Here is a 230,686-nt window from a genome sequence, read left to right on the forward strand (position 1 = left end):
GCCTCGGCTGCATCGGATTCGGACTGCTCCAGCGCGCCGGAATCATTCCGGACAGCGTCTGCGAGGCCTGCAACGACTTCGGCCGCAATCGGGCCTAGAGGCGGGCTTGCGGCCGCCTCCCTCAGCGAGCGGCCAGACCCAACGCGATCCCGTCCAGGATGTCGTGCTCCGAGACCACCATCTCGGTGATGGCGGCACGGTCGGCCAACTGTCGCGCCAGCTCACGGGTCACGAGCGCGCCGCCGCCGATGACGTCGGCACGCCCCGGATGCATCGGTCCGAGCGCCAGCCGCTCCTCGCGTGTCATCGCGACGATGCGTCCGCAGAGAACGTGAAGTTCCGCCAGCGGGATCCGCGAGTGGTGGATCACCTCGGGGTCGTACTCGGTGAGACCGGCGTGAAGAGCCGCGAACGTCGTCAACGTTCCGGCGACCCCCACCCACGTGCGCGCGGGGCCGACATCGACCGCGGCGAACGCCTTTGAGAGTTCCTCCGCCGCGATCGCCGCGGCACGGGCGCGCTCGTCCAGGGTCGGCGGATCGGACGCGAGTGCTCGTTCGGTGAGTCGCACGCAGCCGATGTCGGCGGAGTATGCGCCGGCCACGACCGCCTGCCCTCGCGACACCGAGCCGACGACGACTTCGGTGCTGCCCCCGCCGAGGTCGGTGACCACGAAGGGTCCGTCCGCCGGGTCCAGACCGCCGACGGCGCCCCGGAACGACAGCCGTGCCTCCTCGTCACCGGAGATCACTTCGGCCACCGCGCCCTCCTGCACCTTGCCGAGCAGTTCGGCCGTCATCGCGAAGAACTCGTCGCGGTTGCCCGCGTCCCGTGTCGCGGACGTCGCGACCATGCGGACTCGCTCCACCCCGGCCGCGACCATCGCCTCGACGTAGCCCGCCAGCGCCGCGCGGGTGCGCTCGATCGCCTCGTCGGCGAACTGGCCGGTCGCGTCGACGCCCTGCCCCAACCGCACCACCAGCATGTCGCGCCGGACGTCGGAGAGCGCTCCGTTCTCGTCGACGTCGGCGATCAGCAGCCGGATCGAGTTGGTGCCGCAGTCGACGGCGGCCACCCGGGTCACGCGCCGGCCTCGTCGGAATCCGGTGCGTGCAACGGCCAGTCGGCGGGCACGGCGATGCCGCGGAGCTTCTCGATGTCGGCGAGCAGTGCGACGGCCTCGTCGCCCAGCGGGTTGACGCCCGGCCCCTTGGCCAGTGAATGCGCCACCAGCACGTGCAGGCACTTCACCCGATCGGGCATGCCGCCGCCGGCGAAGTCGGTGCCGAGCGATTCGATCGCGTCACGCTCGGCGAGGTAGCTCTCGTACGCCGCGCGGTAACCGGCAGCGAGGTCGGCGTCCTCGGCCAGCCGCGAGGTCATCTCGCGCATCACGCCACCCGACTCCAGACGGCTGCAGGCCCCCGTCAACCGCGGGTCGGTCAGATAGTAGAGCGTCGGAAAGGGGGTGCCGTCGGGCAACCGGGGTGCCGTCTTCACGACCGCGGGCTGACCGTCCGGAGTGCGGTAACTGATCTCCAGCACCCCGCGCGGCTCACGTCCCAACTGCTTCGCGACCAGTTGCAGGTCGGCTTCGGTGATGCTCACTTACCCTCGGGTCTCCGGCGGCGTCGACACCGCATCCATCAGATTCTCGTACCACGGCGTGGCTTTGCGTTGACGCTCCGCAGCCTGCTCCGCCTCTTGCTGCTGGCGCGTCGGGTTGATGATGACGATCGGCTTCTCGCCCTTCGGCACGTACTGCAGACGCTGCCGCGCCTGCGCCTCGATGTACGCCGGATCGCTCTGCTGCGCCAGCTTGTCCTTGTACTGCTGAGTCTCCCGCCGCAGCTGCGCATTCGACTCCTGCAGCTGGTTGAACTCGTTGCGCTGGGCGATGTAGGTCCGCACCGGGACGGCGAGCGTCAGCATCAGGAAGATCGCCATGCCGACCGCGATGCCGACTGTCGTCACGCTGACGCCGCGACGCTGCGCGAACAGGACGAGCCGGGACGGCGACGCCGGGAGGTCCCCGGACGCATTGCCGCGAGGACGCTCCGAGGTGCGACGACGGCGAGCGCCGGCATGGGAGGCGCCTACCGACGCGCCGCCGAGATCAGCACGCGGATCGCCGTCACCGGCCGACTCGCGGGGCGCGGTCGGCTGGGGCGGAACAGCAGAGTCGCGAGACCGGGTGCGCCGCTGGTCGGGACGCGATCGACGCGACGAACTCGCCGGCCGATCGGATCGCCCGCGACTGCTGCGCCGGCGGGCGGCGCCACCGCTCCCCCCGCTCCCGGTCTCGCCTTCTGCCATACCTACTAGCTAATCACGCACCGAACGAAAAGCGCGGGAACGCCAGGTCACCGGCGTAGCGCGCGGCGTCGCCGAGGCCCTCTTCGATACGCAGCAACTGGTTGTACTTGGCGACGCGCTCGCTGCGTGCCGGCGCACCGGTCTTGATCTGGCCCGAGCTGCACGCGACCGCCAGATCGGCGATGGTGGTGTCCTCGGTCTCGCCCGATCGGTGGCTCATCATGGTCTTGTAGCCGCTGTTGTGCGCCAGCGCGACCGCGTCGAGAGTCTCGGTGAGCGTGCCGATCTGGTTGACCTTCACCAGGAGTGCGTTGGCGATCCCCTTGCTGATGCCCTCTTCGAGGCGCTCCGGGTTGGTGACGAACAGATCGTCGCCCACCAGCTGCACCTTGTCGCCGATGGACTCGGTGAGCGACGCCCATCCGGTCCAGTCGTCCTCGGCGAGGCCGTCTTCGATGGACACGATCGGGAAGTCGGTGACCAGCTTCTCGTAGAACGAGATCATCTCGTCGGCGGACTGCGCCTTGCCCTGGAACTGGTAGGCACCGTCGCGGTAGAACTCGGTCGACGCCGAGTCGAGCGCGATGACGATGTCGCTGCCGAACTTGTAACCGGCCTTCTCGACGGCCTCGGCGATCACGCTGATCGCGGCCTCGGTGTTGGGCAGATCCGGAGCGAAGCCGCCCTCGTCGCCCAGCGCCGTGCTCATGCCCTGCTTGTGCAGGACCGACTTGAGCGAGTGGTACACCTCGGCGCCCCAGCGGAGCGACTCGGCGAACGTGGCCGCACCCGTCGGCGCGATCATGAACTCCTGGAAGTCGATGCCGTTGTCGGCGTGCGCACCGCCGTTGATGATGTTCATCATCGGGACCGGCAGGATGTGAGCGTTCGGCCCGCCGACGTAGCGGAACAGCGGCAGACCGGCCGACTCGGCCGCGGCCTTGGCGACCGCCAGCGACACACCGAGCAGAGCGTTGGCGCCGAGGCGCGACTTGTCGGGGGTGCCGTCCAGATCGACGAGGGTCTGGTCGAGGACGCGCTGATCGTCGGCCTCGATACCGATGACCTCGGGGGCGATATCGCCCAGGACTGCCTCGACGGCCTTCTTGACGCCCTTGCCGAGGTAGCGGTCGCCGCCATCGCGCAGCTCGACGGCCTCGTGCTCACCGGTCGAGGCACCCGAGGGAACCGCTGCCCGCGAGAAGGTGCCGTCGTCCAGGACGACCTCGACCTCGACGGTCGGGTTGCCGCGGGAGTCGAGGATCTCGCGCGCGCCTACCTGCTCGATAATTGCCACTTGTCAGCCCCAATTCGATGTTCGATGTCGTCGGGTCGGCGGAGACGCCGACAGATTCCGAGTCCAGGATAAACGCAGATCAGTAGCGGATGTTCACGGAGTAGGCGTTCGCGTAGTTGCGCACCTTCAACACGTACTCGTCGTGATTGTTATAGGCGTGCACGGCCGCTTCCCAGCCTTCGGGCGTGGTCATGTCGCCGCCCGCGTACACGCAGAGATACCGCGCCGCCGACAGCGCCGCGTCGTCGATGTTGTCCGGGTCGGCCGCGCCGTCGCCATTCGCGTCCACTCCGTAGCGCATCCACGTCTCGGGAATGAACTGGAACGGTCCCATCGCGCGGTCGTAGGTCGTGTCTCCGTCGAGCCGTCCTTTGTCGGTGTCACGGATCACCCGGTTGCCCTTGGTGCCGTCGAGAGCGGGACCGCGGATCTCCGGGCGGACGTCGCCGTTGGGTGCGACGGTGGCGCCCCCGTGCCTGCCGTGCTTGGTCTCCACCGCGGCGATCCCGGCAAGCGTGGTCCAGCCGATCCCGCACTCGGGATGCTGTTGACGCTGGATTTCGGCGGCGTTGCCGTACGCCTCCAGAGCGGTCAGCGGAATGGCCGTCGCATCGGAGATGGGTGTGGCCCACTCACGCATCTTGTCCGCGGTGCGGCCGGGCGAGTTGATGTCGATGTAGGGCTGCTGGGTTCCGACCCCGGGCGGCAGCCCGTCGGGGATGTCCGGACGGTCCCACGGCATCCGGATCCCGCACGACGACAGCGAGACCGCGACGGCGACCGCGATGGGAGCGACCCACCACCGGCGCCGATTGGTCGTCACCGATCGCACAACTCGGGTCACAGGTCCTCATCTCGTCACTGCACTGGATCTCTCGTCACTGCACTCGATCGCACCGGCTCGCCGGAACGGCCGGGGTCACGGCGCGCACAAGCCTCGCACACCACCAGACCAACTCCGAAAACGCCGCGGGAGTTCCCGCCGCTGATCCGGTTTACGCATTTCCGGCGTCGATGCAGCTAGAAGACGAATCCGATTAGGAGAGGCTCACCCAACGTGGGTTATCCTTACCGGGTTGTCCGGCCAACCTGACCGGCGGCGCACGGCGGAAGGAAAAGACGGTGACGATGCTCATCGCACAGGGCGCCCCCTCGGTGGTGACCCAGATGGTCGGGAGCGGTCTGATCGGTGTGCGCGAGGGGCTGGAAGCCGGGATCGTCGTCATGGTCCTCATCGCTTTCGCGGTGAAGTCCGATCACCGAGACTCGCTCAAGTGGATCTGGCTCGGCGTCGCCGCGGCGCTCACGATGATGATCGCCACGTTCCTCATCATTCAGTTCGGTTCGTCGACGATCTCCTCTCTGGGCGCCGAGCTGCTCGCAGGGATCGCGTCCCTGGTCGCCGTCGCCATCGTCACGTTCATGGTTCTGTGGATGCGCAAAGCCGCCGCACATATATCGGGCGATCTGAAGTCGGGGCTGACCAACGCTCTGGCGGTCGGCGGCGCCGCTGTCTTCGGACTGGCCTTCCTGGCCGTCGGACGCGAGGGCTTCGAGACCGCCCTGCTGATGGTCGGGTATGCCGAGAGCGTCTCCGGCGGGGTGTGGCCGCTTGTGGGTCTGTTGCTCGGCATGCTCGTCGCGGTGGTGCTGACGTGGCTGTTGTACAAGGGCGCCATCGCGATCGACTTCGCCAGATTCTTCACCTACACCGGCTACTTCCTGATCGTCGTCGCCGCGGGCATCCTCGCCTACGGTGTCGGTGCGCTTCAGGTGTACGGCTGGCTGCCCGGCCTCGGCGAAATCGCCTTCGACATCTCGTCCTGGTACGACCAGAGCGCCTGGTACGGCGTGATCCTGGCCGGCATCTTCAACTTCCGTCCGGAGCCCACCGTCCTGCAGGTGATCGCCTGGGCCGGATACATCGTCATCGTGGGCGGGCTGTTCTACGCCCGCGGACGGTCGTCGACGCGCAGATCCGAGGCTGCCCCCGCCACGCTGGAAGAGGCCTCATAAGCCGCATCGCCCGGGCGCACTCCCGTCCTCCCCACCACGCCGACTCCGACTCACCGCGTGGACACCGTGAAAGGAACACCATGGTCAAGCTCTCCCCCGTTCTGCGGAACGTCGTCGTGCTCGGCGCTGTGGCCGCCACGCCCCTGGCACTGGCCGCATGCGAGGCGAAATCGTCCGGCGACGGCGCGGTGACTGTGACCTCGTCCAACGACGGCTGCGAACTGTCGACCACCGATCTGCAGACCGGCACCGCGAACTTCGAGATCAGCAACGCCGGATCCAAGGTCACCGAGTTCTACGTCTACGGCAAGAACAATCGCGTCCTCGCCGAGGTGGAGAACATCGGTCCGGGCCTCAAGGGCAAGCTCAGCGTGGAGTTCAGCGAGCCGGGGACCTACACCGTCGCGTGCAAACCGGGCATGGTCGGAACCGGCATCCGACAGAAGATCGAAGTGACCGGCGAGACCAAGCAGAAGAGCCAGGCTCCGGCCGATGTCGAGGCCGCCAAGCAGCGCTACCTCGAGTACGTCCGGGGCCAGCTCAACGGATTGGTCGCACAGGTGCAGACCTTCACCGGCGACGTCAAGAGCGGCGATCTGGATGCGGCTCGCAACGGCTTCGGCCTGGTCCGCACGTTCTACGAGCGCATCGAGCCGGTCGCCGAGTCGTTCCCCGACCTCGACCCCAAGATCGACATGCGCTGGGACGACACCGAGGACGGCAAGCAGGAGTTCACCGGATTCCACCGCATCGAGCGCTTCCTCTTCCCTCCGAAGGCCGATGAGGTCGGCGAAGCCGAGGGTCAGGTGGCGCCCGCGGACGCCGCCGCCGCGAAGACCGCCGATTCCAAGGCCGCCATCGACAAGGCCGCCGATCAGCTCCTGACCGACGTGACACAACTGCGCGACGAGGTCTCCGCCCCCGGTTTCGAGTTCGAGACGCAGATGTTCGTCCACGGCCCGCAGGCGCTGATCGACGAGATCGCCAAGACAAAGGTGGCCGGCGAGGAGGATCGCTACAGCCACACCGACCTGTGGGACATCGCCGCCAACATCGACGGCTCCGAGACGCTGATCGCGGAACTGCAGCCGATGATCTCGGCGCGCGACCCGAAGCTGATGGACAAGATCACCGCTCAGTTCGCCGACGTCCGGTCGTTCATCGACCAGTTCCGCGAGGGCGACGGCCACGCCTCGTACGACAAGGTGTCGCCGGCACAGCGCAAGGAGTTGTCGGACAAGGTGGACGCCCTCTCGGCGACTCTGTCGCAGGTGCCCGGCCTGGTTCTGCAGAAGTGAGCGGGAATACGAAGTGAGTGACAGCGAAGCGCAGCCGACCGGAGACCCTGAGGCTGGTCGAGTGCCCGATGCGAGCGAAGCGAGCAACGGGCGTATCGAGACCCCCGCACCCGACGCACCCAAGCCCGGTGTGTCCCGCCGCACCGTGCTCGGTGCCGCGGGGGTCGGCATCGCAGCCGGTCTCGCCGGCGGAGCCGCGATCGGCGCGACCGTCGGAGGTCGTGGCGACTCCGAGCCCGACCGCGTCGTCGCATTCCGCGGCGAGAGGCAGGCCGGCATCGTCACCGAGGCTCAGGACCGCCTGCACTTCGCCGCCTTCGACGTCATCACCGACTCGCGTGAAGCGCTGGTCGACATGTTGAAGAAGTGGACTGTCGCGGCCGAGCGGATGACGCGCGGTGAGGAGACCGTTCCCGGCGGTGCCACCGGCATGGGCGAGTATCACCCGCCCGCCGACACCGGCGAGGCACTGGGCCTGTCGCCCGCACACCTCACCCTCACCATCGGCTTCGGCCCCGGACTGTTCGGGCCGAGCGCCTCCGACCCCGGCCGCAAGGACCGGTTCGGCATCGCCGACCGCAAGCCCGCGGCCCTCGCCGACCTGCCGGCGTTCGCGCAGGAGAAGATCGAGCCCTCGCGCTCGTTCGGCGACATCTGCATCCAGGCGTGCGCCGACGATCCGCAGGTCGCGGTCCATGCCGTCCGCAACCTCGCGCGTATCGGCGTCGGCGTCGTCTCCGTCCGGTGGTCGCAGCTCGGTTTCGGTCGCACGTCGTCCACGACCCGCTCGCAGGAGACGCCGCGCAACATGTTCGGTTTCAAGGACGGCACCGCCAACATCCGGGCCGAGGACACCGAGACCCTCGATAAATGGGTGTGGGTGGCTCCCGGCGACAACCCGCCGGCGGCACAGTGGATGACCGGCGGCACCTATCTCGTCGCACGGCGCATCCGGATGGACATCGAACCCTGGGACCGAGCGAATCTGAAGGAGCAGGAGGACATCATCGGCCGGACCAAGCAGTCCGGCGCGCCGCTCAGCGGCGAGGACGAGTTCGACGAGCCCGATTTCCAGATCACCTCATACGGCACGCCGATCATTCCGCTGACCTCCCACGTCCGTCTCGCTCACCCCGACATGAACAACGGTGCGCAGATCCTGCGGCGCGGATACAACTTCACCGACGGCTCGGACGGTTTCGGCCATCTCGACGCGGGACTCTTCTTCGTCGCCTTCAACCGCGACAGCTTCAAGCAGTTCGTGCCGATGCAGCACCAGTTGTCACGCAAGGACGCGATGACCGAATATCTGATACCGAACGGTTCGGCGATCTTCGCCGTCCCGCCGGGGCTGCGTCCCGGTGAATACTGGGGACAACGTCTGTTCGAGAAGTAGCAGCGTCCCCTGACAATCGTAAGGACCTCACCGCCGTGCCCACGACCATGGACCGGATCAGATCACTCGGAACCGCGTACACGCGCGTCCGTCGGACGTCTCGATTCGGCTGGGTGCTGCGGTACCTCACCATCGCGGTCGGCTTTCTGGTCACCGCCGCCGGGGTCATCACGATCCCGTATCCGGGGCCCGGATGGGCCATCGTCTTCCTCGGACTGCTCATTCTGTCGCAGGAACTGGAATGGGCGGCACGCCTGCGCAAGTGGATCATGTCCAGACTCAACTCGATGTACTCCGATTACATCGACGGCAATCGGCTGGCGCAGTTCGCGCTCGCCGTCGGTACGTGCGCCGTCGTCTTGCTGACACTGTGGGTGACGGGGGCACTCGACTTGGCGCAGGGCTGGGTCGGCCTCGACTACGGCTGGCTCGACTCGCCGCTGGGCTGACGGGTTGAGCTGACGGGTTGCGCTCACGGGTTGAGCCGCCGGTCGTGTGATCGATCGACGCCTCGCCCGGCCGGGCGACTTCGATCATCGGTGGCCGTCCCGGGTGCGAGGATCGACGGGTGAACGAGACCTCACCCGCCGCCGGCCGATCGACCTCCAGGCTCCGCGCCGTGGTCAGCGCACTCATGATCGTCGTCGCCTTGATCCTCGCGCCCGTCGCCTCCGTCGGGACATGGGTACGCCTGCAGCTCGTCGACAGCGACCAGTTCGTCGCGACCTTCGCCCCGCTCGCGGACGATCCGGCGGTCCAGAACTTCGTCGCCGACCAGATCACCGATCAGATCAACCAGCAGGTCGATTTCGAGCAGATCATCGGTCAGGCCTTCGACGGAATCTCCGAGTCCGGACTTCCGCCGCGGGCCACTGCTGCCATCTCGTCTCTCCGGGGGCCCGCCGTCGCCGGCATCCAGTCGCTCGTCGCGTCGACGGCGCAGCGGCTCGTGGCCTCCGATCAGTTCGCCGATCTCTGGGCGCAGAGTCTGCGCGTCACCCACAGGCAGGCCACGGCGCTGCTCAAGGATCAGCCCGACGCGGCGCTGGCGCTCTCCGACAGCGGCACCCTGAGCCTGCAGCTCGCCCCGCTGGTCGACGCGGTGAAGCAGCGTCTATCCGCCCCCGGCCTCGACTTCGTGAACCGGATCCCGGTGACGAACCGATCAGTCACGATCCTCCACTCGGACTCGTTGGGTCTGGCGCGCGTCTCGTACCGGGTGGCCGTGATCGGCGGACTCTGGCTGTCGTGGGTGGCGGTCGGACTGCTCGTCGGCGGGATCCTGGTAGCCAACCGCCGGCGACGGGCGACGGTCGCGTCGTCGTTGGCCGCGGCCGTCATCTTCGCACTGATGTCGATTGGCGTCTGGATCGGTGGAAACGTCTTCGTCTTCTCGATGAGCCCGAATCCGTTGCCGAGCGCTGTCGCGCACGCGATCTTCGACCAGGTGACCGCGATGATGGCGTCGACGCTGCGGGCCCTCACCTTCCTCGGGCTGCTGATCGCGGTGGTCGGCTGGTTCGCCGGCCCGGCGCGGCCCGCCCGCGCCGTGCGGTCGGTCCTCGACTCGGGGTTCACTGGTCTGCGTGGCGCGCTGGACCGCGCCGGCGGCGACACCCGTGGCTTCGGCCGAGCCGTCGACAAGTACCGCGCCGTGATCTACTGGATCGCCCTCGCACTCGGCATGGCCGCCTTGTTCGCCTCGCGGCCGGTGACATTCACCGCGATGGCCTGGCTGGTAGTCGCGCTGGTCGTCGTGGCCGTGGGTGTCGAGGTGGTCCGGAGACCGGAGGTGGGTGAGGGCGGCGTCACGTCTGAGCCGCCAGAAACCAGTTTGCCCGCAGCGACTCCTTCACCGACCGACCTCGGGTAGTCGCTAACAGCGCAAACCGGGGTGTTCGTGAGAAATGTCGGCGGCGGATGCAACACTGTGCGAGTGGAAGAAGGCATCTACGAACAGCTGGTAACCCAAGAGCTCCACGCTGAACTCGAGTCCAGCGGACGGCGTTACGAAACAGCCCGCATCGATGCTGTCGACGAACCGCATCTACTCGCTCGGCACGTGAGCGACGTAGTCTACCGGCATCTCACCGCGATCAAAGATCGATCGGACCGGTTGAATGCCGCCAACGACGTCATCCGTCGTCTCGACTCCGAGAGCGCCGCTGTTGAGGAGCCTGCACGTCAGCTCCTCCGCATTTACCAATCAGAGCATCCCGGCCTAACAAACCGAGCTTCAATACGCCCCACAACTCCTTTGTCCGAAGCTGCGCTCCTCACCAACGCTAGCGGCGAGCCTTCGATCGGGCATGAGCTCCCAGCCGAACTTGCGTCGGCAGATTCGGTCGACCTAGTCTGCGCGTTCATCCGTTGGAGCGGCGTCCGTTTGCTCGAAGCTCAACTCGCGACGCTCGCTGACACTGGTAAACCATTCCGGGTCATCACAACGACGTATCTGGGTTCCACCGAAAGAGAGACCCTCGACCGACTCGTGCGCAATTACGGGGCGCAAGTCCGCGTGCAATATGACAATCTCCGAACCCGCCTCCACGCGAAAGCGTGGTTGTTCCGCCGCCATTCGGGTTACGATACCGCATACATCGGTTCTTCGAATCTCTCCAATGCCGCGATGATTGACGGCGTCGAATGGAACGTGCGACTGTCGCGAGTCACCACCCCTGCCTTAATCGACAAGTTCACATCGACATTCGAGACCTATTGGAACAGTGACCCTTCGTTCGAATCCTATGATCCGGATCGAGACAGAGATCGCCTCGACGACGCCCTCGCAGTGGCTTCGGGTAATCGAAGTCACCGTTCGCTAACTCTGAGTACTTCAAGACTCGAAGTGAGGCCGTACCCATACCAGCAAATCATGCTCGAGGAGTTGCAGGCGGAGCGTGACGTACATGGCCGACACCGAAATCTGATTGTAGCGGCGACAGGAACCGGCAAGACCGTTCTTGCAGCTCTGGACTATCGCCGCATCGCTCACGCAGCCGAACACCGCCCACGGCTACTATTCGTAGCGCACCGTGAGGAGATTCTCAATCAGGCACTCAGGACCTTCCAAGAGGTGTTAACCGACCCAAATTTCGGCGAGTTGTATGTCGCCGGAGCTCGCCCAGAGCGATGGGATCACGTTTTCGCGAGCGTACAGTCGCTCAGTAGTTACGTCACCGAAATTCCTGCGAACCACTTCGAAGTGGTAATTATAGATGAGTTTCATCACGCTTCGGCACGTACATATCGACAGATAGTCGATCACCTGCAGCCCAATGAGATGGTGGCACTCACTGCTACCCCAGAGCGCGCCGACGGTATCGATGTTCGCCATTTCTTCGATGGTCGCATCGCATCTGAACTTCGATTGTGGGATGCACTCGAGGCCGAGCTGCTGTGCCCATTTCACTACTTTGGAATTGCCGACGGTACCGACCTATCCCGACTCAGCTGGAAGAGAGGAGGTTACGAAACAGCAGAACTTGAGACGTTGTATACCGGGGATGATGCGCGTGCACGGATCGTGCTCAACGCAGTACGCGATAAGATCGTCGCACCGCTCAACATGCGTGCACTGGGATTTTGCGTGAGCGTTCGCCATGCCGAGTACATGGCGCGAGTATTCACAGAAGCCGGAATCCCCTCTGCATCGGTGTCTGGCAAAATCCGGGGCGCCGAGCGGACCAAACTCCTCGCTAGTCTGGGCAATCGCTCCATCAATGCAATATTTTCGGTTGACGTATTTAACGAAGGCGTCGACATTAAGGAAGTCGACACGATCTTCATGCTCCGGCCAACAGAGAGCGCAACCGTATTCCTGCAGCAACTGGGGCGTGGACTTCGCCGCACTGAATCGAAACCTATTCTCACTATTCTCGATTTTGTCGGCAACCAACGCGAAGAGTTTCGCTGGGATCTCCGGCTCCGAGCACTAACGGGAGGCAGTCGACGGTCACAGAAACAGAAGGTCATCGATCAATTCCCAACGCTACCGTCCGGGTGTCGGATCGTGTTCGATAAGACCTCCCAAGAAATTGTTCTGGCCAGCCTTCAACGGCAGCTCACGATGCGATGGAAAGACATGGTCCGCGAACTACAATCGGTGGGCGATATCACCTTTGGAGAATTCCTGGACGAAACCGAATTGCCACTTGCGAACCTTGTCAAGGACGGCAACAAGTCATGGACTCGCCTGCGCCGAGATGCCGGCCATCTCTCCGCGTCAGGTTCGGTGCTGGAATCTGAGATCCTCAAGCGAAACCGAGCATTTTCACATGTTGACGATCCCGTCCGCGCGATAGCGTATCGGCGCTTACTCTCCGACACGAAGACCTACAGCGAACTGTCCGATCGAGACAGGCGACTCGCGGATATGTTGATATTTTCCGTCTGGCCGACAGGCGGAGATTTCGCTTCCCTCCGTGAAGCTCTAGAACTTCTGCGATCAGAGCCTGAGGCATGCAAAGAACTGATCGCGATTACGGACTACGGATTTGAGAATTCTCGACAGCAAACAAGACCACTGGCGGGATCACTGCGTGATCTACCGCTGCAGCTCCACGCACATTACCAGCGCGAGGAGATTCTTGCTGCTCTCGGTGTTGCGTCACTACAATCCAAGCCAGGGAATTTTCGCGAAGGTGTAAAGTATATCGACGACCTCAATGTCGACGCATTCTTTGTGACGTTGACGAAGTCTGACACCGGATTCTCGCCGACGACAATGTATCGGGACTATCCGATAAGCCGTAGGTTGTTCCATTGGGAAAGTCAGTCGACAACGACACTTGCTTCAAGGACTGGTCAACGTTATGTGAACGGGACCAGCACTGTGCTGTTGTTCGTCCGACATCGGAAGGTGGGCGAGTTTGGCCCCATGCCGTACATGTTCATCGGCCCAGCAACGATGGCAGATCACCGAGGCGAGCGACCGATCGCCGTCACCTGGAGACTTTCATACGAGATGCCCGCCGAGTTCTTCCACGAAGCCAAGGTGGCTGCGGGGTAGATTCGCCGCCCCCGCGCTCCCGTGGTTTCGACACGCTCGTCGCTCCGCTCCTCGCGGCTCAACCAGCGGGCAGGGCTCAACCAGCCGACGGGTCGCCTACTCCCCCTCGGCGCTCCACTTCTCCACCACGACCATGCCGGGGACCTTCGGGACCTTCAGATCCTTGACCTTGTGAGTCTTGCCCTTCTTGTTCCGGGCGATCGGGTCTTCGTCGACGACCAGTTCCTCGTAATCCTCGTCAGCAGGGTCCTCAGCGGTGTCCTCGATGCCGGCTTCCTCGACGTCCGCGCCGGAGTCTGCGTCCGCGTCGGGCTCCGCCGATTCCTCGACATACGTCATTCCCAGGTACTTGCGCCACGTGTTGTCGTCCCGGGGCACCACACCGTCCTCGGCGGCGGCGCCCTCGGCGGTACGGACCTGGTTCATCAATGCGATCGCGCGACGACGGAGGTCGTCCTCGACGCTGCCGACGGCATGCTTGCGGAAGGGGATATCGACTCGATAGAGCGAGGGGCTCACGGCCGCGACGGGGAAACCTGCGCCGGCGAGACGCTCGAACACCTTCTGCACCAAGGCCAGCGCCGGCTGGGTGGTGACGATGCCGTCGAGCACACTGCCGCGTTCGCGCTCGGCGGCTTTCGCCGCCTCCCACTCGTTGATCTGACGATGCAGATCGGCGTGCTCACCGCCCAGAACGCCGGGTGTTCGATTCGACACTTTGTCGATGAAGCTCTGCGCCACGTCGTCGATGTCGAACGCCCCGACCGCCGAATCAGCGGCGATGCGCGCGTGGAACAGCACTTGCAGGAGGAGATCGCCGAGCTCAGAGCAGAGTTCCTCGGACGTACCGTGGTCGATCGAGTCGAGCAGCTCGTACACCTCTTCGAGAAGGTACTTGCGCAGCGAGTCGTGCGTCTGCAACCGCTCCCACGGGCCCATGCGACGAAGCCGGTCCATCAGCTCGACAGCCCGCAGCAGCTTGCCGCCCGGGAGATTACTGCCTTCGATGACCGGCTCGCCCCACTTCAACCGCTCGACGACAGCCGGATGATCACGATCAGAACTCACCAGGGTCTTAGTACCGTCGTCCTCGACCAGACCGACGAGCTCGTACGACGGCAACTGCCACAACAGCGACGGGTGCACCTCTTCGGTGACGGCCACGGTCTCCGCGAGCAGCGCCACCGCACCGGCAGGAACGAGATCGGGTCGCGACGCGTCGAGCAGGACCACGGTCATGGAAGCTCCTCCTCGCAAATCAGTGTCAACCTCGACATTAACGCGTCACAAGGCTTCGCTCCGGTCACACGCGCGGGAAGGAATCGTGTCGCGCATTACTGCCGGGATGGCGGCCTGACACCGAGCCATCCTCACTGCCGTCTTCACTCGGCACGCCCCTGATCTCCGTCAGTACTGCCCGCAATGCCGGGTCGGCCTCCGCGCTGTGCCTCCACACGGTATGGACCTCACGCCGCGGCGCATTCTGCAACTCGCGCACCGCCACCCCCTCCGGCACGCGAGGCCGGGCGAGGCGCGGGATCAGCGCGACCACGTCGCCCGCCTCGACCAACGCCATCTGCGTGCCGAAGTCGTCCACCGAGTGGATCACGTCCGGCTGCTGCTCCGACTCGGCGAACAACCGCTCGAACCACCGATGACAGACCGTGCCGACGGGACTGGTCACCCATCCGCAGTCGCGGAGCTCGGCCCGCCGGATCGGCCGGTCGGCCTCAGCCAGCGGATGCCCCAGCGGCACCGCGAGGTCGCCGATGTCGGTGTGCAGATGCGACCGCTCCAGCCCCGCCGGCACCGCGACCGTCACGCCGTCGGCGTCGTGAACCATCGCGAGATCGGCGTTGCCCGACTCGACCGCGTACACGGCGGGCACCGGATCGAGTTCCGTCACCTCGACTCGCACCTCCGGATGGAGGCGTCGCACACGCTTCAATGCGGGCGCGACGGTGCCGCGGACACCGGTCGAGAACGCTGCGATCCTCACCACACCGCGCGGCGAACCGGCATCCACCGACCGTGCCGCCGCCACCGACTTCTCAAGCGCGTTCAGCACTTCCGGCGCGGTCTCGACGAGCGCATGTGCGGCCGGAGTCAGCACCACCCGGCGCCCGGCCGGCGCCACCAGACGCACCCCGACCTGCGACTCGAGCCTCTTGATCTGCTGAGAGATGGCCGAGGGCGTGAACCCGAGCTCGTCGGCGGCCCGCGCCATCGTCCCCAAATCGGCGACGGCCCGCAGAGCTCTCAATGCTCCGACATCGATCATGAAGTACTCCTAACGATTACTCACGATAACTCCTCGCTTGTGGTGAACTATTTCCGTGGCGACGATGAATGCATGACTTCGACCTCGCATCCCGCGCGCGCGATCTTCGGATCGAACCTCGTCGCCATGCCGACGCCGATGAACCCCGACGGCTCGCTCGACGAGGTCGGCATCGGCGCGGTGGCGAAGCATCTCGTCGACACCGGCTGCGACGGGATCGTGGTGGCCGGCACCACCGGGGAGGCTCCGACCCTCGAACTCGTCGAATTGCTTCGCGTACTGGAACTGGTCCGCGCCGCGGCGGGTTCGGCGACCCGCCTCGTCGTCGGCGTGGGCACCAATCACACGGCTAAGAGCGTCCAGACCGCCAGAGCAGTCGCCGCGGCAGGCGCCGCCGACGCTCTGCTGGTCGTGACGCCCTACTACTCGAAGCCGTCTCAGGCCGGAGTGATCGCTCACACGGTGGCGATCGCCGACGCCACCGAACTCCCGGTGATGCTCTACGACATCCCCGGCCGCACCGGCCTCGCTCTCACCCGGGAGACGCTCGTCGAACTCTCGCACCACCCGCGCATCGCCGCGGTGAAGGATGCGAAGGGGGATCTGTTCGAGGTGATGTCGTTGATGGCCGAGACCGGGATGGCGTACTACTGCGGCATCGACGAGCTGAACCTGCCGTACCTGGCGGCCGGAGCCTCGGGTCTGGTCAGCGTGATGGGAGTGGTCGGCGCAGACCGCAACAGGGACCTCATCACGGCGATCGATGCGGGCGATCTGCCGCGGGCCCGCGCGATCAATGACGCCGTCCTCCCCCTGACGATCGCACTGATGCGCACAGCACCGGGTGTGGTGACCGCGAAGGCCGCGCTCCGCGAGATCGGCGTCATCTCCCATGCCGCCGTACGCGCGCCACTGCTCGAGGCGACCGCCTCTGAGGTCGCCGTCATCCGTGCCGCCCTCGCAGCCGACGGTCAGCCGACCGGCGATCGGTTGCTGACGGCATAGCCGACGCGCGCTATCACCCTCAGAACGGCGGTTCGCCGTCGCCAACCAGCATCGCCTCTCGGCGTCGGCGGTTAGCCGCGCGCCGCTGCATCCGATAGCGATGTTTGGCCTGGGTGCGGGTCCGTGCCCTCTCGGGCTCCCCCTCGGCGTGTCGTGGCGGTTCGCGCGACTGACCGATCGACACGCCGTGACGGCACTGGAAGCGGCCCAGCTCCGGCAGCAACCAGAGGTTCAGCGCCTGCTGACGCACCGAGACTCCGTCCGGGGTCGTCACCTCCGACCAGAGAACACCGGCCGCATCGACGACCTGGTCGTCGACCCACCCGCTGCCGAAGGTCTTCAGACCGTGATGGAAACGGCATTTCGGGTTCAGATTGCACAAGCAGGTCGGGCCGCCCGCGGCGGGGTCCACGTGATCGAACTCGACGACGTGATCGAGATCGGATTTCCACGCGGGACGATCGCAGCCCGGCCAGGTGCACGTGCCGAACAGGGCACGCACCGCGGTGGCTACAGCGGCGGACGGCCGGTATCGATCCGCATGGGCGGCGCAGTCGGCGATGACCTTGTCGATGTCGAGTTCCCGTACCACCGCGTCGGGCCGAGCCATGAGTTCACGCGCACGCCTGGCCGAGATCGGACCGACCCCGTCTTCGTACGCCGGAGTCTCCGACGTCCCGTCGAGGGCGTCTTTGCGGACCACGACGTGAACCACGATCTGACCGCGCCGCGATTCGACCTGCTCCGGCGACAGGGCCGAAGCGCAGTCGTCGCGATCGCATCGGCAGGTGAACTCGGCGCGATGCAGCAGCGCGGTCGCGGCATCGGACAGACGGGCCTGCTTCGTGCGGGGATCGAAGGGACAGACGCCGTCGGCGAGGGCGTCGATGGTACCGAGCGCGATCATCGCATCCTCGGACGAACCGGTGATGACCATCTCCGACATGCCGTCGGACACCGGGGACACGACCACGTTCTTTCCTGCTGCGATCTGCTCGCGCGTCATGGTCACCGCATCGGGATCGTACTCGGCGACCACCGCGGAGACGATCGACTCGACGCGGGCGGCCGATAGCCCGCCCGCCTCGGAGAGACGGTGCGCGATCTCCGCGTCGATGAACTCCAGGAGCTCCAGGTCGTCCACGAGCGCCGTCTGCTCGACGGCCCGCGTGAACCACGCGACCGTGATCCGACCGTCGCGCAGCAGCCTGCCCACCGCCGGGATCCGCTCCACGCACGCGATCGCGCGATCGACGAACATCTCAGCGGTGTGCGGCCGTACTCCGGCTGCGACCGCGTAGGCCGCGGCCGTCTGGCATTGCGGGTCGTAGAGCCGCGAGTACGCGTCCACCGCCGAATCGGCCTCCAACTCAGCCCTTCTCGCCTGATACAGGCGGTACACGGCGGCGTAGCGATGCCACATCACCGCGCCCTGATAGCAGTCCGATCGAGCGGCGAATCGCAACAGCGCGGCTCGATCGCCCTTCGCGCCGTCCGGGATTCCGATCCGGAATGACGATCGCATCGTCGTCGATCCGGACCGTCGAACCCTGAAAACGGTCGATTCGAGTACTCATGCCGCCCCCCTTCATCGAACTCACATTCGAGACTATCGGAGGGGTCTGACATCGACCGGACGCTACGACTCTACGACTCCAGCGGCGCGATCGTCTGAAGGAACGTGACCAGATAGTCGACGAGCTCTGTGTCCCGGAGCCGGGGGGAACCGACGCCGCCGGTACGCGGGATCGGCAGTGTCACCATGTGGGTCGCGGCACGGTAGCTCGCCGACGAGTACATGCGCGCGAGCCGGACCTGCTGGCTGTCGAGCAGAAGCATCGGTGAGATCCGGATGGATTGACCGGCCAGACCGACCTCCGCGATACCGCGTTCGCGGCACCGGAGCCGCAGACGTGCGATCGCCGCGAGACGCTGCGTCTCGACGGGCGGCTCACCGTAGCGGTCGGTCAGTTCGCTCATCACCTCGTCGACGTCATCGTCACTGGTGGCCGACGCCAGCTTGCGGTATGCCTCCAGCCTGAGCCGGTCCGCCTCCACGTACTCGACGGGGATGTGCGCGTCCACCGGCAGGTCGATGCGCACCTCGACGGTCTCCTCGGTCGCCACTGCCTTGCCGTCGGCCGCGGCTCGGTACGCCTCGACCGCTTCGCCGACCAACCGCACGTAGAGGTCGAAGCCGACACCCGCGACGTGCCCGGACTGCTCGGCACCGAGGACGTTGCCGGCACCGCGCAGCTCGAGATCCTTGAGCGCCACCGCCATGCCGGCACCGAGTTCGTTGTTCTGGGCGATGGTCGCGAGCCGGTCGTAGGCCGTCTCGGTCAGCGGCTTGTCCGGGCTGTACAGCAGGTACGCGTACCCGCGCTCCCGGCTTCGCCCGACGCGCCCGCGCAGCTGGTGCAGCTGCGAGAGCCCGAAGTTCTCCGCACGGTCGACGATCAGGGTGTTGGCGTTCGAGATGTCGAGCCCGGTCTCGATGATCGTGGTGCACACGAGGACGTCGTACTCGCGGTCCCAGAAGCCCTGGACGGTTCGTTCCAGTTGCTCCTCGCCCATCTGCCCGTGCGCGACCACCACCCGGGCCTCGGGAATCATGTTCGCGAGATGCTTGGCGGTCTTGTCGATGGTCGAGACGCGATTGTGCACGTAGAACACCTGACCGTCGCGCAGCAGCTCGCGCCGGATGGCCGCCGCGACCTGCTTGTCGGAGTATGCGCCGACATACGTCAGGACCGGGTGCCGTTCCTCGGGCGGAGTGAGGATGGTCGACATCTCGCGGATACCCGCCATCGACATCTCGAGGGTGCGCGGGATCGGTGTCGCCGACATGGTGAGCACGTCCACGTGGGTGCGCAGCGCTTTGATGTGCTCCTTGTGCTCCACACCGAAGCGCTGCTCCTCGTCCACGATCACCAGACCGAGGTCTTTCCATCGGACGCCGGTCTGCAGCAGCCGATGCGTGCCGATGACGACGTCGACCTCACCGGAGGCCATCTGCGCGATGATCTCCTTCGACTCGGCCGGATCGGTGAACCGCGACAACCCGCGCACGGTGACCGGGAAGCCCGCCATCCGCTCGGTGAAGGTCTGCAGGTGCTGCCCGGCGAGAATCGTCGTCGGTACCAGGACCGCGACCTGCTTCCCGTCCTGAACGGCCTTGAACGCGGCGCGGACTGCGATCTCGGTCTTGCCGTAACCGACGTCGCCGACCACCACCCGGTCCATCGGGACCGGCTTCTCCATATCGGCCTTGACCTCGCCGATCACCGTCATCTGGTCGACGGTCTCGGTGTAGTCGAAGGCGTCCTCCATCTCCCGCTGCCACGGGGTGTCGGGGCTGAACGCGAAACCCGGTGCCGCATGCCGTGCGGCGTACAGCTGCACCAGTTCGCCCGCGATCTCCCGGACCGCCTTGCGCGCCTTGCGCTTGGTATTGGCCCAATCGGAACCGCCGAGCTTGCTGAGCCCCGGCTGCTCACCGCCGACGTAGCGCGACAACTGGTCGAGTGCGTCCATCGGAACGTACAGGCGGTCGCCCGGCTGTCCCCGCTTGCCGGGCGCGTACTCGATCACGAGGTACTCGCGCCGGGCACCGGAGACCGTGCGTTCGATCATCTCGACGAACTTGCCGATGCCGTGTTGGTCGTGCACCACCAGGTCACCGGCGCTCAACGCCAGCGGGTCGACCTGATTGCGCCGCTTGGCCGGCAGTCGCCGGCCGTCCTTCACACCGACGACGCGAGCGCCGGTGACGTCCGCCTCGGTGGCGATCACCAGACGCGCCGACGGGCAGACCAGTCCGCGCCGCAGCGTGCCGTGGAAGACGCCGACCGCGTCGGCCGGCAACTCATCGCCCGGCTCCACGAGCCGGGCCGGGACCTCGGCCTCACCGAGACGGTCGACGAATCGCATCGCAGTGCCCCGGCCGGCGGCGATCAACGCCGCACGACCGCCCGAGGCGACCTGAGCGCGCAACGACGTCATGAACTCGTCGAGCTCGGCGGGGTCGCCGTGCGGCGCCGGCCCGGGCTGCAGATCGAGTTCGAGCTCCTCGCCCGATCCCGCCGAGAGCGGACTCATCGTCCACCACGGTTTGCCCGCCTCGACGGTCGCACGTTCGACGTCACCGACGCTGCGGTAGGCACTCGCCGACAGGTCGATGGAGGGTTCGCCCGCGGCCACGGGCGCCGCTGCCCCCAGCGCCGCGGCGTTCCACGACGCCTCCAAGAACTCCTCGCCGGTCCTCGCCAGATCGGCGGCACGGGTGCGCACCTTCTCCGGATCGAGGACCAGTACCCGAGTGCCGTCGGGCATCACCTCGGTGAGCATCTGCATCCGGCCGTCGACGAGTGCCGGGATCAGCGCTTCCATTCCCTCGACGGGAATGCCCTCCGACAGTTTGGTCAGGATCTCGCGCAGCGACTCGTCCTCGACTGTCGACGCGAGTTCGGCGGCCCGGTCCCGGACCTCGGCGGTCAGCACCAGTTCTCGGCACGGATGAATCTGGACCACCGACGTGTCGATCTCCGGCTGCGTCCGCTGGTCGGCGACGGAGAACGCGCGGATGTCGGTCACCTCGTCGCCCCAGAACTCCACTCGCACCGGGTAGTCGGCGGTGGTCGGGAAGATGTCGAGGATGCCGCCGCGCACCGCGAACTCGCCGCGGGCACCGACCATGTCGACGCGCTCGTAGGCCATCTCGACGAGCTTCTCGATCAGACCGTCGAACTGCGCCTCCGTGCCTTCGGTGAGCGTGACCGCGCGCATCGCACCGAGCCCGGGAGCCATCGGCTGCACGAGGGAACGGACGGTCGCGACCACGACGCGCAACGGGGACACCGCCGGGTCGGCCAGTCGACTGAGCACCGCGAGCCGGGCACCGACCGTGTCGGCGCTGGGCGATAGCCGCTCGTGCGGCAGCGTCTCCCACGACGGGAATTGAGCGACGACCGACGTCCCGTTGGGCCCCGACGGCAGCAGTTCCGACAGTTCGGTCGTGAGGTCGTCGGCCTCCCGACCGTTGGCGGTCACGACCAGGACGAGGTTCTCGGAGATCTCGGCCAGTTGCGCAACCACCAGCGGCCGGGCCGCGTCCGGTGCCGTGATGTCGAGGCGAGTCTCGCCCACTCGTTCCCGCAGCAAACCGAAGGCCGCATCACGAAACGCGAAGGAGGTCAGCCCGGACAGGGATGGACGCGGCGCAGAGGGGGTCGACACTGTGTCAAGTGTAGAAGACCACCACGTCCTGTCGCCCCCAGGCTCGTCGGTCCCCAGGCTCGTCGGTCCCGGGCTTGTCGGTCCCCCAGGCTCGTCGAGTAAGTCGAGGAGCGGAGCGACGAGGCGCATCGAGACCGCGCAGGCCGCCTGACACGGTCTCGATACGCCGCGGCGCTGCGCGCCGAGGCTACTCGACGAGCCTGGGGAGGGCACCGCGCGCCGAGGCTACTCGACGAACCTGGGAGGGCACCGCGCGCCGAGGCTACTCGACGAACCTGGGGAGGGCACTGCGCGCCGGGCCCTCTCGACGAGCCTGGGGAGGGCACCGCTCCCCCTCCTTCACCCCGACCGACCGGCGGCCGCGAGCAGCGATGCGCCGAGCGGGCGCGAAGGAGCGGCGCCGGGCAGAATCGCGTACACCGAGGAGCCGATGGGCGTCGTCCACTCATTCAGGTCGTCGTGTTCGTCCAGGCGCCGCTGAACCGGAATGTACTGCTTGACCGGATCCCGCTGATACGCGGCGAAGATCAGCCCGCTGTTGGACGTGTCCGCCGAGCCCGCCTCGGGCGGGTCGTCGTAATTGAACCCGCGACGGATGAACTGCTCGTCCGGCGCCCGACGATGCGCCCGCGCGATGTGCGACGACGGCGGGATCACCGGGATGCCGCCGCGTGAGGCTTCGAAATCAGGATCGTCGGACTCGTAGCGCCCGGTCAGCGGTGCGCCGTTGTCGAGGGTGCGACCTGTGGAGAGCTCCCGCCCCCGGCGATCGAGCGCCTCCCAGGTGTCCATGTGCATCGCGATGCGCCGCAACACCAGGCTCGTCCCGCCGGCCATCCAGGGCTGTTCGCGCCCGTCGTCCCAGAGAAGGGAGCCGTAGTCGTCGGGGCTCGGCTGGACGGTGCCGTCCACCTGTCCGAACAGGTTGCGCATCGTGCCCGGCGCCATTCCCGGACTGTTGCGAAACCCCCGCTGCACCCACCGGACCCGCACACTGCGGCGGACCGACGAGGTCAGCATGCGCGTCGCATGTGCGAGGGCCACGGGGTCGTCGGCGCCGATCTGCAGAAGCAGATCAGTCTGTCCCCACCGCGGATCCAGCCGGTCGATCGAGAAGGGCGGGAGCGGCGCGAGCCATGACGGCCGCAGAGGCGCGAGAGCCGGCGCCCGGAACACCCGGTCACCGAGACCGACGGTGACCGTCAGGTTGCACGGCAGCACCGCGAGTTCGGGCTCGGTGTCGGACAGGCTCGGCTCGGCACGGGTGAGCCTCGACGCGTCCTGCGTCCACAGGCGAAGGACCCCCGCGAAAGTGTCGACGTCGGTCGGGTCGACGAGATCCAGGCCGACGAATTGAGCGTGCGACTGAGCCGGGGTCACGATGCCGGACTGATGCGTGCCGTAGAACGGCGTCAGGCCGGAACCCGCGGCGGGGTCGGGCGAGGAGAACTCTCGCCCGACGCCCACCGCGGCCGCCCCGATGCCGATGCCCGCCAGGCCCGCTCCGCCGGCGAGGAGGGTACGGCGCGAGACGCGACCAGTCCGCTGCTCAGTCACTGATGCGAGTCGGCGTGCGCCGACTCGGACTGCTGCATGTCGTGCCCGGCCGTACCGTGGTCCATGTCCGGGTGGTCAGTGTCCCCGCCGGGCGCGTAATTCTCCTGATTGCCGTCGAAGTCTCGGGCGAGAGCGTCGAAGGTCTTGGTGGAGCCGTCCTCGAAGCGGATCGTGAACGCGACGTTCTGTCCGGTCGTGATCGGCCTGGTGACATCCATGAGCATGAAGTGCTCAGCGCCCGGCGACAGCGTGATCGACGACTTCGCCGGGACGAGGAAGCCGCCGTCCTTCTGGCGCATCGTGGTGCCGCCGGAGCCGTTGTCGACCACTTCGTGCATCTCGGTGGTGCGGGCGAGGTCGGTGTGCGCCGACACGATGCGGATGTCGTGGTCGGACGAGTTGGCGATGGTCCCGAAGGCGGCGGTCATTCCCGATTCGGCGGCCTTGACCCATTGGTCGGAGACGGTGATCGAATCGGAGGCCGGTGCGGAGGAGTCGTCGCTGCCGCAGGCCACGACGACGAAGGACAGCAGGGCTGCGGCGGTGAGGCCGAGCGAACGGATGAGGGTACGGCTTATCGCCATGAGTGATGTCTCTTTCGTGCAGAGTCTGATACCCCGCGATCGGATGAGACCGCCGGGGTGGTGTCGGATGGGGTTCAGACCAGCGAAGGAGGACCGCGGACCGCGGCGGAGGCGACCATCGGCGCGGGCCGGAGCGCGGCAGCGTGCCGGTCGGCGCGGATGACGACGAAAGCGGGGTCGAGACACACCCGCGTGCTCACCAACCGCCAGACATGGGACACGCTGTTGCCGTACGCCCGGCTCAGTTGCTCGGCGACGAAGAGCACGGCAGCCGCGGCGGGGACGGCGAGTGCGTGCCAGAACAGCATCAACGGCCCGGGCGTCACGCCGGTTCCGTGTCCCGCGTGCCCTGCCATCAGCGACAGCACTCCGTGAGCGGTCGCCTGGCCCGCGGACAGCGCGACCAACGCGCCGGTCGCAGAGATGCCGATCCGGCCGCGAGCCCGTGCTCGCTCCACCGATCGCACCTGAGCGGCGCGGACCAGTCCGACCCCGAGCGCCAGGCCGAGGAGCACCGCGGACTGCGCCGTCGTGGGAAGGTGCCCACCGCCGATCGAGTGGGCCGCGACACCCAGGATGAGCGAGACCACCGATGCCAGGAACCCGTGCGCGGTCGCGGGGACCTGCGCACCGGTCGGCGTCGGGCGAATCAGCACGTCGTCAAGGGTACTACCGGAGGTCGTACCGGCCGAGTCGGCCGCCCTTCGCGGCTCTTGCGCGCGACTGCTCGTCGTCGACGCGCTCGTCGACCGGACCGTCGTCGACCCGGCCGTCGGACACGCTGCCTGACCTCGGCGATCGCCGCCTCGGTTTGAATCATCGGCGTTCGCCACCGATCGTGGAGTGCATGTCTGACGAACGGGAGAATGCTGACAGCGAACCACGGGGGACGGACACAGAGCACGGGACGGACACAGAGCACGGGACGGACACTGAGCACGGGACGGACACAGCCGCCGTGCTCTTGGACGGCGCAGTCTTGATCGACCCGTACACAAAAGAGGCGACATCCGTATCTCCGGGCGTTGCACCGGTGCCCCACCACTGGCACGTCGGCGAGAACGACACCGATGAGGAGATCACCGAGAAGCTCAAGCGCCAGGGAGTCCGGCTCGGCCGCGGTGGAATCGCTCCGGCGGTGTTCTGGCCGGCACTGATCGTGATCGTCGCGGTGAGCGCTCTCGCCGTCGCGTTCCCCGACCAGACGAGCGAAGTCTTCACCGATGTCCAGAACTGGATCGTCTCGAACCTGGGCTGGTACTACATGCTGATCATCGCGTGTTTCGTGGTGTTCGCGGTCGCGCTGTGCTTCTCCAGGCTCGGCCGCATCCGGCTGGGCAGACCCGATGAGGCTCCCGAGTTCGGCAGGGTGAGCTGGTTCTGCATGCTGTTCGCCGCCGGCATGGGCATCGGACTGGTCTTCTACGGCGTCGGTGAGCCACTCACATATGCGACCGTGCAACCGAAACCCGGCTGGAGCGGTAGCCAGGAGGACATCGCCGGTCTGGCGATGGCCCAGACATTCATTCACTGGGGTCTGCACCCGTGGGCGGTGTACGCGGTGATCGGGCTCGCGCTGGCATACGCGATCCACCGCCGCGGGCGACCGGTGTCGATCCGGTGGGCGCTCGAACCGCTGCTCGGCGATCGGGTGAAGGGCTGGGCAGGCGACCTCATCGACATTCTCGCCATCTTCGGCACGGTCTTCGGCGTCGCCACGTCGCTGGGGCTCGGCGTGCAGCAGATCTCAGCGGGCATGCAGTCGATCGGCGTCATCGACTCCGTCGACAACACCCTCCTGGTGATCCTCATCGTCGCCATCACCTTCCTGGCGACCCTGTCGGTGGTGAGCGGTCTGGGCACCGGAATCAAGTGGTTGTCGAACATCAACCTGTCGATCGCCGGACTGCTGGTGATCGCGATGCTGCTGATCGGTCCCACTCTCTTTCTTCTGCGCAACTTCGTGCAGTCGATCGGCGTCTACTTCGCCAACCTGTTCAACATGACGCTCGACGTCGGAGCCTTCCAGGGCCAGGAGGCACAGGACTGGCTCAGCGACTGGACGATCTTCTATTGGGGCTGGTGGATCGCCTGGGCGCCTTTCGTCGGCGTGTTCATCGCCCGGATCTCGCGCGGGCGGACAGTGCGCGAGTTCATCGCCGGATGCCTGATCGTGCCGACTCTGGTCGGATTCGTCTGGTTCTCGGTGCTCGGTGGTACGGGCCTGCACCGGCAGTTCTTCGGCGAGGGTGACCTGGTGGAGGACGGCAAGGTCTCGCCCGAGGGATCGCTGTTCCACGTGCTGTCGGACATGCCGCTCGGCACGGTCTTCTCGATTCTCGGGATCGTCCTGGTGGCCGTCTTCTTCATCACCTCCTCCGATTCCGGCTCACTGGTCGTCGACATGCTCGCCTCGGGCGGCCACCCCAATCCGCCGGTGTGGTCCCGCGTGCTCTGGGCGTCGCTCGAGGGCGTCGTCGCAATCGCTCTCCTGCTCGCGGGCGGACTGCGGTCGCTGCAGGCCGCGTCGCTGGCCACGGCCCTGCCGTTCAGCGTGATCCTCGCGATGATGTGCTTTGCGACCGTGCGGGGTCTGCGATTCGAGCACGACAAACTGCGGCGGGCCGCTCAGGCACAGCGGTTGGAGGCCGCGACGTCGCACATCGCGGGCGAGGTCTTCAGCACGATGCCGGACGAGCCGGCCCTGCGCGATTATGTCGACGACCGCATCGACTACCGCCTGAGCCGGACCCGGGGCGGGTGGCGACCCGAGCGTTTCGGCCCGAAGCACCGCGAGTAGACCGTACTGGGCCTTCGGGCGATCTATGGCCCGATCGTGTACTGCAGGTAGACGCAGCCGATCCAGCGGTCGAACTTGCGCCCGACACCGGGTGTGCGACCCACTTCGACGAAACCGACCTTCGTGTGCAGCGCGATCGACTCCGGAACGTCCTCGGAGACCACGGCCATGATGGTGCGCGTCACCGCCGGGTCCGCCGCGTCGATCAACGCGCGCAGCAGGTGCTTGCCCGTCCCCCGGCCCGCCGCCTCGGGCCGAAGGTAGATGCTGTCCTCGGCGGTCCAACTCCAGCCCGCCTTTCCCCGATACACGCCGAGATAGGCGTAACCGACCACCTCGCCGGGTGCGCCGGCCACGAGGAACGGGCGTCCCGCGGCAACAGTCGTCTCGAGTCTGGTCCGCCACTGCGCGACGGAGGGCGCCTCGAGGTCGAACGTCGCAGTGGAGTTCTCGACGTAATACCGGTAGATGTCGGCAACGGCCTCGCAGTCGTCGGACGTCGCCGGGCGAACGGTCAGCATGTGCTGATCTTGCCGCACCGCCGGGCAACTACGCTCGACTGGTGGGCGATAACGAGTCAGAACCTATCGAGGTCCGCGAGGAGGACGTCGAGGACCACGGAGCCGACCGCCTCAAGACGGGGCTGAAGCCACGCCACCTCGTGATGATGAGCCTCGGATCCGCCATCGGCGCGGGACTGTTCGTCGGGTCCGGAGAAGGCATCGCGCTCGCCGGACCCGCGGCACTCGTCTCGTACGCCATCGTCGGCGTCATCATCGTCTCGGTGATGCGGATGCTGGGCGAACTCGCGGCGGCCGATCCGAATCCCGGCGCGTTCTCCTACTACGTCGGCAAAGCTCTCGGGCCCGGAGCCGGCTTCATGATGGGCTGGCTGTGGTGGGTCCAGATGACGATCGTGGTCGCAGCCGAGTCGCTCGCGGCGGCGGAAGGACTCAACGCACTCGTCGGCCTGCTGCCCGTCTGGGCGTGGGCGCTGGTGTTCATGACTGTATTCAGCGTGCTCAATCTGACCGGAGTGTCGAACTTCGGCGAGCTGGAGTTCTGGCTGTCGTTGATCAAGGTGACGTTCATCGTGCTTTTCCTGGTGATCGGAGCGGCCTACCTCTTCGGGTGGATGTCCGAGCCGTCTCCTGGACTCGCCAACGCCGGCGACTTCCTCCCGCACGGCATCGGCGGTGTCACGGCCGCACTTCTGGTGATCGCGTTCGCCTTCGGCGGAATCGAGATCATCGCCGTCGCCGCCGCGGAGACCGACGATCCCGGTCCGAGCGTCACGAAAGCCATCCGGACCATCGTCTGGCGCATCCTGGTCTTCTACGTGGGATCGGTGGCGGTGATCATGCTCGTCCTACCGGCAGACGATCCGCGCATCCGCGAATCGCCGTTCGTCGGCGTGCTCGAGCAGACCGGCCTTCCGGCGGTCGCCGCCACGATGGGCGCCATCATCGTCGTCGCGCTGCTGTCGTCGATGAACGTCAACCTCTACGGCGCGTCGCGGATGCTGTTCTCCCTGTCGGTGCGACGGATGGCGCCGCGGTCGGCGCGGCGGGTCTCCCCCCGTGCGGTTCCCGTCCCCGCGCTGCTCGCCAGCACCGTGTTCGGCTTCCTCGCAGTGCCCGCGACCTACTTCTGGGGCGACCAGGTTCTCGATCGTCTCCTATCGGTGGTCGGCTCGACGCTGCTCGTCACGTGGCTCGCGATCACCTGCGCCCAGATCGTGCTGCGCAGACGCGCCGAGCGCGACGGAACGCCGCTGCCGCTGAAGATGTGGGGGTATCCATACCTGTCGTGGCTCACGCTGATAGCTCTGGTCGCTATCACGGTGCTGGCGATCGTGACCCCGTCGGTTCGCGGTCAGGTGATCTCGACCGCCGTTCTGGTGACCGTTCTCTGGACTGCGGGAGCAGTCACTTATCGTCGTCGTTCGACGCAACCGAGTCGGCGAGCGCGGGGTGCACGGTAGGCTGCGTCGGCTCTTTGTACTCCGCGTCGACGAGCATCGGCTCGGGATCGAGCCGCGTGAGGCCGTTCCAGCACAGATTCACCAGATGCGCGGCCACGACCTCCTTCTCCGGCTGCCGGACGTCGAGCCACCACTGTGCGGTCACTGAGACCATGCCCACCAGCGCCTGCGCGTAGAGAGGCGCCAGCGCGGGATCGAATCCGCGCCGCTCGAAGTCCCCGGCGAGAATGTGTTCCACCTGGCTGATCGCGTCGTTCAGCAGGCTCGAATAGCGAGTGTCCTCGCCCCCGCTGGTCGACTCTCCTCGGACCAGGATGCGGAACCCGTCGGTCCGCTCCTCCATGTAGGTCAGCAGCGCCAGCGCGACCTGCTGAATCCGGTACAGCGACCGATTCTTCGTGAGCGAGGACGTGACCATTTCCAGCAGGGTCTCCATCTCGCGGTCGACGACGACGGCGTAGAGACCTTCCTTGCCGCCGAAATGCTCGTAGACGATGGGCTTCGACACACCGGCACGCTGAGCGATCTCCTCGATCGACGTTCCCTCGAAGCCACGTTCGGCGAACAGCCCCCGCGCCACCTCGATGAGCTGCAGTCGACGCTGAGCCCCGGTCATCCGGGCCCGGGGTGCCTTCGTGACGACTTCTGCTCCGCTCTCCGCGGGCCTGCTGATGGCCATGCCACCAATGGTAGTGCCGGCCTCAGACTCCGAAAGCCACCGAGCACGGAGAGAGGGAGTCACGCTGTGCCCGGTTCCCCGAGGTTTGTCGAGTAGGCGGGTGAGCGTAGCGAGCACGGCGTATCGAGACCACTGCCCGTCGTGTGGTGGTTTCGACTCGCTTCGCTCGCTCAACCAGCCTAAGAGGGGTGCGCGCTCAACCAACCTGGAAAGAACGTCGCCCGAGGTTTGTCGAGTAGGCGTGTGAGCGTAGCGAGCCCGCCGTATCGAGACGACTCTGCACCGCTCGTGTGGTGGTTTCGACTCGCTTCGCTCGCTCAACCAGCCTAAGAGGGTGCGCGCTCGACCGGCGTGGAATCGCCGGCTCCCTCGAGGTTTGTCGAGTAGGCGGGTGAGCGTAGCGAGCACGCCGTATCGAGACCAGCCTGCACCCCTCGTGTGGTGGTTTCGACTCGCTTCGCTCGCTCAACCAACCTGAAGAGTGCGCGTTCGCGGTCTGTCAGGCGCGCCGTACCCCAGACACCACTCGCCGGCCGGGGGGCACGTCCCGGGAAATGGGTTGAGCCCCGATCAGACGGTGTCTGATCGGGACTCAACAAGTTGTGTTCGGCGGTGTCCTACTCTCCCACACCCATTACAGTGCAGTACCATCGGCGCAGGTGGGCTTAGCTTCCGGGTTCGGAATGGGACCGGGCGTTTCCCCACCGCTATAGCCGCCGTAACAATATGAAACTATCCACACCACAATCCCTCACCAGGGTTGTGGTTTGTGTGTTGTTTCAGAAGTACATAGTGGATGAACGAGCAAACATTCTGTGTGCGTGTACGCAATCACCGAAACCGACTCACACAACCTCGTGATTCGTTGAATCCGAAAAAAGAATTGTTGGTGAGTGTTGTTGGTAAGTCCTCGGCCGATTAGTACCGGTCACCTGAACACATTACTGTGCGTACAGTTCCGGCCTATCAACCCCATCATCTGTAGGGGGCCTTACCCCACCCGAAGGTGGGTGAGAAACCTCATCTTGGAACAGGCTTCCCGCTTAGATGCTTTCAGCGGTTATCCCTTCCGAACGTAGCTAACCAGCAGTGCTCCTGGCGGAACAACTGGCACACCAGAGGTTCGTCCGTCCCGGTCCTCTCGTACTAGGGACAGGTTTCCTCAAGTTTCTACACGCGCGCGGCGGATAGAGACCGAACTGTCTCACGACGTTCTAAACCCAGCTCGCGTGCCGCTTTAATGGGCGAACAGCCCAACCCTTGGGACCTACTCCAGCCCCAGGATGCGACGAGCCGACATCGAGGTGCCAAACCATCCCGTCGATATGGACTCTTGGGGAAGATCAGCCTGTTATCCCCGGGGTACCTTTTATCCGTTGAGCGACACCGCTTCCACACGCCGGTGCCGGATCACTAGTCCCGACTTTCGTCCCTGCTCGACATGTACGTCTCACAGTCAAGCTCCCTTGTGCACTTACACTCAACACCTGATTGCCATCCAGGCTGAGGGAACCTTTGGGCGCCTCCGTTACACTTTAGGAGGCAACCGCCCCAGTTAAACTACCCACCAGGCACTGTCCCTGAACCCGATCAGGGTCCGAGGTTAGAAGCCCAATACGATCAGAGTGGTATTTCAACAACGACTCCACCCACACTAGCGTGCCGGCTTCACAGTCTCCCACCTATCCTACACAAACCGCACCGAACACCAATACCAAGCTATAGTGAAGGTCCCGGGGTCTTTTCGTCCTGCCGCGCGTAACGAGCATCTTTACTCGTACTGCAATTTCGCCGAGCCTGTGGTTGAGACAGCAGAGAAGTCGTTACGCCATTCGTGCAGGTCGGAACTTACCCGACAAGGAATTTCGCTACCTTAGGATGGTTATAGTTACCACCGCCGTTTACTGGGGCTTAAATTCTCAGCTTCACCACCCCGAAAGATGATTAACCGGTCCTCTTAACCTTCCAGCACCGGGCAGGCGTCAGTCCGTATACATCGTCTTACGACTTCGCACGGACCTGTGTTTTTAGTAAACAGTCGCTTCTCTCTGGTCTCTGCGACCACCACCAGCTCACACCGAAAAAGTGATCACCGGTCGTGGTCCCCCTTCTCCCGAAGTTACGGGGGCAATTTGCCGAGTTCCTTAACCACAGTTCACTCGATCGCCTTAGTATTCTCTACCTGACCACCTGTGTCGGTTTGGGGTACGGGCCGTGTACCAACTCACTAGAGGCTTTTCTCGACAGCATAGGATCACCGAATTCACCACAACGGCTACGCATCACCTCTCAGGCTCAAAAAGACACGGATTTGCCTATGTCTCACCCTACAGGCTTACACCAACTATTCCACCAGTTGGCCCGGCTACCTTCCTGCGTCACCCCATCGCTTGACTACTACACCCAAGGTCCCACGCAGCCACCATCAGAGAAATCCGAAGAAATCAACGACAGCTTTTGGATGGTTAGTACAGATGATTCATCACTGGGCGCGGATACACGGGTACGGGAATATCAACCCGTTGTCCATCGACTACGCCTGTCGGCCTCGCCTTAGGTCCCGACTCACCCTGGGCGGATTAACCTGGCCCAGGAACCCTTGGTCATCCGGCGGACAAGTTTCTCACTTGTCTTTCGCTACTCATGCCTGCATTCTCACTCCCACACCCTCCACAACTGGATCACTCCGCTGCTTCCACGGATGCAGGACGCTCCCCTACCCACCCACACCACTACACACCCACCCGCAGGCAGGCATGGATGAAATGTGTGAGTGCCGCGGCTTCGGCGGTGTACTTGAGCCCCGCTAAATTGTCGGCGCAGAATCACTTGACCAGTGAGCTATTACGCACTCTTTCAAGGGTGGCTGCTTCTAAGCCAACCTCCTGGTTGTCTCAGCGACCCCACATCCTTTTCCACTTAGTACACGCTTAGGGGCCTTAGCCGGCGATCTGGGCTGTTTCCCTCTCGACTACGAAGCTTATCCCCCGCAGTCTCACTGCCACGCTCTCACTTACCGGCATTCGGAGTTTGGCTGACGTCAGTAACCTGATAGGGCCCATCGGCCATCCAGTAGCTCTACCTCCAGTAAGAAACACGCAACGCTGCACCTAAATGCATTTCGGGGAGAACCAGCTATCACGGAGTTTGATTGGCCTTTCACCCCTACCCACAACTCATCCCCTCCATTTTCAACTGAAGTGGGTTCGGGCCTCCACAACCTCTTACAGCTGCTTCACCCTGGCCATGGGTAGATCACTCCGCTTCGGGTCTAGACCCAGCGACTCAACACGCCCTATTCAGACTCGCTTTCGCTACGGCTACCCCACACGGGTTAACCTCGCCACTGAGCACTAACTCGCAGGCTCATTCTTCAAAAGGCACGCCATCACCCACCACCCAAAGGTGCGCAAGCTCTGACGGATTGTAAGCGTCCGGTTTCAGGTACTATTTCACTCCCCTCCCGGGGTACTTTTCACCTTTCCCTCACGGTACTAGTCCGCTATCGGTCACCAGAAAGTATTTAGGCTTACCGGGTGGTCCCGGCAGATTCACAGCAGATTCCACGAGCCCGCTGCTACTTGGGAACAATCGAAGCCAGTCAACACGCTTTCAGCTACGGGACTCTCACCCACTACGGCAGACCATTCCAGGCCACTTCACCTAACATGTCGATTTATCACTGACCCACCGCACGGCAGCACGATGAACGATCACCCCACAACCCCACACGCACAACCCCTGCCGAGTATCACATACGCATGGTTTAGCCTCCTCCGCTTTCGCTCGCCACTACTCACGGAATCACACTTGTTTTCTCTTCCTGTGGGTACTGAGATGTTTCACTTCCCCACGTTCCCTCCACACCCGCTATACATTCACGAGTGGGTAACACCACATCACTGGTGCTGGGTTTCCCCATTCGGACACCCTCGGATCACAGCTCGTTTGACAACTCCCCGAGGACTATCGCGGCCTACCACGTCCTTCATCGGCTCCTGGTACCAAGGCATCCACCGAACGCCCTCAAACACTTACAACAACACCCACAAACACACCCCACACACCAAACAGTGCCCGAGGCGCGAATGCGGACAACAAACAAAAACAACGATCACAACACGCGATCGCACAAACCAGAATCGAAATTGCAGAACACACAAACCCAACAACAACAAATGCTGCCGGGCTAGATGCTCGCATCCACTATGCACTTCTCAAACAACACACACCCACCACCCCCAACACCCCACACTCGAGGCGGAAAACAGTGAGCACCAAGACAACCCGCGCAGAACGCGTGTTCCCTCAGAACCCCGATAGTGTGCTTCGTCCACAACCGCAATCACTCACGGTCGACCACCCGCCGGCCCGCCCGCATCTCGCAGGCCACCGACAAACAAATGATGGATTCTTGTGTTTCACCCATGAACAAACACCGACCCGATACACATTCGGCACCAGCATCGACGTGTTGTTTGCTCCTTAGAAAGGAGGTGATCCAGCCGCACCTTCCGGTACGGCTACCTTGTTACGACTTCGTCCCAATCGCCGATCCCACCTTCGACAGCTCCCTCCACAAGGGTTAGGCCACCGGCTTCGGGTGTTACCGACTTTCATGACGTGACGGGCGGTGTGTACAAGGCCCGGGAACGTATTCACCGCAGCGTTGCTGATCTGCGATTACTAGCGACTCCGACTTCATGGGGTCGAGTTGCAGACCCCAATCCGAACTGAGACGCGCTTTAAGGGATTCGCTCCACCTCACGGTCTCGCAGCCCTCTGTACGCGCCATTGTAGCATGTGTGAAGCCCTGGACATAAGGGGCATGATGACTTGACGTCATCCCCACCTTCCTCCGAGTTGACCCCGGCAGTCTCCTGCAAGTCCCCGGCATAACCCGCTGGCAATACAGGACAAGGGTTGCGCTCGTTGCGGGACTTAACCCAACATCTCACGACACGAGCTGACGACAGCCATGCACCACCTGTACACCAACCACAAAGGGGGGCCGTATCTCTACGGCTTTCTGGTGTATGTCAAACCCAGGTAAGGTTCTTCGCGTTGCATCGAATTAATCCACATGCTCCGCCGCTTGTGCGGGCCCCCGTCAATTCCTTTGAGTTTTAGCCTTGCGGCCGTACTCCCCAGGCGGGGTACTTAATGCGTTAGCTACGGCACGGAACTCGTGAAATGAGCCCCACACCTAGTACCCACCGTTTACGGCGTGGACTACCAGGGTATCTAATCCTGTTCGCTCCCCACGCTTTCGCTCCTCAGCGTCAGTTACTACCCAGAGACCCGCCTTCGCCACCGGTGTTCCTCCTGATATCTGCGCATTTCACCGCTACACCAGGAATTCCAGTCTCCCCTGTAGTACTCAAGTCTGCCCGTATCGCCTGCACGCCTGCAATTGAGTTGCAGAATTTCACAGACGACGCGACAAACCGCCTACGAGCTCTTTACGCCCAGTAATTCCGGACAACGCTCGCACCCTACGTATTACCGCGGCTGCTGGCACGTAGTTGGCCGGTGCTTCTTCTCCAGGTACCGTCACTTACGCTTCGTCCCTAGCGAAAGAGGTTTACAACCCGAAGGCCGTCATCCCTCACGCGGCGTCGCTGCATCAGGCTTGCGCCCATTGTGCAATATTCCCCACTGCTGCCTCCCGTAGGAGTCTGGGCCGTGTCTCAGTCCCAGTGTGGCCGATCACCCTCTCAGGTCGGCTACCCGTCGTCGCCTTGGTAGGCCATTACCCCACCAACAAGCTGATAGGCCGCGGGCCCATCCTGAACCGCAAAAGCTTTCCACCACCAACCATGCAATCAGTGGTCCTATCCGGTATTAGACCCAGTTTCCCAGGCTTATCCCAGAGTCCAGGGCAGATCACCCACGTGTTACTCACCCGTTCGCCACTCGAGTACCCAGCAAGCTGGGCCTTTCCGTTCGACTTGCATGTGTTAAGCACGCCGCCAGCGTTCGTCCTGAGCCAGGATCAAACTCTCCAACAAAAAATGCAGAAACCACAAGATTTCAACACAAAGCCAGAAAACAGAACCTGACCAAATCCAAAAAACTGACATGGTAAAAAATTCATCCAAAAACACTCACCAACCCCCAAAAGGGCCGGCAAGCACAATCTGTCCAAAAATCTCCCACGCCACAAAACAAAAAAAATTAGTGGCACAAGAAATCCAAAACACACTATCGAGTTCTCAAAGAACACACACCCACCAGAACCAACCCCCACAAACAAGGGCCGAACACCAGCAGACATCTGCAATTATCTGTCAGCCACCCCGTCTCCGGAGCAACCTCACCAGCCTAACACAATCCTCCAGACACCCACCAATCAGTGATCCCTCACAGGGACTCACTGAATAGTCGAAGCTTTCAGACCCGATTCGGCCGACCCCGCACAAGAACACCGCGACCGAAATCGCGGCGATCAGAGTAAGGGGACGTCATCGCGGCCTCGCCGCTCTGACTCCGAATAAGTTACGCAATCGGCGCCCTTGAGGTCAAATCGGCTGGTCAGCGGCCCGCGATCCTTGCTCATCGCGACGATGAGGCCGGTCGACCAGACGGTCGGGCATCGAATCCGCATGAGTCACAGTGACGAAACTGGAGCCGCAGGTTTGCTATGGCGCGGATTGGCGTCGATTCTTCGACCTACTCCTCAGGCGATGTCTCAGAGGTAGAGCGTCCGGTACTTCACACTGCCGGCGATCCTGCCGACGAGGTTCCCGGTGATCCACACCCACTCGCCCCGTCGACTCCGAGACCACGCCCACGGCCAGACCGGACACATCCCCACCACCACGCCGGCGTGCAGAAGCGGCCACCACCACTGCCTGCCCGGAGCCCCGTAGTCTCGGGCCACCCGGGCCTCCTCACGGCCGTAGTCGATCACCTGGTCCCACGATTCGCGCATTCCGGTGCGGTACCGGTAGGCGACCAAAGCGTCACGCGCATAGCCGAACTCGTAGCCGCGCGTCTGCACGCGCCAGCAGAACTCGACGTCACTGCCGGCCGTCGGATAGCTCTCGTCCCACCCACCGACCGCGTCGAAGACCGAGCGACGGACGCCGAGGTTGCATCCGAACGTCATCGGCAGAAAGCGCCCCAGCACAACGGGTTCGGCCGGATCCGGCAAGGCGCGCCATGCTGCGACCACCGGGTCGTTGAGCGTCTCGCGCTCCAACGGTCCGCCGACGATGTCCGCGGAACCGAGGGCCTGGACGATTGCACGCAGCCAGGTGGGATGGACGGCGTCGTCCTGGTCGCAGTACGCGATCAACGGATACCGAGCAGCTCGGGTCCCCACATTGCGTGCGTGGGACGTGCCCGCAGTTCCCGAGGCGTCGACCCAGCGCAGGTCGAGCCGTCCACGCAGTGGGTGGTTCAGTGCGAACCATTCCAGGTCGGCCGAGCCCTCGTTGTCACTCAGGATCACCTCGAACGGCTCCGTGAAGTCCTGGGCGGCAAGGGCCTGCAGCTGGACCTCGAGGTCTGGCAGCCCGCGGTAGCACGCGATGACGACGGAGGCGCCGATAGCGGCACTCATGACGTCTCCTTCCGGTTCGATGACGCGATCTGTGCTCGTATCCGTCCGGCTGTCAGGCCGTCGTCGGCTGCCGCCATCAATCGCAGCACCGACAACAGGTCGTCGACGACGGCCGCGGCGGTCGCGGCGTCCAGGAGCGCAACCGGGTACAGCAGAGTGCCGCGCAGCCCGGCCGGCCGGCCGTCTTCGCGCAGTTCGAGCAGCGTGACCTCGAGTTCGTGCTTGGCCACGACTGCCGCGATCGGTTCCTGCGCCACGGTCACCGTGCCCAGATCGAGTTCCGACAAGGCAGTATCCGAGACTTCGGCCTGCTGGAGGATGAGCGTCGCCGGGAACACCGGATGACCGGTGGCCCCGCCCGGGCCCCGGGTCACACCGAGGTGGTCGAGCAAATCGGGCACCGTGACGTCCGCGTGCGCGAATCCGTCGACGAGTTGCCCGTGCACGTCAGCGATCATGTCGGCCACCCGGCGATCATCGGACGCGTCGATCCGCATCGGAACATCGTCGGCGAAGTTCCCGATCACGCCGTCGACGGCCGCATGGACTCGATTCGCGTTGGCCGTCGCCAGATGGACCGCGCGGTCGGCTCCGGCTGACGAATCGATCCGTGTGGACAGGACCAGCGCAAATGCCGCCTGCAGCACGGGGAACAAGCCACCGCCTCGACTGCGGGCGAGACGATCGAGCTCTCGGTGCAACTCGGGTTCGACGCTGATCCCGACGGAGTCGCCGCGGGAGTCCCACACCTGTGGTCTGGGCCGGTCGGTCAGCAGCTGCGGCCCGGGTAGCGCGTTCTCCCCGAACCTGCTCGTCCAGTAGTCGAGCGAACGCCGGAAGTGCTCGGTCCGCGCATCGGGTGCGCCGACGATGCCGGATCGCCAGCGCGCGTAGTCCCGGTACCGCACCGGCGGTGAAGTCAGTTCGGGGACGATGCCGGTCGCACGCGCGGTGAACGCGGTCAGCACGTCGCGCGCCAGCAGCGGCATGGACCGGCCGTCGAAGTTGAGGTGATGAAGCACCAGGAGCAGCACCGCAGTGTTGTTCCCGCTGTCGGCTGCGCTCGTGAACAGTCTGGCGCGCAGCGGGATCCGGTCGAGGTGGAGTGGCTCCCAGGCGGCTGCGGAGACCGCGTCGGCGAGCCGGCCTGCGTCCACCTCGACGGGTACCAGCCCGTCGCGAAGCGCGGCGTCCACCTCCGACATGCCGAGGACCTCCGCCACGGGCAGCAGTCCGTCGTCCTCACCCGATTCCGCCGACCGGTAGCGCGTGCGCAGTGCCTCGTGCGTGTCGAAGACATCGCGAAGTGCGGCGTGCAGCGCCGTGCGGTCGAGCTCGCCGGTGAAGCGCAGGGCGATCGGTACATTCCAGTCGGCGCCCTGCCCGGCTCGGACCGCCTCCCATATCCGGCGCTGCGCCGGAGCGAGCGGGATCGGCCCGTCGTCGTCGATCCGAACCAGTTCGGGAGTCTCTGTCGGCGCCGCACGCTCGATGCGCGCCGCCAGATCTCCGAGGTCGGCCGCGTCGAAGACGGTCCGCACGGGCACCGAGCGGCCCAAGAGCGCCGCCAGCCGGGCCGCGGCACGTGTCGCCGTCAGCGAGTTGCCGCCGAGCTCGAAGAAGTCGTCCGACATGCCGACTACCGGCGCCCCGGTCACCTCCGAGACCACCTCGGCGACGGCGCGTTCGACCTCGGACTCGGCAGGCCGGTGGTCGCGCCGACGTCGTTCGGGGCGAGGAAGCCGTGCGCGATCGACCTTTCCGTTGGCGTTGTACGGCAACGCTTCGAGCCGGTGCACGTCGGGTCGCAGGTAGGCGGGAAGCCGGTCCGCCAGCGCGCCGGTCAGGTCCTCGGTGTCCGCATCGCCGGTGACGAAGGCGACCAGCCGCGCGCCGCCGGGACCGTCGACCGCGGTGACAGCGGCGTCACCGACGCCGGGGCATCGACGCAGCACGGCCTCGATCTCGCCGGGTTCGACTCGGAAGCCGCGGATCTGGAGTTGGAAGTCGGCGCGACCCACGTATTCGAGCAGTCCGCCGCGCGTTCGACGCACGAGATCACCGGTCCGGTACATGCGGCCACCGCCGGCCGGGTCGGCGACGAACGACGCGGCGGTACGCGCCGGGTCGGCGTGATAACCGCGCGCGAGTTGCGGTCCGGCCAGGTACAGTTCGCCGACCACTCCGACCGGCACCGGATGCAGACGCGCGTCGAGCACTCGCGCGCGGACCGTCGGCTGTTCTACTCCGATCGGAATCCGCACACACTCGTTCTCGGTTCCGGGGGCGACCTCGTGCCCGGTGGCACTGACGGCGAATTCCGTCGGCCCGTAGAGGTTGTGCACGTCGGCGGTGCTGCCGGAGCCGCGCAGCCGGGCCACGAGTTCGGGCGGCAATTCCTCGCCGATGCACAGCACCGTGCGCACCGAGCCGGGCAGCTCGCCCGCGTCGAGGATCATGGACAGGGACGAGGGCACAGTCGGGAGGACGCTGACTCGGTGCTGAGCGATCTGCCTGCGCAGCGCGGTCCCGTCACGCTCACTGCCGGGCTCGGCGATCACGATGCGCGCACCCGCCTGCAGGGCCCACCAGTACTCCCACACCGACAGATCGAAACCGGCCGCGGTCCGCAACAGGACGGTGTCGCCGCGTCCCAGTCGATAGCGCTCCTGCATCCACGCCAGCTGGGTGCTCACGGCCGCGTGCGGCACGCTCACTCCCTTCGGGTTGCCCGACGACCCCGACGTGAACAGGACGTATGCCGCCGATTCGGGATGAGGCGCCCGATCGGGACGATCCGCTGCACGCCACTCGGACGCCGCGTCACCGCACGCGACGTCGGCAAGGTCGGCGACACCGGCGACACCGGCGAGGTCGGCGAGGTCCAGATACGCGCGGTCGCCGGCCGGCGACGGCCCCACACCCAGCACCAGTGCCGGGTCGGCGACCTCGAGGATCATGGACGCGCGCTGCGGCGCCGACGGATCCACTGGGACGTAGGCAGCGCCGCATGCGACGACCGCGTACATGGCGACCAGTTGATGCAGGCCCCGCGGCGCAGTGATCGCGACACGCTCCTCGCTCCCGACACCGCTCCCGATACCGTGGTCGCGCAGCGCGGCGGCGAGGAGCCCGACACGCTCCGACAGTTCGCCGTAGGTGACCTGTTCGGTACCGTCGACCACCGCGACCGCGTCCGGGTGCTGCTCGGCGCACCGCACGAATCCGTCCACGAGACCGCGGGTCTGCGAGCCGGGGCACGGGTGGTCCGGCGGTGCCGCCGAGCCCGCATGGGGCTCATCGTCGCCGAGCACGGGCAGGTCGCCCACCGGGAGGTCGGGGTCGTCGAGCAATCCGGCCAGGATCCGTACGTACCGCGCGGCGAACTCGGCGGCGGTGGCTTCGTCGAACAGGTCGGTGGCGAAGACCAGTTGGCCGGTCAGGCCGGGTTCGCCGCGTTCGGCCAGGGTGAGGTGAAGATCGAACTCCGCGACGTCGGGACTGTCGTCGACCACGGTCACGTCCAGTCCGGGCAGTTCCATCGACAGGCCACCGATGTTCTGGTACGAGAGCGCCACCTGGAACACCGGATGGTGAGCGACGGATCGGGTGAGGTCGAGCCCGGCGACCACGGTGTCGAACGGGACTCCGGCGTTCGCGAAGGCGTGGAGCGCGGCCTCTCGACTGATCGCGAGGGCCGCGGCGCCGGTGGCCGCCCCGTGAATGTCGGTGCGGAGTGCGAGCATGTTGACGAACATGCCCACGGCTCCCTGCAGCCGGGCGTGCACCCGGCCGGCGCTCGGCGTGCCGATGACGACGTCGCGGTTGTTCCCCAGCCGGCCGAGCAGGACGGCGAGTGCGGTGTGCGCCACCATGAACACCGTCGCGCGGTTGCGCGCTGCGAAGTCGACCATCCGTGCGTGCAGGGCCGGCTCGACGGCGAACTCCACGCGCGCCCCGCGTCCGCTCGGCCGCACCGGGCGGGGCCGGTCGGTGGGCAGGTCGATCACCGGGGGTGCACCGCGCAGCCGCTCGTGCCAACTCGCGAGCGCCGCGGCGGCCGTCCCGTCGGGTTCGTTGAGCCAGGAGTGCTGCCAGACGGCGAAGTCCGCGAACTGCAGTGGCGTCGGCGCGCAACCCGCCGTGCAATCCACAGCGTTGTCCTGTCCCGTGTCCGAATCGCCGGTGAGCCGGGTCCGGTATTCGGCCGCCAGCTCGCCGGCCAGTGTCGCCACCGACAGTCCATCGGCGCTGATGTGGTGCAGGACGAGAACGAACGTGTGCCGGCCGGTCCCCTCCTCCGCGGACAGCAGCGCCGCGCGGACGGGCGGGCGGGCGGTCACGTCGAATCCACGGCCGGTCACCGACCGCACGGCCTCGTCGATCCGGGTCTCCGGCACCGCCCGAAGTTCCACCTCGAGCCCGTGGTCGTGACCCGGCCGAATCAGCTGGCGGGGTCCGTCCGGGGAGTCGGGATACGCGGTGCGCAGTACCTCGTGCCTGCGCACAAGCGCGTCGACCGCGCCCAGGAACGCCGGCACGTTCAGGTCACCGGTCATCCGCAGCACCAGCGGGATGTTCTCGGTGCGCGCGTCGGGGTCGAATCGGTTGAGGAACCACATGCCCTGCTGTGCCGGGGCGAGCGGAATGTGCTCGGGCCGTTCGAGATCGCCCGGGCCGGGACCGGAGACGGGAGAACCGGCGTCGAGCCGGGCGGCGAGACCGGCGACGGTGGGCGCGTCGAAGAGGTCGGCTACAGCCAGTTCCCTGCCCGTGCGTGCCCGCAGCAGTGCGACGGTCTGGGCGGCCATCAGCGAGTTGCCGCCGAGGTCGAAGAAGTGCCCGTCGCGTCCGAGTTCGGTCCGGCCCAACGCCTGTGCGAAGGCTTCCGCCACCATCACTTCGGAGGTTCCGGCCACGGCCACCGGACCGGTGGACGCGAACTCCGGCTCGGGCAGTCGGCGGTGGTCGACCTTTCCCGACGGGGTCAGCGGCAGTTCGGCGAGTTCGACGAATGCGGTGGGCACCGCGTACGACGGCAGGGTGGCGCGCAGGCGGTCTCGCAGTGCGTCGGCGACATCGGCACCGTCGGCCGGCACGACGTATGCGACCAGAGTGGTTCGACCGTCGGGGCCCGGCCTGCCGGCAGCGACCGCGGCGCGAACCTCGGGGCAGCCGTGGAGCGCGGACTCGACCTCGCCCAGTTCAACGCGGTGTCCGCGGATCTTGAGCTGCGCGTCGAGCCGGCCGAGATGCCGCAACTGCCACTGCTCCTCGCCGACGGATGCGGCCGCCACCAGATCGCCGGTCCGGTAGCGCCGCGACCCCGGCGGCCCGTCGGGATCGGCGACGAAGGTGACGGCGGTGAGGCCCGGGCGGCCGTGATAGCCGCGAGCGAGTCCCGGTCCGCTCACGTAGGCTTCGCCCGCGGCGCCGGGCAGCACGGGCCGCAGGTCGGCGCCCAGTACGCGGACGGTGGAGCCGGTGATGGCTTCGCCGATGGGAAGTCCGTCGCGTGTAGCCCGGATCGGCCCGGCGAGCGTGGCCATCACCGTGGTCTCCGTGGGGCCGTAGGCGTTGAAGAACCGCGTGCCGCGACCGATCCAGCGGTCGGCGGTAGCCGTCGAGCACGCGTCGCCGCCGACGATCACGGTGGTCAGCTCGGGCAGTTCCTCGTCGATCGTGTCGAGAACCGCCGGAGTCAGGAAGGCGTGAGTCACGGCCGCTTCGCGAAGGATCGACGAGAGGTCGTCGGCACCGTAGACCGACCGGGGAACGACGACCGCCGTCGCCCCGGCATCGGCCGCGAGCAGCAGTTCCAGGACCGAGGCGTCGAAGCTCGGCGACGCGAAATGCAAGACGCGCGAATGCTTCTCGACACCGTAGCGGCGCTGCTCGGCCACGAACGATGCGATGCCCCGGTGCGTGACGGCGACGGCTTTCGGCCGTCCGGAGGTTCCGGAGGTGTAGATCAGGTACGCGGTCTGGTCCGGGTGGGGCGCGGCGCGCAGTTCGTGACGCCCGAGAGGTGAGACGTCGTATCGGGCGAGTTCGGCCTCGATCGCGGGATCGTCGAGTACGAGTGCACCGCCCAGCGCGGCAACGCCTGCCGCGGTCAGGTCGCGGTCGGCCACCGTGGTCACGATCAGCGCGGCAGTCGAGTCCTCGAGCATGAACGCGACCCGGTCGGCGGGATGACGCGGATCCACCGGGACGAATGCCGCGCCGGTCGCGGCCACCGCGCGGGTGGCGATCACCGACAGATAGGAGCGCGACAGGCACAGCGCCACCGCCGTCTCCGGCCCGGCCCCGCGGGCGATCAACAGACGGGCGAGACGGTTGGTATGCGCGGCGATCTGCTCGGGTTCGTGCTGTCGGAGCCGACCGTCGGCGTCGACGGTGATCATCCGCTGGCCCGGGGTTGTCAGCACGTCGCCGAGGTAGCGGTCGGCCGGAGCCGGTCCGCCGCGGGTGATCTCGGTCAGCGCCGCCCGTTCCGCCGGTGTGGTGAGGTCGATGGCTCCCAGCGCGCCTTCGGTGGCTTCGACCTGCTCACCGGCCATCGCCAGGATGACGCGTTCCCAGCGATTCAGCAGGGTCGCAGCAGTCCTGGCCCGGTACGCCTCTCCCCGATGAACCACGGCCAGCTGCAGACCGCCCGATGCGTCGGGAGTCGCCGTGAACTCGATGTCGAATCGCGCGACGGGCACGTCGACGTGGAGCATGTTCGTGGCGAGCGCTGCGCCCTCGCCGTGGGCGGCCGGATGCGTTCCGTCGACGGTGAGAGTCGCATGGATCAGCGGATGGCTGTCGCGGTAGCGTGGGAGGTCGAGTAGGTCGACTATCTCCTCGATGTCCAGGTCACCGTGGTCGAGGGCGCCGAGCACGGTCTGCTGCGACTGCTCGATGATGTCGCGGACCGAACTCTCCGGCTCGACGGTCGTGCGCAGCGGAACGGTGGTGACGAACATGCCGACGGTCTCAGCGACCCCGGGTGCTTCGCGGCCGGACAGCGGGGTGCCGATGATGACGTCGGTGCCTCCGGCGCTGCGCGCCAGCGCCACGGCCAGAGCCGCGTGCAACACGCTGAACAGCGTGGCGCCGGATCGCTCGGCGAGGGCGGCGAGCGCTTCCCCGGCGGCGGAGTCCACTGCCGCGCGATGCACCCGCGCCACCTCCTCGGGCGCTCCGTCCGGCCGGGGACGAGCGGCGTCCTCGACGTCGGCGAGCCGGTCGCGCCAGTACCTCAGATGCGCGGCGGCGCTGGAGGACGGATCGTCGACCGACCCTCTCCGTGCGGCGCGATGGCGCAGATGATCGGCGTACGAGACGGAGGGAACGTCGAAATCCGGTGCGCCTCCGAGGACTCGGGCACGGTAGGCGGTGGATGTGTCGGCGGCGAGGATCCGCATCGACCACCCGTCGGCGGCCACATGATGCACGGCGAGCACGATCACCGTGTGATCGCCGTCGGGCCGGACCACCACGCGCAGCGGCAGATCGACGGTCAGGTCCATCGCGGCTGCCAATGCCGCGGTCACCGCCGGTTCGCCGGCTGAGCCCGCGTCGGTGCCCGGACCGAGGACCGTCACCAGTGCCTCCGAGCTGTACTCCCCCGGCGCCAGTACCTGCGGGCGGGGCCCGTCGACGCTCTCCGGGTAGACGGTCCGGAGAACCTCGTGCCGGTCGAGGACGTCGGCGATCGCGGCGGTCAGCGCCGGGACGTCGATCCGGCCCGGGATGCGGAGCGGAGCCAGGATCAGATAGGCGCTGGAGTCGGGATCGATGCGGTTGTGCAGCCACATCTGCCGCTGCGCCGCGGCCAGCGGCATCGGATCGCCCGGCTCGCCCGGCTCGGCCTCAGCGGTCGCCTGCGAAGCGTCCCGCTGGTCGGCGAGTGCGGCGAGGGCGGCGGCGGTGCGGTGGTCGAAGACCTCACGCACCGCCAGCCGCGCGCCGAGCCGTTCCCCGACGGCCGCGACCACGCGAGTCGCGGTGAGCGAGTTGCCTCCGTGCTCGAAGAAGTCGTCGTCCACATCGACGCCGTCGCCCAGCAGTTCCCGGAAGATCCCGAGCATCACCGTCTCTGTCGCGGTGGCGGGTTCCCTGACTGCGTGGTCTCCGCGGACGGGGGTCGCGGGCAACGGCAGCGCCGCCCTGTCGACCTTGCCGCTGGCCGACAGCGGCAGCGCGTCGGTGGTCAGAATGTGGGCGGGCACCATGTGCTCGGGCACCCGATCCGCGAGATGTGCCCGAAGCGTCCGTGCATCGGCTGCGGAGCCCGCGGCGGGGACCACGTGCGCGACCAGCTGCGGTCCGGACCGCGGATCGTCGTAGGGCACCACGACGACGGCCGAGACGTCGGGATGCGCCGCGAGAGCGGCTTCGATCTCACCCGGCTCCACACGCTGTCCGCGCAGTTTGATCTGGAAGTCGCTGCGACCGCAGAACTCCAGTTCCACGTTCTGGCGCCCCACACCGCCTCGCCGCTCGACACCCGCGGCACCGGCAGCAGCCCCCGTGCGCCGCCAGCGCACGAGGTCGCCGGTGCGGTAGAGCCGCTCGCCCGGACCGAACGGTGAGGCCACGAATCGTCCGGCGGTGAGCGCCGGACGGCCGTGGTAGCCGCGGGCGAGCTGGACGCCGCCGAGATAGAGCTCCCCGGTGACGCCGATCGGCACCGGTCGCAACCGGCGGTCGAGGACGTGCACGGTATTGCCCTCGGTGGGGTTGCCGATCGAGACCGGCCGGCCGTCCAGCGAGCCCGGCGTGACGTGCGCTGCCGTCACGTCGACCGCGGCCTCGGTCGGCCCGTACAGGTTGTGCAGTCGGGCTCCGGTCCGCGACAGGACCGCCGCGGCCGATGCGCTGCCGAGAGCCTCACCGCTGGTGAACACGAGCCGCAGCGAGTCGAGACGGGCCCGCGTGCCGCAGGCGAGGAAGACGTCGAGCATCGCGGGCACGAAGTGGATCACCGAGATCCGCTCGGCGTCGATCAGCTCGGCCAGTGCCGACGGCTCGCGGTGCAGCCCGGGCTCGGCGAGGACGGTTCGCGCCCCGGCGACGGTGGGCCAGAACAGTTCCCACACCGAGACGTCGAACGTGGTCGGCGTCTTCTGGAGGACCGTGTCGCCGACGGAGATCCGGTAGCGCACCTGCATCCAGTCGAGCCGGTTCACGATCGCCGCGTGCGTGATCGTGACGGCCTTCGGTTCGCCGGTCGATCCCGAGGTGAACAGAACGTACGCCGGATGTGCAGCGCGCAGCCGACCGTTACGGTCCGCGTCGGTGATCTCCTCGTCGGACCGATCGAGATGCAGCAGTCGCGGATCGGTCACCGGTATGCGGCAGCCCGCGGGCAGCCTGGCGGCCGACTCCGGATCGGCGACCACCGCGACCGGCGCGGCGACGTCGAGCATCGCCGCCACACGCGCGGGCGGTTGCGCCGTGTCGATCGGCAGGTAGGCGCCACCGGCGAGGACCGTCGCATGGATCGCGACCAGCATGTCGACGGACCGGTCGACGGCGATCGCCACCGTCCGCTCCGGACCGACGCCCGCGGCGATCAACTCCCGTGCGGTGCGGTTGACGCGGCGGCGGAACTGTCCGGCCGACAGCGCCGCGGTGCCGCCCACCAGGAGCGGCCCGGTGACGGGGCCGCCCGCGCCCGCGAGCAGATCCGCCAGCGTGGCGTCGTTCGCCCGTACGACTGCCGCGGGCGAGGCGGTCGCCGCGTGGTGCTCCGGTGAGAGGATCTCGACGCGGTGCAGCGGCAGGTCCGGCTCGGCCACCAGTGCGCTCAGCACTCGTGCGAACATCCCGGCGAGGGCCGCGACGGTGGTCTCGTCGAACAGTTCGGTCGCGTAGGTCCAGCGGGTGCGCACCGGATGATCGCCCACGCCCGTCGGCGGCACGTCGAGCGTCACATGCAGGTCGAAGCGCGCCAGCGGCACCTCGATCTCGATGGGGACGGCGGTGAGGTCGCCGGTCGTCATCGGCGCCGGAACCGGGTCGCCGAAGGCGAGCATGACCTGGAACAGCGGATGGTGAGCGCCGCCGCGGTCGGGTTCGAAGGCGTCGACGAGTTCGTCGAACGGGACCTCCGACGCAGCGAGCGCGCTCAGGTCCGCGTCGCGGACCAGGTCGACGAAGTCGCGCGCGGGCTGCGTCTCGTCGATGCGGGTCCGCAGCACTGCGGTCTCAACGAACATGCCGACGACCTCGTCGAGAACGGCGGAGCTCCGGCCGGCCACCGGGGTGCCGACGAGGACGTCGTCGGCACCGCTCACCCGCGACAGCACCAGTGCCAGTGCGGCGTGGGCGACGTGGAAGAAGCTCGCTCGCCGTGTCGCAGCGAACGCGCCCGCGGCTGCGGCGAGTCCGGCGTCGAGCACCAGCTCGTGAGTGGCGCCCGCGCGAGTCGGCTGGACCGGGCGGGAGCGGTCGGTCGGGAGTTGCAGCGATTCCGGCAGATCCGCCAGCATGCGTTCCCACTGACGGAACTGCGCCTGGATGCTCGGGTGCCGATCGGCGGGCGCGGAGCCGCGGGCGTTTCCATCGGTGTCCCCGAGCATCGCGGCCTGCCACAGGGCGAAGTCGGCGTACTGGACCGGAAGCGGGTCCGGCCGGCGACCGGTGTAAGCGGAGAGCAGGTCGGCCGCGAGCACCCGCAGCGACCAGCCGTCCGCGGCGATGTGATGGACCACGGTCACCAGAACGTGCACCGGAGGCCCGCCTGCGGCAGGCTCTCCGGCGGCGCCGGCGGCGACACGCAACAGTCGCATCCGAAGCGGGATCTCTTCGGCCAGCGCGAATCCGGCGGAGGCGACCGCGGCGATCCGGTGGTCGAGCGCGTCGGCGGCCACCGTTTCGACCTCCATGGCGTCGAGCCCGGCCCCGGCGAGCGCCGTCGCGGTCGGCAGAATCTCCTGAACGCCGACACCGTCCCGGTCCGGGAACACCGTCCGCAGAGCCTCGTGCCGGTCGATCACCGCGGCGACGGCACGGTGCAGCGCCGCCAGGTCGAGCGGTCCCTCCAGACGCAGGGCGAACGGGAGATTGTAGGCCGCCGAACCCGGATCGATCCGGTCGAGAAGCCACATGCGGCGCTGTGCGCGCGAGAGCGGAATCGGGTCGGGTCGGGAAGCCGTGGTCAGCGGCGGGCGATCGACGGCGACCGCGGCGTCGACCGCCCGCGCCAGATCGGCGATCCGCGGACTGTCGAACACGGTCCGGACGGGGAGCGCCGCTCCCAGATCGTCGGCGATGCGAGCCGACAACCGGGCTGCGAGCAGCGAGTTGCCGCCGAGGTCGAAGAAGTCGTCGGTCACGCCGATCGGGCGATCGGCGGCCGGCTCGCCCAGCAGGTCACCGAGCAGCGCGATCAGCGCGTGTTCGGTCGCCGTCTCCGGCGCCCGGTACTCGCGGCGCTCGCGTGGCGGCTCCGGCAGCGCCCCGCGATCGAGCTTGCCGTTGCGGTTGCGCGGCAGGTCGTCGAGCACCACGATCGCGGTCGGCACCAGGTACGCCGGAACCCGCTTGCGGAGTCCGGCCAGGACCGCGGCTACGTCGAGCCGCTCGGAGGACTCCGGCACCGCGTACGCGATGATGCGCTGATCGTGGACCGCCGCGGCAGCCGCGCGCACTCGCTCGTCGAGCACGAGGGCGTGTTCGATCTCCCCGAGTTCGATCCGCTGTCCGCGGATCTTCACCTGGAAGTCGTTGCGGCCGACGTACTCCAGTTCGCCGTCGGCGCTCCGCCGCGCGAGATCGCCGGTGCGGTAGAGCCGGCCGCCGGTGCCCGCCGGATCGGCGACGAATCGGGCCGCGGTGAGGTCGGCCCGCCCCTCGTAGCCCGTGGCGAGCTGGATGCCGCGCAGGTAGATCTCTCCGACCACGCCGGGGTGCACCGGGTGCAGACGACGGTCGAGTACCAGCACCTCGGACCCGTCGACCGCGCCGCCGATCGGAACGGTGACCGCGGCGTCCGACGGCGACCACGTGTGCCGGGTGATGCCGACCGCCGCCTCGGTGGGCCCGTACAGATTCTCGATCCGCGCACCGAGCATCTCGTGCGCACGGCGCGCGGTGGAACCGGTCAGTGCCTCGCCGATGCAGAGCAGGCTCTCGGGCCGGTGGAACGGTTCGCGTGCGTCGTCGAGCGCGTCGAGATGGGCTTCGAGCAGCGACGGGACGAAGTGGACCGCCGTCGGCTCGGTGCGCCGGATCAGGTCGGCGATGTACCGGGGATCGGTGTGGCCGCCGGCGGCGGCCAGGACCAGCCGTGCCCCACTGATCAACGGCCAGAACAGCTCCCACACCGAGAGATCGAAGGTGGCGGGGGTCTTGAGGAGCAGGGTGTCGCCGGGCCCGACGGGGAATGCCGCCGACTTCCATCTCAGCTGCGCCGCGATCGCCCGGTGCGGCACCGAGACGCCTTTCGGGACCCCGGTGGATCCGGAGGTGTAGATCACGTAGGCCGGGTGGTCCGGCAGCAGCGGGAGGGTTCGCTCGGCGTCGAGGATCGGACCGGCGGGCGCCTCGGCGGTGTCCGTGACGTCGAGCACCGGGAGTCCGGACCTCGAGAGCACGGTTCCGGCCCGTGCGCCCGCGACCAGGATCGCCGACGGCGACGCGGACCCGAGGATCAGTTCGACGCGGTGCGACGGCCCGTTCGGGTCGATCGGGACATACGCCGCCCCCGCACCCAGGACGGCCAGGACGGCCTCGACCAGTTCGTACGACCGGTCGACGGCGACCGCCACGCGGTCGCCGGGCCCGACGCCGAGTGCGATGAGCCGCCGCGCCAGCCGCCGCGAACGTTCGGCGAGCGTCCGATAGTCGACGGCCGTGGCGGAATCGGCGCCGTCGGCCCAGAGCGCGACCTCGTCGGCGTACCGCGAGCAGGCCGCGTCGAGCAGTCCGGTGAGGGTGGTCCCGGTGTCTCCAGTGGTCCCGGTGTCCCCGGTCGGCACGGCGACCCGGGCCGCCGGTTGCGGCACGGACTCGACCGCCAGATCGCCCACCGGAGTGGCCGGGCTGTCGAGTGCGGCGTCGAGCAGTGCGATCCACAACGTATGCCATCGCGCGACGGTGCTGTGATCGAAGAGATCCGCGTCGTAGTCCCACTGCACCGCGATGGCGCCCGGGCGGCCGGGCGCGGCGTCGTCGGTCAGGGTCAGGTGCAGATCCGATTTCGCGATGGACGTGTCGGGCTCGGCGATCTCGACGTCGAGTCCGTCGAGGTCGACGCGGGTGGCGGCCATGTTCTGATACGAGAAGCCGACCTGGAACACGGGATGGTAGGCCGCCGAGCGACGCGGTGCGAGCGCGTCGACGACGACGTCGAACGGCAGGTCGGCGTTCTCGAAGGCGCCCAGATCCGTCTCCCGGACCTGCGCGAGCAAACGGTCGAAGCCCTGCTCGGGGCGCACGCGGCAACGCAGTGCCACGGTGCCCGCGAACATGCCCACCAGGCCCGCGAGGTCGCGATGTCCGCGACCGGCCACCGGCGTGCCGACCACGATGTCGTCAGTGCCCGACAGTCTCGCCAACAGCACCGCGAGCGCGGCGTGGTTGACCATGAAGGCGGTGGTCCCGGTGGTCGCCGCGAGCGCTCTGATGCGCTGCACCGATGCCGCCGGGAGCTCGGCGCGCAGCGAAACGCCGCGCCCGCGCGCGACGGCCGGGCGTGGCCGATCGGTCGGCAGTGCGAGGAGTTCCGGCGCTCCTGCCAGCTTGCTGCGCCAGTGGTCGAGCTGACGGGCCGCGGTCGACGCCGAGTCGTCCGGCTCGCCCATCAGGCCGCGGTGCCACGCGGTGTAGTCGCGGTACGTGACCGGCAGGGGCGGCCAGTCGGGCGCCGCACCGCGGCGGCGCGCGCGGTACGCGACGCCCAGGTCGTGGGCGAGCGGAGCCGTCGACGAGCCGTCCAGGACGATGTGGTGAACCACGCACACCAGGACGTGGTCGTCGTCGGCCAGGCGCAACAGCGTCGGCTCCACCGGAACCCGGGACGCGACGTCGAACCCGATCGCGCACGCCTGCGCGATGCGCTCGTCGAGACGGTCGGCGTCCACCGGTTCCGGCAAGAGCGCACGCCGCGGCGGGTCGGAGAGCACCAGCTGGATCGGCCCGGCCGGGCTGTCGGGGTAGTACGTGCGCAGCGGTTCGTGACGCTCCACCACATCGGCGAAGGCGGACTCGAGCGCTGCCGCGTCCAGTGCGCCGCGCAGACGGAGGGTGAGCGGGATGTTGAATACCGCGGAGCCGGTGTCGAGCTGATTGACCACCCACATGCGCCGCTGCTGCGGCGAGACCGGGATCCGGTCGTCACCGGAGACCGTCGGACGCAGTTCGGGAACCGGCCGGTTCAGGGGATCGTCCAGTCGCTCTGCGAGCGCCGACACGGTGGGCGCTTCGAAGATCCAGCGGACCGGCACCTGTGCGGCGAAGCGGACTCCGAGGTCGGCCGCGAGACGGGTCGCCGACAGCGAATCGCCGCCGAGCGCGAAGAAGTCGTCGTCCGCGCCGGGAGCGGCGACGCCGAGGCAGTCGGCGAAGGCCTCCGCGACCGACTGCTCCGAGGTGGTCCGCGGCGCCCGGTAAGCGGCTCGGGTCACCTCCGGGACCGGCAGCGCCGCCCGGTCGATCTTGCCCGAGGCCGTGAGCGGCATGGTCTCGACACGCATCAGGGCGGCGGGCACCGCATGGGCGGGCAGTACCGTGCGCAGATGCCCGATCACGGCTGCGGCGTCCGCGGCCCCGGCGTAGTAGCCGGCGAGGGCCGGCCGGCCGGAGGGCGTGGTCGCGAGCGCGGCCGCCGCCGCGTCCACCCCGGGCACCGCCGCGAGTGCCGCCTCGATCTCACCGAGTTCGACGCGGAAACCGCGGATCTTGATCTGGTGATCGGCGCGTCCGCGATACTCCAGCGCACCGTCGGCGCGCCAGCGCGCCAGATCGCCGGTGCGGTACAGGCGCGCGCCCGGGGCACCGAACGGATCGGCGACGAAACGTTGAGCGGTTCTCGCCGGTGACCGGTGGTAGCCGCGGGCGACCCCGACGCCCCCGACGTAGAGTTCGCCCGTCGCTCCGACCGGCACCGGCGCCAGACGACGGTCGAGCACCACCGCGTGGGTACCGGTGATCGGCGTGCCGATGGGTACGTCCGCGCCCGGCACGAGCGGGCCGGCGACGGTCGCCATGATGGTCGACTCGGTGGGCCCGTACGCGTTGAACATCGACCGGCCCGGCGCCCAGCGCGCCACCAGATCCGCGGTGCACGCCTCACCGCCGACGACGACGGTCCGCAGATCGGTCAGTGCGTCCTCGGGCACCGAGGCGAGCGCCGCGGGAGTCAGAAAGGCGTGGCAGATCCGTTCGCGGCGCAGCAGTTCGGCGAGCTCACGACCGCCGTAGAGCCCACCCGGCGCCACCACCGCAGTGGCGCCGGAGGCCAGCGCGAGCAGCAGTTCCAGAATCGATGCGTCGAAGCTCAGCGACGCGAACTGCAGGACCCGGTCTCCCGGCCGGACGCCGTGGCGTCGACGCTGCTCGGCGACGAAAGCGGCGCCGCCGAGGTGGGTCACCACCACGCCCTTCGGCCTGCCGGTGGAACCCGACGTGTAGATCAGGTACGCCGCGTCGTCCACTCGCAGCGGACGCGGGCGGTCGGCGTCGGTGACCGGTTCGTCGGGCATCGCGTCGAGACTCGCCAGCACCCGTGGATCGTCGAGACGAACCCAGTCGGTTCGCCCGGCGGCCGTGGGTACCACCGTTCCCGGCCCGGCGATCCCGAGAGCGGCACCGCTGTCGTCGAGCAGGTACGCGATCCGCTCAGCGGGCAATGCGGTGTCGATCGGGACGAACGCCCCGCCGGCGACGAGCACCGCGAGCTCGGCGACGACGGCGTCTGCGCCGCGCGTACCCAGCACTGCGACCACCGCGCCGGGCCCGGCTCCGCGTCCGATGAGCAGTCGGGCCAGCCGGTTGATCCGGCGCCAGAGTTCGCGGTGGGTCCACTCGACGCCGGCGGCGCGGAGTGCGGGCTCGTCTGCGTGGGGTCGCGCCGCCGCGGTCAGGATGTCGGGCAGCAGCCGTGCGGTCGGCGCCGCCGGGCCGCGCGCGGGCACCAGCGCCGCCCGTTCGTCGGCCGACAGGGCCCGCAGGGACGCCGCCGCGGTGTCGGGTGCCGCACCGACGATCTCGTCGAGCAAGTGGAGGAACCGCCGGCGATGTCGCTGCAACACGGTGTCCGGATACGCGGAGGCGGCCCCCTCCAGATCGATCCGAAGGTCGTCGCCGTCGCCGTAGACGGTGAAGGCCAGATCCTGGATGGGGCCGGTGCTCAGAATCCGGCTGCGGCCGAGACACTCGCCCAGCCGCACCTCGTCACGGAACATCATCACGTTGATCGCGGGTCCGAAGAACGAGCGGCCGACCGCGGACTCGTCCTGCTGCTGCGCGCGGTCGCGCATCATGTCCTCGAAGCGGTACCGCTGATGCCGGAGGGCACCGCCGAACTCCGCGGTGACGGCCCGAACCAGGTCGGCGACGGTGGTGTCGCCGTCGACCGTGGCCCGGATCGGCACCACGTTGGAGACCATTCCGCCCGAGCGCCGCAGCAGGGCGTTGGTACGAGCCGACACCGGAAGGCTGAGCACCACGTCGTCAGTGCCGGCCATCTGGGCGAGATAGGCGGCGGCCGCCGCCGCGACCACTGCCGCGACTGTGCTCGTGTGCTCGTCGGCGAACCGGGAGATCGCCGCCGCGGCGGCCGCGTCCACCTCACCGCCCGCGACGCGGGACATCCCGCCCGCGGCGCTGGAGGTGTCGGCCAGCCGGATCGGGTCGGGCAGGTCGTCGAGCCGTTTCGCCCAATGCGCGCGGTCGCGTTCGAAGCGAGTGGAGGACCGGTACTTCTCATCGTCGGCGACGAGGTCGGCGAGCGTTCCGGCCCGTGTCGGGGATACCTCTTCGCCTGCGGCCAACGCCGAATACACCTCCGCGACGCGCTGTGTGAGCGCCGCTGCGCCGTAGCCGTCGAGCAGGATGTGATGCACCCGCATGTACCAGAAGTAGCGCCGGTCGCCGACGCGGAGGGTCACCGATTCGATCAGTCGGTCGGAGAACAGGTCGACGGGGGCCCGGAACTCGGCATCCATCCACGCGCGGGCGGCCGCTTCCGGGTCCGGGCGGTCGCGGAAGTCGAGATGGCTCATCTCGTCGGGCGCGTCGTCGTCCCACCGCTGCGACGGGGCGTCTCCGGGGCGCTCAGCGGGAACGAGGCGGATCATCGTGACGCCGAACTCTCGCACCACTCGCCGTCCGGCCCGGGTCAGCAGGTCGAGGTCCAGCTCGCCGGTGACGTCGACGAACTGGGCGATCGATATCGGGGTGGTCGGGTCGAGTTGCTGGGAGAACCAGATACTGCGCTGCGCCGACGAGAGCGGGACGATCAAATCGTCGGATGCGGGTGCGTCGCGTACCGCGGCGCGCATGTCGTCAAGCGTCACTGTTCAATCTGCTTCTTCTCGGGTCCGACGGTGGTCGGGTATCGTCCGGGGTCCGGACGATCGTCCATATTTAGCGCAGGCTAACCTGCTTAGTGGAGGCTAACCTTAACACCGGTCGAGGACGATGACGCGCCCGGTACGTTCCATCGATGTCAGGCAGGTGATCGGATGCTCGGACCTCACGAACCGGCGGTCGAAGCGGCGATTCGCGTCGACGGTTTGACGAAGTCGTTCGGCGACGTCCGGGCCCTCGACGGGGTTACGTTCAACGCTCCGCGCGGATCGGTCCTCGGCGTCCTCGGCCCCAACGGCGCAGGCAAGACGACGGTCGTCGACATCCTGTGCACCCTGACCGAACCCGATGCGGGCTCCGCCACCGTCGCCGGACGCGATGTGGTCGCCGATCCCGCCGGCGTCCGCGAGGCCATCTCGATGACCGGTCAGTACGCCGCCCTCGACGAGACGCTCGGTGGCCGCGACAACCTCGTCTTCTTCGGTCGGATGCTCGGCCTCCGGCGGGCGGCCGCACGTGAACGCGCCGATTTCCTGCTCGAACGATTCGACCTCACCTACGCGGCCAAGCGACCCGTGTTCGCGTACTCGGGCGGCATGCGTCGGCGCCTCGACATCGCCTGCGGCCTCATCGTGGAACCCTCGGTCGTCTTCCTCGACGAACCGACGACCGGTCTGGATCCACGCAGCCGACAGGCGGTGTGGTCGTTGGTGGAGGCGCTCAAGCAGGACGGCGTCACCACCCTGCTGACCACTCAGTACCTCGAGGAGGCGGATCGGCTCAGCGACGCCATCGTCGTCCTCGACCGCGGTCGGGTGGTCGCCGAGGGCACAGCCGCCGAACTCAAGGAACGCGTCGGCGGCACGTTCTGCGAGGCGATCCCCGCAGACCCCGACGACGCACCCCGCCTGCGCTCGCTGCTCCGGGACCGGCTGAGCGCCGATCATCACGTCGCGTCCGGCGCCGACAGTGCCGACAGTGCCGAGGGGGCCGACAGTGCCGAGGGGGCCGTCACGCTCAACGCGCCGAACGGGGTCGACACCATGGCGGAGGTGATCGCGGCCGCCGCCGGCGCCGGCGTCGCCCTGCGTGACATCGGACTGCGCAGCCCCTCGCTGGACGACGTATTCCTGCGCCTCACCGGCGGCCCGCCGGCCGCCGCACCGGAACCGATCCGATGACCCGATCCGGGACTCGATCACCTTCGCTCCGCTGGCCCGACCGACGCGACCCGACGGTGATCGCGCACGACCACCGGTTCGTCCGGCAGTGGCTGACGATGACCGTCCGCGGCGTCCGTTCGGCCTACGGCGAGGGAGAGTTCGCCGTCGCAATCGCGATGCCGATCGTCTTCGCACTCGGCTTCTACCTGCCGCTCCGGGTGGTGATGAGTGAACAGGGCGTCGACTACGCACAGTTCCTGATGCCGATCATCGTGCTGCAGGCGGTCGCGTTCACCGCCATCGCCGCGGCCCAGCGCTCGGCATTGGACAAGCTCCGCGGAATGAACCGCAGACTGTCGTCGATGCCGGTCGCAGCCCTGGTTCCGTTCACCGCCCGCATGACCACCTCGCTGGTCCGCTCGGCGGTGTCGATCGCGACGGCGCTGCTGTTCGGCGCTCTGCTGGGCTTCGGCTTCTCCGGCGGTGCGGCGGGCGCTGTCGGCTTCGTACTGTTCGCGCTCGCCGTGGGCGGAGTTCTCGCCATGGCTGCGGACTCGCTCGGCATCCTGGCACGCGGCCCCGAGGCGACCTCTCAGCTTCTTATTCTTCCGCAGTTGGTCCTCGGTCTGCTCTCCACCGGCTTCGTACCCGAGTCGAGTTTTCCGGAGTGGGCGCGACCCTTCGCACGCAACCAGCCGATCTCCCATTTCGCGGCGACGATGCGCGATCTGGCCGACGGCTCGCTCACCGCCGAGACCGCAGCTCCGGCGCTGATCTGGCTGGCGGCGCTGGCCGTCGTCTTCTCCGCGCTCGCCTACCTCGCCCAGCAGAGACGGCGGTCGTATCCGTGACCGACCGAAGCCCGATCCCCGACGCCAGCGATATCACCGACGCCACCGATATCACCGACATAGTCCACTTCCCTCCGAGAGCGGCATGGGCACCCGAGCGCAGCGGATACGCGCTGTGGCGGGGTTCGGCGATCCAGGCTGAGCGGATTCTCCGCAAAGCAGCCGCCGATCCCGCGACCCTGCTTCAGTCGCTGCTCTTTCCGGCCTTGATGGTTCTGCTGTTCTGGGTGGTGCTGGACCGCCCAGTCAGCGCGCACTCCGGCGAATCGAACGCCTTCGGCATGGTCCCGATGTTCGCGCTGATCGGCGCGATGTCCGGGGCGTCGATCAGCGGGCTCGGTCTGCGCCGGGAGCGCACCTCCGGCCTGCTCGCGCGCACCTGGGTGCTTCCGGTGCACCGGGCGTCGGCCATGATCGGCCGGCTGCTGTCGGAGGCGGTGCGGATTCTCATCACCGTGGCCGCCGTCCTGGCTGTGGGCGCCGTCATCGGTTTCCGGATCCACACCGGCCTCCCCGGCGCACTGGGGATCCTGGCCGTCGCACTCGGATTCGGCCTGTCGTTCTCGGTGATGGTCACCGCCCTCGCACTGCTCCGGCCGGAGTCCCGCCTGGTGGAGTGGATCGCAGTCGGAACCAATCTGGCGATGTTCTTCAACACCGGCTTCGTGCCCGCCGACGCCTACCCGGCGTGGCTGCGGCCGGTGGTTGAGTATCAGCCGCTGAGCTGCGCGGTCGAGGCCATCCGCGGGATCTCGACCGGCGGCCAGGTGCTCGGCCCCGCGCTGACGACGGCGGCGTGGTCGGTGGGCCTGCTCGCCGCGTTCAGCGGGCCCGCAGTGGCCGGTTACCGTCGCGCGTCGACCACGCGTTAATCTCTTCAAAATAGGTTAGCCTAGCCATATTTTCGCAAGGAGAGTTCGATGCCCAAGAAGACCGGAACCACCGACGCACCCGTCGAGGTGCCGCCCGTCCACGTCACCGACCGGGTGACGCCGCTGCGCGCGGTCGGCGACGCGACCCGGACCGGCGAGCACTTCGCCTGGGTGGACGTGCGCGCACTGTCGGGGCAGCAGCGCGACGCCGTGGTGGCCGCGGCGCTCAACTACAACATCGACGGAATCCTCACCGACGACGCCGCGTTCCTCGCCACCCTGCCGCCGACCGTCCGCAAGATCCTCATCGCGGGCGATACCGTGCCCCCCGAGGGCACCGAAGGCGCCCGAACCGAGGGCATCGACCTGACCCTCGTCGAGCGCGCGACGCCCGAGACGCTGCCGAGCCACGCCGACGGCGTACACGTCGTGGTCCGCGATTCCGACACGCTCAGCGAGGCCTGCGAATGGGTCCGGCGCATCGGATGGACGCTGCTGACCTTCACCGACCCCACCAAGATCCCCCTCGAGATCGTGATCGCCGCGGCGGAGAACTCCGGCGGTCGCACCGTGACCGTGGTCGACGACATCACCGACGCGGAGATCGTGAAGTTGGTGCTCGAACACGGCTCCGACGGACTGCTGCTGGCTCCCCGCCACGCGGACGACGTCGTGGCCCTGGCCGCGGTCCTCGAACCGTCCGCGGCGCGCGTCGAACTGGCCGAGCTGACGATCACCGGTGTCGAGCACATCGGGATGGGCGAGCGTGCCTGCATCGACACCTGCTCGCTCCTGGAACTCGACGAGGGATGCCTGATCGGCTCGTTCGCCAGCGGAATGTTCCTGTCGTGCAGCGAAACCCATCCGCTGCCGTACATGCCGACCCGGCCCTTCCGATGGAATGCGGGCGCGGTGCACTCGTACGTGCTGGCGCCCGAGAACCGGACCCGCTACGTGAGCGAACTGCGCGCCGGACAGCCGATTCTCGCGGTCCGCAGCGACGGCTCCGCCCGCGAGGTGCTGATCGGGCGCGTCAAGATCGAACGGCGACCGCTGATCTCGATCAACGCGCGGTCGGCCGACGGCCGGACCATCAACGTGATCGCGCAGGACGACTGGCACGTCCGGCTGCTGGGTCCGGGCGGTTCGGTGAACAACGTCACCGAACTCAAGCCCGGCGACGTGCTGCTCGGTTACGTGCCACCGGAGGCGCGGCACGTCGGACTGCCGATCACGGAGTTCTGCGAGGAGCGCTGAGGTACGGGGGCGGTCGGGGGCACGGGGGCGGTCGAGCCGAAACCGGCCCGACCGCGTCGACCTCAGCCCAGCAGGGGAAGCACCTGTTCGGCGAAGCGTTCGGCCTCCTCCGCGAGCGGCCATCCGGACAGGATCCAGGTGTCCGCGCCGAGCTCGGCCGACAGCTTGCGCAGCGTGGCCGCCACCGTCTCCGGACTGCCGACCAGATAGTTTCCCGAGCCCTTCCCGGCGATGTCGAAGGGAGGCTCCCCCGACGTCCACGTCGTCAGCCCTGCGGCCAGACCCGGCAGGAACTCCAGTTCGTCGCGGCCGGGGATCCGGCCGGCCCGCAGCGCGTCGATCCGCGCCTGCACCTGAGCGTCGTCCGAGGCGATCTCGTCGAGTCCGGGAAAGCCGAACGAGCGGAGATTCCGATCGGCCAGCCGCGCCATCTCCGCGGCGTCGGTCTGCGCCAACTGCCACTCGAAACGTTCCCAGGCCGCCTCGTCGGTGTCGCGGACCACCACGCTGGCCAGCACGCCGCAGGGCAGCTCGCGGCCGCGCTCGCGCGCCGCGGCACGAGCCGCGTCGAAGGTCCGGACCAGCGCGTCGGGGTGCGCCAGAAAGCTCAAGTACACATCGAGCACCTGCGCCGCGTGCTCGAGCCCGGCCGCCGACGCGCCGGTGCCCCAGATGGGCAGCCGTTCCTGCCTCAGCCCCGGAATCGACGGTTTGTACTGCGGACCGGCGCGGAAGTACTGGCCGTCGACCGCCGAGGGATCGTCGGAGTACATGCGCCGCACGGTCTCCCAGTACTCGGCCGACACCCGGTACCGCTCGTCCTTGCCTTCGAAACGCCCGTATCGAGCAAGGACCGGATCGGCGCCGTTGACCTGGTTCACGATCATCCGGCCACCCGAGTAGTGGTCGAAGACCTGGGCCTGCTCGGCCATGAGCGCAGGCGGCTTGGCGCCCGGATACTCCGGAACGAGGAATCGCAGCCGCTCGGTGGCCGACACGAGGGCGATGGGTTCACGAGCCGTGCAGAGCACCCCGTAGTAGCCGAGCCGGTCGAGGGTCGCCGCCACCGAACGCAGATGCTCCAGCGAGGGCTCCGAGCGATACTCCGGCTGCCACGGCACCTCGCCGTCCATCCCGTTCAGGTACCAGAGGATGCGAGGCGTTCCGGGGCCGTGAGGGCTGCCGGGCATGGGCGGACTCCTGTCGTTTCGTCGGGCACGGGTGCAACCGGTCGGTGTGGTCATGTGCGGCCGGCGGCGTCGTTCCGACCCCGCATGAACAACCCGACCCCGCATGAACACCGACACGGACGTCTGAAAAGATAGGTTAGCCTAGCCAACTTAACGAAGGATCCACGGTGCCCACTCCTCCCGCGCAGCGCATCCGCACCCGAGTCGCCGTCATCGGCGCCGGCCCCGCCGGATTGAGCCTCGCGCACATGCTGGCGCTCCAGGGTGTCGACGCCGTGGTGCTGGAGCGGAGTTCCGAGGAACACGTCCGTTCGCGCGTCCGCGCCGGCGTGCTGGAGCAGTCCACCGTCGACGTCTTCGACCAGCTCGGCGTCAGCGCCGACCTCCACCGGGAGGCATTGCGACACAAGGGCTTCTACCTGCGATTCGACCGCGCCACACACCACCTGGACTTCCACGCCGACACCGGCCGCAACGCCTTCGTCTACGGACAGGCGAAGGTGGTCGGCGATCTGATCGATGCGCTCCCCGGCCGCGCCGCGCCGGTGATCTTCGACGCCGAGGCCGTCGCCGTCGAAGGCATCGGCACCGACCGGCCCGAGGTCCATTTCCGGACTCCGAACTCGACGGGCGTGGTCGCAGCCGACTTCGTCGCCGGCTGCGACGGCTTCCACGGGGTGGCGCGAGCCACCGCGGAACCGCACGTTCGGACGGTGCAGCGCGTGTACCCGTTCGCCTGGCTCGGCATTCTCGCGCACAGCACGCCGGTCACCGAGGAGGGCATGTACAGCGCGCACCCCGACGGCCTGTCGTTGCACAGCATGCGCGGCCCGCAGTTGTCGAGGCAGTACCTGCAGGTCCCGCACGACACCGACCTCGCCCACTGGTCGGACGAACGGATCTGGAAGGAGCTCCGCCACCGGAGCGCCGCAGACGACGCCGACGAGCTCGAGACCGGGGAGATCATCGAGCGCAGCCTCACCCGCCTGCGCAGCGCGGTCACCGAACCGATGCGGGTCGGTTCCTTGTTCCTCCTGGGCGACGCCGCCCACATCCTGCCGCCGACCGGAGCGAAGGGCCTCAACCTCGCGGTGTCGGATGCGTGCGTCCTCTCCAACGCGCTGGGCGGCTACTACGCGGACCGGCGCACTGACCTGCTCGACGCGTATTCGGTCACCGCGCTGGAGCGGATCTGGCAGACTCAGGCGTTCTCCTGGCGGCTCACCAGCGCGCTGCACCGACACGACGACGAATTCGACTGGCCGCTGCGCCGCGCCCGGCTGCAGCGCTGGGTGGCGTCGGAGACCGCGCGCCGCGAACTCGGCGAGGTGTATCTCGGCCTTCCGTTCCCGACCGATTGGCGCTACCGGTGACGCCCGACCGCACTGCGCATCGGCGGCCGCGGGTCGTCGATACCGAAGACGTCCGACAGCCGCCCGGGCACGTCCGCCGCCGCGACCGCGTACTCCCGGCGAGAGTCGCCGTCGACCTCGATCATCCGGTAATCGATCCGGCCGGACTCGGGGTCGATGCGGCCGGTCATCGTGCGCCGGCCGGCGTCGACCGGCAGCGTGCAGATCACCGAGCCGGTGAACCTCGACTGCCCGGACGTGCTGTGCCAACGGGCCATCCCGGCGAACTCATCCAACTCTCGGACCGCAGGGTCGATCCGGTAGCGGGCCGCGCCGGCCGACACGTCGCGGCCGGCCGGGTCGGCGAGATCGATCGGCCGCAGGATCATGTCGCCGCCGAAGCCGACGTCGACCAGCATCGCGGGATCGCCCGGCACCACGACTGCCACGTGACCGTCGGCCGGACCGAATCCCGCTCCCGAATCCACTCGCGCACCGTGCAGAACGGCGGGCACGCCCAGCGCCCGCAGGGCGTACAGCAGCAGTCCGTTGAGTTCGTAACAGATGCCGCCGCGACGGTCGTCCACGAGGCGCTGCGCGATCCGCGCCGGCTCGACACCGACCACGCGCCCGGCGTGGATCCCGAGGTTCTCGAACGGCACCCGCGCGTGCTGAGCCGTGGCCACCGCGCTCACCAGCGCTTCGATCCCGTTCGGCAGGTCGGCCTCGTCCAGGCCGATCCGGTCCAGATAGCGAGCGATTCCGCCCCTCGCGCACAGATCCATGCAACACAGGATAGGCTACCCTCATTCACTCTCGAGAGGAGCACCGATGAGGCACTCGGCACCACCGCGCACAGCGTCGCTGTCCGGTAAGACGCTGCGGCTGCGCCGGATCTTCTCCGCGCCGACCGGACGTGCGCTGATCGTCCCGATCGACCATTCGGTGACGGTCGGCCCACTGGGTCGCAAGAACCACGCCGACTGGACCGCCGCGATGCTCGCCGAGGCGGGCGCCGACGCACTCGTGGTCCACAAGGGCCGGGCGCGCCACATCGATCCGGCTCATTTCCGCGAACTGAGTCTGATCGTGCATCTGTCCGCGGGCACCTCGCTGTCGGTGGACACCACCTCGAAAGTCCTGGTCGGTTCGGTCGAGGAGGCGATGGCTCTCGGAGCGGACGCGGTGAGCATCCACGTCAACATCGGATCGCCCACGGAGGCGCAGCAACTCAACGATCTCGGCGTGGTCAGCGACGAGTGCGCCCGGCTCGGCATTCCGCTCCTGGCCATGATGTACAACCGGGGAATGGCCGAGACTCCGGGAACCCAGTCGGTCGCGACGCTGTCGCATCTGGCTGCCATCGCCACCGATCTCGGCGCCGACATCGTCAAGCTCGACTACGCGGGCGATCGCGCATCCATGGACGCGGTCGCGGACTCCTGCCCGCTGCCGATCGTTGTGGCCGGCGGCGCCTATCACGACGACGAGTCGGCGATCGAGTTCGGCACCCGGGTGGCCGAATCGTCGGTGGCCGGGCTGAGTTTCGGCAGGCACGTCTTCGGTGCCCGGAATCCGGCTCGTGTGGCCGCCGCCCTCGCCCACGTGCTGCACACTGGCGACCCCGCCCGTCCTCTCGAAAACTTTGGCTCCCGCACCGGCCTGTGAGACCGTTGCGGGAGCCAAAATATTTCGACTGCGGGGCTACACGTACCAGCAGCGGTGGCGGAGGCTGCCGCGGACGCGGCCGAGGAGGTTCCCGGCGTGGAATAGCCACCTGCCGGTCGGCACCCCGGTGATCGCGGTGGGCAGCAACGGATTCCGCAGCACTACGTACGCCACCTCATCGAGTGTCCCGTACCACTTCCGCCGCGGCAGCCCGTACGAGCGGTAATCGGAGTAGAGACGGACATCGCCCTCGCCGCACATGACCGACTGCTTCCACAGGCCACTGAGCGTGTCGCGGAGCCGATAGGCGACCAGTGCCCGCGGCGCATGGCCCAGCACACCGCCCGCCAACTGGACCCGAATGGTGAAATCCGAGTCCTCGGCCCCTCGGTCGTACGCGGTGTCGAATCCGCCCACCGCGGCGAAGACGTCCTTCCAGACACCGAGGTTGCACGTCGGCGACACCCGCAGGAAACCGGGGAACTCATACGGAGTCTCCGGCGGCAGCATGCCGCGCCAGCGTTGCACGTGCGGGGCGTTGAGGCTGTCGGTCTCGACCGCGCCGCCGACCGCCGAATACGTCCGCGCGACCGCCGTCAGCTCGGTCAGCCACTGCGGATGCGCGCGGTCGTCGGCGTCGCAGAAGGCGATGAAGTCGCCGCGCGCGGACTCCACCCCGATGTTCCGGGCCACGGACGCACCGCGTCCGGCCGAGGCGTCCACCCGGCGCAACTGCAGGCGGTCGGCGAGCGGGTGGTCCGCGAGATGGTCGGCGAGACCGTCGGTGGACCCGTTGTCGGCGACGATCACCTCGAAGTCGCCGGCGTAGTCCTGCCCGGCGAGCGCCGCCAACTGTTCGTCGATGACCGCGGCCGCGTTGCGCACCGGGATCACCACCGAGACCAGCCGGGGCAGGCCGCGGTCGGGTTCGGCGGGGCGCTCCCCGATCGCCCGCGCGCGGTCGGCGGGCCGCATCGATCGCAGCAGTGTCCGCTTCGGAATCTTTCCCGTCTCCCCGCGCAACGCGGCGCGGGTCCCGGCCGCGGTCAGGTACGCGCGCGCCGGCCGATGGCTGCCGATCAACATCGCGCGGCCTCGGACGAATGTGTCCTTGGCGATCGACACCGCGCACCACAGCGGCTCGCGCCGGCCGTAGCGGCGATACAGGGCGAGCCGGTTCCGCGCGATGTAGTAGTGGCGGAACGGCGCGTCCTGCGAGAACTCGATCGCCTCGCCGTCTGTGCCGCCGCGCGCGCCTTCCCGCATCAACGGACGCATGAGCGGGCGCAGCGGACGCGGCGGCGTCCACCGGGCTCGGTGGCCCAGGCTGTGTTCGATCCGACCGCCGGGAACGATGAGCGCCGGTGCCCCGCGCTCCCGTGCGCGCAGATAGAACTCGGTCTCGACGCAGTCGATGAACAGGTCCTCATCGAACAGGCCGATCGCGGCGAAGAGTTCCGCGGTCACGACCAGGCCGGACTGCAGCGGTTCGAAGGCGAGCGTCAAGCCTCGCTCGGCGAACCAGAAGGGCGCGACGTCGTCGTTGATGAGTGCGGGCGAGACCATCACCTCGGTGAGTCCGAGCGAGGCCGCCAGATGCAGATGGGTGCGGGCACGGTTGAGGTAGTCGCCGTCGATCAGCGTGTCCTGGTCGAGGGTCAGGACGGCGTCGGCCCCGGCGTCCAGTGCCCGCCGCACACCGATGTTCAGCGCGCTGGCGATGCCGGCGTTGCGCGGAGCGCACACCACATGCGCGCCTGCCTCGGCGCACCGGTCCAGGATCGTCCGCACGGCGGATTCCTCACGGTCCCCACGGTCGGCACGGTCGGTCAGGGACGGGGAGCCGTCGTCGATCACGACCACGGATTCGGCCTGCTCAACCGCCCGCCGGACGACGTCCACCAGTCGGTCGGTCGGCTCGAAGGACGTGACGACCGCGGCCACGGTCAGATCAGTCTTGGGGACCGGTGAATCACTCGTCATCTGAATACTCGTCATCACCGGTTCCTTCCTCCGCTCCCGTGTTCGCGGCGAGCGCGGCATGCACGGCCGCTGCCGTGCCGGCCGCGAAGGGCGCACGCATCATCGAATGGTGATCTCCCGGCACACGCACCTCGGTGACGCCCCCGGTCGCCAGAAGTGACCAGGTCGCGGGGTCGTCGGGGTTCGATTCCGCGGCGATCATCGTGACCGACCCGGGGTACGGCGTGGGCCGGTGCTGTCGGATCAACGCTCGTCCCAGATCCCAGAAGACCGTCCACTGCAATGTCGCCGGCAGCCGCCACAGTCCGGCGGTGGCGACCAGGAATCTCATCGCGGCGCGATTCCAGGCACGGTTCCAGGCGGAGAGCATCCGGGCCCCGGTACCGCGCGCCGGCGGCACAGCAGACGCAGTGACAGTCGCAGCGCCAGTGGCAGTGCCGGTGGTCCGCCGATCCGGCAGCGGCAGCGTGTCGCCGGTGTCCGCCGTACCTGCGACCGCATCACCGTCCCGGCCGGCGGCGAGACGAGCGCGCAGTTCCGGCTCGAACAGCGTGTCGATGAGAACGACGTTCGCGCGCTCACCCCGTCCGTGGAGGATCGCGGCCGCCTCGAGCATGACGAAGCCGCCGTACGAGTAGCCCGCGAACCAGTACGGTCCGGCGGGCTGCACGGCACGGATCTCCCGGATGGCGCGGCGGGCCGCGGCGCGGATCGAACGGTCGGCGCGGCCGCGTTGTTCGAGACCGTGTGCCTGCAGCCCGTAGACGGGACCGTCGCCGGGCAGTTCGCGAACCACCGGAAGCAACGCGGCCGCCGGGCTGCCCGCACCCGCCGCGAAGAACAGCGGCACCCCGGTGCCGTCGCGCAACCGGCTCAGCGTGCCGCGCGCCGCGGTCTGCGCGCGGTCGCGGTGCGCGTCATCGAGCAGCACCGCCAGGCCCGCGACCGTCGGTGTCTCGGCGAACTCGGCCGTCGAGAGGTCGACGAGCCAGCGGTCGCGAAGATCGGCGAGCATGCGTGCGGCGGCGAGCGAATCACCGCCGAGCGCGGTGAAGTCCTCCGACCGGCCCACCTCGTCGAGCCCGAGCACTGTGCACCACAGCGCGGCCAGTGCGGCTTCGGTGGGACCGCGGACGGGCTCGATCACTCGTTCGGGAGGCGGCGGCAGAGCGGCGCGGTCCACCTTGCCTCGTTCGGTACGCGGGAACTCGGTGAGCACCACGATGTGCCGCGGCGTCATCCACTCCGGCAGCGAGTCTCGCAGCGCCGCACGTACTTCCGACGGCGCGGGCGCCCACGTCGCCGGATCCACGGCGAGGTAGCCGGTGAGTTCGCCGGCCTCGCGATCGGCGACCACCGCGGCGTCCACCGCCCACGGCAGTTGCCGCAGCGCGAACTCCACTTCGGCGGGCTCGACTCGGTAGCCGCGCACTTTGATCGCGTCATCGAGCCGGCCGAGAAGGAGGAGGTCGCCGGTCTCGTCGAATCGACCCAGGTCGCCGGTGTAGAAGCGGGTGCGACCGTCGTCGAGGCGGACGAAGCGATCGGCGGTCAGCGCCCGATCGCGGTGGTAGCCGGCAGCCAGATACCGGGACTCGACGACGATCTCGCCGGTCTGACCCACCGGCACGTCGTCGCCGTCGTCGCCGACGATCCGGATGCGCTTGCCCGCTGCCGGCGTGCCTGCGGCCAGCGGCCCGGGCACCACCGCCCGATCGCGCGGGAACAGGTTGAAGGCGAGGTCGCCGGTCTCCGACGACCCCGACCAACAGCAGAAGGTGCCTCTCGACAGGACGGTGCGGCGTGCGAGTTCGACGTCGCTGTGGTGCGACGGCTCGCCGCACACCGACAACAGCCGGAGGTCGTTGAGCCCGCCCGTCCTGCCGGCGCCATCAGCGCCGGCGCTTCCGGCGAGCCAGGCGCGCAGCAGCGACGGAGTGGCGTGCGCGGTGGTGGCCGCTTCGCGATCGAGCCAGTCGCGCAGATCGGCGGCGCTGCGCCTCCGCACGTCCCAGAGCAGCATCGTCGCACCGTTGATCAGTGTCATCACCAGGCAGTCGAATCCGGCCCCGAAGCTCAACGGCAGAAGCACTGCGGCTCGGTCGTCGGGGCGAAGACCCATGAACTCCCGTCCGTCGCGCGCCTGGTTGGTCCAGCCCCGCTGCGTGTGGGCGACGCCCTTCGGCCGCCCCGTCGATCCCGACGTGAAGATGAGCACCGCGATGTCGCCCGGAGCGGGCTCGGGAACCGGTTCGGGCGCGGCCGGGAGCGCTCGGATCTCGGCCGGGCTGAGTTCCCGCGCGCCGGAGAGTTCCAGAATGTGGCCTCGTCGGTCGTCCGGCAGAAAGGGATCGAGCAGCACCAGTGGCCGGCCCGAGCACAACACCGCCAGGATGGCGGCGACCGAATCGATGTCGGACTCCGTCTCGACCGCGACCGGGCTATCGCGGTCGGGTACCGCGGCGGCGATGGCGCGGCCGCGGTCCTGCGCCCGAGCCGCCAGTTCGGCATAGGTGATCGAGCCGTCCGGGGTGCGGACCGCCACCGCCTCCGCGCGGGCCGCGGCCACGGCCAGCCACTGCGCGACCACCGTCTCGCCGGCCGCATCCCGCACCGCCTGCAGGTGCGACTCCGCACGCCTCGGCTGGATCGCGGTCTCCGCCGAGGTCATCGGTCCAACCCGGCGGCGATCGTCGGCCAGGACCGGTGCAGCTCGTCCTGCCAGTAGTTCCAGGAGTGGGTTCCAGTGGGGCGCAGATGCACGGTCGCCGGGATGTTCAGCGACCGCAAGCGCTGCGCCATCGCGGCCGTGCATGCCGACGTGGCGGCCTCGAGGGCACCGCCCACCAGGATCTGATCGGCGATCGGCGGCGCCCCGGGGGCTTGATGTTCGGGAGTGTCGTAGCGTCCCGGCAGCCCGCTGCCGCTCGACAGATACAGCGTGAGCCCGCGCAGGCCGGCCGCGTTGACGTACGGGTCGTTGCGAGTCCACCCGGGCGAACCGGCCGGTCCCCACATGTTGGTCGCGTCGGCGCCCGCCGCGGTGTACACGATGCCGCGCACGGCGGCTTCGCCTTCCGGTGTGCTCGTGCGCGCGCAGCCGCTGTACGACGCGACCGACCGATACAGCCCCGGTCGCGCGATCGCGAGGTTGAAGACCGATGTGGCCGACATCGACAGTCCGGCCACGGCGCGACGGCCGTCCGAGGCCAGGGCGTCGTCGACGACGGGCGGCAGCTCGCGGGTCAGGAACGTCTCCCATTGCGGCCGGCCGATCTTCGGGTCTCGTGACACCCAGTCCGTGTAGTAGCTGCCGATCCCCTTCTCGGGGATCACGACGTTGACGTGCTTGCGGGAGAAGAACTCGAGCGCATCGGTCTGCGCCAGCCAATTGGCCCCGTCCTCGCCTCCGCCGGCACCGTTGAGCAGGTACAGCGTCGGCGCATGCTCCTCATTCACCGGCGGTCGGAGAACCAGCAGCGGGATGTCGCGATTCATCGACTCCGAGTGGACGGTCATCCGCCACAGCGTCTTGTCCAGATGTTCCAACGCAACGAGCGATCCCGTCGCCCGCACTGGCGCCGCCACAGCTGTGGGCGCTAGCGCGACAACCGCTGTCACCAGCCCCGTCACGGCCGCGGTCGCCATCGCGGTGACTCGGATTCGGCCGGACCGGCCCCGCTTGATCTTCCTCATAGCTAGGTAAGACTAACCTAATAGAGAGCGCAGGACGCATGCGGCGTCCCAAGAACAACAGGGCGAGCACGAGCAGGCGAAGAGAAGTCGGAGTTCGACGCAGTTGACGTTCGACACGGTTGGTCCGACGCGGGTCCGACGCAGTCGGAGTACGCCGAAGAACCCGGCGACGGGAAAGATACGGGCCGCCGTCGGCGCGATCACTGCCGCCGGCGTTGCTCCGCCACCAGGACTCGAACCTGGAATGCCTGAACCAAAATCAGGAGTGTTGCCATTACACCATGGCGGATTGCCGCGGAGACGATTCTGCCACAGGGCCCACCGCACACCACCACGCCGTCACCAACGCTGGCCCCATGGGCTCTCGCACCTCTCCGCCACTCCCCCCGGGGTGCCGGAGAACCACCCCTCGCCGCACTCCGGCACCCGACCGCACCGATCGATGCGACCCAACCGGATGGTACATCCGGCAGGAAGTCGTACCACCGGAATCACCGATCCGCGACACTGACCCACCCTCCGGCGCGCACCGGGCGACGGCTACTTGAGACCCAGCACCGGAAGAAGGAACTCGCGCGCGAAATCCGAGAGCTCGCCGATGTCGTCGTAGTCCATGAGGTCACTGGGGATGGTGAGGAACGACCCCGCGATCCGGACCACCAGGTCGGCAGCCGGTATGGTCCGCACCCGCTTGGGGATGTTCCCTGCGGTCTGTTCGCGAAGGATCTGGTGCGCTACGAAGTCGCGCACCACGGTGAGAGTACGACCGTCGCCGCCGCCGACGAAGCCGGGCACCATCGCCGGCTCGGTCTCGAGCAGCTTTCGGATCAGCGGATTGCCGCCGATGGTCCGCAACGACGTCACGAAGGCCTGGACCACACGGTCGGCCGGGGTCGGCGCCTGCGCCATGACGTCGAGAAACTCGGTGAAGTAGTTCTGGAACTCGCGGACCATGACCGCGTCGACGAGCGCGTCCTTGGTGGCGAACTTGCGGTAGATCGTGATCCGAGCCGTCCCGGCACGTCGGGCTACCTCTTCCATCGACGTGCGCCCGATCCCCGTTTCACAGAACTGCTCATACGCGGCGTCGAGCAGTCTGGTCCGCGTCCGGTCGGTCTCGACGGTGTCGGTCTGCACCGCCTGCTGCATCGCACGCTCGAAGAGCGTGGCCTCGACCCGCCCGGCCGCAGGGATCACCACTGGCTTCAACCCCTCTCCAGTACCTACCCGACTCCTTCACGCTACGGCATCGGACGACCGGCCCATGCTCCGAATCCCGAGGCGTGCTACCCCGGCGACGCCGTGTTGCAAGTGTCGCTCCGTTGTTTCATATGGGCCGATGGGCGACCGCGCACCGTCAGTCGTCCACCCACTGCAGGACATCCCCGGGCTGACATTCGAGAACACGGCAGATCGCGTCCAGCGTCGAGAATCGCACCGCTTTGGCGCGGCCGTTCTTGAGAACCGCGACGTTGGCCGGCGTGAGGCCGACGCGTTCGGCGAACTCGCCCACGCTCATCTTGCGACGCGCCAACTCCACATCCAGGCGCACGACGATGGCCAATTCAGATCACCGCGTCCATGTCCGCACGCAGCGTCGTCGCCTGGCGCAGCAGCGATCTCATCACCACCATCAGCAGCACGAGCAGCAGGCAACCGAGTCCGACGACGGTCAGCAGGAAAGGCAGGCCGGGATCGTCGAGCTCTCCGAACAGCGCCAACGCCGCCAACAGCCCGGCGGGTACGAGACCCGCGGCGGCGACCGCACAGATGATCGTGTCCACCCACCGGAACGACGATCGGTCGAAGATCCGGTCGCGACGGACGTGACCGAGGAGCATCCATGTCGCAACGAGGACGACCTGCAGGCACAGGAACTCGTAGCCGACCAGGAAGGTCGCCGACCATCGTTCGCCTCCGGTCATCTCGCCGATGCTCTCGCGATAGCGGAACTGTCCGGGAAACGAGAGCGTCTGCAGAACGGTGACCCCCGCGAACAGCAGCACCAAGGTCGCCCGCAAGGGCCAGTAAGCGAGTGTGACAGCACGGTCCATGTGTCGATTATCGACGGAAATCTATCGAAATTCAATAGCTAATGGCGGCGCACCGCACTGTCGCGCACGCCACTGCGCACCTCGCCGAATAACACCTGACCGCACCGGCTGCGTAGGATTTGCCCCGGCGTACCTCCGCGGGATGGAAAGCTCTGCAGGAGTGCGTCGACGCTCGCGACCTTGAGATGCGGAGGGACTCGGATGACCGGACGACCGGCCCAGTCGAACGAAGAAGTCGCCGTCATTGTGCTGGCGGCGGGTGCCGGTACCCGGATGAAGTCGAAGACCCCGAAGATCCTTCACGAGATCGGCGGACGCAGCCTGCTCGGCCACGCACTGCACGGCGCCGCCGAACTCGCCCCCGATCACCTCGTCGCCGTCGTCAGTCACGAACGCGAGCGGGTCACCGCCGCCATCGGAGAGATCGCCGAGGAACTCGGCAGGCCGGTGACCGTCGCCGTTCAGGATGAGCCGTTGGGCACCGGCGACGCCGCCCGCGCCGGAATGACCGGACTCCCGGACGACTTCTCCGGAACCGTCTTGGTCACGGTCGCCGACGCCCCGCTGCTCGACGGCGCCACGTTGTCCGCGCTCGTCGCCGAACACTTGCGCGACGACGCGGGCGAACCGGCCGCCGTCACGCTGACCAGCTTCATCGCCGACGACCCCACCGGCTACGGACGAATCGTCCGGGCGGGCGGTCCCGGCCTGGACATCGCGTCGTCGGACGTCCTGGCGATCACCGAGCACAAGGACGCGACCGAGACCGAACGCGCGATCACCGAGGTGAACGCGGGGATCTACGCGTTCGCCGCCGACATGCTGCGGACCGGCCTGACCAGTCTGTCCACCGACAACGTGCAGGGCGAGTACTACATCACCGATCTCGTCGGCATCGCGCGCGAGGCCGGCCGGGCCGTGCACGCACTCACCGTCTCCGATCCGAGCGTGGTCGCCGGCTGCAACGACCGCGCGCAGTTGGCCGATCTCGGAGCCGAACTGAATCGCCGGATCGTCCGCAAGCACATGCTCGCCGGCGTCACCGTCGTCGACCCCGCGACCACCTGGATCGACGTCGACGTCACGCTGGGCCGGGACGTGCGCGTCGAGCCGGGCACCCAGCTCCGCGGCCGGACCTCCGTCGCCGACGACGCGGTGATCGGCCCCGACACGACGCTCACCGACGTGACCGTCGGCGAGGGAGCTGCGGTGATCCGCACCCACGGTTCCGACGCGCAGATCGGGCCCGGCGCCGCCGTCGGCCCGTTCGCGTATCTGCGACCCGGCACGGTCCTCGGCGCAGACGGAAAGATCGGTACGTTCGTCGAGACCAAGAACGCCCAGATCGGCCAGGGCACCAAGGTCCCGCACCTGACGTACGTCGGCGACGCGGAGATCGGCGAGAAGACCAACATCGGCGCGTCGAGCGTCTTCGTCAACTACGACGGCGTGGCCAAGCACAAGACGGTCATCGGCTCGCACTGCCGCACCGGCAGCGACAACATGTTCGTCGCCCCTCTCACGATCGGCGACGGTGTCTACACGGGCGCGGGCACCGTGCTGCGCGACGACGTGCCGCCGGGAGCCCTCGCGGTGTCGGCGGGCGCCCAGCGCAACATCGCCGATTGGGTGATCGCCAAGCGCCCCGGCACCCCTGCCGCCGACGCCGCCCGCGCCGCCCAGCAGAATCACACCCAGCAGAATCACACCCAGCACGATCACACCCAGCAAACCGAATAGCGTCACCCTGCGCCGACGGCGGCCACGAACCGCCCCGGCGCTCACACTCCGAGTACAGAAGCCGACCGCCTAGGAGAGAATGAGTCACCCATGACTTGGACGACCGACAATCAGAAGAACCTCATGCTGTTCGCCGGACGGGCACATCCCGAACTGGCGCAGGCCGTGTCGGACGAGCTGGGCGTTCACATCACCCCGCAGACGGCGCGCGACTTCGCGAACGGCGAGATCTTCGTCCGCTTCGAGGAGTCGGTCCGCGGCAGCGACGCCTTCGTGCTCCAGAGCTGCCCGTACCCGATGAACCAGTGGGTCATGGAGACCCTCATCATGATCGACGCGCTCAAGCGCGGCTCGGCCAAGCGCATCACGGCGATCATCCCGTTCTATCCCTACGCACGCCAGGACAAGAAGCACCGCGGCCGCGAGCCGATCTCGGCGCGCCTGATCGCCGATCTGCTCAAGACCGCGGGCGCCGACCGCATCGTGACGGTGGATCTGCACACCGACCAGATCCAGGGCTTCTTCGACGGCCCCGTCGACCACATGCACGCACAGGGCCAGCTGGCCGAGTACGTGCGCAACAAGTACGGCACCGACAACATCTGCGTGGTGTCTCCGGACGCCGGCCGTGTGAAGGTCGGCGAGAAGTGGGCCGACTCGCTCGACGGTGCTCCGATGGCGTTCGTCCACAAGACGCGCGACCCCGACGTCCCCAACCAGATCAAGTCGAACCGCGTCGTCGGTGAGGTCGCGGGCAAGACCTGCGTGCTGATCGACGACATGATCGATACCGGCGGCACCATCGCGGGCGCCGTGTCGGTCCTCAAGGAGGCCGGCGCCGGCGACGTCATCATCGCCACCACGCACGGCGTGTTCTCGCATCCCGCCGCCGAGCGCCTCGCCACCTGCGGCGCCAAGGAGGTCATCGCGACCGACACGCTGCCGATCCCCGAGGACAAGCGTTTCGACAACCTGACGGTCCTGTCGATCGCACCGCTGCTCGCGCAGACCATCCTCGAGGTGTTCAAGAACGGCTCGGTCACCAGCCTGTTCAACGGGAACGCCTGACCAGTACCGCATACCACGCGAAAGGCACGACGCGAGACGCCATGGCCCGGGAGACCGGCCATGGCGTCTCGCGTTCGTCTAAGCGGCGTGATCCGCCCGTTCAGACCGTTCAGACGGTCTGTTCGATTCCCTCGATCGCGACGTCGACCGTCTCCTCCGATCCGGTCGCCGCGCCACCCGGAGCGTCGGACCGTCCGGGGATGAAGAACGCCAGCACCAGCGCGGCCACGGCGGCGCCGGCGGCCAGCGCCATGATCCAGCGGAACGCGCTCTCCGACGGCACTGCCACGCCACCGAGCGTCATGGTCATCTGCGCGACGATCACACCCGCCAGCGCACTGGCGAAGGACGTGCCGAGCGAACGCATGAGCGTGTTGAAGCTGTTCGCCGCACCGGTCTGCGACGGCGGAACCGCTCCCATGATGAGCGCGGGCATCGCACCGTAGGCGAGTCCGGTTCCGAATCCGATGATGATGCCGATGACGATGAGCTGCCAGATCGAGTGCAGGGCGAAGACGCCGAGCAGGTAGCCCAACGCCACCACGATGGCGCCCACCATCAGGGTGATCCTCGGTCCGAAGGTGTTGGTCAGCCACGACGAGAGCGGTGCCGCGAGCAGGAGCATGATGCCGAACGGCGCCATCACCAAGCCCGCCACCATCATCGACCCGCCGAGACCGTAGCCGGTGGCCTCCGGCATCTGGACCACCTGCGGGAAGACCATGCTCGCCGCGAACATCGCGAAACCGAAGACGATCGAGGCGATGTTGGTGAACAGCACCTGCGGGCGGACGGCGACGCGGACATCGACGATCGGCTGCGAACTGCGCAGCTCCCAGCTCACCCACAGGATGAAGAGCACGATCGCTGCGGCGAAGCAGCCGAGGGTGGTGCCGCTCGACCAGCCCCAATCGGCGCCCTTCGAGACTGCGAGCAACAGCGCGAGCAGACCGCCCGACAGCGTCACGGCGCCGACGTAGTCGAAGCCGCCGCCCGACTTCTCCGGCGACTCCGGAACCACGATCACGACAGCGATCGCGCCTACGACACCCATGATCGCCGACACCCAGAAGAGCCAGTGCCAATCGGCGTACTCGGCGATCAGTGCCGCCAGCGGAAGCCCGAAGGCACCGCCGACGCCCAGCGATGCACTCATGGTCGCGACCGCGCCGGCCAACTTCTCCTTCGGCAGCACGTCGCGCATCACGCTGATGCCGAGCGGAATCACACCCGCCGCGAGACCCTGCAGAGCTCGTCCAACGATCATCGGCACCACCGACGTGCTCAGCGCACCGATCACCGAACCGACGATCATGATGCCCATGCTCACCAGCATCATGCGCCGCTTGCCGAACATGTCACCCAGCCGTCCCATCACCGGCGTCGCGACCGCCGCTGCCAGCAGTGTCGCGGTGATCACCCACGCGGTATTGGACGCCGGCGCGTTCAAGTACTCCGGCAGGTGCGGAATGATCGGGATCACCAGCGTCTGCATCAAGGAGACGACGATGCCGGCCAACGCCAGGACCGCTACGACGGCGCCGGTGGCCGGCGCTTTCTCCAGGGCCTCCGGGCCCGTCTTCTGTTCAACCATCTAAGAACGACCTCATCCGATACGAATGCGAGCGGGTCGGTGCCCGCTCGCGAGGAGTGTGTCCACACACTATCCGGAGGGTCCTCCGGATAGCAATGCGAGAGCGGCTACTGTCGTATCTGCAACACCGGCGACGACGAGAACGAGGAACGGGGGACACCGACGTGCCTGCCGCACCCGAGCCCGGGACCCGCCTGCGTTCAGACGCGCAGGCGAACTACAACCGTCTTGTCGCAGCGGCGACGACGGTGATCGATCGTGAGGGCGCAGACGCCCCACTCACCCTCATCGCGGCGGAAGCCGACGTCGGGATCGGCACGCTCTACCGCCGCTTCCCCACACGCGCGCACCTGATCGAGGCCGTCTATCGGCACCGGATCACCACCCTCTGCGACACCACCGAGGACTTCCTCACCGACGAGCCGACGCCCCACGCCGCATTGCAGGGCTGGATGACCAGGTTCGTCGACATGCTGATCACCCATCGCGCCGTCCCCGACGCGATCCGCCCGCTGTTGGCCTCGGATACCGACTTCCGGACCGAGACACGCAACAATCTGATCGCGGCACTCGTCCGGTTCCTCAGCGAAGGACGGCGAACGGGCACCATCCGCGAGGACGTGGATCCGGTCGACATCCTGCGCGTACTTACCGGCATCGCCTTTCTCAGCGAGACCTCCGACCACGCCCGCGGCTCGATCGCCCTGGTGGCCGACGGGCTCAGGCCCCAGCAGATCAGGCCCCAGCAGAGCTGATCGCAGCAAGCCGGCACCCAGTAACCTGGACCACGTGGACGCCACGATCTATCACAACCCCCGCTGCACCACCTCCCGTAACGCACTCACCCGGCTGCGCGAGGCGGGCGTCGAGCCCGAGGTCGTCAAGTACCTCGACACCGGTTGGACGCGCGAACAGCTCACGGCCATGTTCGACGCCGCCGGACTGACGCCCGCTCAGGCGGTCCGCAGACGCGAGAAGCTGTACAAGGAACTCGGGCTCGCCGACGCCTCGGACGACGAGCTGCTCGATGCGATGGTCGACCATCCGGTTCTGGTGGAGCGGCCCTTCGTCGTCACCGAGAAAGGCACCCGGCTCGCCCGGCCGATGGACCGACTCGACGAGATCCTGCCGTAGCCCGCTAAGGATTCAGCCCCGCTCACGATTCGGCCCCGCTAACGATTCACGCTGTACGCACTCACCGGATCCTCGAGCGGCCGATGCAAACCCGGAACGACCACCGCGGCGAGCGCGCGGACGAATCCCCGGGTGCAGTTCCAGAAGTCGAAGTAGTCACGCCACACGGCGATCCGGCCTTCGCGTACCTCGTTGCGGCCGCATACCCAGAACTGGATCCGCAACGGCCCCACCCGCAGTTCATCGATCCGCTCGGTCAGCACCACGCCGTCGTCGTCGGCGCTGATCGCGCGGATCTGCGCGTCGAATCCGATGCGATCGCCGTTGAGCCCGCGCATCACCTTCGCGAACCGTCGCTTGCCTCGTACGGTCGGCAGCGAGACGTTGGCGTACACGATCTCGTCGTCCACGCATTCCAGGGCCGCCTCGACCCGACCCTGGGCGAGGTCGGCGAAGAAGGCGTGGACGAGATCCGTCGGTTTCTGTGAGGTCATGCTCCGATGGTATTCTTGCCGCTGTTGTCTCGGCGAGGGTGCGAAGTCACCGTTATCGGCGCGACGGTCACCAGCTCTGCGGACTGCGTCGTCAGTCCACTCCTCGACCGTGTGCGGCGACGCTGAGGCGCCACCACGAAGAATCCCGAACCGAGGAGAATCGCATGGCTACCGCCCCGCAGCTCGCCGCCGCCGTCCGTGAAGAGAAGGGCAAGGGCGCCGCGCGCCGCGCCCGCGCCGCAGGCCAGGTCCCCGCCGTCCTGTACGGCCACGGCACCGACCCGGAGCACCTGCTGCTCCCCGACCGTGAACTCGCCGCCATTCTGCGCGCCAACGGTGTCAACGCCGTAGTGGAGCTCGACATCGCCGGCCAGAAGCAGCTCGCGCTGACCAAGCAGGTCGACGTCCACCCGATCCGCAACTACATCGAGCACGTCGACCTGCTCATCGTCAAGCGCGGCGAGAAGGTCAACGTCGAGGTCGCCATCCTGATCGAGGGCGTCGCCGCCAGCGGCACGCTCACCATTCAGGACGCCAGCGCCGTCGAGGTGGAGGCCGAGGCCCTGCACATCCCGGAGAACATCGTCGTGGACGTCCACAACCTCCCCGCGGGCACCAACGTCACCGCCGCCGACCTGAAGCTGCCGGCGGGCGTCGAGCTGATCACCGACCCCGAGACCCTCGTGGTCACCATCGAGGCCGCCAAGACCGCCGCGGAGACCGTGGGCGAGGAGGCCGACGAGGAAGCCGCCGAGGACGCCGCGGAGTGATCTCCCCGGCTGGACGGCTCTGAGTGAAACTCATTGTCGGACTGGGCAATCCCGGTCCCGCTTACGAGAAGACCAGGCACAACGTCGGCGCGATGGTCGCCGACGGCCTGGTCTCCTCGTATGGCGAGAAATTCTCCGTGCACAAGCGCTCCGGCGCGCTGACCGCCACTGTGCGCATCGGCGGCGAACCGGTACTGGTCGCGAAGTCACGGACGTACATGAACGTCACGGGCAGGCAGATCGGCCCGCTGGCGTCGTACTACTCGGTCGCTCCCGGCGACCTGATCGTGCTCCACGACGAGCTCGACATCGACTTCGGTGCCGTGCGTCTCAAACTCGGCGGCGGTGAAGGCGGGCACAACGGCCTGCGCTCGATCAGCCAGACCCTCGGTACCCGCGACTACCTGCGCGTCCGTCTCGGCATCGGGCGCCCGCCCGGACGTCAGGATCCGGCCGATTACGTCCTCAAACCGTTTCCCGGTTCGGCGAAGGCCGAGGTGGAACTGCTGGTGGCCAACGGTGTCGACGCCGCCGAACTGCTCGTGAAGCAGGGACTCGAAGCCGCTCAGAACGTCGTTCACGCCTGGTAGTCGGCCCGACGTCACCGGACCCGCCCGACGAGCCTGCGGCCGTCGGGACAAATTTGCGCGACCGCCTTCCCGATCCCCTCGCCGTCGGCGATGATGTCCTCAGTCGACTCTTGATCAATTGATCAAATCCCGCGACATGAAGGAGGTCATCGGTATGACGGCGCCCGCAGGCGACACCAGAACCGACATCCCCGGGCTGCCCCGCCCGATCCGCTGGTCGGCGGCTACGGCAGCGTTCCAGATCGAGGGTGCGCGCGACGAAGGCGGCCGCGGTCGGTCGGTGTGGGATCTGTGGGTGCAGACGCCCGGCAAGGTGATCGACGGTTCCACCGCCGAACCAGGCCCCGACAGCTATCACCGGTGGGCCGAGGACGTCGCGCTCGCCGCCGGCCTCGGGCTCGACCGCTACCGGTTCTCCATCTCATGGACCCGGGTGCAGCCAGACGGCACCGGGCCTTCGAACCCCGCGGGCCTGGACTATTACTCGCGACTGGTCGACGATCTGCTCGCGGCGGGCGTCACGCCCTTTCCCACGCTGTATCACTGGGATCTGCCGGTGCCGATTCACGAGGCCGGCGGCTGGTGCTCACGCGACACCGCCGCACGCTTCGCGGACTACACGGAACTCGTCGCCGACCGGCTCGGCGACCGGGTGAAGAACTGGTACACGATCAACGAACCCGCGATGACCACGCTCCAGGGCTACGCCGTCGGCGCGCTCGCGCCCGGAGAGTTCCTGCTCTTCGACGCCCTCCCGACCGCCCATCACCAACTGCTGGCTCACGGTCTGGCCACCCGAGCGCTGCGGGCGGCCGGAGCCGACGCCGTCGGCGTCGCCAACAACCACACGCACGTCCGGCCGCTGAATCCCGAGTCCCCCGCCGATCGTTCGGCCGTGGACGCCTACGACCTGCTCCACAATCGCATCTTCGCCGATCCGATTCTCACCGGCGCGTACCCGGACCTGTCCGCGTTCGGCCACGAGATGCCGGTGCGCGAGGGCGACATGGAGACGATCGGCCAGGCGCCCGACTTCTACGCGGTCAACTTCTACAACCCGACGACGGTGACCGCTCCGACGGGCGAGGACAATCCGATCCCCTTCGACATCGTCCCCACCCCGGGGGCACCGGTCACCGGATTCGGCGACGAGTGGCCGATCGTCCCCGAAGCGCTCACCGCGCTGCTCGTCGACTTCACCGAGCGCTATCGCGACCTCCCGCCCCTGATCGTCAGTGAGAACGGCGCCTCGTTCCCCGAGCCGGACCGTGCCGCACGCGTCGACGACGCTGACCGGATCTCGTATCTGGACGGTCATATCCGCGCGGTGGGAGCGGCCATCGCCGCCGGCGCCGACGTCGAGGAGTACACGGTGTGGTCGCTGATCGACAACTTCGAGTGGGCCGACGGCTTCACCCAGCGCTTCGGCCTGGTTCACGTCGACTTCGACACCGCCAAGCGCACGCCCAAGGCCTCCTACGACTGGTACCGCCGCGTCATCGAGGGGAACCGCGCGTGAACCGCCCCGCCCCGATCGGGCGCCGCTGGATGACACTGTTCACGCTCGCCTGGCTGGTGATCTGGATGGCGCAGCTGACACCCCTGCAACTGCTGTTGCCGCTGCAGCTCGACTCGCAGACCTCCGACGACGGCGACCGCTGGATCCACAGCGTGGTGGTGTCCGGCCTCATCCTCGGCATCGGCGCCCTGGCGGGCGTGGTCGCCGGTCCGCTCGCGGGTGCCGCGTCCGACCGCACCGACGGCTCCCGGTTCCCGTCGTGGCTGGGCGGCCGACGCCGAGTCTGGGCGCTCGGCGGCAGTTGGGGCATCGCGCTCTTCCTCGCGCTGACCGGGCTCGCCCACCGTCCCTGGCTGGTGGCGATCTGCTGGGTCGGGGTCTCGGTGGCAGTAGCGGTGGCATCGGCGGCGTTCACCGCGATGATCCCCGATCAGCTGGCGCCCGACCAGCGCGGCGCGGCCTCGGCGGCCATCGGTTCCTCGCAGGCCCTCGGCATCGTCCTGGGCGTGGGCACGGTGGTGGTCCTCGGTCTGGACGTCCTGCCCGGTTATCTGGTGCTGGCCGCACTCGTCGTCGTGGTCGGCACGTGGGCGTCGATGGGCCTGCCCGACCGCCCGGCGCCGCGCAGCGAACTCGCGATCGGCATCACCGACCGCCCACGCTGGGCGTCCTTGCGAGACCGCGACTTCTGCTGGATGCTCGGCGGTCGACTCATCGCCAACGTCGGCAACGCACTCGGAACATCGTTGTTCCTGTTCTTCCTCCTCTACGGCCTGCACCAGGACAAGGACGCGGCCGAGGACAATCTGCTGATCCTGATCGTCGTGTACACGATCTTCGTGGTCGGCAGCTCCGTGATCTTCGGGATGATCTCCGACCGTCGGGGCCACCGCCGGACGCTCACCGTCGTCGCGGCGATGGTCCAGGCCTGTTCGGGACTGGTGATCCTCGCGCATCCCACGTATGCGGTCACGATGGCCGGCGCGGCTCTCATGGGTGTCGGCTACGGCGCGTTCATGACCGTCGGCCTCGCGTTCGCCACCGATCTGCTGCCGCACGTGGAGGATCACGGCCGGGACCTCGGCATCGTCAACGTCTCCGCGGCCCTGGGTCAGTTGGTCGGGCCCATGCTGGGAGCGGGACTGGTCGCCGCGGTCGGCGGATTCTGGCTGGTCTTCGCGATGGCATGTGTGTTGTCCGTGGTCGGAGGCCTGATGACGCTGGGCGCCCGGAACACCGACTCCGCCCCCGCGGTCGTCGAGCCGACATCCTCTGCCGACGCCGGTTCGGCCCGGAAGTAGAATTACGCCCGAGTGTCCGGCGCACCACGGTCGCCGGAATCGAGCAATGAGAACGGACGAATCTTGGCGACATTGGCTACCCCGTCGGGCCACCCGAACGTTGCGATGCTGGGCATCGGCGCATACCGCCCCAAGCGACTGATCACCAACGACCAGCTGTGCCGGGTGCTCGACTCGTCCGACGACTGGATCTTCGAGCGCAGCGGCATCCGCAACCGTCGCTGGATCAGCGGCGACGAGACGATGCGGAGCATGTCAGCGGCGGCCGCCGATCGCGCGATCGTCAACTCCGGTGTCGATCGCGAGAAGATCGATCTGATCATCCTCGCCACCAGCAGCTGGCCGTGGAACGTCCCGCACGGAGCCCCGATCATCGCCTCCGACATCGGCCTCAACGGCATCCCCGCCTTCGATGTGGCGGCAGGCTGCGGCGGCTTCGGTTACGCCCTCGGCGTCGCCGCCGACGCGCTCCGCGCGGGCAGCGCACACTATGCCGTCGTCATCGGCGTCGAGACCATGTCCGTCGGTCTCGACCCGACCGACCGCAGCACCGGATTCATCTTCGGAGACGGGGCCGGAGCGGTGGTCGTGGGGCCGAGCGAGGTGAACGGAATCTCCCCGGTGGTGTCCGGCAGCGACGGCGAGAACGCCGAGGCCATCGCGCAGAACATCAACACCGTCGACTACATGGCACGATCGGTCGAGTACCAGGAGAAGGATCCGCAGACCGATCCCGTCGGGCGGATGATCATCAAGATGGAGGGGCCCAGGGTGTTCCGCTGGGCCGCCATCACCCTGCCCAAGGCGCTGACCAAGCTGCTCACCGAGTCGGGTGCGGGGCCCTCGGACATCGAGGTCTTCGTCCCGCACCAGGCCAACGCCCGGATCAACGAGCTGATGCGGAAGAATCTCGGCCTGCCCGACGACCTGCCGATGGCGGGCGACATCGAGAACACCGCGAACACGTCGGCGGCCTCGATCCCGCTGGCCATCGAGGAGATGCTGGCGACCGGCAAGGCCCAGGGCGGCCAGCTGGCCCTCATCCTCGGCTTCGGCGCGGGTCTGAGCTACGCCGGCTGCGTGGCGACACTTCCGCCGGCCCCGACCGTCTCGTCCTTCGACGGGCTCGACGAGGCCGAGCCGGGACCCCTCGCCGCGCATCTGGCCGGCATCGTCGACTGACGCCGGCCCTGACGCGGTCGACTGACGCCGGTCGCGCTCAGGCGTTCTCCTTCCGGAAGACGCTGGTGCCCCACCATCCGCCCAGGGCGCTGAGCACGATCGCCGCCAGCAGACCCCACGCCACCTGCGACGACATCACGTCGCCGAGGAACGAACTGCGCACCGAGTCCACGATCCAGCGGAAGGGCATGAAGTCCGACACGCGCTCGAGCCACGCCGGCCCGAGAGTCATCGGCAGGAGGATGCCCGACAGCAGCAGGATCGGCATCAGCAGCATGTTGAGGACCGGCGCCATCACGTCCTCGCTCTTGGTGGTGAGTGCCAAGGCGTTCGACGCGGCGGCGCAGGCACCGCCGACCAACAGCGTGATGACGATGCCGAGAACGATGCCCGGCACCGAGGCCCGCATTCCCATCGCGTAGCCGAGAGCCACGAGGATCAGTGCCTGGACGAGCAGCTGCAGGAGGTCGCGTAGGAGCCGGCCGAACAGCAGCGAGGTCCGGCCGGCCGGTGTCACGCGCTCGGCTTCGATGACGCCCTCACGCCACTCGCCGATCAGCCCGAACCCGGCGAACATGGCACCGAACATTCCGAGCTGCACCAGCAGACCGGGAACGAGGAAAGTGTACGCGTTGTCGCCGACTCCCGGGAACTGCGCGACCAGCGGTTTCAGCAACGGCCCGAAGAGGACCAGATACATCACCGGTTGCATGATGCCGATGAGGACCCACGCGGGATTGCGCAGATTCATCCGCAGCTGCCGGCGGAAGACGATGTACGACTCACGCAGAAATCTCATCGGACACCTCCTCGGTGTCGGCAGCGGCCTCCGCATCGCGAAGACTGCGGCCGGTCAGGGTCAGGAAGACATCGTCGAGGGTCGGCCGCATGATCTCGATGGACTCGATCGTGTTGCCTCTCGCCTCGAGTTCGCGCAACAGCCCCGGCACCACCTTCGCCGACCCGCGGAGCCGGGCCCGGACTCCGACGCCGTCGACGCGGATCTCGGTGGCACCGAGCGACTCCAGTTGCGCCGCCGCGCGTGCGACGGGTTCACCGGCGCCGAACTCCAGGTGCACCAGATCGCCGGACACCTGTGACTTGAGGTTCTCCGGTGTGTCGGCCGCGACGATCCGGCCGTTGTCGATGATCATGATCCGGTCCGAGAGCGCGTCCGCCTCGTCCAGGTAATGAGTGGTCAGGAACACCGTGGCACCGCGCTCGGTGCGCAGCTTGGAGATGTGTTCCCACAGGTTCGCGCGCGCCTGCGGGTCCAGCCCCGTCGTCGGCTCGTCGAGGAAGACCAGCGTCGGATCGTGGATCAGTCCCATCGCGATGTCGAGTCGGCGCCGCTGACCGCCCGACATGTTCTTGGGCATGCGATCCCACAGTCCGTCGAGTTGCAGTTGCGCGAACAGTTCCTTACCTCGTCGCACGGCGTCACGTCTGCTCATGCCGTACAACTGGCCGTGGTCGGCCACCTCGTCTCCGGCCAGCGCCTGAGAGAACGTCGCACCCATCTGGGAGACATAGCCGATGCTGCGCCGCACCTGAACCGACTCGGTGGTGACGTCGTACCCGTTGACCGTCGCGGTCCCCGCCGTCGGGCGCAGGAGCGTAGTCAGCATTCGCAAGGTCGTCGTCTTGCCCGCGCCGTTGGGGCCGAGGAAGCCCACCACCTCCCCTTCGGCGATGTCCAGGTCGACGCCGTCGACCGCACGGACCTCGCGTTTGGACTTGCCCTTGCCGGTGACGAAAGTCGCGACGAGTCCGCGTGCGTGAATCATCCCGGTTCCTTCCGGTAGTCAAATTTGACTAGTCAATAGTGCGACGACGGCAGGCGGCGTGTCAATGGCCGGTCATGTTCGGCGGGTGGTCGGTTCGGCGGGTAGTCAGTTCGGCGCGCGGTGCAGCGCCGCGCGATAGCGTTCGCGATCCTCGACGATCTGGTAGCCGGGGTCGTCGGCGGGCGGCGCCCACCGGCCGGTTTCCTCGAAGCTGAGCGCGCCGGAGGCCATGTCGGCGAGCACCCCGTCGAGCCAGTGCAGTTCCACCTCCGCGAACTGCTTCCACAGTGCCAGAGAGCGCAACGCGTGCGGCGGTGCGTAGGCCCGCCCGTCCTCCGGTGGCATGACGTCGCCGATGGCCCGGCGCACCGCGTCCCGGCGGGCGCGCAGAGCCGCTTCCGCGCGCCGGTCGCCGAGCATCGGGAGCAGTCCGAACGCGGCTTGGAAAGCGTGGCGGTCGTAGACGTTCACCTCCGAGACCCCGGCGACGATCGCGTCCTCCAGCACTACCCTGCCTGCTTCGGCGAGTTCGTACACCACCACGTCGCGACCGCCGTCGCCGATCGTGTGATCGATCAAGAGCCCCTGGCCCGCCAGAGATCGCAGAGCGTGGTAGATCGATCCGGGATTGATGCTCGCCCAGGCGTCGACCTGCCACGACATCAGCTCGCGCCGGATCTGATAGCCGTTCACCGGCTCGAACAATCCGACCGCGCCGAGCACCAGGAGCCGAGTGGTCGTGACGGACATACCTGTCACGGTAATCCGGTCAGTGCCGGAGCGGACGCACTACCCGGCGGCGCTAGATGTCCGGGGAGTACAGCTGACATGGAGGTGTCTAGAGGTCGCCCGTCAGATAATGATCCATCACCGGCCCCACCTGGCGGGCGAGCTCGTCCGGCGTCGCACTCGCGATCTCGGGTAGCGCGAAGACGTAGCGGGCCATCACCAGGCCCAGCATCTGGCCCGCGACCAGCGAGATCCTCCGCTGTCTCTGATCGCCTCGCGCCGCGTCGTGCAGGACGCGTCCGGCCGCGCCGAGGAAGAACTCCCGCACTCTGCCCGCGACCTCGTCGTCCGTCGCCGCCACACGCAGCATCGCGATCGCGCGCAGCCGCTGCTCCGGATTCTCCTCCCAGAAGCCGATGGCGCGGCGAACGAGCGCGACGCCGACGTCCGTCGACTCCGCGACCCCGGCCAGGATGTCGGCCGGATCGCGCTCCGGAGTCAGCGCCGCCACCAGCAGGCCCGATTTGGTTCCGAAGTAGTGGTGGATCAACGCGGCGTCGACGCCGGCGGCCCGCGCGACCTCGCGCATCGACGTGCGGTCGAATCCCTTGGCGGCGAACAGCTCCCGGGCAGCGTCGAGGATCGCACCGCGAGTCCGGCCGGCTCCGTCGTCGCCCGGCGGCCGCCCCCTGGTGCGTGCGTTCACTGCGCCGGCCGTTCCCGGGCGAGAACCAGCATCCGTTCCTCGATGGTGGCTCGGACGGGTTCGCACTCGGCGGAGACTCCCGCGGCGTCGAGTACCGCGTCGATCTGCGCCGGATCGGTGTCGGGCACTCGGATGTCGCGGCCGGCCAGGATCACCGGCACGTCGGCGTCGTTCAACGCCGCGAAGGCCGCCGCCCAGTCGTCGGTGCGAACGGCGATCGCGCGGGTGTCGCCGATGATGTCGTCCTCGCTGCCCGAACCGACCAGCCGACCGCCGACCATCAGGAGCAGCCGGTCGCACTGCTGCGCTTCCTCCATGTAGTGCGTCGTGACCAGCACCCCGACGCCGGCCTCCGCCTGCTGACGGATGGTGTCCCACAGCCGGGCGCGGGCGAGGGCGTCGACGCCGGACGTCGGTTCGTCGAGAACGAGGACTTCCGGTCGGTGAGCGAGGGCGATGGCGAACGCCGCCTGCCGCTGGGCGCCCAGGGACAGATCCCGCACGAGGGTGCGCCGCACGTCGGAGAACCGGCCGGGCAGTTCGGCGTTCTGCGCGCGGTAGGCGTCGGCGCTGAACTCCAGGTTCTCCTCCACCGTGAGGTCGGTGTAGAGCCCCAGGTTCTGCGGAACGTAGCCCAATCGTGCACGACGATCCCGATCCGGCGCGCCGCCGAGGACCTCGACGGAGCCCTCGGACGCCGCCAACAGGCCCAGAAGCATGCGGATGAGCGTGGTCTTCCCCGCTCCGTTGGCCCCGATGAGCCCGACCACTTCGCCTGCTTCGACGCTCATCGACACATCGTCGACAGCGGTGACGTCGCCGAATCGCCGGGTCACCGACCGCGCCCGCAGCACCGGTTCACTCATGCCGTCACCTCCCGTCGCATCCGGTCGGCGAGCGACAGTGAGATGACGATGTCCTCCAGATCGGGGTCCACCGGTTCGAGATCGACCGGGCGGGTCTCGCCGCCGGGCCGTTCGTCGGGCCAGTACTCGTGACGCTCGCGTCCCCGGCGCCATGACCACTCCGGTCGCGCAGGCTGTGCCGAGCGAGTGACGACTCCGGTGAATCCGGAGCGCACGTCGTCGTAGGAGCCCTGTGTCAGAACCCGTCCGGAGTCGAGGACCACTAGGTGCCCGGCGCGTTCGGCCTCGTCCAGGTACGTCGTCGACATTAGGACCGCGGCGCCTTCCGCCGCCGCCTCGGAGATCATCCGCCACAGATCGATGCGGCTGACCGGATCGACTCCGGTGCTCGGCTCGTCCATGACCAGCAGCTCGGGCCGGTGCAGCATCGCCATGGCTGCTCCCAGTTTGCGGCGCATACCGCCGGATAGCGCGGAGGCGGTCCGGTCCGCCGCGTCCGCGAGGCCGGCACGCCCGATCAGTTCGTCGCACCGCCGGTCGAGCTCGGTTCCGCGCAGGCCGTAGATCCCGCCGACGAACTCCAGGTTCTGCCGCACCGTCAGCGCCGCCCAGCTGCCCGGGCCCGCGGCGAGGAATCCGATGTGGTTCTTCCGCGGCGCACGCACCGTGCCCGTCGTCGGCGCGAGTTCACCGACCACGGTGCGCAGCAGCGTCGACTTGCCCGCGCCGTCGCCGCCGACCAGTGCGACGACCGTCCCGGCCGGCGCCCGCACGGACACATCGTCGAGGGCCGTCCGGTCACCGAACCGCACGCTCACCCCGTCGATCTCGGCGATCATTCGGCGCCCGCCTCGCTCGCCGCGTTGTGCACCTTCGGCGCGTTGGGAGCGAGATCACGCCGGAAGCGGAGCGTCGCCCCGGTGAACACCACGACGGCCATCACCGCCAGGACCACCAACGGGAGCCACAGCGACGAGATCGGCGCATCGCGCAGCATCACCCCCTGGGAGATCATCGTGAAATAGGTCAGCGGCAGCAGATAACCGATCCACCGCACGCCCGCGGCCATCGCTTCCAGCGGAAAGATCATGCCGGAGAGCAGAATCTGCGGCATCAACAGCATGAATGCGGTCTGAATCGCCTGCCCGGTGGTCTGGGAGACGGTCGAGATGAAGACTCCCAACCCGAGGACCACGAACAGGAAGAGCGCTGATCCCAGCGCGAATATCAGCACGTTCCCGTTGAACGGGACGTCGAACAACAGCATGCCGAGGACGGTCACGATGATCAGGTCGACCGCCGCGAGCAGGAAGTACGGCACGATCTTTCCGAGAATCACCTGACTCGGCCGGATCGGCATCACCGCGAGTTGTTCCAGTGTGCCAGCCTCCCGCTCCCGCACCAGACCGATGCTGGTGATGATGGTGCCGATGAACGTGAGGATCAGACCGATGATCGCGGGCACCATCACCCACGACGTCTTCAGATCCGGGTTGAAGAGGACCTCGACGTGGATCCGGTCGCCGAACTTGTTGAGCACCCCGACGCTCGACTGGGCGGCGAACATGTTCGACCGTCGACGAACGCCGTCGCCTGCTCCCCGGGACCGGCGGGGGCCACCACCGCGACATCGACCTCGTTCTCGCGCAGCAGGTCCTTCGCGTCTGCGGCCGTGCGGTCGGGGTAGGTATCGGTGACATCGAAGTACCCGGGCAGCGACTGCGCCACCTGTGTCGCCGTCGGCCCGACCACCGCGGTCTTGACCGAGGAGACGTAGAAGTTGGCCGCGTACCCGAAGATCACCAGCAGCAGAAGCGGCAGGACGATCAGCATGGCCATCGTGCGGGGGTCTCGCCTGAGTTCGCGGAACTCCTTGAGGATCATCGCGCGCATAGGACCATCTGACCACTGCGAGCCACTCTGGTCAACGCTTGATGAATATTTTACCGACCCACTCGGCGCCTCGCGTTACTTCCAGGTAACTGCGCGGCCGTGAGAGCGTGGAAGACAAAGGTGTGCTCCGGCACACATGCCTAGCGATCGGAGACCCAGATATGGCCGAATTGCCTGAAGCCGTCGGCACACAGATGATCGGCATGCTCGGGATCGGCGCCCACCGCCCCGAGCGCGTCGTCACGAACGACGAGATCTGCGAGCACATCGACTCCTCGGACGAATGGATCTACACCCGCACCGGCATCAAGAGCCGGCGGTTCGCGCGCCGGGACGAGACCGTGGTGGAGATGGGCGTCAACGCCGGCCGCAAGGCGATCGCCAACGCCCTCCTTTCGGGCGCGGACATCGATGCGGTCATCCTCGCCACCAACACCCATCTGCTGCTGACGCCCGCCGGCGCCGTCGCGATCGCCACCGAACTCGGTGCCAACGGAGTCCCCGCGTTCGACGTCACCGTCGGCTGCGCCGGATTCGGCTACGCGCTGTCGCTGGCCTCCGACATGGTGCGCGGCGGCAGCGCCACTCACGTACTGGTGGTCGGTGCCGAACAACTGTCGGTGACTCTGGACATGACCGACCGCACGAACTGCTTCATCTTCGGCGACGGCGCGGGCGCCGTGGTGGTCGGCCCCACCGAGAAGCAGGGCCTCGGCCCGGTGGTGTGGGGAAGCGACGGAACCCAGTTCAACGCGATCCGGCAGGACATCGACTGGGTCAGCTACATGGACGCCGGCGACATCGAGAAGCGGCCGTACCTGCGGCTCGAGGGCACCGCCGTGTTCCGCTGGGCCGCGTTCGAGATGGGCAAGGCCGCTCAGCGCGCCCTCGACGTCGCCAAGGTCGACGCCGCCGACATCGACGTCTTCGTTCCGCATCAGGCCAATTCGCGGATCAACGAGTTGCTTGCGCGCAGTCTGAAGTTCCCCGAGTCGACTGTCGTGGCGAACGACATCGAGAAGACCGGCAACACCTCGGCGGCGTCGATTCCGCTCGCCATGGAGGACCTGCTCTCCACCGGGCAGGCCAAACCCGGCGACACGGCCCTCCTGCTCGGTTACGGCGCCGGGCTCAGCTACGCCGCTCAGGTCGTCACGATGCCGCCGATACCGTTCGAGTGAGAGCTCCGAGAATTTCGGCTCCCGCAGCGCTCTGTGAGACCGTTGCGGGAGCCGAAATTTCTTCGATCACCAGAACTGGTCTTAGGTGAGCTTACCGGCCATCACCACGACCACCACGAGCAGCGCCACCCGAACCACGCCCGTGCCACGGCCGAGCACCAGCGTCGATCCCAGCACCGATCCGGCGATGTTGGCCGCGGCCAGGATCGCGCCCAGCGTCCACCACACGTCGCCCTGCACCGCGAAGACTACGAGTGCGCCGCCGTTGGTGGCAGTGTTCGCCACCTTCGCCAGCGTGGCACTGGTGAGGAAACTCTGGCCGAGAAGCGCCGTCAACGTGATGATCAGGAACATGCCGGTCCCCGGACCGAAGATTCCGTCGTAGAAGCCGATGACGCCGAAGGCCACCAGCGCCGCCGCGTAGCGACCGCGCCGGATCGGTCTCGAACCGGCGGCGCTCGCCGACCCGAACTCCGGGCGGCGCGCCACGAAGAGACCGACCGCCACCATCAGCACGATGACCACCGGCCGCATCACGTCAGAACTGAGGGCTCCGGCGGCCAGCGCGCCGAGCGCGGCACACGAGGCGGCGACGGGCACGCTCGCCGCGGCGAGCCCGCGGTCGACCGGCACCCGCCGCAGGTACAGCACCGCCGCGGTCGCGGTCCCCCAGATCGCGGTGAGCTTGTTGGTGCCGAGTGCCGTCGCCGGCGCCATCGACGGAAAGACGATGAGCAGCAGCGGGATCAGCACCAGTCCGCCTCCGCCGACCACCGCGTCGATCCAGCCCGCGACCACCGCGCCGCCGATCAACAGGGTCAGCACGGCTGGATCGGGCAGCGGCACGGGGATTCCTTCGCTCACTCGGAGATTTTGCGTCTGACGTCGGCAGACAGATAGCGTAATCGAGTGAGTTCTGAGGTCATCGCACGCGAGGTGAAGCGCCGTCGAACCTTCGCCATCATCTCCCATCCCGACGCGGGCAAGTCGACGATGACCGAGGCTCTGGCGCTGCACGCCCGGATGATCAGCGAGGCAGGCGCGGTGCACGGCAAGGGCGGCCGCCGATCCACCGTCTCGGACTGGATGGAGATGGAGAAGGCACGCGGAATCTCCGTGAGCTCCACCGCACTCCAGTTCAGCTATTCGCCGGGCGACGCCGACGCCGCCGATGCACCGAACGTCATCAATCTCGTCGACACACCCGGTCACTCCGATTTCTCCGAGGACACCTACCGGGTGCTGACGGCGGTGGACGCGGCCGTCATGCTGATCGACGCGGCGAAGGGACTGGAGCCGCAGACGCTGAAGCTGTTCCAGGTCTGCCGCCACCGCGGAATCCCGGTCATCACCGTCGTGAACAAGTGGGACCGCCCCGGCCGAACCCCGCTGGAGCTGATCGACGAGATCAGCGAGCGCATCGGCCTGATCCCGACCCCGCTGTACGTTCCGGTCGGCATCGCCGGCGACTACCGCGGTCTGCTCGACCGCCGCACCGGCGACTACATCCACTTCGAGCGCACGGCGGGCGGAGCGAAGATCGCGCCGGAGGAACTCCTCACCGCCGACCAGGCGGCCGAGCGCGAGGGCGACGCGTGGGTGGCCGCCCGGGAGGAGAGCGAACTCCTCGCCGAGCTGGGCCAGGACCACGACCAGGAGATGTTCCTGGCGGGCCAGACGTCGCCGATGATCTTCACCTCGGCCATGCTGAACTTCGGCGTGCGGCAGCTGCTCGACGCCCTCGTCGAGTTCGCGCCGCCGCCGCGCGGGCGCGAGTCGATCGACGGCGTCGAGCGCGCCGTGACCGACCCGTTCAGCGCCGTCGTCTTCAAGGTCCAGGCCGGCATGGACACCAGTCACCGCGACCGCCTCGCCTACATGCGGATCGTGTCCGGCGAGTTCGAGCGCGGCATGGTCGTCACGCACGCGCAGACCGGCAAACCGTTCGCGACGAAGTACGCGCAGGCGGTGTTCGGGCGCGACCGCTCCACCGTCGACACCGCGTTCCCGGGCGACGTGGTCGGCCTGGTGAACGCGATGGCACTGGCCCCCGGCGACACGCTGTACATCGACCCCCGGATCCAGTACCCGCCGATCCCCTCGTTCGCTCCCGAACACTTCTCGTCGCTGCGCGTCACCACCGCCGACAAGTACAAGCAGTTCCGCAAGGCCGTCGACCAGATGGACGCCGAAGGCGTGGTCCAGGTGCTGCGCAACGACGTCCGCGGCGACGCCTCGCCGGTCCTGGCCGCCGTCGGCCCGATGCAGTTCGAGGTCGTCACCGCGCGAATCAAGGCGGAGTTCAACGTCGACACCATCATCGAACCGCTCGGATACAGCCTCGCCCGCCGCACCGACGAACAGAGCGCACCCGAGCTCAACCGTCAGCGCGGCGTCGAGGTCTTCACCCGCAGCGACGGCGCGATCCTCGCCCTGTTCTCCGACAAGTGGCGCCTGCAGTACATCGAGAAGGAACACCCCGATCTGCTGCTGGAGCCGCTGGTCGCCGCGGCCGACTGATGGTCCCGCTGCGCCGCGCCGCGGTGCCCCTGATGCTCCTGGGCCTGACCGCCTGCGGCACCGACGCGACGACCGTCGACGAATCGGTCCCACCGCCTCCGCACAACGGGTCGACCAAGACGCTCGCCGACGGTGACTGCTCGGCGACACCCGCGGCCGGCCGGATCGTCCGGAGCGGTTACGGGCTGAACTATTCGCGCGGCACGATGACGGTCTCGGTGAAGCGTCCCGGCTCGCAGCGCTGCGTCGCCTTCGCCAAGTCCGGCCGCACCGACCCCGCGGTGCCGCCGGACACGCTGCTGTTCACCTTCACCGGAGACCGCGGCGAGGGCGGGCAACTGGAGTTCCTGGCGGTCGATCTCGCGGGTGGGATCCTCCCCTGGCCGGCCGGTGCGTCGGCCCGGGAGCCCGGGGCGCCTATCACCGCGACCGTCGGCGTCTCGCTCGACGGCACGTACTTCACATCCGCCACGTGCACGCTGCGGCTCGCAACCGTGACCGAGACGAGGGCTGCAGGTCGATTCGACTGCCCCGACGCGCTCGCTGCGCGGGCGAATCCCTTCGATCCCGACGACGACGTCTCCTACGACGATCCGACGGTCCCGGCGGCCCCACCCGAGTCGGCGGCGCTGTCGGGTCTGTTCACCGTGGAGAAGTAGGTCCGGACGCAGTCGCGCTAGGCGATGATCGCGGCGACGGTCGCGGCATCCACCTCTTCGACGGTCGCGGGCGAGAACGCCGGATTCCGGTCCTTGTCGACGAGGACCGCGCGGACGCCCTCGACGAAGTCGGGATGCCGGGTGATGCGGCCGGCCGCGGCCAGTTCACGGTCGAGACACTCGGCGAGCGATGAGGTCGCCCCCGCGGTGATCAGCCCGGCCGTCACCCACAGGCTGGTCGGTGACGCCGACGCCAGCAGATCGAGCATCTCCTCGGCCCACGCGTCACCGACCGCACCGCGCAGGCCGCCCACGATGCCGACGACGTTGTCGTCGTCGAAGTACTCGGCGATCTTGCGCAGCGGGAGATCGCTGGTGACCGGCCCACGATGGTCGGCGAGTGCGTCCCGCAGCGGGTCTCCGCGGCGGACGGCGTTCGCCACATCGTCGATCCGCTCCGACGGCACGAAATGAGTCGCGAGTCCGATGGCGACGGCATCGGCGCCGCGCAGGCGTGCGCCTGTCAGCCCGAGCCACATCCCGACGCCCTGCGGCAGACGCGGAAGGAAATACGTGGACCCCACATCGGGGAAGAACCCGATCGCGGTCTCCGGCATCGCGATCAACGCCTTCTCGGTGACCACCCGGACCTCGCCGTGCACGCTGATGCCCAGTCCACCACCCATGGCCGCACCGTCGACGAGGGCGACGTACGGCTTCGGGTACTCCGCGACGAGCTGGTTCAGCCGGTACTCGGCGGCGAAGTACCGGACCACCTCGTCGCTCTCACCGGCGAGCACGTGGTCGCGCACCACGCGGATGTCGCCGCCGGCGCAGAAGGCGCGATCACTTGAGGAGGTGACCAGCACGGTCTCGATCGCGTCGTCGTCGCCCCATTCCTCCAGCACGGAGTGCATCTCGGTGATCATCGACAGATCCAGGGCATTGAGCGCGCGGGGGCGGTCGAGGACGATCTCGCCGACGCCGCCGCGCACCTGGGTGCGGATGTAGGACATTCAGTCACGGTAGCGCAGCGTCCGTACCGCAGAAGAGAACGGGCGGGTCGAGCGACCGCTCGACCCGCCCGAGTATCCGATCAGCTGCGGGAGGTGTTCTCCGCGACGCGGCCGGTGTTCTCGGCGATACGAGCGGTGTTCTGGCTGATCTTGAAGATCGCGATGTACAGCTCGAAGATCACGCGCGCGAGGATCAGATAGATGAGGTACACCAGCGGCACGATGATCAGTGCCACGATCACCGTCAACAGGCCCGCGCCGACGTTGTCGCCCATCTCGGCGAAGCCGGAGATCACGCCGCCGATCAGTGCGATCGCGGCGATGATGGTGAACACGATCGTGACGATCATGTACAGCACCGGGATCACCCGGGTGGCGACCATCTTGCTGAACTGGAAGTCGAAGAGCGCCGACAGGAAGGAGCCGGACTCCTCCGGCGGCGGCTGGTGAGCGGCGCCGGGATCGACCGGGTAGGTCGGCTGGTTGTAGGCGCCGAACTGCTGCGTGTAATCGGACGGCTGGCCGTAGCCTCCGGGCTGCTGGCCGTACGTCTGCCCGTACTGGGGCTGACCGTACGGCGTCTGGCCGGGCTGGGATTGACCGGCCTGGGATTGGCCGGGTTGGGATTGACCGTAGTCGGGCTGACCGGGCTGGGACTGGCCGGGCTGCGGTTGACCGGGCTGGGACTGACCGTGATCGGGCTGCTCGCCCTCGGGCTGGTTGAACGGATCGTTAGGCGGAGTCGTCATATGTGAACCTCTCAGGAGTCATGCCTGATCGCCAGGTCGGCGACACTTGGTTGGAACAACGTAACAACTGGCTGTGACCCTCGCAGGCTCCCCGGCCGACACCGTCACGCGATGCGGTCGCGTCACGTATCGGGTCGGCGCACGCGCACGCGCGCCGCGGTCACGAATCGAGCAGTTCGGCCGCCTCCATCCACTCGGCCTCGGCGATCTCCTTGGCCGCCACCACTTCCCGGAGTCTGGCGTCCAGATCGGCGAGCCGCTCGGGGTCGACGGCGGCGTCGACCATCTCGGCGTGGAGCTTCTCCTCCTGCGCACTGAGCTTCTCCATCTGACGCTCCGCGCGGCCGAGTGCCTTGCGCGCCGCCTGGTGTTCGGCGGCCGAGAGTCCGCCGTCACCGGACGCGGGCTTCGGCTCGGCGGCCGGAGCGGATCGGCGGGCCGGAGGCGCATCGGTCTCGGCAGCCCGTCGTTCCAGGTACTGGTCGATTCCGCGCGGCAGGTTCGTCAGCGCGCCGTCGCCGAACAGCGCCCAGGTGCTGTCGCAGACCCGTTCGATCAGATACCGGTCGTGGCTGATCACGACCAGCGTTCCGGCCCAGGAGTCGAGCAGATCCTCCACCTGCTGGAGCGTGTCGATATCGAGATCGTTGGTCGGCTCGTCGAGCAGCAGCACATTGGGTTCGGCCATCAGCACACGCGTGAACTGCAGGCGGCGACGTTCGCCGCCGGACAGGTCTCCGACCGGCGTGCGCTGTCGCGCCGGGGAGAACCCGAGCCGTTCCGCGAGCTGACTCGCCGACAACTCCTTGTCGCCGAGCGTCACATGACCGGCCACCTCCTCGACAGCGTCGAGCACGCGCAGGGTGGGATCGAGGTCGTCGAGTTCCTGACGCAGCCAGCCGATCGAGACGGTCTTGCCCTCGATGCGGCGGCCCGGCGACACCGGCACCTCGCCGGCGAGCGCCCGCAGGAGCGTGGTCTTGCCGGAACCGTTGACCCCGACGAGGCCGACCCGCTCCCCCGGCGCCAGCCGCCAGGTGGTGTCCTCGAGCAGCACTCGACCCTCGGCGCCGTCCGACGACGGTGCGGTGAGCCGCGCGTTCTCGAGTTCGATGACCACGCGGCCGAGGCGGCGCTTGGCGAATGCGGAGAGTTCGACGGTGTCGCGCGGCGGGGGCACGTTCGCGATCAGCTTCTCGGCCGCCTCCACCCGGTAACGCGGCTTGGACGTGCGCGCTGGAGCACCGCGCCGCAGCCACGCCAGTTCCTTGCGCGCGAGGTTGCGCCGGCGCTCCTCGGCGGCATCGGCCTGCCTGGCGCGTTCGGCTCGCGCGAAGATCCAGTCGTTGTAGCCGCCCTCGTATTCGTCTACGCGCCCGGAGTGGACCTCCCACGTGCGGGTGGCGACGGTGTCCAGGAACCAGCGGTCGTGAGTGACGACGATGAGCGCGCTGCGCCGGTTCACCAGATGTTCGGCGAGCCAGTGAACGCCCTCGATGTCGAGATGGTTGGTCGGTTCGTCGAGGATCAGCAGGTCGGAGTCGGTCACCAGCGCGGCCGCGAGAGCCGTCCGACGACGTTGCCCTCCGGAGAGTTCGCCCACCTTGCGGTCGAGGATCGCGTCGACCCCGATACCTGCGAGGATGCCGCGGATCCGGGCGTCGCCGGCCCACTCGTGTTCGGGGGCGTCGGCGCCGACCACCGCGTCGGCGACGGTGATGCCGGGATCGAGGTCGCCGCCCTGGGTGACCGTCGCGATGTGGATGCCACCCGCTCGCGAGAGGCGCCCGGAATCGGGTTCGGTGATGCCCGCCAGGATCTCGAGCAGGGTCGTCTTACCGCCGCCGTTGAGCCCGACGACGCCGATGCGCTCACTCTCGTGCACGCCGACACTGACCTCGTCCAGAAGCGGCTTGATGCCGAAGCTCTTGCTGATGCGTTCGGCGTTGATCAGCGACGTATTGGTACGCGGGGGCATTCGTGCTTTCCGTTCAGTCAGTCGTCCAGCGAGGTCAGTCGTCCAGCGAGGTCAGTGGTCGGCGAGGTCAGTTGACCGCGATGAGGCGGGCGCCCGCCACCGGCCCGGACGCGGTCCGCACGGCCTTGGCCACACCGGACCCGGACAGTTCGGCGGCCACCCGGACGGCGGCGTCTTCGTCGGCGCACAGGAACGCGCAGGTGGGCCCGGACCCGGAGACGATCCCGGCGAGCGCTCCGGCCTCGCGGCCCGCCCGCAGGGTGCGCCGCAGCATCGGCTGCAGCGACAGCGCGGCCGGCTGCAGATCATTGTGGAGCAAAGGGGCCACGGCGCGCACATCGCCCGATGCGAGCGCCTGCATCAGCTCGTCCGGACGGGCGACGCCCGCGGCGGCGGGCTGGTCATCGCCGTCGCGGGCCCGGAGCCGGTCGATCTCCCGGTACACGTCCGGAGTGGACAGCCCGCTGCCCGACACCGCGAGCACCCAGTGCAACGCGCCGCGGTGCAGCACCGGCAGCAGTTGCTCTCCCCGGCCGGTGCCGAGCGCTGCGCCGCCGACCACGGAGAACGGGACGTCCGAGCCCAGTTCCGCGGCGATGGCGAGGAGTTCGTCGCGGGCGATGTCGAGCCGCCAGAGCCGGGCCGCAGCGACGAGCGCCCCGGCGGCGTCGGCCGAGCCGCCGGCCATGCCCCCGGCCACCGGAATCGTCTTGTCGATGGTGATCGCCACGTGCGGGTCCATCCCGGCATGCCGCGCCAACGCGACCACGGCCCGCGCGGCGAGGTTCGTCGCATCCGACGGCACCTGTCGGCGGTTCTCGCCGCGGACGGTCACCGACAGCGCGTCGTCGCCGCGCACGGTGACCTCGTCGTAGAGCGACAGCGCACAGTACAGCGTCGACAGTTCGTGGTATCCGTCGTCGCGGAGCGGCCCGACGCCCAGGTGCAGATTGATCTTCGCCGGGACCCGGGCGGTCGCGCCACCCATCATCGGGCGGCTCCGGTCTCGATCCCGGCTGCGTGGCCGGCGCGCGCGAGCCGGACGAAGTCATCGACGTCGCACCGTTCCCCGCGGAGCCCGGGGTCGATTCCCGCCGCTCGGAGGAGTTCTTCGGCCCGCGGGGCGCTGCCCGCCCACGACGAGAGCGCCGACCGCAGGGTTTTGCGGCGCTGAGCGAATGCGGCGTCGATCGCGGCGAATGTCTGCGCCCGCAGCTCCGGGTCGGTCCCGTAGACGTCGCGGCGGTCGATGCGGACCAGGCCCGACTCGATCTTGGGTTCGGGCCAGAAGACGTGTTTGCCGACGGAACCGGCTCGGGCCACGTCGCCGAAGAAGCGGGCCTTCACGCTCGGCACCCCGTAGATCCGGCCGCCCGGAGCGGCGGCGAGACGGTCGGCAACTTCGGCCTGCACCATCACGAGCGCGGTGCGGATGGTCGGGAACTGCGCCATGAGGTGCAACAGCACCGGAACCGCGACGTTGTACGGCAGGTTCGCGACCAGCGCGGTCGGCGCGTACGGGAGGTCGGCGGGGGTGACGGTGAGGGCGTCCGCGGTGACGACGTCGAAGTTCGCCGCCTGTGCGGGCGCGAACTCGGCGATCGTCCGTGGCAGTCGCGCGGCGAGCGTGCGGTCGATCTCCACCGCCACCACGCGGCCGGCCTCGGCGAGCAGCGCGAGGGTCAGCGATCCGAGTCCCGGTCCCACTTCCAGAACCACGTCGTCGGCACCGACGCCGGACACCGACACGATCCTGCGAACGGTGTTGGCGTCGTGGACGAAGTTCTGCCCCAGCGTCTTGGTCGGGCGCACATCGAGCTCTGCGGCGAGTGCGCGGATCTCGGCGGGACCGAGCAGACGAGGCGAATCAGGGACGATGTTCACCTGAACATTGTGACTGATGATCGTCGGGAGGTGCCGCAGCGGACGGCTGCACCGCGGGCGAGGATCAGCGGAGGCCGATCTGCGACGAGCAGGACGGCCACGCGCCCCAGCCCTGAGCGGCCTGCGTCTTCTCCGCGATGGCGATCTGCTCCTCGCGAGTGGCGAGATCCGGACGCGGCGCGTACTCCTGGCCGCCCCAGCGATCCCAGGTGTTCTGGTCGAACTGGATGCCGCCGTAGAACCCGTTGCCGGAGTTGATGGCCCAGTTGCCGGTCGATTCGCACTGAGCGAGACGATCCCAGACGCCGTACGGAACCGCCGGTGCACCCGGCTTGGTTCCGACGCGGACCGTGGCAGCCTTGGGCTCCACGAGAACCTTCTCGCTGATCTTGGTCTTCTTGACGACCTTGCCGTTGACGGTGGTGATCGAGTACTTCACATCGGCCTTGCCGGGAGTACCCGGGTCCTCGACCTTCTTGGTTCCCCGGGTCAGCGTGTCGTCGTCCTTGGTGTTCTCCGGCGGCTTGACGTCCTCGGTGAGGGTCTTCTCCTCGGTCTTGATCCGGGTGACGCGGATGTCCATGTCCTTGCTGACCGGAGTCTGCGCCGCGGGCACCACCTTGTCGGTGGGCGAGAGCGGCTTGCCCGCACGGGCGAGCAGGTCGCCGACCGTCTTGGCCGCAATGCTCGGCGTCGACTTCTGGCCGCCGTCGTCGAGCTTGACCCGCTTGGGCAGGGTGACGTCGAGATCGGCACCGTCCACCGGAAGCACGTCGTTCAGCGGTGCGGTCACCGCGCTGGTCGCCATGCCGCGTTCAGCGAGAACCTGACCGACGGTGGACGCGTTGGTGGTGATGTTCAACGGCCTGCCGTCGACCACCAGCTGCACTTTCTTGAGGCGGTCGACCGTGATGGTCTGGTTGTCACGCGGCGCACTCGAGAGCGGCACGTTCACCTTGTCGCCGTCGGCAGGGTCGATGCCGTTGTCGCGCAGCACGCTCCCGACCGAGAAGGCCATCGTGCTCACATGCATGGTCTGTCCGTCGACCGCCAGCGTCACCTCCTTGTGCATGACAGCTCCGGTGACGGCTCCGGCCGTGACGGTGGTCAGCACGGCTCCGAGGGCTACTCGGGCGCGCATGGAGGTGGACGTGTTGATTCTCTTCAAGACAGACATACAGTTCCCTGCCGGGTTGGGTATAGCTATCCGCGTCGGCAGCACGGATCACGGTACGGTAACGAATCGGGGTGGGTTACCGCAACGGAAACTTGTATATCCGGCGCGCATTTGCTCCAAGCGTGTGGGCCAACTCGTGATCGTCGACGCCGCGCAGTGCGGCCAGCGCGCGAGCGGTGTAGGGCACGCAATAGGACTGATTGGGCTGGCCACGATAGGGATGCGGGGTCAGGAACGGTGCGTCGGTCTCCACCAGCAACTGCTCGTCGGGAGTCAGAAGTGCGGCCTCACGCAACTCGCCGGAGTTGTTGAACGTCACAGTGCCAGAGAAGCTCAACACATACCCGAGGTCGACACATTCGCGGGCGATCGCACGGTCGCCGGAGAAGCAGTGCATCACCACCGTCTCCGGCGCCCCCTCGGCCGCGAGGACGTCCAGCAGGTCGCGATCGGCGTCGCGATTGTGGATCATCAGCGCTTTGCCGGATCGTTTGGCCAGATCGATGTGCCAGGCGAAGGCGTCGCGTTGGGTGGTCGGGTCCGCGCAGTCGTCCGAACGGGTCGTCCAGTAGTAGTCCAGACCGGTCTCACCGACGGCCACCACGCGGGGGTCGTCGACCATCTGTTCCAGCTCGGCTCGGGCCTCGTCATCCAGATCGGCGGCATGAGTGGGATGCAGTCCGACGGCCGCGAACGCTCGTCGGTCCCAATGCGCGGCGGCGACAGCCCAGCGGGCGTCGACCATGTCGTCGGCGACGGTGACCACCTGCTCCACGCCGACCGACTCGGCGTGGTCGAGGATGGCTCGGACGTCGGCCTCCGTCCGCCCGCCACAGGCCGCCAGGTGCGTGTGTGCGTCGACCAGCCCGGGCAGCGCTTCCGGGTCCGGTGGCGGCAGGCGTCGCTTACGCTTCTTGATCTCCTTGGCGGTGAGTTCACCCGTCGAGTCGGTCACAGACCCACCTTGCCCGAGATCGTGTCCGTCGCGGAAATCCGGGTCCGCCTGGAAACTGGGGCACTTCGCAGTCGACGCTCTGCCCAGGCCGCCGTTCGAGGGTTCCCACCGAAACCATCGAGCCTGTCACCGATGCCCCACGGCGTAACAGAGTTGAGCCGGCGCACGTGCGTCTGTCTATGAAATCAGTTGTGTCATACCCGATTGGTAGTGTTCAGATATCCAAGAAAACATGGTGTGACCAGCTGAAACACTCGGGGGAGGTGGCAGCGATGACCGATCCGATCACCGATTCGATCGCGACTGTCGTTGCCACCGGTGCACTGCCGGGGCGGCCCGCCGAACTACTCGCCCTGATCGATGCCGCGGCGGTGAAGCTCGCCGAGACCTCCCTGTCACCGGAGACCGAACCGGAACTGCTGGCCCACACACAGACCGCCGAACGCATCCGGCGACGCTGGGACGGCGTTTCGTCCAGATTGTTGGTGGAGGTCTCCGACCGCAATGCTCACCGCACCGCGGGCTATCTGAATCCGCATCAGTACCTGTCGCAGGGTTTGCGGCTGGGGACCCGTGAGGCGGGTCGACGGCTCCGGATGACCGAGACCATCGGCGAGTTCTCCAACTTCCAAGGGCAGACGCTGCCTCCCCGGAAGCCCGCCACCGCCGCCGCGGTCGCGGCCGGGACTGTCGGCGCCGAACACGCGTTGGTGATCTCGGCCGTTTTGGCGAAAGTGCCCGGCTGCATCTCGCCGGAAGTCAAGGCCCGTGCGGAGGCCGAACTCGCTCAGGCTGCGGCCGGGTTGAATCCGGATGATCTGGGCAAGGTCGGTGACCGCCTGCTCGCTCACCTGGACCCCGATGGTCAGGAAAGCGATCACGTCGACCGGCAACGCCAACGCGGAATCACCATCCTCCCGCAAGACCGACAACTCATGAGCAAAGTCCGCGGCGCGATGACTCCGGAGTTGCGGGCGAAGTTCGAGGTGATCTTGACCGCCTGGGCCGCACCCGGGATGAACAATCCCGCCGACTCGGGCTCGCCGACTGGAACGATTGACGCCGACGGCATCGACGCCGAGGCTTTGGCGGCGGCGCGGGGTCGGGATCTGCGCAGTGCCGCCCAACGCACACACGACGCGCTGCTGGCGTTGTGTGATTACGTTCTCGCCCACGGCGGACTCGGTGCACCGAACCGGATACCGGCGGAGTTGGTCATCACCGTCACCGACCAAGAACTCGCCGCCCACGCCGGAATCTCCCTGACCGCCACCGGCACCCGCATCCCGATCGGCGAACTCGTCCGGCTCGCCGCCGACGCCGTGCCGCACCTGGCCGTCTTCCGGAATCACACCAGCGAAGTCCTCTACCAAGGCCGCGGTGCGCGGTGTGCGAGTAAGGCGCAGCGGTTGGCGTTGTTCGCCCGCGACCGCGGCTGCACCGCCCCCGGCTGCGACCGACCCTTCGCACAAACCCAGGCCCATCACGCACCGGACTGGATCACCCCCGCCGGACGCACCGACATCGACGCCCTCGGCGCCGCCTGCGGACGCCACAACCGCGCCGTCGGCACCAAACGCGGACAATGGGAAACCACCATCCTCCCCGACGGACCCCACACCGGACGCATAGCCTGGCGACCAGCCACCACCGACCAACCCTGGCGACTCAACCCCATCCACCACGCCGGACAAGCGAAGAATCTGCATCCGCCGAATCCGCACCCGCCGGCCCGTGCGGATGCAGCCGCCGGGGACACGACACGTCTGACGGGTAGAGACCCCGATCGGCGGGTAGCGTCGTGACCGTGCTGGGACTCCCTGATGACATCACGGTTGCGCTCTTCGACCTCGACGGAGTGCTCACCGACACCGCATCGGTGCACCGCGTCGCGTGGACGGACGCGTTCAACACCTTCCTGACCCGACGAGCCGGCGGCGACATCGGAGGCCGGACCGACAGCCTCCGCCCGTTCACCGACCAGGACTACTTCGACTACGTCGACGGGAGGCCCCGAATGGACGGCGTGCGCACCTTCCTCGCGTCGCGGAGCATCACCGTCGACGACGACACCGCCGCATCGATCGCGGACGGAAAGAACGACGCCTTTCTCGCCGCGCTCGCCCGCGACGGCGTCACCGCCTACCCCGGTTCCGTCCGCTACCTGCACGCCGCCCGCGAGGCAGGGCTTCACATCGCGGTGGTGACCAGTTCCCGCAACGGCGAGCAGGTCCTCGAAGCCGCGGGACTGACGCAGTTCGTGGAACAGCGCGTCGACGGCAACACCATCGTCGCCGAGCGACTCGCGGGCAAGCCCGCGCCCGACTCGTACCTGCGGGGTGCGGAACTGATGGGTGTCGCTCCCTCCGCCGCGGCGGTCTTCGAGGACGCGGTGTCCGGGGTCGCCGCGGGCGCTGCCGGTGACTTCGGCTACGTCGTGGGCATCGATCGCGTGGGCAGCGGCCAGTCGGATGCGATGAAAGCCGCCGGTGCCTCTATCGTCGTCACCGACCTCGACGATCTTCTCGCCGAGAACTGACCGCCCACCGCGCCGCCGAACCGAGCAGCTACGAGCCCGAGAAGGACCGTCCGTGATCGAACCGACCACCAGCGAGCTGGCCCACACCACGCACGGCGACACGTCGAGCCACACGGACCCGGTCAACATCCCGCAGCACGGCGTGCACCCGGTGGAGGGATTCGACGTCAGCCCGTGGCAGTTGCGCTGGCGGGGACTGGACATCGACATGATCGGCCGCACCGAGACCCTGTTCGCGCTGTCGAACGGTCACATCGGACTGCGCGGCAGCTTCGAGGAAGGCGAACCCGTCGACAAGCCGGGCACCTACTTGAGCGGGTTCTACGAGTTGCGCGACCTGCCCTACGCCGAGAGCGGCTACGGCTACCCCGAGTCCGGACAGACCGTCGTCAATGTGACGGACGCCAAGATCATCCGCCTGCTCGTCGAGGACGAGCCGATGGACCTGAGGTACGGGCGCACCGTCGAGCACGAACGTGTACTCGATTTCCGCACCGGCACCCTGCGGCGCAGCACCCTGTGGACCTCGCCGACCGGGCGCACCGTCCGCATCCGATCCGAAAGACTGGTCTCGTTCACCAAGCGCACCATCGCCGCGATCCGCTACGAGGTGGAGCCGATCGGTGAAGACATGAAACTGGTCCTCCAGTCCGATCTGCTCGCCAACGAGCCGATGGGCGGGGCGGCCTCCGCCAAGGAGGATCCGCGGTTGGCGGCGGCGCTGGAGCGCCCACTGGTCGCCGATCTCGCGGACTGCGAAGACTTCTCCGCGGTTCTCGTCCACCACACCGCACGCTCGGGACTCGCCGTGGCGGCGGGCATGGACCACGAACTGGAACTGCCCGCATCCGCGGACACCTCGATCCGCGCAGACGGCGACCTCGCACGCCTCACCGTCGCGGCCGCCGTGCCCCAGGGCACCAAGCTGGTGCTCACCAAGTACATGGGCTACGGCTGGTCGGCCCGACGGTCGGTGCCCGCGCTGCGCGCCCAGGTGGACGCCGCGCTGGCAATGGCCAAGGAGACCGGTTGGGAGGCCCTTAAACAGGAGCAGTCCGACTACCTCGACGAGTTCTGGCTCGACGCCGACATCGAACTCGACGGCGATCCCGAACTCCAGCAGGCCGTGCGCTTCTCCCTGTTCCATGTGCTGCAGGCCGGTGCACGCGGGCAATCGCGCGCCATCCCGGCCAAGGGGCTCACCGGCCCCGGCTACGACGGCCACACGTTCTGGGACACCGAGAGCTTCGTGCTGCCGATGCTGACGTACACGGTTCCCGCCGCCGCGGGCGAGGAACTCCGCTGGCGGCACGCCACGATGGACAAGGCCCGGTCGCGGGCCGCCGAACTCGCACAGCACGGCGCCATGTTCCCGTGGCGGTCGATCAACGGTGACGAGTGCTCCGGCTACTGGCCGGCCGGCACCGCGGGAGTCCACGTGTCCGCCGACATCGCGAACGCCACCGCCCGCTACATCCGCGCCACCGGCGACGAGGCGTTCGAGGTCGAGTGCGGCGTCGAGCTGCTGGTGGAGATCGCCAGGTTCTTCGCCGGATTCGGCCACCACGATTCGGCGGGCAAGTTCCGCATCGACGGAATCACCGGCCCCGACGAGTACACGGCGATCGTCAACAACAACGTCTTCACCAATCTCGCCGCACAGCAGGCACTGCGCGACGCGGTCGCTGCGTGCTCGCGCCAGCCCGTCGTGGCACGACAGCTCGGCGTGACGCACGACGAGACCGCCTTCTGGACGCAGTGCGCCGACGATATGACCGTGCCCTACGACGACGCACTCGGCGTTCACCAGCAGTGCGAGTCGTTCACCAAACTCGACCGGTGGGACTTCGAGCGGTCGAAGGGCAGGTACCCGCTGCTGCTCAACTACCCGTACTTCGACCTGTACCGCAAGCAGGTGGTGAAGCAGGCCGACCTCGTCTTCGCCATGTACCTGTTCGGCGACCGCTTCACCCCTGAGCAGAAACTGGCGAACTTCGACTACTACTACCCGATCACCGTGCGCGACTCGTCGCTCTCGGCCTGCTGCGAGGCGGTCACCGCGGCCGAGGTCGGATACCTCGACCTCGCCTACGACCTGATGAGCGAATCGGTATTCACCGATCTGCACGACCTGCACAACAACGTCTCGTCGGGACTGCACATCGCGGCACTGGCCGGCGCCTGGACCGACTGCGTCGCCGGATTCGGCGGGATGCGCGACTTCGACGGTCAGGTCACCTTCGCCCCGCGCCTTCCTTCGAAGCTCAGCTACATGTCGTTCCGCATGATGATCCGCGAATCGCGCATCGTCGTCGCCGTCGACTCCGACACCGCGACCTACCGACTGCTGTCGGGTCCGACGGTCGAACTCGCCCATCACGGTGAGCGATTCGTCCTCGGCGACGATCCGGTCACCCTCGGCATTCCACGGCTCGGGCCGCGCACCGCACCCGAGGCCCCGCCCGGATGCGAGCCGTACCAGCGCTCAGCGCGGTAGACGAATCGCGAGCACGTACAATCGGGCTACTATGCCGAGCGAGTCCTTTGGCGCGTCGTCGCCCTTCTACATCACCACCGCCATCGCGTACCCGAACGGCGCCCCGCACATCGGGCACGCCTATGAGTTCATCTCCGCGGACGTCCTCGCGCGATTCAAGGCGCTGGACGGCTTCGACGTCCGGTTCCAGTCCGGCACCGACGAGCACGGTCAGAAGATGCAGCAGACCGCGGAGAAGGAGGGCGTCTCCACCGCGGAACTGGCGAAGACCAACTCCGATCGCTTCGAGGCGCTGCACGCCGCGCTCGGCACCGATCTGAGCCGGTTCATCCGCACCACCGACTCCGACCACCACCGGGCGTCGGAGGAGATCTGGAAGCGGATGGAGGCGGCGGGCGACATCTACCTCGACTCCTACGCCGGCTGGTACGACGTCCGCGACGAGGCCTTCTTCACCGAGGACGAGACGACCGTCGACGAGGACGGCAACCGCGTTGCGACCGAGAACGGTCACGTCCTCACCTGGACCGAGGAGCAGACCTACTTCTTCCGCCTCTCCAACTATCAGGACCGTCTCCTCGCGTTGTACGACGAGCATCCCGAGTTCATCGGACCGGACGTGCGGCGCAACGAGGTCCGCAGCTTCGTCGCGGGCGGCCTCAACGACCTCTCCATCTCGCGCACCACCTTCGACTGGGGCGTGAAGGTCCCGGGCGCGCCCGAGCACGTGATGTACGTGTGGGTGGACGCCCTCACCAACTACCTCACCGGAGTCGGTTTCCCGGACGACCAGCAGACGCTGGAACGTTACTGGCCCGCCGACCTGCACATCATCGGCAAGGACATCATCCGATTCCACTGCGTCTACTGGCCGGCCTTCTTGATGAGCGCCGGCATCGACGTCCCGAAACGGGTCTTCGCGCACGGCTTCCTGTTCAACCGCGGCCAGAAGATGAGCAAGTCGGTGGGCAACGTCGTCGACCCGCACGAACTGGTCGAGAAGTTCGGGCTCGACACGGTGCGCTACTTCTTCCTCCGCGAAGTGTCGTACGGGCAGGACGGCTCCTACTCGGCGGAGGCGATCGTCTCGCGCAACAACTCCGATCTCGCCAACGAGTACGGCAACCTCGCCCAGCGCACCCTCAGCATGATCGGCAAGTACTTCGGGTCGCAGGTGCCCGAGCCGGGTCAGTTCACGGCCGAGGACCGCGCCCTGCTCGACGCCGCCGACGCTCTGCTGCCGCGCGTCCGTGAACAGTTCGACAAGCAGGCCATTCACCTCGGGCTCGAAGCACTGTGGTCGGTGCTGGCCGACGCCAACCGGTACGTCTCCGCGCAGGAGCCGTGGAAGCTCGCCAAGACCGACCTCGACCGCACCGCCACCGTGCTCTACGTATGCGCCGAAGTGGTGCGCATCGTGACACTGCTGGTGCAGCCGGTGATGCCGCAGTCGGCCTCCACCCTGCTCGATCTGCTCGCCGTCGGCTCAGATGACGCCGATCGCCGGTTCACCGCCGTCACCGACCGGCTGACGCCGGGTACCGCCCTGCCGAAGCCCGCCCCGGTGTTTCCGCGCCAGGAAAGTCCCGCCGCGGACGCATGACTCGTGATCCGGCGCCGGCGCGGGGACCCTCCGCGCTCGACGTCCTCCGCTCATTCGACGCGGCCGCCGCCGATCGCGGACTGCCCGGCCCGGCCGGGCTGATCGGTGACTGGGCCGATGCCGACGCGGTGATCGCACCGTCGATCGAACTGGTCCCCGGGCTCGCGCCACCCGACCGGCCCGACGGGTACTGGTTCGGCGCACTCGGATTCCCCGTCCGGGCTGAGGACTCCCCTCTGCCCTCGGTGGTCGGGGGCGTCACCGACGGAGTGCTGACGTTGTCGCACGGCGAATGGTCGTGGAACACCGCCACCGGTGCCCCGCTGCCGGACTGGGCCCGGGCGGCGCTGGAGGCGGCGGCTCCACCCGAGTCGAGGCGGTGGTCGGCCGAATGGGTCTCCCCCGACCGGGACCGACATCTGTGCGCCGTCCAGAAGTGCCTCAACGCCATCGCCGACGGCGAGGTCTACCAAGCATGCGTCTGCACGCAGTTCCACGGGCAGCTCGACGGCCGGCCCATCGATTTCTTCGCCGACATCGCCGCCGCCACGGCGCCGGCGAAGGCGGCCTGGTTGTCCGGGGGTTGGGGATCCGTCGCGAGCTTCAGCCCCGAGTCGTTCCTGGACCGGCGGGGCGACCGGGTGACGTCGTCGCCCATCAAAGGCACGGCTCCGGCCGCCGCCGACCCAGCGGTACTCGCCGCGTCCACCAAGGACGTGGCCGAGAACGTGATGATCGTCGACCTCGTCCGCAACGATCTCGGGCGCGTCGCGCGCACCGGATCGGTGACCGTGCCCGATCTGCTGACGGTGGTCGGCGCCCCGGGCGTGTGGCATCTGGTGTCGACGGTGGCCGCGACCCTGCGTGCGGAGGTCGGCAACCGCTCCCTGCTCGATGCCGCCTTCCCACCCGCATCGGTCACCGGAACCCCGAAGATCCGCGCGGCCGAGTTGCTCGCGGATTGGGAGGATCACGCGCGCGGGATCTACTGCGGCGCGGTGGGCGTCGCGGGCCCGGGCGGCCTGCTCGATCTCAACGTGGCGATCCGCACGGTGGCCGTCGGCCCCGACGGCGGCCTCACGCTCGGCGTCGGCGGCGGGATCACCATCGACTCGTCACCGGCCGCGGAGTGGCAGGAATGCCTCGACAAGGCGGCCTCGATCGTCGGCTTCACCTCGCATCCGGGCCCGCGTTCTCGATAGACCGCAGCGGCAGCAGCCGGGGCGACCGACCGGCCAGCGAAGCCGCGAACCCCGCGAAGGTCACGAACCAGGCCGCCGTGGCGATCCAGATCTCGACGTGCCCGATGTGATCGATCAGCGGGATACCGTTCACCGAGCCGATCTGGTGACTGCCGACTCCGTACATGCCGAGCGGGAACACGATGGCCCAGAACGAGGCGTCGTAGCGGAGTGGTATCCGGTGGCGGATATGCCGCCAGTACCCGGCGAACAGCAACGGCGGTACCAGCCAGGTACCGAACGCCCAGAAGAAGACCGACACCGATTCGACGGTTCCGCGCATCACGTCCAGCACCGGCACGTCCGCCATGCTCTCGATGTTCGCGCCCGCGACCACGGTGATCGCCGTCGCCCCCATCGCGATCCAGTACGCGCCGCTCAACTGGTCCGGTTTCGGATGGTGCATGAATATTCGCGCGGCCACGAACAGAGCCACGGCCATGTAGAGGAACACCCCGACCGCCCAGCACAGCGCGGCCAGCAGCGCGAGCTCGGCCTGACCGCTGGTGACGTGGGGCTGAACGGCGGCGGCGAGAACGGCCACCGACTGCGTCGCCACCACCCAGAGGAACCAGGTGCCGTCGGCCCGCTCGAGCTGCGACTGGCCGATGCGTGCGGTGAACGCCATCGGCGGCAGCGCATAACCCAGGACCAGCCACATCGAGGCGGCGAAGCCCAGCAGCACCAGGGCCGCGACGAGATGGCCGTCGAGCATCAGCCGGGTCCCGAGCACGCTCGTCGCCGCGACGACGGTGAAGAAGCCGAAAGTGCGGTTCGGCACCCGGAGATCGAAGACCACCGCGTCGCGATGCCGGGCGAGCCGGGCCGCATTGAGCAGCAGCAGCACGCCGAAGGCGATCCCGGTGATCCACATGAGGATCACCGACAGCAACCGCCAGCCTTCGATCTCGGTTGCGATCGACACGATCCCGGTAGCCATCACCAGGGAGAAGTAGGCGGGATTCAGCTCGCGAACCACGTCGTCGAGACCGCGCAGCCGTGCCACGCTCACTCCCCTCGGCTCTCCAGCACGGCCTGGTACACGTCCCGCCGCGAGTAGGCGGTACCGGCGGCGGCCCGGGCGGACGCGTCCTTCAGCCGCAGCCCCGAGTCTGCGAGCCGGCGGGCCCGCTCCACCACCTCGTCGAGTCCCACCGTCTCGTCCGTCTCGGACGCTCCGGCGATCACGACGGTGATCTCGCCTTTGACGCCATCGGCCGCCCACTCGGCGAGCTCGTCGAGCCGGCCCCGCCGCACCTCCTCATAGGTCTTGGTGAGCTCCCGGCAGACCGCGGCGCGGCGGTCCGGACCCAGCACATCGGCGGCGTCGGCGAGAGTCTGCGCCAGCCGGTGCGGAGATTCGAAGAACACGACCGTGCGCGGCTGCGTGCGCAGTTCGGCCAGCCAGTCCCGGCGCGCGCCCTGTTTACGGGGAGCGAAGCCGTCGAAGCAGAACCGTTCGGACGGCATCGCCGACAGCGCCAGCGCGGTCGTCACCGCGGACGGACCCGGCAGACACGTGATCGGCAGCCCCGCGTCGGCACACGCGACCACCAGCCGGTAGCCGGGATCGCTCACCGACGGCATCCCCGCATCGGTCACCAGCAGCACCGTCGCTCCCCCGACGATCGCCTCCACCAGAGCCGGCGCTCTGGACGCTTCCACCTGGTCGTAGTAGCTGATCACCCGGCCGTTGATCTCGACGTCGAGCGCCGCCGCCAGCGCACGCGTCCGGCGAGTGTCCTCGGCGGCCACGATGTCGGCCGAACCGAGCGCCTCGCGGAGCCGGGGCGACGCGTCGCCGGGCTGTCCCATCGGAGTCCCGGCCAGCACCAGCCGTCCGGCCCCCGCTGCGCTCGACTGTCCGTCACTACTGGTCACCGACTCAGACTACTGATCCGGCTACCATCGCACAGGTGACCCCCGCCGCCATCCTCGACCGCGCGACCGCGGAAGACCGCGCGCTCACCGAAGACCTCGGCACGGCACCCGGTCCGCGCGTCCCGGAGCCGGTGTTCGGGCCCACCGACCGGCTCCGCGGCACCGTCGTCGGCGCGATCCTGGTCCTCATCGCGGTGGCCACCAGGTTCTGGGATCTGCAGCACCCGACCGACAAGGGCACACCGGTCTTCGACGAGAAGCACTACGTCCCTCAGGGATGGCAGGTCCTGACCGGCGGCAACTTCATCGAGGACAATCCCGCGTACGGCCTGGTGGTCCACCCGCCCGTGGGCAAGTGGATCCTCGCGGGCGGCGAATGGATGTTCGGCTACAACCCGATGGGCTGGCGTTTCATGTCGGCGGTCTCGGGTGTGATCATCGTGCTCGCGGTGTATCTGACGGTCCGGCGGATGGCGCGGTCGACGCTGATCGGTGCGATCGCCGGCGTCTTCGCGATCTGCGAGGGCGTGCTGTTCGTGCAGTCTCGCATGGGGATGCTCGACATCTTCCAGATCCTGTTCATCGTGCTCGCTTTCGCCGCCTTGATCGCCGACCGCGATCAGATGCGCCAGCGCATGCACCGGGTGTGGCTGCAGGGCCGGATGGACGACTCCCCCTTCGGTCCGCGCTTCGGCTTCCGCTGGTACCGGTTCACCGCCGGGGTGATGCTGGGACTGGCCTGCGGCGTCAAATGGTCGGGCGCCTATTTCGTCATCGTGTTCACGCTGCTCTCACTGGCCTTCGACGTCTCGGCACGCCGCGCCTACCGCGTCCGGCGTCCGTGGGTCGGTGTGCTGCGACGCGACCTGATCCCGTCGGCGGCGTCACTGGGCGTGCTCCCCTTCCTCATGTACGTGGCGAGTTTCGCACCGTGGTTCTCGTCCGAGACCTCGGTCTACCGTTACGTGGTCGGAGAGAAGATCGGCACCGGCGGCCCGTTCTCGTGGGTGCCTGCGGCCGTCCGGTCGTTCTGGTACTACGAGTCGGGCATCCTCGAGTTCCACGCCGGGCTGACCAACGCGGCGGGCAATCACCATCCGTGGGAGTCGAAACCCTGGACCTGGCCCATGGGTCTGCGTCCGATGCTCTACGCCATCTCCTACGGGCCTGATCAATGCGGTGGTTCGGACTGCGTGCGTGCGCAGATGCTGATCGGTACGCCGGCGATGTGGTGGCTGTCGCTGCCGATGATCGTGTGGGCGCTCTGGCGCATCGTGTCCCGCCGCGACTGGCGCTACGCGGCGGTCCTGGCCGCATACGGCGCGGGCATCCTGCCCTGGTTCGCCGACATCGACCGGCAGATGTACTTCTTCTACGCCACGGCGATGGCCCCGTTCCTGGTGATGGGGTTGGCACTGGTCTGCGGCGACCTCCTGCGCGCCGCACCCCGCGGCGCCACATCGGAGAGACGGCTGATCAGCGTCCTGGTGGTCTCGCTGTACATCGCGCTGGTGGTCGCGAACTTCGTGTGGCTCTGGCCGGTTCTGACCGGCGCGCCGATCTCTAACGTCGAATGGGGTCAGCAGATCTGGTTGCCGAGCTGGTCGTGAGCTGACGCGGTGTGACCAGCCACATCGCCAGGGCCAGCAGCACCACACAGCCCGTCACGATGAAGGCCGGGCCGAAACCGAAGACGTCGGCGACGAGACCGGTGAGGATCGGGCCCGACACCGCGCCGAGGTCGGAGGCCATGCCGTAGGCCGCGAGCGCGGATCCGCCACGCCGCTTGCCCGCCAGCATGTCGCCGAGCGCGGCCTGGTGCGTGGGTGCGAACAGGCCCGAGCCGACGCCGGCGACGGCGGTCAGCGCCAGCGCGATCCAGATGTCGGGCGAATAGCCCAGCAGCAGCGTCCCCGCAGCGGCCACGATCAGTCCGGGGATCATCACCGCTCGTCGCCCGTATCGATCCGACAACCGGCCCGACAGCAGGATCGCAATCATGTTGCCCGCGGCGTAGCACGCCAGAATGATGCCCGCCCAGGCCGTCCCGTAACCGAGCCCGTCTTGGACGAAGATCGGCACCAGTGCCACGCGGACCCCCATCGACGCCCAGCCCTGCGCGAAGTTCGAAGTCAGGATCGCGCGGTATTCGCGCTGTCGCAGCGACGCGAAGAACGCCGGCGCAGCGGGCAGGACCGCGTCGGCCGCGTCGGCGCGCTGCGGCTCGGGCGGAGGGGGCATGAACGTCGCCACCACAGCGGTCGCGACCAGCAACGCGATCGCGTACACCACGAACGGCAGACGGAGACCGAAGTCCACCAGCGCCGCACCGATCAGCGGTCCGGTGAGGTTGCCGACGAGAAAGCCCGCCGAGAAGTATCCGGAGGCCCGTCCCCGAACCTCCTGGGGCGAGAGCCGGATCAGCAATGCCATCGCCGAGACGGTGAACATCGTCGAACCGATGCCGCCCGCCGCCCGGAACACCAGCAGTTGCCAGTAACTCTGCGCGAACGCGCAGGCCGCGGTGCTCAGCGCGACGATCAGCAATCCGGTCAGGTAGATCTTGCGTTCCCCGAGGATCGTCACCAGACGGCCGCCTGCGGGCGCGAACAGCAGCCGCATCAGCGCGAACGCCGAGACCACGAACCCGGCCGCCGCCGACGACACGTCGAAGGTCTTGGCGAAGATCGGCAGCGCCGGGGCGATGAGACCGAAGCCGAGCGCGATCACGGCGTTCGCGATCAGCAGGATCCACAGTCCGCGAGGCAGGTTCTTCATTGTGGACTCAGATTATCGGGTGCGCGCGACCGGCCCGCTCATCCGGTCGGCGACGGTCGGCGGCCGCCGCGAACGTGCAGGAGCCGGGCGCTTCCGCGCCCGGCTCCTGTCGAAACCCTGTCTCCCTACCGACGCTGCCGTCAGCGGCGGACGATCATCACCGGCACCTGCGCGTGATGGAGCACCTTCTGACTGCGCGATCCCAGCAGCAGTCCGGTGAAGCCGCCGCGGCCACGGCTGCCCATGACGATCAGCGAAGCCTTGTCGCCCGCGGCGTCGAGGATCGCCTTCGCCGGCTCCTCCGGAACCACCACGCGCTCCACCTCCACATCCGGGTAGTCCTGGCCGTATCCGGCCATGCGCTCGGCGACGGCCTCGACCGCCTGCTGCGACATCTCGTCGATCTCCTGCTCGTCGAGACCGAAACCGTGCAGGGCGTCGGCATCGAGCGGAGTCCAGGTGTGCACGGCGACCAGCTTCTTCTTCCGCAGATCGGCCTGGCGGTACGCCTCGGCCACCGCCGGGTCGCTGATCTTGGAGTCGTCGACGCCCACCACGACCGGTCCGTCACCGCCGAGGGCCCCGCCGGGCACGATCACGACGCGGCCCTTCGAGTGCGCGGCGACGCTGGTGCTCACCGAACCGAGGAACAGACCCTTCACACTGCTCAGACCGCGCGTGCCGAGCACGGTGATCTGCGCCTGTCCGCCGAGTTCGAGGAGCACGCGAGCGGCGTCTCCCTCGACGATCGAGCCGTTCAGCTTCACGTCCGGAGCCACCTCGCGAGCGGTGGCGGCGGCCTCCTGCACGAACCCGGTTGCTTCGCTGCGGATCGCGTCGATCACGTCCTGCGGGATCACGAGGCCGGGGGCGTAGTCACTGGTGGTGGAGCTGTATGCGGCGACGATCTTCAGATCGAGGTCCTCGAGGGCAGCCGCGGCAGCTGCCCACCGAACCGCATTGGTCGATTCGGGCGATCCGTCTACGCCGACCAGAATCAAGCTCATTTGCGACTGCTCTCCTTCACACCGGCCCGGAGCCCTTGTGTCGGCTTCCGTACTAAGCCTCGGCTCCCATTGTTCACCAAGAGCCCGGCCGCCGCATCGGTACTAGGTCCGGGTGTGTCGATCCGTACAATAGAGGTCAAACGTCCCCAACCCGACGCAATCGAGGTGTCCTGACGATGTCGACCACCACCGCCCCGCGCGAGATCCGCGACGCGGCGACGCATGTCTGCGTCACCGTCGCACTCGGAGTCGTGGTGCTGATCGCGGCGATGTCGACCAGCGGCGGACTCAACGAGTTCTTCATCCTCGCCGCCCCGAGCGTCGTGATCCTCGGGACCCTGGCGGCGATGGTCCGGACCTACCTGAACTGGAAATCGGGCGGCCGGTGGCAGATCTGGCAGGGTGCGACGTGGTTCCTGCTGGCGCTCTCGCTTCTCTGGTTCACCGGCGCACTGCCCAGCGTCATCGTGGACTGACCGGCCCGCAGCCGCTCACCGGCTCGCCTGCGCGTCGAGGCTGATCTCCTCCGCGTCGAGGCGCGCCAGCGCGGAGGTCAGGGCCTCCGAGCTGTAGGCGCCGCGGTCGCGGAGATCGATGAGTTCGGCACGCTGGCGGTCGATGATGACGCGTCGGACGCGCCGCATCTCGACCGCGTTGCGCAGACGCCGGTCCAGGACGTCGCCGGTGGGGTCGCCGTCGTCGGAGGCCTCCAGCGAGCGCACCTGTTCCACATTGCGGGCGAGCATGCTGTCGGAACAGACAGCGGGGTCGGTGAGCACTTCGACGCTGATGGAGGCCATCTCCCGGTTCAGCCGCTGCAGTTCACGCGCCGCGTCGGCACGGTGGTCGGGCAGCCTCATCCATTTGATGAACGCACCCAGCGTGCTGCCCTGGATCATCAGCGACCCGGTCGCGACGACGAAGGCGACGAGTACCAACAGCGAACGGTACGGCGTGTCGGCGGGGAGGGTCTGCGCCGCGGCCAGCGTGACGACACCGCGCATCCCCGCCCAGACCACCACGTGTCCTTCGCGGAAGCCGATCGACTCGGTCCGGTAGTACTCGATGTCCGCGAGCCGCCGGTCGATCCGGCGCTGGAACCGCCGCGTCAGCCGGTCGGCGGCCGCGTCGGGATCTCCCAGTCGGTCCTGCATCTGCTCGAGAATCGGCTCCCGGGCGATCACCCTGCGCGACCGCCGGGAGATGGCCGCGACCAGGGTCATCACGAATCCCCACCGGATCACCATCAACAGCACGAACGCGATCGCCGCGGGCCAGAAGGCGTGGATGACGCTTTCGTGGCTCGCCGTCACATCCATCACCAGGGCCTTCAGTTCGAGTCCCATGAGCAGGAAGACGCCGCCCTCCAAGAGCAACTCGACGGTTCGCCACGTCTGCTGGTCCGACTGCCGGTGCGCCGCGGTGAGCCTGCGCACCGACCCTCGGCCCGTCACCAGTCCGGCGGCCACCGCGGCCACCAGTCCGGAGGCGCCCATGATCTCGGTCGGCACGTACGCGATGTAGGGCGCGGTGAACGAGACCGCCGTCGCCACCGCGGCGTTCGAGATGCGCGCGCGGGCGACGATGAAGACCCAGCCCACTGCGCCGCCGACGATGACGGCGCCGATGATCGCCCAGACGAACGAGAGGGCCACGCCCACCATCGACAGTCCGCCCGCCATCGCGGCGATCGCGGCGCGGAGCACCACCAGCGCGCTCGCGTCGTTGAACAGACTCTCCCCCGAGAGCACCGTGATGAGCCGCTGCGGCGCACCGACCCGTTTGACGGTGGTGGTCGCGACCGCGTCGGTGGGACTGAGAATCGCACCGAGCGCCACGCCGGTGGCGTAATCCGCGTCCGGCAGTATCAGCATGAAGAGCAGTCCCAGCAGGAGCGCGCTGATCACGACCAGCACGATCGACAGTCCGCTGATCGCCTGGAAGTCGCGCTTGAAGTCCATCGCGGGCAGCGCCACGGCCGCGGCGTACAGCAGCGGCGGAAGCACGCCGATCAACACGACCTCCGGATCCACCCAGATAGGCGGGACTCCCGGCAGGTAGCTCACGGCGACCCCGAAACCGACCAGCAGCAACGGCGCGGCGATCCGCACGCGGGGGGCGAGTTGGTTGGCGCCGGCGACCGCCAGCACGCACACGACGACGATTCCCACGATCTCCACGCGGTCATTCTCCCTTGCCGGCGGTGTGACCCGCGACACCGCCATTTGTCCACGCTGACTGTGCCATCGAACATTGACAAGATCGGGCTGCGGTGCGACGCTTGGGACAACAAGTTCTACTTCGGCGGCCTTCGTCCACCGACGCAAGTCAGGAGAAGACAATGACGTCCACGCAGCCCCGGCCCACCACGTACACACCGCCTGCCAAGCAGGACACCGGGACCGACTACCAGCAGGTCCTCGAGGACCTCTCGACCGCGTCGGTCCGGCGCAACTTCGACCCCTACATCGACATCGACTGGGACGCGCCGCACATGGCCGTGATCCCGAACGATCCGCGGTGGATCCTCTCGTACAAGGTGGACCCGATCGGCCGGCATCCCTGGTACCAGAGCCTCCCCAAGGAGAAGCAGATCAAGATCGGCATGTGGCGCCAGGCCAATGTCGCGAAGGTCGGTCTTCAGTTCGAGTCGATCCTGATCCGCGGCCTCATGCAGTACGCCGACCGCCTCCCGAACGGTGACAAGCGGTTCCGTTACACCACTCACGAGGCCAAGGAGGAGTGCAACCACACCCTCATGTTCCAGGAGCTGGTGAACCGCATCGGCATGGACACCAAGGGAATGCGCTGGTGGCTGCGCCGTGCATCGCCGATCATCCCGCTGTTCTCCACCTTCTGGCCGACGATCTTCTACTTCGGCGTCCTGGCGGGCGAAGAGCCGATCGACCACATCCAGAAGGACTTCCTGCGCGCACGCGAGGAACTGCACCCCGCGATGTCCGCGGTGATGGAACTCCACGTGGCCGAGGAGGCCCGGCACATCTCGTTCGCGCACAACCACCTGCGCAACACGGTCCCCCGCAAGGGCCCGATCACCAAGTTCGCACTGTCGATCGCGATGCCGATCGTCATGCGCGTGCTGTGCAGCGCGATCGTGGTTCCGCCGAAGGACTTCGAGCGCGAGTTCGACGTGCCGAAGAGCGTCATGAAGGACATCTTCTGGAAGTCGGAGCAGTCGCAGATCTTCCTGTCCGGCGTGTTCGGCGACGTCCGCATGCTCGCCGAGCAGTGTGGCCTGATGAACCCGGCCTCCCGCCAGGTGTGGCGCGCGATGGGCATCGACGGCCGTTCCTCTCGCTACCGCAGCGAGCCCACCTACAACGCGAGCTGAACAGACAACAGTGCCTCACGTCATCACGCAGGCCTGCTGCGGCGACGCCTCGTGCGTCTACGCATGCCCGGTCAACTGCATTCATCCCACTCCAGACGAGCCTGACTTCGGCATCTCGGAGATGCTCTACATCGATCCGTCGACGTGTGTCGACTGCGGTGCGTGCGTCAGCGCGTGCCCGGTCGGCGCGATCGTCCCGGGGCACCGACTTCCCGAGGAGGCCGCGCGCTTCGCCGACGTGAACGCCGGTCACTACCCGGATCCGGCGCCGACCGAGACGCGCTTCCCGGTCCGCACCGACTGGCGGCTGCCGATGGCGCCCATCGTCAAGCCCGCGGCGCTGGGCGGCGCGACACCCGACGAACTGCGCATCGCGATCGTCGGCTCGGGACCGTCGGCCATGTACGCCGCCGACGAGCTTCTGAAGCATCGCCAGGTCAGGGTCACGGTGTACGAGCGTCTGCCGGAACCCTTCGGTCTGGTCCGCTTCGGCGTCGCGCCCGATCACCTGTCCACCAAGACGGTGACCGACCTCTTCAACGAGATCGCGCGTCATCCGAACATCCAGATCCTGCTCAACACCGAGATCGGCCGCGACGTCTCGCTCGACGAGCTCCGCAGTGCTCACCACGCAGTGCTGTGGGCGGGCGGAGCACCCACCGACCGGCCGTTGCAGATCCCCGGTGTGGATCGCGAAGGCGTGCAGAGCGCCACCTCGGTGGTCGGCTGGTACAACGGCCACCCCGATTTCGCGTACGCCGCACCGGATCTCTCGGCCGAGCGAGCGGTCGTTATCGGCAACGGCAACGTGGCCCTCGACGTCGCGCGGATCTTCACCGCCGACACCGATCGGCTCGCACCGACGACGATCGATCCCACCGCCTTGGCGGCACTGCGCGCGTCCAATCTGCGCGAAGTGGTTGTGGTGGCGCGCCGCGGTCCCGAGCACGCGGCGTTCACGCTCCCGGAGCTGATCGGCCTCGCCGACGGTCCCGCGCGAGTGTGGGTCGATCCCGCCGAGTTGTCCGGTGTCGACGCGACGAACATCGACGACCCGACGGTGGCGGCCAAGGTGAATCTACTGCGGGAGATCTCGCAGCGGAGCAAGCCCGCCGAGCCCTTCATCCGGCTGTCGTTCGGGCTCACCCCGGTGGAGATCCTGGGCGACGGGCATGCCTCCGGAGTCCGGTTCGTCAAGACCGGCGGCGACGAGGAGTCGGTGATCGACGCGGGTCTGGTGCTCACGGCCATCGGTTACCGCGGTCGCCCCGTTCCGGGTCTGCCCTTCGACGACGAGAAGGGCACGGTCGCGAACGTCGCCGGCCGCGTGGTGGAGAACGGCGAGGCGATTCCGGGCCTGTACGTGACCGGATGGATCAAGCGCGGCCCGACCGGATTCATCGGCACCAACAAGACCGACTCCGGCGAAACCGTGGCGAATCTGCTCGCGGACGCCGAGGCCGGCGCCCTCCCCCGGCCCGGAACCGCACCGGTCCCGGCCTGACCCGAGAGGAGACGGGCCACGCCGGCCTGTGGATGAACGATGGAGCCGAACAAGCTCCGCGTGCGTCTAACGAATGAAGAGTTCATCTCGATCATTCGGAGGCGTCCATGGGATTCGGCATCACTCCCGATCAACTGAACAGCATCGTCGCCCTCTGGCGACGGTCCAGCGATGAGATCGCCGGCCTCGACTGCGAGGCCGGCGATCTGTCTCTGGCGGGCAGCCGGTCGGCGGAATCACTGCGAGCGTGCGCCGCAGCGGTGCACGACGCCGCCGCGGCCCTCTCGCGGCAGCTCGCCGGCTCGGCCGCGGCGCTCGAGAAGTTCAACACGACGACGGTGGAGTCGGACCGGGCCTGCGCCGCCGACCTCGCCGCCCTCCGGAGGCCGCGGTGACCGGCGTCGCCCAGGTTCTCCGATGGCGTCCGGAGACCCTGCTGGCCACGGCCACCGCTTTCGACGTCGGCGGTGAGAGCGTCGCCAACACCGCCGATGCCGTCCGCCGGTCCTTCGACCTCGATCCGACCTGGTCGGGAGTGACCCGAACCAGTGCCGGGCACCGCGTCGACGCCGAAGTCACGGCGCTGCATCGATTCGAGCGGACGCTCGTCGACCTCTCCGACGCCACGCGAGAGGGACACGGACGGCTGTCCGCGGTGCGCGACCGCATCGTCGGCCAGATCCGCACGGCGCGGAGCTCGGGCTTCAACATCGGCGACGACGGCGCCGTCGCCCACCCGGATCCTCGACGTCGCGCGGACGCCGACTATCTCACCGAGCGGATCACCGCCCTCCTCACTGAGGCCGACGCCGCCGACACCGCGCTGAGCGGCAGGCTCACGATGCTGATGCGGCACCTCGACGGGTCGGGGAACGTGGTGCCCCTCCCGATCGGCGGATACGCTGAGGCCACCGAAGCGGGCCGACTGCTGGACCTGATGCCGCCGGACGTGGTGGAACGGTACTGGGAATCACTCGCTCCGGCGCAGCGACGCAATCTCATCGATTCCGTGCCGGAGGTTGTCGGGAACCTCAACGGCATCGACTTCGCCGACCGCGCGGAGGCCAACACCATCTCGATTCAGCGGACGCTCGACGCCGAAGTCGCGGCCGGCCGGCGCGACGGTGCGAAAGCCCGACAGCTGCGCGCCCTCCTGCGTCCCGCACCCGACCCGCTGCATCCCGGCAGGTCGGTTCCGCGGACCTTTCTGGGTTTCCGCGACGTGGGTGACGGCCGGTTCATCGAACTCGTCGGAGATCTGACAGCGGACGCCACCGGCGCGGCGGTGCTGGTCCCCGGCACCGGAACCGGGTTACACAGCGTCGACGTCTATCGGCGGCGCGCAGCCAACCTGTCGCACGCCAGCGGCGCACCGGTGATCGTCTACGCCGACGGCCCGCTGCCGCAGAAATTGATCGACGCCGATCTCAGCCCGATCGCGGGCACCGCCTCCGACGCCGAGCCCGCACGCCGGATGGCGCCGGGCCTGGTGGAGTTCGCCGCGGCGCTCGACCGGCAGATCGACGCGTCGGGGCTCGACCTGAAGACCACCGTCATCGGGCATTCGTACGGCGGAGCCGTGGTCGGCACGGCGGAACAGTCGGGGCTGCGATCCGATCGCGTGGTGTACGCCTCGTCGGCGGGCACCGGTGTGGAGGACCGGCCTTGGAACAACGCCGAGCCGCACGTCCAGCGGTACTCGCTCACCCCGCCCGGTGACCCGATCCAGTACTGGCAGCAGATGGGCTCATCGGTCCACGGCGGCGATCCGGACACCGCGCCGGGTGTGACACGGCTCGACACCGGGAACTACAGCGACGGCACGCCGGTAGCGGGACGCTCCGCGCACTCGGGCTATCTCGACGACGAGGGTTCCGGGGCGATGCGGGCGATGGCCGCCGTGGTGGCCGGGCGCTGTCCGCCCCCGTACATCGAACGCGCCCCGGATATCGACGCCGCGCAGGACGCCCTCGACGTCGTCGGCGGATGGATCGAGGAGGGGCTGAGCCTGGTGACGCCCGGAAGATGACTCCGCCGAGGCCCATGGAGGCCCATCGGGATCTCAGCCGAATACGTGGGGATCGGCGGCTTCGGTGTGCCGCGCCCATCCGGGATCTCCGGTCTTCGCGAACCGCACCCACGCCGCGTGCATCGCGTCGGCGACCGACTGGTCCGGGTCCGGTCCGGTGAGCGCGTGAGCCGCTTCCAGGTGATCGAAGACGAAGGGCAGCTCGACGGCGTGTCCGGCCCGGATGTCGCACACGGGGCTCTCCCAGGCGAACTCGTAGAGGTATGTCGGCGACTCGGGACGCAGTTCGGCGAGTGCTCTGGTGGGGTCGGCGAAGGCGATCGCCGTGATCGCCTCGCATAACGCATCCCCGGCGCTCACCCCGTCGGCGAGCCGTTCGTCCAGCAGTGCGGTCGGCATTCCGGCACGTGAGAGCATCGCCCGCGCCATCTCGGGAGTCGCCGCCTCGAGCACTCCGGTCGGAGCGAAGAAGAACCGGAACTCGGTGGCGTTCCAGCCGGCGAGCAGCCCGATCCCCGCGCCCGCGCCGTCGGCTATCCGATTCTGCGGAATGTCGGGCAAGATCTCGCCGTCGAGGACCGGGAAAATGTTCATGATGCCCATGCCGATGTCGGTGACGGTCTTGCCCCAGATCTCCGGGTCGGGGTTCATCGTGAACTCGAGGACCGCCTGAGTCTGCGCCTTCAGCAGATCCGCCGTCGGTATCTCGCCGAACGCGGCTGCGGCATGGGGGACTCCGAGCCGCTCGGCGAGTCGCGCGGTCACCTTCCGGGCGTCGTCGACGTCGGCCACCGTGATGCCGTTGCCGCTCTGCATCGCGGCCCGCCCGAACAGGCCGGTGACCCGTGGTGACGACAGCAGCGACGCGACACTCATCGCCCCCGCCGACTCACCGAAGATCGTCACGTTCGCCGGATCGCCGCCGAAGGCGGCGATGTTGTCGCGCACCCACTCCAGCGCCGCGATCTGATCGAGCAGTCCCCGGTTGTCCGGCGCGTCCGGGAAGGCGCCGAATCCCGGAACTCCCAGACGGTAGTTGACGCCGACGCACACCACACCGTCACGCGCGAACGTGTCGCCGGCATAGATAGCGATCCGGTTCGATCCTCGGGCGAAGGCACCGCCGTGGATCCAGACCATCACCGGCAGTCGACCTTCGGACGAAGGATCCGGAGTCCACACGTTCAGGTTCAGATAGTCGTCGCCGAGTTCGACGACGTTGTCGAGGATCGCGGCTATCGGTGCCGGATACCCGACCTGCGGTGCGGTGGCACCGTAGGAGGTGGCGTCGCGGACGCCGTCCCACGGCTCGTGCGGACGCGGTTCCTGAAAGGCGGCGGCCCCGACGGGCGGTGCGGCGTAAGGGATTCCGAGGAACGCGGCGACGCCGCCGCGGATCCTTCCGCGGACACGCCCGGCGGTGGTCGAGACCACCGGGGAACCGCCGCTCGGAAGTCCGGACGCACCGCCGCGTCCAGATGCAGATGAGGTGTGGGTCACATGTCCACGCTACCCGGCGCGGCGGTCGGTCACCCGTTGCGCGCGAGCCGGATTCGCGATCGGCGGCTTCGGCCGAAACCGGCCTCGCGTCTTATAGGATTCGCTTGTTCACGACAGTTACGGGGTGAGGGACCGACATGTCAGAGCGCATGCACGTACCGGACGCCTTGCGCGGCACCGGCGTGATCTGGGTGTTCCTCGGCGGAATGGCCGGCACCTTCGTCCGGTGGCTCGCCGAGGAGAATCTGCCGTCGGGCAAGGGGCGGTGGCCGTGGGCCATCTTCACCGTCAACATCGCCGGCGCACTGATTCTCGGTTTCCTGCTGCAGTTGCTGCTGCGACTCGGGCCGGACGCGGGTCTTCGCAAGAAGATCCGGCTCGGGGTCGGCACCGGCTTCTGCGGCAGCCTCACCACCTACAGTTCCTTCGCCCTGGACCTCTCCGACCTCGGTCGTGACGGTTTCCCGTATCTGGCTGCCGGGTACGCCGCGGCGAGCGTCTTCATCGGACTGATCGCGGTGGCGGTGGGGGTCGCCGCCGCGCGCCGGTGCGTCCCGCAATCCGCGGAGGCGACACCGTGATCGTCCTCGCCATGATGGTCGGCGGCGGGCTCGGCGCCGTGACCCGCTTCGTCCTCGACGCGCTGATGCGCACACGCAAGCTGACCACCGCGATCGGTCCGACCGCCATCATCAACATCCTGGGTTCACTGCTCATCGGTCTGATCGCCGGGTGGGCGACCACCGGTTCGCTCGACTCGAACTGGAACGTCATCATCGCCACCGGCTTCTGCGGCGGGTTCACCACGTTCTCCACCTCGATGTACGAGACCCTGTTCTTCGGTCTGACGCCCCGCGCGGTGATCTATCAGGCGTCGACTCTCGCCGGGTCGGTGGTCGCGTGCCTGCTGGGGCTGGCCCTGACCCTGTGAGCGACCGGCGGGTGTCGGGGACCTCGCGACGTCAGTCGCCGCCCGCGCCCGGATGTCGCGCGGTGTGCGGATGGCCGTGTACGTGGGCGATCCCGACTACGTCGTGCAGGATCTGGTGCACCACGGCGTCGTCGATCATCGAGTAGCGCACGCGGCGCCCGGCCCGGGCGGTCCGCACCCACCCGCTGTCGCGGAGGGCACGGAGCGACTGCGATGCCGCGTTCTCGGTGATCCCCACGCGCTCGGCGAGTTCGGCCACCGCCAGATCGGGCTTGCGATGCATCTCCACCAGGAGCGCGAGGCGGGTGGGATCACCGAGAAGAGCGAAACGGGTCGACCAGATCTCGATCTGTCTCGGCGTCAGCCGCTCCCGCGACTGCGCAGACCGTTCCGCCATGCGCATTTCCTCTCGAACTCGTGTGGTCATTCCATCACGGTCGGGGCCGCGCCCGCGACGGGTCCGTCGATCGTTTCCGCGAATCCGGCCGCGCCGCCGAATCTCTGATACACGTTCAATTCGACATATGTCAGTTCACACACATGTCCCGTCCTCCTTCGACGTCAGGCACAGCTCCATGCGCACCAGCCGCCTCCTGTGTCCCGCCCTCGTCCTCGTTCCGGCTCTCGTCCTCGGCCTCGCCGGGTGCACGTCGTCCGACGCCGGAGGCACCGGCCAGATCGTCCTCGCCGACGCCGTCGAGCTCGGCGGCTACAACCCCCTCGACGGCTACGGGACACTCGGCGTCTCGCCCCTCTACGAGGGTCTCCTCCGGCCGTCGGCAGCGGACAGCTCCCGGGTACCAGACCTGGTGCCGGCGCTCGCGAGTGAGCCCCCGCGCGCGGTGAGCCCGGGGGTCTGGCGGCTGCCGCTGCGCGAGGACGTCCGATTCTCCGACGGCTCGGCACTCGACTCCGCCGACGTGGTCGCCACCTACCGCGCGCTCACCGACCCCGCGGTCGCCTCGTCGGTGAGCGCGGCGATCGGCCCTATCTCCGAAGTCGCGGCCGAAGGTCCGCACGCGGTGACCGTCCACGTGACCGGCGAGGCCGATCCGTCGCCGTATCTGCTGCTGGGCATCGTTCCCTCGGAGAAGGTCGAGAACCGTCCGGCCGCGGATTGGGACATCGGCAGGCATCCGGTGGGCACCGGCCCGTACCGACTCGAATCCCTGCAGCCCGATCAAGCGGTCTTCGTCGCGCGCGAGGACTACTGGGGGTCGGCGCCCGCCCTGAAGAAGGTGGTCTACACCTACACGCCCGACGACAACGCCCGGGCGCAACGGATCGTCAGCGGCGAGGTGTCGGGAGCGAACCTGCCGCCCAAACTCGCGAACAGTCTGGCGGACCGATCCGGCGTCACGGTGGTCGACGCCGACTCCGCCGACTGGCGCAGCGTGAGTCTGCCCTCGCAGAACGCGTTCACGGCGGACGTCGCCGCCCGGCTCGCGATGAATCTCGCGGTCGATCGCCGTGCGCTGGTCGACGATGTGCTCGGCGGTCGAGGCGCCCCTGCCGCCACCCCGATCTCGGCGGTCTACGGCGAGAACTACGAGCCCGCCGCCCAGTTCACGGTCGACGTCGCTCGCGCGGGCACGATCCTCGACCGCGCCGGGTGGGTCCGCGGGCCGTCGGGCGTCCGCCGGCGCGGCGGCGACAAGGCCGAGTTCACACTGCTCTACCCCGCCGACGACACCCTCCGTCGCGACCTGGCGGTCGCGTTCGCCGCCGCGGTGAAACGCGTCGGGATCTCCGTGGATCCGCACGGCGCCAGCTGGGACGAGACCGAATCCCGGCTCGCCGACGACGCGGTGCTCCTGGCCGGCGGCGAGTTCCTGTACAGAATCGATTCCCAGGTCTACTCCGCACTGCACACCCGGACGCCCGGTGCGTCGCCGTTCTCCAATCCAGGCGACTTCGGCTCTCCGGAGATGGACCGCCTGCTCGAACAGGCGCGCGCGAGCGCTCCGGGGCCGGCGAACGAAGCCCGCTACCGCGAGATCCAGCGGCTGTACCGGGAGGTGCCGTCCTCGGTGTTCCTCGCCTTCGTCCATCACACCTACGCCGTTCGCGACGACGGCTGGCGCTACGATCCCCCGGTGCTGGAACCGCATGCTCACGGGGTGGTGTGGGGGCCGTGGTGGAACCTGCCGTCCTGGCGGCGGTGAGACGATGACCATCGCGCCGAACCGGCCCGCCGTACGGCGACCGGCCCCGATCGACGAACCGCCCGAACCGCGCGCCGGCCGATCCCGGACGCGCCGCGCGGGCCGACTGCTCGTGCGCCGCGCCCTCATCGGGGTCCCGACCGTCGGCCTCATCTCGCTCGGCATCTTCGCGCTGGCCGCGGCATCACCGTTCGATCCCCTCACCGCGTATCTGGGCAGCAGGTATCAGAGCGCGACGCAGGCTCAGCGTGAGGCCACCGTCGCCGCCTATCACGTCGATCAGAGCTGGTGGTCGGCGTGGTGGCAGTGGTGGCGCGATGTACTCAGCGGCGACCTCGGCTGGTCCTCGACGCTGTCCCAGCCGGTCGCGACGGCGCTCACCGAACGCCTGCCCTTCACCTTCGGCATGGCCGCGGTGAGCTTGACGCTGGCGACCGTGATCTCACTGTCGGTCGGGACCGTGGCGGGCATGCGGAGGGGCGGACTGCTCGACCGATGCTGCACCGCGGGCGCCACCGTTCTCGCCGCCGTCCCGCCGTTCGTGGTTTCGCTGGTGCTGGTCACCGTCTTCGCCGTCGGTCTGAGCTGGTTCGCGTCCTCGGGTGCGCGAACCCCGGGCAGCCGCTACTCGCCGTCGGATCTGCTCGCGCACGGCGTGCTGCCGACGGTGGCGCTGACCGTGTCGATGATCCCGTGGCTGCTGTTGACCACCCGGGCCTCGGTGGTCGAGGCGACGGGCTCGGATGCCGTCCTCGCGGCGCGTGCGCGCGGGATCAGCGGGATGCGGCTGCTGCGCGGCCACGTGCTCCCGGTGTCGGTGCTGCCGACGCTCGCACTGATCGGGACCCGGCTGCCCGAACTGATCGCGGGCGCCGCGATCGTCGAGACCGTCTTCGGCTGGCCCGGACTGGCGAAGGCACTCGTCGATTCGGCCGTCGGACTCGACTTCCCGCTGCTCGCCGCGCTCACCCTGGGATCGGCGGTGCTGGTCATCGTCGGCTCGGCGCTGTCGGATGCGGCCGCCGCCTGGATCGACCCGAGGATCGGGCTCACCGCATGATCGGGCGAGTGAAGCTGCGCCCCGGCCGGACCGGATGGCTGGCGGCGGGCCTGGCGGCCGTCGCCGTCGTGGTGATCGCGCCGCTCGTCGCGGGCCCGCAGCAGCCCGACTTCGCGCGAGCGCTGACCGCGCCCGGACACGATTTCCTGCTCGGATCCGATCATTCGGGCCACGATCTGGCGATCCGGACCGCTCAGGGCCTGCAGATCTCCCTGCTCATCGCCGCGATCTGCGCCCTGGTGTCGACCGCCATCGGCATCGCCGTCGGCGTGGGAGCGGCCGCTTTCGGCGGCTGGTTCGACGCGTTGACCATGCGGTTGGTCGACGGTGTCAACGCCCTTCCCCATCTGGTGCTCGGGGTGGTCATCGCCGCGATGTGGCGGGGCGCCCCGCTCGCGATCATCGCGTCCATCGCGCTGACCCACTGGCCCGCGGTGGCTCGTGTGGTCCGCACCGAACTCCTGAGTCTGCAGACCGCGGGATGGATCGAGTCGGCGCGGCTCGCGGGCGCGGGCCGCACTTTCATCGCCACCCGGCACATGGTGCCCGCGGTGACCGGGCAGGCCCTGGTCGCGATGGTGGTGCTTCTGCCCCACGCGGTCTGGCACGAGACCACACTGTCGTTCCTCGGCGTGGGTCTGTCGCCGGATCGGGCGAGCCTGGGCACCCTGCTCGACGACGCCCGCGGCGACGTGCTCACCGGTGCGTGGTGGACGCTGGTGGTGCCGGGGCTGGCGCTGATCGCCGCCGCGCTCGCGGTGACGCGCCTGGGAACACTGGTGGCGCGGCGTCACCGACCGCCGGCCGGGAGCGTCTGGTGACGGCCGCGGCCGCCTCCCTGGCCGGCGTCACGGTGGACGTGTCCGCGGACCGGGGCCGGCGGCGCACCGCGGAGCGCGTGCTCGACGACGTCTCGCTCGAACTCGCACCCGGCACGGTCACGGCGCTGATCGGCGAATCCGGCTGCGGCAAGTCGATGGTCGCCTCGGCTCTGTGCGGACTGCTCCCCGTCGGCTCGGTCGCCACCGGACGCGTGCGGATCGGCGACCGCACGCTGGACCCTCGCGACTCGGCGTGGCATCGGGTACGCGGACGAGAGGTGGGCCTGGTCCCGCAGTCGCCGGCCACGAGCTTCACGCCGGTGCGGACCATCGGAAGCCACTTGTCCGAGACGGTGACGGTACTGGGCGCGGACCGCTCGGTCCGTGAACTGGCCGACGCGGTCGCGTATCCGGCGCGGGCGCTGGACCGGTATCCGCACGAGGTGTCCGGCGGGATGGCGCAGCGTGCGGCGATAGCCGCGGCCGTCGCGGGCCGGCCGCGAGTCCTCGTCACCGACGAGCCGACCTCGGCGCTCGACCGCGAGTTGGCCGCGGCGACCTGGCGGTTGCTCGCCGGAGCCGCGGCCGACGGCGCGGGCGTCCTCGTCGTCACCCACGACATCGAGACCCTCCGGCAGGTCGGCGTCTGCGATGCGATCGCCGTGATGCGCGAGGGCCGACTGCTCGCCCGGTTCTCAGCCGGCGAGTTCGACGGCCTCGCCTCCACGTCAGCGTCGGACGCGGCGGACGCTGCGTACTCTGCGGACGCGACGACGCGACTGACCGACGACGAGTACATCGCGCAGTTCCTGCAGGAGGTCCGGTGATCGAGGCGAAGGGTTTGACCGTCTGCTACGACGGTGTCGAGGTGGTGAGCGACGTGGACGTCGACGTCCGTCCCGGCTCGATCACCGGTGTCCTCGGGCGGTCGGGCAGCGGCAAGACCACGCTGCTGCGGGCTCTCGCCGGCCTGGTCCGGCCCGCTCGCGGATCGGTCACGTACGACGGATCGGTCCGTCCGAGGCCGGGATCGATCGCCATGCTCGCGCAGCATCCGCGACAGGTGGCCGATCCCCGATGGACCCTGGCCCAGACCATCACCGAACCGGCGCGGATCGCCGGCAGGCGCGCCGAGCGCGACACCGCCGCCGTCGCGGCGCAACGCGCCGGGCTCGCCCTCGATCTTCTCGACCGGTTCCCGCCACAAGTGAGCGACGGTCAGCTCCAGCGCGCCTGCCTGGCACGAGTGGTCGTGCAGCGTCCGGGATACCTGCTGTGCGACGAGCCGACGGCGATGCTCGACCCGATCTCGGCATGCGCCGTCGTCGACTTGATCAGCGCGCTGGCGCGCGACGGGGTCGGCGTCGCACTCGTGAGCCACAGCCGCGCGCTCGTGCGAGCGCGCAGCCGATGCGTGCTGGATCTGTCGGACGACGCTGCGGGTCAGCTGCCGGCCGTCGGCCGGACCGACGTGGAACCCGTCACCGACTCGTCGTCGTTGTAGGCGCAGGCCCCCTGTTCCACCTCGTCCATGCGGTCCTCGTCGGCCGGGTCCACCCGCAGCCCGACCGTCCACTTGATGAGAAGCGCGATGATCAGCGTCAGGACGAACGAGTAGCCGATGACCGCCAGCAGTGCCACCACCTGGTGTCCGAGCAGTGCCCCGCCTCCCCCGAAGAACAGCCCGTCGTGGCCCGAGTCGTTGATCTCACGGCTGCCGAAGAAACCGACGGCGGGGGTGCCGAGAACGCCGCCGACGAAGTGGACGGCGATCACGTCGAGCGCGTCGTCGTATTTGAAGACGTCCTTGAGCCGCAGCGCCAGGTGGCAGACGGCGCCCGCCAGCACGCCGATGACCAACGCGCTGACGGTGCTGACGTATCCGGCCGCGGGAGTGATCGTCGCCAGTCCGGCGACGCCGCCGGTCACCGCGCCGAGCACGGTGGCCTTGCGGGTCAGGACCCATTCGATGAACAGCCAGACCACCAGTGCCGCCGCACCGGCGACGTGCGTGTTCAGCAGGGCCTGCGCGGCGAGCCCGTCGGCGCGCAGGCCGTCGCCCGCGTTGAACCCGAACCAGCCGAACCACAGGATTCCGGCGCCGACGATCACGAACGGGATCGAGTGCGGCAGCGGAGCGCGGTTCCCGAACACCTTCCGCCGGCCGAGCACCAGCAGCAACGCGACCACGGCGGCTCCCGCCGACGCGTGCACCACAATTCCGCCGCCCAGTCCTGCGCTCCGAGTTTCACCAGCCAGCCGCCCGGGTTCCACAGCCAGTGCGTGATCGGCGGGTACACCACCACCGACCAGGCGATCAGGAACACCACCCACCCGAAGGCCTTCAACCGGCCGACCACCGCGCCGGTGATCAGCGCGGGTGTGATGATCGCGAACATCATCTGGTAGGCGACGAAGGCGAGCGTCGGAATCGCCAGATGCGTCGCGGCGTCGACCACGTGACGCGGGTTGGTGGGCACCGACCCCAGATCCGAGAGCCCGAACAGTTCGAGATCGCCGGTGACCCCGCCCTTCGACGGCCCGAACGCCAGGGTGTATCCGATGACGACCCACGTGAGAGTGACGATTCCGATCGGCACGATGTTCTGCTGCATCATCGTCAGCACGTTCCGCTTGCTGACCATGCCCGCGTAGAACAGCGCCAGACCCGGTGTCATGAACAGCACCAGGGCCGCGCAGATCAGCACCCAGCCGGTGTCACCCGGACTCACTTCCAGGGACGCTCCGGCGGCCAGCACGCTCGCTGAAGGTTCAGACATTCACTCGTCTCCTCGGCTTGTCGGAGTCTGCAGGCTCCTCCTGCAGGGGGTTGGCGAAACCGCGGGCGGGGTGAGCCGCGGCCGTCGTCACTGCTGGCCCCGCCACAGTTGTGCGGGGCCGATCGGTGCACCGAGCACTTCCTCGCGCACGATCGACCAGAAGGCCCGGACCCGTTCGGTGACGGGCTGGCGCTCCACGCCGAGCACCTTGAAGATGAGTCCGCAGTCGCCGGGGAGCCGGCTAGCGCCGCTGTAGGCGCCGTCGATGAGGCCGGTCGGCACTCGGACCAGGATGGCCTCGGCGTGCTCGGGCGGGGTCAGCACGACAACGTTGCCGAAGACGTCGTAGCGCCCCATGGCGCCGGGATGGCGGATGGGGCTGCGCTGCGGTTCGATCAGGATCTTCTCGGTGAACAACCGCGTCCCGTCGGGGCGCCGCGCCTTCATCAGCGAGGAGAAGACGTCGTACCCGAAGACCTCGTCGGCGCGGTGGTGCTTGCGGCCGGACAGCACGATCTCCGAGGACAGCAGGGTCGCCGACTCGGCGATCTCGATGTCGCTCGTCACCACGTACCGCGAGTTGCGGTGCGGGATCGTCGAACCCGGGAGGTACTCGACGTAGGCCCCGTCGCCGAGCACGAAGGTCTGCGCGTGCACGGCGTAGTTGGCGTCCATCTGCTGCACCTTGGTGGCCGACTGGGTGGTGATGTGGACGCGCGTATCGGTCTCGGCCACGACGTCGACCGACAGGCGGTCGCCCTGCACCACTCCGCCGGAGGTGGAGACGATGCAGACGCACGCCATGTCGGGGACGGCCTCGTCCCAGTACAGGGCCTGCTGCACCAGCAGCGGCGTCTGGCGGTACAGGTCGGCGAGAACGGTTCTGCCACGCCGTTGTTCGAATCGCATTCGCAACGCACCGATCTTTCCGGGGGTGCCCACCCGGGCCTGTCTGGGCTGATCCTGGTAGATCGCCAGCTCGGGCAGGTCCACGGCGCCCACGGCCTCGGTCAGCCGCCGACGGAGTCGAAGAGGACTCCGTGGGCGATCAGGTCGACGACCTCTTCGACACCCTCTCCGGTCTTGCAGTTGGTGAACACGAAGGGCTTACCGTTGCGCTGCGCGGCCGAATCGCGTTCCATCACCGACAGATCCGCGCCGACGTACGGCGCCAGATCGGTCTTGTTGATGACGAGGATGTCCGACTGCGCGATGCCCGGACCGTTCTTGCGCGGGATCTTGTCGCCGGCGGCCACGTCGATCACGTAGATGAAGAAGTCGACGAGGGCCGGACTGAAGGTGAGCGTCAGGTTGTCGCCGCCGCTCTCGATGAACACGATGTCGGCGTCGGGGAAGGTCGCCTCCATCTCCTCGACCGCGGCCAGGTTCATGCTCGGGTCCTCCCGCACCGCGGTGTGCGGGCACGCGCCGGTCTCGACGCCGACGATCCGCTCCTCGATGAGCACCCCTTTGAGCGCCTTCTGCACGTGCTTGGCGTCTTCGGTGGTGACGACGTCGTTGGTGATGATCAGCACGCTGGTGCCGCGCTCCACGAAGTGCGGCGTGATCGCCTCCAGCAGTGCCGTCTTGCCCGAGCCGACGGGTCCGCCGACGCCGATGCGAGTGGTCTTCTTCATTGGGTCCTCAATTCAAGAACATGCGTACGTGCGATCGGACATGGATCGGCGCGAAGATGTCGAGCATGGGAGCGAACGTGGACATGTCGTCCAAGCTCAGGTTTTTCACCGCGTGGTAGTCCTCGTCGGCGGTCGCGCCGACATCGAAGAGGATCTGCTGGGTGTCCATGTGGTCCACGCGAACCACCCGCAGCGCCGCTCCCACCACGGTCGCGGCGACGCCGTACTGGTGGATGCCGAACGACTCCTGTTCGCCGGCACCGATTTCGGCGAGCACCAGGGCCCGGGTGGCGGGATAGGTGCCGGGCACCTCGCCCGATTTGATCCGCTCGAGCCAGTCGGCGATCGGCGCCAGACGGAGTCCCAGTTCGGCGAGCTTGCGGCCCATCCGCGTCACCATGACGCGGCCCTCCTCGTTGAGCTTGCGCTCGATCACCGCGAAGTCGGCATCCGCGAGCCCCGCGTCGTCGCAGGCGAGCGCGGCGCGGTGCGCGTGCAGCACGGCGATGCCGTCGCAGGACGCTCCCTGCTTCACGCACACCTGCACGAACTGCCGCAGGCTCTCGGCGTCGGTGACCAGGCCTTCGGCGACGGCCGTCTCCAGGCCGTTGGAGAAGGAGAACGAGCCGACCGGCAGCATCGTGTCGGAGAACTGCATCGCCCGCATGAAGCGGGTGATGTCGGGGACGGCGCCGGTCTCGGTCACGTCAGTGGTCGTCACCGGCGTGGCCGTGCGGATGCGTGTGGGTGTGGCCCCCGCCCTCGCGGGCCGCACCGCCGAACAGCCGTCGAGCCTCGTGCGGCGCGATGTACGGGATCACCTCGGCGCCGGGGATGAACCGGTGCACCACGCCCTCGAGTGCGTGCGTGCGCATCACCGAGTTCATCACCGGCTGCGCGACGGTGAGCGGCACGTACACCTTGACGCCCTTGACCACGGCGGGCCAGTGCGGGTTGCCGATCGCATGCCCCAGCTCCAGACGGGTCTGGATCACGGTGTTCTCGTCGCGTCCAGCCACCTGGCTCAGGTCCACCTCCATCACGTCCTGAAGGGTGATCCGGGCGATGATCGCGGTCTTTGCGTCCTCGTCGTATTCGAGCACGTCGCCGTCGCGGAGCTGCACGCCGCGGTCCAGCGACACGGCCACCTCGTCGCCGTTGGCGGTGGTCCGCCGCAGCCGCGACTTCTGCGCCTCCCACTGGTCGAGGAAGACGTAGTCGCAGTCGGCGTCGGCCAACCGCGCCTTCCATTCGTCGTCGTGCTCGTTGCCGAGAATCGACTCCACGACGTTGAGCCCGGTCGCCGGACTTTTCATGAAGAGTTGCCTCCGTAATACGGTCGGTAGCGGGTGCGGTCAGCTGATGAAGTTCAGCTGAAGAAGTACAGCTGGTTGAGACTGATGTGGGTGGCCGGTTCGACGTACGCGTGCTCGCCGTCGACGGTGACCGCGAAGGTCTCGGGATTCACCTCGATGTCGGGTATGTAGTCGTTGCGGACCATGTTGTCCTTGCTGATCTCACGGGTGTCCTGGACGGGGATCACCTGGCGTTCGAGTCCGTACCGTTCGGCGATCCCCGACTCGTACGCCGCCTTGGAGACGAAGGTCGCGGACGTCTCCTGCAGGGTCTTCCCGTAGGCGCCGTACATCGGGCGGTACATCACCGGCTGCGGGGTCGGCAGGGACGCGTTCGGATCACCCATCGCATGCCAGTTGATCACTCCGCCCTTGATGACGGTGCGGGGCTTGGCGCCGAAGAAGGCCGGCTCCCACAGCACCAGGTCGGCCATCTTGCCCGGGGCGATCGAACCGACCGAGTGGGCCAGACCGAAGGTGATCGCCGGATTGATCGTCACCTTGGCGACGTAGCGGAGCACGCGGAAGTTGTCGTTGCCCGGCGCGTCCTCGGGCAGCTTGCCGCGGGACCGCTTCATCGCGTCAGCCATCTGAACGGTGCGCAGCCAGTTCTCGCCGATCCGGCCCATCGCCTGCGAGTCGCTCGACACGATCGAGATGACGCCCATGTCGTGCAGCACGTTCTCTGCGCCGATCGTCTCGGCGCGGACGCGGCTCTCGGCGAAGGCGACGTCGGACGGCACCAGCGGATTCAGGTTGTGGCAGACCATGATCATGTCGAACAGCTCCGCCTGCGAGTTGATCCCGTAGGGCAGCGTCGGGTTGGTGGACGCGGGCAGCACATTGCGTTCCGCGGTCACGCGGAGCAGGTCGGGCGCGTGACCGCCACCCGCGCCCTCCGAGTGATAGGTGTGAATCGTCCGGCCGTCGAATGCGGCGATGGTGTCCTCGACGTAGCCGGCCTCGTTCAGCGTGTCGGTGTGGATCGCCACCTGGATGTCGTAATCGTCGGCGACGGCCAGCGCCGTCTTGATCGCCTCCGGTGTGGAACCCCAGTCCTCGTGGATCTTGAGACCGCCCGCCCCGGCGAGCAGCTGCTCCTCGATCGGCGGACGCCGCGACGAGTTGCCCTTGCCGCAGTGCAGGACATTCACCGGCAGACCTTCGTTGGCCTTGAGCATCATCTCCAGATTCCATGCGCCGGAGGTGATCGTGGTGCCGTTGGTTCCGTCGGTGGGACCGACGCCGCCGCCGATCAGCGTGGTGATGCCGCCGGACAGTGCGGTGTACGACTGCTGCGGCGAGATCATGTGGACGTGCGAGTCGAGGCCCGCCGCGGTGAGGATCAACTGCTCGCCGGAGATCGCATCGGTGGCCGGCCCGGTGATCAGGCCCGGCGTGACTCCGTGCATGGTGGACGCGTTGCCCGCCTTGCCGATACCGGCGATCTTGCCGTCCTTGATACCGACGTCGGCCTTCACCACGCCCAGTTCGGCGTCGATGATGACGACGTTGGTGATGACGATGTCGAGGGCGCCGGTGTCGCTCGTCGACGACGGGTCCTGGCCCATACCGTCGCGCAGCGTCTTGCCTCCGCCGTAGATGGCTTCGTCTCCGATGACCCGGAGGTCCTTCTCCACCTCGACGTACAGATCGGTGTTGCCGAGGCGGATCTTGTCGCCGGCGACCGGACCGAAGAGTCCCGAGTAATCCTTCCGAGAAATGCTGGTCATCACTTGTCCTCAATTTCTGACGTACGGGCTTGTGCGGGCTGTGGCGCGGACTTGAAGCCTCGCTGCTCGAGCAGGTCCACCACGTGCTGATAGCGCGGCCGGTAGATGTCGCGCACCGGAGCCCAGCCGTTGACGATGCCGTTGAACCCGTACACCCGGCTCTTGCCGGCGAACGGAACCAGCGTCACGTCCTGTTCGTCGCCCGGCTCGAATCGCACCGCGGTGCCCGCCGGAATGTCCAGGCGCCATCCGAAGGTGGCGGGCCGATCGAACTCGAGTGCCCGGTTCGCCTCCGTGAAGTGGAAGTGTGATCCGACCTGGACCGGCCGGTCACCGGTGTTGCGCACGGTGATCTTCTGTCGGGGCCGCCCGACGTTGAGCTCGATCGGCTCGTCCCGCAGGACGTACCCGCCCACCGGGACTCCCGAGGGCACCCCATCGTCGTTCGTCGAATTCTCCGAGGCCATGCTGCGCTACCCTTCGTAAGCTCGCCGAGTGGTGGTCAACGAATCGGATTGTGGACCGTCACGAGACGGGTGCCGTCGGTGAACACGGCTTCCACTCGGACCTTGGTGATCATGTCGCCGACGCCTTCCATCACGTCGTCGACGGTGAGGACGTTGGCGGCCTCGCTCATGACCTGTTCGACGGTCTTGCCGTCGCGAGCGCCCTCGAGTGCGGCGGCGGTGATGATCGCGACTGACTCGGGGTGGTTCAGTTTGAGCCCGCGGGCTTTTCGACGTTCGGCCACCATCGCGAGATTCAGAATCGTCAGCTTGTCGAGCTCACGCGGCGTCAAATGCATGCCATCCCCTTGAAAGACATCGAGCGGTGATCCCGCCGCCGTCTCCGCACGGAAGACCGCGGTGTGACTCATGTGATTTGAACTAGCACCGGCTCCGACTCGCCGCTGAGTTCTGGACAACTCGCCCGAAGACCGGCGCACGGTAGCACCCGATGGCGCGGAATGTGTTCCAGATCAGTGGATTTCGGCCGTCCGAATGGTCACGCCACTTTCCGGCGTCGACGACCCCACTCGGCGATAAGACCTCGCCGTCAACCGTAGGTGCGGCGCACGGCGTCCGACTCGGTCGGCAGCGGCTGATCAGGGCACTTCTCGAGAACCCGGGAGATCGCGTCCTTCTCGGCGCCGGTGACCCACAGGCGGTACTTGAGTTTGACCGCCACCTGCCGCGCCACGTATGCGCAGCGAAAGCTCTTGTTCGGCACGAGCCAGGACGCCGCGTCCGAGTCGGACTTGGCGGAGTTGGGGGCGCGCGTCGAGGCGATCAGGTTCAGCGGATCGTTCGAGAAGGCGATCCGCTCGGCCCGGCTCAACTGCTGTGCGCCCTTCTGCCACCCGTCGCCCAGGCTCACGACGTGGTCGATCGGCACCAATGCCGATGTCTTGTTCCCGCGCACGAATTCGACCACCGAGCCGGTGTACGGGTCGTGCAGAGTCCCTGACTGCACCACGCACGGCGGCACGCGGGGCGAGGTGCCGCGGACCTTGCACGTCACATCGGTCAGATCGCGGGAGAGGATGTCCTCCCGCGTACTCAGCCCGTTGCGACCCCAGGCGGCGGTTTGGTCGTCGGTCCATGCCGGACCGAACTCGGCGCGCGCGTACCCCGTCTTCGGCGCCCGCCCCTTGACCGCGAGTCGCGCCAGCCCGGCCCGCGCCGTCCCCACGGGAGCGGGCGCCTGCGTCTCCGGCTCGACGGCCCCGGACGGGGACACCGGTACGGGAACGTGCGAGCGCGTCACCGAGGGAGTTGCCGGAGCCTGCGCGGCGGGCGCGGGCAGCGAGCATCCGGACACCAGGCCGGCGACGAGCGCTCCGGAGGCGACTGCCAGAGCTGTCCGTCGCGGCCTCCTCGTCATTCCCACATGCGCGAGAGTAGACGGCGCCTCGGACACCGGAACCAGCGAGTCTCGACTGCCACTCAAGACTTCCCCGGCGCCCCGTGCGTTAACCAGAAGTGAGGTCAGGTTAACTTCGGGTGTCCGGATCTCCGCGGAGCGCGGCGCGCACCAGATATTCACAGCAACCCCGCAGGTAAAACGCACTTTCTTTCATGCACGAACGGCACTGTGTTCGTAGCCACCACCGCAGGTGAATGTGATTCGGGTCTGCATAGAGATACCGATTCGACCGGTTGTGTAACGATTTTCTGGCATCGCCCGATGCGGCCAACTCCTACCGAAAGGCGAACACATGTTCCCCGCTCTGACCCAGTTCTTCAACGACTTCACCGTCTTCGGCGGCGACCTCCTGCACGTCGCCATCACCATCGGTTTCGGCGGATAGGCCACCGTTGGACGCCGGTACGCGGCCCCTCGACGCAGGGGCTTTGCGTACCGGCGTTCGCGTCCTGTTAGACTGATCTCCGGTCGTCGGCAAGACGCTCAGGGGCTATGGCGCAGTTGGTAGCGCGACTCGTTCGCATCGAGTAGGTCAGGGGTTCGATTCCCCTTAGCTCCACAGAAGTGAGGCCAGGTCAGAGGAAATCCTCGACCTGGCCTCACTCGTTCTCACGGCCGCATCCCCGGAAGCGCTTCCGCCAACAGACGAGCGATGAGAAGACGGCGCACGCCACCGCCACGCTGATCGGCACCGCCCACGCGATCACGCCGAGACCAGCCAAGATCAGCAGCATCACCAGGGGCACGAACAGCGGGAGGAGCGAGCCCGCACCGGGCCACGAGCTCATGAGCCGTCGCCGGCGGCGGCGTCGGGTAGGTGGACGCGCCGCGCGTGATCGACGAACTCCGCCAACGCACGCCACGGGTCCGCTACCTGTGCGGCCCCCCGACATGCCCGCAGGATCATCCCGCCACGCGCCGCGCACTGCGGCGCTGATCTCAGCGTCATCACCCGTGACCTGTACGGAGAGTTCTTCCATCCGGCTCACGAGCTTCTGCACGCGCGGGTCGTCGGCGGTCGCACCGGACAGGCGCAATTCCTCGACTCGTCGGTACAGATGAGGCCATTCGATCTCGGTCCGGTAGGCCAGGCCCGGACCGGTCTCCGCCGCTGCGGCAGCGAGGCGCTCGCGTTGCTCCCCGTTCAAGTGGCGGTCGAGCACCTCGCCCGCGCCGGTGCGAGCCGCTCGCATGAGCCGCAGCATCTCCGCAGGGTCGACGCACTCGACACTGGCGTCCCCGGCGGCGACCACTGCGGCCAGTCGTTCCCGCAACCGGCCCAGAGCGATCAGTTCCGGATCGACGCGCCGGAGTTGATCAGACAGCACCCGTAGCGGGGCGAGCCATCTCGTCCCAGTGATGCAGGGTCCGCACCGTCAGTCCGCTCGTCTCCGCGGCCTGACCGACGCTCCACCGCTTCGACACGTTCGCCATGTCTCCACCATGCAACCTCACGTCGCGTGAGGTGCAAGCCGCGCGAGACACACCGCGCGTGAGCTCCACCCCGAACTCCGGAAATCGGACGCTACCTGCGGTTTCGTGTCTCACCTCACAAACTGGGCGAGGCGCCGTCGTTGACCTGCATTATCACCGAACTACTACAAAGCACCATAGGCGCTTGGTAACGACCCAATAACGGTATCGCGACGAACTCATGTACGTTCGTCCGCAGTCCTCGAACAGCCGCCGTTCGCGGCCCGAATCGCCTGCGTGGCCGGCTGTCGAGAGGAAGCCACCCTCCCCGATACCAAGGTCTGACCATGCATCCGAATCGCAAACCGCTGAAGTCCGCCCTGCTCGTCGCGGCCGGCCTGGTTCCGGTCACCGGGGCCCTGATGGGCGTGACGTCGAGTTCCCCGGACCGCGTGGCATCCCCCGACCACGCCGCGGCCTCGACGCCCATCCGTGCCGAGGCCGACCCCCGTCCGGCACCGTCGACCACCCAGACCCCCGTCCGGCCGGTCGCCGCCACACGGCACGCCACCCCTCCCGCACCCGCGCTGCCCGCCTCGGTGACGACCGGCGTGATCCCGCGCATCAACTTCGAGGCCTACCGCTCGGCTGCGGCCACGATGGCCAAGACCACGCCCCGATGCCATATCGATTGGAAGCTGATCGCAGGCATCGGCCGGGTGGAGTCGCAGCACGCCAACTTCGGTGACGCCGACTCGCGCGGCCAGTTGCGGCATCCGATATACGGCCCCGTCCTCGACGGCTCGCTCGCCGGCAACCAGGTCATCGCCGACACCGATGGCGGACGCCTCGACGGCAACGCACAGTACGACCGCGCCGTCGGACCGACCCAGTTCCTCCCCGCGACGTGGGAACACTATGCGGCCGACGGCAACGGCGACGGCAAGGCCGACCCGCAGAACCTCTTCGACGCGGCACTGACGACGGCGCGCTACCTCTGCGACGAGAACCTGGACCTGGCCGATCCGGCCGGGCAGAGCCGCGCCGTCCTGCGATACAACAACTCCGCCGAGTACGTCAGCAACGTCCTCGGATTCGCGCGGAGTTACTGAGCGCGCCATTCCACCGCGCGCGTCCGTTCACGCGACGCCGTTCTGTCGTCCGACTAGACGACTTAAGCCGGTTTGTCCGACCCTTCGCATACCATCCCGGATGTCCGACTGAGGGGTTTCATCCCTCAGGCAACACCTTTCACAGGAGTCCGAGATGACAAACCCCGAGTCGCAGCCTCAGCAGCCGAATCCGTACGGTCAGCAGCCGAATCCTTACGGTCAGCCGTACCCGTACGCCCCGCAGCCGCCGGCGAAGAAGCGAAAGAAGTGGCCGTGGATCGTCGGCGGACTGGTGGTGCTGTTCATCGCCGTGATCGCGGGCTGCTCAGCAATGGTCGGCGGCGTCGCGAATGAGATCGACAAGGCCGCGAACAGCACCGCCACCGTCACCTACCGGGTCACCGGCGGGGGTACCGCGTCGGTGACCTACAGCGACAAGGACTTCAACATGGCCCAGGACACCGCAGCGCAGCTGCCCTGGACCAAGGACGTGACCCTGCAGGGGTTCGGCAAGATCGCCAGCCTCACCGCCACGAACGACTTCGAGGCCGACGCGAGCCAGACGATCACCTGCGAGATCCTGGTGAACGGCCAGGTGAAGAACACCCAGACCAGCAAGGGTCCGGCGGCCACCGCGAACTGCACCTACAGCGTTCCCACCGAGGAGAGCCAGCCGAGCAGCTAGTCGCCCGGGTTGTCCGCAGGTCCCGTCGCCATGACGGGACCTGCACGCCCCGGCCCACGACGATAAGCTCAGCGGCATGGCGCTCAGTGATACAGAGGTCGCGACGGTCCTCGACCGCGCGATCGCGACGATCGACCCGATGCTCGACGTGCTCATCACCGCCGATCCGCTGGACCTGAAGCCTCGGACGCACGCCTTCCAGAATCCGCGGAACTGCCTCGACCGCAGTGCCGTCGCAGCGTCCGGCGTTCTCAACGTCCTCGACTGGCCGGGTACCGCCGGATGGGACGACCTGCCACTGCGCGACCACGCCGACTGGTGGGTCTCCCGCATCGGTCTGGTGACGACCGGCGGCGTCGCGTTCCCCAGCATCTTCGGTCCCTGGACCAAGAAGCTGCCGATGTCCGATTACCTGGGATTCGCCAGCCAGGCGCTGGTGCTGCGTGCGGTGAGCCGTGAGTACGGCGTGGTGTCACGCGACGCCGCGGTCACGATGCTCGCATCGATCCTGTTCGGCCGGAACCTCGATGTCCGACTCGAATCCCCTGCCGACGCCGAACCCTTCGACGACGGTTCGACCCGCCGAGAGAAGGCGTTCGTGTCCCGGCTGTGGAGCGTTGGCCGCACCCTTCACGACCTGTCCCGGTCGCTCGGCGATCGACCGGGCTCTCCACGCCTGTTGAGCTGGCTGGGCTGGATCCCGTTCGTCGGCGGCGCCGCGAGCTATCTCGGTGAACTCATCGCACTTCGCCGCGCTGCCAAACTGTGCAGGGAATGGGTAGTCGCCCACCCCGACACGATCAGCACCGGCGAGCAGCCCTGACAGCGTGCATCTCGCGGAAGACGCCTACGACTCCTCGTCGTCCTGAGAATCGGCCGCCGCGTTGCGCGCGGCGGCGATCTCCAGCGCACGACGCGCCGTCGCCTCATCCGGATAGGGTCCCATCCGATTGAATACGTTGCCGATCTTGCCCTGCGTCACGTTGCCCGTGGAGAGATCGAAGTACCACTGGTCGTCGTCGCTCATGTCTCCAGCCTAGGGCGAATCATGCCGCACAGCAGCGTTACACAGCCGTTCGACGGAACTGCAGGCTGTCGTGATCATCGTCGGCGCTGTCGTCGTACTCGGACTGGTAGGCGAAGTCGTAAGTCGGGAGATGGTCGAAGGCCGGGTCCTCGTCGTCGATCTCGAGGACGATCGCTCCGCCGGGCCGGCGGAGGCGTGCGGGCGGCTCCATGTAGGTGGGTTCGGCTCGACGAGACTGCAGCCGCTCGTCCTCCAACCGCTGACGTCGGCGGCGAGCCGCGCGCTGAGCAGCTCGCGCGTGCTCCTCACGCACCGTTCTGCGCAGGAACACCAGATACAGCGAGAACACCGTGACCATCGCGACCGCGGCGATGATCCCCCACGGCCGGAAGACGAATGCGCCGACGATAGATCCGATCGTGAGCACCGCCAGGATGAGGACCATCCGCTGCCGTTCGCGGTACTGCATCCGCTCGCGTTCGGCCACATGGTCCGGTCCGCGCCCGCCGCGACCGCGCAGTTCGCGCGCCGTCGGAGCAGACCCCGCGTCGTCGTCCAGGACGGAGCCGAACTCGCCCGCCGCCGCTGCGTCGTCGTCATCGTCCTGCGCGTACTCGGTCTCGTCGTACTCGGCGTCGTACTCGTCGTACTCGTACGCGTCCTGGTCGTCCTCGGCGTGCTCCTCGTACTGGTCTTCCTCGAACACCTCGCCGTCGTTTGCCTCGTCGCCGTTCGCCTCGTCGTCTGTCTCGTCCACCGGAATCTGATCCGCGTCACGCGCGGCCTGTGCCTCGTCGAGGTCGACCACGTCCGCTACAACCACCGGGATCTGGTCGGTCATCTCGACCGCCGACAGGACGTCCACGTCCGGCCCCGCCTCAGACTCCGCCTCAGGCTCCTCGGCAGACTCTTCGGCGTCGACCATCTCGGCATCGTCCAGTCCATCCATGTCGGCGTCGTCGAGTTCGACATCGACCACATCGTCGTCCTCGGTCTCCGCCGGTGTCCGGTCTCCGGCTTCGTCGACGAGCTCCGCGTCGACGGTCTCGATGACCCCCGAATCGGCCTCCAGACGGTCGACGTCGTCATCCCGATCGTCGACTGCCGCATCCGCTTCGTCCGCCGCTTGCGTCGCGGAAACGGCCGTGACGTCGGCCTTGCGCTGCGCGGCCTTCGCCTGTTCGGCGGCCTTCGCGGCGGCGCGCTGGGCGGCGCGCGCCCGAGCCGCGGTCCTGCTCGACGTCCGCCGACTCGAACCGCCACGGTGCACCAGGCGGGTGTTCGCGGCCGCTTCGGTTGTCTTGCGGGCCTGAGGCCGACCGCGCAGCACCATGGGGACCAGCACGAACAGCCAAACTGCGATCAGGGTCACCCACAGCACAGAAGTCGGCATGACCGGCAGCTCCTTTCCGGGTCGAGCGACGAGTATCCACTCCACAGGGTAGGAACCGTCCGACGGCGTGCGGCTCAGGCGCGCCGGGGAACTTCCATTTCTCAGCGAACGATCAGCACCTCAGACGGCGTGGGCGCGACCGGCGCGGATCAGCGTGTCGACCGCGCTCCCCGACACCTCGTCGACGGTGAGCCCGAACAGCAGATGGTCGCGCCACCGCGCGTTCACATCCATGTACCGCTTCAACAATCCCTCGCGACGGAAGCCGATCTTGGTCAGCACCGCCTGCGACGCCGCGTTCTCCGGCTGCACGGTGGCTTCCAGCCGGTGCAGTCCGACCGGCCCGAAGGCGTGATCGACACCCAGCGCCACGGCGGCCGAGGCCACGCCACCGCCCGCCACGTCGGAATCGACCCAGTACCCGATCCACGCGCTGCGCACCGCCCCGCGCTGAACGTTGCCGATGGTCAGCTGCCCGGCGTATCGCCCGTCCACCTCGATCACGAAGGGCAGCACCGTTCCGCGCTTGGCCTCGGACTTCAGGAGCGAGAACAGCGGCGCCCAGGACGACGGCTGGTGGCGCGCGTCCCACGGCCCCTGGCCGGTCGGTTCCCACGGAAGCAGGTCGTTCTGGTTCTTGATCCGCAGTCGACTCCACTCGCCCGCATCACGCATCCGGATCGGGCGCACGCGAACCACACCGGACTTGACCCGGACGGGTCCCAGCTCCGCCGGCCAACCCGGGCTCCGCGGCGAATCGACCAACCACCTCAGCACAGGGCGATTGTAGTCAGGCGGCCCGGCCCGCTATCCGCGCTGCGCCAAGAACATGACATCGACGTGATCACCGGTCCGCAGTTCTTCGACGTCCTCGTCCACCACGATCAGGCAGTTGGCCTCGGCCAACTCCGCCAGCAGATGGGAGGCGCCGCTCTCCGACTCGCCGATCACCTGGACGAGATACTCCCCGGACCGCTCGTCGCGCATCAGCTGGCCGCGCAGGAATCCGCGCCGGCCCTCCACCGACAGAATCGGGCCGATCGTCCGTGCCGTCACCATGCGCCGCATCGGCTGCCGTTTGCCGAGGGCGATGCGGATGAGGGGCCGGACCATCACTTCGAAGGTGACGAGCGCGCTGACCGGGTTGGCGGGCAGCAGGAAGGTGGGGATCTCGTCCCGCCCGAGCCGTCCGAAGCCCTGCACCGATCCCGGATGCATTGCCACACGCCCGATCTCGAGGTCGCCGAGATCGGCGAGCGCCTCGCCCACGGCGCGCGACGCGGCCCCGCCGATCGATCCGCAGATCACCACGATCTCCGACCGGATCAGCTGGGCCTCCACGGCTTCGCGCAGGCGGGCGGGGTCGCGCTCGGCGATCCCGACGCGGTGCACGTCGGCGCCGGCGTCGCGCGCGGCGGCCGCGAGGGAATAGCTGTTGATGTCGAAGACCTGCCCGGCACCGGGTTTCCGATCGATGTCGACCAGTTCGTTGCCGACGGCGATCACCGAGACCCGCGGTCGCGGATGCACCAGGACCCGCGACCGTCCGACCGCGGCCAGCAGACCGACCTGCGCGGGGCCGATCACCGCGCCCGCGCTGACCGCGACGTCACCGGGACGGACGTCGTCGCCGGTGCGCCGGACGTAGTCGCCGCTGTCGACGGCGTGCCCGACCATCACCCGCGATTCGCCCCCGTCGGTCCATCTGACCGGCACGACCGCGTCGGCCAGCGTGGGCATCGGCGCTCCGGTCTCGACCCGGACCGCCTGTCCCGGCTGCAGCCGGGTCGGGGTGCGCGAACCCGCGGTCACGTCTCCGACCACCGGGAGATGCACCACGAGCCGGCCGCTGTCGTCGAGTTCCTCCACCTCGATCCCGTCCGCGTTCAGCTCGGTCACATCGTCGGGGGCGGGAGCGCCGGCCGGCGCCACATCCACCGCGCGCACCGCGTAACCGTCGACGGCGGCTTGATCGAAACCGGGCAGCGGGTCGGAGGTGACGACCTCCTCCGCGCACAGCAGGCCCTCGGCCTCGGAGATGGCCACCTGCACCGGTCGCGGTGCGACCACCGAAGCCGTCACGAGGCTCAAATGGTCCTCGACCGAGCGCATAGTTCTCCTCACGTCCCCCGAGTGGTCTCAGATCGGTGCGCGCCGACCGCTCGCACGACCGGGCAACGCGCAGTTCGAGGCTAACGGCCCGCTCCGCGCAGAGCCCGCAGGCGCGCTGAACACAGCGAGATCGGTCAGTCGTCGGCGAGCCGTCGAACCAGCCATTCCCGCAGCTCCGGACCGTAGTCGTCACGGTCGAGAGCGAAGTCGACGGCGGCCTTCAGGTATCCGCCGGGATTCCCGAGATCGTGCCGGCTGCCCTCGTGGACCACGACATGGACGGGCTCGCCCCACTCGATCAACAACGCGATCGCATCCGTCAGCTGGAGTTCGCCGCCCGCGCCCGGCTCGATGGTGCGCAACGCGTCGAAGATCTTGCGGTCGAGGATGTACCGGCCCGCCGCCGCCAGATTCGAGGGAGCTTCCGCTGCGGGCGGCTTCTCGACCATGCCGCGCACCCGCTTGACCTCCGGATCGTCGGCGACCTCCTCGACGTCGAATACGCCGTACGCGCTGATCTTCTCCCCGGGCACCTCGATCGCGCACAGGACGCTGCCGCCGTACCGAGCGTGTGCGGCCGCCATCCGGCCGAGGACTCCGCCGGGCAGCACCAGATCGTCGGGCAGCAGCACCGCGATCGCATCCTCGTCGTCAGCCAGTTCCGGTTCCACGCAGCCGACGGCGTGGCCGAGGCCGAGCGGGCGGTCCTGCACCACCGAGTCCACCTCCAGCAGCGACGGGGCGTTCCGCACCTTGGCGAGCATCGCCTCCTTGCCGCGCTTGGCGAGGCGGCCCTCGAGGACCAGGTCTTCGACGAAGTGCGCGACCACACCGTCTTTACCCGGCGAGGTGACGATCAGCAGCCGCTCGGCACCCGCCGACTTCGCCTCTTCGGCCACCAACTCGATGCCGGGGGTGTCGACGATGGGCAGCAGTTCCTTCGGCACCGTCTTGGTGGCCGGCAGAAACCTGGTGCCGAGACCGGCCGCGGGAACGACGGCGGTGTACGGGATGGGCGGCGCATGCATCACGGCGCGCCGGCCTGACGGTCGAGCGGAGGTGTCGGACATGTGCCTCAGCGTAATGGCCGTTTCTGGCAGGATCGGACGTGAGTCTCTGAAAGGGAGCCATGAGCACCGAAAAGTCCGACATGCGGCGCCGCGTCCTCGATGCCAGGTCCCGGATGTCGCCCTTCGTTCTCGCCCAGTGCAATGCGGAACTCGCCGAATGGATGTATCGGTTGCCCGTCGAACTCGCCGCGGGCGACACGGTCGCAGCATACGTCGCCACCCGCGCCGAACCCGGCGGGACGGCGATGCTCGACGCGCTGCTCGATCAGGGGCTGCGGGTGCTGCTTCCGATCGTCCCCGAGGGCGATCCGGCACGACTGCAGTGGGGCGAGTACCGCGGCGAGAGCTCACTGACTCAGGGCCGGTGGCGCCTGCTCGAACCTCAGGGTTACCGGCTCGATCCGGATGTGCTGCACGACGCCGCCCTCATCCTGGTCCCGGCGGTGGCCGCCGACCGCACCGGCGCGCGGCTCGGCCGGGGTGCCGGCTATTACGACCGCACCCTCGCCGCCGTGGAGGCGCCGGTGGTGGCCGTGGTGCACGATGCCGAGTTGTTCGACGACGGCGTCCCGCACGAGGCCAACGACGTCCCGATGGACTGGGTGCTGACCCCGGGCGGCGGATTCAGCCGCGTGTCACCGGGCTGATCGGACATTTGCGCGGAGCGACCCGCGCGAGCCCGTGTCAGGCGGAGGCTGCCGCCGGTGCCGCCGCGGCGCTCGTCCCGGAGGCCGAACCGCTCGTCGACGAGTCGGACGACGACGAGGTCGAGCCGGAGTCGCTGGAGGAGGAATTGGCCGCCACCGATCCGCCCGAGCGAGAGTCGGTGCGGTAGAAACCGCTGCCCTTGAAGACGATGCCGACCGAATTGAAGAGCTTGCGCAAGCGGCCGCTGCACTGCGGGCACTCGGTCAGCGAGTCGTCAGAGAACGCCTGCTGGATGTCGAACTTGTTGTCGCACTCAGTGCACGCGTAGCTGTAGGTGGGCACGGAAACCTCCGAAGGTCGAGAACTCGTTGTCTAGTGTAAACCGAATCTGGCACTCAATCATTCCGAGTGCCAGCGACGGTGCGGATCGAGTGCTTTCGGCCTAGTCGTCCAGCTCGACGGCGGCCTCGCCGTTCACGCGCGCATGCCGCACGTCCCACCGGAGCAACGCACCGCCGAGGACGGCCGCGACCAGCGAACCGAGCAGGATCCCCACCTTCGCCGCGGGTTGGTGATCCGCGGGGAGACCGGTGGCGTCGGAGAACGACAGTTCGGCGATCAGCAGTGCGACTGTGAAGCCGATACCTGTCAGCAGTCCCACGGGCACGAGGCTGCGCACAGAGATGCCCTCCGCGAGACGCAGCGGCGTCAGCCGTGTCACCAGGAAGGTGGTGACCACCACTCCGAGCACTTTGCCGACCACGAGACCGCAGAACACGCCGATGCTCACCGGCTGCACGATGTGCCCCACCCCGATGACCGTCACACCCGCAGAGGCAAACGCGAACAACGGCAGGGCGATGCCCGCCGAGATCGGCGCCACGGTCTCCGCGAACGATTCGGTGCGCGGGTGACGCTCGTCGAATACCAGAGCGGCGGGGACCGCGAAACCGAGGAGGACGCCGGCCACGGTGGAATGGACACCGGACGCGTGGACGAATCCCCACGCGGCCAGCCCCAGCGGCGCCAGAATCCACCAGTGCGTGCGACGCAATCTCACCGCGAACCCGAAGGCCACGACGCAGACCAGCCCGATCGCGAGCATCACGAAGTCGATGGTCTCGGTGTAGACCGTGGCGATCACGATGATTCCGAGCAGGTCGTCGACCACCGCGAGTGTCATCAGGAAGACGCGCAGCGCGCTGGGCAGTCCTGCGCCGAAGATCGCGAACACCGCCAGCGCGAAGGCGATGTCGGTAGCGGTCGGCGTCGCCCACCCGCGCAGCGCCTCGGGATCGTTGGTGGCGACGATCGCCACATAGATGAGTGCGGGAACCACCATCCCGCCCACCGCCGCCGCCACGGGCACACCGGCGCGGCGCGGGTCACGCAGACTGCCTGCGACGAATTCGTGCTTGAGTTCGAGCCCGACGACGAAGAAGAAGATCGCGAGCAGACCGTCGGCCGCCCACTCGGCCAGCGACAGGTCGAGATGAAGCGACGCCGGCCCCACCACGGTTTCCAGCATCGAGTGATACCCCTCGCGCCACGGCGAGTTCGCGAGGGCGAAGCCGAGCAGTGCGGCGACCAGAAGAACCGCGCCGCCCTGGATGTCACCGCTGATCCAGCCCTTCCACGCCTGTCGCCGCGACGATCCCTGATCGGTCCCCGAGTCGGTCGTCGATGGGCCGTAGACCCCGTGATCGCTCATGTACACATCTTTGCAGACACCGAATCTGTGGAAATCGTTGTCGAGCGAGCGTGCGCATCCACAATCGGCGAATTGCCCACGACCGGCGGCGCCACCCAGCGGACTGTTGAGGTATGACGATTTCGCATCGCCCCGGCCACCTCTCACCGAGCGCGTTGTCTCGGGTGCAGGCCATTCTCGGCACTGGACGATTTCGGTCAATTCGGATTCGACGAATCGCTGCGGCACTTCTCGTCATCGCCGCGCTCGGCGCATTCGCCGTATCGCGGCGGCACGTCGGTTCGCCGATCGTACTGACGGCTGCGACCGATCTTCGACCGGGCACTCTCCTCACCGCCGCGGATCTCGCCGCGCGTGCCGTTCCGGCCGACCTGTCCCCTCCCGGTGCGCTCACCGATACCGGCTCCGCGATCGGCCGCAAGCTGACCGGACCGGTGCGCCGCGGCGAGATGATCACCGAGACACGGCTGCTCACGTCGCGGCTGCCCACCGCACTGACCGGCGATCCGGGAGCGCGGCTGGTGCCGATCCGCCCCGCCGACGAGTCGGTCGTCGCCCTGGTCCGCCAGGGCGACGTGGTGGACGTCCTCGATTCGGAGGCCACCGTTCTGGCCCGAGGCGCGATAGTCGCCGGCGAACCGTCGAATCCGTCGGGCAAACCGATGAACTCGGCGGCGACGCCGATTCTTCTGGCGATGAACGAGCAGGCGGCCCGCCGAGTGGCATCGACCGGATTAGACATGGCCTTGGCCGTCATACTCCACTGAATGACAGCCGAACGGTCCTGTTCCACCGCACGAAACCTTTATATGTGGTTTAGACTCAGCAACCAGCAATAGCACCAAGATCAGAGGGGACGCGCGTGCTCAAAGGTTTCAAAGACTTCATAATGCGGGGCAATGTGGTCGAACTGGCCACAGCGGTGATCATCGGTGCGGCGTTCACGGCGATTGTCACCGCATTCACCGAGAAGATCATCAATCCCCTCCTCGCCACGATTCCCAGCGGCGACTGCCCCACCGCGGACGGCGCCGCCAGTGGCCCCGCCCAGATCTGCGGGTTCGGATTCTCGATCAAGTCCGACGACCCCGCGACCTTCCTCGACTTCGGTGCCGTCATCTCCGCGGTCATCAACTTCATCATCGTCGCCGCGGTGGTCTACTTCCTGATCGTCGTTCCGTACAACAAGCTGCAGGAACTCCGGAAGCTCCAGGACAAGGAGGAGGATCCGGATCCCGAGATCGTCCTGCTGACGCAGATCCGAAATGCCCTCGACCCCGACGCCAAGGAGCGCGACGAAGCCGAGAAGGCCGCGAAGGAGGCGGAGATGGCTGCCGCCGATCGCGCGAACCGCGAGCCGGCACCGACGCCGCCTGCGCCGATGGCGCCTCCCCCGTCACCCGGCTACGGCGATCGGACGCAGACCATGAACATCCCGCCTCAGGCGCAGCAGGCTCCGCCGCAGGCCCACCCGCAGCACGAGCAGCAGCCGGGGCACCAGGGTTTCACGCCGCCGTCCGGCCCGCCGACCGGAGGCTTTCCGACCCCGAATCCGGCGCCGGGCGAGTACCCGCCTCCGGGCAATCTGCCCCAGGGTCAGTACGCTCCGGGCCAGTACCCGCCGCCTCCGGGTCAGAATCCCGGTGACGCGCCGCGTCACTCACGCTGACTCATCGACGAGACCGAATTCTCGACGAGACGCACGGCACCCGCCGCGGGGCGGGTGCCGTGCGTCGTTTTCGGGCACTCCGACTCGCGTGTACGACGCGAAATTGTTACCTTAGCCTTGCCTTTAACTCGATCTCTGAAGGGGACGTTATGCCGACCACCGCATCTCCCGACCTCGCGGCAGACCTCCGCTTGTCGGAGCAGATGAAGCAGGGATCGTCCTCCGAGCACGAGCAGGCCGAGAACTCCGAGTTCATCTCTGAGCTGCTGGCCGGCCGGATCAACGAGGCTGGGTACATCGCTTACCTGCAGCGCCTGCGCATCGTGTACGACGCGCTCGAGCGCGCATCGCGTGCCCTCGCCGACGACCCCCAGGTGTCACTGGTCCACGACCCGGCGCTGGAGCGGGTCGCGACGATCGACGCCGATCTGGCTCACTGGAGCGCGCGCGGGGGCATCGTTCCCGAGCCGGTCGACTCTCCGGCCGCCGACGCCTATGCCGCGCGCATCACCGAATCCGCGTCGCGGGGTGGCCATCTGGTGGCTCACCACTACACGCGCTACCTCGGCGACCTGTCCGGCGGCCAGGCCATCGGCCGCCTCCTGGACCGGGAGTTCGAGCTCGGCGGCGAGGGCGTCTCGATGTACTCCTTCGAGCTCGCCACCGCGAACAAGCCCTACAAGGACGCGTACCGGGCCAAGCTCGACGCGATCGGCGATTCGCTCAGCGCCGCCGACCGCGAGCGCATCGTCGACGAGGTCCGGGTGGCCTTCCGACTCAACCAGCAACTCTTCGCCGAACTGGTCGGCCTGCTGGACGACTACCGCCGCTGACCGGCGCCCGGCTCGAAAGCCACCGGCACAGGAAAGGGCCGCGACCTCCTCGGAGGTCGCGGCCCTTTTCGCCTGGTGCTCGGTCAGCCGATGCTGAACGGCTTGCCGTAGAGCGTCACGTTGCCGACGTAAGTGTCGGTGGAGACGCGGACGGTCACCTTGGCACGCGCCTGGGCGTAGCCCGCGCAGCCGTCGACGCCGAAGCGCTCGTTGCTGTAGGCGACGCCGCCCTGAGCGTTCTTGAAGGTGAACGCGTTGGTCTCGTAGTCGTCGACCACGGAATGGATGACCGGCGTGTAGACAGCCTTGCCCGGGGACAGCTTGATGCCGCCCGTGCCCCCGAATGCCTTCGGGTCTAGCGTGACCGTCTGATCCGGGATGCTGCCGGTGATCTTGCCGGTGGCGCCCATGTCGGCACCGAAGTTGACCTGGCAACCGACGATGTAGCCGGCATTGACACTGCCGCCCTTGACGCCGCCGGTGGTCTTGACGCTGACCTTGCCGGAGACGAAGACCTCTCGGGAAAGCGGGGTGCTGGTGACGGCGCGGCCGATCCTGGCCGACTCGCCGTACAGCTTGATGGTGACGCTGCCCTCGGGCAGCGACTTGGTCTTCGAGACGCTCGGCAGTGCGACGGCATTGGCCGGAGCGGCGAGCGTGGCGCCGGCGGCGACGGCGCCGGCGAGTGCTGCGGACGCGGTGAGACCGCGGACTACGCGCTTGTTCATTCTTCTACCTCGTGAGTCTGTGATCTCGGGTCAGCCGAGGCTGAACGGGGTGCCGAGCAGGTTGGCCTGCACGTAACCGCTGTTGCCGGACAGGGACTTCTCCTCGGCGTCGTAGCCGTCGGCCGCGACCACCTGGACCACCGAGCGCGCCGAGGCGTACCCGCCGCACTGCTGCACGTCGATCGAGAAGCTGTCGACCATGATCGTGCCCTTGCTCTTCTTGAGGCTGATCTTGTCCGTCTTGGCGTACACGACCTGGCCCGGAGCCAGCGGCACGGACAGCGAACCGCTACCGGACACGCCTCCCGACAGGTCGAACGATCCGCTGAGCGTGCCGGTGAAGCCCGTCAGGTTCACCTGGCAACCGACCAGGTAACCGACGGTCATGACACCGGTGCCCTTGCTCAAGGTCGTCTTGTAGGTTCCCGACACGGCGGCCGCGCGGCCCGCACCGTTGGCGGCCAACGACGGCATGATCCGGCTGCTCTCGCCGCTGCGCGAGATCTCCACCACCTGGCCGTCGACACCGACAGCCTTGGTGCGGCCACCCGGCAGACGACCTGCGTCAGCCTGACCTGCTCCGACTACTGCTCCGGTTACTGCGGTGAGCGCGACTGCAGCCAGGGCTGCAGCGCGGCGCTTACCGACACCACTGAACTTCACACGTATCACCCTTCAACGTGACCGACACCACGGTCGGCTTAAGACTGTGCGGCAGATAATGGATTCTCAGCCGCGGCTTAGATTAACCCAGCCGCACAGTCGCCGCTCGGCGCCGGAGAGGATTGCCGGATTTCACGTGAGAAGGGTCACTTACCCGCTAGTTATGGTGTGGGGGCCGGTTCTCGTCGTACCAACGACGACCACGCCCGGAATGCGCGTCTTCGCCCGGGTCGGTCCTGACCTCGGGCAATTCATCGCCGAAGACGGCGTCGAGGCGCCGCTTGCGACGCCACGCCTCCTCCTCCGACCGGTCGGCCGAAGACGTCTCAGAACTCACTGATCGCGGCGATGACGTGATGCGCCAACGGGATCAGCGTCGCCATGCCGTCACGGACGGCCGCGCGGGAGTCGGCGAGATTGACCACGACCGTCTGCCCCGAGATGCCGGCGAGTCCGCGCGAGAGCCCCGCGTCGGTAGCGCCCGCGGACAGTCCCGAACTGCGAATGGCCTCCTCGATGCCGGCCAGCCGACGATCGAGCAGGGGCTCGGCCGCCTCGGGCGTCACGTCCCGCGGCCCCACCCCGACACCGCCGACCGAGACGACGAGATCGACGCCGCCGATCACGGCGGTGTTGATCGCGTTCCGGATCTCCACCTCGTCGCCGGAGACCGTGGTGGTCGCGTCGACGTGGAAGTCCGCCTCCTCGAGCAGTTCCACCACCAGCGGCCCCAGCAGATCGTGATCCTCCCCGCCGACGGCGCGGTCGTCGATCACCACCACCAGGGCCCGCGGCGTCACGATGCCCTGGACCACGGCTTCGGCTTCGGCTTCTGCGGCGTCAATCATGATTCGACCTTCCTCGAGTGCACCGCCGTCGCGGCGCTCGTGTGTGGCTTGTCCTCCGGGCGCCCGGTGCCGATCAGCTGGCGCCCAGCTTCACGTCGACGGTCTTGGTCTGCCCGTTGACGACGTACGTGATCTTCACGGTATCCCCCGGAGCATAGGAACGGATAGCGGCGACGAGCGCGTCCGACGAAGCGATCTTGCGGTCTTCGACCTGCGTGATGACCGCGCCCTTCGGGATTCCCGCCTGATCGGCGGCACCGCCGCCGACCACATTCACCACCTGGGCGCCCGGCTGCGTCACGTCGCTGCTGGGCCGGACGTTGACGCCGAGGCTCGCTTGCTGGACACGGCCGCCCGAGCGCAGCGCGTTCGCGATCCGCATCGCCTGGTCCACGGGAATCGCGAAACCCAGGCCGATGCTGCCGGACTGCTGCTCGGTGCCGCCGTTCACGGTCGCGATGGCGGTGTTGATGCCGATCAACGCACCGTTGGCGTTGACGAGTGCGCCGCCGGAGTTGCCCGGGTTGATCGCCGCGTCGGTCTGGATGGCGTCCATCACCGATTCCACCGAACCGTCGGCGCCGGAGGTGGACACCGGCCGGTTCAGGGAACTGATGATGCCGGTCGTGACCGTCCCTTCGAGTCCGAGCGGCGACCCGACGGCGATCACCTCCTGGCCCACCGAGAGGTTGGCCGACGAGCCGATGGTGATCGGCCGCAGACCGGTCTTGTCGACCTGGATGACCGCGATGTCGGATGTGGGATCGGTGCCGAGCACCTTCGCCATCGCTCGACTGCCGTCGTAGAAGCTGACCAGGATCTTGTCCGCGGGCTTACCGCCGCCGGCGCTGATGACATGGTTGTTGGTCAGGATCACGCCGTTGTCGCTGAGAATGACGCCCGAGCCCGATCCGACCTGATTCCCGACCTCGACGGTGATCGAGACGACCGACGGGAGGACCTGGGCCGCGGTGGCCTGCACCGAACCCGGCGCGGCACTGGGCTGCGCGGTGTTGGTGGGTCCGGAGGCGACGACGTTCGACGTCGACGATCCGTCTTTGTTCGAACCGCCCGCGACCGAGGCGCCGATCGCTCCTCCCGCGCCGCCCGCGAGGAGCGCGACGGCCACGGCGCCGATGAGAAGCTTGCGACCCCCGTTCGACCGTGCCGGCGGAATGTCGGCCGACGATCCGGGCGCCTGCGGCATCTGCCCTAGCGGTGCGGTTCCGCCCGGCTGCTGCTGGTAGTACGGCGCGGTCGGCTGATCGGGCCGCGGGTACTGACCGAGCGGGCCGGTCGCTCCCGGAGGCGGCGACGGGAACTGACCGCTGGGCGGGTTCGACGGCGAGCCCGGTGAATGGTTTCCAGCGTCCGCACTGCCGTAGGGATTCGTGGGAAGTCCGCCGGTCGGAGGTTGATTCGGATCTCCGGGGACCTGACGCCAATCGTCGTTGCCGGGGTGTTCGCCGTTGGTCATGGATTAGACCCTATTGCACCATTCTGTGAAGCCGCTCAGTCCCCGTTGCCGAGTTACTGCGAGGTTCCTGCCGAGTACCTGTGAACGATCGTCAGCGTCTCACGACGATCGGATCGGGCTCAGTATGGTGCGGCAGACCGGGTATCCGCATGCGAATCAGCGCACCTCCCTGGTCGGATCCCTCGGCCACCACCGAGCCCCCGAGACGGGTGAGAACCTGCCGCACGATCGCCAGGCCGAGGCCCGAACCCGGCATCGATCGAGTCGCGTCGGCGCGGTAGAACCGTTCGAACACCATCTCGCGATCCTCCGGGGCGATGCCCGGCCCCGCGTCGGCCACCGTCAGCTCGGCACTGGCCGGTCCCACCTGATGGAGCCGCACGTGCACGGTGCGGCCAGGCGGACTCCACTTCGCTGCGTTGTCGAGCACGTTCAGCACCGCCCGCGCGAGGCCGTGCTCCTCACCGAAGACGAACCACGGAACGGTTTCCACGTCGAAGTCGATGTCGGCGCGCCGGCGCCGGACCCGCTCGAGTGCGGCGTCGATGACGTCTTCGAGGGCGACCTCCTGGTGCACGGCCTCCAGCGCGTCGTCGCGCGCGAGATCGACGAGATCGCCGACCAGGGTCGACAGTTCCTCGATCTGCGCCATCACATCCGAGCGCAGTTCCACCATGTCGGCCGCGGGTACAGGCGGTGCACCCGGTGCCGATGAGGCGATGAGCAGTTCGAGGTTGGTGCGCAGCGAGGTGAGCGGAGTCTTGAGTTCGTGTCCGGCGTCGGCGACGAGACGGGCCTGCTTGTCGCGCGACTCGGCGAGCGCGCGCAGCATCGTGTTGAAACTCTCGGTGAGCCGCGCGAGTTCGTCCTTGCCGGTCACCGGGATCGGCGTGAGGTCTTGAGTTCGTGCGACGCGTTCGGCCGCGGCCGTGAGACGGGTGACCGGGCGCAGTCCGGTGCGGGCCACCGCGGTTCCGGCGATCGCGGCGAAGGCCACCCCCGCTCCGCCGACGATGAACAGCACCGAGCCGAGCCGGCCGAGGACCGCGTCCGTCCGGTCCAGCGACTGCGCCAACACCAGCGTGCTGCCGTCGGACAGTTTGCGCGCCAGCACCCGGTGGTTGGCGGTGGTTCGCAGACTCTGATTGAGCTTGCCCGGCGGATTGGTCGACTTCGCCACATCCTTCTCCGGATCCCCGAAGGGGACGTCGCCGACCATGATGGCGCGGCCGTCCTGCTCGATCAGTGCGATCGAGATGGACGTGGAGAACACGGTGCCCGCCACCAGCGCCTCGGGACCGTTGCTCAGCCGGCCGAGCTTGGCGAGGGCAGTGAGACCGTCGGCACGGGCGACGAGTTGGGTGTCGACGTCGTTGTACATCGCGCGCGACACCACGAAGTACGCGGCTCCGGCCATCAGCACCGCCGACAGCAGGACCACCGCGGCGGCCAGGAGCGCGACGCGGCGTCGCAGTGAGACCGCGCGCGTCAGGCGGAACGGACCACGCATCGGCTACGGTGTGCCCTCGCGCAGAACGTATCCGACGCCGCGCACGGTGTGGATCAGGCGCGGCTCGCCGTCGGCCTCGGTCTTGCGGCGCAGGTAGCCGATGTAGACCTCCAGCGCGTTGCCGGAGGTCGGGAAGTCGTAGCCCCACACCTCCTCGAGGATGCGACTGCGGGTCAGCACCCGCTTCGGGTTGCTCATCAGCATCTCCAACAGCGCGAACTCCGTGCGGGTGAGGCTGATCTGGCGCTCGCCGCGGGTCACCTCGCGGGTCACGGGGTCGAGGGTGAGGTCGGCGAAGGAGACCGCCTCGCTCTCCTCCTCGTCCCGGGTGGTGCGGCGCAGCAGCGACCGCAACCGGGCCAGCAGTTCCTCGAGTGCGAAGGGCTTGGGCAGGTAGTCGTCGGCGCCCGCGTCCAACCCGCTGACCCGCTCCGAGACCGAATCGCGGGCCGTGAGCACGAGGATCGGCAGGTCGTCGCCCGCCGACCGGAGTCGCCGGCACACCTCGAGACCGTCCAGACGCGGCATCATCACGTCCAGAATCATCAGGTCCGGGCGATCGGCGATCACCTTCTCCAGCGCCTCCAGCCCGTCGCCCGCGGTCTCGACCGAGTATCCGTTGAAGCTGAGCGACCGTCGGAGCGATTCGCGGACCGCACGATCGTCGTCCACCACCAGGATGCGCATGGTTACAGTCTTATATCCACAACTGAGATTCGACTGAGCGAACACGCCGTTCGGCGCGATTCGGTCGCGCTCAGCGACGCCGCCGTCCCGCCGCCGCCAGCATGTCGGCCACCTCGGTGAACTTCACCCGGGGACGCCCCTGACGGGCGCCCAGCTCGCGCTCGCGCCGGTCGATCGCCGCGATCCCCCGGTAGCCGATCGCCTGACGTCGCCTGCGCCGCAACAGTGCACTGAACTCCTCGGCGGTACCGCCTGCGCGACGCAGACCGGATGCGGCGTCCTCGATGAACGCCTCGACCGTGTCGATGGCGTGCAACTTGTTGGAGCCGATACCGCCGGTGGATCCGCGGGCGGCCCAGCCGACGGCGTACGCACCGGGAATCGGCATGCCCTCGGCGTCGACGATTCGGCCCTCGCGCACCGGGAACCGGCCCGCTTCGGTGTCGAACGGAAGCCCGCCGACCGGTACGGACCGGTAACCGATCGATCGGACCAGCAGATCTGCGGCGATGCGGTACGAGCGTCCGCCGGTGTTCACCGAGACCGACTGCAGCGCGCCGTCTCCGTGTGCGGCCTCGGGGACCGTGTTGAAGAGGAACACGATCCGGCGGCGGTCGTAGGACGCGGGTCCCGAGAGGTCGGGCGGCAGGTCGGGCAGCGGGTCGAGCGAGGCCGTGCCGTCGTGCACCACCACCTCCACGCCGGGAAGCACCGACAGCGCGCGGTACTCGGCCGCGGTGTACGCCGCGGCGTCCTGACCTCGCCGGCCGAGCAGGACCACCTCATGGATGTCCTGCCTGCGCAGGAGGTCGAGCGCACGGTCGGCGATGTCGGTGACCGCCAGTGCCTCCGGCGGCGATACGAGAATGCGGGCGATGTCGAGCGCGACGTTGCCCGTCCCGACGATCACGGCCCGGCCGCTGCCGTCGACCGGGATGTTCGGACCCGAAGCGCCGGGCACGGCGTTGTACCAGGCCACCAGTTCGGTGGCCGACGTACTGCCCGGCAGATCCTCGCCGGCGATCCCGAGGCGGCGGGCCTGCGATGCACCGGTCGCGTAGAAGACTGCGTCGAAGTGGTGCGCCAGTTCGCCCGGCGTGATCTGACCGGCCCGTACATCGGGGCCGATCTCGACATTGGTGGCCATCGTGACCCGCGGGTCCCGGTACAGGATGTCGAAGGTCTTCATGACGTCCTTGGTGCTCGGATGGTCGGGCGCGACGCCCGCGCGGACCAATCCGCCCGGTGTGGGCAGCTTGTCGAACACCGTCACCTGCGCGTCCGTCCGGTTCAGCACCGTCCGCAGGGCGTATCCGCCCGACGGGCCCGTGCCGACGATCGCGACCCGCAGATCGCGCGGCAACCGCGGGATCTCCGGGTACACCACATCGGTCCAGCCGGACGAGACATCGGGGTTGTCGCGATAGTAGGCGGCGTTGATGTCGGCGAAGATCTCGTCGCGCTCACCGAGCCGGTCGGCCGGGAAGATCGCATTGACCGGGCACGCGTCGGCGCATGCTCCGCAGTCGATGCACGCGTCGGGGTCGATGTGCAGGATGTCGGAGGTGCCGAAACCCCGTTCCTCCGGCGTCGGGTGGATGCAGTTCACCGGGCACACCGACACGCAGGCGGCGTCGCTGCAGCAGGACTGGGTGATGACGAACGACAACGAGTGCCCCTTTACTTCGAGCGCGTCCGGGCTGGTCGGGAAGCGGGTCCGGCGATCGATCCGCCGCTAGATCATGTGCGCCTTGCGGTAGTAGTGCATGGCCGGCTTGGTCAGCAGGCCCACCTCGTCGAGGAACTCCATGAGGTGACCGCAGCTGCTGCGGATCATCGAGTGGAAGTGTCCGTTGTCGCGGCGCTCGGCCAGCGCACGCTTCACGTCGAGACCCGCATCGGCGTAGGCCTTCGGCTGGATCAGACTGCTCACGATGAGGTACGCGCCCGCCGCCACCGACAGCGCGCTGAACTGCTTGCGGGCCCAGCCGATCCCGTCGACCGACTCACGCACCTGTTCGCGCGCGAACTTCATGTGCCGGGATTCCTCGAGAACGTGGATCTCGTTGACGGTCCGGATGAAGGGGAGCACCCGCTCGTCGCGCATGCATCCGCGCTGGAACACGTCGAGAACCTCCTCGGCGACGAGAATGCCCGCATAGGCGACCTCGTTGCGCGCAAGGAGCTTGAAAGACTTGCCCAACTGGGCGATCTTCGGGTGCGGATGATACGAAGTGCCGACCATCTTCTCCGACGCCTTGGCGAACATCAGCGAATGCCGGCACTCATCGGCGATCTCCACCAGCGCGAACTGGAACTCGGAGGAGTGGTAGTCGCCGACGTACTGATCGCGCAGAACCATCTCCTGCAGAATCATCTCGAACCAGATGCCGATGTTCATGATCGACGCGAACTCGTGACGCGTCAGATCGACTCGCTGCTCGTGGGTGAGCTCGTCCCAGTAGTCGGTGCCGTACAGCGACGACCACTCCGGGCTGCATCCGTACTTGTCGGGATCCATCGGCAACGACCAGTCGATCTCGGTCATCGCATTGCGCGAGAGCCGGGCGGCCGATCGCAGCAACCGTTCGGACACCTGCTCGGCACCCGAGTCCTGCAGGCTGATCAGGTTGTCGCCCGCGTTCTCCCGTTCGATCGCTGCCGTCATGTTGACCTCCGGTACATTGTTCCATCGCATCTTGTAACAACAATCATTGTCACGGTAACACTCGCGTCCTGCGACGTAAACGGTCTAGAGTTCCTACCGGAGAGTAATATCAATGCGAGGGGCGTCCTCGCAGGTCACAGTGGGGAGAATCCAGAGTCATGCCTTCGATCTTCATTTCCGGCGGTGCCGCGGGCATCGGCCTCGCGACCGCCGAGCGATTCGCCCTCGAAGGCTGGACGGTCGGCGTCTACGACGTCAGCGACGAGGCGCTGGCCGCCGTCCGCGAGGAGCACCCCGACTTCATCACCGGTCACCTCGACGTCCGCGACCCGCAGCAGTGGTCGACGGCACTGGCCGAGTTCACCTCGCACACCGACGGCCGCCTCGACGTGCTCGACAACAACGCCGGGATCCTGGTGGCGGGCCCCCTCACCGAGATCTCGACCGACGCGATCAAGGCGCAGATCGACATCGACGCACTGGGAGTGACCCTGGGCGCCCAGGCGGCCCACCGGTATCTCAAGGCGACTCCGGGATCGCATCTGGTGAACATCGCCTCCGCATCCGCGATCTACGGCCAGCCGGGAATCGCCACCTACAGCGCGACCAAGTTCTACGTCGCAGGCCTCACCGAGGCGCTGGAGTTGGAGTGGGCGGCCGACGACATCCGCGTCGTGAGCATCTGGCCGCTGTGGGCCAAGACCGCGCTCGCCGACAACGATGCGAAATCAACCAGGACGCTCGGTGTCCGCATCACCCCCGAACAGGTCGCCGACAAGGTCTGGGAATCGGTTCATCCGACCATCGCGGACCGCGTGCTGAGCCGCACGAGCTACTCGGTGGGGCTGCAGACCACGGTTCTGGGCAACGCGGCCAAGTTCATTCCCAACGTCCTCAACCGCGGCGTGAACAAGATCCTCTCGCAGTAGCCTCCGACGAGACGGAGCCTCCGCAGGCCCCACGACGAAACGGCTGGGGCCGGCGATCTCTCGCCGGCCCCAGCCGTTGAAGTCTGTGTGTCAGCCGCGCTCAGCGACGGTCGAGATCGACCAGACCGAGCTTCGCTGCCTTGACCAGGCGGCGCGGGATGCGCTGCGAAACACCGTTGATCTTCTCTTCCTGCAGTGCGACGTTGTCCGCCTTCCACTGCGAACGACGGCTACGGGTGTTGGCCCGCGACATCCGGCGCTTGGGTACTGCCATGGTTCCAGCCCTTCTCTTACCTGGCGCGGGTGGGCTCGGGCTGTCTCCCGACCCGCCAGACCCGCTGAAGTCTTCTCACCACGGCACAGCGGCCGCGGCACACAACCAGACCAGGTTAGCCGCCGCGGGCTCCCGGATGCAAAACGCGGCGGCCCGGACGAGGTCGTGACCGGAGGGTTCGGGCGCCGCGGGCATAATGCGTCGGGTGTCTGGCGTCATCTCGGGGTTCACCGTCATCTTCATCGTCGTCGCCCTGGGTTACGTTCTCGGCCGGACGGGCAGTCTCGGCGAACACGCGGCGGCGGTGCTGGCGCGCACCGTCTTCTTCGTCTGCACACCCGCACTGCTCATCCACTCTCTGGCCACCAGCGATCTGTCGGCGATCTTCTCGTCCACGCTCGTGGTCGCCTCGGCATCGGCCGTCGCCGTGGGCGCGGTCTACGCGCTGATCGCGTGGTTCTGGCTGCGCCGCGCCGTACCGGAGATCGTGATCGGCGCGTTGTCCTCCTCGTACGTCAACAGCGTGAACCTGGGTCTGCCGATCGCGATCTTCGTGCTCGACGACGCGTCGTTCATCGCTCCCCTGCTGCTGTTCCAGATCGTCTTCTATTCCCCGGTCGCCCTCGCGACCCTCGATCTGACCGCGCTGTCGGCCGAGCGACGGACCTCGACGCTGCGCACGGTGACCACGCCGTTGAAGAACCCGATCCTGGTCGGCGGCGTGATCGGCCTGATCGTCTCGGTGGCCGGATGGCATCCGCCGCAGGCCGTGATGGAACCACTGGACATGCTGGGGCAGGCCTCAGTCCCGCTGGCGCTGCTCACCTTCGGTCTCACGCTCACCGGCGTCACCGTCTTCAAGAAGGGCCAGAGTCCGCGGCGAGACGTCGCGCTGGCCGCCGCGATGAAGGTGGTCGCGATGCCGCTCGTCGCCTACGCGCTCGCACGCTGGGGATTCGGGATGACCGGGCATCGGTTGTTCGCGCAGGTCGTGATCGCCGCCCTGCCGACCGCGCAGAACGTCCTGGTCTACGCGACCAGATACCGGCGCGGTGAGGTCCTCGCCCGCGACTCGGCCCTGATCACCACGCTCCTGTCGATCCCCGTCATCGCGCTGATCGCCGCCACGCTGGCCTGACCGGCCCGCCGTCAGCGGGCACGACGGGGGCCGAGCCGGTCGGCCCGGCCGCGCCGCTGCACACGGACCCCGCCCATCAACGAGAACCCGGTGATCACCACCCGCGGGGCGCCCTCGCCGCCGGGACCGGCGGCGCTGCCGTCGAAGCCGCCCATGACAGCCCTCCCGTGCACCTCCACGGTGACGTCCGGCGGGACCACGATGTCGACGCCGCCCATGATCGCCTTGCACTTCACCGTGAGCACAGGCGCCGTGTACTCGACGTTCCGCAGGTCGAGCACCACGCCGCCCATCACTGCGGTGGCCTTCAGTCGATCACCCACGACCGCGCCCCCGCCGACTTCGGTTCCGCCGAAGAAGCCGGACGCGGACGTGACGGGATCGGCACCGGAGGCACTGACGCGGGTCTGGCCGAATGCGGCGTCGGCGGCCACCGAGCGGAGCTGATCGAGGGGCAGGTCCCGAGTCAATGCGTCCAGATCGGCCCGCGTCCGCGCGACCGAGGCATCGCCGGCGCGCCGGCTGTACTCCTCCGGAGTGAGCACGCCCATCGTCATCGCGGCCGATAGATAGGAATGAGTGCGTTCGCGGTCGGCGTCGCTGACCAGCATCGCGGCGGCATCACCGGCGGATGGCTGCGGAGCACGGGAGGTGCGGGGCTCGATGTCGCTCATCTGCCCAAGCCTAGACAAGAATCGCCCGGCTCACCGGCGACGCAGATCGCGTACCCCGGCCGCGTCCGCCGCCCGCCGGTACGCAGCCGCCAGGGTCTCGACGGTCTCGTGCGCATTCAACCCGCTCGGGTTCGGCAGTACCCAGAGCTCGGCGCCGCCGATCGACTCCGGCTGCCGGCCCACCACGGCCGTGCGGCGCCCGAACGCCGCGCGATAGGCGGTGACCCCCAGGATCGCGAGGACGCGCGGCCGCACCCGGAGCACCGTCGCCTCCAGTTCCCGACCGCCGCGCAGCAGCTCGTCCCGAGTCAGGTCGGAGGCTTTCGCGGTGGCCCGCGCGACGACATTGGTGATGCCGATCCCGGCATCGGTGAGCGCCGCGGCGTCGTCGTCGGACATCCCCGCCGATGCGTCGATCACGTGATCGGTGATGCCCGCGGCGTGCAGTGCCGGATAGAAGCGATTGCCGGGCCGGGCGAAGTGGGCCCCGGTCGCCGCGGTCCACAGCCCGGGATTGATGCCCGCGATCAGCAGCCGGCAGTCGGAGCCGATCAGATCCGGAACGGTCGCACCGATCCGGTCGAGCAGTTCCTCTCGGGTGAACCCCACCGCCGGCTACCGGGCCCGTCGCGACCGGAGGTAATCCCCGACCACGGCCGCACCGAGACCGTCGAGGTCCGGCGCCACGACGCGGCCGCCGATCCGGCGCGCGATGCGGTCGATGAACCGCGCCAGGCCGGGATCCTCGCCCAGCCGGAAGAACGTGATCTGGGTGCCCATGCGCGAGAGATGATCCAACTCCGACACCGTAAGCCCGATAGTGCGCGGATGCGGCGGGTAGAAGAAGAAGTCCTCTCCGTCCGGCTCCAGATGCGCGGTCGGCTCACCGTCGGTGACGATCAGCACCACCGGCTGGGCATTCGGGAACCGCCGGAGGTGCCGCTGCGCCAGCAACAGCGCGTGGTGCAGGTTGGTGCCCTGCTCCATCCGCGGCTCGAGCGCGGTCAATACGTCGACGGTGGTGTCGCGGGCCACGCGGCCGAACTCGATCAAGTGCAGTTCGTCGGTGCGGAACCGGGTGCTGATGAGCTGATTGAGGGCCAATGCCGTCCGCTTCATCGGAGTCCAACGGCCCTCCATCACCATGGAGAACGAGGTGTCGACGAGGAGGACGACGGCGGCCTGGGTCCGCGCCTCGGTCTCGATCACTTCGATGTCACCGACGTCGAGGCGCACGCCGTCGCCCGATGCGAGACGAGCGGCCGCGGACGGGTCCTCGGCGACGGTGCGCAACACCGCGTTGGTGACGGTGCGGGTGACGTTCCACGGCTGGGTGTCGCCGAACTGCCACTCACGGCTGCTTCCGGTGGGCTCCCCGAGCCGGCCGGCGAGGTCGGACTGCCGGTCGCCGCCGCGTGCGGACAACTGCTGGGCGATGTCACGCAGGATCGCCTGCCCGAGTCGGCGCATCGCCTTCGGACTCAACCTCGTCTGACCGTCCGGGGCGCGGTCGAAGAAGCCCTCCTCGCGCATCGCCCGGTCGAGTTCGGCGAGCGTCCGCGCATCCGCCGCGGCTTCGTCGCCGAGTTGCCGCGCGAGGGCGTCGAGGTCCACGTCCTCGAGCTGCGCCCCCGCGTATCCCTGCGACAGCTGCTCTGCCAGGTTCTCGAGCTCGGCGATATCGCGCAGCGCCGCCGCGCCCTCGCCGAGTCCCATCGGCTGATCGCCGGAGAACTCCTGGCCGCCGTTCCAGTCGAGGTCAGGCCGCGCCTGACGCAGCGCGTCGTCCATCTGCGCGAGCTGCGACATCAGCGCAGGCGAACCGAAGGCCTGCTGCGACAGTTCGGCGAGCTCCGCCTGCTGTTCGGGGGTCAGCGAGTTGAAGAACTGCTGCGCTGCGGCGGACCGGCGCGCCAGGGAGTCGATCAGCTCCTCGGTGCTGCGCGGATCCTCCGGGAAGAACTCGCCGTGCTTGTCCATGAACTCGGCGAACTGCTCGCTCGTGTCCTCGCCGCGATTGTGCGCGGCGAGCAGGTCGTTGAGATCGTCGAGCATCTCCGAGATGCGCCGACGATCGTCGTCGGTGGCGCCCTCCAGAGCCTGCTTCATTCCGGCGAACCGCTGGTCGAGCACTTCGCGCCCGAGCAGGTCAGAGATCTTCTCGTAGTCGGCGCGCGCCTGGGGACTGCGCCAGTCGTAGTCGGCGAGTTCGCGGACCGCCTGCGCCGTCGACGCCGGAAGGCTCTCGATCTGCATCTCGGCGAGCCGCGCGTCGTCGTCGAGGTCGCGCGCGAGTTGCTTGCGTTCGCTGAGCACCGCCGAATCGAGCAGTTCGCGGATCTCGTCGAACGTCCCGTCGAGGTTCCGGTTCCGTAGCAGTTCGCGCCGTCTGCGGTTCGCCATCTCCGCCAGCCGGTCCAGCCCGCGCATGTTCTCGCTCCCGCGACGGAGGAACTCGCGAAGCGCACGGTCGGGCGAGGATCCCGCCATCACGTCGTCACCGATCGCCTCCAGGGCGTCGCGGAGGTCGACGGGCGGCGCCAGCGGGTCGGGCCCGCCGGTGTAGCGCCGGTAGGACGAGCGGTGGAAGCGCCTTCTGCTCATGAGCTACGCCGTGTCGTCCTCGTCGACCTGTTCCACCAGGTAGGCGGTGCGGCCGTACTCGTCGGTGTCCTTGCCGATCCGGCGCGCGAGATACAACCCCTCCAGGGCCAGTTCGGCGGCGCTGGCGCGCTCGGCGGCGTCGGTGGAGTCCAGGCGCCGGCTGATCTCGTCGATCACCTCGGCCACCGCGCCGGTGTCGCCGAGCGCTGTCAGCACGTCGCCCGCGGGAACGCGGTCGCCGGTGAGCACCTCCTCGCCCGCCTCCAACGCCGCGACGAGCGGCGCCATGTCGACGCCGCCGAGGTGGGCCCGGACGGTGTCGGCGACGGATTTGCGGAGCAGGTAGTCGAGGATCTCGAGCTCACGCCCCTCCTCGCCGGACTCGAATTCCACTTTGCCGCGCAGCACCTCGATCACCGCGTGCAGGTCGACCGGTCGCGCGACCGGGAACTCCTCGCCGGCCACCACGGAACGATGCAGCGCGGCCGCGGCCACCGTCTCCGCACCGGCGATCGAGAACCGCGCGGACACACCCGAGCGCTGGTCGATCGACGGATGCTCGCGGGCGTAGCGGGTGAATCGCGCCAGCACCTCGATCAGATAGGACGGCACCGAGGCGACGAGGTCGGCCTCCTGCTCGATGACGTCCACCTCGTCCTGCAGGTCGAGCGGGTAGTGCGTGCGGATCTCGGCACCGAACCGGTCTTTGAGCGGAGTGATGATCCGCCCTCGATTGGTGTAGTCCTCGGGATTCGCGCTGGCCGTCACGAGGACGTCGAGGGGCAGTCGCAGGCTGTAGCCGCGGACCTGGATGTCTCGCTCCTCCATCACATTGAGCATCGACACCTGGATCCGTTCGGCGAGGTCGGGCAGCTCGTTGATCGCGATGATGCCGCGATGAGCCCGCGGGATGAGACCGAATGCGATGGTCTCCGGATCGCCAAGACTCCGCCCCTGGGCCACCTTCATCGGGTCGATGTCGCCGACCAGGTCGGCCACCGAGGTGTCCGGGGTCGCGAGCTTCTCGCTGTACCGTTCGCTCCGATGCCGCCATGCCACCGGCAGCGCGTCACCGAGCTCCGCGGCCCGCCGGATCGAGGCGGGCAGGATGGGGTTGTACGGATGCTCGTCGAGTTCGGAGCCGTCGATGACCGGCGTCCATTCGTCGAGCAGCCCGGCCAGCGTGCGCAGCAGCCTGGTCTTGCCCTGTCCGCGCTCACCGAGCATCACCACGTCGTGCCCCGCGATCAACGCGCGTTCGAGCTGCGGGATCACGGTGTCGTCGAATCCGACGATGCCGTCCCACGGGTCGTCGCCTGCGCGCAGCGCCGTCAGCAGATTGTTACGGATCTCGTCCCGGACGTCACGTTCCACGTGCCCGGAGGCACGCAGTTCGCCGACGGTGGTGAGAGCCCGTGCAGGAGTGTCGATATCGGTGACAGCCACGTCATCCACGCTACCTCCCGATCCGGCCCGCCCGCTGAAGGCGGCGAATTCGTCCGTGGTCTGTCAGTGCTCGTCGATACGCTCTACTCACCTCTTCGGAAGGATTCGCATCATGTCCTCGAACACCGCTCCCTGGGATTCCCTCGACACCTACGACAACGGGCTGACCTTCTTCACCGGCGTGGTGGAGACCGTGCCCGCCGACCGCTGGACCGCTCCGTCTCCCTGCGACGGATGGACGGCACTGGACGTCCTCGGGCACGTGGGCGAGGCGGCACTGGTCGGCGCGCGCATACTCCGCGGAGGCGAGCGCGAGTTCAACAGACACGATCCGCCCTCGTCGGCGGTCGAGGGCGACCCGGCGGTGTGGTGGGCGGCCGCAGCGGCACAGGCCCGTCAGGCCCTGGCCGAGGTGACCGATCTGGACCGCGAGGTCGACAGCCCCGTCGGACGCCGGACGGTGAGGGAGGGTCTGTCCTTCCCCGCGGTGGACTTGTACCTGCACGGTTGGGACCTCGCCGCGGCCACCGGCTCGCGCGTGCGGTTCCCGGCCGCAGCCGTCCAGTTCATCCGCGACGTCTTCGCCCACGTCCCCGACGAGGTGACCCGCAGGCCCGGCGTTTTCGGCGCCCCCGTCGAGGTCGGCGCGGATCGCGACGAGACGGACCACATCCTCGGATTCGCCGGCCGGGACCCGGACTGGTCCGCCTGAGGGCCCTGCTCCGGACGGCTATCGGGCGTCGGCGAAGTGCGGGTCGCGGCCGATGAACGCCGCCAGGCGCATCACTGGGTCGGCGCCGGCCGGTGCGGTCTTCGCGGGACCGTACTGACCGGACGAGCGCAGCACCTCTTCCATCCCCCGCAGTCCGTCCAGCAACTGCGCCGCGAACTCCGCGTCCAGGTCCGGGCGACGGCCGCTCGCCTGCGCGAGATCCCAGGTGTGCATGAACACGTCGGCTGTGTAGAAGCGGTCGACGGCATCAGCCAGCGGCATCGTGCCCACCCTCGGGTGCGAGAACTCGACGTCGTCGCGCATGAACAGCTCCTGGACGCGCGCCGAGTGCGCCGACCAGACGGCGGCCGGATCGTCGGCCGACGGCGCCGCGTCGAACCGAACGCCGCCGTCGGCGAGAAACGCCGGAAACCACCCGGTGAGGTGGGCGACGACGTCCCGTGCTCGCCAGCCGTCGACGGGCGACGGCGCGTCCCAGTCGGCCGTGGCGGCCGCCTGCGAACCGAAGTCGGAGGCGACCACGCGGTGACGATCGGACGCCGTGAGACCGCTCAGTCGGCTCACGTCCGGACCTCGCCGTCGGCGAGCAATCGGTCGAGCTTCGCATAGCCCTCCCGCACGCCGACCTCCATACCCGACCGCAGCCAGGCGTCACGGACCTCGATGGAGTCGCAGAGCGACTGCGCCTCCAATCGGGTGCGCCCGTCGCCCAGATCGATGAAGCGGAGGGTCTCCAACGACACCTCGTCGGGCATGCCCTCGAAGGTGAAAGTCTGAACGATGCGATCGTCGCCGACGGTGTGGAAGCAGCCCCGGAACCCGAACTCCTGCCCCTCGTGTTCGGAGACGTACCGCCATTCGCCGCCGCTGCGGGCATCCCAGATCACGACGCGCGAGGTGATGGCGTCGGGTCCCACCCACCGCATGAAAAGTTCCGGGTCGAGGTGCGCTTTGGCGAGTTGGGCCGGTGTGGCCCGGAAGTCGCGGGTGATCCGGATGATCGGCAGCGCCGGGTCGGCGTCGATCGCGGCTTCGGGATAGGTCTCGGTGTTCATGATGCGGCCCCTTCGGTGTCGGTGGAGTGCGCGGCATCGGCGCCCGTCATCTCTGCGAGGACTGCGTCGAGCCGCTGGTACCGCGCTTCCGCTCGGCGGCGATACCGTTCGATCCATTTGGCCATCAGGTCGAAGACCTCGGTCTCCAGGTGCACCGGACGTCGTTGCCCGTCCCGTGAGCGCGTCACCAGGCCGGCCTCTTCGAGCACCTTCAGATGCTTGGAGATCGCCTGCACGCTGACGTCGTAGGGTTCGGCGAGCTGCCCCACGGTCGCGTCCGCGGCCGTGAGACGCGCGACCATGTCTCGACGCGTCGGATCCGCCAGTGCCGCGAATATGAGAGACAACTCGTCGGCCATCGCCGTCGACCTCCTTATTCAACCAAATGGTTGTCTACGAGTAGACGCCGCGTGAGGTGCGTTGTCAACCCCTTGGTTGAGTATCGACGACTGCCGCCTGTCGCAGGAGAACGCCGCGGCAGCCCGTTCACAGCGCGTGGCGGCCGCTTCACACCGCGTGCACGCCGTCCACGTAGAGCCAGACACGGCCGACTCGGACGAATCTACTGCGCTCGTGCAGTTCACCGCGGCCTCCGGAGTCGCGGAAGACGGCAGTGAAGGCGACGACGCCCGTCTGATGAAAGGGCGACCCGTCCACGACCTCGTCGATATGGAGATGCAGCCAGCGCGTGCCGGATTCGGGCGCACACTCGTCCGGCCTGGTGTCCGGATGCCAGGTCGCGAGCAGGTGCTCCTCGTCACCGAGTGCGAACGCCGTGAACCTGCTGCGCATCAACGCTTCGGCCGTCGGCGCCGGCCTCCCCACACCGAGGCCCGTGAGGTAGCGCCCGCAACACGCCGTCAGCACCTCTCCCGAACCGCACGGGCATCGCCGATCGCTCATTCGGCCAACCTATCGCACCGCACCCCTTGACAACCTCCGACGACTGGTTGCATGGTTAGCTAGTCGAGTAATTAACCAAGAAACCGAGGCGGTCCAATGATTGACGACGGGAGGGCCATCTTCCAGCAGGTCGCCGACCACGTTGCCGATTCGATCATCGACGGCACCCTGCCCGAGGAGACTCGCGCGCCCTCCACCAACGAACTCGCCGCCTTTTACCGCATCAATCCCGCGACCGCAGCGAAGGGCATCAACCTGCTCGTCGACCAAGGCGTCCTCTACAAGAAGCGCGGCGTGGGAATGTTCGTCGCCGCCGGGGCCCGCGCCGCGTTGAGCGTGCGTCGCCGGGAGGCCTTCGCCGACCGGTTCGTGACTCCACTGCTGGTGGAGTCACGCCGGCTGAACCTGACCGCCGACGACGTCGTCGCCCTCATTCACGAACGTTCCACCACCATCGATCAGCCGTCGGAAGGAGTCCGGCCATGACCAGCCAGACCAGCGCACCCGCCATCAGCGCGCGAGGCCTCACCAAGCGATACGGATCGACGAACGCCCTCGACGACGTGAGCTTCGACCTTCCGGCGAACACCGTCTGCGGGCTGTTCGGCCGCAACGGCGCGGGCAAGACCACGCTGATGTCGATCCTCACCGCTCAGAACTTCGCGACGTCCGGTGAGCCCCGGATCTTCGGCGAAGACCCGTACGAGAACACGCACGTCCTGCCGCGCATCTGCTTCGTACGCGAGAGCCAGCGCTACCCCGAGGACTCCACTCCGGCCCAGGCTTTCCAGATGGCACGGTTGTTCTTCCCGAACTGGGACCAAGAACTCGCCGACCGCCTCGTGGAGGAGTTCCGGCTTCCCGACTGCCGGCGCATCAAGAAGCTCTCCCGGGGTCAGCTGTCCGCGGTCGGAGTCATCATCGGCCTCGCCTCCCGCGCCGACGTGACCTTCTTCGACGAGCCCTACCTCGGTCTCGACGCCGTCGCCCGACAACTGTTCTACGACCGTCTCCTCGAGGACTACAGCGACTTCCCCCGCACCATTCTGCTGTCGAGCCATCTCATCGACGAGGTCTCGAACCTCGTCGAGCAGGTGCTCGTGGTCGACGAGGGCAGGCTCGTCCTGAACGAGTCGGCCGACGACCTCCGCGGCATGGCGTTCACCGTGGTCGGCGCCGAATCCGCCGTCGACGCCTTCATCGGCGACCGCGAAGAACTGCACCGCGACCGACTCGGCTCCGTCGCCTCGGTGACCGTCCTGGGACGACTCGAGGACACCGACCTGGCCGAACTGTCCGCCCGCGGCATCGCCACCGCTCCGGTCTCGATGCAGGAACTGATCGTCCGTCTCACCACTCGCGCCGACCGGCGTGAGCCAACCTCTCGTCCGATGGGAGCCTCGCGATGAACCGCACAGCGAACGTCGTCCGCATGCAACTGATCAACAAGAAGATCTTCGTCTGGCTGCCGCTGACGATCTTCGGCGCCGCGTTCGCGATCTCGCTGATCATCTACGGGGCGATCTACGCCTCGGTCAGCGACCTCACCGACCCGATCTACGGCGGCGCATCACAGGCACCCCTCTGGTACTTCGCCGTGATCGGCATCCAGGCGATGTCGCTGACCTTCCCGTTCTCCCAGGCCATGAGCGTCACTCGTCGCGAGTTCTATCTCGGGACCACCCTCACCGCCCTCCTCGCGTCCATCGGCCTCGCCGTGCTGTACGTGATCGGCGGCCTGATCGAGAAGGCCACCGACGGTTGGGGGATCGACGGCTACTTCTTCGCGGTGCCGTGGATCTGGAACCAGGGACCCGCGGCCGCCGGCCTGCTGTACTTCATGGCGCCGATGCTCACGTTCACCATCGGCTTCTTCGCCGCCACCGTGTACAAGCGGTTCGGCATGCTGACACTGGTCCTCATCGGCATCGGTCTGGCCGCGGCGATCGCCCTCGCGATCTTGGGCATCAGTCTCGGCGGCGGCTGGCCGGCCGTCGGACGCTGGTTCACCGGTCTCACGCCGGTCGCGGTAGGCGGTTACGGGCTCGTCCTGGTGGCGGCGCTGTCGGGCGTCTCGTACGCGACTCTGCGGCGAGCGATTCCGTAGGACGCGTACGGCTCAGGTACGCGTACGGCTCAGCCGGCCGGACGGAGGCCGAGCCATACCGCGAGTCCGAGACCGCACAGACCGATCGCGATCCGCAGGGGCCGGGCAGGCAGCCGAGCGACCAGCGACGGCCCCATCCAGCCGCCGAGCAGACAGCCGATGCCCATCGCCACCGCCGCCGGCCAGTGCACCGGACCGAAGACGATGAAGGCGACGGCCGCGACCGCATTGGCGACGCCCAGAAGCGCCGATTTCAGCAGCATGGAGTGCCACAGCGGCAGACTCGTCAGGAGCAGCGCGAGCGCGAGAAAGATCACGCCGGCTCCCGCACCGAAATAGCCGCCGTAGATCGACACCACGAACACCGCGACCGGCCAGGCCACCGGACGGTCGGAGCCGTGCTCGATCCACCGTCGAAGACCGGGCTGCGCCAGCAGCGCGACCGACGCCAGCGCCACCAGGTACGGAACGACGTATCCGAACGCCGCGGCGGGCGCCAGCAGCAGCAACGCCGCACCCACGATTCCGCCGGCCAGCGCCATCAGCGACGAGCGCAGCAGCGACCGGCCGCCGTCGTCGGCAGTGAGCGCCCGGCCCGACTTCGCGAAGCTCCCCACACCGACGGCGACCAGAGCCACCGTGTTGGTGACATTGGCGGACAGGGGCGTCAAGCCCGCCGCGAGCAGCGCCGGATAGCTCACGATAGAAGCCAGCCCGGTCATGTAGCCGACCACGCCCGCACCGAACCCCGCGGCCACGAGTGCGAGGAGCCCGATCACCGTCATGCGGCGAGAGCGCTGTTCATGCGCGCCTCACGTGCCGTACGGCACTCAGTGTGCGAAGTGACGCGCCCCGGTCAGGTACATCGTGACGCCCGCAGCCTTGGCGGCCTCGATCACCTCGTTGTCGCGGACCGAACCGCCCGGCTGGACCACCGCGCGCACGCCGGCGTCGATCAGCACCTGAAGACCGTCGGGGAACGGGAAGAAGGCGTCGGACGCACCGACCGCGCCCGCCGCGCGCTCGCCCGCCCGGTTCACCGCCAGATGCGCGGAGTCGACGCGGTTGACCTGACCCATCCCGACGCCGACCGACGCACCGTCGGAGGCGAGCAGAATGGCGTTCGACTTGACCGCACGGCAGGCACGCCAGGCGAAGACCAGATCGCGCAGCGTCTGCTCGTCGGCCGCGGTACCCGTGGCGAGCGTCCAGTTGGCCGGATCGTCGCCCTCGGCGTCGATCACGTCGCGCTCCTGCAGAAGCAACCCGCCCGAGACCGGACGCATCTCGATACCGCTCCCGGCCGGAGCCTGCGCGACGAGGATGCGGATGTTCTTCTTCCGCGAGAGGACGTCCACCGCGCCGTCGGCGTAGCTCGGCGCGATGATGACCTCGGTGAAGATCTCCGCCACCTGCTCGGCCATCTCGACCGACACCTCGCGGTTGGTGGCGATCACGCCCCCGTACGCGCTGACCGGATCGCAGGCGTGCGCCTTGCGGTGCGCTTCGGCGATGTCGGCCCCCACCGCGATGCCGCAGGGGTTCGCGTGTTTGATTATCGCGACCGCCGGTCCGGCGTGGTCGTAGGCGGCACGCCAGGCGGCGTCGCCGTCGGTGTAGTTGTTGAACGACATCTCCTTGCCGTGCAGCTGCTCGGCCTGAGCCAGCCCCGGTGCTGCGTCGGTGTCGACGTAGAGCGCGGCCGCCTGATGCGGGTTCTCCCCGTAGCGCAGGGTGGCCGACCGCTTCCAGGTGGCGCCGGCCCACACGGGGAACTGCGCGCCGGTGGTCGCACCCGGTTCGCCTGCGGTCTCCTCCGACGGCGCGACCACCGAGGTCATCCACGAGGCGACGGCGACGTCGTAATCGGCTGTATGACGGAAGGCCTTGGCCGCCAGCTGCTTCCGCTGTGCCAGGGTGAACCCGCCACCGGCGACGGCGGCGGCTGCGTCCGGGTAGTCGGCGGGATCCACCACCACGCCCACCGACGGGTGGTTCTTGGCGGCGGCACGGACCATCGAAGGACCGCCGATGTCGATCTGCTCGACGCACTCGTCGGGGGCGGCACCGGAGGCGACGGTCTCGGTGAACGGGTACAGGTTCACGACCACCAACTCGAAGGGCGCCACGCCCAGCTCGTCGAGCTGCGCCAGATGATCGTCCTTGCGAGTGTCGGCCAGGATGCCCGCGTGCACCCGCGGATGCAGGGTCTTGACCCGCCCCTCGAGGCACTCCGGGAAGCCGGTCAGTTCGCTGACCTCGACCACCGGAACGCCCGCACCGGCGATGGTCTTGGCGGTGGAGCCGGTCGAGACGATCTCGACGCCCGCGCAGTGGAGGGCGGTCGCCAGTTCGGTGAGCCCGCTCTTGTCGTAGACGCTGATCAGCGCGCGCTTCACCGCGCGAGCTCCGGAGTCTGCAGGTGCATTCACTTGATGTGTGCCTTTCGTCCATCTGTGACAACGCCACGGGTCACGACCGCATGCACCACTTCCGGCAGCAGCACACGTTCGACTTCTTTGATGCGTTCGTGAAGGGTCTCTTCGGAATCGTCGGGCAGCACCTCCACGATGCGCTGCGCGAGGATCGGTCCGGTGTCGACGCCGTCGTCGACGAGGTGCACCGTGGTGCCGGTGACCTTGACGCCGTACGCGAGGGCGTCGGCGACCCCGTGCGCGCCGGGGAACGCGGGCAGCAGCGCGGGATGCGAGTTGAGGATCCGGCCGCCGAAACGGTCGAGGAATGCGGGGCCGAGGATCTTCATGAAGCCTGCGGTGACCACCCACTCCGGGGCCAACTCCGCGACCGAGGCGGTGAGCGCCGCGTCCCACGCCTCACGGTCGGGGTACTCCCGCAACTCGCAGAGGATCACGGGCAGGTCGGCGTCGACGGCGCGGTCGGCGGCCCCGCAGTCGCGGTCGACCACTACGCCGACGACGCGGAAGGGTGCGTCGTCGGTTGCTGCGAGGTCGAGGACTGCGGCCATCAACGATCCGGTGCCGGATGCCATGACGACCACGGGCACACGGGCGTCCTGGGCTGATGTCACGACCTACAGCTTAGTTGGGCAACTCCCGCACTGAACCGGGAGGTCGGTCCCCCGCCGGGGGTCCGTGGTCTGCGCCACTCGCGACCGCCGGATCGACGTCGTCGAGCGCCTCGGTCCCGTCCTCGTCACCCGAGTCCGGATCTTGGTCCGAATCCGCGTCCGCTCCCGGGTTCGAGTCCGCATCCGCGTCCACCGGTTCCGGCTCGTCGAGCAGTTCGTCAAGATCCAGGTCGGGAGCCCCGGACGCCCGCCGACCGCCGAACCTGCGGTTGAGCCAGAGGATCCCGGCGGTCGCCGTCGCCGTCACCCCGAGCGCGGTCAGCGTGAAGACCCCGGCCAGCGGAACACTGACGCCGGCCTCCCCCATCTCGCCGAGCGTGCCGCCCGAGAACGCCACAGCCACCACCATCAGCAGTGAGGCCACCGCCGCCCCCACGCCGATCGCCCGCAGATGGGCGACGAGGTCGTCGCTGCGGGTGTGCCAGCCGATCAGCACACCGGCCAGTGCGGGCACGGCGTAGAGCAACGCCCCCCAGGCGCCGAGATCGGAGCCGGGGACCACCGCCGCGATCGGCACCGGCGGCAGCGTCCCCGGATGCGTGCTCAGCGCATCGATCGTCGTGCCGCCCAGCGTCGCGCTCGCGCCCGCGGTGACGGCCGCGGCGTTCACCACGAAGTTCGGCAGGTAGAGGATCGACAACACCGACAGCCCGAGGTAGCCGTCGAAGGTGTTGCCTCGCGAGAGGAGATCGGAGACCGCGCCGAGATGCGCGAGGAAGCCCGCGAACACGGCAACCCCGCCCCCGGCGATCAAGGCGAAGAAGGCGGCGACCCCGGCTTCGGCGCCGATCCGGTCGGACGCAGCGACGGCGAACTCATCGAGGAACGGCCCGATCACGCGAGGGACCACGCCTGCCAGCGCCGCCACACCGTGGACCACGATCGTCATGCCGAACGCGGCGAGCGGACTCGGACTGCCCACCGGACCGGACGAACTGCCGTCGGCGACCACCGCGAGAGCGAGCGCGGTCGCGACCAGTGGCCCGACCACAGCCGTTCCAGCGATGCGCAGGAGCTCGTTGAACGAGGTCGCGTCGACCGTCGCCCGACGGACCACCCGGTACGTTCCGTATCCGATCAGGAGTGTCGGAACCAGCGGAAGCACCCCGATGGTGACGCCGCCGACGGTCAGCGCCGTCTGATTGGCCGCGAGCCATCCGGCCGCGGTCGCGGACCCGAAGCTGGAGAACCCCGCGCCCGCCGCGACCTTGGTGATCAGCACGGTCACCGCCGACACCAGCCAGGCGACGGTCGGAACGGTGAGCCCGACCTTGATCACGTCCCAGGTGGCGGGCAGTTTCGGCTCCTGGTCGGCACGGCGGGCCAGACGGACCTGCCGAAGACGGGCCGCCAGATTCGGAGTTGAAGGCGCGGACATCGCTTACCAGGGTGTCACGGTCCGGCAGTCGAGCCCCGCCGACGCGCCGCACTCCCCTGCCCCGAACGAAAAACTGTCGAGTTCGTACCCCGTACGGGTACGAACTCGACAGTTTCTTGACTGAGCGAGCAGTGCTACTGCTTGTCGGCGTCCTCCGGCTTCACGAAGGCGGTGGTCGCCCCGGCGTCCGAGGCCGGCGGGGTGTCGGCCTGACCGTACGACGGTGTCGCCGACGGCTGGCCGTAACTCGAACCGGGCTGGTAGGAGGCCTGCGCCTGCTGACCGTATCCGGCCGCCGGCTGCTGGGCCGCCTGCTGCTGGGCCTGCTGACCGTAGCCGTAGCCGTACGACGACGCCGCGGGATCCGCCGCCGGCGCCGCGTGGGCGGCGGCGGGAGCCGCGACCGCGGCCGACGCGTCGGCTGCGGCCGTCTTGATCTGACCCGCCTCGATGAGCAGCCACACCACCGCGGCCAGGAAGGCCAGGATGGAGGTGATCAGCAGGATGATCGCGCCGGCTCCCTTGCCCGCGTCAGCGGTCGCGAACTGGAACACCGTGATGAGGGCACCGACGGTCGACAGCGCGAACACCACGCCTGCGACCCACTTCTCAGTACCGAGCAGGAAGGTCACGAGAGCCAGCACACCCGCGACGGCGATCAGACCGTACGGGGTCGCGAACTCGGTCTCGAACAGCTTCGCGCTGTACTGGGCACCGTACGGACCGGTCTCCTTGACCGCCACGAAGCCGCAGAACAGCGTGATGACGCCGAGCGCGCCGATGACGGCGGCGAGGATGGTCGTCGTGTTGGCGGGAAGGCCCTGACTCGCGGGCTGCTGCGGCTGCTGGTAGCCGTAGCCCTGCTGGCCGTACTGCTGCTGCGCCGCGTACTGCTGGCCGTAGCCGGCCTGCTGCCCGTACTGCTGCTGGCCGTACTGCTGCTGACCGTAGCCGGACTGCTGGCCGTACTGCTGACCGTAGGCCGACTGGGATCCGGCGTCGCCCTGGCCATAGCCAGACCCCGACTGCGGGTACGTCATCCGATCACTCCTCGTGAGACTAGGGCCACCGTGGGCGATGGCCGGCGAACTTCTGGTCCACGCTAATACACGTCCCTGTCTGTCCGCTGAACGCCGTCCATCGGTCGAATCACCAGCGATGGGCTCTTCCCTGCTCGGCGTACCACTCGATGAGGCCGTAGTCGTCGACCGACTTCGGATCCACGTTGACCTCGCTCCGGCCGGCGAGAATCGCCGTGACCGGCACTTCCAGCTTCTTCCCCGTCCGGGTGTGCGGGATGCCCGGCGCGAGGATCATCTCGTCGGGAACGTGCCGCGGCGACAACCGAGTCTTCACCTCGGCGGCGACACGCGCGGACAGTTCATCGGTGAGTTCGGCACCGGGGACCAGGGTCACGAACAGCGGCATCCAGTATTTGCCGTCCGGTCCGTCGACGCCGAGCACGAAGGCCTCGGCGATCTCCGGCATACCCTCGACCACCTCGTAGATGTCGGCCGAACCCATGCGGATGCCGTGCCGGTTCAGCGTCGCATCGCTGCGGCCGTGGATCACCAGCGATCCGCGCTCGGTGACGGTGACCCAGTCACCGTGCCGCCACACCGGCTTAGCCGGGCCCTCGCCCTCCCATTCGTGAGCGAAGTACGCCTTCCGGTAGCGCTCCCCGTCGGGGTCGTTCCAGAATCTGACCGGCATGGACGGCATCGGCGTGGTGACGACCATCTCGCCCACTTCGCCGATCAGCGGCCGACCGCTCGGCGACCAGCTCTCGAGTCCGACGCCGAGATAGCGTGCCGACAGTTCCCCGGCGACCACCTCCACTCCCGTGGTACCACCCGCGAATGCGCTCACGACGTCGGTGCCACCGCTGATCGAGGACACCGGCAGACCCGCCTTCACGTTCTCGTCGATCCATCCGAACAGATCCGCCGCGAGCGTCGAACCGGTGCTGCCCAGCAGCCGCAGCGCCGAGAGGTCGTGGTCCGCGCCGGGATGGAGTCCGGCCTTGCGCGAGGCCTGCAGCTGTCCCGGGCTGGTGCCGAAGAAGGTGACCCGTTCGTCGGCCACGATCTGCCAGAGGCGGTCCGCGTCCGGGTAGAGCGGCGAACCGCTGTACGTGATGATCCGGGACCCCACCAGCAGCCCGGCGACCTGGTAGTTCCACATCATCCACGACAGGGCCGTCTGCCAGAAGAAGACCGACTCGGTGTCCAGATCCGACTGGATCGCCGCCGCCTTCAGGTGCTCGAGCACCACGCCGCCGTGCCCGTGGACGATGCCTTTGGGGCGGCCCGTGGTGCCCGAGGAGAACAGCACCCACAGCGGATGATCGAACGCGACCTTCACCGGCTCGGGACGGCGACTCTCGTCCGCGATCACCTCCGACCAGCGCACCACTGCGGCGCCGGGGTCGCCGACGTCACCGGCGCCGGGGTCGCCGACCATGATGTGCGTCACCTCGTCGCCGAGCAGTCCGGCGAGCGTGACCGAGTCGGCGCGCTTGTCGACCTCCTTGCCGTTGTATCGGTAGCTCGCGGCGGAGACGAGCACCGTGGGCTCCAACTGCGCGAGCCGGCCGGCCGCACCCTCCGGCGCATAGTCCTGACCGCAGCCCGACCAGATCGCGCCCAGTGACGCGGTGGCGAGGAACGCGATCACGGCCTCCGGGATGTCGGGCAGGTACGCCGCGACGACGTCGCCGCGGCCGACACCCGCCTCGCGGAGCGCGTGCGCGACGGCGCCGACCCGAACCGGGAGTTCGGCCCACGTGACCGACGTGCGGTTGCCGTCCTCGTCCAATCCGACGATCGCCTCGCCGGGCAGATCCGCATGTCTCAGCACCACGTCGACGTAATTCAGTGCCGTACCGGGGAACCACACGGCACCGGGCATGGTGTCGTCGGCAAGCACCGCGTCGTCCCCGTCGCCCAGCGGCGTCTGGGCGATCTCGTCGAGCGCGAAGAAATCCCACACGCACCGCCAGAAGCCCGGCAGATCGGTCACCGACCGTTGCCAGACGTCGTCGTATGAGGTCAGCGGCGCTCCGGCGCGTTCGGAGAACTTCTCGGCGAAACGATCGAAGACGGTCACGACCCCAGCCCCAGGACCTCGATCGCGCGTTCGCGCATCTCCACTTTGCGCACCTTGCCGGTGACGGTCATCGGGAACTCGTCGACGATCTGCACGTACTTGGGAATCTTGTGACGGGAGATGTGACCGGTGGCGAACTCACGGATCGAGTCCGCGGTCAGTTCGTCCGCGCCTTCGCGAACCCGGATCCAGGCCATCAGTTCCTCGCCGTACTTCTCGTCCGGGACACCGATCACCTGGGCGTCGATGATGTCCGGATGCGTGTAGAGGAACTCCTCGATCTCACGCGGGTAGATGTTCTCTCCGCCGCGGATCACCATGTCCTTGATGCGGCCGGTGATTCTGACGTATCCGTTGTCGGCCATGACCCCGAGGTCGCCGGTGGCCATCCAGCCGTCGGCGTCGAGCACCTCGGCGGTCTTCTCCGGATCGTTCCAGTAGCCCTTCATCACCGAGTACCCGCGGGTGCGGAACTCGCCGGTCTCACCGCGCGGCAGGGTCTCGCCGGTCAGCGGGTCGGCGATCTTGATCTCCAAGTGCGGCCCGACACGGCCGACCGTCCCCACGCGAAGGTCGAGGTCGTCGTCCATGCGCGTCTGCGTCGAGACCGGGCTGGTCTCGGTCATGCCGTAGCAGATCGACACCTGCGACATGTTCATCTCGTCGATCACCCGGCGCATCACCTGCTCCGGGCACGGCGAGCCCGCCATGATGCCGGTACGCAGGGAGGACAGGTCGAAGGCGGTGCCCTCGTCGGCGCTCGAGTCCAGGAGAGCCAACTCGGCGATGAACATCGTCGGCACGCCGTAGAGGCTGGTGCACCGATACTTCTCGACCGCCGCGAGTGTGGCTTTCGGATCGAAGGCCGGGGCGGGGATCACCATGGCGCAGCCGAAGGCGATCGCCGCGAGGTTGCCCATCACCATGCCGAAGCAATGGTAGAAGGGCACCGGCAGGCAGATGCGGTCGTGCTGGGTGTACTCCAGCAGCGATCCGACCAGATAACCGTTGTTGCCGATGTTGAGATGAGTGAGCGTGACGCCCTTCGGCGCTCCGGTGGTACCGGACGTGTACTGGATGTTGATCGGATCGTCCGGGTTCAGTCCGGCCGCGATCTCGGCGATCTCGGCCACCTCCGCCGCCGACGGCGGGGTCAGCATCTCGGCGAAGGCATCCGACTCGAACAGCACCACCTCGCGCAGGTCCGGCGTCTGGTCGCGCACGTCCTCGAGCATGACGGCGTACTCCGAGTCGCGGAAGCTCGTGGCCGCCAGCACCAGCGAGGTGCCCGACTGCTTGAGTGCGTACGCGAGCTCGTGGCGCCGGTACGACGGATTGATCACGACCAGGATCGCGCCGATCTCGGCGGCCGCGAACTGAGTCAGCACCCACTCGAACCGGTTCGGAGCCCAGAGCCCCACGCGATCGCCCGGCGTCACCCCGTGCCGGAGAAGTCCGGCCGCCAACGCCACGACGTCGCGGCGGAACTCGGCGTACGTCCAGGTCCGGTCGACGGCGGCGTCGATCAGGGCGTCGGAGTCCGGATAGCTGCCCGCGGTGGCGGCGAGGGTCGCACCGATCGTCTGGGTGAGAAGTGGGGGCTCGGTCTCCCCGATCGCGTACGAGGGGGCGGCGGCTGTGCCGGTCATGGTGTCCTCCGTGAGGGTTGAGGTGTCTCGTGGGGGTCGGGTGGGTCGGTCGGATGCGGGGGCGAGTGCCGGCTCAGCCGGCGGGAGGCTGCATCACCCGGGCGAGGATCGCTCGGGCTTGGGCGATCACCGGGCCGTCGATCATCTGCCCGTCGACGGCGAACACGCCGCCGTCGTGCGCGAGGGCGCCGTCGCACACCTTGCGGGCCCATTCGACGCGCTCGGCCGACGGTGCGTAGCCGGCGCGGATGTGCTCCACCTGACTCGGATGGATGCAGGCGGTGGCCGTGTAACCCTGGGCGACGGCGTCGCGGACCTCCGCCACGAGTCCGTCCACGTCCGCGATGTCGATGTGGACCGCGTCGATCGCCGCCACACCGAAGGCCGCGGCCGCGAGCCGGACCCGTGCCCGGACGTGCCTGGCGATGTCGCGGTAGCCGCCGGTGCCCGGCTCGTCCGCACCGAATCTGCTCGACGTGCCGCCCATCCCGGCCGCGAGATCCTCGGCACCCCACATCAGGCCGACGCAGTTGGGCGCCGCCGCGATCTCCTCGACACGAACCGCGCCGAGAGGTGTCTCGATGAGCGCGATGGTGGGCAGTCCGTGCGCGGTGATCTGCGCCGCGGATTCGACCTTCGCCTGCATCACGACCCGATACGGCGTGCACTGCACCGCGTCCAGATCCCGCTGATGCTCCACGCTGCCCGCGGGGTTGATCCGCACGATCACCCGGTCGGCCGCGATCGGATCGGCGATCAACGCCTCCCGGGCGTCGGCCTTGTTGACCTCGGCGACGGCGTCCTCGAGATCGAGGATCACCATGTCGGCGCGGTCGAGCGCCTTGGCGTACCGCTCGGGGCGGTCGGCCGGGCAGAACAGCAGAGCCGGTCCGGCCGGCGTCCAGGATTGCGCTGTGGACCCTGTCATTCCCGACCCTCTCACTCCGGACACTGTCATTCCCCTTCGGGTCGAACGCGCACGAGGGTCGAGCGCGAGGCACGGGCCACGATCACTCCGTCCTGATTGCGGCCGATGTGCGTCAGGTCGACGATCCCCTCGCCCGGACGCGACTTGGACAGCCGCTTGCCGGTGCACTCGGTCTCGCCGTACAGGGTGTCGCCGGCGAACATCGGTGCCGGGAAGGCGATGTCGTGGAAGCCGAGATTCGCGACCAGCGTCCCCTGAGTCAGCTGTGCCACCGACAGCCCGACGATCGTCGACAGCGTGAGCATCGAGTTCACCAGCCGCTGACCGCCGAAGCCCGGCTGCGTGGCCGACCACGCCGCGTCCAAGTGCAGGGCCTGGGTGTTCATCGTCAGCGTGGTGAAGAACGTATTGTCCGCCTCGGTGATGGTGCGCCCGGGACGGTGTTCGTAGACGGTGCCGATCTCGAACTCCTCGAACCAGAGCCCACGCTGCGTGACGTGCTTGGCGCCGCCGTCGGCCGCGGTCATGCCGGCAGTCCCAGCGATCGCGCGATCAGCATGAGCTGCACCTCGGTGGTGCCCTCGCCGATCTCGAGGATCTTGGAGTCGCGGTAGTGCCGGGCCACCGGGTACTCGTTCATGAAGCCGTAGCCGCCGTGGATCTGCGTCGCCGTCCGGGCGTTGTCCATCGCGGCCTCCGAGGAGATCATCTTGGCGATCGCGGCCTCCTTCTTGAAGGGCTTGCCCGCGAGCATCTTGGCGGCGGCGTCGTAGTACGCCATCCGCGCGACGTGCGCCCGGGCCTCCATGCGGGCGATCGCGAACGACACCGACTGGAACTCGGCGATCGCCTTGCCGAACGACTTGCGCTCGCGGGCGTACTTGACCGATTCGTCGACGCAGCCCTGGGCGACGCCGGTCGCGAGACCGGCGATGGCGATCCGGCCCTCGTCGAGGATCGACAGGAAGTTCGCATAGCCGCGGCCTCGTTCGCCGAGCAGGTTCTCCCGTGGCACGCGCGCGTCGTCGAAGCTCAGCGGGTGGGTGTCGGAGGCGTTCCAGCCGACCTTGTTGTACGCGGGTTCAGCGGTGAAACCCGGTGTTCGGGCGGGCACGATGATCGTCGAGATCTCCTTCTTGCCGTTGTCGCGCTGCCCGGTGACCGCCGTGACGGTCACGAGCGAAGTGATGTCGGTGCCGGAGTTGGTGATGAACTGCTTGCCACCGTTGATAACCCACTCGTCGCCGTCCTCGCGTGCCGTGGTCGCGGTGGCGCCGGCGTCCGAACCGGCGCCGGGCTCGGTGAGACCGAAGCCCGCGAGACGGCGGCCCGCGAGCAGATCCGGCAGCCAGGTCTCCTTCTGCTCCTGGGTGCCGAACTTGTAGATCGGCATCGCGCCGAGACCGACCCCGGCCTCGAGCGTGATCGCGACCGATTGGTCGACCTTCCCGAGTTCCTCGAGTGCGAGGGCGAGCGCGAAGTAGTCGCCGCCCATCCCGCCGAACTCCTCGCTGAACGGCAGGCCGAACAGGCCCATCTCGCCCATCTGCCCGACGACCTCGTACGGGAAGGTCTTCTTCTCATCGTGTTCGGCGGAGACGGGCGCCACCACCTGCTGTGCGAAGTCGCGCACCGTGTTCACCAGGTCGGTGTATTCCTGCGTCAGTTCCATGGAGTGAGATTCCTCGTCGTATGTGGGGCCGGGTCCATCGGTCCGGCGCTGTCTGTGGATCGCTGTCTGGGGTTGAAAGTCTCTGGCTGGGGAGCCGTGTGTCGTTGACGTGGTTCGCGTCGAAGCGGCTCAGTCGTCGACCTGGACGTGCGCGAGCAGTTGCTGCGCGTCCACCTTGTCCCCGACCCGGACCTTGATGGACGCGGTTCCGTCGATCGGAGCGCGAAGGGTGTGCTCCATCTTCATCGCCTCGACCACCACCAGCGGGTCGCCGGCCGCGACCTGCTCGCCGTCGACCCCGGGCACCGCGACCACGGTGCCCGGCATCGGACTGACGATGTGGCCCGCGGCATCGCCTTCATCGTGCTCCGACAGCGCACGGACCGTGTGCAGAATCCAGGTTCCCGGCCGGCCCGACACCCAGCGGCGACCGCCGCGGGCGTCGACCGCCACCTCCCAGCGGTGCGAACGTCCGTCGACGATCAGGTCGAAGGCGTCGCCGGGCACCTGGCGCAGCCGCACCGGGGCCTGCCACGGTTCGCGGTCGAGATCCTCGAAGGAGATCGTCACGTGTGCGTCGAGGGTCCCCGGCCGCGGCGTGCGGTTCTGATCGATCTGCGCCGACACCGTGTAGACGTGCCCGGACTCGGCCAGCCGCGCGAGGACCGGTGACGGTGCGCCGATGCGGAAGCCGATCGCGGACGACCAGAGATCGTCCGGGTCGCCGAGGTCCAGAGCGCCGAGCGCACCCGCGACCAGCGCGTGCGGATCGGGCATCGGGGCGGCGTAGTCGGCGGCGATCCGGTCGAGCAGTTCGGTGTCGAGCACACCGTCGCGCACATCGCGCTGCGCGAGCGCGTAACGGCAGAAGCCGATGTTGGTCACGACGCCGAGCAGCCGGGTCTCCGACAAGGCCTCGTCGAGACGGTCGAGCGCCTCGGCGCGATCGGTGCCGTAAGCGATCACCTTGGCCAGCATCGGGTCGTAATCACTGCCGATCACCGACCCCTCCTCGATGCCGCTGTCGACGCGGACACCGGGCCGCTGAGCCCCGGTGGCGAGCCGAGCCGGCTCCATCGAGGCCGCACGCGGCCACGACAGCCGCGTCACCTCGCCACCGGTCGGCAGGAATCCCTGCGCCGGATCCTCGGCGTAGACGCGTGCCTCCACCGCGTGACCGGTCATCACGATGTCGTCCTGCGTCAAGGCCAGCTTCTCGCCGCGGGCGATCCGCACCTGCTGCTCCACCAGGTCGACACCGGTCACCATCTCGGTCACCGGATGCTCCACCTGCAGCCGGGTGTTCATCTCCATGAAGAAGAAGTCCTCGGGCGCGGTGGCCGAGACGATGAACTCGACGGTTCCCGCCCCGGTGTAGCCGACGCTGCGGGCCGCATCGCAGGCCGCCTCGCCGATCCGCTGCCGGGTGGCCTCGTCGAGCAGCGCCGACGGCGCCTCCTCGATGACCTTCTGGTGGCGGCGCTGCAGGGAGCACTCGCGCTCACCGAGATGGATCACGTTGCCGTGCTCGTCGGCCAGGATCTGCACTTCGATGTGCCGCGGCGTGAGCACGAAGTGTTCGAGGAACAGGGTGTCGTCGCCGAACGCCGACGCCGCTTCGCGACGCGCGGTGGCCAGCGCCTCGGGAAGTCCGGACGGGTCCTCCACGCGGTGCATGCCTTTGCCGCCGCCGCCCGCACTCGGCTTGATGAGTACGGGGAAGCCGACGCCGCCCGCGGCGTCGATCAGTTCCTGATCCGTCAGGCCCGGACGGGAGATGCCCGGGACAACGGGCACGCTGCGTTTGGTGACCGCGTCGCGCGCGGTGATCTTGTCGCCCATCGTGGCGATCGCCGATGCGGGCGGTCCGATGAAGATGATGCCCGCTTCGGCCAGCGCCTCGGCGAACTGCTGGTTCTCCGACAGGAAGCCGTAGCCGGGGTGCACGGCGTCGGCACCGGTGAGCCGGGCCGCCTCGATGACGGCGTCGATCCGCAGATAGCTCTGCGTCGCCGGTGCCGGGCCGAGCCGGACGGCCTCGTCCGCGGCCTTGACGTGCGGGGCGTCCGCATCCGCGTCCGAGTACACGGCCACCGATTTGATGCCCATGTCGTGGAGCGTGGCGATCACACGGCAGGCGATCTCGCCGCGGTTGGCGACGAGGACCTTGCGAATGCTGCGAGTGTCAGTAGTGGTGTTCACGTGCATGTCCCTCACATCCGGAAGACGCCGTAGGCGGGATCGTCGAGCGGCGCGTACCGGCAGGCCTCCAGGGCCAGCCCCAGCACGGTTCGGGTATCGGCGGGATCGATGATCCCGTCGTCCCACAGTCTCGCCGTGGAGTAGTACGCGTCGGATTGACGCTCGAACTGATCGCGGATCGGCGCCTTGAAGGCCTCTTCCTCCTCCGCCGACCAAGTGCCGCCGGAACGTTCGATACCGCCCCGACGGACCGTGGCCAGGGTGTCTGCGGCCTGCGGTCCGCCCATGACGGAGATCCGGGCGTTGGGCCACATCCACAGGAAGCGCGGCGAGTATGCGCGGCCGCACATGGAGTAGTTGCCCGCGCCGAACGAGCCGCCGATCATCACGGTCAGCTTGGGCACGCGTGCGCAGGCCACGGCGTTGACCATCTTGGCGCCGTTCTTGGCGATGCCGCCCTCCTCGTACTGGCGACCCACCATGAAACCGGTGATGTTCTGGAGGAAGATCAGCGGGATGCGGCGCTGGTCGCACAGTTCGATGAAGTGCGCTCCCTTGAGCGCCGACTCGCTGAACAGCACGCCGTTGTTGGCCACGAACCCGACCGGGTGACCGTGGATCTTCGCGAACGCCGTCACCAGCGAGGTGCCGTAGCCGGCTTTGAACTCGGTGTACTCGCCGCCGTCGGACAGGATCTCGATGACCTCGCGCACGTCGTACGGGATCCGCGAATCGGTCGGCACCACGTCGTAGATGTCGGTCTGCGGGCGCTGCGGCGCGCGGGTGGGCACCGTCTCCCACTGCGCGGGCTCGCGCGGGCCGAGGGTGGCGATGATCTCGCGCACCTTGGCCAGTGCCTGCTCGTCGTTGTCGACGAGGTGATCGGTGACGCCGGAGACGGTGGAGTGCATGCTTCCGCCGCCGAGTTCCTCCGCGGTCACGTCCTCGCCCGTCGCAGCCTTCACCAGCGGCGGGCCCGCCAGGAAGATGGTGCCCTGGTTCCGCACGATGACGTTCTCGTCGCTCATCGCCGGGACGTAGGCGCCGCCCGCAGTCGAGGAACCGAGAACTGCCGAGATCTGCGGAATCCCGGCCGCGCTCATCGTGGCCTGGTTGTAGAAGATGCGGCCGAAGTGCTCCCGATCCGGGAAGACGTCGTCCTGGTTGAGGAGCATCGCACCGCCGGAGTCGACCAGGTAGATGCACGGCAGCCGGTTCTGCGACGCGATCTCCTGCGCGCGCAAATGCTTCTTGACGGTCACCGGGTAGTACGTGCCGCCCGACACCGTGGCGTCGTTGGCGACGATCATGCATTCGCGGCCGTGGATCCGGCCGATGCCGGCCACCACGCCGGCCGCCGGAGCCTTGCCGTCGTACATGTCGTAGGCCGCGAGCGGAGCCACCTCCAGGAACGGCGAACCCGGATCGATCAGGGCGTCGATCCGGTCGCGTGGGAGGAGCTTGCCGCGCGAGAGATGTCGCTCTCGCGCCTTCTCGCCGCCGCCCTGCGCCGCGGCGAGCAGCCGGGTCCGCAACACGGCCACGTTGGCGTGATGCGCGTCTGAAGAGGATGTCGCCGTCATGCCGCCCTTTCAGTTAGCTTCGATTAACTGAAATACAGGATAGGTGACGGCGCCCACATTCGCCAGTCCCTGGCGGGGGCTCACAGCGGAATGAGTGAATTGTGCAGCTGAGGCGCCCTCGCACGGACCCGAAACGGTCTCGTGGGAGCCTGGCCGGCGTGCCGTCAGCTCTGCAACGCGCCCATCGCCATTCCGGTCAGCAATCCGCGCAGCCGGTCCCGGGGAAACTCCGGAAGCCGCGGCGAGGAGTTGAGCAGACCGAACATGGCGTGGATGCGCACCCGCGCCTCCACGGCCTCGAGTGCGACGCCGCGGTCGGCCGCGTGATCCATCAGGACCCGCACCCACACCTCGACGTACCGGCGCTGCAACGAACGCACACGGTGCCGCGCCTGCGGCGACAGCGACCACAGATCGCGGTCCTGCACACTGATCAGGTCCGGCCGGGTCACCAGCACGTCGATGTGGAACTCGATGAGTCGTTCGAGCACCTCGACCGGTGTTCCGCCCTCGGCCGCCGCGGCCACGCCGCCGTCGTGCAGCCGCTCGCTGATGTCGATCAGAATCGTGTCGAGCAGCTCGGATTTGGACTGGAAGTGCCGGTACATGGCCGGGCCGCTGATCCCGACCTCGGCGCCGATGTCCTCCAGCCGCACTCCGTTGTAGCCGCGCTGGGCCATCTGCCTGGCCGCCGCCGACAGGATCTCCACGCGCCGCGCCGCCTTCGCCTGTTCACGGCGAGTTGCCGGTCGCGGCGTCGGGACGGGTTGCGAAGACATGACGCTGCCGACTCTACCGCCCGACCCGCACCCGCCCCGAGCGATCGGCGACGGGGTCGGTGGCGATCCAGCGGTCGATCGCCGCCACCGTCTCGTCGAGTGTCGTCACGACCTCGTCGACGATTCCCAGCCGGCGCAGCTCGCGCACCCAGACGTGCTGAGCCCGGGCCATTTCGGCCGCATGGTCGACGTCGCCGCGCATGATGACGCTCGCCCCCTCGGGCGGAAGCGGTGCGAGCCAGCCGTCAGCGGCACCGATCACCCGATCGGCCGGGAACATCGCGAGCGCCGCGCCGCCCGTGCCCTGCCCGAGCAGAACCGACGCCGTGGGAGTCGCGGCCGACAGCAGCTCCATCGTGCACGCGGCGATCTGCCGAGCCAGGCCCGATTCCTCGGCCGCCCGCGACAGTTCGCCGCCGCTGGTGTCGACGACGGTCACCAGCGGCAGTCCCCATCGGACGGCGAGCGCGATACCCCGGCGAGCGACGCGAAGGGCGTCGGCCGAGATCGACCGGCCCTCCGATTGGATCCGGCGATCCTGCCCCGCCAGCACCACTGGACGGCCGCCGAACCTCGCGAGCGCGATACGGATCGGCCCGTCGCCCGCCAGCCGCACCGCCCCGAGATGAGTCTCGAGTTCGGTCAGCCCGGGGCGCATCCGGTCACGTGTGGCGGCCACCGCCGACCACGCGTCGTCGACCTCCGCTGCGAGCGGTCCCGCCGCCTCGTGCCGGACGGCCGGCGCAGCGGGATCGAGCGCCGCGAGGACGCTCGCGACCCGAGCGCCGAGGCGGCGGTGGTCGACGACGTCGTCGACGAATCCCAGGCGGTGCAGGTTCTCGGCGGTCTGCACGCCCGCCGGGAACTGGCGGCCGTGGATGCCCGCGTACACCTTGGGTCCGAGGAATCCCGTCAGTGCTCCGGGTTGAGCCCAGGTGACGTCGCCGAGCGCCCCCCAGGAGGCGAAGACCCCGCCCGTGGTCGGATGTCGCAGATACACCAGGTAGGGCAGCCCGGCGTCGCGGTGCTCGGCTACGGCAGCGGTGATGGCGGCCATCTGAAGGAACGCGGGCGTGCCCTCCTGCATGCGCGTTCCGCCGGACGCGGGAAGCGCCAGGAGAGGCAGCCGCTCCGCCGTGGCGCGGCGCACCGCCTCGACGATCCGCGCACCGGCCGTCGCACCGATCGACCCGCCCGATACGCCGAATTCGCTGACCACCAAGGCGATGGGACGACCGCAGACGCGCCCCGAGCCGGTACAGACCGACTCCGGCTCGGTGGACCGATCCCAGCTGCACCACGTCCCGTCGTCGAGCACGGCGTCGATCATCGCCGCGGCGTCTGGCCGCTCATTACCCGGCCGCCCATTACCCGGCCGCTCAGTACCCATATGCCCGATGATGCCTGACGCCGGGCGTTCGGGCAGTCAACTCATGTTCGGCGTCCACAACGGGTAGCACCAGCGCTGCGGGACCGGCGAGATCGCGTCGATGGCCGCGCAGATCAGAAAGCAGACCGTACCCGTGCAGTACATCCGCGGAGGGGGCGCGTGGGTCGGTGCGGCCGACGCGGCCGGTGCCCCGGCGAAGGCGACGGTGAGTCCGACCGCCGCCACGGCGGCGAGGAGCGTGATTCTGCGGATCATGGCGAGCCTCCAATCCCCTGTGGACTGCCTCCGGCGAACGCTCTGTCCTCGACGCTACGACGAGCGACGAGCCTCGTCCAGGGCGCAGCACGATTCGGCCGAACGATCACCGCTCGCGTCCGACCGAGCTCAGAATCGGGGCGGCGGCCCCTGGTCGGCGGGAGCACGACCGTCGATCACCGCGGCGATCGCCAACAACGCCGCTTGGATGAAACCGACCGTCAGCGCCACATAGGCACCGGCCCCGAGACTCAGGAACGGCGGAAGACCCAGTGCGCAGACGAGCAGACCCAGCCAGCCGAAGATCGCGAGTAAGGCCAGCAACGGCAGGTAGCGCCGCCACCTCGGTGCGGCCAGCCCCGCTGCCGCGACACCGACTGTCCCCAGCAGCAGAAAGAACCAGCCGGGACTGAGAATCAGCGACGGGCTGAGGTAAGCGGGCACATCGAAGGTTCCGTTCATGCCAGTGGCCCAGACCTCGGCCTTGTGGTCGATCTCGTCGGAGACCGTCACCCAGCCGAGGAATCCCATGAAGAACGTGACCAGTCCGGCCGCCGTGGACCCGACAGCCATCAGGACCGGCGTCGGAGTGCGCGAGAGGAGTGGGGGCCTGGCGGGAGGCGGCGGGTAACCGGGCGCGCCGTACATCATCGGCGGCGGTCCCGGCGGCGCACTCGGTCCCGGACCGTATCCGGGCATCGGGTTGGCGGAAGTCCAGGAATTCGTCTCCTGGCCGAGGGCCTGCTGCGAGTCCGGCTTCGGGTCCGGCTGATCCGGATGCGGCGGGTTGGTCATGTCCGTATCTAACCACCCGGATCCGACACTGCGGGCCCGGTCGACGGCGGCGGTCCGCCGCTCTCTCATCCGTCGGTGTAGATCACCTTGGTCCGCAGCACCGCGTCCTGCAACGACATCCGCCGCGGAGACAACACCACCCAGAACAGTCCGACCGGGAACACCACGCAGGTCAACGCCCGGAGCAGGATCTGCGCAAAGTGCATCGGCCGTCCGCTGACGCGCACCACGCGCAGTCCCATCAGCACGTTCCCCACCGTCCGGCCGGTCACCGACCACCCGGCGACCAGATAGACGAACGCGATGCCGAGGAATCCGCTGGTGGTGAACCACCACCCGACCTGCGGGAAGGCGAAGTTGGTGATATCCATCGTGAACAGGACGAAGGCCGTCCCCAGATAACCGAGACCGAGAAGCGCGACCACCAGCACCACGTCGATGACGGCGGCGATCAGCCTGGTCACGATCCCCGCGGTCCGCGGCCGCGCGTCGCGCGGCTCAGTCATCGTCGGACTTCCGGCGGAAGACCCGGTTCACGAAGCCCTCCACGGCGTCGTCGGCGCGTTCGCTGCTGGTCCGGACGTCGGAGATCATCTCGGTCGTCACGGTGGAACTGGCGTCGCGCACGATCGACGAGAGATCCACGCCGTTGATCACCCGGTTGCCGACCACGACCAGATCGACGCCCGCGAGGACGGCGTCGAGATCGATGCGCCGGACCGCCTTGTCGAGGTCGACTCCGTCGACCACCGCGTCGATGTCGAGTCTGGCCAGAACCGGGTTGAGATCGAGCCGGTCGAGGATCGGCGTCAGGTCGATGCCGTCGAGCACCTTCTGCAGATCGATGGTGTCGATCACCGCGTTGAGGTCCAGTCGTTCCACGACGGCCTGCAGATTCACTTCGCCGAGCACCCGGTCGAGGTCGACGGCCGCGAGCAGCACCTCGGTCAGGTCGATCTCTTCGGTGAGGAATGCGATCGCCTCGGACAGCACGCCGCGGATCACTGCACGCGGAACATCGAGCACGCGGTTCACGGCACCCGAGACCAGATCGGTTATCACTCGACGATTATGGCTGAATGCGAAACGTCCCGGTGCGGCAATGCAGCCGTACCGGGACGTTTCGTCGTCCGACTCTCAGGTCCGTCCGGACCGGAGTCCGATCAGAGTGCGTCGAAGAGCTCGCGCGCCAGTGCGGCGGTCTCGCTCGGGGTCTTGCCGACCTTGACGCCGGCGGCCTCGAGGGCCTCCTTCTTGGCCTGCGCGGTGCCGGAACTGCCAGAGACGATGGCGCCTGCGTGGCCCATGGTCTTGCCCTCCGGCGCGGTGAAGCCCGCGACGTAGCCGACGACCGGCTTGGTGACGTTGGCCTTGATGTAGTCGGCCGCACGCTCCTCGGCGTCGCCGCCGATCTCGCCGATCATGACGATGAGCTTGGTCTCCGGATCCTTCTCGAAGGCCTCGATCGCGTCGATGTGGGTGGTGCCGATGACCGGGTCTCCGCCGATGCCGATGGCGGTCGAGAAGCCGAGGTCGCGCAGCTCGTACATCATCTGGTAGGTCAGGGTGCCCGACTTCGACACGAGGCCGATCGGGCCCTTGCCGGTGATGTTGTTCGGGGTGATGCCGACCAGCGCCTCGCCCGGCGTGATGATGCCGGGGCAGTTCGGGCCGATGATGCGGGTCTTGGCGCCCTTGTCGACGTTGTACGCCCAGGCGTAGGCCGAATCCTGGACCGGGATGCCCTCGGTGATGACCACGAGCAGCGGGATCTCGGCATCGATGGCCTCGATGATGGCGTCCTTCGAGAAGGCGGGCGGCACGAAGGCGATCGAGGTGTCGGCCCCGGTCTTCTCCATGGCCTCGGCGACCGATGCGAACACCGGCAGTTCGACGGTGTTACCGTCGGCGTCCACGTGCGAGACGGTGGTGCCTGCCTTGCGGGCATTGACACCGCCGACGACGTTGGTGCCGGCCTTCAGCATCAGCGCGGTGTGCTTGGTGCCCTCGCCGCCGGTGATGCCCTGGACGATGACCTTGTTGTTCTTGTTCAGGTAGATCGACATGAGTCTTCTTCGTCTCCTACTGGTTCGCCAGCTCAGCGGCCTTGTCGGCACCCGAGTCCATGGTGTCCGCCAGGGTCACCAGCGGGTGGTTGGCCTCGGCCAGGATCTTGCGACCCTCCTCGACCTTGTTGCCGTCGAGACGGACCACCAGCGGCTTGCTGGCGGCGTCGCCCAGCTTGGCGAGCGCGCCGACGATGCCGTTGGCGACCGCGTCACAGGCGGTGATGCCGCCGAAGACGTTCACGAAGACGCTCTTGACCTGCTCGTCGCCGAGAATGACGTCCAGACCGGCCGCCATCACCTCGGCGGACGCACCGCCGCCGATGTCGAGGAAGTTGGCCGGCTTCACGCCGCCGTGGTTCTCACCGGCGTAGGCGACCACGTCGAGGGTCGACATGACCAGACCCGCACCGTTGCCGATGACGCCGACCTGACCGTCGAGCTTGACGTAGTTGAGGTCGTTCTCCTTGGCCTTGAGCTCGAGCGGATCGGTGGCGTCCTTGTCCGCGAACTCGGCGTGGCCCGGCTGCCGGAACTCGGCGTTGCCGTCCAGCGTCACCTTGCCGTCGAGCGCCAGGATCTGATCGTCCGGCGTGCGCACCAACGGGTTGACCTCGACGAGCAGTGCGTCTTCGGCGACGAAGACCTCCCACAGCTTCTGAATGGTCACGGCGGCCGCGTCGAGGACCTCGGCGGGCAGATGGCCCTTCTCGGCGATCTCGCGCGCGAACGCCAGGTCGACGCCCTTGACCGCGTCGACGGCGATGCGAGCCAGCCGGTCCGGCTTGGTTGCGGCGACCTCTTCGATCTCCATGCCGCCCTCGACCGAGCACATGGCCAGGTAGGTGCGGTTGGCGCGATCGAGCAGGAAGGAGATGTAGTACTCCTCGGCGATGTCACTGGCCTCGGCAACGAGGAGCTTCTTGACAACGTGGCCCTTGATATCGAGCCCGAGGATGTTTTCAGCGTGCGTCTGTGCGTCATCAGGGGTTGCGGCGTACTTGACGCCACCGGCCTTACCGCGGCCGCCGACCTTGACCTGCGCCTTGATCATCACGGGCTTGCCGATTTCCTCGGCGATCGCCCGCGCATCGGCGGCAGTGTCAGTCACCCGACCTGGTGTGGTGGGTACCCCATGCTTGGCGAACAGTTCCTTCGCCTGGTATTCGAAGAGATCCATTCAGCTCACCATCTGAAGTAATGTTTCGCCCGCTCCGGTGTAACGCGGGCCATAGGCGACTCTAAACCCCCGGCGCCGTCGCATTCGAACGCGACCCCAACCTTGTGCCGCATCTCACGCGCTACTGACCAGTAACCCCTTATGCACCGCAATTGTGGCCGCTGAGCAGCCAGAATGAGGACGTCATAGAGAGAGGCGGTGGACTTAGCGCCGACCGTTCGTTACCGTCGTCAGGGTTGGTAACAACTAGGTCACGACATGCGAGCCGCTGCCTCGAGCGGCAGCGCTGAGGATTTGAGGTGAACGACTTGGCAGCACGGAGCCTTCTCGACCGTGACGGCGCAACAGCCGGCCAAGCCGACCCCACTCCTCTCGACACCCCCAGCACTCACGACTTCCCGCTCCCTTCGCGCTCGCTGCGCATCGGCCTCGGCGGGTCCGCGCTGAACCAGGACACCGTCAGCACCACCGAGATCCTTCTCACCGACGGCGCAGCGGTCGACGACACCGCTGCCGACACCACCGCCACTGCGGTGGCCGCGCAGCCCGAGACAGGCAAGCCGAAGCACCGCCTCCGCGCCCCCTCGTCGGCCCTGCGTGCTCGTACCGCCCTATTCGCCATCGCCGCGGGCGCCACCGCGATCGCCGTCACCGGCTCCGGATCCGACGGCCAGGCGAGCCCACTCGCCCAGGCCCCCGCCGACCCCGCGCCGGTCGACGGCTCGAACGTCGTCCCGGTGGCGAACACCTCCGCGAGCGACACCGGCCCCGGAGCCGTTCCGGCCGCCTCGCAGGCCGATATGAGCGATTTCGGCGATCAGCTCTCGCAGGGCGTGAAGATCGCCAAGGAGCAGGCGGCCGCCATCGCCGCGAAGCAGAAGCCCCTAGTGGTCTCCCCGATCCCGATGGGCGTCTACAACCTCACGTCGGCCTTCGCGCCCCGCTGGGGCACCTTCCACGGCGGCATCGACATGGCCGCACCGCTCGGTACGCCCATCCATGCCGCCACCGACGGCGTGGTGATCGACGCCGGACCGGCCTCCGGGTTCGGCAACTGGGTGCGGCTCAAGGCGCCGGACGGCACCATCACCGTCTACGGCCATATGGCCTCCTCCGGTGTGCTGGTCCACAAGGGCCAGCAGGTCACCGCCGGCGACACCATCGCGCTGGTGGGCTCCGAGGGGTTCTCCACCGGACCGCACTGCCACTTCGAGGTGTGGATCAAGGGCCCGAGCGGCGCCTACGTGAAGATCGATCCCGCCATCTGGCTCGCCAAGAAGGGCGTCCGCCTCTCCGCACTCACCGGCTAGTCAGACACCGACGGGTTCGGTTCGCCGAGCCGCACCGGCCCACCGACCTTGCCGAGCAGCACCAGCTCCCCAGGCCGGTCGAGTAGCACCAGCCCCCCAGGCTTGCCGAGCAGCACCAGCCCCCCAGGCTGGTCGAGTAGCACGCGAACGTAGTGAGCGAGCGTATCGAGACGTCTGCTCTGCCCACCACCCCCGCCCTACAGCTTCTCCCCCGGCAGTCCGCCGACGGTCATCAACGTCACGCGGCCCACTTTCCCGCCGAAGTCGAACGTGATGCGCTCGGTGACACCGCTCCCCTCCTTCGCCACGGCCTTCCCCATCCCGTACTGCGGATGGTTCATCCGGTCGCCGATCTCGTAGTGGACGTTCTTGTTCCGCCCACGGGTCGGGTCGGACGAGTACGACGACCGTCCGCGCAGCCCCGAGCCGAAACCCGACTCGGAACCGTTGGACGATCCTCCGCCGGCTGAACCGAATCCGAAGCTGCCGCCGCGAGAGCCGAACTCTCGCATGCCACGCTTCGGCTCGGTACGCCGCCAGTCGATCAAGTGCTGCGGAACCTCTTGCAGGAACCGCGATTCCGGATTCGACACCGGCTGTCCCCACGATGCGCGCGACATCGCACGGGTCAGATAGAGACGCTGGCGGGCTCGAGTGATCCCGACATACGCCAGCCGTCGCTCCTCGCTGAGTTCGGCCGGATCGCCGAGAGCCCTCATATGCGGGAAGTGCCCGTCCTCCCAGCCGGTGACGAAGACGACAGGGAATTCCAGCCCCTTGGCGGTGTGCAGCGTCATCAGGGTGACGACGCCCTCTCCCTCGTCGGGCACCTGGTCGGCATCGGCCACTAGGGCCACCTTCTCCAGGAACGCCGCGAGCGAGCCGGGCTCGGGTTCACCGTCGCCAACGATCTCGCCGGCCGCGTCCGTGTCGGGGTCGGTCGGCTCATCGGCCCGCTGCGCGGCTTCCATGCTGAAATCTCGGGCGACGGCGATCAGTTCGTTGAGGTTGTCCATCCGTGCGGCGTCCTGCGGGTCGTTGGACGCCTCCAACTCGGCACGGTAGCCACTGCGATCGACGATCGCGTCGACCAGTTCGCCGATGTCGCCGCCCTCCGTGGTCGCGTCGGCGACGGCGTCGTCGACCGATTCGCCGCCGACGGCGCCGAAGGCCATCAGGAAGTCGCTGCGCAGTCCTTCGATGAGGTCGACGAACAGGGTGATCTGCTTGACCGCGCGTGTATTGAGCAATGGGACGCGGTTCTCGGTCGCCTCCACCAGCGCCTGGTAGAAGCTGATGCCGAGATTCTCCGCATGGACGGCGACGCACGCCTCGGCACGATCGCCGATCCCGCGCCGCGGTGTGTTGAGGATCCGGCGCAGGCTGACCGAGTCGTCGGGGTTCGCCACCACGCGCAGGTAAGCGATCACGTCGCGCACTTCCTTGCGCTCGTAGAACTTGGTGCCGCCGACCACCTTGTAGGGGATTCCGTGGCGGACGAAGACCTCCTCCAGCGACCGCGACCCGGTGTTGGTGCGATAGAACACCGCGACGTCGGCGTACGTGTGGCTCGCCGAACCCCCGATCGAGTAATCGACGAGTTCCTCTATCTCCTTCGCGATGAACGCGGCCTCGTCGCGGTCGGAGTCGGCGACGTAACCGACGATCAGGTCGCCGTCGCCCGAATCGGTCCACAGCTTCTTCTCACGGCGTCCCGCGTTGCGTGAGATGACGGCGTTGGCCGCCGACAGGATGGTCTGGGTGGAGCGATAGTTCTGTTCGAGCAGAATCGTCTCGGCGTCCGGGTAGTCGCGCTCGAACTCCTCGATGTTGCGGATCGTCGCGCCGCGGAAGGCGTAGATCGACTGGTCGGCGTCGCCGACCACGCACAGCTCCGACGGCTCCAGGCCGCTCGGGGTCGTCTGCTCGCCGACGAGCTCCCGCACCAGCACGTACTGCGCGTGGTTGGTGTCCTGGTACTCGTCGATCAGCACGTGCCGGAAGCGGCGCCGGTAGTACTCGGCGACATTGGGGTGCCGCTGCAGCAACGACACCGTCTCGCCGATCAGATCGTCGAAGTCGAAGGCGTTCGCCGCCGCCAGCCGACGCTGGTACTCGGCGTAGATCTGGGCGACGGTGCCCGCCGCCAGATCACTCTGGCCGTCGGCCGCCGCCTCCGCCGCGGCGTCGTCGGGATCCTTCAGTTCGTTCTTGAAGTTGGAGATCAACGTGCCCACACCGCGCGGGCTGAACTTCTTGGGATCCAGGTCGAGGTCGCGGACCACCATGCCGAGCAGTCTGCGCGAGTCGTCGGCGTCGTAGATGGAGAAGTTCGAATTGCGATCACCGAGCAGGCTCGACTGCGCCCGCAGAATCCGAACGCAGGTGGAGTGGAAGGTCGAGACCCACATGTAGGCCGCGCGCGGTCCGACCAGGTCGATCACCCGCTCGCGCATCTCGGCTGCGGCCTTGTTCGTGAACGTGATCGCGAGGATCTGTCCCGGCGTCACGTTCCGTTCGGCGAGCAGGAAGGCGATGCGCCGGGTCAGCACGGCCGTCTTACCCGATCCCGCTCCCGCGACGATCAGCAGCGGCGACCCGGTGTGCAGCACCGCATCTCGCTGCTGGGGGTTCAGTCCGTCGAGGAGTTCGCGTCCCCGGTCGCTCAGCTGGGTCTCGTCGATGGCGGCAGGTGAAGAGTTCATGGCCTCTTCAGGCTACCTTCGGCCCCCGACAGTCCTCGCCGTCACGCCTGTCCCCCGACAATCGGTCACGGCGCCGCCTCGGCCATCACCGGCGCCCCCACCCTGCCGTCCCCGGTGTGCAGGCGCAGCCCCGGCGTCACCGGCCGGATCCGGAGTTCGGTGCCGTGCCCGTCGAGCTGGACGTAGGCCGCGTGCAGTCCCGACCGCACCGGGACCTCGACGGGGTCGCCTCCTTCGAGACGGAGTTCCACGGTGCCGGCTCGGTCGGCGCAGTAGCTGAAACCGACGGTCCACTGCCAGTCGATCAGCGGGCCGCTCAGCGGCAGCCTGGTGAGGTCGTCGATGCCGGGCTTGGCGCAGCTGCCCCGGCTCGGCTCGAAGGTTCGCACCGGCGACACCGCTCCCGCGACCAGGCGACCCTCCGGATTGAGGACCTTCAACTCATCGGTGACCTTCCCGAAGCCGGGACGCTCGCGCAGGCGGCCGAAGACATGGCTGATCATGTTGTTCGGATAAGCGACCGGCAGCAGCACCTCGAGCGGCACCGGCTGATCGAACATCGTCTTGCCGTCCATCGACGCCAGCGACGCACGCGCGGTGCGCAGATAGTCGCCGGTCGGATCGTCACGCCAGGACTGCCCGAAGGACATCGTGGCCGTGACCGCCGAGACCAGGAAGGCCACACCCGCCACCGCGGCCGCGACCGCCATCCGCCGGTCGGGCTGTGAGGGTCCCGCGGTGTGGGCACCGATCGACGGCGCCGCGGCGATCAGGGCCAACGCGATCGCCAGCACCAGCGCGGTGTCGGGCAGGTACCGCATGGTCTGCGCCAGCTCGAGCGCGGTGTTGCCGCTCGACCGGTTCCACATCACCGGAATCTGGGCCGCCACCGCGTACAGCAGTGCGAAGAACCAGATCAGCGCCACGCCGCGTCTGCGGCGCACGGTGATCGCGATCGCCGCCGCCAGCACCACCCACCCGAGGACGATCATCCACACGCTCGGGAATCCCATCGGCGGCGACGGCGTCCACCGCTCCCACACCCACGGACCGCCGGTGAACGAGGGCACGATCGCGTTGTTGATGCTGCGCCACACCAGATGGGCCGTCTGCCCGATGGAGTGGACGCCGGCCGTGGCCGTCGACGTCGCGAGAAAGACCGCGGCCCACACCACGAACACGCCGCCGAGGATCAGCCACAGCGGACGAGCCCGAAGAAAGGCCTGGCTCAGCGGTGACGATCGGTAGTCGGCCTCATCGTCCCAGCGGGCCGATGAGCGACTGCGGAGCGCGAGAACCGCCGCGACGAAGGCGACGGGCAGGATGAACAGTGACTTCTCGAAGAACAGCAGACCGACCACGAAGGCGGCCACCGCGCCGATCAGCAGACGCCGGCTGCGCACCGGGTCCGGGCGGTCGCGGACCAGCGCTACCGCGTTGCCGACCACGACTGCCATCGCGGCCTGCATCGGCAGGGTGTTCAGACCGGCCGCCCACCAGACGTAGGCACTGACGGTCATCGGAACGAACAGATAGAAGCACAGGGCGGCCAGCGCCCAGCCCCCCGCCCGCGGCGCGAGGATGCGGATCATCCGCCACACCGCCAGTGAGGCGACCACCTGCAGGACCAGCAGCGTCAGCGCGGGCAGCCACCACTGCACGGGGGCCAGCGCCGTGGTGAGCCCGGCGACCAGGAACGCGGCGGGCATGAAGTGACCGTCGTGGCTGTAACCCAGGAAATCCCACGACAGAATCGGGTACGTGGACGCCCGCCCCATGAGGATGAGGTCGTCCCAGTAGAAGTTTCCCCAGATCACCAGCACCGCGCGCACGACGAGCTGCACCATGATCAGCGCCAGTGCCAGTGCTCCGACTCTTCTCGCGGCGGTCGTTCTCGCGGTGGTCATCACGGCGGTGGTCATCACTGCATTGTTCACTACGCGCCGCCACGCCTGCGAACCCTGCGTGGCAAAATCGGAAGACGTGAGTGACCAGGATGATCAGCAGACCAATGACGGCGCGGCCCACGGAAACGACGGCGGCGGACGGTTCGCGCTGGATCTGGAAGCGCTGGGGCTGAGCGACGATGTCACCGCCCTGCCCGACGACATCGAGGAGCTCCGGGTCGAGATCGACCGCATGGACGCCGTCATCCTCGCCGCCATTCAGCGGCGCAGCGCCGTATCGAAGAAGATCGGCGCGCACCGCATGGCTACGGGTGGACCGCGCCTGGTGCACAGCCGCGAGATGAAGGTCCTCGACCGCTTCTCCGCGCTGGGGTCCGAGGGACACACCCTCGCGATGCTGCTCCTGAGACTGGGCCGCGGACCGCTGGGGCGTTAGCGACCTCCCTGCCTCCCGGCGGCCTCAGGACGGCCGGCCGCGTTCGGTGCGGTACCAGCGCACCAGTGCGTCGGTCGACGAGTCCGGCAGCGGCGCAGGCGCGGCGTCGTCGCTGATCACGCCGAGCAGATCGACGGCCTGCTTCTTCCCGAGTTCCACACCCCACTGGTCGAAGGGGTTGATCCCCCAGATCATCGCCTTCACGAAGGTCTCGTGCTCGTAGAGTGCGATCAGTTGTCCGAGGACCGAGGGCGTGAGCTTGGGCGCCAGAATCGACGTCGACGGGCGGTTTCCGGGCATCACCTTGTGCGGCACCAGCTTCGGCGGCACCCCCTCGGCGGCGATGTCGTCGGCGGTCTTGCCGAAGGCGAGCACCTGCGTCTGTGCGAAGAAGTTGCTCATCAGAATGTCGTGCATCGAACGTCCGTCGGCCGCGGGCAGGTCGTCGAGCGGTTGCGCGAACCCGATGAAATCGGCCGGGATCAGCCAGGTCCCCTGATGCAGGAGCTGGTAGAAGGCGTGCTGCCCGTTGGTCCCCGGCTCACCCCAGTAGATCGAGCCGGTCGGCGAGGTGACGTGATGTCCGGCGGCGGTGACCGACTTCCCGTTCGACTCCATCGTCAGCTGCTGCAGGTATGCCGGAAACCGAGCCATGTCGTCGGAGTACGGCAGCACGGCCTGCGACTGCGCATCCCAGAAGTTGGAGTACCACAGACCCACCAGCGCGAGGATCGCCGGCGCGTTCCGCTCCAGCGGCGCGGTCCGGAAGTGCTCGTCCATCGCGTGGAAACCGGCGAGGAATTCGCCGAACAGCTCACGGCCGATGGCGATCATCAACGACAGCCCGATCGCCGAGTCGATCGAGTAGCGGCCGCCCACCCAGTTCCAGAATCCGAACATGTTGGCGGTGTCGATACCGAACTTCGCGACCTCGTCGGTATTGGTGCTGACGGCGACGAAATGCTTGGCGACCGCGTCCGAGTCGGCCCCGTCGACCCCGAGCTCGCGCAGCAGCCACCGTTTCGCCGCGGTCGCGTTGGTGATGGTCTCGAGGGTGGTGAAGGTCTTCGACGACACGACGAACAGCGTGGTCTGGGGGTCGAGTCCCTCGAGCACCGACACCAGATCGGACGGATCGCTGTTGGAGACGAAGTGCCCGGCGATCCCCGGATGACGGTAGTGGCGGAGCGCCTCGTACGCCATGACCGGACCGAGGTCGCTGCCCCCGATACCGATGTTGACCACGTCGGTGATCGGCTTGCCCGTGTAGCCGGTCCACTCGCCGTTGCGCACCCGGTCGGTGAACTCGCCCATCGCATCGAGGACCGCGTGCACGTCGGCCACCACGTCCTGGCCGTCGACCACGAGTTCGGCGTCGCGCGGGAGCCGCAACGCGATGTGCAGCGCGGCACGGTCTTCCGAGGTGTTCAGATGCGCCCCGGCGAACATGGCATCGCGCTGCTCTTCCACACCGGCCTCACGGGCGAGTGCCGCGAGCAGTTCCACGGTCTCCCGGGTGATCAGGTTCTTGGAGAAGTCGATGTGCAGATCGGCGGCGTCGACCGTCAGATCACGTCCGCGATCAGGATCCATCACGAAGAGTTCACGCAGGTGCAGCGAGTACACATGCTGCTGGTGAGCAGCCAGAGCGTGCCACGAGACAGTCGATGTGATGTCGAAATCGTCCGTCCCGTCGAGCCGTCCACGCAGATTCGTCATCATTGTCCCCACATTATTCGGTCGAACGAGTTCCTCGCGAGGTGTGGCTCAGATCAGCCTCGCCGAGAGCGACTCCGGCAGGTAGCGCAGCGCCCACGAGATCGGCGTCCACGGCCACGCCGGAACCGCCGCGCGGGCGCGTTCGGATTCGATCGCCGCGACCATCGCCTTCACCCCGCGCTCGGTGTCGGTCATCATCGAGGTCTTCACTCCGCGGTTGATGTCCGTCTCGATGTAACCCGGAAGCAGCACCGTCACCGTGATCGGGCTTCCCGCGAGTTCGGCTCTGAGCCCCTGTCCGAGGGCCGAGACTCCTGCCTTCGAGGCCGAGTACGCGGTCTGAGCCTTCGGCAGACCCCGGACCGCACTCATCGAACTCACCAGGACGAGGTGTCCTGCGTTCTGCCTGCGGAAGATCTCCATCGCCGCTTCGGCTTGCGCGAGCGCACCGACGAGATTGGTCTGAACGGTCTCCATGTTGGCCGCGGCGTGTCCGGTTCCGATCGGAGCACCCTTGCCGAGCCCGGCGTTCACGATCACCCGGTCGACACCGCCGAGGTCCTCCGACAGCGCCTCGAAGGCCACTGGGACCGCATCCGCGTCGGTCACGTCGAGTTGCCTGACTGCCACCCGGCGCGCGGATGATTCGAGTTGCCCGGCAAGCGATTCCAGCCGATCGATCCGTCGCGCCGCGAGTCCCAGACTGCGGCCGCGGGCCGCGAACTCGCGGGCCATCCCCTCTCCGAGACCTGAACTCGCACCGGTGATGATGATCTTCTCGCGAACCATGCAGCCGAATCTACCGGCCGTGACGAGGGTCGGCACCGCGGCGTGATCGGCCGGACGCGCCGTTGCGCGGCGAACCGACGGGATGAGACGATCAACGTCACTCTAGTAACTTCCATCACAATTTCACCTTGCGTAACAGGAGTGAGCCCATGCCTCCCTTCCGCCGCCTCCTTCCCTTCCGCAGCCTCACTGTGTCGGCTGCGACGATCACCGCGGCCGTCCTCGTGACGGTTCCGGGAGTCGGAGACGCCGCCGCGGCACCCTGCGGCACCCAGGGCAACGGGTCGAGCCTGCCCTTCTTCGACACCGGATCGCTGGGCTCATCAGGATCACTGGGCTCATCAGGATCACTGGGCTCATCAGGATCGCTGGGCTCGTCGGGATCCGGTTCGGGTGCCGCGCAAGGACCACAGGGCCCACTCCCGCAGTTCGACAACGGAGTCACCCGCACCGTCGCGTGGACCACCGGACCCCGCAGCGCGAATCGGACCTTCACCCGCTTCGGCATCTCGGGCACCGATCTGGGCATCGCCTGGGACAACGGCGCGGGCCAGACCCTCCTGGCCTTCGGCGACACATTCGGTGACTGCACAGCACCGGGCAGGCAGTGGCGGCACAACGTTCTGCTCCGCACCACCGACGACGACCTGACGAACGGACTCACCGTGCCGGACGGCGTTCCGGGCGACGTCCACTCCGGCGCTTCGGTGGCCGCGGACGCGCCGGCCTTCGCCCGTCAGATGATCGGGGCGATCGGCTGGAGCGGCGTCGAGGTCACCACCATCCCCACATCTGCGATCGCCATCGACGGCAAGCAGTACCTGAACTACATGTCGGTCCGGAAGTGGGGACTCCCCGGCCAGTGGGACACCAATTTCTCCGCGACCGCCGTCTCCTCCGACAATGGACAGACCTGGACCACGCCGCCTGCGACCATCCGCGTGAACGCCGGCGTCTCGCTGCCCATCCCGGAGGGATGGCCGTCTGTTCACGCCAACGACAGCAAGTTCCAGCAGGCCGCCTACGTGAAGGGGCACGGCGACGATGACGGCTGGGTGTATCAGTTCGGCACCCCGAACGGCCGGTTCGGTGGCGCCTACCTCGCCCGATTCCGGCCGTCGGACGTCCTCGACCTGAGCCGCTATCACTACTGGACCGGCAGTGGCTGGTCCGACTCCATCGACGACATCCCCGGCGGCTCCGCCGGGAGGGTCCTTCCCGCACCGGTCACCGAACTGTCGGTGGCGTGGAGTCCGTTCCTGAACAAGTACGTGATGCTGCACAGTCCCACCACCGGGGTCCAGATGCGGACCGCCGACCATCCCGAAGGACCGTGGAGCGCACCCAGGCTGCTCGTCCCCGGGACGCTGGGCCTCTACGCTCCGATGATGCTCCCCCAATCGCCCGCGCTCACCGGCACCGGCCCCGACCTCTACTTCCACGGCAGCCGATGGGACGACTACAACGTCGCGTTGGTGCGAACTCGCCTGTCACGGTGATATCGCCCATTTCCCTCGAGTCGGCGACACCGGTGCCGTATCGCTGTACGAGCACCGAACCCGCCTGTTACCAAAGAGAGGCACGGTAAGCACTCCAGCCACAGATGAGGAACCATGCGCCGTCTGAGACTCCGAACGCTCCAGATGCTCACCGCCTGTGTCATCACGGCCGCAGCCGCGGCGGCGGCACTGTCGGTGACCGCACCCGCCGACGCTCGCGCCTGCAGCAACAGCGGCCCGGTGGTCCCGATTCCCGTGATCGGCAAGTTCCTGCCCCGCGGCGGTGCCCCGGCCGGTCCGCAGAAGGCCATGCCCGCCTACGACGACGGGACCACCGCGACCGTCGCGTGGGTCACCGGTCCCCGCAGCCCCAATAGGACCTTCGGACGGTTCGGCGTCTCCGGCACCGATGTCGGAGTCGCCTGGGACAACGGCCGCGGGCAGACGCTCCTCGCTTTCGGCGACACCTTCGGCAACTGCCTCACCGGCGATCAGCAGTGGCGCCACAACGCGCTGTTGCGGTCGTCCGACCGGAACCTGTCCGACGGGCTGCGCCTCGACGGCAGCGGCTACGCCGGCCAGATGTTCGGCGCGCTCGGGTTCGACGGCATCGAGAAGACCACGATTCCGACCGCCGGCATCTCGATCGGCGGCCGACAGTACGTCAACTACATGTCGGTCCGAGCCTGGGGCCCGCCCAGTGTCTGGTACACGAACTACTCGGCGACGGCGGTCTCGAACGACAACGGCCGCACCTGGTCCACCCCGCAGAACACCATCCGCGTCAATGCCGGAGTCACGGTGCCCACCGGAGCGGGCTCGCCGTCGATCCGGGCCGGTGACGCGCACTTCCAGCAGAGCGCCTACGTGAAGGGGCGCGGCGCCGACGCCGGCTGGATCTACCAGTACGGCACCCCGAACGGCCGCTTCGGTTCCGCGTACGTCGCTCGCTTCCGGCCCTCCGACATCCTCGACCTCGGCAGGTATCAGTACTGGACCGGGCGCGTCTGGGCGCCGTCGCCCGACGCCGCGCGACCGGTGGTGCGCGGACCGGTCACCGAACTGTCGGTGGCCTGGAGTCCCTTCCTGAACAAGTACGTGATGCTCGACAGCCCGCGCGGCGTGCTGATGCGCACGGCACCGTCTCCGCAGGGCCCGTGGAGCGGCCCGCGCCGGATCGCTCCGGCGAGCCTGGATCTGTACGCGCCGATGATGCTCCCGAACTCACCCGCCCTGCGCGGCACCGGTCCCGATCTCTACTTCAACGCGAGCCGCTGGGACGACTACAACGTGCTCCTAGTGCGTACGCGGGTGTAGGAGCGGCGGTCGACGGCCCGGAGCGCAGCGGCCACGCGCGTCGATCGCCTACTTCAGCAGCCGCGACATCCGGCGGTCGGCCAGCACCTTGCCGCCCGTCTGACACGTCGGGCAGTACTGGAACGAGCGGTCGGCGAAGGACACCTCACGGACGGTGTCGCCGCACACCGGACAGGGCAGGCCGGTGCGCGCGTGGACCCGAAGCCCGGTGCGCTTCTCCGACTTGAGGCGGGCCACCTCCTGTCCTTCGAGCCGTTCGATCGCATCGTGCAGCACCGAGCGGACGGCCCGGTACAGGTCGTCGATCTGCTTGTCCGAGAGGCTCTTCGACGTGGCGAAGGGCGACAGCCGAGCGGTGTGCAGGATCTCGTCCGAGTAGGCGTTGCCCACGCCGGCGACGACCCGCTGATCGGTCAGCAGGTTCTTGATCCGCGCGCTGCTGCCGGCGAGGATTGCGGCGAACTGGTCGCGGTCCAGCGCCAGAACGTCGGGCCCGAGGCCGGCGATCCGTTCCACTTCTGCGGTGTCGCGGACGATCCAGGCCGCCAGCCGCTTCTGCGTCCCGGCCTCGGTGACGTCGAATCCCTCACCGGGCAGCCCGCAGTGAACGCGCAGCGCGATGGGGCCCTTGCCTCCCGGTTTCGGCGGAGTCTGCGAGAGCGAGTCGCTCCAACGCACCCACCCGGCACGGGACAGGTGGATCACCAGGTCGATCTCGTCGTCGACCGCGGCATCGCCGTCCGCGGGCCCGGGCGCGGTCCGGATCACCAGGTACTTCCCGATACGGTCGACGCTCGACACGATGCGGCCCGTCAGCGCCGTGTACGGCGGATCGGCGGTCTTGAGCACGGCGAGCGAGGCGACGTCGACCCGCCGGATCGGCAGGCCGGCGGCCCGCGAGTCGAGGTACGTCGCGATGGCGGTCACTTCGGGAAGCTCCGGCATGCCCCCAGTGTGCGCCACGGGTCGGACTTTCTCACGTGAGCCGGACCGACCCGACCGGAAATCCGCCGGTGCTCCAGCCTGCGCCCGTGTGTTCTAGTTAGAGAATGCGCCCGTCCCCTCCCGCGATGTCCGACGCCGAACTCGCCGCCGCTATCGCCGAAGGCGCGGGCGAGATCCTCCTGGGCATCCGCCACCGGAATCTGCTCACCGGCCCCCTGGTCGGCGATGTGGGAGACGCACTGGCGCAAGCATGGATCTCCACCGTCCTGCGCAGGCACCGAGGACGGGACGCCGTGCTCTCGGAGGAGGCCGAGGACGTCGGCGACCGCTCGCGCGCCGAGCGGGTGTGGATCATCGATCCGCTCGACGGCACGAGCGAGTTCGCGATGGGTACATCGGACTGGGCGGTGCACGTTGCGCTCGCGGTGGACGGCACGCCGACCGCGGCCGCGGTGTCGCTCCCGGCGCAGAACGAGGTGTTCCGCAGCGACGACGTACCGGCCACTCACGGGCCGCTCACGGGCCGACTCGCGGTGTCGCGGTACGGACACTCGTATCATTCCGCGGCGGTCGCCGATCGGCTCGGCATGGACGCGGTCCGCATCGGTTCGGCGGGCGCCAAGGCGATGGCCGTGGTCCGCGGCGATGTCGACGCCTACGTGCACTCCGGCGGCCAGTACGAGTGGGACAACTGCGCGCCGGTCGGCGTCGCGCTGGCGGCGGGACTGCATTGCAGCCGGCTCGACGGACGGCCGATCGTCTACAACAACCCGCAGCCGTACATGCCCGACTTCGTCATCTGTCGCACGGAGATCGCCGACGCCGTTCTCGAGGCGGTCGCGACACCCTGGTGAGAGGGCCGCTCAGCGAGCCTTCTGCAGCAGGTAGATGTCCATGATCCAGCCGAGCCGTTCACGCGCTCGCGCCCGCTTCTCCTCGATCTCCGCGGTCACGTCCGCTACCCGGCCGCTCACCAGGATCTCGTGTTCGGTGCCCAGGTAGGCGCCCCAGTACACCAGGTCGTCGGGTGCGGCCGTCTCGCGGAAGGCGAGGTCGGAATCGAGCATGACGATCTGATTGGCGTCGGCACCCGCGGGCGTGGCCGAGAGCCGGCGGCCCGTGGTGGTCAGGATCGGTTCGCCGATGCCGTGCGCGACGATCCCGTGCGCGGCGGTCAGCGCGGACGCGCTCGTCACACCGGCGATCACCTCGACCTCGACGGAGACGTCGTCGCGCGCGGCGAGCTGGTCCAGGATGCGGAGTGTGGAGTCGTACAGCGCGGGATCGCCCCACACCAGGAAACCGCCGGTCTCGCCGGGACGCAGATGCTCGGAGACCGCGGCCCGCACCGCGTCGACGCGCGCGGCGTGCCAGCGCCGGACCTCGGCCTCGTAATCGTCGGGACGACGATCGCGCGGCGGGTCGGCGATCGCCACCACGCGATGTCCGGGCGCACCGTACTCGGTCAGGAACTTCTCCCGGAGAGCGGTCAGTTCGCTTGTGCGAGAGCCCTTGTCGAGCAGGAAGAAGACGTCCGTGGCGCCGATCGCATCCACCGCCTCCAGTGTGATCTGGCGCGGTGACCCCGGTCCGATCCCGATGACGCGCAGCAGCACGGCGTTCAGAGCCGCACCTTCTTCAAGCCGTGGATGCGCGCGGTGAGGTCGAGCACCGTTTGACGCGGAACCAGACGCCGCAGTGCGAAGACGATCGGCGCCCGATTGCCGCGGGCGTACAGCGGTCGCGGGTGCTCCGCGAGCGCGGCTTCGACGATCTCCTGCGCCATCGACGCCGCCAAGATCCCCTTCGCCTCATTGCGGCGCGTCGCCGCCGCGAGGGTCTCGTACTCCTCCCGGTACACCGAGTCGGGTTTGATGTGGATGGTGCGCCGCTCGCCGATCCCCGTCGCGATGGTGCCGGGTTCGACGGTGGTGACGCGGATTCCGTACGGCGCCACCTCGCGGCGCAGCGCCATCGCGTAGCCCTTGAGCGCCGACTTGGTGGCCGCGTAGTTGGTGCGGAACGCGACCGGGAAGCTCGAGAGCATCGACCCCACCATCACGATGGTCCCGGTGCGACGATGGCGCATACGCGGCAGCACCGCCTTCGTCAGCGCGACCGGCCCGAAGACGTTGACCTTGAACAGGTGCTCGACGGCGTCCATCGGCGTGTCCTCGAAGGCACCCGCGGCACTCTCTCCCGCGTTGTTGATGAGGATGTCGAGATCGCCGACAGCCTCGGCGCACTCGGTGGCCGACGCGTAGTCCTCGTTGTCGAGGCGCAGGTACGTGACGCCCGGGATCGGGTTGCGCACCGAGTCCGGGTTGCGGCTGGTGCCGTACACCTTGTGTCCGAGCGCCACGAACTGTCGCGCCACGGCCTCCCCGATTCCGCTGCTCGCTCCGGTGACCAGCACAGTCCGCTGCCCGGTGATCGATTTGGTCATGGCACCTACGGTAGCCGGGACAGCGGGCCGCGGGGCGAACGACCGGTCCGGACACCGGCGATGTGGAGTGAGCGTCGCGGGTGCGGAGGAGCAGAGGCGCTCGGCGTCGCAGCCGAGCCGGTGACGTAGACTTCTCCTCGTCGGCGACCGCGTCCCCATCTCGGCCGCCGACCGGGCCGGCGGCGAACCGATGACGCTCACCGCGGTCCCCGCTCTCGTAGCTCAGGGGATAGAGCACCGCTCTCCTAAAGCGGGTGTCGTAGGTTCGAATCCTACCGGGAGCACGCAGTGTCCAGAGTGCTGTGTCTAGAGTCGTGAGCGAAGCACCCGCAGTGCTGTTCAGCTCAGGAGGATCTCTCAGTGATGACGTCGCGAATCCGCGCACTCACCCTCGGACTGGCCGTCGCGGTCACCGCCGCGCTGTCGGTTCCGGCCCCCGCTCACGCCGACACGCGCGACGACGCACGGCAGGCGATCAACCAACTCTCGGTCACCATGGAGGACTCCCTCGGTGAGCAGCAGGGCGATCTGGTCCGGACCGGCGACGGTTACCGGCAGCTGTACGAGAACGGCGTTATCGTGTGGACCGCGGAGTCGGGCGCGCAGAACGTCTTCTCCGACCCCGAACGCACAATGCGTGAGGACGGTCATGAGCCGTTGAACGGCGTCGTGATGGTGAAGCCGTTCGTCGGCGCCACGTACGTCGACGTTCCGGCATCTGCCGTCCACCCCGTCGCCGAAGCAGACGACTCCACCGACGGCATCTCCGCCTGGTGGTGGATGCTCCTGCTGCTGATCCCGCTCGTCGGCCTGATGCTGGCGTGGCTGCGCGGCCTGAACTCCTACAACTACAAGACCTACACCCCGGCGACCGGACCGGGATTCCCTCCGGTCACCGACGAGCGCGCGGACCGGCTGCGGGCCTTGGCGGACGGCCGGGAGACGAGCGCCGCGGACGCGATCGCGAGGGCCGAGGCGGCCGCCGCAGCGGCGAAGGCCGCCGAGGTGCCCGCGCGGCCGGGCGCGCGAGTCCCTTCCCAGGGCGGAGAGGTGCCGCTGCCGATCGGGGCGTCGCGCCCGCTGCCGAACGATCCGATGCAAGCACCCGACGGGTACCCGATCAAGGCGATCGTCGAAGCGGGCCTGTACTACCGGCCGGGCGACGCCGAGTATGCGTCAGTGACACCCGACCTCTGGTTCGCCACTGCCCCGACCGCAGATAAAGGCGGCTTCGCGCCGGCTGGGGACTGACACCGTCGATCCGGGCCGCGCCCCCGAGGACGCACCACCACACGACGGCTCCACACGACGGCTCTCCACACGGCGGCGGAACCGCCGATTTGTGCCACCGGCCGGCACTGCGGCACAGGAACTGTCCGACGATCACACGAAGTGCGGCACGACCCCGCTTCATAGTCGGCACATCGCGTTATGTTTCACGCGCTGACATCCGTCGGCGCGCCCGCCTGTCGGGCACACCTCGCCGTCTACCCGATCAGGTCGCCGAGGTTCCTCCCACCCGATCGGCCACATCACCAGAGAGCCCCGAAACATGCGCAAACTCCCACTCGTCGCGGCGGTGGCCGCCGCTGCCGCCGCCGGAATCCTCGTCCCCTCCGGCGCTGCCGAGGCCGCACCATCGGCCGACACCCAGGTGACCTTCGTCGTGGCCGGCCAGGGCGGCGATCTGTCGATCACCGCGGGGCCGCTCGGCGCCATCGTCCCGAACGCGAACGGCACCCTGGCGACCGGGGGCCTCCCGACGGCCTCGGTGACCGACAATCGCAATGGCTCTCCCCGCTCCTGGGAGACCACGGCATCCTCCACCGACTTCACCGGTCAGGGCGTCACGATTCCCGCCTCCGACGTGAAGTACGAGGCGAACGCGATCATCGGCAAGGTCGGCGGCGGCGACGTCACCGGGCAGGGAGAGAAGAGCCTCGGATCCCCCGCTACCGTCGTCACCCGGACCGGCCTCACCTGGCCGCTCGAGATCATCACCTGGAGTCCGGCTCTGACGGTCGACTTCCCCACCGGCGGTCTGCCGATTGGGAGCTATTCCGGCACCGTGACCGTCTCCGTCGCCTGACCCCGACAGGCTAGAACCTCGTGGCCGGGACACGCACCGCGCGTGTCCCGGCCACCGCACTCGAAAGCCCAGCATGCGCCCCACCTCCTCCCTCCGTGCACTTCTCGCGACGCTGACAGCGGCCCTCCTGACCGGTGTCGTCCTCCTCACCGGTCCCGCCGTCGCCGGTGCCGCGCCCGGATCGTCGACGGCACCGGCCGACCGCGGAACGCCGGACGGTTCCATCGGTATCCGACTGCTCGACGTCCCCGCGAAGTCGAAGGACGATCCTCGGGCGCAGCTCTACATCATCGACAACCTGAACCCCGGCACCACGATCACACGCCATGTCCAGGTGACGAACGGCACCGACACCGCGATGAAGATCGCCGTCTACCCGGGACCGGCCGGCATCGTCGACGGCAGCTTCGTCCCGGGCGAGCCGGGGACGAAGAACCTCCTGACGTCGTGGACGAGCGTCGACAAGCCGAATCTGAACCTCGCGCCGGGACAGAAGGCCAGAGTCGCGGTGACGATCGCCGTACCCAAGGACGCGCCGGAGATGGAGCAGTACGGCGTCATTTGGGCGTCCACGGTGCCGAACCAGAACAAGGAGACCGGCATCGGCCTCGCATCCCGTGTCGGCGTCCGCATGTACCTCTCCACCGGACCCGGCAACGGCCCGCCGTCGGACTTCGCGATCGAGAAGCTCGAGGGACGTCGCGGTGCGGACAACGGCGCCGAAGTGACCGCCCACGTCACGAATACCGGAGGGCGCGCCGTCGACGTCACCGGCACCCTGAAGCTGAGTGAGGGACCCGGAGGGCTCTCCGCCAAGGCGGTCTCGTCGAAGGGCATGACCATCGCTCCGGGTGAGTCGGCCGACGTCGTGTTCGCAGTCCCGAACAGCGCACAGCTCCCGGACGGCCCGTGGAAGGCCGAGGTGCAGTTGGAGAGCGGGGTGCACACGCACGACTCGACCGCATCGATCAGCTTCGACCAGTCGGATCAGACCGAAGGATCGTCGAACACCGCGCTGATCGTCACGATCGTCGTCATCGCCGCCGCAGCACTGGCGGGCATCGCCGCGTGGCTGCTCCGACGACGCCGGGGATCGTCGTCCGGGCCGGGAGAGTCCGTGTGAACAGCGCACTGAGGGCCGCGCTCGGCACCGTCGCCCTCGCGACTGCCGGAGTGTTGGCTGTCGGCGTCTGCCCCGCCTCGGCCACACCCTCTGAATCGACCACGTCGACGACGTCGCCGGCCGATTCCGCGGATGCGCAGTTCTCCGAGTCGCCGGCTCCGGACACGACGGCCGTGGTTCCGACCGCGGAGCCGACTGTCACGCCTACCGCGGAGACCACTGAGCCCATCACCGAGACCACCCCCGAGGCCGCCACCAGCCGTCCCCCGTCGTCGGTGTCCCCGGCGACCTCGACGACTTCCTCGAACCCGTCCACCGAGGACGTGAAACACGGACGCGCCGCCGTCGCGCCGTCGGCGGCATCGGATCTGTCGGTCTCGGCGGGCTCCTACGGGACCATCGTGCCGTACGCCACCAGCGCCACCGGCATCCTGCCCGCCGTCACGGTGAGTACGTGGCAGGGACAGGGCTGGTCCGCGAGCGCGTCTTCGACGGACTTCACCTGCCCGAACGGCGCAGTGATTCCTAAATCGCAGGTCACCTACAGTGCGACGGCGCCCGCCGGCGTCGCGGGCACCGCGACCGGCCCGCAGACGCTCGCGTCGCCGAAGACCGTGTTCACCAGCGGCGGATCTGGGCTGAACGGTGTTCTCAACACCGGCACCTGGACTCCGGCGCTCACCGTCGCCTACCCGAACGGCGCCTCGATGTGCACCTACACGGGAACGATCACCGTGTCGGCGTACTGATCGGTCGGCTCCGCTCTGCCGGGCTCAGCCGAACAATTCGTTGAACTTGACGAGCGACTTCTCGATGTCGCCCTTGACCGCCATCGCCGCGGCCTTGCCCGCCGGTCCGATCAGCGGCAGACCGCCGAGGTCGATGAGGAACGTGACCCGGGAGCCGTCGCCCTCCGGCTTCACGAGCAGGTTGATCTTGGCCTTCACTCCGCCCTTGCCGTTACCCTTGAGCACGACCTCGCCGGGCCGGTCGAGCTTCTCGATCTCCCACGCGAACCGCACGCGCGCCCCCTTGACGGAGACCACCGACGAGACCGCGGTGCCCTTCTTGAGGTCGTCGGGGGCGGGCAGCGGGCTGCGCCAGCCGTCGTGGAGGACCAGCCAGTCGTCGTACCGGGCGAGATCGGCGGCACACTTGAAGGCGTCTTCCGGGGAGAGCGCGACATGAATGGAGTCACTGGTCTTTGCCATGAGTACAGAGACTAACCGCCACCGCGCGTCACAGGTAGATCCGGCCCACGCCGGGACGGCACCCGAGCCGACGATCCTCGCGGCGGCGCGGTCGCTCCTGAACCGTGTCCTGGTGGGGCACGGCGTGTCGGTGCGAATCACCGAAGTGGAGGCCTACAACGGGCCCGACGACCCCGCTTCGCACGCGTTCACCCGGACGCCGCGGTCGGAGATCATGTACGGTCCGCCGAACCGCCTGTACGTGTATCAGATCCACACCCACCACTGCGCGAACGTGGTCACCAGTCCGGAGGGGCAGGGCTCGGCGGTGCTGATCCGAGCCGGCGCGGTGATCGACGGAGTGCAGGCGGCCCGCGACCGCCGCGGAGGCGTCGCCGATCATCTCCTCGCACGCGGCCCGGGCAATCTCACCCGCGCACTCGGAATCACCAAAGCCGACCTCGACACCGATCTGCTCGATCCGGTCGGCGTGCACCTGCTGCCCGCCGACCCGGCGTCGGATCCGACCACCGGCGGGCACGTGATCGCCGGGCCGCGCGTGGGCGTCCGGCTCGCCGCCGACCGACCGTGGCGGTTCTGGATCGACGGCGAGCCGTCGGTGTCGGCGTACCGGCGGCATCCACGGGCCTGACCGACCCCCGGGAGTTGCCTACTGGGCCGAGCCTTCGCCCTTCGGCGGTTCGGCCTGTTCGGCCTGGGGCTGCTCGGCCGGGGCGTGCTCGGCTCTGCGGTCCTCGGGCTTCGACTGCTCGGCACCGACCGCCTTGCGCGCGGCGTCCTGAGCCTTGTCGACCTGCGAGGCGTATTTGTTGCCGGTGGCCTTGTCGATGAGGTCGCCGCCCTTCTCGATGAGATCGGGGTTCGACTTCAGCGCGTCCTTGGCCTTGTCCACGAGTCCTTTGAGATCCATGTGCCGATGGTACGTCGACTCAGGCGGGCGCGCGTCACACCGGCGGTCCAGTCACACCAGCGGTTCAGCGGTGCGCGACCGCCGATTCAGCACGCCGTCGAGCACGCGTGTGGAGACCTCCACCGCGACGATGCCCACGACCGCACACACTCCCGCGACCGCCATCATCGGACCGTTCGACGAGTCGAGGTGGAACCACCGCTGGCTCAGCGGAAGCATGAAGATCAGCACGTACATCCCGACCGAGACCGCGAGCAGCAGGATCTTCCACCAGTTGTAGGGACGCGCGACCACCACGAGCACGTACACCGCGACCGCGATCATGGTCGCGAGCGCGGCCGTGGCCGCCTGCGTCTGGACCGCGCCGACGGTCTGCGTGGCGTTGGCGACGGCGGCGATCCCGTCGGAGGGCCGGGTCGCCGCGTTCGCGACGTACCCGCCCAGGGCCGCGGAGTAGTCGCGGTTCACCAGCAGGAAGCAGACGAACGTGGACAGGCCCACGATGATGCCGTTCGGCACCGCCTGCGTCAGCACCCGGCGGACGAAGCCCGGCTGAGCGCGCTCGTTGTTCGGCGCCAGCGAGAGGATGAAGGCAGGCACCCCGATGGTGAACCAGGCCGAGATGGTGACATGGATCGGCTGGAACGGGTAGCTGATCGACGCCCAGCCCATCACCTTGGCGAGCAGCCCCGCGCCGCCGATGAGCAGCGCCAGCAGCACCGCGTACACCGTCTTGGTGAGGAACAGGTTCGACACGCGCTCGATGTTGCCGATCACCCGGCGCCCCTCGCCGACCACGTAGGGCAGCGTCGCGAACTTGTTGTCCAGCAGGACGATCTGCGCCACCGAACGCGCGGCCGACGAACCCGAACCCATCGCGACGCCGATGTCGGAGTCCTTGAGCGCGAGCACGTCGTTGACGCCGTCGCCGGTCATCGCGACGGTGTGGTCCTTGGACTGCAGGGCCTTGACCATCGCGCGTTTCTGGTCCGGGCGCACCCGGCCGAAGGCATCGTGGTCGGCGATCACTCCGGCCAGTTCGACATCGTCGGTCGGCAACTCGCGAGCGTCGACGGCGGTCTCGGGCGAGCCGAGTCCCAGCGACTCCCCGACGGCGCCCACCGATCGAGCGTTGTCGCCGGAGATGATCTTGACCGCGACGTTCTGCGACTCGAAGTACTCGATGGTGTCGCGGGCGTCGGGTCGCACACGCTGCTCCAACACCACCAGGGCGGTGGGCACGAGCGTTCCGGGCACCGCCGTGTCGGCCGTCGGCTCGGTATCGACCGGAACATCGGTGGTCGCGACCAGCAGCACCCGCAATCCGGTCGATCCGAGGTCGGATGCCAGCCGGGCCGTGTCGCTGTCGGGGTCGAGCAATACGTCGGGTGCGCCGATCAGCCAGTTCCCCACCGAGACGCCGGACGCGTCGATGAACGACATGCCGGAGAACTTGTTGGCCGAACTGAACGGCAGCACCGCGGAGGTCGACCACTCGGGAGCGTCCGGGAACGCCTCCTGGATCGCCGCGATGCTGGCGTTGGGCCGCGGATCGTGCGCGGCGATCGCCGCGAGGGCCGCTTCCACATCCCCCTGCTTCACCGCGCCCGGACCCGAGCCGGGTGCCACGATCCGCACCTCCGACAGCCGCATGCCGTTCTCGGTCAGGGTGCCGGTCTTGTCGGTGCACACCACATCGACGCGCGCCAGACCTTCGATGGCCGGGAGTTCGTTCACCAGGCACTGCCGCTGCCCCAGGCGGACCACACCGACCGCGAAGGCGATCGATGTCAGCAGCACGAGGCCTTCGGGCACCATCGGAACCAGCGCGGCGACCATGCCCAGCAGTGCGGTGCGCAGCCCGTTCTGGCTGATGAACAGCTGGTTGATGATCGTCAGGATGCCCGCCGGGATCAACAGCCAGGTGATCACCCGGAGGATCTGATCGATTCCCGAACGCAGCTCCGACGACACGAGCGAGAACTTCGAGGCCTCCGCGGCGAGCTTGTTGGCGTACGAATCAGCGCCGACCTTGGTGGCGCGATACGCACCCGAGCCGGCCACCACGAAGCTGCCGGACATGATCTCGTCGCCGAGAGACTTATCGACGGCGTCCGCCTCGCCGGTGAGCAGCGACTCGTCCATGTCGAGCGACTCCGACTCGATGGTCTCGCCGTCGACGATCACCTGATCGCCGGGACCGAGTTCGATGACGTCGCCCAGCACCACCTGATCCGAGGGGATCTCGGCGGCGATTCCGTTGCGCCGGACCACCGGTCTGGTCTGTCCGACGATCGCCAGCCGATCGAGGGTGCGCTTGGCGCGGACCTCCTGAATGATGCCGATGCCGCTGTTGGCGACGATCAGCAGCCCGAACAGTCCGTTGATGAACGAGCCGGTGGCGGCGACGATCAGGAACAGCACCCCGAGGATTGCGTTGATCCTGGTGAACACGTTGGCCCGGACGATGTCGGCGACCGAGCGGCCCGACTTGTCGGAGGTGACGTTGACCTGCCCCGCCGCGACGCGTGCGGCCACCTGCTCGTCGGTGAGCCCCGGATCACGCTCGGTGGTCGTCGATGTGGTCATGCGGATCGCTCCCACCAGGTCGGATCGGAAAAGGCTGTGCCGCTGCGGCTGTGCGCGACCAGCGTGGCGCCGGGCCGCGGCACGCAGATGTCGACGCCCACCCGGTCCGCCTCGGTCGTGAGTCTGCCGACGGGGTCGGCCCACGAGTGCCGCGCGAGATTGAACGTACCCCAGTGGATCGGGACGAAGAGCGCGTCGCGCTCGTCGCCGTTCAGCAGTCGATGGACCACGAGTGCCTCTTCCGGGTCGACGTGGACGTCCGGCCACACGGGATCGTAGGCGCCGACGGCCACGAGGCTGAGATCGAACGGGCCGAGCGCCGCGCCGGTGTCGGCGTAGCTCTCCGTGAATCCGGTGTCGCCCGAGAAGAAGAAGCGGTGCTGCGGTCCCACGGCCGCCCAGCTGACCCACTGGGTCAGGTTGCGGGAGAGTCCACGGCCCGAGAAGTGCCGGGCGGGCACCGCGTGGAGGCTGATCGTGGTGCCGCGGACCGTCAGATCCACCTGTTCGAACCAGTCGGCCTGCCGAATGCGCGCGGCATCGACACCCCATGAGATCAGATGCGCCGCGACACCGATCGGCACGACGAAGATCGCGTTCGGCTGTGTCAGCGCGATGGTCAGCACCGTCGGGGTGTCCAGATGGTCGTAGTGATCGTGGCTGATCAGCACGACGTCGAGCGGGGGCAGCTCGCCGGCCGTCAGGGGCGCCCGGTGCATGCGCCGGGGACCGATGCTCTGCGAGGGCGAGCAACGGTCGGACAGCACCGGATCGGTGACGATCCGCACGCCGTCGAGTTCGACGGCCATGCTCGCATGGCCCAGCCAGGTGGCCGACAGCGCACCGGGTTCGTCGGAGAACTCGGGACGCAGAACCGGGACGCGGCGGCCGGGCCTCCCCCGACGCCGCATCATGTCGATCATCACCGACATGTCCGGCCCCTGGACCTGAGCGGCGGCCTCGCGGTTGGCGAAGACTCCGTCCGTCGCGAACCGCGAAGCCGCGGTCATCGGTGCGATCTGTTCGCGGCTCGCGCCCACCGCGTGCACGGGCGGCAAGATCCGTGCCGTCCGCGCGAGTCTCGCCTGTACTGCCGAAGCGCTTTCGGCGACGGTGTTTCCCAGTGTCCTCACGCTTGTCTAGCGTAATCGTTGTCGAAACCGCCGGAGTTCTACACAAGGAGTGCCGCGCCATGCCGCCCACGCGAAGCCCGTACGTCACCGATCCCGCTGACTACTGGGGCGGGATCGACGACGCGGTGCGCCGCGCCGGACTCGACTCCCCTGTGCTCGCACTCGATCTCGGGGCACTCGAACACAACATCGCCGATCTGCGCGCCCGCGCCGGGGGCGTCCCTATCCGGGTGGCCAGCAAGTCGCTGCGTGTGCGCTCGGTCATCGACGACGTCCTCGGGCGCGACGGATTCGCCGGCGTCCTGGCCTACGACGTCGCCGAAGCGCACTGGCTGGCCACCGAATCCGGGATCACCGACGTACTCCTCGGGTACCCGACGGTCAGACGGGGCGCCCTGGAACGGCTGCTGGCCGACGAGACGGCGTGCGAGCGGGTGACCCTGCTCATCGACGACCCGGCTCAACTCGACATCGTCGACGACGTCGCCGCCGCGCGGCGGCGACCGGAGGTCCGGATCGCGATCGACCTCGACGCCTCCCTGCGCGCCGCCGCCGGCCACGTCCACGTCGGGGTCCGCCGCTCCCCCGTTCACACCGTGGAGCAGGCACGCTCCCTGGCGCGCACGGTCGTCGCGCGCGACGGGTTCCGTCTGGTGGGCGCGATGTCGTACGAAGCGCAGGTCGCGGGGGTCGGAAACGAGGTCGCGGGCAAGTTCCTGACCAACACCGCGGTGCAGACCATGCAGGCGGTGTCGATGCTGGAACTGCGGCGCCGCCGCGGAAAGGCGATCGCGGCGCTGCGCGAGGTGGCCGACCTGGCGTTCGTCAACGCCGGCGGCACCGGATCGCTGGAGGAGACGGCCAAGGACCGGGCGATCACCGACATCGCCGCGGGCAGCGGCTTCTTCGGCGGACATCTCTTCGACACGTACAGGCACTTCCGTCCGGCGCCCGCGCTGTCCTTCGGACTCGACGTTCTGCGCCGTCCCGACGACGAAATCGTGACATGTGCCGGGGGTGGATGGATCGCCTCCGGACCCCCGGGACCCGACCGTCTCCCCAAGCCGGTCTGGCCCGCCGGCCTGCAGTTCATCGGTACCGAGGCCGCGGGCGAGGTGCAGACTCCGCTGCGCGGTTCGGCCGCACGGTCGCTGACGGTCGGCGATAGGGTGTGGTTCCGGCACACCAAGTCGGGTGAAGTGTGCGAGAGGTCGGAGTCGGTGGCCCTCATCGAACGAGACTCCGCCGGGCGTGCGGACGTCGTCGAGGTGGTTCCGACCTACCGTGGAGAAGGGAAGTGTTTCTTGTGAGCCGAGCGGCATCGGGTACGTGGACGAACTGGGGCGGGACCGCGCACTGCGCCCCCAGCAGGCTCATCGTCCCGCAGAGCGTCGACGAACTGGCCGCCGCCGTCCGGGCCGCGGCCGAACGCGGTGAGACGGTGAAGCCGGTCGGCGCAGGCCACAGTTTCTCGGAGATCGCCGTCGCACCGGGCATCCAGGTCGGCATGTCGGGATTCCAGGGCGTTCGCGCCGTCGACGCCGACCGCAAGCGCATCACCCTCGGAGCCGGCACCCATCTGCACCAGATTCCGGCGATGCTCGAGCCCCTGGGTCTGGCGATGACCAATCTCGGCGACATCGACCGGCAGACGGTCTCCGGTGCCACGTCCACCGGCACGCACGGCACGGGCGGGGCGTTCGGCGGTATCTCCACGCAGATCCGCGGCGTCACGCTGGTCGACGGAACCGGGCAGGTCCGCACCGTCGGCGAGGACGACCCCGACCTGAAGGCCGCAGCTCTCGGCCTCGGCGCACTCGGCGTGCTGACCGACGTCACGCTCCAGCTGGTGGACGCCTTCGCGATCGAAGCTGTGGAGGCGCCCGCCGACGCGGACGAGACCATCGACGGCTTCCTCGATCGAGTCGCCTCCGTGGATCACTACGAGTTCTACTGGTTCCCGCACACCACCCGCACCCTCACCAAGACCAACACCCGGCTGCCCGCGGGCACCCCCGCGAACGGACCGTCCAAGATCCGCCGCTACATCGACGACGAACTGCTCTCGAACGGGATGTTCCGGGTGCTGTGCACGCTCAGCGCCACCCAACCGCGCGTGGTCCCCGCGATCAATCAGGTGTCGGGGCGGGCCCTGTCGGCGCGCACATACACCGACCGCTCCGACAAGATCTTCATCTCCGCACGCAACGTTCGGTTCCGCGAGATGGAGTACGCGATCCCCCTCGAAGCGGTACCGGAGGCGCTGCGCGAACTGCGTGCCACCATCAACCGGCGCAGGCACAAGGTGAGCTTCCCGGTCGAGGTGCGCGCGGCCGCGGCCGACGACCTGATGCTCTCGACGGCGAGCGGCCGGGCATCGGGTTACATCGCGGTACACCGCTATCACCGCGACGACGTGCGCGACTCCGAGGCCTACTTCCGCGACGTCGAGGACATCATGGTCGCGCACGGCGGCCGGCCGCACTGGGGCAAGATGCACACCCGCGACGCGGAGTACCTCCGCAGTGTGTATCCCGAGTTCGACGACTTCCTCGCCGTCCGGAATCACTTCGATCCGAACCGCACCTTCGCGAACCCCTATCTGCGGCAGACCCTCGGCGACTGATCAGCGCCCCTGAAACTCAGCGTCCCTGAAACACCGGGGCACGCTTCTCCGCCCGCGCGGCACGGGCCTCCTGAACGTCCTCGCTGAGCCACGCCGCGCGCATGGCGGCCGCTCGTTCCTCTGGCGCGTCGTCTCGCGCCCCGTCTCCGGTGAGCACGAGCTTGTAGTGCCGCAGGGTGAGCGGCGCGTACTCGGCGATCTCGGCGGCCCACTTCTGGGCGACGGCCAGATCACCGAACCTGTTGGCGAAGCCGAGCGTGAGGGCACGGTCCGACGAGAGCGGCTCGCAGCCGAGCAGCATCCCGCGCGCCTGGCCCGCACCCACCAGCGACACGAGCCTCCTGATGGTCCACTCGTCGACGGCGACGCCGATCTTGGCCGCCGGAATCCCCGCGAACGCCACATCGGCCATCACCCGGAGATCAGCCGCCATCGCCAGCTGCAATCCGGCTCCGAGCGCGGCGCCGTTCAGTGCGGCGATGACGGGGACGGGAGTCGATTCGATCTGCTCGATGAGTGCGACGAGCCGGTCCAGGAACGACTGGTCGTAGACGGGACCGGAGAGGTCGGCGCCAGCACTGAAGACATTGCCCCGACCGGTGAGTACGATGGCGCGGGCGCCGCCGTCGACCGCGGCCGTGAACGCCGCCGAGAGGCCCTGGACCATGTCCTGATCGAGGGCGTTCCGCTTCTCCTCGCGGGCGAGTTCGATGGTCGTCACGGATCCCACGGTGCTGCTCACAATCATGCGGGCATGCTATCCACCGCGCTTCAGCGGTGCCCTCCGGGCCCGACTTGATACTGAACCATTGACAATTTGTTGTGTTTTCCCAACACTGTGTTCTGTGAGTCCGATCAGGCGGGGACCCAAGCTCCCCATCTACAACCGCATCGCCGTTCTGCGCGCGGAGCGGAAGATGTCACGGGCGCAGTTGGCCGAACTGGTCGACATCAATGTTCAGTCGGTCGGCGCGCTGGAGCGTGGCGACAACTATCCGAGCCTCGACCTGGCGTTCCGGATCTGCGACGTCTTCGGCCTGCCGGTCGAAGCGGTCTTCAGCCGGACCGAGTTCACCGCCATGTCGACGGAACTGTACGGGGGACCCGACCATGCATGACCCGAACTACGTGTTTCCAGACTCCGCTATCCCCGAATGGGTGCGGCGGTACAGCCGGTCGGCGGCGCGACGCCACGACACCTTCGTCCGAACCACCGGCACGTGGCTGCCCGGCCTTCGCAACCGCCGCGGCCGACGATTGCTGTCGTCGGTCCTGCTGATCCTGCTCTGCGTGGTGGTGATCTCCTCGATCGCATCGTTCTGGGCGCCGCTGTGGTCGGCCGTGCCCTTCGCCATCGGCCTGGTGACCTCCCTCGTGGTGCTGATGATGCTGCGAGTGGTCACCGAATCCATCGCGGGCGCACCCGCCGACACCCTCGACGAGTTGCAGCTGACTCAGCGCAACGCCGCCCGCGCGCTCAGCTACAACCTGCTCCTGCCGCCGATGATGGTCGTCTACGCCATCCTCATCGTCCTCGGCTACCGCGACTACGTCTCCGGTGAGACCGTCATGTCGATCGCGTGGCTGCTGATCGCGTCCGTGTACGCGCTCTCCTGCGTTCCGGACGTCCTCATGTCCTGGTGGATGCAGGACCCCGAACCCGAACACTCCAGCGACGAGATCTAGGAGATCCCCGTGCCACAAGCACTGAACATCAATCACCTCGCCAAGTCGTACGGCTCCGTGCGGGCGCTCGACGATGTCACCTTCTCCGTGGCGCCGGGCGAGATCTTCGGATTCGTCGGCAGCAACGGGGCAGGCAAGTCGACGACGATGCGCATCGTGCTCGGCGTGCTGGCCGCCGATTCCGGCGACGTGCGGCTCGGCGACGCGCCCATCGACTTCGACGGCCGCAAGCGGATCGGGTACATGCCCGAGGAGCGCGGTCTCTACCCGAAGATGAAGGTCGGCGATCAGCTCGCCTATCTCGCACGGCTGCACGGATTGTCGAAGTCCGAGGCCGCCGACGCGACCGAGAAATGGACTCGCAGGCTGGGCATCCACGGTCGGCTCGGCGACCAGGTCAACGACCTCTCACTCGGCAACCAACAGCGCGTGCAGCTGGCCGCCGCACTGGTGCACGACCCCGACTTGCTGGTGCTCGACGAGCCCTTCTCCGGGCTCGATCCGGTGGCCGTCGACGTGATGAGCGAAGTCCTCACCGACAAGGCCGCGCAGGGCATCCCGGTCATCTTCTCCTCGCACCAGCTCGACCTGGTGGAGCGTCTCTGCGACCGAGTCGGCGTCATCTCCGGCGGGGTGATGAAGGCACTCGGCACCGTCGACGACCTCCGTGCCCGCGACGGCCTTCGCTTGGAGGTGCGCGGCCCACGGTCGGAGACCCGCTGGGCCGACGGCCTGCCGGGCGTCACCGATGTGGAGTACCGCGACGCTTCGGCCGTGCTGCACATCGACCACGGAACCGACGACCAGCAGATTCTCACCGCCGCGATGGCCGCCGGCCCAGTGCACCGGTTCGCCACCACCGCCCCTTCCCTGACCGAGCTGTTCCGAGAGTTGGTGTGACGAAATGAATTCCACGTTGAACAACATCAAGCTCGTCGCCGGGCGCGAGATCAACACCCGCGCGCGGGAGAAGTCGTTCATCATCTCGACCGGCGTGATGATGGCGGTGATCATCATCGGCGCCATCGTCTGGTCCGCACTGTCCGGCGGCGACAGCGTCGACAGGGTCGGGATCGTCGGCGCAGACGCCGGACTGTCGGCGACCATCGAGTCCGGCGGAGACGCCGCCGGACAGCGGATCGAGACCGAAGTGCTGCCGAACGCCGATGCGGCGCGGTCGGCCGTCGGCGACGGGGATCTGGCCGCGGCTCTCATCGTCACCGGACCCGGTGCCTACACCGCCGTCAGCAAGAACGGCATGGATCCGACGATCGAAGGCGTCCTGCGCGGTGCCGTCGCCCAGCGAGATCTGTCGGAGGCGCTGTCCGCCCGCGGCGTCGACGCCGCCTCGCTGCCGCAGCCTCGTTTCACGCTGGACCGGACGCAGGCCGAGAAGCCCGACGAGGCGCAGCGTGTGACCGTCGCCCTGATCGGATCGATCCTGCTGATCATGACGATCATGATGGGCGGGCTGATGGTGGCAGTGGGCGTGGTGGAGGAGAAGTCGTCGCGCATCGTCGAACTGCTGCTGTCGGCCGTGCGTCCGCTCCAGCTGCTCTGGGGCAAGATCCTCGGTATCGGCGCCATCTCTCTGGCACAGGTGGTGCTGATCGGAGCGACCGCGCTCATCGCGGGCCGCGCCACCGGGCTCCTCACCCTGACCGGCACCGCGACCACCGTCTTCGCCGCCGTGATCGCATGGTTCCTGCTCGGATTCCTCTTCTTCGCCGCGCTCTATGCGGCCACCGGCGCGATGGTGAGCCGGCAGGAGGAATTGAACTCCAGTTCGGCACCGCTGACGATCCTCGTGCTCGCCGCACTGTACTCCGGCACCTTCGGCATCCAGGCGCTCGATTCCACGCTGATTCAGACGCTCAGTTGGATCCCGCCGTTCAGCGCAGTGCTGATGCCCATCCGCATCGCGACCGGAGACACCGATCCGGGACAGGTGATCGGCACCTTCGCCATCATGATCGCCGCCTGCCTGCTCGCCGTCTGGGTCGCATCGCGGATCTACACGCGGTCGATCCTGCGCACCGGCAGTCGCATCAAGTGGGGTGAGGTGGCCGCGATGGTGTCGGGCCGGAAGTGAGCCGAGGCTGCGCACCCGGCTTGAGCAGCAGAGGTTGCCAGAGGTTTTGTCAGAGGGCGGCGGTAGAGTTCGAACATAGAAACACAGCAGAAGTGTTCTCGGGCACTGTGCAGGTCGAAAGGGGGTGGGTTCGATGGTCACGTCAGAAGTGCTGCTGCCGGACGACCCGGCCGCCCTCGCCCGCCTGTTGGAGGCTGCGGCGACCAAGTTCGCGTCCCTGCCACTGTCCGCGGTCCCCGAAGACACCCTGCTGGAAACCGTCGAGACATTGGAACGCACGCATCGTCGTCTCGACGGTGTCGACGCGGCAGTGTTGGTGGAGGTCTCCGACCGCGGCGCCTACCGCAAAGCCGGATACCTATCGGTGCACCAGTACCTGGCGCAGGGGTTACGGCTCGGTGACGGTGCCGCCCGCCGCCGGCGCGTCAGTGCCGCCGGGATCGGACGGTTCACCGACCTGCAAGGACAAACCCGCGAACCGGTACTGCCGGCGACCGCGGTCGCGGTGGGCGAGGGTGCGATCGGTGCCGACCACGTCCGCGAGATCGACGCCGTCATGGACAAGATCCCCACCGCCATCGACGCCGACACCCGAGCACGCGCCGAGGCACAGCTGGCCTGGGTCGCCCGCGAGCTGAGTCCGGCCGGAGTCCGCACCGCCGGCATCCGACTGCTGGCGCACCTGGATCCGGACGGGACCGTCACCGACGAACGCGACCGCAAACGCCTGCGCGGCTTCACGATCCTGCCCCAAGATCTGCGGCTGATGAGCAAAGTCCGCGGCTACCTCACCCCGGCCCTGCGCGCGGAAATGGAAGCCGCACTGCCGTCGTGGGCGGCGCCGGGGATGAACAATCCCGACGACCCGGATTCCCCGTCGGGGACGGTGGAGTCGGCCGACCCGGCCGCTCTGGCGGCCGCGGTGGAGCGTGATACTCGCACGCCGGGGCAGCGCACCCATGATGGTCTGCAGGCGCTGCTGCGCGCCTCCCGCAGTGGTGTTGGGGGTGGTCGGCGGTCGGGTGATCTGGTCGTCACCGTCACCGACCACGAGTTGGCCGAGCAGGCCGGGATCGCGTTGACCGCGACCGGGACCCGGCTGCCGGTGGCGGAGTTGATCGAAGTCGCCGCCACCGCGACCCCGCACCTGGCCGTCTTCTCCGCCCACACCGGACAAGCCCTCTACCTCGGACGGGGACGTCGGCTGGCGTCGCGGGCGCAGCGGTTGATGCTCTTCGCCCGCGACCGCGGCTGCACCGCCCCCGGCTGCGACGCCCCGTTCACCCGGACGCAGGCCCATCACTTCCCCGACTGGGCCGACGGCGGACCCACCGACATCGACCACCTCGGGGCGGCGTGCGGGCGCCACAATCGCTCCGTCGGCCCCGGCCGCGGGCAATGGCAGACGATGATCCTGATCGACGGTCCCCACGCCGGCAGAGTCGCCTGGCGACCCAGCGGCAACACCAGCCGCGGCTGGACAAGACCGCCCGGGTGGCGGATCAACCAGATCCACCACGCCGAACTCTTACCGGATCACGAACCCCAGCCGCCGCCTGAACGCAGCGAATCCCGGATCGAGAACTACCTCGACACACTCCTGGCCGCCTGACCGGACACACCGCTGGCGCCGGCGCCTGATCGTGGGGACGATGGACAGCATGGCTCCATCGAACGACTTCGGTCCCGACGACTTCGACCGCTTCGCCCGCGAAGCCGGAGAAGGCTTGCGGAAGCTGCTCCGTCAAGCCCTCGACAATCCTCGGACCACGCTCACCTGGGCCGACATCGCGGCCTCTGCCACTCGCCCGCGCACGTCGCCGGAGCCTGAACAGGATGCCGGGATCATCGACGCGGAGCCGGGCGTGTGGGCCATCGTGCGCGACGACGGCGGCCCGCGCGTGGAGCGGGTCTTCGCCACCGAACTCGAAGCACTGCGCGCCAACCAGCAGAACACCGATCCCGCGCGATCAGTTCAGTTCCTCGAGTTCGGGGCCGACCTCACGGCCAACTGAGCCGGCTGTCAGATCGTGACGACTCCTCGACCGGTCGCTCCGCCGGCGAGAATGCGGTCGAGTGCCTGCGGCAACTCGTCGAGCCCCACCTCGTAGGTCAGCAGATCCAGATGCTGCGGGCGCAGGTCGGTCTCGAGTCGCTGCCACAGGGCACGCCGGGCGGTGATGCCGAGCTGGACCGAGTCGATGCCGGCCAGGGTCACCCCGCGCAGAATGAAGGGCATCACCGTGGTCGGCAGGTCCGCCCCGCCGGTCAGACCGCTCGCGGCGACAGTACCGCCGTAACGGACAGTACTGAGAACGTAGGCGAGCGTCCTTCCGCCCACACAGTCGACGGCCGACGCCCATCGCTGTTTGTCGAGCGGACGGATCCTCGCCTCGGGGTCCTCCGGGAGCCGGCCGATCACCGACGACGCCCCCAACCGGGTGAGCAGGTCCACAGCATCGGGTTTGCCCGACGATGCGACGACCTCGAAACCGAACTTCGAGAGCAGATCCACACTCACCGAACCGACACCGCCGCTGGCGCCGGTGACCAGGATCGGCCCGTCGGAGGGACGATAGCCGCCGTCCAAGATCGCTTTCACACTCATCGCCGCGGTGAATCCCGCAGTGCCGATCGCGGCGGCCTCCCGAGTCGAGAGAGATTCGAGACGAACCACCTGGTCGGCGGGGACCCGCGCGTACTCGGCGTACCCCCCGTGACGGGCGGTACCGATGTCGTAGCCGTGAGCGACCACGAGGTCGCCCGGCGCGAACTCCGGTGAGGTCGATTCACTCACCACTCCAGCGATGTCGATGCCCGGAACGATCGGATACTCGCGGACCACGCCTCCGCGTGGCGTGACGGCCAAAGCGTCCTTGTAGTTGATGCTCGAGTACTCGACCTTGATGGTCACCTCGCCCAGAGGGAGGAAGGTGTCGTCGACCGTCTCCGCGGCCAGGCTGATGCCGTCAGCGCTCTCGCGTGCCACCATCGCGGTGAATGTCATCTTCGCTCCTTGGGTGTGGGGTGTGGGGGTTTCGACTCGCTTCGCTCGCTCAACCAGCGGAACTACGAGACTCGCTCAACCAGCGGGACTACGAGACTCGCTCGACTCTGCGGAACTACGAGACTCGCTCGACTCTGCGGGACTACGAGACTCGCTCAAACCAGCGGACCGCTCCGGCCTGCCTCGCCGACCGGTCCGCCCGGGGACGACGAAGGCCGCGTCGCAGGGAAGCGACGCGGCCTTGTCTGTCATGTCCGAGGTCAGACGCCGAGCAGGTCGATCACGAAGATCAGGGTCTTGCCCGAGAGTCGGTGTCCGGCGCCCGCCGGACCGTAGGCCAGCTCCGGCGGAACCACCAGTCGGCGTCGACCGCCGACCTTCATTCCGGGAATGCCCTCCTGCCAACCGGGGATCAACGCGTCGAGGGGGAATCGGGCGGACTGCCCGCGGTCCCACGACGAGTCGAACTCCTCGCCGGAGTCGAACTCCACGCCGACGTAGTGCACGTCGACGGTGCCGCCGTGCTGCGCTTCGGGACCGTCGCCGATCACCAGGTCGGTGATCTCCAGCGACGTCGGGGCCGGGCCCTCCGGAAAGTCGACTTCGGGCTTGCTCATGGTCAGCGGTCCCCCATCTGGACGTAATCACGTTCGGTGTAACCGGTGTACAGCTGACGCGGACGGCCGATCTTGGTGGTCGGATCGTTGTGCATCTCACGCCAGTGAGCGATCCAGCCGGGCAGCCGGCCGAGAGCGAACAGCACGGTGAACATGCGGGTCGGGAAGCCCATCGCCCGGTAGATGACGCCGGTGTAGAAGTCCACGTTCGGGTAGAGCTTGCGCTCGACGAAGTAGTCGTCGTGCAGCGCGACCTCTTCCAGGCCCTTCGCGATGTCGAGCAGCTCGTCCTCCACACCCAGCGAGGTGAGGATCTGATCGGCGGTCTTCTTCACGATCGCCGCACGCGGGTCGTAGTTCTTGTACACGCGGTGACCGAAGCCCATGAGCTTCACGCCGTCTTCCTTGTTCTTCACCTTGGTCATGAAGGCCTTGGTGTCGCCGCCGGAAGCGCGGATCTCGTCGAGCATCTCCAGCACCGCCTGGTTGGCGCCGCCGTGCAGCGGGCCCCAGAGCGCGTTGATGCCGCCCGAGATGGAGGTGAAGAGGTTGGCCTGCGACGAGCCCACCAGACGCACCGTCGACGTCGAGCAGTTCTGCTCGTGATCGGCGTGCAGGATGAACAGCATGTCGAGGGCCTTGGCGACCTCGGGATCGACCTCGTAGGGCTCGGCCGGGAAGCCGAAGGTCATCCGGAGGAAGTTCTCGACCAGGCTCAGCGAGTTGTCCGGGTACAGGAACGGCTGCCCCTGCGACTTCTTGTACGCGTAGGCCGCGATGGTCGGCAGCTTGGCGAGGAGCCGGATCGTGGCCAGCTCCACCTGCTCGGGATCCTTCGGATCGAGCGAGTCCTGGTAGTAGGCGCTCAGCGCGTTGACCGCACTCGAGACCACCGGCATCGGGTGCGCGTTGCGCGGGAAGCCGTCGAAGAACCGCTTGAGGTCCTCGTGCAGGAGGGTGTGCCGCTGGATCTTGGTGGCGAACTCCTCCAACTGCGCGGCAGTCGGCAGCTCACCGTAGATCAGCAGGTAGCTCACCTCGATGAAGGTGGACTTCTCCGCCAGCTGCTCGATCGGGATACCGCGGTACCGCAGGATGCCCGCATCACCGTCGATATAGGTGATCGCGGACTTCGTCGACGCGGTGTTGACGAAGCCCCCGTCGAAGGTCGTCAACCCGGTCTGGGCGAGGAACGGGCCCAGAGCGACGGAATCGCTGCCCTCGGTGGCCTTGAGGATCGGCAGGTCGATCTCGCCACCCGGGTAGGTGAACTTTCCTGTCGCCTGTTCGGTCACGTCATTGTCAACGGACACACAAACCCCTTTGACTCGCGGGTGAGCAGTTGCTGGGTAACAACCTAGTCGTGGTTCGACTGAGACGCCGCATGAGGGTCACCTCGGCGCCCGCGACGCTTGTCGCGTGCTCAGCTTACTCACATGTCGGTACCGTGTTGGAATGCGAGAGCTCCGAGCGGGAAGCGACGCCGTCCTCCTGGACTTCAGCACCGGCCGGGCCCCCGAAGCCGAAGCCGCACACACCGCGCGTGCCCTTCGCGAGGCCCTCGACGAGGGTCGCCTGATGCCGTGCGACATCGTGCCCGGCGCACACACGATCCTCGTGGAGACCCGACCCGGTTCCGGCTTGGACGAGTTGTCGGTGCTGCGGGTGGTCCACGACGCACGGCGGTCCTTCACTCCCCCGGACGAGCACTCCCCGACTCCTTCACCGCCGGATCTGGTGATCCCGGTGGTGTACGACGGCGACGATCTCGCCGACGCCGCAGCACTCGCCGGAATGACCGAGAAACAGCTGATCGCAACGCATTCGAGGGTGCTGTGGACCGTGCAGTTCATGGGGTTCGCGCCCGGCTTCGGCTATCTCGTACCCGGCCCCGAGACCAGCGCTCGGGACGCCGACGCCCTCGCTCGCATCACTCGCCGCGGCCAATCGCGGACCGCCGTGCCGACGGGATCGGTCGCCGTCGCCGCCGGCTACAGCGCCGTCTACCCGCGCAGCAGTCCGGGCGGCTGGTTCCTGCTCGGCCGCACCGATCTGCCGATGTGGGACAGCGAGGCCCGTCCGCCGTCACTGCTGACCGCGGGAATGACGGTCCGCTTCGAGCCGACCGAGGCGCCATCGTGACACATCCCACTCCGGCCACTCCGGCACAGCAACCTCAGGCGCGCCTGAGCATCGAGGCTCCGGGCCCGCTCGCCACCGTTCAGGACTTCGGTCGCCCCGGCCTCGCGCATCTCGGCGTACCACGATCCGGCGCCGCCGACCTCCCGTCCCTCGCGCAGGCGAACAGACTCGTCGGGAACCCCGAGGACGCCGCGGCGATCGAGGTGACGCTCGGCGGATGGGCGGCGCGGGCCACGGGCCGGATGCTGATCGCGGTCACCGGCCCGGCGGTCAGCCTCACCGTCGACGGCATCGAAGTCGGCAGCCACAGCGTCGTCGCGGTCCACGACGGCGGCATGATCCGCATCCACACCCCGTCTCGCGGCTGCCGGAACTATCTCGCGGTGCGCGGCGGGTTCGATGTACCGGCGGAACTCGGTTCCCGATCCACCGACACCCTCTCCGGACTGGGCCCGGCCCCCCTGCGCGCCGGCGACGTGCTGACCGTCGGAACTTGCGAGGACGACTGGCCCGCAACCTCGCTCGCACCGGTCGGCAGCATCGCGGACATCGTCGAACTGGTCGCCGCCCCCGGACCGCGCGACGACCGGCTCGTCGACGTCGGAGTTCTCGGGACCGGACGCTGGCGGGTGGCGCCGGCGAGCAACCGCGTCGGAGTCCGCCTGGACCGAGCCCACTCCGCCCCGCCGCTCGAACACCGCTCCGACCTGCCGGAGATGCGCAGCGAGGGCGTCCCGCTCGGCGGTGTGCAGATCCCGCCGAGCGGCCAGCCGGTGATCTTCCTCGCCGACCACCCGGTGACCGGCGGATACCCGGTGGTGGCCGTCCTGAACCCGGAGTCGGTCTGGCGGGCAGCGCAGCTGACGGCGGGCGACGAGGTTCGGTTCGTCCTGCGATGAGTCCCGCACCCCGGGCCACTGACTGTCGAGATCGTTGGCTGTCGAGATCGTTGACTAGCAGTATCGTTGACTAGCGGTGAGACGGATATTAACGTTTGTCTCATGACCCAGGTGGCAGCCCCGTCCGGCAGTGAGCGATTCGACGACAACGGCCGCGTCCCGGGCGCTCGATCCTCATCCGACATTCCGGCTCCGGGACCCGGCTCGGTCACCTGGCGCTACTTCGGAAGCTGGCGGGGGATGCTGATGGGCCTGTGGTCAGGCTCGATGCAGAACATGCACCCCAAGCTCGCCGCCGGAGTCTGGGATCACTCCGACTTCTTCGGCGAGCGCTGGGAACGCCTCATGCGCTCGCTCTACCCGATCAGCGGCGTCGTCTTCGACCAGACCCCGGAGACGGGCCGCAGCGTGCGCGACTACCACCTCACAATCAAAGGCACCATGGACAACGGCGAGCGCTATCACGCACTCGATCCCGACGTCTTCTACTGGGCGCACGCGACGTTCTGGTACGGGAACATCCGGTGCGCCGAGGCCTTCGGCCCACCGATCTCCGAGGCGGACAAGCGAGCGTTGTTCGAGGAGTCTCGTGGCTGGTACGCCCAGTACGGCGTCAGCATGCGTCCGTGCCCCGACACCTACGAGGAATTCCTCGAGTACTGGGACCACATGTGCCGGCATGTGCTCCGCGACCATGCCGCAGTGCGCACCGTCTTGGACATCTCGCAGCTGCCGCCTCCGCCCTGGATGCGCGCGTGGATGCCTATGTGGTTGTGGCGCAAGCAGATCCGAGTCATGGGGCGGTT

At 68.2% G+C, this 230,686-nt stretch carries 194 protein-coding genes, 3 tRNA genes, 3 rRNA genes and 3 pseudogenes (2 of these 203 cut by a window edge); 82 read left to right on the forward strand and 121 right to left on the reverse strand.

Translation table 11 applies throughout. From position 1 onward, the window contains the following. On the forward strand, positions 1-98 hold the end of the coding sequence (locus ACE11G_RS13225) for a DUF4395 domain-containing protein (RefSeq protein WP_062368032.1). 412 nt of this gene lie to the left of the window's left edge; the window shows 98 of its 510 coding nt (coding positions 413-510); the start codon falls outside the window, past its left edge; its stop codon occupies positions 96-98. Between the two features lie 23 nt (positions 99-121). Here ACE11G_RS13225 and ACE11G_RS13230 read toward each other — a convergent pair whose 3' ends face one another. The 5 genes from ACE11G_RS13230 to ACE11G_RS13250 form a co-directional block, all read right to left on the reverse strand. After that, positions 122-1,084, reverse strand: coding sequence for a Ppx/GppA phosphatase family protein (locus tag ACE11G_RS13230; RefSeq protein WP_062368085.1), 963 nt, complete (start codon positions 1,082-1,084; stop codon positions 122-124). Next, positions 1,081-1,608: a DUF501 domain-containing protein gene (locus ACE11G_RS13235; protein ID WP_006897574.1), complete on the reverse strand. Its 528-nt coding sequence runs from the start codon at positions 1,606-1,608 to the stop codon at positions 1,081-1,083. Before ACE11G_RS13235 ends, ACE11G_RS13230 begins: the two co-directional genes overlap by 4 nt. Continuing rightward, a complete protein-coding gene (locus ACE11G_RS13240; RefSeq protein ID WP_006897575.1) occupies positions 1,609-1,974 on the reverse strand; it encodes a septum formation initiator family protein in 366 nt (121 codons plus the stop codon). A 355-nt stretch (positions 1,975-2,329) separates the two neighbouring features. Continuing rightward, on the reverse strand, positions 2,330-3,613 hold the full coding sequence (gene eno, locus ACE11G_RS13245; protein ID WP_006897576.1) for a phosphopyruvate hydratase: 1,284 nt from the start codon (positions 3,611-3,613) through the stop codon (positions 2,330-2,332). 79 nt (positions 3,614-3,692) lie between these two features. Continuing rightward, positions 3,693-4,436 carry a lytic murein transglycosylase gene (locus ACE11G_RS13250; RefSeq protein WP_062368088.1) on the reverse strand — a complete coding sequence of 248 codons (744 nt, stop codon included), beginning with the start codon at positions 4,434-4,436 and terminating at the stop codon, positions 3,693-3,695. Between the two features lie 299 nt (positions 4,437-4,735). On the opposite strand from ACE11G_RS13250, the gene efeU reads away from it, so the two are divergent. From efeU to ACE11G_RS13280, 6 genes are all read left to right on the forward strand, one after another. Further along, positions 4,736-5,629 (forward strand): iron uptake transporter permease EfeU, encoded by an 894-nt coding sequence (gene efeU / locus ACE11G_RS13255; protein WP_375002502.1) that lies wholly within the window; start codon positions 4,736-4,738, stop codon positions 5,627-5,629. Between the two features lie 80 nt (positions 5,630-5,709). Next, entirely contained in the window at positions 5,710-6,927 is a 1,218-nt protein-coding gene (gene efeO / locus ACE11G_RS13260; protein ID WP_062368083.1) for an iron uptake system protein EfeO, read from the forward strand. 94 nt (positions 6,928-7,021) lie between these two features. Further along, positions 7,022-8,323, forward strand: a complete 1,302-nt coding sequence (efeB, locus tag ACE11G_RS13265) for an iron uptake transporter deferrochelatase/peroxidase subunit (protein ID WP_372452502.1) — start codon at positions 7,022-7,024, stop codon at positions 8,321-8,323. A gap of 35 nt (positions 8,324-8,358) precedes the next feature. Continuing rightward, positions 8,359-8,772 (forward strand): TIGR02611 family protein, encoded by a 414-nt coding sequence (locus tag ACE11G_RS13270; protein WP_062368082.1) that lies wholly within the window; start codon positions 8,359-8,361, stop codon positions 8,770-8,772. A gap of 119 nt (positions 8,773-8,891) precedes the next feature. Beyond that, positions 8,892-10,196 (forward strand): hypothetical protein, encoded by a 1,305-nt coding sequence (locus ACE11G_RS13275; RefSeq protein WP_375002505.1) that lies wholly within the window; start codon positions 8,892-8,894, stop codon positions 10,194-10,196. A 63-nt stretch (positions 10,197-10,259) separates the two neighbouring features. Then, entirely contained in the window at positions 10,260-13,334 is a 3,075-nt protein-coding gene (locus ACE11G_RS13280; protein ID WP_375002507.1) for a DUF3427 domain-containing protein, read from the forward strand. Between the two features lie 96 nt (positions 13,335-13,430). Here the strand turns inward: ACE11G_RS13280 and ACE11G_RS13285 are convergent, their stop codons facing one another. Together ACE11G_RS13285 and ACE11G_RS13290 are read right to left on the reverse strand one after the other, a co-directional pair. Next, a complete protein-coding gene (locus ACE11G_RS13285) occupies positions 13,431-14,573 on the reverse strand; it encodes a MazG family protein (RefSeq protein ID WP_006897584.1) in 1,143 nt (380 codons plus the stop codon). Between the two features lie 64 nt (positions 14,574-14,637). Then, positions 14,638-15,615, reverse strand: coding sequence for a LysR family transcriptional regulator (locus ACE11G_RS13290; protein ID WP_375002509.1), 978 nt, complete (start codon positions 15,613-15,615; stop codon positions 14,638-14,640). A 72-nt stretch (positions 15,616-15,687) separates the two neighbouring features. Between ACE11G_RS13290 and dapA the strand changes: the two genes are divergently transcribed. Further along, on the forward strand, positions 15,688-16,620 hold the full coding sequence (dapA, locus tag ACE11G_RS13295; protein ID WP_375002511.1) for a 4-hydroxy-tetrahydrodipicolinate synthase: 933 nt from the start codon (positions 15,688-15,690) through the stop codon (positions 16,618-16,620). Between the two features lie 19 nt (positions 16,621-16,639). On the opposite strand, the pseudogene ACE11G_RS13300 reads toward dapA, so the two are convergent. The 5 genes and pseudogenes from ACE11G_RS13300 to ACE11G_RS13320 all read right to left on the reverse strand — a co-directional run bounded on the left by ACE11G_RS13300 (position 16,640) and on the right by ACE11G_RS13320 (position 24,655). Beyond that, positions 16,640-18,197, reverse strand: a pseudogene (locus tag ACE11G_RS13300) (DUF222 domain-containing protein). A gap of 70 nt (positions 18,198-18,267) precedes the next feature. Beyond that, the gene (mfd, locus tag ACE11G_RS13305; protein ID WP_375002513.1) at positions 18,268-21,858 is read right to left on the reverse strand and encodes a transcription-repair coupling factor; all 3,591 of its coding nucleotides are present in this window, start codon (positions 21,856-21,858) and stop codon (positions 18,268-18,270) included. A gap of 339 nt (positions 21,859-22,197) precedes the next feature. Then, a complete protein-coding gene (locus ACE11G_RS13310; protein WP_278126442.1) occupies positions 22,198-23,415 on the reverse strand; it encodes a Dyp-type peroxidase in 1,218 nt (405 codons plus the stop codon). After that, entirely contained in the window at positions 23,412-23,999 is a 588-nt protein-coding gene (locus ACE11G_RS13315; RefSeq protein ID WP_006897590.1) for a copper chaperone PCu(A)C, read from the reverse strand. The genes ACE11G_RS13310 and ACE11G_RS13315 overlap by 4 nt, the downstream gene beginning before the upstream one ends. A gap of 74 nt (positions 24,000-24,073) precedes the next feature. Continuing rightward, entirely contained in the window at positions 24,074-24,655 is a 582-nt protein-coding gene (locus tag ACE11G_RS13320; protein ID WP_231875779.1) for a hypothetical protein, read from the reverse strand. 377 nt (positions 24,656-25,032) lie between these two features. Here ACE11G_RS13320 and ACE11G_RS13325 point away from each other — a divergent pair, with 377 nt between their 5' ends. Next, on the forward strand, positions 25,033-26,799 hold the full coding sequence (locus ACE11G_RS13325; RefSeq protein ID WP_006897592.1) for a BCCT family transporter: 1,767 nt from the start codon (positions 25,033-25,035) through the stop codon (positions 26,797-26,799). Between the two features lie 23 nt (positions 26,800-26,822). Here the strand turns inward: ACE11G_RS13325 and ACE11G_RS13330 are convergent, their stop codons facing one another. Then, positions 26,823-27,320, reverse strand: coding sequence for a GNAT family N-acetyltransferase (locus ACE11G_RS13330; protein WP_222111316.1), 498 nt, complete (start codon positions 27,318-27,320; stop codon positions 26,823-26,825). 41 nt (positions 27,321-27,361) lie between these two features. Between ACE11G_RS13330 and ACE11G_RS13335 the strand changes: the two genes are divergently transcribed. Continuing rightward, positions 27,362-28,783, forward strand: coding sequence for an amino acid permease (locus ACE11G_RS13335; RefSeq protein WP_375002517.1), 1,422 nt, complete (start codon positions 27,362-27,364; stop codon positions 28,781-28,783). Here ACE11G_RS13335 and ACE11G_RS13340 read toward each other — a convergent pair. The 6 genes from ACE11G_RS13340 to ACE11G_RS13365 all read right to left on the reverse strand — a co-directional run bounded on the left by ACE11G_RS13340 (position 28,728) and on the right by ACE11G_RS13365 (position 54,542). After that, the gene (locus ACE11G_RS13340) at positions 28,728-29,462 is read right to left on the reverse strand and encodes a TetR/AcrR family transcriptional regulator (protein ID WP_045536949.1); all 735 of its coding nucleotides are present in this window, start codon (positions 29,460-29,462) and stop codon (positions 28,728-28,730) included. The two genes, ACE11G_RS13335 and ACE11G_RS13340, sit on opposite strands and share 56 nt — an antisense overlap. Positions 29,463-30,066: 604 nt before the next feature. Then, a 5S ribosomal RNA gene (gene rrf / locus ACE11G_RS13345) occupies positions 30,067-30,183 on the reverse strand. A gap of 177 nt (positions 30,184-30,360) precedes the next feature. Then, a 23S ribosomal RNA gene (locus tag ACE11G_RS13350) occupies positions 30,361-33,502 on the reverse strand. Between the two features lie 449 nt (positions 33,503-33,951). Then, positions 33,952-35,473 (reverse strand): 16S ribosomal RNA (locus ACE11G_RS13355). The 16S, 23S and 5S rRNA genes sit together here, the layout of an rRNA operon. A 680-nt stretch (positions 35,474-36,153) precedes the next feature. Then, a complete protein-coding gene (locus tag ACE11G_RS13360) occupies positions 36,154-37,029 on the reverse strand; it encodes a glycosyltransferase family 2 protein (RefSeq protein WP_375002519.1) in 876 nt (291 codons plus the stop codon). Further along, entirely contained in the window at positions 37,026-54,542 is a 17,517-nt protein-coding gene (locus tag ACE11G_RS13365) for an amino acid adenylation domain-containing protein (protein WP_375002521.1), read from the reverse strand. The genes ACE11G_RS13360 and ACE11G_RS13365 overlap by 4 nt, the downstream gene beginning before the upstream one ends. A gap of 168 nt (positions 54,543-54,710) precedes the next feature. On the opposite strand from ACE11G_RS13365, the gene ACE11G_RS13370 reads away from it, so the two are divergent. From ACE11G_RS13370 to ACE11G_RS13385, 4 genes are read left to right on the forward strand one after another with little or no spacing between them, the layout of a single operon-like run. Continuing rightward, complete coding sequence (locus ACE11G_RS13370) at positions 54,711-55,736, forward strand: daunorubicin resistance protein DrrA family ABC transporter ATP-binding protein (RefSeq protein ID WP_006897718.1); 1,026 nt, start codon at positions 54,711-54,713, stop codon at positions 55,734-55,736. Next, positions 55,733-56,569 carry an ABC transporter permease gene (locus ACE11G_RS13375; RefSeq protein ID WP_006897717.1) on the forward strand — a complete coding sequence of 279 codons (837 nt, stop codon included), beginning with the start codon at positions 55,733-55,735 and terminating at the stop codon, positions 56,567-56,569. Before ACE11G_RS13370 ends, ACE11G_RS13375 begins: the two co-directional genes overlap by 4 nt. After that, positions 56,566-57,441, forward strand: a complete 876-nt coding sequence (locus tag ACE11G_RS13380) for an ABC transporter permease (protein ID WP_006897716.1) — start codon at positions 56,566-56,568, stop codon at positions 57,439-57,441. Before ACE11G_RS13375 ends, ACE11G_RS13380 begins: the two co-directional genes overlap by 4 nt. A 48-nt stretch (positions 57,442-57,489) precedes the next feature. Then, a complete protein-coding gene (locus ACE11G_RS13385; protein ID WP_006897715.1) occupies positions 57,490-58,698 on the forward strand; it encodes a 3-dehydroquinate synthase II family protein in 1,209 nt (402 codons plus the stop codon). A 62-nt stretch (positions 58,699-58,760) separates the two neighbouring features. On the opposite strand, the gene ACE11G_RS13390 is transcribed toward ACE11G_RS13385, so the two are convergent. Further along, positions 58,761-59,888, reverse strand: a complete 1,128-nt coding sequence (locus ACE11G_RS13390) for an LLM class flavin-dependent oxidoreductase (protein WP_375002525.1) — start codon at positions 59,886-59,888, stop codon at positions 58,761-58,763. A gap of 167 nt (positions 59,889-60,055) precedes the next feature. On the opposite strand from ACE11G_RS13390, the gene ACE11G_RS13395 reads away from it, so the two are divergent. After that, positions 60,056-61,261: a 4-hydroxybenzoate 3-monooxygenase gene (locus ACE11G_RS13395; protein WP_375002527.1), complete on the forward strand. Its 1,206-nt coding sequence runs from the start codon at positions 60,056-60,058 to the stop codon at positions 61,259-61,261. Here ACE11G_RS13395 and ACE11G_RS13400 read toward each other — a convergent pair. After that, positions 61,252-62,025, reverse strand: a complete 774-nt coding sequence (locus ACE11G_RS13400) for an arylamine N-acetyltransferase (RefSeq protein ID WP_375002529.1) — start codon at positions 62,023-62,025, stop codon at positions 61,252-61,254. The two genes, ACE11G_RS13395 and ACE11G_RS13400, sit on opposite strands and share 10 nt — an antisense overlap. A 46-nt stretch (positions 62,026-62,071) precedes the next feature. Here ACE11G_RS13400 and ACE11G_RS13405 point away from each other — a divergent pair, with 46 nt between their 5' ends. Continuing rightward, positions 62,072-62,908, forward strand: coding sequence for a 2-amino-3,7-dideoxy-D-threo-hept-6-ulosonate synthase (locus ACE11G_RS13405; protein WP_006897711.1), 837 nt, complete (start codon positions 62,072-62,074; stop codon positions 62,906-62,908). 36 nt (positions 62,909-62,944) lie between these two features. Here the strand turns inward: ACE11G_RS13405 and ACE11G_RS13410 are convergent, their stop codons facing one another. The 7 genes from ACE11G_RS13410 to ACE11G_RS13440 form a co-directional block, all read right to left on the reverse strand. Next, positions 62,945-64,906 (reverse strand): glycosyltransferase, encoded by a 1,962-nt coding sequence (locus tag ACE11G_RS13410; RefSeq protein ID WP_233500099.1) that lies wholly within the window; start codon positions 64,904-64,906, stop codon positions 62,945-62,947. Further along, positions 64,881-67,562: an AMP-binding protein gene (locus ACE11G_RS13415; RefSeq protein ID WP_375002532.1), complete on the reverse strand. Its 2,682-nt coding sequence runs from the start codon at positions 67,560-67,562 to the stop codon at positions 64,881-64,883. The genes ACE11G_RS13410 and ACE11G_RS13415 overlap by 26 nt, the downstream gene beginning before the upstream one ends. Continuing rightward, positions 67,559-68,539 (reverse strand): alpha/beta hydrolase, encoded by a 981-nt coding sequence (locus tag ACE11G_RS13420; protein ID WP_375004155.1) that lies wholly within the window; start codon positions 68,537-68,539, stop codon positions 67,559-67,561. Before ACE11G_RS13420 ends, ACE11G_RS13415 begins: the two co-directional genes overlap by 4 nt. Before the next feature lie 266 nt (positions 68,540-68,805). After that, positions 68,806-68,876: transfer RNA gene (locus tag ACE11G_RS13425), tRNA-Gln, on the reverse strand. Between the two features lie 251 nt (positions 68,877-69,127). After that, positions 69,128-69,787, reverse strand: a complete 660-nt coding sequence (locus ACE11G_RS13430) for a TetR/AcrR family transcriptional regulator (protein ID WP_375004157.1) — start codon at positions 69,785-69,787, stop codon at positions 69,128-69,130. 157 nt (positions 69,788-69,944) lie between these two features. After that, the gene (locus ACE11G_RS13435; protein ID WP_045538507.1) at positions 69,945-70,151 is read right to left on the reverse strand and encodes a helix-turn-helix transcriptional regulator; all 207 of its coding nucleotides are present in this window, start codon (positions 70,149-70,151) and stop codon (positions 69,945-69,947) included. Position 70,152: 1 nt separating this feature from the next. Then, positions 70,153-70,641 (reverse strand): DUF2975 domain-containing protein, encoded by a 489-nt coding sequence (locus ACE11G_RS13440; RefSeq protein WP_045538506.1) that lies wholly within the window; start codon positions 70,639-70,641, stop codon positions 70,153-70,155. A gap of 201 nt (positions 70,642-70,842) precedes the next feature. Here ACE11G_RS13440 and glmU point away from each other — a divergent pair, with 201 nt between their 5' ends. Continuing rightward, complete coding sequence (gene glmU / locus ACE11G_RS13445; protein WP_375002534.1) at positions 70,843-72,381, forward strand: bifunctional UDP-N-acetylglucosamine diphosphorylase/glucosamine-1-phosphate N-acetyltransferase GlmU; 1,539 nt, start codon at positions 70,843-70,845, stop codon at positions 72,379-72,381. A 90-nt stretch (positions 72,382-72,471) separates the two neighbouring features. After that, positions 72,472-73,449, forward strand: a complete 978-nt coding sequence (locus ACE11G_RS13450; RefSeq protein ID WP_006897703.1) for a ribose-phosphate diphosphokinase — start codon at positions 72,472-72,474, stop codon at positions 73,447-73,449. A 109-nt stretch (positions 73,450-73,558) separates the two neighbouring features. On the opposite strand, the gene ACE11G_RS13455 is transcribed toward ACE11G_RS13450, so the two are convergent. Continuing rightward, positions 73,559-75,043 (reverse strand): MFS transporter, encoded by a 1,485-nt coding sequence (locus tag ACE11G_RS13455; protein WP_062368021.1) that lies wholly within the window; start codon positions 75,041-75,043, stop codon positions 73,559-73,561. A 164-nt stretch (positions 75,044-75,207) separates the two neighbouring features. Between ACE11G_RS13455 and ACE11G_RS13460 the strand changes: the two genes are divergently transcribed. Both ACE11G_RS13460 and arsC read left to right on the forward strand, forming a co-directional pair. Then, positions 75,208-75,798 carry a TetR/AcrR family transcriptional regulator gene (locus ACE11G_RS13460; RefSeq protein WP_045538502.1) on the forward strand — a complete coding sequence of 197 codons (591 nt, stop codon included), beginning with the start codon at positions 75,208-75,210 and terminating at the stop codon, positions 75,796-75,798. A 34-nt stretch (positions 75,799-75,832) separates the two neighbouring features. Next, positions 75,833-76,177 (forward strand): arsenate reductase (glutaredoxin), encoded by a 345-nt coding sequence (gene arsC / locus ACE11G_RS13465; RefSeq protein WP_006897700.1) that lies wholly within the window; start codon positions 75,833-75,835, stop codon positions 76,175-76,177. 38 nt (positions 76,178-76,215) lie between these two features. Here arsC and ACE11G_RS13470 read toward each other — a convergent pair whose 3' ends face one another. After that, positions 76,216-76,671: a limonene-1,2-epoxide hydrolase family protein gene (locus ACE11G_RS13470; RefSeq protein ID WP_045538500.1), complete on the reverse strand. Its 456-nt coding sequence runs from the start codon at positions 76,669-76,671 to the stop codon at positions 76,216-76,218. Between the two features lie 164 nt (positions 76,672-76,835). Between ACE11G_RS13470 and ACE11G_RS13475 the strand changes: the two genes are divergently transcribed. The 5 genes from ACE11G_RS13475 to ACE11G_RS13495 all read left to right on the forward strand — a co-directional run bounded on the left by ACE11G_RS13475 (position 76,836) and on the right by ACE11G_RS13495 (position 82,033). Then, positions 76,836-77,441: a 50S ribosomal protein L25/general stress protein Ctc gene (locus tag ACE11G_RS13475; RefSeq protein WP_006897698.1), complete on the forward strand. Its 606-nt coding sequence runs from the start codon at positions 76,836-76,838 to the stop codon at positions 77,439-77,441. 23 nt (positions 77,442-77,464) lie between these two features. Beyond that, a complete protein-coding gene (pth, locus tag ACE11G_RS13480) occupies positions 77,465-78,031 on the forward strand; it encodes an aminoacyl-tRNA hydrolase (protein WP_045538499.1) in 567 nt (188 codons plus the stop codon). Positions 78,032-78,185: 154 nt separating this feature from the next. Beyond that, complete coding sequence (locus tag ACE11G_RS13485) at positions 78,186-79,550, forward strand: GH1 family beta-glucosidase (RefSeq protein WP_375002538.1); 1,365 nt, start codon at positions 78,186-78,188, stop codon at positions 79,548-79,550. After that, positions 79,547-80,851: an MFS transporter gene (locus ACE11G_RS13490; protein WP_062368020.1), complete on the forward strand. Its 1,305-nt coding sequence runs from the start codon at positions 79,547-79,549 to the stop codon at positions 80,849-80,851. Before ACE11G_RS13485 ends, ACE11G_RS13490 begins: the two co-directional genes overlap by 4 nt. A gap of 63 nt (positions 80,852-80,914) precedes the next feature. Continuing rightward, a complete protein-coding gene (locus ACE11G_RS13495; RefSeq protein ID WP_045538511.1) occupies positions 80,915-82,033 on the forward strand; it encodes a beta-ketoacyl-ACP synthase 3 in 1,119 nt (372 codons plus the stop codon). Positions 82,034-82,070: 37 nt separating this feature from the next. Here ACE11G_RS13495 and ACE11G_RS13500 read toward each other — a convergent pair whose 3' ends face one another. The 7 genes and pseudogenes from ACE11G_RS13500 to ACE11G_RS13530 all read right to left on the reverse strand — a co-directional run bounded on the left by ACE11G_RS13500 (position 82,071) and on the right by ACE11G_RS13530 (position 88,014). Continuing rightward, positions 82,071-82,832, reverse strand: a complete 762-nt coding sequence (locus tag ACE11G_RS13500) for an ABC transporter permease (protein ID WP_062368019.1) — start codon at positions 82,830-82,832, stop codon at positions 82,071-82,073. After that, the gene (locus tag ACE11G_RS13505; RefSeq protein ID WP_346074657.1) at positions 82,816-83,820 is read right to left on the reverse strand and encodes an ATP-binding cassette domain-containing protein; all 1,005 of its coding nucleotides are present in this window, start codon (positions 83,818-83,820) and stop codon (positions 82,816-82,818) included. Before ACE11G_RS13505 ends, ACE11G_RS13500 begins: the two co-directional genes overlap by 17 nt. Before the next feature lie 105 nt (positions 83,821-83,925). After that, entirely contained in the window at positions 83,926-84,570 is a 645-nt protein-coding gene (locus ACE11G_RS13510) for a PadR family transcriptional regulator (protein ID WP_375002542.1), read from the reverse strand. 88 nt (positions 84,571-84,658) lie between these two features. Then, the gene (locus ACE11G_RS13515) at positions 84,659-85,255 is read right to left on the reverse strand and encodes a TetR family transcriptional regulator (protein WP_375002544.1); all 597 of its coding nucleotides are present in this window, start codon (positions 85,253-85,255) and stop codon (positions 84,659-84,661) included. Then, a complete protein-coding gene (locus ACE11G_RS13520) occupies positions 85,252-86,121 on the reverse strand; it encodes an ABC transporter ATP-binding protein (RefSeq protein WP_062368016.1) in 870 nt (289 codons plus the stop codon). The genes ACE11G_RS13515 and ACE11G_RS13520 overlap by 4 nt, the downstream gene beginning before the upstream one ends. Further along, complete coding sequence (locus tag ACE11G_RS13525; protein WP_062368015.1) at positions 86,118-86,960, reverse strand: ABC transporter ATP-binding protein; 843 nt, start codon at positions 86,958-86,960, stop codon at positions 86,118-86,120. The genes ACE11G_RS13520 and ACE11G_RS13525 overlap by 4 nt, the downstream gene beginning before the upstream one ends. Continuing rightward, positions 86,957-88,014, reverse strand: a pseudogene (locus tag ACE11G_RS13530) (ABC transporter permease). Before ACE11G_RS13530 ends, ACE11G_RS13525 begins: the two are co-directional and overlap by 4 nt. Before the next feature lie 161 nt (positions 88,015-88,175). Between ACE11G_RS13530 and ACE11G_RS13535 the strand changes: the two are divergent. Next, positions 88,176-89,195, forward strand: a complete 1,020-nt coding sequence (locus ACE11G_RS13535) for a beta-ketoacyl-ACP synthase III (protein WP_045538489.1) — start codon at positions 88,176-88,178, stop codon at positions 89,193-89,195. A gap of 81 nt (positions 89,196-89,276) precedes the next feature. Here the strand turns inward: ACE11G_RS13535 and ACE11G_RS13540 are convergent, their stop codons facing one another. Continuing rightward, positions 89,277-90,041 carry a TSUP family transporter gene (locus ACE11G_RS13540; protein ID WP_375004159.1) on the reverse strand — a complete coding sequence of 255 codons (765 nt, stop codon included), beginning with the start codon at positions 90,039-90,041 and terminating at the stop codon, positions 89,277-89,279. A 63-nt stretch (positions 90,042-90,104) separates the two neighbouring features. Between ACE11G_RS13540 and ACE11G_RS13545 the strand changes: the two genes are divergently transcribed. Then, positions 90,105-91,715, forward strand: coding sequence for a peptide chain release factor 3 (locus ACE11G_RS13545; protein ID WP_045537770.1), 1,611 nt, complete (start codon positions 90,105-90,107; stop codon positions 91,713-91,715). After that, positions 91,715-92,374 (forward strand): hypothetical protein, encoded by a 660-nt coding sequence (locus ACE11G_RS13550; RefSeq protein WP_006897683.1) that lies wholly within the window; start codon positions 91,715-91,717, stop codon positions 92,372-92,374. The genes ACE11G_RS13545 and ACE11G_RS13550 overlap by 1 nt, the downstream gene beginning before the upstream one ends. A 17-nt stretch (positions 92,375-92,391) precedes the next feature. Here ACE11G_RS13550 and ACE11G_RS13555 read toward each other — a convergent pair whose 3' ends face one another. The 7 genes from ACE11G_RS13555 to ACE11G_RS13585 all read right to left on the reverse strand — a co-directional run bounded on the left by ACE11G_RS13555 (position 92,392) and on the right by ACE11G_RS13585 (position 100,133). Then, positions 92,392-93,390 carry an enoyl-CoA hydratase/isomerase family protein gene (locus ACE11G_RS13555; RefSeq protein ID WP_006897681.1) on the reverse strand — a complete coding sequence of 333 codons (999 nt, stop codon included), beginning with the start codon at positions 93,388-93,390 and terminating at the stop codon, positions 92,392-92,394. Between the two features lie 80 nt (positions 93,391-93,470). Next, on the reverse strand, positions 93,471-94,139 hold the full coding sequence (locus tag ACE11G_RS13560) for a DUF4282 domain-containing protein (RefSeq protein ID WP_006897680.1): 669 nt from the start codon (positions 94,137-94,139) through the stop codon (positions 93,471-93,473). Between the two features lie 160 nt (positions 94,140-94,299). Further along, complete coding sequence (locus tag ACE11G_RS13565; RefSeq protein WP_045537767.1) at positions 94,300-96,117, reverse strand: ABC-F family ATP-binding cassette domain-containing protein; 1,818 nt, start codon at positions 96,115-96,117, stop codon at positions 94,300-94,302. A 67-nt stretch (positions 96,118-96,184) separates the two neighbouring features. Beyond that, entirely contained in the window at positions 96,185-97,105 is a 921-nt protein-coding gene (locus ACE11G_RS13570) for a 4-(cytidine 5'-diphospho)-2-C-methyl-D-erythritol kinase (protein ID WP_006897678.1), read from the reverse strand. Then, complete coding sequence (gene rsmA, locus ACE11G_RS13575) at positions 97,105-98,001, reverse strand: 16S rRNA (adenine(1518)-N(6)/adenine(1519)-N(6))-dimethyltransferase RsmA (RefSeq protein WP_006897677.1); 897 nt, start codon at positions 97,999-98,001, stop codon at positions 97,105-97,107. Before rsmA ends, ACE11G_RS13570 begins: the two co-directional genes overlap by 1 nt. Before the next feature lie 64 nt (positions 98,002-98,065). Further along, positions 98,066-99,178, reverse strand: a complete 1,113-nt coding sequence (locus ACE11G_RS13580) for a resuscitation-promoting factor (RefSeq protein WP_006897676.1) — start codon at positions 99,176-99,178, stop codon at positions 98,066-98,068. A 76-nt stretch (positions 99,179-99,254) separates the two neighbouring features. Beyond that, positions 99,255-100,133 carry a TatD family hydrolase gene (locus tag ACE11G_RS13585; RefSeq protein ID WP_006897675.1) on the reverse strand — a complete coding sequence of 293 codons (879 nt, stop codon included), beginning with the start codon at positions 100,131-100,133 and terminating at the stop codon, positions 99,255-99,257. A 272-nt stretch (positions 100,134-100,405) separates the two neighbouring features. Here ACE11G_RS13585 and ACE11G_RS13590 point away from each other — a divergent pair, with 272 nt between their 5' ends. The 5 genes from ACE11G_RS13590 to ACE11G_RS13610 all read left to right on the forward strand — a co-directional run bounded on the left by ACE11G_RS13590 (position 100,406) and on the right by ACE11G_RS13610 (position 107,974). Then, positions 100,406-101,938: a DUF222 domain-containing protein gene (locus ACE11G_RS13590; protein WP_375002550.1), complete on the forward strand. Its 1,533-nt coding sequence runs from the start codon at positions 100,406-100,408 to the stop codon at positions 101,936-101,938. A gap of 2 nt (positions 101,939-101,940) precedes the next feature. Next, positions 101,941-102,672 carry an HAD family phosphatase gene (locus ACE11G_RS13595; RefSeq protein WP_045537780.1) on the forward strand — a complete coding sequence of 244 codons (732 nt, stop codon included), beginning with the start codon at positions 101,941-101,943 and terminating at the stop codon, positions 102,670-102,672. Between the two features lie 127 nt (positions 102,673-102,799). Further along, a complete protein-coding gene (locus ACE11G_RS13600) occupies positions 102,800-105,169 on the forward strand; it encodes a glycoside hydrolase family 65 protein (RefSeq protein ID WP_045537778.1) in 2,370 nt (789 codons plus the stop codon). A gap of 31 nt (positions 105,170-105,200) precedes the next feature. Next, positions 105,201-106,772 carry a methionine--tRNA ligase gene (metG, locus tag ACE11G_RS13605; protein WP_045537763.1) on the forward strand — a complete coding sequence of 524 codons (1,572 nt, stop codon included), beginning with the start codon at positions 105,201-105,203 and terminating at the stop codon, positions 106,770-106,772. Next, entirely contained in the window at positions 106,769-107,974 is a 1,206-nt protein-coding gene (locus ACE11G_RS13610; protein ID WP_375002552.1) for an aminodeoxychorismate synthase component I, read from the forward strand. The genes metG and ACE11G_RS13610 overlap by 4 nt, the downstream gene beginning before the upstream one ends. On the opposite strand, the gene ACE11G_RS13615 is transcribed toward ACE11G_RS13610, so the two are convergent. Beyond that, positions 107,943-109,025, reverse strand: a complete 1,083-nt coding sequence (locus tag ACE11G_RS13615; protein ID WP_375002554.1) for a tellurite resistance/C4-dicarboxylate transporter family protein — start codon at positions 109,023-109,025, stop codon at positions 107,943-107,945. The genes ACE11G_RS13610 and ACE11G_RS13615 overlap by 32 nt on opposite strands. Beyond that, on the reverse strand, positions 109,022-109,894 hold the full coding sequence (rsmI, locus tag ACE11G_RS13620) for a 16S rRNA (cytidine(1402)-2'-O)-methyltransferase (protein WP_006894772.1): 873 nt from the start codon (positions 109,892-109,894) through the stop codon (positions 109,022-109,024). The genes ACE11G_RS13615 and rsmI overlap by 4 nt, the downstream gene beginning before the upstream one ends. 35 nt (positions 109,895-109,929) lie before the next feature. Here rsmI and ACE11G_RS13625 point away from each other — a divergent pair, with 35 nt between their 5' ends. Beyond that, positions 109,930-111,504, forward strand: a complete 1,575-nt coding sequence (locus ACE11G_RS13625; RefSeq protein ID WP_375002557.1) for a dolichyl-phosphate-mannose--protein mannosyltransferase — start codon at positions 109,930-109,932, stop codon at positions 111,502-111,504. On the opposite strand, the gene ACE11G_RS13630 is transcribed toward ACE11G_RS13625, so the two are convergent. Together ACE11G_RS13630 and ACE11G_RS13635 are read right to left on the reverse strand one after the other, a co-directional pair. Continuing rightward, on the reverse strand, positions 111,458-112,672 hold the full coding sequence (locus ACE11G_RS13630) for an MFS transporter (RefSeq protein ID WP_006894770.1): 1,215 nt from the start codon (positions 112,670-112,672) through the stop codon (positions 111,458-111,460). The genes ACE11G_RS13625 and ACE11G_RS13630 overlap by 47 nt on opposite strands. A 140-nt stretch (positions 112,673-112,812) precedes the next feature. Beyond that, complete coding sequence (locus ACE11G_RS13635) at positions 112,813-113,679, reverse strand: universal stress protein (RefSeq protein WP_346074663.1); 867 nt, start codon at positions 113,677-113,679, stop codon at positions 112,813-112,815. 176 nt (positions 113,680-113,855) lie between these two features. Here ACE11G_RS13635 and ACE11G_RS13640 point away from each other — a divergent pair, with 176 nt between their 5' ends. Continuing rightward, positions 113,856-114,155, forward strand: a complete 300-nt coding sequence (locus ACE11G_RS13640) for a hypothetical protein (RefSeq protein ID WP_006894767.1) — start codon at positions 113,856-113,858, stop codon at positions 114,153-114,155. 15 nt (positions 114,156-114,170) lie between these two features. Here ACE11G_RS13640 and ACE11G_RS13645 read toward each other — a convergent pair whose 3' ends face one another. Then, positions 114,171-115,859: a sodium:proton antiporter gene (locus tag ACE11G_RS13645; protein ID WP_062367669.1), complete on the reverse strand. Its 1,689-nt coding sequence runs from the start codon at positions 115,857-115,859 to the stop codon at positions 114,171-114,173. 161 nt (positions 115,860-116,020) lie between these two features. On the opposite strand from ACE11G_RS13645, the gene ACE11G_RS13650 reads away from it, so the two are divergent. The 4 genes from ACE11G_RS13650 (at position 116,021) to ACE11G_RS13665 (ending at position 120,564) form a co-directional block, all read left to right on the forward strand. Then, positions 116,021-117,031: a diiron oxygenase gene (locus tag ACE11G_RS13650; RefSeq protein ID WP_006894764.1), complete on the forward strand. Its 1,011-nt coding sequence runs from the start codon at positions 116,021-116,023 to the stop codon at positions 117,029-117,031. Positions 117,032-117,041: 10 nt separating this feature from the next. Then, positions 117,042-118,535 (forward strand): FAD-dependent oxidoreductase, encoded by a 1,494-nt coding sequence (locus tag ACE11G_RS13655; RefSeq protein ID WP_006894763.1) that lies wholly within the window; start codon positions 117,042-117,044, stop codon positions 118,533-118,535. A 107-nt stretch (positions 118,536-118,642) separates the two neighbouring features. Further along, positions 118,643-118,930: a hypothetical protein gene (locus tag ACE11G_RS13660; RefSeq protein ID WP_045537753.1), complete on the forward strand. Its 288-nt coding sequence runs from the start codon at positions 118,643-118,645 to the stop codon at positions 118,928-118,930. Next, positions 118,927-120,564: an alpha/beta hydrolase gene (locus ACE11G_RS13665; RefSeq protein WP_006894761.1), complete on the forward strand. Its 1,638-nt coding sequence runs from the start codon at positions 118,927-118,929 to the stop codon at positions 120,562-120,564. The genes ACE11G_RS13660 and ACE11G_RS13665 overlap by 4 nt, the downstream gene beginning before the upstream one ends. A 33-nt stretch (positions 120,565-120,597) precedes the next feature. Here ACE11G_RS13665 and ACE11G_RS13670 read toward each other — a convergent pair whose 3' ends face one another. Beyond that, positions 120,598-121,998, reverse strand: coding sequence for a carboxylesterase/lipase family protein (locus ACE11G_RS13670; protein ID WP_375004161.1), 1,401 nt, complete (start codon positions 121,996-121,998; stop codon positions 120,598-120,600). A 203-nt stretch (positions 121,999-122,201) separates the two neighbouring features. Here ACE11G_RS13670 and ACE11G_RS13675 point away from each other — a divergent pair, with 203 nt between their 5' ends. Both ACE11G_RS13675 and ACE11G_RS13680 read left to right on the forward strand, forming a co-directional pair. Continuing rightward, on the forward strand, positions 122,202-122,645 hold the full coding sequence (locus ACE11G_RS13675; RefSeq protein WP_375002562.1) for a CrcB family protein: 444 nt from the start codon (positions 122,202-122,204) through the stop codon (positions 122,643-122,645). Continuing rightward, positions 122,642-122,995, forward strand: a complete 354-nt coding sequence (locus ACE11G_RS13680; RefSeq protein ID WP_006894758.1) for a CrcB family protein — start codon at positions 122,642-122,644, stop codon at positions 122,993-122,995. The genes ACE11G_RS13675 and ACE11G_RS13680 overlap by 4 nt, the downstream gene beginning before the upstream one ends. Positions 122,996-123,026: 31 nt before the next feature. On the opposite strand, the gene ACE11G_RS13685 is transcribed toward ACE11G_RS13680, so the two are convergent. Next, positions 123,027-123,392: a helix-turn-helix transcriptional regulator gene (locus tag ACE11G_RS13685; protein ID WP_045537774.1), complete on the reverse strand. Its 366-nt coding sequence runs from the start codon at positions 123,390-123,392 to the stop codon at positions 123,027-123,029. A 178-nt stretch (positions 123,393-123,570) separates the two neighbouring features. Between ACE11G_RS13685 and ACE11G_RS13690 the strand changes: the two genes are divergently transcribed. The 5 genes from ACE11G_RS13690 to ACE11G_RS13710 are packed head-to-tail and all read left to right on the forward strand — an operon-like array spanning position 123,571 to position 128,545. After that, positions 123,571-125,160: an ABC transporter substrate-binding protein gene (locus ACE11G_RS13690; protein WP_039866726.1), complete on the forward strand. Its 1,590-nt coding sequence runs from the start codon at positions 123,571-123,573 to the stop codon at positions 125,158-125,160. Positions 125,161-125,164: 4 nt separating this feature from the next. Next, positions 125,165-126,220, forward strand: coding sequence for an ABC transporter permease (locus tag ACE11G_RS13695; protein WP_375002565.1), 1,056 nt, complete (start codon positions 125,165-125,167; stop codon positions 126,218-126,220). Further along, the gene (locus tag ACE11G_RS13700; protein ID WP_375002567.1) at positions 126,217-127,041 is read left to right on the forward strand and encodes an ABC transporter permease; all 825 of its coding nucleotides are present in this window, start codon (positions 126,217-126,219) and stop codon (positions 127,039-127,041) included. Before ACE11G_RS13695 ends, ACE11G_RS13700 begins: the two co-directional genes overlap by 4 nt. Next, on the forward strand, positions 127,038-127,868 hold the full coding sequence (locus tag ACE11G_RS13705) for an ATP-binding cassette domain-containing protein (RefSeq protein WP_375002569.1): 831 nt from the start codon (positions 127,038-127,040) through the stop codon (positions 127,866-127,868). Before ACE11G_RS13700 ends, ACE11G_RS13705 begins: the two co-directional genes overlap by 4 nt. Further along, positions 127,865-128,545: an ABC transporter ATP-binding protein gene (locus ACE11G_RS13710; RefSeq protein ID WP_045540044.1), complete on the forward strand. Its 681-nt coding sequence runs from the start codon at positions 127,865-127,867 to the stop codon at positions 128,543-128,545. The genes ACE11G_RS13705 and ACE11G_RS13710 overlap by 4 nt, the downstream gene beginning before the upstream one ends. Here ACE11G_RS13710 and ACE11G_RS13715 read toward each other — a convergent pair. From ACE11G_RS13715 to ACE11G_RS13755, 9 genes and pseudogenes are all read right to left on the reverse strand, one after another. Beyond that, positions 128,485-129,821: pseudogene (locus ACE11G_RS13715) on the reverse strand (ammonium transporter). The gene ACE11G_RS13710 and the pseudogene ACE11G_RS13715 overlap by 61 nt on opposite strands. Before the next feature lie 87 nt (positions 129,822-129,908). Next, the gene (locus tag ACE11G_RS13720; RefSeq protein WP_052692460.1) at positions 129,909-130,823 is read right to left on the reverse strand and encodes an urease accessory protein UreD; all 915 of its coding nucleotides are present in this window, start codon (positions 130,821-130,823) and stop codon (positions 129,909-129,911) included. Between the two features lie 8 nt (positions 130,824-130,831). After that, positions 130,832-131,458 carry an urease accessory protein UreG gene (gene ureG, locus ACE11G_RS13725; protein WP_006894749.1) on the reverse strand — a complete coding sequence of 209 codons (627 nt, stop codon included), beginning with the start codon at positions 131,456-131,458 and terminating at the stop codon, positions 130,832-130,834. 7 nt (positions 131,459-131,465) lie between these two features. Beyond that, on the reverse strand, positions 131,466-132,179 hold the full coding sequence (locus ACE11G_RS13730) for an urease accessory protein UreF (protein ID WP_231650320.1): 714 nt from the start codon (positions 132,177-132,179) through the stop codon (positions 131,466-131,468). Continuing rightward, positions 132,166-132,774, reverse strand: a complete 609-nt coding sequence (gene ureE / locus ACE11G_RS13735) for an urease accessory protein UreE (protein ID WP_045540040.1) — start codon at positions 132,772-132,774, stop codon at positions 132,166-132,168. The genes ACE11G_RS13730 and ureE overlap by 14 nt, the downstream gene beginning before the upstream one ends. A 53-nt stretch (positions 132,775-132,827) precedes the next feature. Beyond that, positions 132,828-134,546 carry an urease subunit alpha gene (locus ACE11G_RS13740; RefSeq protein WP_375002573.1) on the reverse strand — a complete coding sequence of 573 codons (1,719 nt, stop codon included), beginning with the start codon at positions 134,544-134,546 and terminating at the stop codon, positions 132,828-132,830. Beyond that, a complete protein-coding gene (locus ACE11G_RS13745; RefSeq protein WP_062367637.1) occupies positions 134,546-135,013 on the reverse strand; it encodes an urease subunit beta in 468 nt (155 codons plus the stop codon). The genes ACE11G_RS13740 and ACE11G_RS13745 overlap by 1 nt, the downstream gene beginning before the upstream one ends. A gap of 35 nt (positions 135,014-135,048) precedes the next feature. After that, the gene (locus tag ACE11G_RS13750) at positions 135,049-135,351 is read right to left on the reverse strand and encodes an urease subunit gamma (protein ID WP_006894743.1); all 303 of its coding nucleotides are present in this window, start codon (positions 135,349-135,351) and stop codon (positions 135,049-135,051) included. 251 nt (positions 135,352-135,602) lie between these two features. Further along, on the reverse strand, positions 135,603-136,430 hold the full coding sequence (locus ACE11G_RS13755) for an HNH endonuclease family protein (RefSeq protein ID WP_081598052.1): 828 nt from the start codon (positions 136,428-136,430) through the stop codon (positions 135,603-135,605). A gap of 528 nt (positions 136,431-136,958) precedes the next feature. Here ACE11G_RS13755 and ACE11G_RS13760 point away from each other — a divergent pair. Next, a tRNA-Ala gene (locus ACE11G_RS13760) sits at positions 136,959-137,031 on the forward strand. A 40-nt stretch (positions 137,032-137,071) separates the two neighbouring features. Here the strand turns inward: ACE11G_RS13760 and ACE11G_RS13765 are convergent. Then, positions 137,072-137,800 (reverse strand): hypothetical protein, encoded by a 729-nt coding sequence (locus ACE11G_RS13765; RefSeq protein WP_062367638.1) that lies wholly within the window; start codon positions 137,798-137,800, stop codon positions 137,072-137,074. A gap of 432 nt (positions 137,801-138,232) precedes the next feature. Between ACE11G_RS13765 and ACE11G_RS13770 the strand changes: the two genes are divergently transcribed. The 3 genes from ACE11G_RS13770 (at position 138,233) to ACE11G_RS13780 (ending at position 140,505) form a co-directional block, all read left to right on the forward strand. Continuing rightward, on the forward strand, positions 138,233-138,997 hold the full coding sequence (locus tag ACE11G_RS13770) for a lytic transglycosylase domain-containing protein (protein ID WP_062367639.1): 765 nt from the start codon (positions 138,233-138,235) through the stop codon (positions 138,995-138,997). A 154-nt stretch (positions 138,998-139,151) separates the two neighbouring features. Beyond that, positions 139,152-139,682, forward strand: coding sequence for an MmpS family transport accessory protein (locus ACE11G_RS13775; protein ID WP_006894716.1), 531 nt, complete (start codon positions 139,152-139,154; stop codon positions 139,680-139,682). A gap of 76 nt (positions 139,683-139,758) precedes the next feature. After that, positions 139,759-140,505, forward strand: a complete 747-nt coding sequence (locus tag ACE11G_RS13780) for a hypothetical protein (RefSeq protein ID WP_006894715.1) — start codon at positions 139,759-139,761, stop codon at positions 140,503-140,505. A gap of 24 nt (positions 140,506-140,529) precedes the next feature. Here ACE11G_RS13780 and ACE11G_RS13785 read toward each other — a convergent pair whose 3' ends face one another. The 5 genes from ACE11G_RS13785 to ACE11G_RS13805 all read right to left on the reverse strand — a co-directional run bounded on the left by ACE11G_RS13785 (position 140,530) and on the right by ACE11G_RS13805 (position 145,284). Further along, positions 140,530-140,709 (reverse strand): hypothetical protein, encoded by a 180-nt coding sequence (locus tag ACE11G_RS13785; protein ID WP_006894714.1) that lies wholly within the window; start codon positions 140,707-140,709, stop codon positions 140,530-140,532. Positions 140,710-140,746: 37 nt separating this feature from the next. Next, the gene (gene glpR, locus ACE11G_RS13790) at positions 140,747-142,102 is read right to left on the reverse strand and encodes a gephyrin-like molybdotransferase receptor GlpR (protein WP_375002578.1); all 1,356 of its coding nucleotides are present in this window, start codon (positions 142,100-142,102) and stop codon (positions 140,747-140,749) included. Between the two features lie 120 nt (positions 142,103-142,222). Next, positions 142,223-142,879: a GNAT family N-acetyltransferase gene (locus ACE11G_RS13795; protein WP_039866720.1), complete on the reverse strand. Its 657-nt coding sequence runs from the start codon at positions 142,877-142,879 to the stop codon at positions 142,223-142,225. Positions 142,880-142,909: 30 nt separating this feature from the next. Beyond that, positions 142,910-144,214, reverse strand: a complete 1,305-nt coding sequence (glp, locus tag ACE11G_RS13800; protein ID WP_062367640.1) for a gephyrin-like molybdotransferase Glp — start codon at positions 144,212-144,214, stop codon at positions 142,910-142,912. 134 nt (positions 144,215-144,348) lie between these two features. Next, positions 144,349-145,284: a UTP--glucose-1-phosphate uridylyltransferase gene (locus tag ACE11G_RS13805; protein ID WP_039866719.1), complete on the reverse strand. Its 936-nt coding sequence runs from the start codon at positions 145,282-145,284 to the stop codon at positions 144,349-144,351. Between the two features lie 59 nt (positions 145,285-145,343). Between ACE11G_RS13805 and ACE11G_RS13810 the strand changes: the two genes are divergently transcribed. After that, complete coding sequence (locus tag ACE11G_RS13810; RefSeq protein WP_006894709.1) at positions 145,344-145,931, forward strand: 5-formyltetrahydrofolate cyclo-ligase; 588 nt, start codon at positions 145,344-145,346, stop codon at positions 145,929-145,931. A gap of 37 nt (positions 145,932-145,968) precedes the next feature. Here the strand turns inward: ACE11G_RS13810 and ACE11G_RS13815 are convergent, their stop codons facing one another. Continuing rightward, a complete protein-coding gene (locus tag ACE11G_RS13815) occupies positions 145,969-146,274 on the reverse strand; it encodes an FmdB family zinc ribbon protein (protein WP_006894708.1) in 306 nt (101 codons plus the stop codon). Between the two features lie 100 nt (positions 146,275-146,374). Then, entirely contained in the window at positions 146,375-147,643 is a 1,269-nt protein-coding gene (gene nhaA, locus ACE11G_RS13820) for a Na+/H+ antiporter NhaA (RefSeq protein WP_006894707.1), read from the reverse strand. A 113-nt stretch (positions 147,644-147,756) separates the two neighbouring features. On the opposite strand from nhaA, the gene ACE11G_RS13825 reads away from it, so the two are divergent. The 3 genes from ACE11G_RS13825 (at position 147,757) to ACE11G_RS13835 (ending at position 150,145) form a co-directional block, all read left to right on the forward strand. Further along, positions 147,757-148,410, forward strand: coding sequence for an SAF domain-containing protein (locus ACE11G_RS13825; protein ID WP_006894706.1), 654 nt, complete (start codon positions 147,757-147,759; stop codon positions 148,408-148,410). 95 nt (positions 148,411-148,505) lie between these two features. After that, positions 148,506-149,312, forward strand: a complete 807-nt coding sequence (mscL, locus tag ACE11G_RS13830) for a large conductance mechanosensitive channel protein MscL (protein ID WP_375002583.1) — start codon at positions 148,506-148,508, stop codon at positions 149,310-149,312. A 149-nt stretch (positions 149,313-149,461) separates the two neighbouring features. Next, complete coding sequence (locus ACE11G_RS13835) at positions 149,462-150,145, forward strand: heme oxygenase (biliverdin-producing) (RefSeq protein WP_045538910.1); 684 nt, start codon at positions 149,462-149,464, stop codon at positions 150,143-150,145. Between the two features lie 83 nt (positions 150,146-150,228). On the opposite strand, the gene ACE11G_RS13840 is transcribed toward ACE11G_RS13835, so the two are convergent. The 8 genes from ACE11G_RS13840 to ACE11G_RS13875 all read right to left on the reverse strand — a co-directional run bounded on the left by ACE11G_RS13840 (position 150,229) and on the right by ACE11G_RS13875 (position 158,726). After that, on the reverse strand, positions 150,229-150,873 hold the full coding sequence (locus tag ACE11G_RS13840; RefSeq protein WP_045538912.1) for an MspA family porin: 645 nt from the start codon (positions 150,871-150,873) through the stop codon (positions 150,229-150,231). 30 nt (positions 150,874-150,903) lie between these two features. Beyond that, on the reverse strand, positions 150,904-151,536 hold the full coding sequence (locus ACE11G_RS13845) for an MspA family porin (RefSeq protein ID WP_045538914.1): 633 nt from the start codon (positions 151,534-151,536) through the stop codon (positions 150,904-150,906). Positions 151,537-151,862: 326 nt separating this feature from the next. After that, the gene (locus ACE11G_RS13850) at positions 151,863-152,384 is read right to left on the reverse strand and encodes a molybdenum cofactor biosynthesis protein B (RefSeq protein ID WP_006894701.1); all 522 of its coding nucleotides are present in this window, start codon (positions 152,382-152,384) and stop codon (positions 151,863-151,865) included. A 73-nt stretch (positions 152,385-152,457) separates the two neighbouring features. Next, positions 152,458-153,861 carry a trypsin-like peptidase domain-containing protein gene (locus ACE11G_RS13855; protein WP_045538916.1) on the reverse strand — a complete coding sequence of 468 codons (1,404 nt, stop codon included), beginning with the start codon at positions 153,859-153,861 and terminating at the stop codon, positions 152,458-152,460. 91 nt (positions 153,862-153,952) lie between these two features. Further along, entirely contained in the window at positions 153,953-155,371 is a 1,419-nt protein-coding gene (locus ACE11G_RS13860; RefSeq protein WP_045538918.1) for a HAMP domain-containing sensor histidine kinase, read from the reverse strand. Positions 155,372-155,374: 3 nt separating this feature from the next. Next, on the reverse strand, positions 155,375-156,058 hold the full coding sequence (locus tag ACE11G_RS13865; RefSeq protein ID WP_006894695.1) for a response regulator transcription factor: 684 nt from the start codon (positions 156,056-156,058) through the stop codon (positions 155,375-155,377). A 70-nt stretch (positions 156,059-156,128) separates the two neighbouring features. Beyond that, the gene (locus tag ACE11G_RS13870; RefSeq protein ID WP_375002588.1) at positions 156,129-157,727 is read right to left on the reverse strand and encodes an FAD-dependent oxidoreductase; all 1,599 of its coding nucleotides are present in this window, start codon (positions 157,725-157,727) and stop codon (positions 156,129-156,131) included. Between the two features lie 66 nt (positions 157,728-157,793). Further along, positions 157,794-158,726: a diiron oxygenase gene (locus ACE11G_RS13875; RefSeq protein ID WP_375002590.1), complete on the reverse strand. Its 933-nt coding sequence runs from the start codon at positions 158,724-158,726 to the stop codon at positions 157,794-157,796. A 158-nt stretch (positions 158,727-158,884) separates the two neighbouring features. On the opposite strand from ACE11G_RS13875, the gene ACE11G_RS13880 reads away from it, so the two are divergent. Then, positions 158,885-159,655 carry an SDR family oxidoreductase gene (locus ACE11G_RS13880; RefSeq protein ID WP_006894692.1) on the forward strand — a complete coding sequence of 257 codons (771 nt, stop codon included), beginning with the start codon at positions 158,885-158,887 and terminating at the stop codon, positions 159,653-159,655. A gap of 100 nt (positions 159,656-159,755) precedes the next feature. Here the strand turns inward: ACE11G_RS13880 and rpmF are convergent, their stop codons facing one another. Beyond that, positions 159,756-159,929: a 50S ribosomal protein L32 gene (rpmF, locus tag ACE11G_RS13885; RefSeq protein WP_006894691.1), complete on the reverse strand. Its 174-nt coding sequence runs from the start codon at positions 159,927-159,929 to the stop codon at positions 159,756-159,758. A gap of 205 nt (positions 159,930-160,134) precedes the next feature. On the opposite strand from rpmF, the gene ACE11G_RS13890 reads away from it, so the two are divergent. Continuing rightward, positions 160,135-161,067 carry an AEC family transporter gene (locus ACE11G_RS13890; RefSeq protein WP_006894690.1) on the forward strand — a complete coding sequence of 311 codons (933 nt, stop codon included), beginning with the start codon at positions 160,135-160,137 and terminating at the stop codon, positions 161,065-161,067. A gap of 11 nt (positions 161,068-161,078) precedes the next feature. Here the strand turns inward: ACE11G_RS13890 and ACE11G_RS13895 are convergent, their stop codons facing one another. From ACE11G_RS13895 to ACE11G_RS13910, 4 genes are read right to left on the reverse strand one after another with little or no spacing between them, the layout of a single operon-like run. Continuing rightward, the gene (locus tag ACE11G_RS13895; protein WP_006894689.1) at positions 161,079-161,741 is read right to left on the reverse strand and encodes a DUF1707 domain-containing protein; all 663 of its coding nucleotides are present in this window, start codon (positions 161,739-161,741) and stop codon (positions 161,079-161,081) included. Between the two features lie 30 nt (positions 161,742-161,771). Further along, complete coding sequence (gene mug / locus ACE11G_RS13900) at positions 161,772-162,350, reverse strand: G/U mismatch-specific DNA glycosylase (protein ID WP_006894688.1); 579 nt, start codon at positions 162,348-162,350, stop codon at positions 161,772-161,774. A gap of 6 nt (positions 162,351-162,356) precedes the next feature. Then, complete coding sequence (locus tag ACE11G_RS13905; protein WP_006894687.1) at positions 162,357-164,345, reverse strand: VWA domain-containing protein; 1,989 nt, start codon at positions 164,343-164,345, stop codon at positions 162,357-162,359. 3 nt (positions 164,346-164,348) lie between these two features. Beyond that, entirely contained in the window at positions 164,349-165,800 is a 1,452-nt protein-coding gene (locus tag ACE11G_RS13910) for a sigma 54-interacting transcriptional regulator (RefSeq protein WP_375002594.1), read from the reverse strand. Between the two features lie 103 nt (positions 165,801-165,903). On the opposite strand from ACE11G_RS13910, the gene ACE11G_RS13915 reads away from it, so the two are divergent. After that, positions 165,904-166,503, forward strand: a complete 600-nt coding sequence (locus ACE11G_RS13915) for a TIGR03086 family metal-binding protein (protein WP_278126330.1) — start codon at positions 165,904-165,906, stop codon at positions 166,501-166,503. Positions 166,504-166,521: 18 nt separating this feature from the next. Here the strand turns inward: ACE11G_RS13915 and ACE11G_RS13920 are convergent, their stop codons facing one another. From ACE11G_RS13920 to ACE11G_RS13935, 4 genes are all read right to left on the reverse strand, one after another. After that, the gene (locus ACE11G_RS13920; RefSeq protein ID WP_006894684.1) at positions 166,522-167,088 is read right to left on the reverse strand and encodes a maleylpyruvate isomerase family mycothiol-dependent enzyme; all 567 of its coding nucleotides are present in this window, start codon (positions 167,086-167,088) and stop codon (positions 166,522-166,524) included. Further along, positions 167,085-167,579, reverse strand: a complete 495-nt coding sequence (locus ACE11G_RS13925; RefSeq protein ID WP_278126327.1) for an SRPBCC family protein — start codon at positions 167,577-167,579, stop codon at positions 167,085-167,087. The genes ACE11G_RS13920 and ACE11G_RS13925 overlap by 4 nt, the downstream gene beginning before the upstream one ends. Further along, positions 167,576-167,938: a helix-turn-helix transcriptional regulator gene (locus ACE11G_RS13930; RefSeq protein WP_045539337.1), complete on the reverse strand. Its 363-nt coding sequence runs from the start codon at positions 167,936-167,938 to the stop codon at positions 167,576-167,578. The genes ACE11G_RS13925 and ACE11G_RS13930 overlap by 4 nt, the downstream gene beginning before the upstream one ends. 148 nt (positions 167,939-168,086) lie before the next feature. Then, entirely contained in the window at positions 168,087-168,482 is a 396-nt protein-coding gene (locus ACE11G_RS13935; RefSeq protein WP_045539339.1) for a YchJ family protein, read from the reverse strand. 96 nt (positions 168,483-168,578) lie between these two features. On the opposite strand from ACE11G_RS13935, the gene ACE11G_RS13940 reads away from it, so the two are divergent. From ACE11G_RS13940 to ACE11G_RS13950, 3 genes are read left to right on the forward strand one after another with little or no spacing between them, the layout of a single operon-like run. Then, on the forward strand, positions 168,579-168,968 hold the full coding sequence (locus ACE11G_RS13940) for a GntR family transcriptional regulator (protein WP_045539340.1): 390 nt from the start codon (positions 168,579-168,581) through the stop codon (positions 168,966-168,968). Next, positions 168,965-169,891: an ABC transporter ATP-binding protein gene (locus ACE11G_RS13945; RefSeq protein WP_045539342.1), complete on the forward strand. Its 927-nt coding sequence runs from the start codon at positions 168,965-168,967 to the stop codon at positions 169,889-169,891. The genes ACE11G_RS13940 and ACE11G_RS13945 overlap by 4 nt, the downstream gene beginning before the upstream one ends. Further along, positions 169,888-170,589, forward strand: a complete 702-nt coding sequence (locus ACE11G_RS13950; protein ID WP_006894677.1) for a hypothetical protein — start codon at positions 169,888-169,890, stop codon at positions 170,587-170,589. Before ACE11G_RS13945 ends, ACE11G_RS13950 begins: the two co-directional genes overlap by 4 nt. 29 nt (positions 170,590-170,618) lie before the next feature. On the opposite strand, the gene ACE11G_RS13955 is transcribed toward ACE11G_RS13950, so the two are convergent. The 20 genes from ACE11G_RS13955 to sucC all read right to left on the reverse strand — a co-directional run bounded on the left by ACE11G_RS13955 (position 170,619) and on the right by sucC (position 192,683). Beyond that, the gene (locus ACE11G_RS13955; protein ID WP_045539344.1) at positions 170,619-171,374 is read right to left on the reverse strand and encodes a sulfite exporter TauE/SafE family protein; all 756 of its coding nucleotides are present in this window, start codon (positions 171,372-171,374) and stop codon (positions 170,619-170,621) included. A gap of 45 nt (positions 171,375-171,419) precedes the next feature. Further along, entirely contained in the window at positions 171,420-173,021 is a 1,602-nt protein-coding gene (gene purH / locus ACE11G_RS13960) for a bifunctional phosphoribosylaminoimidazolecarboxamide formyltransferase/IMP cyclohydrolase (protein WP_045539346.1), read from the reverse strand. Further along, complete coding sequence (gene purN, locus ACE11G_RS13965) at positions 173,018-173,599, reverse strand: phosphoribosylglycinamide formyltransferase (protein WP_222111768.1); 582 nt, start codon at positions 173,597-173,599, stop codon at positions 173,018-173,020. The genes purH and purN overlap by 4 nt, the downstream gene beginning before the upstream one ends. A gap of 49 nt (positions 173,600-173,648) precedes the next feature. Beyond that, entirely contained in the window at positions 173,649-175,076 is a 1,428-nt protein-coding gene (locus tag ACE11G_RS13970; protein WP_375002599.1) for a DUF6350 family protein, read from the reverse strand. Between the two features lie 134 nt (positions 175,077-175,210). Beyond that, positions 175,211-176,116: a DUF5336 domain-containing protein gene (locus ACE11G_RS13975; RefSeq protein ID WP_375002601.1), complete on the reverse strand. Its 906-nt coding sequence runs from the start codon at positions 176,114-176,116 to the stop codon at positions 175,211-175,213. Positions 176,117-176,225: 109 nt separating this feature from the next. Continuing rightward, positions 176,226-178,184, reverse strand: coding sequence for an acetoacetate--CoA ligase (locus ACE11G_RS13980; RefSeq protein WP_082781316.1), 1,959 nt, complete (start codon positions 178,182-178,184; stop codon positions 176,226-176,228). Continuing rightward, positions 178,181-179,833, reverse strand: a complete 1,653-nt coding sequence (locus ACE11G_RS13985) for an AMP-binding protein (protein ID WP_375002603.1) — start codon at positions 179,831-179,833, stop codon at positions 178,181-178,183. Before ACE11G_RS13985 ends, ACE11G_RS13980 begins: the two co-directional genes overlap by 4 nt. A gap of 73 nt (positions 179,834-179,906) precedes the next feature. Next, entirely contained in the window at positions 179,907-180,761 is an 855-nt protein-coding gene (locus ACE11G_RS13990; RefSeq protein ID WP_101841611.1) for a CoA ester lyase, read from the reverse strand. Positions 180,762-180,787: 26 nt separating this feature from the next. Next, entirely contained in the window at positions 180,788-181,288 is a 501-nt protein-coding gene (locus ACE11G_RS13995) for a MaoC family dehydratase (RefSeq protein WP_006894664.1), read from the reverse strand. After that, the gene (locus ACE11G_RS14000) at positions 181,285-182,433 is read right to left on the reverse strand and encodes an acyl-CoA dehydrogenase family protein (RefSeq protein ID WP_062367651.1); all 1,149 of its coding nucleotides are present in this window, start codon (positions 182,431-182,433) and stop codon (positions 181,285-181,287) included. The genes ACE11G_RS13995 and ACE11G_RS14000 overlap by 4 nt, the downstream gene beginning before the upstream one ends. A 129-nt stretch (positions 182,434-182,562) precedes the next feature. Continuing rightward, positions 182,563-184,641 (reverse strand): acetyl/propionyl/methylcrotonyl-CoA carboxylase subunit alpha, encoded by a 2,079-nt coding sequence (locus tag ACE11G_RS14005; RefSeq protein ID WP_006894661.1) that lies wholly within the window; start codon positions 184,639-184,641, stop codon positions 182,563-182,565. A gap of 5 nt (positions 184,642-184,646) precedes the next feature. After that, on the reverse strand, positions 184,647-186,218 hold the full coding sequence (locus tag ACE11G_RS14010; RefSeq protein WP_006894660.1) for a carboxyl transferase domain-containing protein: 1,572 nt from the start codon (positions 186,216-186,218) through the stop codon (positions 184,647-184,649). A gap of 164 nt (positions 186,219-186,382) precedes the next feature. Continuing rightward, on the reverse strand, positions 186,383-186,997 hold the full coding sequence (locus ACE11G_RS14015; protein ID WP_082781317.1) for a TetR/AcrR family transcriptional regulator: 615 nt from the start codon (positions 186,995-186,997) through the stop codon (positions 186,383-186,385). A gap of 13 nt (positions 186,998-187,010) precedes the next feature. Then, positions 187,011-188,327 carry a carboxyl transferase domain-containing protein gene (locus ACE11G_RS14020; RefSeq protein WP_375002607.1) on the reverse strand — a complete coding sequence of 439 codons (1,317 nt, stop codon included), beginning with the start codon at positions 188,325-188,327 and terminating at the stop codon, positions 187,011-187,013. Between the two features lie 96 nt (positions 188,328-188,423). Next, positions 188,424-188,642, reverse strand: a complete 219-nt coding sequence (locus ACE11G_RS14025) for a hypothetical protein (protein WP_045538625.1) — start codon at positions 188,640-188,642, stop codon at positions 188,424-188,426. A gap of 129 nt (positions 188,643-188,771) precedes the next feature. Then, a complete protein-coding gene (locus tag ACE11G_RS14030; RefSeq protein WP_375002609.1) occupies positions 188,772-189,437 on the reverse strand; it encodes a DUF5336 domain-containing protein in 666 nt (221 codons plus the stop codon). Between the two features lie 65 nt (positions 189,438-189,502). Beyond that, positions 189,503-189,943: an RDD family protein gene (locus ACE11G_RS14035; RefSeq protein WP_006894656.1), complete on the reverse strand. Its 441-nt coding sequence runs from the start codon at positions 189,941-189,943 to the stop codon at positions 189,503-189,505. Continuing rightward, positions 189,936-190,499 carry a hypothetical protein gene (locus tag ACE11G_RS14040; RefSeq protein WP_006894655.1) on the reverse strand — a complete coding sequence of 188 codons (564 nt, stop codon included), beginning with the start codon at positions 190,497-190,499 and terminating at the stop codon, positions 189,936-189,938. Before ACE11G_RS14040 ends, ACE11G_RS14035 begins: the two co-directional genes overlap by 8 nt. Before the next feature lie 101 nt (positions 190,500-190,600). Further along, positions 190,601-191,503: a succinate--CoA ligase subunit alpha gene (gene sucD / locus ACE11G_RS14045; RefSeq protein ID WP_006894654.1), complete on the reverse strand. Its 903-nt coding sequence runs from the start codon at positions 191,501-191,503 to the stop codon at positions 190,601-190,603. Positions 191,504-191,519: 16 nt separating this feature from the next. Further along, positions 191,520-192,683 (reverse strand): ADP-forming succinate--CoA ligase subunit beta, encoded by a 1,164-nt coding sequence (gene sucC / locus ACE11G_RS14050; protein WP_006894653.1) that lies wholly within the window; start codon positions 192,681-192,683, stop codon positions 191,520-191,522. A gap of 299 nt (positions 192,684-192,982) precedes the next feature. Between sucC and ACE11G_RS14055 the strand changes: the two genes are divergently transcribed. Next, positions 192,983-193,993 carry a M23 family metallopeptidase gene (locus ACE11G_RS14055; protein ID WP_006894652.1) on the forward strand — a complete coding sequence of 337 codons (1,011 nt, stop codon included), beginning with the start codon at positions 192,983-192,985 and terminating at the stop codon, positions 193,991-193,993. Between the two features lie 197 nt (positions 193,994-194,190). On the opposite strand, the gene ACE11G_RS14060 is transcribed toward ACE11G_RS14055, so the two are convergent. After that, positions 194,191-196,698 (reverse strand): UvrD-helicase domain-containing protein, encoded by a 2,508-nt coding sequence (locus ACE11G_RS14060; protein WP_062367658.1) that lies wholly within the window; start codon positions 196,696-196,698, stop codon positions 194,191-194,193. Positions 196,699-196,763: 65 nt separating this feature from the next. Beyond that, positions 196,764-198,620 carry a DUF3488 domain-containing protein gene (locus ACE11G_RS14065; protein WP_375002613.1) on the reverse strand — a complete coding sequence of 619 codons (1,857 nt, stop codon included), beginning with the start codon at positions 198,618-198,620 and terminating at the stop codon, positions 196,764-196,766. Positions 198,621-198,753: 133 nt separating this feature from the next. Between ACE11G_RS14065 and ACE11G_RS14070 the strand changes: the two genes are divergently transcribed. After that, positions 198,754-199,041: a chorismate mutase gene (locus ACE11G_RS14070; protein WP_231650238.1), complete on the forward strand. Its 288-nt coding sequence runs from the start codon at positions 198,754-198,756 to the stop codon at positions 199,039-199,041. Positions 199,042-199,065: 24 nt separating this feature from the next. On the opposite strand, the gene pgi is transcribed toward ACE11G_RS14070, so the two are convergent. Continuing rightward, the gene (gene pgi, locus ACE11G_RS14075; protein WP_346074683.1) at positions 199,066-200,760 is read right to left on the reverse strand and encodes a glucose-6-phosphate isomerase; all 1,695 of its coding nucleotides are present in this window, start codon (positions 200,758-200,760) and stop codon (positions 199,066-199,068) included. Positions 200,761-200,808: 48 nt separating this feature from the next. Then, complete coding sequence (locus ACE11G_RS14080; RefSeq protein ID WP_346074684.1) at positions 200,809-201,549, reverse strand: SDR family oxidoreductase; 741 nt, start codon at positions 201,547-201,549, stop codon at positions 200,809-200,811. A 149-nt stretch (positions 201,550-201,698) separates the two neighbouring features. Between ACE11G_RS14080 and ACE11G_RS14085 the strand changes: the two genes are divergently transcribed. Then, positions 201,699-203,048 (forward strand): DUF4185 domain-containing protein, encoded by a 1,350-nt coding sequence (locus tag ACE11G_RS14085; RefSeq protein ID WP_375002616.1) that lies wholly within the window; start codon positions 201,699-201,701, stop codon positions 203,046-203,048. A gap of 114 nt (positions 203,049-203,162) precedes the next feature. Then, positions 203,163-204,365, forward strand: a complete 1,203-nt coding sequence (locus ACE11G_RS14090; protein ID WP_375002618.1) for a DUF4185 domain-containing protein — start codon at positions 203,163-203,165, stop codon at positions 204,363-204,365. 48 nt (positions 204,366-204,413) lie between these two features. On the opposite strand, the gene ACE11G_RS14095 is transcribed toward ACE11G_RS14090, so the two are convergent. After that, positions 204,414-205,310 carry an Fpg/Nei family DNA glycosylase gene (locus ACE11G_RS14095; RefSeq protein WP_062367662.1) on the reverse strand — a complete coding sequence of 299 codons (897 nt, stop codon included), beginning with the start codon at positions 205,308-205,310 and terminating at the stop codon, positions 204,414-204,416. A 104-nt stretch (positions 205,311-205,414) separates the two neighbouring features. Here ACE11G_RS14095 and ACE11G_RS14100 point away from each other — a divergent pair, with 104 nt between their 5' ends. Continuing rightward, on the forward strand, positions 205,415-206,164 hold the full coding sequence (locus ACE11G_RS14100) for a 3'(2'),5'-bisphosphate nucleotidase CysQ (RefSeq protein ID WP_375002620.1): 750 nt from the start codon (positions 205,415-205,417) through the stop codon (positions 206,162-206,164). 9 nt (positions 206,165-206,173) lie between these two features. On the opposite strand, the gene cobF is transcribed toward ACE11G_RS14100, so the two are convergent. Beyond that, positions 206,174-206,926 (reverse strand): precorrin-6A synthase (deacetylating), encoded by a 753-nt coding sequence (gene cobF / locus ACE11G_RS14105; protein ID WP_006894642.1) that lies wholly within the window; start codon positions 206,924-206,926, stop codon positions 206,174-206,176. Positions 206,927-206,931: 5 nt separating this feature from the next. Further along, complete coding sequence (locus tag ACE11G_RS14110; RefSeq protein WP_346074689.1) at positions 206,932-207,756, reverse strand: SDR family oxidoreductase; 825 nt, start codon at positions 207,754-207,756, stop codon at positions 206,932-206,934. Between the two features lie 211 nt (positions 207,757-207,967). On the opposite strand from ACE11G_RS14110, the gene ACE11G_RS14115 reads away from it, so the two are divergent. The 5 genes from ACE11G_RS14115 (at position 207,968) to ACE11G_RS14135 (ending at position 211,717) form a co-directional block, all read left to right on the forward strand. Beyond that, positions 207,968-208,040, forward strand: a tRNA-Arg gene (locus ACE11G_RS14115). 79 nt (positions 208,041-208,119) lie between these two features. Then, on the forward strand, positions 208,120-209,007 hold the full coding sequence (locus tag ACE11G_RS14120) for a hypothetical protein (protein ID WP_375002623.1): 888 nt from the start codon (positions 208,120-208,122) through the stop codon (positions 209,005-209,007). A 301-nt stretch (positions 209,008-209,308) separates the two neighbouring features. After that, entirely contained in the window at positions 209,309-209,845 is a 537-nt protein-coding gene (locus tag ACE11G_RS14125) for a hypothetical protein (protein ID WP_006894635.1), read from the forward strand. A 73-nt stretch (positions 209,846-209,918) separates the two neighbouring features. Next, positions 209,919-210,968 (forward strand): hypothetical protein, encoded by a 1,050-nt coding sequence (locus tag ACE11G_RS14130; protein WP_082781319.1) that lies wholly within the window; start codon positions 209,919-209,921, stop codon positions 210,966-210,968. After that, entirely contained in the window at positions 210,965-211,717 is a 753-nt protein-coding gene (locus ACE11G_RS14135) for a hypothetical protein (protein ID WP_006894631.1), read from the forward strand. The genes ACE11G_RS14130 and ACE11G_RS14135 overlap by 4 nt, the downstream gene beginning before the upstream one ends. A gap of 24 nt (positions 211,718-211,741) precedes the next feature. On the opposite strand, the gene ACE11G_RS14140 is transcribed toward ACE11G_RS14135, so the two are convergent. Then, positions 211,742-212,179, reverse strand: coding sequence for an SRPBCC family protein (locus ACE11G_RS14140; RefSeq protein WP_006894629.1), 438 nt, complete (start codon positions 212,177-212,179; stop codon positions 211,742-211,744). Between ACE11G_RS14140 and ACE11G_RS14145 the strand changes: the two genes are divergently transcribed. Next, complete coding sequence (locus ACE11G_RS14145) at positions 212,157-212,810, forward strand: DNA-3-methyladenine glycosylase (protein ID WP_045539193.1); 654 nt, start codon at positions 212,157-212,159, stop codon at positions 212,808-212,810. The two genes, ACE11G_RS14140 and ACE11G_RS14145, sit on opposite strands and share 23 nt — an antisense overlap. 18 nt (positions 212,811-212,828) lie before the next feature. Here ACE11G_RS14145 and ACE11G_RS14150 read toward each other — a convergent pair whose 3' ends face one another. Genes ACE11G_RS14150 through ACE11G_RS14160 form a run of 3 tightly spaced genes read right to left on the reverse strand, consistent with a single transcriptional unit; the run spans position 212,829 to position 216,727 of the window. After that, positions 212,829-213,089: an antitoxin gene (locus tag ACE11G_RS14150; protein ID WP_375002626.1), complete on the reverse strand. Its 261-nt coding sequence runs from the start codon at positions 213,087-213,089 to the stop codon at positions 212,829-212,831. A gap of 51 nt (positions 213,090-213,140) precedes the next feature. Further along, positions 213,141-215,678 (reverse strand): HAD-IC family P-type ATPase, encoded by a 2,538-nt coding sequence (locus ACE11G_RS14155; protein WP_375002628.1) that lies wholly within the window; start codon positions 215,676-215,678, stop codon positions 213,141-213,143. Then, positions 215,675-216,727: an MBL fold metallo-hydrolase gene (locus ACE11G_RS14160; protein WP_375004163.1), complete on the reverse strand. Its 1,053-nt coding sequence runs from the start codon at positions 216,725-216,727 to the stop codon at positions 215,675-215,677. Before ACE11G_RS14160 ends, ACE11G_RS14155 begins: the two co-directional genes overlap by 4 nt. A gap of 143 nt (positions 216,728-216,870) precedes the next feature. On the opposite strand from ACE11G_RS14160, the gene ACE11G_RS14165 reads away from it, so the two are divergent. Further along, complete coding sequence (locus ACE11G_RS14165; RefSeq protein WP_375002630.1) at positions 216,871-218,121, forward strand: alanine racemase; 1,251 nt, start codon at positions 216,871-216,873, stop codon at positions 218,119-218,121. Then, entirely contained in the window at positions 218,118-219,437 is a 1,320-nt protein-coding gene (locus tag ACE11G_RS14170) for a D-arabinono-1,4-lactone oxidase (protein WP_006894621.1), read from the forward strand. Before ACE11G_RS14165 ends, ACE11G_RS14170 begins: the two co-directional genes overlap by 4 nt. Before the next feature lie 16 nt (positions 219,438-219,453). Here the strand turns inward: ACE11G_RS14170 and ACE11G_RS14175 are convergent, their stop codons facing one another. Continuing rightward, entirely contained in the window at positions 219,454-220,185 is a 732-nt protein-coding gene (locus ACE11G_RS14175; RefSeq protein ID WP_375002632.1) for an enoyl-CoA hydratase, read from the reverse strand. Positions 220,186-220,282: 97 nt separating this feature from the next. On the opposite strand from ACE11G_RS14175, the gene ACE11G_RS14180 reads away from it, so the two are divergent. The 6 genes from ACE11G_RS14180 to ACE11G_RS14205 all read left to right on the forward strand — a co-directional run bounded on the left by ACE11G_RS14180 (position 220,283) and on the right by ACE11G_RS14205 (position 225,230). After that, positions 220,283-220,555, forward strand: coding sequence for a helix-turn-helix transcriptional regulator (locus tag ACE11G_RS14180; protein WP_006894618.1), 273 nt, complete (start codon positions 220,283-220,285; stop codon positions 220,553-220,555). Then, positions 220,548-221,123: a hypothetical protein gene (locus tag ACE11G_RS14185; protein ID WP_006894616.1), complete on the forward strand. Its 576-nt coding sequence runs from the start codon at positions 220,548-220,550 to the stop codon at positions 221,121-221,123. Before ACE11G_RS14180 ends, ACE11G_RS14185 begins: the two co-directional genes overlap by 8 nt. A 9-nt stretch (positions 221,124-221,132) precedes the next feature. Beyond that, a complete protein-coding gene (locus ACE11G_RS14190) occupies positions 221,133-222,023 on the forward strand; it encodes an ABC transporter ATP-binding protein (RefSeq protein ID WP_006894615.1) in 891 nt (296 codons plus the stop codon). Positions 222,024-222,027: 4 nt separating this feature from the next. Further along, positions 222,028-223,215 (forward strand): ABC transporter permease, encoded by a 1,188-nt coding sequence (locus ACE11G_RS14195; protein WP_375002635.1) that lies wholly within the window; start codon positions 222,028-222,030, stop codon positions 223,213-223,215. Positions 223,216-223,348: 133 nt separating this feature from the next. Further along, positions 223,349-224,827 (forward strand): DUF222 domain-containing protein, encoded by a 1,479-nt coding sequence (locus ACE11G_RS14200; RefSeq protein ID WP_375002637.1) that lies wholly within the window; start codon positions 223,349-223,351, stop codon positions 224,825-224,827. A 49-nt stretch (positions 224,828-224,876) separates the two neighbouring features. Continuing rightward, positions 224,877-225,230: a hypothetical protein gene (locus ACE11G_RS14205; RefSeq protein WP_006894606.1), complete on the forward strand. Its 354-nt coding sequence runs from the start codon at positions 224,877-224,879 to the stop codon at positions 225,228-225,230. A gap of 8 nt (positions 225,231-225,238) precedes the next feature. Here ACE11G_RS14205 and ACE11G_RS14210 read toward each other — a convergent pair whose 3' ends face one another. The 3 genes from ACE11G_RS14210 to ACE11G_RS14220 form a co-directional block, all read right to left on the reverse strand. Next, positions 225,239-226,222 carry an oxidoreductase gene (locus ACE11G_RS14210; protein ID WP_375002639.1) on the reverse strand — a complete coding sequence of 328 codons (984 nt, stop codon included), beginning with the start codon at positions 226,220-226,222 and terminating at the stop codon, positions 225,239-225,241. A gap of 260 nt (positions 226,223-226,482) precedes the next feature. Beyond that, on the reverse strand, positions 226,483-226,839 hold the full coding sequence (locus ACE11G_RS14215) for an FKBP-type peptidyl-prolyl cis-trans isomerase (protein ID WP_006894604.1): 357 nt from the start codon (positions 226,837-226,839) through the stop codon (positions 226,483-226,485). 2 nt (positions 226,840-226,841) lie between these two features. Next, a complete protein-coding gene (locus ACE11G_RS14220; protein WP_006894603.1) occupies positions 226,842-228,152 on the reverse strand; it encodes a citrate synthase in 1,311 nt (436 codons plus the stop codon). A gap of 142 nt (positions 228,153-228,294) precedes the next feature. On the opposite strand from ACE11G_RS14220, the gene ACE11G_RS14225 reads away from it, so the two are divergent. The 3 genes from ACE11G_RS14225 to ACE11G_RS14235 form a co-directional block, all read left to right on the forward strand. Beyond that, entirely contained in the window at positions 228,295-228,981 is a 687-nt protein-coding gene (locus ACE11G_RS14225; protein WP_045540147.1) for an allophanate hydrolase subunit 1, read from the forward strand. After that, positions 228,978-229,880, forward strand: a complete 903-nt coding sequence (locus ACE11G_RS14230; RefSeq protein ID WP_045540145.1) for a biotin-dependent carboxyltransferase family protein — start codon at positions 228,978-228,980, stop codon at positions 229,878-229,880. Before ACE11G_RS14225 ends, ACE11G_RS14230 begins: the two co-directional genes overlap by 4 nt. A 102-nt stretch (positions 229,881-229,982) precedes the next feature. After that, positions 229,983-230,686, forward strand: the 5' portion of a protein-coding gene (locus ACE11G_RS14235) for an oxygenase MpaB family protein (protein ID WP_375002642.1). Its footprint extends 340 nt past the window's final position; 704 of the gene's 1,044 nt are visible here — the first part of the coding sequence; it begins with the start codon at positions 229,983-229,985; the stop codon falls past the right edge of the window.

This window comes from Gordonia sp. PS3 (assembly GCF_041950545.1).
Classification (GTDB): Bacteria; Actinomycetota; Actinomycetes; order Mycobacteriales; family Mycobacteriaceae; genus Gordonia; species Gordonia sihwensis.

Excerpts from the sequence above, each read along its gene's own strand:
- efeO (WP_062368083.1), top strand. The coding sequence starts at position 5,710 with ATGGTCAAGCTCTCCCCCGTTCTGCGGAACGTCGTCGTGCTCGGCGCT.
- ACE11G_RS13285 (WP_006897584.1), bottom strand. The coding sequence starts at position 14,573 with ATGACCGTGGTCCTGCTCGACGCGTCGCGACCCGATCTCGTTCCTGCC.
- ACE11G_RS13290 (WP_375002509.1), bottom strand. The coding sequence starts at position 15,615 with ATGATCGATGTCGGAGCATTGAGAGCTCTGCGGGCCGTCGCCGATTTG.
- dapA (WP_375002511.1), top strand. The coding sequence starts at position 15,688 with ATGACTTCGACCTCGCATCCCGCGCGCGCGATCTTCGGATCGAACCTC.
- ACE11G_RS13315 (WP_006897590.1), bottom strand. The coding sequence starts at position 23,999 with ATGGCGATAAGCCGTACCCTCATCCGTTCGCTCGGCCTCACCGCCGCA.
- ACE11G_RS13330 (WP_222111316.1), bottom strand. The coding sequence starts at position 27,320 with ATGCTGACCGTTCGCCCGGCGACGTCCGACGACTGCGAGGCCGTTGCC.
- ACE11G_RS13340 (WP_045536949.1), bottom strand. The coding sequence starts at position 29,462 with ATGGCCATCAGCAGGCCCGCGGAGAGCGGAGCAGAAGTCGTCACGAAG.
- ACE11G_RS13360 (WP_375002519.1), bottom strand. The coding sequence starts at position 37,029 with ATGAGTGCCGCTATCGGCGCCTCCGTCGTCATCGCGTGCTACCGCGGG.
- ACE11G_RS13370 (WP_006897718.1), top strand. The coding sequence starts at position 54,711 with ATGCTCGGACCTCACGAACCGGCGGTCGAAGCGGCGATTCGCGTCGAC.
- ACE11G_RS13375 (WP_006897717.1), top strand. The coding sequence starts at position 55,733 with ATGACCCGATCCGGGACTCGATCACCTTCGCTCCGCTGGCCCGACCGA.
- ACE11G_RS13385 (WP_006897715.1), top strand. The coding sequence starts at position 57,490 with ATGCCCAAGAAGACCGGAACCACCGACGCACCCGTCGAGGTGCCGCCC.
- ACE11G_RS13390 (WP_375002525.1), bottom strand. The coding sequence starts at position 59,888 with ATGCCCGGCAGCCCTCACGGCCCCGGAACGCCTCGCATCCTCTGGTAC.
- ACE11G_RS13400 (WP_375002529.1), bottom strand. The coding sequence starts at position 62,025 with ATGGATCTGTGCGCGAGGGGCGGAATCGCTCGCTATCTGGACCGGATC.
- ACE11G_RS13405 (WP_006897711.1), top strand. The coding sequence starts at position 62,072 with ATGAGGCACTCGGCACCACCGCGCACAGCGTCGCTGTCCGGTAAGACG.
- ACE11G_RS13410 (WP_233500099.1), bottom strand. The coding sequence starts at position 64,906 with ATGACGAGTATTCAGATGACGAGTGATTCACCGGTCCCCAAGACTGAT.
- ACE11G_RS13415 (WP_375002532.1), bottom strand. The coding sequence starts at position 67,562 with ATGACCTCGGCGGAGACCGCGATCCAGCCGAGGCGTGCGGAGTCGCAC.
- ACE11G_RS13420 (WP_375004155.1), bottom strand. The coding sequence starts at position 68,539 with ATGGCGACCGCGGCCGTGACGGGGCTGGTGACAGCGGTTGTCGCGCTA.
- ACE11G_RS13440 (WP_045538506.1), bottom strand. The coding sequence starts at position 70,641 with ATGGACCGTGCTGTCACACTCGCTTACTGGCCCTTGCGGGCGACCTTG.
- glmU (WP_375002534.1), top strand. The coding sequence starts at position 70,843 with ATGACCGGACGACCGGCCCAGTCGAACGAAGAAGTCGCCGTCATTGTG.
- ACE11G_RS13450 (WP_006897703.1), top strand. The coding sequence starts at position 72,472 with ATGACTTGGACGACCGACAATCAGAAGAACCTCATGCTGTTCGCCGGA.
- ACE11G_RS13455 (WP_062368021.1), bottom strand. The coding sequence starts at position 75,043 with ATGGTTGAACAGAAGACGGGCCCGGAGGCCCTGGAGAAAGCGCCGGCC.
- ACE11G_RS13470 (WP_045538500.1), bottom strand. The coding sequence starts at position 76,671 with ATGACCTCACAGAAACCGACGGATCTCGTCCACGCCTTCTTCGCCGAC.
- ACE11G_RS13475 (WP_006897698.1), top strand. The coding sequence starts at position 76,836 with ATGGCTACCGCCCCGCAGCTCGCCGCCGCCGTCCGTGAAGAGAAGGGC.
- ACE11G_RS13485 (WP_375002538.1), top strand. The coding sequence starts at position 78,186 with ATGACGGCGCCCGCAGGCGACACCAGAACCGACATCCCCGGGCTGCCC.
- ACE11G_RS13500 (WP_062368019.1), bottom strand. The coding sequence starts at position 82,832 with ATGAGATTTCTGCGTGAGTCGTACATCGTCTTCCGCCGGCAGCTGCGG.
- ACE11G_RS13505 (WP_346074657.1), bottom strand. The coding sequence starts at position 83,820 with ATGATTCACGCACGCGGACTCGTCGCGACTTTCGTCACCGGCAAGGGC.
- ACE11G_RS13510 (WP_375002542.1), bottom strand. The coding sequence starts at position 84,570 with ATGTCCGTCACGACCACTCGGCTCCTGGTGCTCGGCGCGGTCGGATTG.
- ACE11G_RS13520 (WP_062368016.1), bottom strand. The coding sequence starts at position 86,121 with ATGAGTGAACCGGTGCTGCGGGCGCGGTCGGTGACCCGGCGATTCGGC.
- ACE11G_RS13525 (WP_062368015.1), bottom strand. The coding sequence starts at position 86,960 with ATGATCGCCGAGATCGACGGGGTGAGCGTGCGGTTCGGTGACCGGACG.
- ACE11G_RS13535 (WP_045538489.1), top strand. The coding sequence starts at position 88,176 with ATGGCCGAATTGCCTGAAGCCGTCGGCACACAGATGATCGGCATGCTC.
- ACE11G_RS13550 (WP_006897683.1), top strand. The coding sequence starts at position 91,715 with ATGGTCCCGCTGCGCCGCGCCGCGGTGCCCCTGATGCTCCTGGGCCTG.
- ACE11G_RS13555 (WP_006897681.1), bottom strand. The coding sequence starts at position 93,390 with ATGTCCTACATCCGCACCCAGGTGCGCGGCGGCGTCGGCGAGATCGTC.
- ACE11G_RS13560 (WP_006897680.1), bottom strand. The coding sequence starts at position 94,139 with ATGACGACTCCGCCTAACGATCCGTTCAACCAGCCCGAGGGCGAGCAG.
- ACE11G_RS13565 (WP_045537767.1), bottom strand. The coding sequence starts at position 96,117 with ATGCCCCCGCGTACCAATACGTCGCTGATCAACGCCGAACGCATCAGC.
- ACE11G_RS13570 (WP_006897678.1), bottom strand. The coding sequence starts at position 97,105 with ATGGGTGGCGCGACCGCCCGGGTCCCGGCGAAGATCAATCTGCACCTG.
- ACE11G_RS13580 (WP_006897676.1), bottom strand. The coding sequence starts at position 99,178 with ATGTCTGTCTTGAAGAGAATCAACACGTCCACCTCCATGCGCGCCCGA.
- ACE11G_RS13590 (WP_375002550.1), top strand. The coding sequence starts at position 100,406 with ATGACCGATCCGATCACCGATTCGATCGCGACTGTCGTTGCCACCGGT.
- metG (WP_045537763.1), top strand. The coding sequence starts at position 105,201 with ATGCCGAGCGAGTCCTTTGGCGCGTCGTCGCCCTTCTACATCACCACC.
- ACE11G_RS13610 (WP_375002552.1), top strand. The coding sequence starts at position 106,769 with ATGACTCGTGATCCGGCGCCGGCGCGGGGACCCTCCGCGCTCGACGTC.
- ACE11G_RS13630 (WP_006894770.1), bottom strand. The coding sequence starts at position 112,672 with ATGAAGAACCTGCCTCGCGGACTGTGGATCCTGCTGATCGCGAACGCC.
- ACE11G_RS13635 (WP_346074663.1), bottom strand. The coding sequence starts at position 113,679 with ATGAGCTTGATTCTGGTCGGCGTAGACGGATCGCCCGAATCGACCAAT.
- ACE11G_RS13640 (WP_006894767.1), top strand. The coding sequence starts at position 113,856 with ATGTCGACCACCACCGCCCCGCGCGAGATCCGCGACGCGGCGACGCAT.
- ACE11G_RS13650 (WP_006894764.1), top strand. The coding sequence starts at position 116,021 with ATGACGTCCACGCAGCCCCGGCCCACCACGTACACACCGCCTGCCAAG.
- ACE11G_RS13660 (WP_045537753.1), top strand. The coding sequence starts at position 118,643 with ATGGGATTCGGCATCACTCCCGATCAACTGAACAGCATCGTCGCCCTC.
- ACE11G_RS13675 (WP_375002562.1), top strand. The coding sequence starts at position 122,202 with ATGTCAGAGCGCATGCACGTACCGGACGCCTTGCGCGGCACCGGCGTG.
- ACE11G_RS13685 (WP_045537774.1), bottom strand. The coding sequence starts at position 123,392 with ATGGCGGAACGGTCTGCGCAGTCGCGGGAGCGGCTGACGCCGAGACAG.
- ACE11G_RS13690 (WP_039866726.1), top strand. The coding sequence starts at position 123,571 with ATGCGCACCAGCCGCCTCCTGTGTCCCGCCCTCGTCCTCGTTCCGGCT.
- ACE11G_RS13695 (WP_375002565.1), top strand. The coding sequence starts at position 125,165 with ATGACCATCGCGCCGAACCGGCCCGCCGTACGGCGACCGGCCCCGATC.
- ACE11G_RS13700 (WP_375002567.1), top strand. The coding sequence starts at position 126,217 with ATGATCGGGCGAGTGAAGCTGCGCCCCGGCCGGACCGGATGGCTGGCG.
- ureG (WP_006894749.1), bottom strand. The coding sequence starts at position 131,458 with ATGAAGAAGACCACTCGCATCGGCGTCGGCGGACCCGTCGGCTCGGGC.
- ureE (WP_045540040.1), bottom strand. The coding sequence starts at position 132,774 with ATGAAAAGTCCGGCGACCGGGCTCAACGTCGTGGAGTCGATTCTCGGC.
- ACE11G_RS13740 (WP_375002573.1), bottom strand. The coding sequence starts at position 134,546 with ATGACCAGCATTTCTCGGAAGGATTACTCGGGACTCTTCGGTCCGGTC.
- ACE11G_RS13745 (WP_062367637.1), bottom strand. The coding sequence starts at position 135,013 with ATGGCCTCGGAGAATTCGACGAACGACGATGGGGTGCCCTCGGGAGTC.
- ACE11G_RS13750 (WP_006894743.1), bottom strand. The coding sequence starts at position 135,351 with ATGCATTTGACGCCGCGTGAGCTCGACAAGCTGACGATTCTGAATCTC.
- ACE11G_RS13755 (WP_081598052.1), bottom strand. The coding sequence starts at position 136,430 with ATGACGAGGAGGCCGCGACGGACAGCTCTGGCAGTCGCCTCCGGAGCG.
- ACE11G_RS13770 (WP_062367639.1), top strand. The coding sequence starts at position 138,233 with ATGCATCCGAATCGCAAACCGCTGAAGTCCGCCCTGCTCGTCGCGGCC.
- ACE11G_RS13775 (WP_006894716.1), top strand. The coding sequence starts at position 139,152 with ATGACAAACCCCGAGTCGCAGCCTCAGCAGCCGAATCCGTACGGTCAG.
- ACE11G_RS13780 (WP_006894715.1), top strand. The coding sequence starts at position 139,759 with ATGGCGCTCAGTGATACAGAGGTCGCGACGGTCCTCGACCGCGCGATC.
- ACE11G_RS13785 (WP_006894714.1), bottom strand. The coding sequence starts at position 140,709 with ATGAGCGACGACGACCAGTGGTACTTCGATCTCTCCACGGGCAACGTG.
- glpR (WP_375002578.1), bottom strand. The coding sequence starts at position 142,102 with ATGCCGACTTCTGTGCTGTGGGTGACCCTGATCGCAGTTTGGCTGTTC.
- glp (WP_062367640.1), bottom strand. The coding sequence starts at position 144,214 with ATGCGCTCGGTCGAGGACCATTTGAGCCTCGTGACGGCTTCGGTGGTC.
- ACE11G_RS13805 (WP_039866719.1), bottom strand. The coding sequence starts at position 145,284 with ATGTCCGACACCTCCGCTCGACCGTCAGGCCGGCGCGCCGTGATGCAT.
- ACE11G_RS13810 (WP_006894709.1), top strand. The coding sequence starts at position 145,344 with ATGAGCACCGAAAAGTCCGACATGCGGCGCCGCGTCCTCGATGCCAGG.
- nhaA (WP_006894707.1), bottom strand. The coding sequence starts at position 147,643 with ATGAGCGATCACGGGGTCTACGGCCCATCGACGACCGACTCGGGGACC.
- ACE11G_RS13825 (WP_006894706.1), top strand. The coding sequence starts at position 147,757 with ATGACGATTTCGCATCGCCCCGGCCACCTCTCACCGAGCGCGTTGTCT.
- ACE11G_RS13835 (WP_045538910.1), top strand. The coding sequence starts at position 149,462 with ATGCCGACCACCGCATCTCCCGACCTCGCGGCAGACCTCCGCTTGTCG.
- ACE11G_RS13840 (WP_045538912.1), bottom strand. The coding sequence starts at position 150,873 with ATGAACAAGCGCGTAGTCCGCGGTCTCACCGCGTCCGCAGCACTCGCC.
- ACE11G_RS13850 (WP_006894701.1), bottom strand. The coding sequence starts at position 152,384 with ATGATTGACGCCGCAGAAGCCGAAGCCGAAGCCGTGGTCCAGGGCATC.
- ACE11G_RS13855 (WP_045538916.1), bottom strand. The coding sequence starts at position 153,861 with ATGACCAACGGCGAACACCCCGGCAACGACGATTGGCGTCAGGTCCCC.
- ACE11G_RS13860 (WP_045538918.1), bottom strand. The coding sequence starts at position 155,371 with ATGCGTGGTCCGTTCCGCCTGACGCGCGCGGTCTCACTGCGACGCCGC.
- ACE11G_RS13865 (WP_006894695.1), bottom strand. The coding sequence starts at position 156,058 with ATGCGCATCCTGGTGGTGGACGACGATCGTGCGGTCCGCGAATCGCTC.
- ACE11G_RS13875 (WP_375002590.1), bottom strand. The coding sequence starts at position 158,726 with ATGACGGCAGCGATCGAACGGGAGAACGCGGGCGACAACCTGATCAGC.
- ACE11G_RS13880 (WP_006894692.1), top strand. The coding sequence starts at position 158,885 with ATGCCTTCGATCTTCATTTCCGGCGGTGCCGCGGGCATCGGCCTCGCG.
- rpmF (WP_006894691.1), bottom strand. The coding sequence starts at position 159,929 with ATGGCAGTACCCAAGCGCCGGATGTCGCGGGCCAACACCCGTAGCCGT.
- ACE11G_RS13895 (WP_006894689.1), bottom strand. The coding sequence starts at position 161,741 with ATGAGCGACATCGAGCCCCGCACCTCCCGTGCTCCGCAGCCATCCGCC.
- ACE11G_RS13905 (WP_006894687.1), bottom strand. The coding sequence starts at position 164,345 with ATGAGCAGAAGGCGCTTCCACCGCTCGTCCTACCGGCGCTACACCGGC.
- ACE11G_RS13915 (WP_278126330.1), top strand. The coding sequence starts at position 165,904 with ATGTCCTCGAACACCGCTCCCTGGGATTCCCTCGACACCTACGACAAC.
- ACE11G_RS13925 (WP_278126327.1), bottom strand. The coding sequence starts at position 167,579 with ATGAACACCGAGACCTATCCCGAAGCCGCGATCGACGCCGACCCGGCG.
- ACE11G_RS13930 (WP_045539337.1), bottom strand. The coding sequence starts at position 167,938 with ATGGCCGACGAGTTGTCTCTCATATTCGCGGCACTGGCGGATCCGACG.
- ACE11G_RS13935 (WP_045539339.1), bottom strand. The coding sequence starts at position 168,482 with ATGAGCGATCGGCGATGCCCGTGCGGTTCGGGAGAGGTGCTGACGGCG.
- ACE11G_RS13940 (WP_045539340.1), top strand. The coding sequence starts at position 168,579 with ATGATTGACGACGGGAGGGCCATCTTCCAGCAGGTCGCCGACCACGTT.
- ACE11G_RS13945 (WP_045539342.1), top strand. The coding sequence starts at position 168,965 with ATGACCAGCCAGACCAGCGCACCCGCCATCAGCGCGCGAGGCCTCACC.
- ACE11G_RS13950 (WP_006894677.1), top strand. The coding sequence starts at position 169,888 with ATGAACCGCACAGCGAACGTCGTCCGCATGCAACTGATCAACAAGAAG.
- ACE11G_RS13955 (WP_045539344.1), bottom strand. The coding sequence starts at position 171,374 with ATGACGGTGATCGGGCTCCTCGCACTCGTGGCCGCGGGGTTCGGTGCG.
- purN (WP_222111768.1), bottom strand. The coding sequence starts at position 173,599 with ATGGCATCCGGCACCGGATCGTTGATGGCCGCAGTCCTCGACCTCGCA.
- ACE11G_RS13970 (WP_375002599.1), bottom strand. The coding sequence starts at position 175,076 with ATGTCCGCGCCTTCAACTCCGAATCTGGCGGCCCGTCTTCGGCAGGTC.
- ACE11G_RS13975 (WP_375002601.1), bottom strand. The coding sequence starts at position 176,116 with ATGACGTACCCGCAGTCGGGGTCTGGCTATGGCCAGGGCGACGCCGGA.
- ACE11G_RS13985 (WP_375002603.1), bottom strand. The coding sequence starts at position 179,833 with ATGACCGGCACAGCCGCCGCCCCCTCGTACGCGATCGGGGAGACCGAG.
- ACE11G_RS13990 (WP_101841611.1), bottom strand. The coding sequence starts at position 180,761 with ATGACAGGGTCCACAGCGCAATCCTGGACGCCGGCCGGACCGGCTCTG.
- ACE11G_RS13995 (WP_006894664.1), bottom strand. The coding sequence starts at position 181,288 with ATGACCGCGGCCGACGGCGGCGCCAAGCACGTCACGCAGCGTGGGCTC.
- ACE11G_RS14000 (WP_062367651.1), bottom strand. The coding sequence starts at position 182,433 with ATGGAACTGACGCAGGAATACACCGACCTGGTGAACACGGTGCGCGAC.
- ACE11G_RS14005 (WP_006894661.1), bottom strand. The coding sequence starts at position 184,641 with ATGCACGTGAACACCACTACTGACACTCGCAGCATTCGCAAGGTCCTC.
- ACE11G_RS14010 (WP_006894660.1), bottom strand. The coding sequence starts at position 186,218 with ATGACGGCGACATCCTCTTCAGACGCGCATCACGCCAACGTGGCCGTG.
- ACE11G_RS14015 (WP_082781317.1), bottom strand. The coding sequence starts at position 186,997 with ATGTCTTCGCAACCCGTCCCGACGCCGCGACCGGCAACTCGCCGTGAA.
- ACE11G_RS14020 (WP_375002607.1), bottom strand. The coding sequence starts at position 188,327 with ATGATCGACGCCGTGCTCGACGACGGGACGTGGTGCAGCTGGGATCGG.
- ACE11G_RS14025 (WP_045538625.1), bottom strand. The coding sequence starts at position 188,642 with ATGATCCGCAGAATCACGCTCCTCGCCGCCGTGGCGGCGGTCGGACTC.
- ACE11G_RS14030 (WP_375002609.1), bottom strand. The coding sequence starts at position 189,437 with ATGACCAACCCGCCGCATCCGGATCAGCCGGACCCGAAGCCGGACTCG.
- ACE11G_RS14035 (WP_006894656.1), bottom strand. The coding sequence starts at position 189,943 with ATGACTGAGCCGCGCGACGCGCGGCCGCGGACCGCGGGGATCGTGACC.
- sucD (WP_006894654.1), bottom strand. The coding sequence starts at position 191,503 with ATGTCGATCTACCTGAACAAGAACAACAAGGTCATCGTCCAGGGCATC.
- sucC (WP_006894653.1), bottom strand. The coding sequence starts at position 192,683 with ATGGATCTCTTCGAATACCAGGCGAAGGAACTGTTCGCCAAGCATGGG.
- ACE11G_RS14060 (WP_062367658.1), bottom strand. The coding sequence starts at position 196,698 with ATGAACTCTTCACCTGCCGCCATCGACGAGACCCAGCTGAGCGACCGG.
- ACE11G_RS14065 (WP_375002613.1), bottom strand. The coding sequence starts at position 198,620 with ATGACCACCGCCGTGATGACCACCGCGAGAACGACCGCCGCGAGAAGA.
- pgi (WP_346074683.1), bottom strand. The coding sequence starts at position 200,760 with ATGACGAATCTGCGTGGACGGCTCGACGGGACGGACGATTTCGACATC.
- ACE11G_RS14080 (WP_346074684.1), bottom strand. The coding sequence starts at position 201,549 with ATGGTTCGCGAGAAGATCATCATCACCGGTGCGAGTTCAGGTCTCGGA.
- ACE11G_RS14085 (WP_375002616.1), top strand. The coding sequence starts at position 201,699 with ATGCCTCCCTTCCGCCGCCTCCTTCCCTTCCGCAGCCTCACTGTGTCG.
- ACE11G_RS14090 (WP_375002618.1), top strand. The coding sequence starts at position 203,163 with ATGCGCCGTCTGAGACTCCGAACGCTCCAGATGCTCACCGCCTGTGTC.
- ACE11G_RS14095 (WP_062367662.1), bottom strand. The coding sequence starts at position 205,310 with ATGCCGGAGCTTCCCGAAGTGACCGCCATCGCGACGTACCTCGACTCG.
- ACE11G_RS14100 (WP_375002620.1), top strand. The coding sequence starts at position 205,415 with ATGCGCCCGTCCCCTCCCGCGATGTCCGACGCCGAACTCGCCGCCGCT.
- ACE11G_RS14110 (WP_346074689.1), bottom strand. The coding sequence starts at position 207,756 with ATGACCAAATCGATCACCGGGCAGCGGACTGTGCTGGTCACCGGAGCG.
- ACE11G_RS14120 (WP_375002623.1), top strand. The coding sequence starts at position 208,120 with ATGACGTCGCGAATCCGCGCACTCACCCTCGGACTGGCCGTCGCGGTC.
- ACE11G_RS14125 (WP_006894635.1), top strand. The coding sequence starts at position 209,309 with ATGCGCAAACTCCCACTCGTCGCGGCGGTGGCCGCCGCTGCCGCCGCC.
- ACE11G_RS14130 (WP_082781319.1), top strand. The coding sequence starts at position 209,919 with ATGCGCCCCACCTCCTCCCTCCGTGCACTTCTCGCGACGCTGACAGCG.
- ACE11G_RS14145 (WP_045539193.1), top strand. The coding sequence starts at position 212,157 with ATGGAGTCACTGGTCTTTGCCATGAGTACAGAGACTAACCGCCACCGC.
- ACE11G_RS14140 (WP_006894629.1), bottom strand. The coding sequence starts at position 212,179 with ATGGCAAAGACCAGTGACTCCATTCATGTCGCGCTCTCCCCGGAAGAC.
- ACE11G_RS14150 (WP_375002626.1), bottom strand. The coding sequence starts at position 213,089 with ATGGATCTCAAAGGACTCGTGGACAAGGCCAAGGACGCGCTGAAGTCG.
- ACE11G_RS14155 (WP_375002628.1), bottom strand. The coding sequence starts at position 215,678 with ATGACCACATCGACGACCACCGAGCGTGATCCGGGGCTCACCGACGAG.
- ACE11G_RS14165 (WP_375002630.1), top strand. The coding sequence starts at position 216,871 with ATGCCGCCCACGCGAAGCCCGTACGTCACCGATCCCGCTGACTACTGG.
- ACE11G_RS14175 (WP_375002632.1), bottom strand. The coding sequence starts at position 220,185 with ATGATTGTGAGCAGCACCGTGGGATCCGTGACGACCATCGAACTCGCC.
- ACE11G_RS14185 (WP_006894616.1), top strand. The coding sequence starts at position 220,548 with ATGCATGACCCGAACTACGTGTTTCCAGACTCCGCTATCCCCGAATGG.
- ACE11G_RS14195 (WP_375002635.1), top strand. The coding sequence starts at position 222,028 with ATGAATTCCACGTTGAACAACATCAAGCTCGTCGCCGGGCGCGAGATC.
- ACE11G_RS14200 (WP_375002637.1), top strand. The coding sequence starts at position 223,349 with ATGGTCACGTCAGAAGTGCTGCTGCCGGACGACCCGGCCGCCCTCGCC.
- ACE11G_RS14205 (WP_006894606.1), top strand. The coding sequence starts at position 224,877 with ATGGCTCCATCGAACGACTTCGGTCCCGACGACTTCGACCGCTTCGCC.
- ACE11G_RS14210 (WP_375002639.1), bottom strand. The coding sequence starts at position 226,222 with ATGACATTCACCGCGATGGTGGCACGCGAGAGCGCTGACGGCATCAGC.
- ACE11G_RS14215 (WP_006894604.1), bottom strand. The coding sequence starts at position 226,839 with ATGAGCAAGCCCGAAGTCGACTTTCCGGAGGGCCCGGCCCCGACGTCG.
- ACE11G_RS14225 (WP_045540147.1), top strand. The coding sequence starts at position 228,295 with ATGCGAGAGCTCCGAGCGGGAAGCGACGCCGTCCTCCTGGACTTCAGC.